Raw genomic sequence first — 226515 nt, forward strand, 5'->3', positions numbered from 1 at the left:
TTTCTCGATCGGCGGCTCCAGCGCCTCCGCGATATCTTGCGGGCTCAGCGTGACCGTCTTGGGCTTGCCCTCGCGAATCTCGCGGCCGCGAATGACGATCTCAGCCGTCTCGCCGTTGACAACGCGCGACGCCGACCCTGCCTCGATCTTGATGCGCTCGGCGTTCGCTTCGCCAATCAGCAGTTGATGACGGCGACGGACATAGCGCACGATGGCTTCGTCCATCGCGTTGCCGCCGCAGCGGATCGAGCTGGCCTGCACGACTCCACCCAGCGACAGCACTGCAACGTCCGTCGTACCGCCGCCGATATCGACGACCATCGAGCCCTTCGGCTCGTCGATCGGCAGCCCAGCGCCGATGGCCGCCGCCACAGGTTCTTCGACCAGATAGACCTTCCGCGCCCCCGCCAGCATCGCGGTTTCATAGACCGCCCGCCGCTCTACGGGCGTCGCGCCGGCAGGCACGCAAATCAGAATGCGCGGCCGAATGAACTCGACGAGGGATTTCGTGCGGCCGATGAACTGCCGCAGCATTTCTTCCGTGGCGACGAAATCGGCGATGACGCCATCGCGCAGCGGCCGAATCGTCTCGATGCTTTCCGGCGTCCGCCCAAGCATCTGTTTCGCCTTCTCGCCGACTGCCAGAACTTCGCGAACGCCGCCGCGCGAGCGAATGGCGACCACTGACGGCTCGTTCAGGATCACACCGCGTCCGGCAACGAAAACGAGCGTGTTGGCCGTGCCGAGATCGATGGCAATGCTGTCGGAGAAAGCTCTTTTGACACCTAAACCAAACATCCCGTGAATCCGGCCCACTTCATGTCGCCCAGCTTATGGGACGTACGGCGTTTATCAAGGTCACCCGCTATCGAGGCGAGTTGAGTGCCCGAATGGTTACCGGTCACGGCATGTTCATACACAGACAAACGCCGGCGGGGTAGCATGCTACGAATGTGGCACGCTGCCCCGACCAAAGTCCGACGAAATTCGGGCTTTTTACTTAGAACGCCTGCTGTGCCTGCGCCGTTTTCTGGCGTTTGACGACGAGCTTGTTAAGCGCAGCCACGTAAGCCCGCGCCGAGGCGACGAGCGTGTCGGGATCGGCCGACCGCCCCGTTACAGCCCGGCCCTCTTCTTCGAGCCGCACCGAAACTTCAGCTTGGGCGTCCGTGCCCTCCGTCACCGCGTGCACCTGATACAGTGCCAAGCGCGCGTTATTCGGCAACAGTTGCTTGATGGCGTTGAAAGTTGCATCAACAGGTCCATTGCCGACAGCCTGCACCGTCTTCGACTGGCCGTCGATATCGAGCGTCAGCGTCGCCGTCTGGGGTCCCATCGTTCCGGCAATGACCGTCAACGCCGTCACCTTCACGGCATCGTTCATGTGCGCGACGCCCTCATCGACCAGCGCTTCGATGTCCTCGTCGTAGATGTGCTTTTTTCGGTCGGCGAGCGCCTTGAAGCGATTGAAGGCGTCTTCCATGGCGTTATCGCCGAGATTGTAGCCCAGTTCCTTGAGCTTCGACTTGAACGCTGCGCGGCCCGAGTGCTTGCCCATGACGAGCGACGACTTCATGACGCCGACGGACTCGGGCGTCATGATTTCATACGTCTCGGTATTTTTCAAAACGCCATCCTGATGGATGCCGCTCTCGTGCGCGAAGGCGTTCCGGCCGACGATGGCCTTGTTGTACTGCACCGGGAAATTCGTGACTGCCGACACGAGCTTCGAGGCCCGCGACAGCATCTCCGACTTGATGCCGGTGTGATAGGAGAGCAGATCGTGGCGCGTGCGGATCGCCATGACGATCTCTTCCAGCGCCGCGTTGCCTGCACGCTCGCCGAGACCGTTGATCGTGCACTCGATCTGTCGCGCACCCGCGCGAATACCTGCCAGCGAGTTCGCCACCGCGAGGCCGAGGTCGTCGTGGCAATGGGTCGAGATCACAACCTTGTCCATGCCCGGAACGCGCGTCTTCAGCATCGTGATGAGGTCGAAATATTCCTCCGGCAGCGCGTAGCCGACAGTGTCGGGAATGTTGATCGTCGTCGCACCGGCTTTGATCGCTGCTTCGACCACACGGCACAGATAATCGTGCTCGGTCCGCGTGGCGTCCATCGCGCTCCACTCGACGTCGTCGGTGTAGCCGCGCGCCCGCGTCACCGAAGCGACGACGCGCTCATAGACCTGTTCTTGGCTGAGCTGGAGTTGGTGCTGGCGATGCAGCGGCGACGTGCCGATGAAGGTGTGAATGCGGCCACGCTTCGCTGGCTTGATCGCTTCGCCCGCCCGATCGATGTCGTTGAAGTTCGCTCGCGCCAGGCCACAGATGACCGACTGCTTGGCAAGCTTGGCGATTTCCGTCACCGCCTCGAAGTCGCCTTCCGACGCGATCGGAAAGCCCGCTTCGATGATGTCGACACCCATGGAATCGAGAAGCTCGGCGACTTGCAGCTTCTCCTCGAACGTCATCGTAGCGCCGGGGCACTGCTCACCGTCGCGCAGAGTTGTATCAAAAATGATGATCTTGTCGTCATCGCGCTGCTGTTCGGGCGCAGCGCCTTTGCTTGGGGACGTCATTGTATTCATCCTTTGCCGGGCGACCTCTGGGGCTCGCCACTGATCGCTCTCAATCTCGAAGTCCTGGCCGTCCAATCCCCTGGGCACCAACCCGGCGGACAGCCGGGCGTCATGCGGCCCAGGGGCCGGTAAGGAGAAGCGAAAGCAGGAGCTTGGGCGCAAAAGATCCGCCGCGCGTGCTCGAAAGCGGCGCAAAAGAAACGGCGATGTCGGTCGCGCAAGCCATAACGGCAATTAATCCAAGAAAACCGGCCAAAGGTCCAGTCCGGCGTCAATAGCCGATCTGCCCCCCCAAAATCAAGCTGCCCTACCGTCGCGCCGCTGAGGGACGCCAAACGGACGCCGAGACGGATTTTGCCGGCTTTGCCGTTTCATAACCTCAAGCCATCCAATTTTGAAACGTTGCCAACATTGATCAGCCTCAATTCGGCCCGAGCGCTTATATGCCGGTGTAGTCCAACAGGTTTCGTGGAGAATTTTTCGTGACCGTCGCCACAAATTCATCTGTCAACTCTAGCAGCTACCCTCCGACAGCGATCGCACTGCACTGGATCATGGCAGTATTGATCGCGGCTGTATTCACCGCCATCGAACTGAAGGGCTACTATCCGAAGGGCAGCGAGACACGAGCTCTTCTTGCTTCAATTCATATGATGCTAGGCATCACGGTGTTGCTGCTGGTCATCATCCGCATCGGCATTCGCTCGCACAACGGCACGCCGCCGATCATTCCTCGCCCGGCAGTATGGCAGACCGCCATCGCACACCTGACCCATTTGATCCTATACGCCGCAATGATCGGCATGCCTCTGCTTGGCTGGATTATGGTAAGCGCGGCCGGTCACTCCGTGCCCTTCTACGGGCTTTCACTTCCGCCAATAGTCGGTGAGGATAAAGCCCTCTCCCACAATCTGGAAGAAATCCACGAGTTCATCGGCAACGCTCTTTACTATGTAATCGGCCTCCACGCCGTTGGCGCGCTGTTCCACCACTACGTGCTGAGGGACAACACACTGATCCGCATGGTGCGGACGAGCCGCTGATGTAATCTTCTATCCCGCTGGGGAGAGGAGATTGCGATGGCAGGTATCGCCGCCCATCACTGTCATCCTCGGGCTTGTCCCGAGGATCCCTCGGGCATCGCCACCCCCATCAAAATGGTCCTCGGCATAAAGCCGAGGATGACAAGGCGCTCAGAGCTTGAGCACGCCCTCGGCCACGCGCACCGCGTAGCCGCCAATGCGAACGCCATCGAGCTTGCCACGCGCAATCGACATCGTCAGCGAAATGGCGCTTGGCCGGCCCATCTCGAAGCCCTGCTCGATCGGGCGTTTGTGCATGCCGTCGGGAAGCGCGTCGAAGCCTTGGACAACATAGGCAAAGCTTGCAGCCGCCGACCCCGTCGCCGGATCTTCCGGCACGCCGATGTCCGGCGCGAACATCCGCGCATGAAACGCCGATTGCGTACGCACGCACTGCCGCGTGTAGAGGTAGACGCCCAAAATCCCTCGATCGCCGAACGCCCGCGCCCAGTGTTGCGGCGCGACGCGAACCTTAGCCATTGCTTCGAGATTGGCGACGGGAATGTAGGCAAACGCCGGAACGCCACGGATTAGCGTCGGCTTGTGATTTTCAAACCCGATCTCCGCCGGAATGAGCCCGACCGATGCCGCGATCTGCTCCGGTTCGGAAAGCGACTCGATCGGGTTCGTCATCTTCGGCGCGTCGAACTCGCCGAACGACGCCCCACCGCCCCGCATCCGCACGCCGACGCGAATGCTGCCGACTTCCTCTTCGAGCGCGATGATCGCATCGCCATGGCCGTTGCCGAGCGGCGCACGCAACTCGGCCAACAGGATCGCCGTTCCGATCGTCGGATGACCGGCGAACGGCAGCTCACGCGTCGGCGTAAAGATGCGAATGCGCGCCGTGTGACCGGGACTCGTCGAGCTCAAAACGAAGACCGTTTCGGAGAGATTGAACTCGCGCGCAATGGTCTGCATTTCCGTGGCGCTCAAATGATCGGCGCCAAGAACCACCGCAACCGGATTGCCGCCGAACGGCCGCTCCGTGAAAACATCAAGAACGTGATAGTTAAGCGCCACGCGCCGGTCTCCCCGCTGTCGGCTGCGCAGCCAAACCCCGCGCGAGCGGCGGCACCATGCGGCAAGGTTTTGCCTGCGCCAAGCCCTTTTTTCCCATTCGAAAGCTCTTTAGCGCGCGACCAAAAGTGCTTCGAGTAACGCACGCGCATGCGGAAGAACCTTGAGATTTGCGAGATCGTCGAGGTGGCCGACCGGAATGACGCTCTCGATTTCGGGATCGTCCGTCGTCGCATTGTGGCGCGCAACCTGCGAGACAAACTCTTCCGACATCATCGGAAGATAGAACGGCACCGCAAAGCACAGGTGTACGCCTGCCCGCGCAACGATGAAGCCTTCTTCGCGCTTCAAGCTGCTTCCGGCTTCCCCGATTTCCTCATCGACCTCGCGCTCGACGCTGCGGCCTATATCAATCGTTCCATCGGGAAGAACGTCGTTCTGATCGATGAAGCCCGACGGCAGATAGGCGAATCCGTGATTGACGTTCCCCGGCCGCTGCATGATCAGCATGAAATTCCCGTCGGACGAGCGAATCAGCGCCGAACCAAAGCCGTCGATAACGCCGGATTCTGGAAATCCCTGCCCGCGCCAATAGAGATAGCTTTTGAAATCGGTCCGAATGAGCGTGGCGTGAATTTCGCTGCCGACAGAGCGAGCGTCTTTCGTCAGGTAGACGATGCCGTTGAAATAATTTGAATTGAAGGCTTTCGCCTTTTCCCAATTGGCCTCGATCTCCGCTGCATACTCTTCGGCAAATGGCCAAGGCGCGTCGATCACCTTCAGCATGCAATTCGATACGACTTTCACGCCATTTTCGTGCGGAAAGCCGCCTTCGGACATATCTTGCATTCTCACCTTCATCATAGGCAGCGCGGAGAAAAATCCCCGCCGCATCAGCCACAATTAAGTCTCGGTTTGATTAAAACCGAAAATCGCCACCACCGTGCAAATTCAAATGCTCAACATGCCGATATTCGGATCGATTTCGGCTCCGGACTCTTTTCGCAGATTTTCACGTCAGCCTTTTGTTGAGCCAAGTTTGGTCATGACGCGGCCAAGATTCGACAGCCATATACCGTTAACGACAGCGTCGCTGGGGGGCGACAGTCAAGATCTCCCAGCACCTCTGAGCCGGTTTCAAATCCTGGTGTTGCGCCAGGGTTGTAGAGCGCGATGAGGTGCCAATGGGATCATCTGCCGCCCGATGGAAACTCCATCGGGCTCACGCAGCGGTCGCGCTGCGTTAGAGCCCCTTCAAATCCGAAGATGCCGTGTATGCGGCAGTATTCGGAAACGGGCGGCAGAGGTCCCCGCTCCTCTGCCGCCCGCGTTAGTCCCGGCCTGCGCCCGCAAGGGCCAAGGCTGGAAATGACGTGGACCGCCCGCGCTGCCGCACGTAAACCCTCCCCAAGAGCGCGGCAGTGCGGGTTGGTTCCGCGTTATCGCTGACAGTCTCCCTCTATCCCTGTACTTTGGACCTAACGTCATCGGCGGCGCAGCCGGGATGCAGCCGCATGGTAGCTCTCCCGAGATCACGCCGCGGCCCGCTCGACGAATTGCTGGCGGCCGCAAGCTTTGCCGCTCAATGGAAACGGACGCTTGGGCCGAGCCCCAGGATGACACTTTCACCTGAAATCAAATGCACAACAAAAAACGCGGCAGCCGGGATGGCCACCGCGCTTTTTTGAAACCTTCCTGCGCGCCCAAGCGCATGGCGGATCAGTTTTTGCCCTTGTCCACAAACTTGTTCTTGCCGATCCAAGGCAGCATACCGCGCAGCTTCGCGCCGACTCCCTCGATTTGTGCGCGTCGTGCAAGAGGCAAAACCCGCGATGTATACTCAATATTTGTAGGTCAGGCTGGTCGTAATCGTACGGGCCTCGCCGATGAAGCAGTCGCCACGCGCGAGACACGTGCTGTAATACAGCTTGTTTTCGAGGTTCTTGCCGTTGAGCTGCCAGCGCCAATGTTCGGTTTCATAAGCGATCATGGCATCAAAGAGCGTCACATCCGGAACTTGTATCGTGTTCGTTTCATCCCACGAAGCGCCGATGTAACGAACGCCGCCGCCCATGGACCAGCCTTTAAGACCAGGCTGATCGAAATCCCAGACCGCCCAAAGCGACGCAACGTTTTTGGGGATCGATTCGATCTGGTTGCCCGCGTACTCGTAATCGCCAGCGTATTCAGCTTGCGTATACGAATAGCCAAGAACGCTCTTGAGATTTTTCGTCAGCCTACCAACCAACTCGATTTCGAAGCCTTTGACTTCGGCCTCGCCGATCTGAGCAGAATAGTTTGGATTGATTGGGTCCGCGACCAGACGGCCGGTATCGTTGATGTCGTAGATCGCGCTATTGATGGAAAAATATGAACCGACTGGCTGATACTTGAAGCCGACCTCATATTGGCGGCCCTCTTGCGGATTGAATGCAGCGCCTGTTCGGGCAAAGCCAACGACCGGTATGAATGACTCCGCATAGCTGAAATATGGCGTGAAGCCATTCGAAAACTCATACATCAGCCCGGCACGATATGTCGTCGCCTCGTCCGCTTGGCTTGAGCCGTTTGTCGTGTTGTCCACCCAGTCGTGGCGCAAACCAAGCACCGCGAGCCAGTTACCGAGACGAATTTGGTCCTGACCATAGAGCCCGGTCTGGACAACCGACTGCCGGTCGCAAGCTGGTGTCTTAGGCGCGGCCGTAAAAGCATACGACTGCCCCGCACAATTGCTTCCTACCCAATTCGCGTCTCCGTAGACCGGGTGATAAATATTGAACGGCCTCTGGGAAAAATCGGGATTCGCATCGTACGCATAGTCCCAGCCCTGGGTCGCATGGAAGTGTGTGAAGTCGATGCCAGCCAGCACTTTATGCTCCAGCGGACCGGTTCCGAACTTGGCTTCGAGGTTGGTATCCTGGTTGAAGACCTGAGTATCGGTGATCGACATCCAGCGATACCGCGATAGCTCCTCCTGCGCCGCATCGAGATAATCCCAATTAACGGCGACGGCGCTGTAGTCATTGTGGATATCGGCGTAACGCGAGGCATGCTGCAACTTCAGCCACGAGTTAAACTTGTGCTCGACGAGCACTGTGCCCGCCATAGCGTCGGTGTCGTAGTGATCGCCCGGCTCCCCAGCAAACGTGTCCCACGTGATGCGCTTACCATTCACGTTGGGGAAGATCGTGCCGATATGCGGAAAGAATTGCGCGGTCGAACCCGTGCGATCGCGCTGGAAGTCGCCAATGACCGTGATCGTAGTGTTATTATCCGGACGGTAGCTGATCGCCGGAGCCAGAGCATACCGGTCGTTAGGAACGTACTTCACCTGGGTATCAGCATCGCGCGCAACGCCGGTTAATCGATACGACCACTTGCCGTCCGTGGTCATTGGTCCGGTCAGATCGAAATTGACCTGCTTGAAGTCGAACGAGCCATATTGCACGCCGATCTCGCCTGCGGTTTCAGACTGCGGTCGCTTCGAGACGGAATTGATGATGCCGCCGACCGCCGCTTGTCCGTAAAGCACGGATGCCGGGCCTCGAAGCACTTCAATGCGTTCGAGGAAATAGGGCTCAAGCCGGTAATTGTAGGTGTAATAGCCGAAGGTGCGGCGCAAGCCATCGAGATATTCGGGAACTTCGGTGCTGCCGCGGATAATGGGACCGTCGGTGCGGCTATCGAGGCCGTAGCCATCTGCCACCACGCCGGGAACATAGCGCAAGGCGTCCTGCACGCTTTGGGCATCCTGATCCCGGATCTGTTCGGCACCCACCACTGAAATCGATTGCGGTATTTCGTTAAGCGGCGTGTCGGTCTTCATGCCGGTTTCGGTAGCCGCAGCAAGATAATCTGTGACAGGGCCGTACGGTGTATTCCGCCCGGCTCTTGAATTGATGATGCCCGCTGGCTTTGGGGCGGCAGATGGCTGTGACGTCGTCACCGCCTGTACCGGCTTGGCCTTCGCTTTGGGTTTCGAAACCTTTTTCTTCTGCACCTTTCCCTCTACGACCATGCTCGGCAGCACGTCCGGGGTCGGAGGCGAATCGGAAGGGGGACTAACAGGCGTGCCGACTGAAGGCGATCCGGCAGCGGCTAAAGGATCGGTTTCCGCCGTCTGTGCGAAGATCGGCGATGAAGAAGCGACGGAGCTGAAAACGACGGACGCGGCAACACTCACGTACTTAGATCGAGACATATACGTATCCTGTAGTCTGCAAGACTATGGCGTGAGCCGGTGCATCTCCCGCGAAAACAAGCCCCGGAGTCGCACAATTATATACCAAATCGGTATAGAACAAACCGTCATCGCCGCATCATGGGCACTCCATCGTCACGAAGTGACACATAAGCGACAGTTGTGATGCACGGCGCTCGCCTGCTCAGACCATGAGGATCTCAGAACAGCAAAAAAAACGGCGGCCTCGAAGGCCGCCGTGTGTCTGTCGAACGAAACCGCCGCCAAACGCGCCAAAGCGCGTCGCGGATCAGTTCTTGCCTTTATCGACAAGCTTGTTCTTGCCGATCCAAGGCATCATACCGCGCAGCTTCGCGCCGACTTCCTCGATCTGGTGCGCGTCGTTGATACGGCGCGTCGCCTTGAAGTTCGGCTGCCCCGCCTTGCATTCGAGCATCCAGTCGCGCACGAAACGGCCCGTCTGAATGTCGGCGAGCACGCGCTTCATCTCCGCCTTCGTCTCCGGCGTAACGATCCGCGGACCAGTCTTGTATTCACCGTACTCGGCCGTGTTCGAGATCGAGTAGTTCATGTTGGCGATGCCGCCCTCGTAGATGAGGTCGACGATCAGCTTCACTTCGTGCAAGCACTCGAAATACGCCATCTCCGGCGCATAGCCCGCTTCGACCAGCGTTTCGAAACCGGCGCGGATCATCTCGACGAGACCGCCGCACAGCACGGCCTGCTCACCGAACAAGTCCGTTTCGCATTCTTCCTTGAAGGTCGTCTCGATCACGCCCGAACGGCCGCCGCCGATCGCCGACGCATACGAGAGGAACAGGTCGAGCGCGTTCCCGCTCTTGTCCTGATGCACCGCGACGAGGCACGGCACGCCGCCGCCCTTCTGGTATTCGCCGCGCACCGTGTGGCCGGGACCCTTCGGCGCAACCATGCCGACGTCGAGGTCTTCGCGCGGCTCGATCAGGTTGAAGTGAACGTTGAGTCCGTGGGCGAACAGCATCGCTGCGCCCTTCTTCATGTTGGCTTCAAGATGCTCTTTGTAGATATCAGCCTGCAATTCGTCGGGCGTCAGCATCATGATGACGTCTGCCCACTTCGCAGCGTCCGCGACTTCCATGACCTTGAGACCGGCCTGCTCTGCCTTCTTTGCCGAAGGCGAGCCCTTGCGCAGCGCGATGACGATGTCTTTCACGCCGGAGTCTTTGAGGTTCAGCGCGTGCGCATGGCCCTGGCTGCCATAGCCGACAATAGCGACCTTCTTTGATTTGATGAGGTTGATGTCGGCATCACGATCGTAATAGACGCGCATGGGCGGCCTCTCGGGTTCCCCGGTCGAAATCGACGTTCGGGCTGGGTTGAAAGCAATGGCGGTCCGGATGGTTGTGAAACCGGGCGCCCTGAAATCTGGGCGGAACCTACAGACATCGGATCGAGGATTCAACGGCCCGCGGACACTGCCGGCAGGCCGAAACTCGGATATTTCACCGCAGCCTTTCGCCCATGCTGCATAGCGAAATTAAGCCAAAATGCGTCCTCGAACCTTCAGATCATCTCCTTCACGATAGGCCATAGCGACGCGACGAGCGCGACGGCCATGACGACGTTGAAAATGCGCATTGACCGCTCATCCTTGAGAAGCGGACGCAGCGACGTGCCGAAGAACGCCCAGCTCGACGCCGAAACGGTCGACACGATGGTAATGACGGTCGCAAGCGTCGCGATATCCGCCCAGAGGTTATCCGGCGTGATGTAATTGGCTGCAATGCTAAGGCAAACCATCCATCCTTTCGGATTGACCCATTGAAATAAGGCCGCCTCCAGAAAGGTCATAGGCCGCGCATCCTCGCTGGCGATCGGATCAGTCGCGCCGGCGGTTCCAATACGCCAAGCCAGCCAGAGAAGATAAGCAACGCTAATGATGCGAAGAACGGAATAAAGCCCGGGAACCAGAACGAGCAACCGCCCCACGCCGAGCGCAATCGCCAGCAGCAGAACGGTAAAGCCGATTACGACGCCGAGAATGTGCGCGCGCGTTCGGAAAAAACCGAAGTTCACACCGGACGCGAGCAACATCGTATTGTTCGGTCCCGGCGTCATCGCCGATACGAACGCAAACGCAACGAGTGAGAGGAAAAGTTCGTGAGACATGTCTCTTCACCAGCACGGTGAACCGGCTGCGCGTCCCAATCCAGAAAGGAAACTGCCGCCGAAGAAAAGAACTCAGCTTGCGGCGCCACGGCCGATCGCTGCGATGCCGGTACGGGAAACCTCGACGAGGCCCAGCTCCGACATCAGTTGAATGAACGTCTCGATTTTCGAGGACTTGCCGGTGACCTCGAAAACGAAATGCTCAGTCGACGTATCGACGACCTTCGCCCGGAAAATCTCGGCCAGCCGCAGCGCCTCGATGCGCTTCTCGCCTTTGCCGCCGACTTTTACGAGTGCCAGCTCGCGCTCGATCGAAGCGCCCTCTTCCGTCAGATCGCGTACGCGATGCACCGGCACGAGGCGTTCAAGCTGCGTTTTGATCTGCTGGATCACCGCCGGCGTGCCGTTGGTCACGATGGTGATGCGCGACAGATGCCGCTCATGCTCGACCTCGGTCACCGTCAGCGACTCGATATTGTAGCCTCGCCCAGCGAACAGACCGATGACGCGCGCCAGCACGCCCGGCTCGTTGTCGACGACGACGGACAGTGTCCGCGACACGATCTCCTGCGAACGGGAGGGGCTCGGATAGTGCGACTGCTTCAAAGGTTCGGACATCGTCGGTCTCTGCGTTCTCAAACAAAACTTTCAACGAGGGTGTGGCCGGCAGCATAATCGGGAATGCTCCACGGCTCGGCGAGGGCGGCGTCGCGCCAGGCAGCGAACGATAGATGCGCCAGCACCGCATCCATATACGTTCGCGTCGCTTCGCGGACGGGAATTTGATAACTATCGAAGCGCGTGACGACCGGCGCATACATGGCGTCCGCCGCCGAGAACGCTCCGTAGAGGAACGGTTGTCCGCCACCGAAGCGATTGCGCGCTTCCGACCAGATGTCTTCGACGCGATCGATCGCCGCCTGCAGCGGCTCGGTGATCTGCGGCGTTGCGAAGCGTGCGCCGAGGTGCATCGGACACGCTTGCCGCAAGGCCTGAAAACCCGAGTGCATCTCGTTGGAAACCGCACGTGCATGCGCCCGTGCGTTGCCGTTCTGCGGCCAGATCGCAAACTCCGGAAATTTCTCCGCGAGATACTCGATGATCGCGAGGCTTTCCCAGACAGTCACATCGCCGTCGACAAGCGCCGGGACTTTCCCCGAGGGCGAAAACTCCAGCATCCGCCCGCGGCTCTCCGGCGTCCGCAGCGGAATGATCTCTTCCTCGAACGGAATGTCAAAGTGGGACAGCACAAGCCACGGCCTAAGCGACCACGACGAATAGAGCTTATTGCCAATGACGAGCTTCAACATCGTTATTTGCCGTTGCCCGTCGCGTCGTCGCTGTCGGCTTCGCCGGGCTTTCTCGGCGGAAACACAGCCTTCAGAAAGATCGGCATGCCGTCCTTGTCGATCATCTTCTTGAGAGCCTCGGCTTGCTTCGTCGAAATCTTGTATTGCCGGAACGCCGCGACGAAGCGGGCGCCCATACCGCGCGCAATGTCTTCCGGCGCCGGAGTTCCCATGCGCACGCGGTCCGCTTGCGGAATGCGCGCATAGATCTGCGCCAGCACCTGGCTGTGCATGTAGTCCTGCGCCAAGCACGACTCGAGCCCCGGCGAATATTCGCTGGCAAGCATCTGCGTCCGGTAGCAGGCGTCGAGAAACTTCAGAACGCCTGCCGAGCCTTCACGCTGATGCAGCGCCCCAAGTCGCCGCGCTGCATCTTTGATGTTGGCGACGTGGTCCCAGGTTTGTTTGGCGGCCAACGTCCCCGGCATGGCGACGAGCGTCATCGCGAAAACCGCGATGACGGCACCAAAAATTCCGAAACCTGTTCCCCCGTGCTTTGTCAAACCAGCACCTTTCCTGCTTCGCCGATCGCATTCTCGACTTCGTCGTCCGTGATGTTCTCGCCGAGAAGCATTTCGTTGTGGGCCTTCCCCGATGGGATCATCGGGAAACAGTTCGCAAGCTTGGCGACCCGGCAATCGAAGATCACAGGGCCTTTCGTGTTGATCATCTCGTTTATAGCATCATCGAGATCGGCGGGATGCTCGCAACGCATGCCTGTCCACCCGTAGGCTTCGGCAAGCTTCACGAAATCCGGCAAGGCTTCGGTGTAGCTTTCCGAGAGGCGATTGCCGTGCAGAAGCTGCTGCCACTGCCGCACCATGCCCATGTACTCGTTGTTCATGATGAACACCTTGACCGGCAAACGGTACTGCACCGCCGTCGAGCACTCCTGAATGTTCATCAGGATCGACGCGTCACCCGCAACGTCAATGACGAGCGATTTCGGATGCGCAAGCTGTACGCCGATCGCGGCGGGCAATCCATAGCCCATCGTACCGAGGCCTCCCGACGTCATCCAGTGGTTCGGCTCATCGAAGTGGAGGAACTGCGCCGCCCACATCTGATGCTGCCCGACCTCCGTCGTGAAATAGGTGTCGCGATTCTTCGTCAGTTCGTTGAGCCGCTGACACGCATATTGCGGCATGATGATGTCTTTGGAGTTCTTATAAGACAGCGATTTTTTCGTCCGCCACCCGTCGATCTGCTTCCACCATGCCTTGTGCGCAGCCTTGTCGAGGATCGGCGCCTTCGCCTTCCACACGCGTAGCATGTCTTCGAGCACGTAAGCGCAGTCGCCGATGATCGGAATATCGACCATGATGTTCTTGTTGATCGACGACGGATCGATATCGACATGAATCTTCTTCGAGTTCGGCGAAAACGCATCGACGCGTCCCGTGATCCGGTCATCGAAGCGCGCGCCGATGTTGATCATCACGTCGCAATCGTGCATCGCGAGGTTGGCTTCGTAGGTGCCGTGCATACCGAGCATGCCGAGCCACTGCTTATCCGAGGCCGGATAAGCGCCAAGCCCCATCAGCGTCGACGTGATCGGATACCCGGTCAGCCGCACGAACTCGCGCAACAGCTGACTCGCCTTCGGCCCGGAGTTGATAACGCCGCCGCCGGTATAGAACACCGGGCGCTTCGCATTCGCGATCAGATCGACCGCCTCGCGCACCGCCTGCTGCTCCGGCTTCAGCTTCGGCCGGTAGGTCTTATGCTGGATGTTGGAGGGCCCAACGTAGTTGCCCGTCGCAAATTGCACATCCTTCGGGATATCGACCACCACCGGACCCGGACGGCCCGTGCGCGCGATGTGGAAGGCTTCGTGCAGAACACGAGCGAGGTCGTTGATGTTCTTCACCAACACGTTGTGCTTCGTGCACGGACGCGTAATGCCGACCGTATCGCATTCCTGGAACGCATCGTTGCCGATGAGGTGCGTCGGCACCTGGCCGGTGATGCAGACGAGCGGAATCGAATCCATCAGCGCATCGGCAAGGCCCGTCACCGCATTGGTTGCGCCAGGCCCCGACGTCACGAGGCAGACGCCGACCTTCCCCGTTGAGCGCGCATAGCCTTCAGCCGCATGCAGCGCACCACCTTCCTGGCGAACCAGGATGTGACGAACCTTCTCCTGCTGGAAAAGCTCATCATAGATCGGAAGAACGGCGCCGCCCGGATACCCGAAAACGAACTCGACGCCTTGGTCAGCCAGCGCAGTCAACACCATTTCCGCGCCGGTCATCGTGCGTGCCATCGTCAAACTCCTCTACAGGCTTGCCGCCTGCCAACGTTTCGAAATTGCGGGGAACCTAGGCGCACGATCCTATTTGGTCAACGCTAACGGTGAATAAATGCGAAAATTTCACGCAGTGAACTTTCCATATATTTCGTGTGAACAGAAATCCAAGAAATCATATGACTTTTGAGCCAAGTTTCCTGCCGTTTGATGTACTGACGAGTCTCCGCCTGCGATGCCGCCACCGCCTCCCCGACGCTTATCTCGCCCCGCCCAACTCCGATCAGCGGCCGAACGCCGATTGCCCGCATCGCCGGTAACCCGGCATCGAGTTGCATCTCGGACAAAGCATGAGCCTCATCGCCCGCCCCTTCGCGCATCATCGCGGCGAAACGCGCATCCGCACGAGCGTGAAGCTCAGCCCGGTCGACGCGAACTACCAGACGCACAGTCTCCGCTTCGTTCAAGACGGGCGCGCCCTTAAGGGTTTGCCACTCGGCCAGCGACCGCCCCGTCGATTCCAGAACTTCAAGCGCGCGTACGATCCGCTGCGTATCCGCGGATTGAAGCCGCCCCGCCATGACTTCATCCCGCGCCGCAAGCTCTACATGCATCGCCTCTGCACCGCGCCGTGCCGCCTCCGCTCGCCAATGCGCGCGCACGTCTTCATCGATCTCGGGAACAGGTGAGAGCCCTTCGAGGAGTGCCTTGAAGTAAAGCCCGGTGCCCCCGACGACGATAGGCCGCCGTCCTTGCGCCTGCGCTCTTGCAATCGCCTCTGCCGCATCGCGGACGAAACGGCCCGCCGAATACGCTTCTTGCGCCGGCACGAAGCCATAGAGCGCATGCGGCACCCGCGCTTCGTCGGCCGGCGTCGGACGTGCCGTCAGGATGCGCAGCTCGCGATAGACCTGCATGCTGTCGGCATTGACGATCGTGCCGCCAACCTGCTCCGCAATCGCCATTGCGAGCGCCGACTTGCCGCTGGCCGTCGGGCCGGCAATCAAAATCGGGCGCATGTCTGTTTCTGTGCTGCTCATGAAAAGGCCTCCTAGCGCTGTGGCACTAGGAGGCGCAAGTCAGACGGTAGAAGTCAGATTAATAATTGAGCGTGGTCCGGACGCCGAACACGGCCGCGTCTTTCTCCGGCACGGCCGGATTGTTCTCGCTCGGCACCCGACCACCGGGGTTCCAGATATACTGGAAATCAGGCGCAACCGAGAAGCCGGGCGAGATCTTCGCAGTATAGTTCAGTTCGACCACCGACTCGTAGTCGGAGATGACCGTCTGGCCATCGTCGATCTGAGCCTGCTGCAGCTTGTCCGAGACATGGCCATAGGCAAAGGCGGCGCCGAATGAATCATCCTTGCGCCCCGGCACGAAGCCAGTGAACACGATGCCGGTATCGACGTAGGTGTCGATCAGGTTCTGCTTATCCGGCGAACCACCGAGGCGAACGAATGCGCTAACCGCTTCATCATGCGCACCCTTCCAGATCTGCTGGTCGATGATGCCATAGACGCCGGAGCTGGTATCCAGCTCGTTCGGATTGAGAAATTCCGGCGCGTAATGATTGAACTGCTTCCAGCCGCCGAACTTGAACGTGCCGGGCAGGCCGATGTTGTATTTATACTGCGCTTCGACCATCAGCAGCGGCGCATCCTGCAGACGGAAGTTCACGCCATGCGGGTTGTCGGCCTGCGGATCATCCGCAAACGGATCCGCCGGGCTGCCGTTGAACACCGCAGCGAGAATGTTGAGATTATCCGTCGGCTGATACTGAACACGCACGCCGAGCGACGCCAGCGGATATCCTGGACCACCGGCAGCCATGTTGTTGGCTGTCGCGGCCGACCAGCCGAACGTGCTGTTGAGAAACACAGCAGCCGTATCGCTGATAAAGAATTCGCTATCGGCTGCCAGCGAACCGATACGCACCTTCACCTTATCATCCAGCAGCGACTGCTCGAACCACAACTCGAACAAGCGCAACCGCTCGTCGCCTTCGATGTTGCTCGGTGGGAAAATGTTGCCGATACGCTGCGTCGCCGGACCGACACCGTTCAGGTAATAGGCGCTGGCGTGAATAGCCCCGCCCTTCCAGCCGAACATCTTATCGAGATCGAAATCCGTAAACGCGGAAACCAAGCCGTCGTAGTTCGAGCCCTGCGAGTTGCCGCCCTTGGCGACATTCCAGTACTCGCCGATGTACCCCACACCGTAGAGGATGCCCTGCTTCGCCAATGAAGCCCGCATCGGATCATCCCAATCGCGAGCAATCGAATCCTCCGGCACGCCGTTGGCAGAAGCGTCGTCAGCCTTTGCGGCGACGGTGGACACGAGAGTGCCCAGCGCAAAGACCGGCAAGATGCCGGCCACGAGTTTCGATCCCATCGTCATTCCCCCAAACGCCGGACACCGCACCTCGACGTCCCGGCCATTGAACCCGTTGCCTCCCGGCCCAATGAAATGAACAGAAGATACTTGACGCGACCAGTCAACATTGGAGTTCAAAAACGCTATCCTTCCCCCATTGCCTGCTGGGGGCTGTTGCCATTTTGCAATCATTGGCGACGCCGATCAGGTTCGACATGTCGCAGAGCGGGACCATTTCGATCCGTCAGTGGGCGTTTCATCTCCCGGCGGGCAGGCGAGGCCCGAATCACTTCGAAGAAAGATCAGCGCTCCTGCGCGCCGCATCAGAAAAGGGCAGCTCCCGCCCCGTCCATCGCCGCCAGACTGCCGCAACGCGCGGACGTGCCGCGGCCCAGACCTTCCGAACCTCCGCCATCGTCCGCGCTTTGACGACGCGACCGTAGCGCCAGACCCACGATGCCCGGATCTGCGCATAAAGGGCATCCTTCCACGGCACGAACCAGTTGAAGAGCGCAGCAAACCAGCCGATCCGCATCAGCGCCGGTTTCACCAACAGAAAGACGCGCGCGATAAGCGCCGTCGACGCGATCTTGGCCCCGACAAACAGCAAGGTAGCCGACAGAAAATGCTCATTCGCGAGCAGCCAGATCGCCACGAACTTCAGCGGCAGCAACAGCGAGGTTGGCAAGGCCAGCGCAATAAGCGCCGCATAAGGCGGCAGACGTGCCAGCAACCGCTCGATCGCCGCGATCGGCGCGAACGCTGCCAGCCGCCCGAGCAGGTTCGAAAGCGGCCGCCATCCCCACTCTTCGAAAAGGATGACCAGCGCGGCAGTGATGTTGAGCGCGGTTATCAGCGGCCCGCGCACGATGCTCCAGGCTGTCCGCAGAAGCTCGCGAAGCGTCCAGATCGCAATGACCGCACCGCGCCAGAGTGCGCCGAGAACCGTTTTAACCGTCTGACGAAATCGATCCGTACTCAACCGCTTCTCGCTCTTTCAAAACCATGGTGCCGACCGAAGCGGATTGTATCATCCGCTGCTGAACCGGGGATAAGTGTTTCCGAACTGCGAGTCCCGCGCGCCGTCTCTTAGAAAACACCCAACGCACCTTCCGGCCGGCTCCGCGCCGCAGAGGCGGAAGGCGCAACACAAAAGCGCGGCAAAACGGCGCTTGAGAAGCCGGCGATCCTATTCTATACGTTTTTCGTAAACAAAAAGCCGAGGGTGAGGAAACACATGAAGCTGACCCATCAAATTCTGATGGCGGGGGCCATCACCCTGTCTGCAGTCTCCACTCCGCATGTCGCCAGCGCTGCCGAGCACATCATTGAAATGCGCAACAAGGACGACGCCGGCAATCTCATGGTCTTCGTTCCAGGCTTCGTGAAGGCCGAAGTCGGCGACACCATTAAGTTCGTCCCGACCGACAAGGGCCACAACGCTCAGAGCGTGCCGAACATCTGGCCGGCAGACGTACCGGAAGTGAAAGGCCCGTTTAGCAAGGAAGTCGTCTTCAAGGCCGAGAAAGATGGCCTCTACGTTTTCAAATGCCTGCCCCACTACGGCATGGGCATGGTCGCCCTCGTCCAGGTCGGCAAGCCCGTCAACCTCGACGCGGTGAAGTCATTCGTCGCCACCGGCAAGGCGAAACAGCGTCTCGACGCCGAAGTCGCGAAGGTGACGCCGTAACGGAATCGAGTAGAGCCCGAGGTTGTCCTGGAAGGGCCGAAGGCTAAGCTCGTGCTAACCCCGAGATGGGTCTCCCGGCCCCAGATCTCGGGGTTAGCTTTTTCATTTCAGGGTCTCGCAATGATCAAACGCAATGCGACTTTGGCAGGCTTTGCGTTATTCTGCCTCTGCTGAAACGCGAGGATGATTGTCCATGGCTTATTTGCTTGAAGAGAAGCGGCGCGACTTGGTCGCGCCGGGCAATCGCCACACCTATCTCGGGAACGGCGACGTCTTCGTTGGCCGCCCGCTCGCCATCCGTTTCGCAACCCGCGACGAAGCCGAAACGAAACGCGCGAAACTCCCCAACCCCGACAACTGGATCATCGTCGAAGACTGAACCGTCATCCTTCGGTTCGTTTCGAAGATCCATTCTCTCCCAAATAATAGTTGACCGCCTAGTCACTCAAATCTATGTACTCTTTGAAACGGAGAGCACATGGCCAAGCCCAAGAGTGAGGAAAAGCGAAACGCCATTATGTTGGCCGCAACGCGCGTGATCGCGTCTCAAGGACTTGGCGCACCAACCGCAACAATCGCGCAGGAAGCCGGCGTCGCGAACGGCACGCTTTTCACCTACTTCGAGACTAAGTCAGATTTGCTCAACGCACTCTATCTCGAACTCAAATCCGAAATGGCGACAGCCGCGCTCGACGATCTTCCGCAGAAAGGCGATCTGCGTAAAAAAATGCTGCACATCTGGAATGCCACCATGTCATGGGCCTTGGCAAACCGGGAAAAACGCCGCGCTCTGGCCCAGCTGGCCGTTTCCGACGAGATTACCCCCGCCACGCGCGCCGAAGGTCACAAGATAATGGCGTCCCTCAGCGACATCATCGAGAGCGTACGCGCCAACGGACCAATGCGGAACGCTTCGCCAAGTTTCGTCATGTCGTTAATGAACTCAATCAGCGAAGCAACGATGGATTTCATGATCCATGATCCGGCTCATTCAACAAAGCACTGCCGCGCAGGGTTCGACGCACTTTGGCGAGCGATCGCCTGATTTTTTGCCAAAAAATGACTGATTAGACAGCCATTTAAACGAGGTTTACCATGCATTCACCCCGATCGGAAAAACAACGTCGCGAGGCTTACATCATCACCGGCCCGACATCGGGCATTGGCCGCTGCACCGCCATAGAGCTTGCGAAACACGGAACGGTCGTCCTCGTCGGACGAGACGGCACCAGGCTCGCCGATGTAAAGAAAGCCATTGAGCGAAGGGGTGGGCGAGCGATGTCGATCGTCTGTGACCTTTCGGAAATGGCGAGCGTCCGCAGGGCAGCCGCCGAGATCATCGCACTCGATCTTCCGCTTGCTGGTCTTCTCAACAACGCCGGCATCATACAGATGCGCGAGTCTAAAAATGCGCACGGCTTAGACCTCACTTTCGCAACGAACCACCTCGGCCCGTTCGTACTGACGGAAGCGCTCATGCCGCATCTCCCCGACGGCGCAAACGTCCTGTTCGTCGGCTCAGCTGCGGAAGATCCTGAACGCAAACCTGCGGTTGCGGTCGGATTTCGCGGCGGCCGGTATATCTCTGCGGAGGCAAGCGCGCGCGGCGAGTGGACCCCCGGCGGCTCCAGCAGACGGGGAATGGATGCCTATGCCACATCGAAGCAATGCGTGATCGCGACGGCACTTGCATTCGCCCGCGAGTATCCCCGCCTTCATGTGAATGCGATCGAACCCGGTGTTACGCCGGCCACCGGCCTTGGGCGCGACGCCGGCGCTTTCGTCCGCATTCTGACGAAAATCCTCGTCCCCGTCGTCGTGCCACTACTCATGCCTTTCATCAAGATTTTAAACACGCCACAGAGGGCGGCACGAACGATTACGAAGATTCTCACCGATCCGTCGACCAAGACGGGCGTGTATTTCGACGAAAGAGGCCGCCCTATGCAGGGTTCCATGCAAGTGCGCGATCCAACATTCCAGAACCGCGTCGTCGCCGAGACACGCGCCTTACTCGCAAATTCATCAGCATAGAAACACTCTCATTCCTGCTCGGCGCGCTCCAGCAGCGACGCGTCGCTCGAGCCAATCCTCGGCGGCAGCTCGCCGGCTTCTTCCAGCGCATGCGCGAGATCCTCGCGCGCCTTCTCCGCTTGCCGCTGACGCGCCCAGAGGCTCGCGTAAAGCCCATTCTTCGCAATCAGCTCAGCGTGCGTCCCCTGCTCGGCGACGCGCCCATCTTCGAACACCAAAATCATGTCCGCATGCACGATGGTCGATAGCCGGTGCGCGATGACGACCGTCGTCCGATCCTTCGACACACGGTCGAGCGCGTCCTGAATTTCCTTTTCCGTATGACTGTCGAGCGCGCTCGTTGCCTCGTCCAGCAGCAGGATCGGCGGCGACTTCAAAATCGTCCGCGCAATTGCAACGCGCTGCTTCTCGCCGCCCGAGAGTTTCAGCCCGCGCTCGCCGACCATCGTGTCGTAGCCGTCGGGAAGCGCGCGCACGAAATCGTCGATCTGCGCCAGCTTCGCCGAAGCGTAAACCTCTTCGTCCGTGGCGTCGGCACGGCCATACTTGATGTTGTAGAAAATCGTATCGTTGAACAACACCGTATCCTGCGGCACCACGCCGATTGCCGCCCGCAGCGAGGCTTGCGTCACGTCGCGCAAGTCCTGCCCGTCGATCAGAATGCGCCCGCTCGTGACATCATAGAAACGCAACAGCAGCCGCCCGACCGTCGACTTGCCCGCACCCGACGGCCCAACGATAGCGACCATCTTTCCTGCTGGCACTTCGAACGATACGTCTTTCAGAATAATGCGCTCAGGATCGTAGCCGAAGCGCACATGATCGAACCGGATCGCGCCGCCCGAAACATCGAGCCGCTTCGCGCCCGGCCGATCCGCAACTTCCGGATTCTGCTCCAGCACCTCCATCATGCGCTCGATGTCGGTCAGACCCTGCTTGATTTCGCGATAGACCATGCCCATGAAGTTCAGCGGCATGAAGAGCTGCAACATCAGCAGGTTCACCATCGCGAAATGCCCGACGGTGTCCTTGCCGGCGACGACATCGTTCGCCGCCATGACGAGGCAGATGGTCAGCGCAATCGTGAAGATCACCGCTTGGCCAGAGTTCAATACCGCGAGCGACGTATAGGTCTTGATGCTCGCCTTCTCGTAAGCCGCCATCGACTTGTCGTAGCGTGCGGCTTCGCGCCCCTCGGCACCGAAGTATTTGACCGTCTCGTAGTTCAGCAGACTGTCGATCGCCTTGGTGTTGGCGTCGGTGTCGCTCTCGTTCATCACGCGGCGGATCGACAGCCGCCAATCGGTCGCTCGGATCGTGAACCACAGATACGCAGCGATCATACCGACGATGGTCACGATGTAGCGCCAGTCGAATTCATACGCACACACCGCGATGATCATGAAGAACTCGACGATCGTCGGGATCAGCGTCATCAGCGCCATGCGGCTGATATTTTCGATGCCGGTGCGTCCGCGTTCGAGTACGCGTGTCAGACCGCCCGTCTTGCGTTCGAGATGAAACCGCAGCGACAGCCGGTGCATGTGCTCGAATGTCGACAAGGCGAGCTTGCGTACCGCGTGCATTGCGACGCGCGCGAACATGCCTTCACGGACCTGCACCAACAGCGCCATCACGATACGGGCGATGCCATAAAACAGCACAGCCAGCACCGGCGCACCGACGAGCCACGGCAGCGTCTGGCTCGATGCGACATGGCCACCCGACGCAGCGACCAGAGCATCCGTCGCCCACTTCAATGTAAACGGCACGCCGACCGTCACCGCTTTTGCGATAACGACGATGACGAACGACCACACCACCGTGCGCCGCAGATCCGGGCGGTCCTGCGGCCAGACATAGGGCCACAAGGCCCTCAAAACCCGAGATGTTTCGGTGGACGGAATAAGGCGCGCCAAAAGCCCGCTTCTGGGCGCGCGCATGCTGACGGAAGTTCTTTGCATTCGGCCTGAAATAGGGTCAACCGGCCGGAAAGTCCATCACCCCCGCTTTCGCGGCAGATAAATGGTCTGGCACGGATAGATCCGGTTCGGATTGCGAATCGTGTCGCGATTGGCGCGATAGACGCGGATGTAATAGAGGCCGTTGCGGTAATGGCGGAGCGCGATCCGCCACAGCGTATCGCCGCGCGCGACGACGTAACGGCCCGGCACGAACGCCTTGCGCCCGGCATATCGGCATTGGCCCGGCGCTGCACGGCGGACGTGCGCACGACGCACCCAGCGCTTGACGACCGGGCCGTGCGCAACGTGGGCGTTCCGGGCCTCTCGGATGACATGCGCCTTAGGCGTCTTCGCCTCGACGGCGGGCGTTTGGCGGTCGGCGACAGGCGGTGAAGCCGCGGCAGTCTTCGCCTCGGCAGCCTTCGCCGCAGCCACCTTCGCAGCTTCTTCTTCGGCGATACGCTGACGGTCCGCCGCCTCCTTTGCCGCAGCCTCTTGTTTGGCCTTGTCGTCGGCGCGCTTAGCAGCAGCGGCTTTTGCAGCCTCCTCCTCAGCGAGACGCTGCTGTTCGGCCGCAACCTTCGCGGCGGCCGCCTTCGCCGCTTCTTCGTCTGCGAGCCGTTGCTTTTCCGCTTCGGCTTCCTGCCGAGCCTTGACTTCAGCCGCCTTTGCAGCGGCCTCCTGCTGGGCTTTTTCTTCCGCTGCTTTTGCGGCAGCAGCTTTGGCCGCAGCTTCTTCTTGGGCGAGGCGCTGCTTCTCGGCGGCTTCCTTTGCGGCAGCTTCCGCCTGAGCTTTTTCCTCGGCCTCTTTCGCGATGCGCGCTTTCTGCGCTTCCTCTTCCGCAACGCGCTGCCTTTCGGCGGCGGCACGGGCGGCGGCTTCCTGCTTGGCTTTCTCCTCCGCAGCCTTCGCAGACGCCGCCTCGGCTAAAGCCCGCTGATGCTCTTCTTCCTCGCGCCGACGTTGCTCGTCAGCGAGTTCTTGGGCTTTCGCTTCCTGTGCTTGTCGCTCGGCTTCGGCTTTCGCAGCGGCCTCAAGCGCCGCAGCCTCGTCAGCGGCCTTCTTCTCGGCGGCGGCTTTTTCCTCGGCTTCCTGCTGCGCCTGTGCCGCCAGACGCGCCGCTTCGAGACGCTTCTGCTCGTCGGCCTTGCGCTGCTCTTCCGCCTGTCGCTGCTGGTCTTCGATACGTTTTGCTTCGGCTTCGAGCCGCTCGCTCTCCCGGCGCCGCTCCTCGGCCAGCGCCGCCGCTTTGCGTTTCGCCGCCTCGTCCTCGGCCTTCAGTTCAGCCTCGGCTGCGTCAGCCTTGCGTTTCGCTTCGTCCGCCAGCTCCTGGCTATGCTTGATATCGGCTGCCCGCTTCGCCTGTGCCGCGAGGATGGCCTCCTCCGCATGCTGCCGCGCCGTTTCGGCGTCTTCCTCTTTTACCTGTTCCAGCTTGCGCGCGATGTCGTCGCCGCCCCCGCCTGGAGGTGCGACCGACAATCGCCGGATGATGACGCCCTGAAACTCGCGATTGGCACGTGCCAGCCAATCCTGCAGGCGATCGACCAATCCTAGCTCGCGCGTTTGCCACGGCGTTTGCTTGTCGCTCGGATCTGGCTGCGCCGGAGTGTCCGCCTGGGCCTGTGTCTCATCCGGAGCATCCTGCGCCACCACGCGCTGCGAGGCCTGCGCAGACTCCAGCGTGTCCTCGTCATTGAGAGCGACCACAGCGCGAAAATTTCGGTCGATAACCGGCAGCGATAGCCCCCGCTCTGCGTCCGGCCGGTCACTGGCAGCATCGAGCGGCAACGCCAGCAGCGCCGCGGAGACGAGAAGGCCCGCAGCAGCGCCCGTTCGAGCGTAACGAAACGCCGTTTTCACTGCCGTTTCTGAAGGTTCCCCGTCCTTCATAACATCGCCTTGTAGCCCCTATATTAAGGGACCTAAGCACACGTCTTGTAGCGGCGCCATGCTTCCCGGCTTAAAGACCGTGGATTGATTCGGAAGCGTGACCGGATGCTCACAACGGTCACATGAGACATGTGAGGGTGACACCCTCCGGCGCACCTGGGCAGGGCGGTGCGGCGACACTAAATAATGCAGACAGATCGTCTGAGATCGGAATACTTATGAACGAAATGACAAAAATGCCGGTCACGAAACCGGCCGACGGCAAGACCAACCAAAATTCAACTCTGAAATCTGAAACGCCCGCCAGGATTGAAGGCGTTTGCGTCTACTGCGGCTCGGGCAAGGGCCTCGATACCGCCTACACCATCGCAGCGCGAAAGCTCGGCAAGACGCTCGCCGATAACGGCATCCGCTTGATCTATGGCGGCGGCAGTCTCGGCCTGATGGGCGAAGTCGCGCGCGCCGCGCTCGGAGCGGGCGGCAAGGTGACGGGCATCATCCCGGAATTTCTCGGCAACCGCGAACACATGCTGAAGGACATCGACGAATTGATCGTCGTCGAGAACATGCACGTCCGTAAGCAGCTGATGTTCGACCGCGCCGACGCGTTCGTCGCGCTCCCCGGCGGCGTCGGCACGCTTGAAGAACTCGTCGAGCAATTGACCTGGTCGCAGCTCGGACGCCATTCCAAGCCCATCGTCGTTGCCAACATCAACGGCTTCTGGAACCCATTCCTGAACCTGCTCGATCACATGAAGGCCGAAACCTTCATTCGCGCCGGATTGGATGTCCATTTCTCCGTCGTCGATACGGCGGAAGAGATCTTGCCCACCATCTTCGGCAAGGCCGCCCCGACGTCCGAGAGCAAAGAGCAGGAGGTGATCCATAGGTTTTGAATACGCACTCTACGAGTGAGCACCATCCGAGAATATTTCATTGAATAGAGGTGCCAGCTCCGCCACTCCAGTGGGCGAAAGATGCGCCTCGTCGGAGTACATCGGTTTGCCATCAACGCGATACGGGCAGGTCGTGCCGTGACACAAAATCGTATGGGGATAGACGACCCGGACTTTCGGAATAGCGTCCAAGCGTGAGAGCAGCGATAAGACCTGTCGCTGCTCCTCCGTGAAATCGTGAAACGTCAGTGGAGAGGGCAGCGGTACGCCCCACGCGATGTGTTTTGCAACCGCGGGCGCGACCTCGAATGATTGGGCTGGTATCGGCCCGATGATGACGACTTCCCGGCCCTGCGTCACCAATTGATGCACGACAGCGTCGAGAGCTGATTCCAGACCGGAGCCATCGCCGCCCTCGCTATTACCATAAACGGTGGGACGTCCATGGGCATCCCGGACAACAGTCTTCGCGAAAACGGACCAGCGAGCGACCAGAACGACACGACGAATTTTCGACTCGCCAATGTGTTTCAGAATATTCGTGTTACGTGACGTACAGACTTCGCCGCCGCCGCGCTCATGGAACGTCACCCCGGCGAGCGGCGGACAGCCGGCCAGTGCCGATATAATCACGTCATGCCCCGTCTTTTGGTCGTAATCGACGAAGCCCGGAGCCAGCGCTTCGGCAAAACTATCTCCCCACAGGATCGTATCCGGAACACCGCCCGACTGCCCCGTTGAATACGTCCCGGATGCCCATCCTGCAGCGCGCGAGAGCCCGAGAGCTTTCACGGGGATCGCCCGCTTGAATTGCATGGCGTCGATCTCCGGCGCCCAGTTCTGCAACCAACTCGGACGGACAATCGAGACGGAAGCCACCGCGGCGATTGCCAGGGTTACGGTCGCTCCCGCCGCAAACACGGTTTTCTGGCTTACGGCCTTCGCACGGCGGAAAGGCCTCTCGATGAAAGCCCATGATAACGCGCCGATGCACAGGCTCGCGGCTGCGAGCAAAATGTGCGCTGTCTTCGCGTGGGCAGCACCCGCTCCGAAAATATCCGTAAAGCGATAAACGCTGAGCACAAGCAGCGGCCAGTGCCAAAGGTAGACGGAATACGAGATCAGTCCGACGGCTACCATCGGCGAGACCGATAAAACACGCGCTACGATCGTCCGGTCAGGCCCCGTTCCGGAATGAATAATCATTGCGGCCCCAAGGCAGAGGGGCAACGCGGCAAGTCCCGGAAATGGCGTTGCATCGCTATAGAATGCATAAGCGTATGCAATTAGCAGAAGACCTATTGCCGCCTCGATCTCACGGCCCCAACGTTTCGAAATGGTTGGCAAGACTCCGAACGCAACCAGCACGCCGATGCCAAGTTCCCACGCCCGGCCGATCGTCGAGAAGAACGCTTTTTCCGGCGCATGATTGACGGAATAGCAACCGTAGACAAATGACAGGATCGCGACCGCTCCCAACACATAGAGCACGCTTCCCCGCCAGAACCGGAACAAAAGCATCAGTGTTAGCGGGAAGACGACGTAGAATTGTTCCTCAACCCCTAACGACCATGTGTGCAGCAGCGGCTTCTCTATCGCTGCATCGTCAAAGTACCCGGTTCGGTGCATGAAAAAGAAATTCGACGTTGATGTTGCCGCGGCGAGGACCGTCCGTCCGAAATTCTGGAAGTCGCGTGGAAACAAAATAACCGACGCCGCTACCGTCGTGACCAACAGACACGCCGCCAGCGCCGGCAAAATCCTGCGGATACGCCGAACATAGAAATTCGCGAGAGAAAACGTACCGGCCTCAAGTTCGGCTTTGATGATGCCTGCGATCAGAAAGCCCGAGATTACGAAGAAGACGTCGACGCCACCGTAGCCGCCAGGAACACCCAGGCCGAAATGGTAGGCAAGCACGCCCAAGACGGCGACAGCGCGCAATCCGTCGATATCGGCACGATACTGCGATGCCGACCCGGCATGTGCCGGTGCGGCTGCCCGGCTGACGTTTAACACCCGTCTCACTCCCCCCATTCCCCGTTGGAAGCGAACGTTGCATAGGACGTCCGGGAATGCACGCCCCGGCCTGTGGAGGAAGCGCACTACCGCCCGCCAAAACATCCTAACCGTTGCCTTCCGGCCGCTTCCCTCTTATCAGCGCTTATGGCCAAGACGACCGCAGAACCACCTCCCCCAGCCGCCCGCATCAGCGACGCCGATATCGCCGGTTACGTTAACCGCATGCGGGCCGGCGAGCGTCGCGCCATCGCGGCCGTAATCACCGAGCTCGAACGCCTGTCGGCAGCCGCACCGGGCCTGCTGCAGGCTTTGCAGCCGCACCTCGGCCACGCCCTCGTCGTCGGCTTCACCGGACCGCCGGGCGCCGGCAAATCGACCCTGGTCAACGCCGTCATCGCCCACCTGAGACAGCAGGGCCGCAGCGTCGGCGTCATCGCCGTCGATCCGTCGAGCCCGATCTCGGGTGGCGCCATTCTCGGCGACCGCATTCGCATGACCGCCGCGCTCGACGACGACGGCGTCTTCGTGCGCTCGCTCGCCTCACGCGGCTATCTCGGCGGCCTGTCGCCGGCCGCGGTCCGTATCGTCGACGCCCTCGACGGCGCTGGCTTCGACATCGTACTTCTTGAAACCGTCGGCACCGGCCAGAACGAAATCGACGTCGCGGAGGTCGCCGACATTCGCGTCGTCATCGCAGCGCCAGGCCTGGGCGACGATATCCAGGCGATGAAGTCGGGCCTGCTCGAAATCGCCGATATCATCGTCGTCAACAAGGCCGACCGCCCAGGCGCCGAACAGACGATGCAGCAGTTGATCGGCGCGTTGTCGATCCGCGCGATGCCAAACGAGAAGGTGCCGGTGCTGAAAACGAGCGCCATCAACGGCGACGGAGTCGGCCAGCTTGTCGACGCCTTCGATACCATCGGCAAGCGCGTCGTTGCGGGTGGCGCGCTGCATCGCCGCCGCCGCCGCGCGCGTTACCTCATCGCCCGCGCCGCTGCCGACATCGTCGCGGCCCGTATCAAGTCCGGCGGCAAGGACGGCCTAGACCCGCTCGCTGATGCCGTACTCTCCGGCACCATGTCCCCCGACAAAGCCGCTCGGCGCTTGCTCGAGTCCTAGCTCACGCTGCCAGCACACCTGTTGCTCACAAGTCTACAAACACTCCGTCATCCCGGCGCAGGCCTGGATCCAGCCAACTCTCGACAATGAAAATTTGGATGCTTGTCTGGTGCCGACCTGCGTCGGCATGACGGTGTTGATAATGCTGTGCCCCGATAGGCGGCCGGCGCGCGGAACGCGTGTCGCCGATGTCCATGTTAAGGACGACGCAACACACCCGGCGCTTCCGGCCGGCTCCGCAAAGCGGAGTCGGAAGCGCCAATCATTAAAGCCACCTGCGCCGCTTGAAGTAGAGGTACGGCAGGATCGCTGAGACGACCATCATCGCCAGCGCCCACGGATACCCGAACAGCCACTTCAATTCCGGCATGTCCTCGAAGTTCATGCCGTAGATTGACGCGACGAGCGTCGGCGGCAGGAACACGACAGCCGCGACCGAGAAAATCTTGATAATCTGGTTCTGCTGCAGGTTGATCAGCCCGAGCGTCGCATCGAGCAGGAAGTTCACCTTGCTCGACAGAAACGTGGCCTGATCGGTCAACGCGACGACGTCGCGATACAGCACTTTAGTGCGTGCCTTCGCTTCCTTCGTCACCTTCTTGTCGACCTGCTGATCGACATTGGTGTGATACGTCAGCACGCGGTTGATGCTGACGAGACTTTCGCGAACCTTCGTCAGCAGGTCGCCGTCCTGGCCGATGCGCTCGATCGCGAGCTGCAGATCGTCGCTCGACGGCGCCGCCTTCATCTTGCCTTTGCGGAAGACCTGCCGCGAAACCTGATCGATATTCGTGCCGACCCGTTCCAGCGCGTCGGCCATGCGGTCGAGCAGCGCCTCGATCAGGCCCATCATGATCTGCTCACCGCTGGCAACCGGCACGTTGTTGGGACGCTGTGCACGCGTCACGAAATTAGCGAACGCCTTGGGCTCCGCATAGCGCATCGTCACCAGCGTGCTGCCCTTCAGCACGAACGTGATCGGCGACGTCATCGGCTCGTCGGTTTCGAGCTGCGACGCGGCCGTCAGCGTCATGAACTCCGCGCCGTCCTCCTGATAGAGACGCGCCGAAACCTCGATCTCCTGCATCTCCTCGCGCGTCGGCAGATCGATCGACAAAAGCTGCTCGACGAAGCGATTGTCCTGCGGTGCGGGATTGTAAAGATCGATCCAGACCGCTTGCCCTGGAATAGGAGCCACGTCATCGGCCGGAATACCTTCGTGCTGCAGGACGATGTGTGAGTTTTCGCGGCGATAGCTGCGCAGCATCGGGCTCTCTTTCGGTTGACGGCCACCGCGCAGCCGACCGAGCCACCTATGCCATCAGGTGCGCCTGGAGGATGCTGGCGAAAGCGAAGCGTCACTGCGACTGTCGCAGTCCATTGTCGATTGTCCTTGATATCGGCCCGGGCGGCACGAAACGGCCTCCCGGCAGCCGAGTCGGCGCGACCCTAACCCCGGCGCCGACGTTTTTCCAGTCGGCGCCGCCTGCGGCGGAAGGGTTTTTATATGACTATTCGATGACGCCTTAACCCTATGCTGCCGCGAGGCGGCTGTGCTTGATCGAATAGACGAAGTAGATGATCAGACCCAGCGCCAGCCAAACGATAAAGCGTAGGTGCGTTTCAAATGGCAGGAACGCGATCAGCGCTCCGCATGACAGCACGCCCATGACCGGCAGAATAATGCCGCCCGGCATCTTGAACGGACGATGCAAATCCGGATGCGTCTTTCGCAGCGCGATCACGCCGGCGCATACCAGTACGAAGGCCGCGAGTGTGCCGATATTTACAAGTTCGGCCAAGACACCGAGCGGAATGAAGCCCGACATGATGGCCATGCCCAAGCCTGTAATGACCGTCGTCCGCACGGGCGTGTGGGTCTTCTCGTTGACGACCGAAAAATACGGCGGCAGTAGACCGTCACGCGACACCCCCACAATGATGCGGGTCAGCGCGTAGTAGAGCACCAGCATCACCGTCGTCAGGCCCGCGATCACACCGGCCGCGACCAGCGCCGACGCCCAGTTGAAACCGATCTTCTGCAGCGCGAACGCCACCGGCGAAGACACATTGAGCTCAGTATAGTTGACGATGCCCGTCAGCACGCCCGACACCACGATGTAGATGATGGTGCAGAAGATCAGCGATCCAATCAGCCCGCGTGGGACGTCGCGTTGCGGGTCTCGCGCTTCTTCCACCGCTGTCGATACGGCGTCGAAGCCGACGTAAGCGAAAAACACGAGCGACGCGCCCGCGAGAATGCCGACCGGCTTGCCATCCACATGCTCAAACCAGCCGAACGGCGCAAACGGCGTCCAGTTCGCAGGGTGAATGTTGAACAGCCCAACGGCGAGAAAAACCGCAATCGTCGCGAGCTTCACTGCCACCATGGCGGCGTTGATACGCGCCGTCTCCCGCACGCCCATGATCAGCAGCAGCATCAGAATGATGACGATCCCGAATGCCGGCAGATTGACGATCCCGCCCGCGAATGGCCCCTTCGTTAATTCTTCCGGCAGCCCCAGCCCGATCGCCGTCAGCGCGTTGTTGAAATAGCCCGACCAGCCGTTGGCGACTGCCGCGACCGAGACGCCGTATTCCAGGATCAGGTCCCAGGCGATGATCCAGGCAATCAATTCGCCGAACGCCGCATAGCTGTAGCCGTATGCGCTACCGCAGCCGCCGACGCTCGAGGCCAGCTCGGCATAGGACAGCGCCGCAAACCCGCATGCAAAACCCGCGACGACGAAGGACAGAACGACCGCAGGCCCCGATTGAGTTGCCGCAGCAACGCCCGTCAGCACGAAAATACCGGTGCCGATGATCGCACCAATGCCGAGCAGCGTCAGATCGAGCGCGCTCAAGACGCGCTTCAGGCCGAACTCGGCGTCGTCGTAGCCGACAGCTTTCTTCCGGAAGAGATCGGACATGCGAAATGGTCCCCTCATGTGAACGTCCCCCGCGCCAGTCGAGGTCCGGGCTGCAATTGCGTTGCTCCCATCGTGAAAACCCCTCGCCGCCCGCCAAGCTGCCAAGCCGCCCCGCTTGTCCGGTCGAATGAGATCTCCCCGCCGGCGCCGAGCTTCGCCCAGCCATTGACTGTTGTCCACCGCCGGGCTGCCGAATAATTTTGCCCGCCCAGATGATAGGCAGCGCCGACGACCGATGTCAGAAATTCAGCCTATTCCGCGTCCAGCTGTAGCCTTGCCCCGCACGCCCAAACCTTATAGCGAGTCTAAACTTCGAACGAGCCAGGGTGCTTGAGCCCCCGAGCCAATAATGGAGCATGCCATGTCCGACGAGGCCGTCGTCGCCCAAACGAGTCCTTTCCAAGTCGAGCTGACGGAAGGGCAGGAATATTGGTATTGCCGTTGCGGCCGCTCGAAGACGCAGCCGTTCTGCGACGGCTCGCACGAGGGGACGTCTTTCGAGCCCTTGCGTTTCGTCCCGGACCGAACCGGCACATTCAATCTCTGCGGCTGCAAGGCCACCGACGACGAACCCTATTGCGACGGTACGCATAACGTCCTGTGATCTCAGCATCTTTTAGCTGACGGGCCGTCTTCTTGCAGGCGCAGACCGCTGCGGTATCACCGCAATCACGGAGGCCTGGTAGTGACGCTCGACGATCTCGGACCCCGCATCTGCATCATGGGTCCGTCCAACAGCGGCAAGTCCTCCCTCACGGCCGCGATCGCGCGAGCGCGCGGCCTTGTCCCCGTCCATCTGGATCAGCTTCGCCATCTGCCCCAAACGGATTGGCAGGAGCGGCCCGACGAGGAATTCAAAGTCCTGCATGACGCCGCCATCCTGCAGGAGCGTTGGGTCGTCGATGGCAACTATTCCCGCTTGCTGCCGCAGCGCCTCGCGCGGGCGACAGGCGTCATCCAGCTCGACGCCTCCACCCTCACGAGCCTGTTTCGCTACTTGCGCCGCTCATGGTTCGAGCGCGAACGCGCGGGAGCGCTGGAGGGCAGCCAGGACAGCGTGAAATGGGGGATGATCCGCCATATCGCGGTCACCACCCGAAAGAACCGCCAACGCAACCGCGCGACGTTCGATGCTATCGACCTGCCGAAGATCAGGCTGGCATCGCCCGAGGGCCTTGCCCACTTTTATCGAACGGAAGGGCTCGGCCACCATCGGGACCGCGCCGCGGCCAAGGTCAGCCCGCAAAAGGAGCCATAAGAAAAGAGGCCGCCTCACGCGAACACTCGCGCCAGTCAGCCTCGATCATTTCCAAATGTATTGACCAAATGAAATTGAGAGCAGGTTCTCTCGGACCTGCGATGCGACGTCCCTCACCGGCCTTGCGAGGCCAGCATGCATTCCGTCATGAAGCGCCTTTCGAGCTTCTTCAATTCGTCCGGAACGGCACGACCTGAATCCCGGAATTCGCTAATTCTCTCTTTGACAAGCGCATAGCACTGGCGCGGATCGTCTTCCGATTGCTCCATCTGATGGACCAATTCAGCAAGATCCCCGCTGCCCATCTGTTCCGACATATCCGTTTAGTCTCCCGCTTTTGATTCTTTCCGAAGCGCAGGGGGCTTTTCCAATCCGCCTGAAAACGCCTCGACTCATTACTTCCTTGGGCCTTCGAATGTAGGCGCACCCATCTGCGAAAAGAACGGCAGATTCGAACGTGCACCGACGATTTCAGCGAGTGTGACTAATCTGCCCTGAATACAGCCTGAACAAGAAACAGAATTGCCACCCTCGTAATCCGTCGATTAGCCCAGCAATTCGTGGCGGCACGCAGGCGACTTTTGGATAACTCTTCACGAATTGTTGCAAAGCGTTAGCTGCGAAGCAGCACGCGAGATCTCAGCATGAATCGCGCGGCCCTCACCCCCAGACGGGGGCATTGGGCAGCCTTGAGATTGATGCGCCGTTGCACGTCTGCTACGCCTCCCGCGTTGCATCAAGGATTTAGCTCAATGATTCCCCGCTACTCCCGCCCCGAGATGACCCGCATCTGGGAGCCCGAAACCCGTTTTCGTATCTGGTTCGAAATCGAGGCCCACGCCGCGACCGCCAGCGCCAAGCTCGGCATCATTCCCGAGGCCGCGGCAAAAAAAATCTGGGAAAAAGGTTCGGCCGCCGTCTTCGACGTGAAGCGCATCGACGAAATCGAAGCGGTCACGAAGCATGACGTGATCGCCTTCCTGACCCATCTCGCCGAGCACGTCGGCCCGGAAGCCCGGTTTGTGCACCAGGGCATGACGTCGTCGGACGTCCTCGACACTTGCCTCAACGTGCAATTGGTCCGCGCCGCCGACCTGCTGCTCGCCGATCTCGACCGGCTGCTCGCTGCGCTGAAGACCCGCGCCTTCGAACACAAGAACACGATCACGATCGGCCGCAGCCACGGCATCCACGCCGAGCCGACCACATTCGGCATCAAGCTCGCCTTCGCCTATGCGGAATTTCAGCGCGCGCGCGAACGCCTCGTCGCCGCCCGGAAGGAAGTCGCGACCTGCGCCATCTCCGGCGCCGTCGGTACCTTCGCCAACGTCGATCCGCGCATCGAGGAATACGTGGCCGAGCAGATGGGCCTCGTTCCAGAGCCCGTCTCGACGCAGATCATCCCGCGCGACCGCCACGCGATGTATTTCGCCACCCTCGGCGTCATTGCCTCCAGCATGGAGCGCCTCGCTATCGAAATCCGGCATCTGCAGCGCACCGAGGTGCTGGAAGCCGAAGAATATTTCTCGCCGGGCCAGAAGGGGTCGTCGGCCATGCCCCACAAGCGCAATCCGGTGTTGTCGGAAAATCTGACGGGTCTTGCCCGCATGGTCCGCGCCTACGCCATTCCGGCAATGGAGAACGTTGCCCTCTGGCACGAGCGCGACATCTCGCATTCGAGCGTCGAACGTATGATTGGCCCCGACGCGACGGTGACGCTCGACTTCGCGCTCGCCCGTTTGGCCGGCGTCATCGAGAAGCTCGTCGTCTATCCCGAGAACATGAAGAAGAATCTCGACAAGCTCGGCGGCCTACACAATTCGCAGCGCGTGCTGCTGGCCCTGACGCAGGCTGGCCTCAGCCGAGAAGACTCCTACGCCCTCGTTCAGCGCAACGCCATGAAGACCTGGGAGCAGGGCAAGGACTTCCTGGCTGAGTTGAAGGCGGACAAGGACGTGACGGCGAAAATCCCGCCCGCCGACCTCGATGCCATGTTCGACCTCGACTACCACACCGCCCACGTCGACACGATCTTCAAGCGCGTGTTCGGATCGGCTTGAAGTGGCAAGAAAAGCACCTCTCCCTAATAGGGGAGAGGTGATCTGAGATACGGCGAGCCGCGCATTTGCCATTGTCACCAATCCGTAATCAAACCGACATGCCTCTGACACGCCAACTGATAACGGTACCCGCAGTTTTGGGGGAACGTCAGGACCGTCGGGGATGTGGGCGCCAAATTTTGCGTTCGATTGGCATGAGCGTGGCGATGATAGTGACGAAACCGTTGCCCGGCCGCCCGTAACGGCAACGGCTATGCTCCGCGGCGCGCTGACGATCGGCGCACTCGCGATGATACTGTTCGTATTCGCACCCGATATCGATCTCGTCGTCGCTCGCTTATTCTACGTCGGCGATCGCCACTTCATCGGCAATGAGCTCGACGTGTTTCTGCTGCTCCGCATGGGGTTTCAGATCTTCTTCTATCTGGTTTGCACACTGACGGTCGTCGGCCTGGTGATGGCCGCTCGCTATGCCAGACCGTGGCTCGACCTTTCAATGCGGAACTGGCTGTTCGTCGCGCTCTGCCTGGTCACCGGACCGCTTGTCGTCACCAATCTGGGCTTCAAGGATCATTGGGGCCGCGCCCGCCCGCGCCAGATCATTGAGTTTGCCGGCTCGAAGGCCTTCACGCCGCCGTTCCCGCCCTCTGGTCAATGTGACTATAACTGCTCGTTCGTCTCGGGAGAGGCCTCCGCGATCTACATCGTCATGTTCGCTGCCGCCCTTCTGTTCAAATCGCGTTCGCGAAAATTTGTCACGTTGGGCATCGTCTTTGGCAGTCTCTCCGGCCTGACGCGAATGGCACAAGGCGGCCATTTCCTGTCCGACGTCGTCTTCGCCGGCGTTCTAATGGCGATCACAGCCGCCTGTGTTCAAATCGTTTTCGAGGCGCTCGACGCTGAACGCCTACGACCGATCGAGCAAGGCACGGCCTAGGCCAATTCGCCTTTGAAACGCTTCCGCGTGACATCTTGAGACCGAAAGTCTAAGCGAACCTCTGACGGAGGGGCGGGGAACCCGATGAGGACCATGACAGCACAATCCGGATTAGGACGACAGGAGCGAGACGCCCACGGCAATATCGTCTCCATCCTGTTCTGGGGTGCGCTGATCGTCGCCACCGTAGCGGGTCTGCTGTTTTGCCTGTACCCGCAGCTCGATCTCGCGACATCCGGATATTTTTACCTCGGCAACGGCGTCTTTTCCGGCAAGGGCGGCGGTGTCTTCGCCGGTGGCGCACCCAGGACTTTGGCCGACTACGTCCGCCTCACCCTCTATTTTTCCTTTATCGCCGTCTGCGTCGTGAACGTGATCGGCTTGATCGCCTCCTCCGTTCTGAAGTCTGACGTGTTTGGCCTCGGCTTCGTGCGATGGCTTTTCCTCGCCGCCTGCCTCGCGCTCGGACCGGGCCTCGTCGGCAATGTAATGCTGAAGGATGGCTGGGGCCGCGCTCGCCCCGTTCAAATCAAAGAGTTCGGCGGCTCGAAAAAGTATTCCCTGCCGATCGTTCGGTCGGATCAATGCCGCCGCAATTGCTCGTTCGTCGCGGGCGAAGCATCGATGATGTACGCAACATTCTTCGCTTCCGCCTTTCTTTTTCCTGCTATCGGCGGTGCCCTCGTCGCAGCCGGCGTCGGTTTCGGACTGCTTGCGGGCTTCATTCGCATCTCGCAAGGCGCACATTTTCTGTCCGACGTGATCTTCGCCGGCGTAACGATGGCGCTGACGGTAGCAGCCATTTATCTTGTCTTTCGGACGATCGCACGAAAGCGCGACGCCCGGCGCGGCGAGAAAATACAAGATCCTTTGACGGGACAGCGCCTGTGGTGATGACTGAAACGCAGACAGAACGCCCGCTCCGCGCAGCGAATTTGCCCACCCGCCTACAGCTGTCGGTCGTTGTGCCGACATACTGCGAAGCCGGCAATATCGCGTCGATGATTTCGGCGCTCGATGCCGCGCTCGCCGGCATCAACTGGGAAGTCATCTTCGTCGACGATGACAGTCCCGACGGTACGATGAGCACCATCCGCTCAATCGGCGCCCACGATGGCCGCGTCCGCGCGCTGCGTCGCGTCGGCCGCCGAGGACTGGCGGGTGCGGTGATCGAAGGCATGCTGGCGTCCGGCGCCGACATCGTCGCCGTGGTCGATGCCGACCTTCAGCATGACGAAAAGCTCCTGCCTGAGATGCTGCGCGATATCGAGACGGGCAAATCCGACATCGTCATCGGCACACGCTATGATCAGACCGGCGATGCCAGCGAAGGCTTCTCGGCGACGCGTCGCGTATCGAGCATGCTCGCGACGACGCTGACAAACATGCTGCTCAAGACCAACGTCAGCGACCCGATGAGCGGCTTCTTCATGTTGAAGCGGAGCCTTATCGATACCATCGCCCCTAAACTCTCTCCCGGCGGCTTCAAGCTGCTGCTCGATATTCTGGCGTCCGCTCCCTCAGGCGTGCGCGTCTCCGAAAAGCCCTACGTGTTCCGTCCACGCAAGGTCGGCCAGTCGAAGCTCGATGGTCTCGTCATCGCCGACTTCCTTGGTCTTCTGCTCACGAAAACGACCGGCAACCTCGTTCCCCCGCGCTTCTTCCTGTTCGCGCTGGTCGGCGCAACGGGCCTCATCATTCATCTCGCGGCGCTGCGCAGCGCCATCGTCTTGGCCCATGCCTCATTCAATGAGGCGCAGATCTTCGCCGCGTTCGTTGCGATGACCTTCAACTTCTTCTTGAACAATGCCCTGACGTTCCGTGATCGCCGCCTTTCAGGTGTCGACATAATAAGCGGCCTGCTGACGTTCTATGTCGTTTGCAGCGTCGGCACACTGGCGAACATCGGCGTCGCCGATCTCGTCTACAATCACGATCCGAACTGGTGGCGCGCAGGTATCGCCGGTGCACTGATGGCCGCAGTCTTCAATTACGCAGCAAGCTCAGCGCTGACGTGGCGGCGCTGATGGACGTCGCGGCCTCGCCAGCGCCGAGCAGAATTGATCCGGCCGCGGGACCGCGCAACGGTCTGGCCTCGAACAATGTCTTGCTGGCCGTCGTTCTCGGCTTGACGGCGCTGCGCTTCGCTATCGCAAGTTTCACGGGCCTCGTCGACGACGAGGCCTACTATCGGATCTGGTCGCTCGCCCCGTCGCTCTCTTATCTCGATCACCCGCCGATGATCGCCTGGGTCATCGGGGCCGGACGCGCCATCGCAGGCGACAGCACGTTGGGTGTCCGCCTGCTCGCACCGATCATTCTGCTTCTGGGCACCGCGGTTCTTTGGCGAACGGCCTATCTTCTCTACGGCCCCGACATCGCCCGCCGCGCCGTCTGGTTCCTGCTCGCTATGCCCCTGCTCGCCGTCGGTGGCATCATCGTCACGCCGGATTTGCCCAGCGTCCTTTTCGCCGGTCTCGTCGTCTGGGGGTTAGCCGAACTCGACCGCAGCCGTAACGCCAGGTGGTGGCTTGCCATCGGCCTGTTCGCCGGACTTGGCCTTGTCTCGAAATACACTAACCTCTTTCTCGGCGCGACGATCCTGCTCTGGCTTCTCGTCACGCCCGACAATCGGAAATGGTTTCGTGCGCCCGAACTTTGGATCGGCGGCATCATCGCGGCACTGATCGCGAGCCCGGTCGTGGTCTGGAACGCCGAGCACGGCTGGGTCTCCTTCATCAAGCAGTTCGGCCGCGTCGGCCGCGAAGGTAAAGCGGGTGTCGGCTACCTCGTCGAACTGATCGGCGGATTCGCGCTGCTGGAAAGCCCGCTGATCGCTCTCCTCGCTCTCGTCGGCTTCGTCGGCGTCATGCGCCGAGCGATATCGGAACGCGGCCGAAGCGATGTTCTGCTGGCCGCGGCCATCGTGCCGATGCTGCTATATTTTTGCATTCACGCGCTGCACGATCGTGTGCAGGGCAATTGGCCCGGACCGCTCTATCCATCATTCGCCATCTGCGCGGCGCTCGGTGTGGCGGCGCTTCCCGTCGCGTGGCGCCGCACCGCGTTTGTCTCAGCACTTGCGCTCGGTTTTGCGATGACCGCCGTGATCTACGTCCACGCGCTGCACCCGTTATTCAGTTCTCCGAAAGACCCGACGGAACAGATGCGCGGCTGGCCCGCGCTCGCTGAAGCCATCGAAAAGAAACGCGAGGAAACCGGCGCAGCGTGGCTGGCAACATCCAGCTACGCCACGACAGGCCAACTCATGTCCGCCATCAAGAGCCGCAGTCCCGTCGCGCAGCTCGACGAGCGCATCCGCTACGCCTTTCTACCTTCGCTACCCGAAACCGTCGTCAACCGGCCCGCGCTCTACGTCGAGCTTGAACGCCGCGTCGATCTTCCGCTGCTCAAGAGCAAGTTCGGTAAGATCGAGAAGATCGGCACGCTGACCCGCCACAACGGCAGCGGCGGCGCGACCTACGTTCTCTATCTCGTCTCCGACCCCATCGCGCCGCCGCTCGCCATGGACGATAAGTTCTGACCTCTCGCGTTCCATCGCGGTTGGTGTAACGCTATCGCTCCCGTCACGTCAGGAGCACAAATGACCGATCCCCGACAAAACAAGGCAACCGCGATTGCGTTCTATGAATTGATGTTCAACGCGTGCGAGCCGCGCGAAGCGATCGCGCGTTTTTCCGGCGCCGAATACATCCAGCACAATCCGCATGTGACTACGGGCAAGCAGGGCTTCATTGATTATTTCGAACGCATGGCGCACGAATGGCCCGGATAGCACGTTGAGATAAAACGCGCCGTGGCTGAAGGTGATCTCGTCGTCTTGCATTGCTTCCAGCACTGGCCAGGAAGCGCCGACTACGCGGGCATCGACATCTTCCGCTTCGACGCCGACGGTAAAATCGTCGAGCACTGGGACGTGCTCCAGGTCATGCCCGAATTGTCCGCCAATTCCAACGGCATGTTTTGAACTTCGACATCAGCGCCTACGCTTTCGTCTCCGCTCGGGGAACATAAGAAAAGCCTCTCCCCGAAGAGAGAGGCTGATCCAGTACGACGTCGGAAAAGAATTTACGCCGCTTCCTTGTTGAGTTTGCTTTCGGCAAGCTTCGTCAGCTTGTCGTCGGCTGCATATTCTTCCTTCAGCGTTTTTTCGAGAATGGTTGCGAGATCTTTGTGGCCGAGCAGCTTCGCCCACGACACGAGCGTGCCATAGCGCGTGATCTCGTAATGCTCCGCCGCCTGCCCCGCCGCGATCATCGCCGCGTCGCGCGTATCGGCATCCTTGATCTCCGACATCAGCTCCTCGCCTTCCGCCAGAATACCTTTGATCGCCGGACACTCCGTCGCCTTCGGCTTGCGGCCGAGTTTCGTGAACACCTCTTCCAGACGCGTGACATGCTCTTTCGTCTCTTCCAGATGTCCCATGAAGGCTTTGGCAAGCTGCGCCGAATCCGCTGCCTTGGCCATCTTCGGAAGCGCCTTCACCAGCTTCGTTTCGGCGAAGTAAATGTCTTCGAGCGTATGATTGAATAGGTCTTCGAGGTTTTCGACTTTCATGGGGGGCGTCTCCTCACGGTACGGATTATGTGTCCCCGGGCAACGTCGTGCCTGCCGTCCGGTTCCCAGCGCGAGTGCCTTCCGATTGCCCGATCACGCGGAAAAAATTCCGCGCATTCCCGCTGCACCGCGGGAACCCGTTTTCGGCCTCTCCGCCACTCTTCCCTCCGGCGGCGCTCTCGGTTAATCAGAGCCGCCCATGAAAACATCAGAAATCGACATTCTTATCGTACCCGGCTGGCAGGATTCCGGCCCCGATCACTGGCAAAGCCGTTGGGAGCGCAATCTCAAGACGGCGCGACGCGTCATCCAGCATGACTGGGAGAACCCGGACGTCGAAAGCTGGGGTGACAGGATCGCGAAATTCGCTGGCGGCGCCACGCAGCCGGTTGTCGTCGTTGCCCATTCCGTGGGTGTGCCGGCCGTCGTCTTTGCAGCCGACAAGCTTAGAAGGAACGGCGTCATCGGCGCCTTTCTGGTGGCGCCCGCCGACATCGATCACGCTGATTTCTGGCCCGATACCGGCGGCAAGCGCTGGCCGCCGGAAAAAGGCACGCGCGGCTTCGAGACGATGCCCGAACGGAAATTACCGTTTCCCGCGCACGTCGTCGTTGCCAACAACGATCTCTACTGCAGCTACGCCCGCGCCGAGCACCTCGCGAACAAATGGGGCGCAACCATCAGCGATGCGGGCGAAAGCGGTCACATCAACATCGCCTCCGGCCATGGCCCCTGGCCGGAAGGTCTTTTGCAGTTCGGACAATTCTTGAAAAAGCTAGGCTAGCATCCGCGCCCGGCGGCCGGCTTCCGGAACGGGAGTCGCCGGGCGCAAACTAAGACTTCAACCCTTCGCCGACTCGAGATCGGAAACAGCTTTCGCCAAAGCTTCCGACATCATCGAGCGAAGCTCTGTGTCGTCGACCGCGATGCCCTTCGCCGTAAGGTCGGCTTTGACCTTGCGGAAGACATCGTCGTCGCCTTTCTCGAGAAGGTCGGCCTTGCGCACCTCTTTGACGTACGCGTCGAGCGCATCACCGGTCAGACCGAGCTTCGCGCCCGCCCATTCAGCGACGGCGCGATTGCGGCGCGCTTCCGCCTTGAAGCGCAGCTCTTCGTCGTAAGCGAATTTGTTCTCGAAGCCCTTTTCGCGCTCGTTGAAGGTCGTCATGTCCGTTTGCTCCCTGATCTCCCGAGCGCCCCGCGGCGCCTGACCCTTGGTTGTATTAACTCTATTTCCACAAGCACTACGAGCATTTCTGCTGCCCGCAAAACGCATATCTACGGCAGCGTTACCGTGCGCCCTGAGCTAAATCAACGGCTTGGCGTTTAGTCACCATAAGCACCGCTGCGGCTCATGGTCTACATTGTGTCGCCCCCCTCGTTCGGCTAGTGTCCGCCCAAGACATCCGAGCGCGAAAAAGGTTCGCCCTTCCTTTCCCGACATGAAGAAAACACGTTGGAAAATCAAGGCGTCAGCGTCAGCGTACGAACTCGTGAGAAGATCTGTATACCGCAATGAGTGAGAGCAATCTGTTGATCCTCAGAGGTCCAGGAATGAACAAGCGTCGGCGCATCTACGAGGGCAAGGCGAAGGTCCTTTACGAAGGTCCGGAGCCCGGCACCCTTATTCAACATTTCAAGGACGACGCAACGGCCTTCAATGCGAAGAAGCACGCATTGATCGAAGGCAAAGGCGTACTCAACAATCGTATCTCCGAATACATCTTCATGAAGCTCGGTGAGATCGGCGTGCCGACGCATTTCATCAAGCGCCTCAACATGCGCGAGCAGTTGATCCGCGAAGTTGAAATCGTGCCGCTCGAAGTTGTCGTGCGCAACGTTGCAGCCGGTTCGCTGGCAACGCGCCTCGGTCTCGAAGAAGGCACGCAGCTGCCGCGCTCGATCATCGAGTTCTACTTCAAAAAGGACGAATTGAACGACCCGATGGTCTCGGAAGAGCACATCACGGCGTTCGGCTGGGCGACGCCGCAGGAAATCGACGAGATCATGCAGCTCGCGCTGCGCATCAATGATTTCCTCGTCGGCCTCTTCCTCGGCATCGGCATCCGCCTCGTCGACTTCAAGGTTGAGTTCGGCCGCTTCTACGACAACGAGCAGGTGCGGATCGTTCTTGCCGACGAGATCAGTCCCGATTGCTGCCGCCTCTGGGATGCCCAGTCGGGCGACAAGCTCGACAAGGATCGCTTCCGTCGCGATCTCGGCGGCGTTCTCGAAGCCTATCAGGAAGTTGCCCGCCGCCTCGGCGTTCTGACCGAAACGCCACGTCCGCGTGGTGCAGGCCCCGTGCTTGTCGCCTCGAACGCAACGTCGAACGGCCCGGTCGCGCCCATCAACGGCAAGCCGAACTAAACACCTGTCATCCCGGACGGCCGAAAGGCCGATCCGGGAGCCACGCTCACTCAAAATGTGCGAGAGTTCATCGTCTGGGTCCCGGCTCTTCGCTACGCTCGGCCGGGATGACAATTTGGAACAACGATGAAAGCCAAAATCAAAATCACACTGAAGAACGGCGTGCTCGATCCCCAGGGCAAAGCCATCGAAGGCGCCATCAAGGGCCTCGGCATCTCCGGCGTCGGCGACGTGCGGCAGGGCAAGTATATCGAAGTCGATCTGTCCGAGACCGACCCTGCCAAGGCGAAAGCGCTCGTCGAGCAGATGTGCAAGGACCTGCTCGCCAACACGGTCATCGAAAACTACAGCTACGAAATCGGCTGACGATGCGGGCAACGCTCGTGATCGCGCTGGCCATCGCAGCGCTCGGGTCCAGCCCGGCGCTCGCTCAGCCTGCGGCCGCACCCGATCTCGATTGCCAAATGGGCTTCAAGGCGCTGCGCAACTGGTCAGCATGGCTGCCGGGAGCCAAACAGGAAGCCGCCAATCCGAATGTCGTCACGGTCGAGAACCCGGACGTCTGGCGTGTCGAAATCACCTTCACAGAACCCGGCCAGCCCGCGCACCCCGCCATCGTCCTGCGCAAGTTCGTAAAACAGGTCACCGGCGTCTGGACGGCGCAAAGCAAGGAATGCGGCTACGGCAATCAGGTCGAGTTCATGGCCCTTGTCGATGCGATGAAAGCCGAAGACACGCGGCTGACCAACGCTTCCCGCGCCGAAGTCGAAAAGCAAAAGCGTAAGCAGTCGCCGCTCGGCGGCCCTTAAGCGCCTTAAGGGCTGTGACAGCCCCGCAAGTGGACTTGCGGCCGGAGTCGCATTACTTCACTGCTGTCAATCATTGACACCTATCAGCGATCGAAATCGCCAACCGAGGCTATCCAGGATGCTCCGCGCTTCCGTCATCGTCTTTCCCGGCTCCAACTGCGACCGCGACGTCGAAACCGCGATCACGCGGGTTACGGGCTTTGCGCCGAAGATGGTCTGGCATGGCGACGCCAGCGTGCCCTCCTCGGACGTCATCGTGCTGCCGGGCGGCTTCTCTTACGGCGACTACCTACGCTGCGGCGCGATGGCGGCCCACTCTCCAATCATGAAGGACGTCGTCGCGAAAGCGAACGCCGGAACGCCCGTCATCGGCATCTGCAACGGCTTCCAGATCCTGTGCGAGTCGGGCCTGCTTCCTGGCGCCCTCCTGCGCAACGCATCGTTGCACTTCATCTGCCGCGACGTGTTCCTGAAGGTCGAGAACGACACCTCGTTTTTCACCAAGTGCTACCGCAAGGGCGAAGTCATCAAGGTTCCGGTCGCGCACGGCGAGGGCAACTATTTCGCCGACAGCGAGACGCTGGACCGCCTCGAAGGCGAAGGCCGCGTCGCTTTCCGCTATTCCGATGGCGAAGGAACCGTCAGCGCCGAGACCTGCCCGAACGGCGCCCAGCGCAACATCGCCGGCATCACCAACGAAACCGGCCGCGTGCTCGGCATGATGCCCCACCCGGAGCGTCTTTACGAAAGCGCTCTCGGCGGCACCGATGGCCGCCGCGTGTTCGAAAGTATCCTGCTCTCGACCCTCGAAGCTGCTTGATTTTTTATTCCCCTCTCCCCTTGCGGAGAGAGGGCCAGGGTGGGGGACGGGCATGCGCCCAAGGCTCGCCATCGCGAATGCGCCCCTCACCGACGCTCCGCGTCCGCCTCTCCACAAGGGAGAGGCGTTATTCAAATGACAAACCTAATCGCAGACGCGGACGCGCGACCAGCGCCACCTGCCCTCATAGTCATCCCAGTAGCGGCGACCACGTTCCCAATGACACGGACCGCCATAACCACCGCCGTAGTAGTATGCAGGCGGCGGAGGCGGCGGCGGATCGTAGTAATAGGGCCGCGCCGTCGAGCCGATGATGGCCCCGGCTGCGAGACCACCAAAAAGCCCGGCAGCAAAGTCACCACCACCGGCGTGTGCGGGAGCCACCAGCCCCGTCATCGCGACTGCGGCAACAGCCGCGCCAAAAATGCGTTTCATGATCGAAGTTCCCCTTCGTCCCTCGAAGCGCAATTCTGATCTTCTATCAATGAACCGCGCTTGAACGGCTTGTAAGCCAGCTTCGGGGTAATTCTGTGATCCTAAACAATTTGCGAATAAGTTAAAAACGCGGGTTACCGAGGATCGACGGGGCTCAATCTGGAACTCGAGTTAAGCAATGTGCTTGGGGGCGCATTAGACGCCGGCGGACTTTCAGACCCGACCGCACTTTCGAAAGTCCCCATAACATAACTTCCGCCGTTGGCTCTCGGCACGATCGTATAAAGAATATGAATCATCGCACCTGACGACGCTATCTGGCACGCAGTCCGCAAAATTAAGACGTCTCCTTTCTTTTCACGGGTTGAAGCAAAACTTCCTGCGCAGTCCTTGCTATCACTCGAAACAAGCCCCGACGCCACCGCCTCCAAGGAAAGCAAATCAATCTTCGCAACCCCAACCACACTTTGACCGGCCCAGGAGACATCCCACGTAGAGAAACTCCCAGTCGGCTTGTCGGGAGATATTGTCACCCCTTGAATACCCGCTTGTGAGAGCGTGGTGGCAACATACGCTATGAGTTCGGCTCTCTCGGAAGGCGGTGGAGAGACGGCAGCCGAACTTGGTGCACCAAACGGATTCGCAGGAGGGTTAAGATATTTGTCCGCACAGGCGAGCGTCAGATCTAGAACCTTGCTTGAATTCGTCAAATCGAAGCCAAGACTCTCACCGGCGCCTTGAACGCGCAGCAGACGCCCCCTCTTGAACAACTGAAACAGGTAATTGCTCAGCTCCAGAGGCGCTCCTGCCATTGTCGGCATCAGCGCGGTAGCGGTCAGTACGATGGGCTGATTGCGGTCAATTTGAATACGAACCGGAAATTTCGAACCAACGGCCATTTTCCAATTCGGATTTAATAGAGCGAGTGTCCAACCACCTGTGCCAAGCGCGAAGACGAGAGTAGTGCCGCTTCTATAGGGCACAGAGGCCGAGCAATGGCTGAATTGCCCCGTATCGTCACTGGTATAGGCATTGACGTACCAGCCGTAATATTGCGTCCCGTTGCCTATGGGTTTCGACTGCACGGGAGGCGTGACGAAAACCAGAAATCCGAAAATAGCGAAAAAAAGTTCGATACCGCCTAATCGAAAAAATCGAAGCATCTCGATCTCCCGAGCAACAATCTAAAATGAGATAATGCCCTTAACGAACCCCATTGAACGTGGTTTTCTAGTCTGTTCAGATTTTTTTTGCAGCGCGCCTACCAAGCAGAGCAGCATCCGCACATGGCCTCGGCGCACTGTGCAGCTTCGGCCAATCCTGCGCAGATCAAGCCGACATCGCAAGATATGCTGAAACAGTTAGAACAGAGATCATGGTCGAAACGAGAATCACGCGCGACGTAACGGCCGCCTCGCGCGCATAAAATTCCGCGAGCATGAAAGGCCCGGTTCCCGTCGGCAGCGCAGCGAGCAAAACGACGGTTCGCGTCAGCGTCGGCGACAGATGAAAGACCATGCTCGCCAAGACCCACGCAATGATCGGATGCAGCACAAGCTTCAATCCGACGAGCATTGCGGTCGAGCGCGTTACGTCGGCTTCCTGCTCGGTCTTGGCGGCGAGGAACAAGCCGAGCGCCACCAGCGCACACGGCGACGCCGCGCCTCCGAGCATCTTCAGGAACGTTTCGACGGGCACCGGCACCGTCAATCCGCTCGCGGGAAAAAGCGCGCCGAGCGCCGGCGCCACCAGCAGCGGATTGCGCATCAACGACAGGCCGACCTTGCGCGCGAGATGCAGAGCCCGCGCCTCACTCTGCAGCCCGACCTCGATCAGCACGATCGCAATGGCGAACACCACGCAGACCGTAATGATCGACGCAATCGTCGTCGGCGCCAGCGCCTGCTGGCCGAGCACTGCAAGCGTGATGGGAAAGCCCATGTAGGCCGTATTCGCATATCCGGCATTGAGCCCATCGATCGCGGCGTCGGCCAGATGCCGCGGCGAGCGCAGACGCGCGGCAACCGTCACGGTAAAGATCAGCAGCGTGCTGATCCCGAACACTGCGATGAAGCCCGGCTGCCAGAGATCGCTCCAATGGGCGTGGCTCGTGATGTCGAACAGCAGTGCAGGCAACGCCAGATAGACGACAAACCTATTGAGCTCCGTCGTCGCGTTGGGCCCGAGCACGCCGATCCGCCGCGCGAGCCACCCGGCAAGCACCAGCGCGAAAATCGGCAACACGACGAGAAACGTGGAAAACATGAAACGCTCACCAAGAAGGATAGGTCGCCATTCCTATGGTTGCGCCGCGACCCAATCCAATGCGGTTTATTGGACCCGTTCCAAGATTTCGGCGCCTAGCGCAGGCCGATTGTGATCTTTCGGTGGCATTTAAAGGCGGCCACTTGCGCCGCGTACAAGCGCACCTAGATCATTAGAGATTGCGGGGCCGGGCCCCTCTGGCATGCACCAAAACGGTGCTGCGATGTCGGACCGCATCGGGTGTGCCCGGTGCTTCGACTTTTTCACCGGACATACCTCCAATATTCCGAACCGGAGGAAAACTATGTCCCGTCGCTTCTTGGTCCTTCTCGAGCGAGCCGCCCGCATTCGCGAGTTGATCGACCGCGAACAGCAGTCATCGGCGCCAAACGCCATTCGGCTGATGCGTATGAAGCAGGTCTATCTGACAATCTCACGTCGGCTCAGAAGCCTGACGGAGAAACGGATCATCGCGATGGCGTCCGCCCCCCGCCTGCGCCCGGACGTCGTCTTCCGCAACGTCCGCTCCGCCCCCGCCCTCTCGGGCCATTGGTGAGATAGGGGCCTGTGCTTGGCGGCCGGCGCGGAACGCGAGTCGTTGCGCACAAACAAAAAAGGGGCCCTCTGGCCCCTTTTCCGTGCAGTCAAACAGTCCGCTCGATTAGCGGCTGTTCCCGCGCCGCTGGTTTTTGCGCGTCGGCTGAGAGCCGAACGACAGCGAGTTGAACACAGCGAACACGATGGCCTTCATAGTATCACCTGTTTTGAGCTAGCCGGCGGGAGAACCCCGCCTAACTCCCGGGATTAGCCCCCGGGTCGCTTTCTTCTACAGTGTAGATAGGTGATCCGTGTGCGTTGCGCCAGGGGGGCGCCGAGCAGCTCTATCATGCGCGCCCAGCAGCGCGGCTCTGTCGCGGGGGGTGTCGCAAAAACTCAACGATTACAGTAACTAAAGTGCGAATAAAAAAAGGGAGAGAGTTGTAACTCCCTCCCTTCGCTCGAACGACTTGCAAGCGTGGACTTGGAAGCGTCGAAGCAAACCCGCTGCCGGATTTCGCAACCGCGAAGGCGCTACTCTGCGAACGAACCCTCAATTCCTTCCGACGACCCTGAACTGCGAGTTCGCGGGCCGTCGGCATTGATCGATGTTCAAGTCCGCACTACGGCTGATGGACGTAGCGCCACGTTTCACGGAATTACATAACCATCTGAGCTGATTAGAAAAATACCCTATACCCGCAAGTCCGTGTTGCGCCTTTTGCAGCGCGAAACGGTCACAGTACGAACGGGTAGGACGGAAAGTGCCAACCTGCACCATAACTGGGCAACGGACCTTCGCCGAAGGCTGATTTGCGACGCAAAACCGTCCGCCAGCCCACAAATGCCCCGAGCCGGCAAAAACGCCGCACGATTCCACGTGACGAAATCGCTCAAGCGGCCTGACGATAACGCCGGATGTCGGCTGCCCGTCCGGGCTCACCAGCAACACTTGCCTCAGAGGCAAAAGGCTGCCCCGGCGCCGCAAAGCGTGATGCGTGCGCGATTTCGAGCGACGACGGATGCTCTCCATGGCCGCCGAGTTGGTGATACCTGGCAGCGCGCCAAACATCCGCGAACGAAACACCCGCGAGCAACGATGCGCGCCTCTCGAACTTCTCCGACGACATGAGTGTAGACCTTCTGACCCATCATATGCGCAGCTGAGGGAGATCCAGTCGCTCCCTGCACTGCCGATTTGACGAGCATATAGGATGCAGAATCTGCCAAATAAAATGGCATCTCGCCGCAATACTGAAATGCGCCGTCAGCAGCGCTGAGCCGCCGCGGCATAGGGTGCAGCCGGTTCATATCGCATTCAGAAATTTTGAAGCGATCCGCACGGAGCATTTCTCGAAGCCGGCGGCCGCGACAACACCGCGATGCGCCGCTATAGAGTGCGTCCGACTACGACAGTTATTTTATCGCCGGGCACGCCCATATTCGGCTCGACCGTCAATCCAAACGAGGAGGACACTTACCCCGTGAAAACCATTGCCGGACTGCTATGCCTCGGTTTCTTCCTCATGACGCCTGCCATGGCGGAAGACATGGACATGAAGTCCATGGATCACATGAACACGGGCGGCCAAATGAAGATGGACATGGGCACGTCCGCCGACGCCGCTCCGTCGTCCAAGGCTTTCGAGGCTGCAATGCAGAAGATGCATCAGGGTATGATGGTCGGCTACACCGGCAACGCCGATGTTGACTTTGTGAAGGGCATGATCCCGCACCACCAGGGTGCCATCGACATGGCCAAGATCGAGCTTCAGTACGGCAAGGACCCCGAGCTTCGAAAGCTCGCAGAGGAGATTATCAAAGCCCAGGAAACCGAAATCGCGTTCATGAAAACCTGGCTCGCCAAGAACGCGAAGTGAACCCTATGGCAATTGTCATACCGGCCGGGGCGTAGCGAAGAGCTGGCCCCAGGGCCATACCGAGGCCAAACATTCTAAGTCTCGGGTCGTGCTCCAGGGCTCGCAACCGCCCGCCAGCGAAGAAAGAAGCCACAAACCCGCGACTTGCGGCCGGCTCCGCGAAGCGGAGTCGCAAGGCGCCAACCAAAGGGCGACAAACCGGCCTCGACCCCATATAAGCGGTCGCAAATCAAGCGCGCCCCAAGAGATTTGCCCGAGATCCTGAATGACCGAGACGACCACCATCCGCAAGATCACCCCGCAAATCGTTGCCGAGCACGGCCTGAAGCCCGACGAATACGAGCGGCTACTGGAAATCCTCGGCCGCGAGCCGTCGATCTGTGAACTCGGCATCTTCTCGGTCATGTGGAGCGAGCACTGCTCGTACAAATCCTCCCGCGTCTGGCTGAAAACGCTGCCGACGTCCGGCCCCCAGGTCATCCAGGGACCGGGCGAGAACGCGGGCGTGGTTGACCTCGGAGACGGCGACGCCGTCGTCTTCAAGATGGAGAGCCACAACCACCCCTCCTACATCGAGCCATTCCAGGGCGCGGCGACCGGCGTCGGCGGCATCATGCGCGATGTCTTCACGATGGGCGCGCGCCCCGTCGCCAACATGAACGCGTTGCGCTTCGGCGCCCCAGATCATGCCAAGACCCGCCACCTGGTTTCAGGCGTCGTCGCGGGCATCGCGCATTACGGCAACTGCACCGGCGTGCCGACCATCGGCGGCGAAACGAATTTCGACGAAGGCTACAACAACAACATCCTCGTCAACGCCATGTGCGTCGGCCTCGCGCGGACGGACAAGATTTTCTATTCCGCCGCCAAGGGCGTCGGCCTCCCCGTCGTCTATGTCGGATCGAAAACGGGCCGCGACGGCATCCACGGCGCGACGATGGCGTCGGCCGAGTTCGACGAGAAGTCGGACGAGAAACGCCCGACCGTGCAGGTCGGCGATCCTTTCACCGAAAAGCTTCTGATCGAAGCCTGCCTCGAACTGATGGCGACGGACTCGATCATCGCCATTCAGGACATGGGCGCCGCAGGCCTCACGTCATCGACCTCGGAAATGGCCGACAAGGGCGGCGTCGGCATCGAACTGAACCTCGACCTCGTGCCCCAGCGCGAAACCGGCATGACCGCTTACGAGATGATGCTCTCGGAAAGCCAGGAACGCATGCTGATGATCCTGAAGCCCGAGCGCGAGGCCGACGCGAAAGCGATCTTCGAGAAATGGGGCCTCGACTTCGCCGTCATCGGTCACACGACCGATACCCAGCGCATGATCATCAAGCACAAGGGTGAGGTCGAAGCCGATCTGCCCGTGCCGGTGCTTGCCAACTCCGCGCCGATGTACACGCGCCCGCATGTCGAGCCGAAGAAGCCCGCGAAGATTTTGCCCGAATGGGTGCCCGCACCGAACGCAATCCTCGGCACGCTGAAGGATCTGATGGCAGGCCATCACCTCGCGTCGCGCCGCTGGATCTGGGAACAATACGATCACATGGTCATGGGCGACACCGTCGGTCGCCCCGGTGGCGACGCGGGCGTCGTGCGCGTCCACGGCACGAAGAAAGCCATTGCGGTTGCCTGCGATGTGACGCCCCGCTACGTCACCGCCGATCCGGAAGAAGGCACGAAGCAGGCCGTCGTCGAAACCTGGCGCAACCTGACCGCCGTCGGCGCCGATCCGCTCGCCATCACCGACAATATGAACTTCGCCAATCCCGAACGCCCAGAGATCATGGGTCAGTTCGTTGCAAGCTGCCGCGGCATGGCGGAAGCCTGCAACGCGCTCGGCTATCCGGTCGTCTCCGGCAACGTCTCGCTTTACAATGAGACGAACGGCGTCGGCATTCCGCCCACGCCTGCCATCGGCGGCGTCGGGCTCGTGCCTGATTCAGCGAAGCTCGCCGATATTCGCCTCAAGAACGAAGGCAACGTGCTGATCGTCATCGGCCGGGAGGAAGGCCACCTCGGTCAGTCGCTCTATCAGCAATACGCGTCTGGGAAGTTCGAAGGCGCGCCCCCGCCGGTCAACCTCGAAGATGAGATTAAGGCCGGACGTTTGATCCGCACGCTGATCCGCGAAGGCCGCGCACTCGCGGTGCACGACTGCGCCGACGGCGGACTGCTCGTCGCCATCGCCGAAATGGCGCTTGCGGGCGGCAAGAACGGTCTTTCGCGCGAAGCATCAGGCCTCGGCGTCGAACTCTTCGCGTATGAAGGCAAACTTCCCGCGCATGCCGTCTGGTTCGGCGAGGATCAGGGCCGCTACGTTGTCGAGGTTACGCCGCAGAAGGCCGAGGAAGTTCTGGAACGCGCGCGCCTGCTCGAATTGCCGGCCCGCATCATCGGCCGCGTCGGCGGCAACGCCATCGCGCTGAAGGGTGAAGGCGCATTGCCGCTGTCCGAACTCCGCACCGCCAACGAAGGCTTCCTGCCGAAGCTAATGCAGGGTGAGTTGGCTAGCTGACACGGAAGGAAAGTACGGACCATGGCGACCGGCGATAACCCGCAATCCCAGCAGGAACTCAGCGAAATTAAGGGCGCCCTCGACGTACTCTTTACGCTGCGCGAAGAGTTCGCAACATGGGTCGAGGAAGCCCAGGACGGCGTGCGCAAAGAAGAACTCGACAACGTCTATCAGCACGTCCTCGCCATGGAGGAAGAATACCAGCGGCGCCTCGTTGAGCTGCAGAAAAAGGTCGAAGCATCATCCTAATCGGGCGTGCGCAACACGCGATCTCCGCGGCAAAACGATCTCTTAATCGTCATGACCGGGGAGGCGACCAGCCACGACACCGACCTGCAAACGAATTTTGAAGTTTGTCGAGACTTCGGCCTTTGCCGGGATGACGAAAAAACAAGACGAATGCCCGCCAAAGGGCGCCGCACCCATAGAGGAACCAACATGCGCTACGCCCGCTTCCCCACCATGATGGCCATCGCCGCAACGCTCGCTATCGTGAGCGCCATCCTTCCCAACAACCATGCAATCGCACAAACGCAAGGATCGAAAATGACCACCACACCGTCCGGCCTCCAATACGAAGACACCGTCGTCGGCACCGGCGCGACGCCCGAGACCGGGCAGATCTGCGTCATGCACTACACCGGCTGGCTCTATGTCGACGGCAAGAAAGGCTCGAAGTTCGACTCGTCCGTCGATCGCGGCCAGGCGTTCGAATTCCCGATCGGAACCGGCCGTGTCATCAAGGGCTGGGACGAAGGCGTTGCCGGAATGAAAGTCGGCGGCAAGCGCACGCTCATCATTCCGCCGCAGCTCGGCTACGGCGCACGCGGCGCTGGCGGTGTCATCCCTCCGAACGCCACGCTGATCTTCGACGTCGAATTGCTCGGCGTGAAATAACCTTATGCGGCGGAGGTCGCCAACACCGGGGCCTCCGCCGGATATTGATGCCGGGCCACCCGCGAAACGACGCCGGAAAGGTCCGAGCAGCGCGGCCGGTGGAAGCGTTCGATGTTGGTCAGAAAGCGCTCCTGCGTGACCATATTCGGATGCTCTGATCCACGCGCCTGCCGTTCTTCCGGGCTCATCTTGGTCTTGATCTGCATCTTGCGGGAAATGCCCTTCTCGTTGAGCACCGCATAGCCGTAATAGAAGATCGCCAGATCGCCGAGCGTCGGCATCTGATACCAATGCCGCCCGCCCTCGCGCGCATACGCGACGGGGTAATTGTGGATGCTGCGGCTGGCCCGCAGTCCGAAATTCAGCTTATCGCACGGACGCGGATCCGTTTCGTAATAGCCAAAGCGCACCTGCTCGTGCAGCGGCCTGCTGTGACCGAGCGGCGCCGGATAGCCGCCCTGCGGTTGGACGAAAACATAGTTGCCGATGAAGTGCTGCGCCGGCACCGTGATTTTATCGAGCTGCGCCACGTTGCCATAGAGGAATTCGGTTACGTTCAGCGCCATCCGCCAACCGCTGCAGGTCCGCTCGTAGTCTTCCACTTCGCGGTCAATGCAGGCGCTGTCGAAGTAAGCATTCCGCGTCGGATAAATCTCCCACTCCGGACACATCTTCTTGATGATGTCTCGGCTCGCATCTGTCGAATTGTAGTCGATCATGATGCCGTGATCGAAAATCCGCCGATGGTGGGCAAGCCACCAAGGCAGCAGATATTCCTCGTTGAAGAAGTGGCAAACAACCGTCCGCATCTCAGCCCCCAAGCGAACAAGCACCGCCCGCGCTGCGGCATCCACAGCCATCAGGCGCCATGCGTTTGATCCCGGTGGAAAGATATGCTGCGATTCGATCAATCGCTGAAGCAGACAGACTGGCTCACGTTCACTTGATCTAGGCCAACGTCGTCGTCGCAAAGCCCAGCAGGCGCCGTCTCTTGTCGGCGTAGCCGCGATACTTGTAGATCAGCCCCGGCGGGACGATGAATTCGCCGTCCTTCAGGGCCTCATCGTCGAATTGACCGTTGCTGAGGCGCGGCGCAACGCCCGAATAGGCAAAACGCCGCCCGAACTCATCCAACACGAATTCCGAAAAATCGCGCCCATCGAGCCGGCCGATCACCGGACCATCCGGTGTCGTGTTGTGAAGCACGGAATATTCCAGGATATGCGCGTGATGCCTCATCGCGTGCATGGAACAAGGCCTTCCTGCTAATAGCGAATGCCATCGAGCTGTTGCGTCGGCGCGGCGTTGGAAACGGTCTCGTCAGGTTCGCTGTTGGCAGCGATGATAATTCCGACCGCCGCACAAGCGCCGATCAGAAGCGCAAGAATAAGCGGTCCTTCGCTTTTTTCGCGCTTCTTGGCCGGGACCGTCTGTACCGCTTGCCCGATGCGCTGTTTGGATTTGAGTAAATCGCTGGACATGGTTCTAACCGTTTCTATGTGCGTTATCGGCACACAACGGAAACGTAAGCACCTACCCATAAAGTTTCGACGGGAGACCCGGCGCAAAGATATAGCCGTCCCATAAGGACTGCATGGCGCGACGGAAGCTTAAGGTTGTCGCAATCGGCATTCTGCTTTCTGCCGCTTCCGCTTAGCAACCTCAGGCGGTATGCGGCCGAGCCTGTTTAGGTATCGCCACCTCCCCGCAAAAAAATATTTCGCCCCACGGGTGGAACATTCAAGATTGCGCGCAATCGTCATGAAACACGCCCGCCCGAAGACAACCGGAGGTGCACATCAGCGTTTAAAATTTGAGATTACGCTCGCGAACGCGTGAAGATGTTTCCCAAACAACCCCGTAAACGGGAACGACGACCGTCAGCACACAGCCGAGGTCGTCGCTCCCATAGAAATTTGAATGTAGACCGAACGTTATTTATGAGCGCCGGCGTTCTGCTCCATCTCAGCGCCAGCAAGAGAGCCGTCATCGGGCTTGGCATTCGGCGTCGCCGTCTTGCCGGTTCTATCGCTGTTGACGCCTGGCTGGCGCTGCATCTGGGCTTCGGACAGGCTGCCGGAGTTCGGCTTGGCCGTCGGCGAAGAAGTCGAACCGCCATGCGTGCCGGGAAGATCTTTCATCGCTTTAGTGGTGATATTGCCGTCCTCTGCGAGCGCAACCGAACCGGAAAGGGCCAACAGCAAAGCTGCAAAAATCGTCGTTTTCATCGTACAAGCTCCTGATCTAAAAAGTTAAAAATTGTTCAGTCCAGAGCGCGACCGGAACGCAGTACTGTGTAACGCTCGACCGCCGCATCGAGCTGCGACTGTTTCTCGCTCTTGCATGAACGGTACGTCGGGCTTTTGAGGTTCGTTTCAGGCGCTGGCGGAGAAAGTTTCAGCGAAAGTCTGGGCGAAAGTTTCCGCGGCGGACATTAAGGAATGCGAGGAGCCCACGACCGTGCCGATAGCCGTTTCGATCATTGTGTTCCGGGAGGAACTTCCGGTTCGGATGATCCAGGGCACAACGGCAGCAACATCGGTTATCCAGAGCAAACCTGATCTTACGAAAAGGATCTTGTCATGCGGATCATAAAATTGATTGCCCCTGCCGCGATCTCCCTGTCGCTGGCGCCGGCGACGTTCGTCAACGCATTTGCCGGCTCCGATCCGGTCGGCGTCTGGATGGACGACACCGGCCGCGGCGCTGTCGAGATCAAGCCGTGCGGCAACGCGCTGTGCGGCAACGTCGTTTGGGTGAAATCGTCGACGGATAACGATGGCTGCGGCAAGCAGATCATCGGCGGCGTCACGCCCGCGGGCAGCGGCCACTGGGACAACGGCTGGATCTACTCGCCGGAAAAGGGCCGCAAGTACGATGTCGAGCTGACGCCGCTTTCTAACGGCAATCTCAAAGTCGTTGGCTATGCCGGCCTCAAATTCCTATCGCGGACGATGATCTGGACGCCAGCGCCGACCGACCTTCAGCTTTGTGCCGACACATCGCCGAACAATGCCGACAACAACGGCGCGACCAACGCATCCGTCCCACCTACGATCACCCCGAACGCCAATACTTCAGGCAAGAACGCGGTGCCGTCACCAGGCGCAGGCATCGACGCCAACGCCGCTGCTCCGGCGACCAACGCAACAGCCAAGGCAAAAGAACCTTCGGCAACACCCGATCAGGGAAAGACACCGCCCAAGGAAACTGCCAAGGCTGACGGGCCGCCGCCCGCCAAAGACAGCGACGGAAGCGGCAACGACCTCGGCAAAATGAAGATCGGCGGCACGGAACTGGACAAGGTCTTCACGAAGACGAAGGACGGCAAATGCAAGCTCGACCTTCCGTGGGTGAAGGTCACGCTCGACTGCGATCGCTGATCGAAGAAAGTTCGCTCGCGCCGAGGCCTCCCCCCGTTCTCGGCGTTTCAGAGACGCTCGCTGCACCTGCAGGTGGCGAGCGTCTCACCCCTTTTTGAAAGCCCCGAGAAGCCAACAAAAGAAAACGCGGCGGCAGGGTTTCTGCCACCGCGTCCGAATTCAAATCGCGTCAATCGACTTAGATGAGGTCGATCTCAGCCGGAAGGTACGACGTCACTTCGAGGCCGACTTCCTGCTCGCGAACTTCAGGCTTTGTCCAGGTCTTCATGGTGTCCTCCATTAGACTTTTAGGGAGTTTCTCACTCCACGTAACGTATGAGATAGGCCTGATCTCCGATAACGTCCAATCGCAATCACGTGAGAATTCCATAAGATTGCCTGATCGAAGGCCTTGCCGGAGCTGATCGGAAGCGCCATAGATCAGAAAACCCTCCAGATCATGATCAAAACCGGGAGTTCACCACCAATGCCGATGGCCGCGGCCGATATCGAGAAGATGATCAAAGCCCGTTTTCCCGACGCCGAAATCCACTTGAAGGATCTCGCGGGCGACAACGACCACTGGGCGGCGCACGTCGTCTCGGCGGCCTTTAAGGGCAAGAGTCGCGTCCAGCAGCATCAGATGGTCTACGACGCGCTTGGCGGCCGCATGGGTGGCGTTCTGCATGCCCTGCAGCTGACAACCGCCCTGCCGGCCGAATGACCGTCGCGCCCGCTAAAGCGCCCGATTGACTATCGGACAACTCTCGCCCACATCTCAACCTTTCACGGGTGCGCCGCTACGGCCGCCCCGGCACGATAGGAGCCCCGGAATGGCCTCTGACACCACCACCGCCAATGACGTGATTGCCAAGACGATCGCCGACAACGACGTCGTTCTGTTTATGAAGGGAACGAAGCAGTTCCCGCAGTGCGGTTTCTCCGCCACCGCCGTGAAGATCCTTGAGCACCTCGGCGTGCCGTTCAAAGATGTGAACGTGCTCGAAGACCAAGGCATCCGCGAAGGCATCAAGACGTTTTCGAACTGGCCGACGATCCCGCAGCTTTACGTCAAAGGCGAATTCGTCGGCGGCTGCGATATCATGCGCGAGATGTATTCGGCAGGCGAACTGCATGACCTCATCTGCGAAAAAGGCATCGCCCACAGCCACCACCACGGCTGAGTTTCGCAATCAGATATGAAATTCCAAGCGGGGCTGTTTCAGCTCCGCTTTTGTTTTTTACGGTCCCGACATCCTCGTCGAACGTCTCCAAAAACAAAACACACACTCCATCATGCCGGCGGAGGCCGGCACCCAGACAAGCATCGGTACAGAAACTGTTTCTGTCTGACTGGATCCCGGCCTGCGCCGGGATGACGATGCGAGACGAATGAACGCTCGCTCCCCTTACCGCGGCGGGAAGGACTGCGGCTGCGAACAAATTCAAACATCCGTCCACGACGCAAACGTCGCCGCCTGCCCACGGTTCACGCCATCGGCGTCGATCAACTGCCACACGATCCCGTCGTCGATCCAGAACCGGCGGCCCGACTTTGAAATCCGCACGCCGCGATAGCCGCGCACGAACCCGTCGCGCGCAACAGCTTCCAAAATCCGCGCTCGCTCCTCGCGATTCGGCGCTTCCGCCGACAGCCGCGACGGCAACGTGATGAACTCGTCCCACGGATATTCGAAACACGCCTGCGCCCGCTTGTTTGCATAGACGAAGCGCGGATCGGCATCCGTGTTATGCGCCACGACGACGAATGGCGCGTCATCGTAAAGCCATTGCGCGTTTGCGCCCTCCGGCACCAGCGGCGCGCCGACGAGCCGCGCATAACTGCCCGTCAGCAGTTCGAAGAACGCTGGATCGCTCCGCAAATCCGAACTCATCCGACGACCAGCGTCTTCAGCTTCTCGGTGTCGATCGCCTTGACGACGCGACCGTGCTTGCCCGTGGTCGTCTCGGCCGCGAGCATCGCATTCAACACCGCTTCCTCCACGCTTTCGACCACGGCCAAATAAACCGCATCGAGATCGTCGTTGCTGACGGCCGTGAACGTCAACGCGGCAGGTTCCGGCAATTGCCCCGGATCGTTCGCCGTCGAAAATGCCATGAAGATATCGCCCGACGAATTGCCCGACGGCGTCCCGCCGCGTCCGATGCCGATCGACGCCCGCCGCGCCAGGCGTTCGAGTTGCCCCGGCAGCAGCGGCGCATCCGTCGCGATGATGACGATGATCGAGCCCCGCTCGTTTTCATAAACGCGCTCGCCCGGCAGCAGATCGCCGACCGGCTTCCCGCACACCGTCAGCCACGGTTTGATGCCGTGGTTCGCCTGCACCAGCACGCCAATGGTGTGTTCGCCGAGCCGCGTCGTCGCGATCCGCGACGCCGTCCCCGTCCCGCCCTTGAATTCATAGGCGATCATGCCCGTGCCGCCGCCGACGCAGCCTTCTGCCACCGGCCCTGGCTGCGCGCCATCAATCGCCGCCATCACATGCGCTTCGGTGACATGAAACCCCGAGATGTCGCTCAGAAATCCGTCGTAGGTTTCGGCTGCGACCGGCAACGCCCAAAGATCCTCCCCCAGCGCCGAGAAGCGCTTGGCCATCCACTTCAGCGTCGCGTGATGCGCAAGCCCGACCGAGAATGTATTCGTGATCGTGATCGGCCCGGTAAACCAGCCCGCATCGCGGATCCAGTGCGCGCCCGTCATCTCTCCGTTGCCATTCATCGAAAACACGCCCGACCACAGCGGATGCGCCAGGTTTTCCGGCGCGCGCGGCAGGATCGCCGTCACACCCGTGTGCACGTTTCCGCCGTCATTGCGGAGCGTCGTGAAGCCGACAGTCACGCCGCCGACGTCTGTGATCGCGTTCAACGGCCCCGTTACACCCGGCATCGGCAATCCGAGCCCCCGCGCCCGCGGCTTGCCTGTGGAACCGAATTTCGCGGGATCGCGCGTCGTGCTGCTGTCCGTCATGCTCTCACCTGTTCTGCTCTCCCCTCCCTAGCCTCCAAATGCGCTTGCGACTTGACCCGCAGTGTCTCAATTTTGCCCTAACCGGATGGTGCCTCGATGGCATGGCAGAGCATGGCCCGCTTCGCCGCGAAAGGAGACCGATCGTGCAGGTCATGTGGCTGAGCGGCAGGCGCTTCTTTCTTTCGCTGACCATCTTGACAGCCAGCGTCTGCCTCGCGCTCGGCATCACGCTGCCGATCCTGAAACTGACGAGCTTCGGCATCTGGACGACCGAGCATTCGCTGCTCTCGACCGTCGACGTGTTGCTGAAGGACAACCAAACCTTCCTCGGCCTCATCGTACTCGTCTTCTCGATCCTCCTGCCCGTCACCAAGCTGCTTTACCTGCTGCTCGTCTCGACATTGCCGCCCGCCGAAATCGTCCGCCACCAGACACGGCTGCGCGCCCTCGAATGGCTCGGCAAATGGTCGATGCATGACGTACTCGTGCTGGCGCTGACGATCTTCTTCATCAAGAGCCAGGAGGTCTACGACGCATCGAGCCTCAACGGCGTCTATTTCTTCACCGCCGCCGTCGTGCTGATGATCCTCGCCTATGCCTGGATTAGAACAGACGGCATGGCCGCCGCGCCCGAACTTGTCCCCGTGCTGCCGCAGCCCGACGTCGGCCAGAAGGAAACGCGGCCCGCGTGGCGCAACTTCGCGCTGAGCTTCTTGATTATTCTCGCAACGGTGTTCTTCGCGCTCGGCCTGATCATGCCGTCGATCCGCTTCACGACCGTCTACGTCTGGACCAACGAGCACTCAATCCTGACGATCATCTACGCGCTGTTCGAGAACAACGAATATTTCCTCTGCTCCGTCGTGTTTGCGGTGTCGGTGTTCTTCCCATTCCTGAAGCTCTTCTATCTGTTGACGCTCATCACCGCGCACGACATGCCGCAGGAGTTTCGGCGCAAATCGTTCGCGACGATGGAATGGATCGGCCGCTATTCGATGACCGACGTCATGGTGCTGGCGCTGATGATCTTCTACGTGAACTCATCGGGCTACACCGAAGCCCGCGTGCTGCCGGGCGTCTATTTCTTCGCCGCGTCCGCGCTGATGACGATGCTCGCCTACGCCTGGGCCAACGCTGAAACACCGTCACGACGCCGAAGCAAACGCGGCGACGGCGGCGGCCCGGCCATCACGCCCAACCCCGGCATCTCGATTTCCCCAAGCCCTAAAACTCGACGCTGCAGAGCCGCTTGATCGTCTCACTCAATTTGTCAGCCGGGGCGAGCGATTGCTTCCAGCAACTCGGTCGCTGCAAGACGGGCACGGGAATGCATAACCTCTTCTGAAGCGCCTCCAAGCCCCAGCAACACACGAAAAGAATCGACACCAATGAGACGGTCAATAAAATCGCCGGTTAGCTTTCGGCGAAGAACATCGTCAACTCCGGCGAACTCCGGTCTCTGAGCGAGAAACTCGTCCAGAACGGCCAAATGCGATCCAATCAGACCGCGATAGGCCAACTCGCCCAAATGCGGGAAACGCACGGTCTCCGCCATAACCGCTCGAAACAATGCTGTGGTAGTCGAGTCTGCCACCCTCTGCTGAAACATAATGCCCACGAAGACGAGCAGGTCTGAAAGCGGCTTCTTGAGTGCTGCCGCGATTTCTGCCGCCTTGCTTTCATCCTCAGGGTGACATGCGCTCTCGATGACGGCGGCAAAAAGATCGTCCTTTCCTTCGGCGTGGCGATAGAGCGTCATGATCGAGACGCCCGCCGCAGCCGCAATTCCTTCCATGCTGGTCCCCTCATAGCCGTGCTGAAGGAATGCATTTCGAGCGGCATCGAGAATTGCCGTCCGCTTGCGCGCCATCAGCTTCGCTTTGGGATGATCGGCGGGCCAGTCTTTCACGAGCGCATTGACTCCATATGATAATCACCATTATCGTATGAATTCGATAAGATACCCTTCATTATCGAAACGGGCAGAATTTTCCATGTCTCAGCCAATCGCGCCAATAAAGGCCTCCTCGCATCGCGCATTGAACATTGTCGTCTGGAGCGCCCAGGCGCTCTTATTTGCGTGCTTCGTTTGGGCGGCATGGATGAAGATCACAACGCCAATCCCGCAACTCGCCGCGATGTGGAGCTGGACCGGGGATCTGCCGTCGCCATTGGTTCGCATTCTGGGAGTTGTGGATCTGGCAGGCGGCTTAGGAGTGTTGTTGCCATCGCTGACACGCATCAGGCCAAGCCTGACAGTCCTAGCCGCAGCAGGATGCATTTTGCTCCAGGTTTGCGCCATGATCTTCCACATTGCGCGAGGCGAAATCTCCGTCACACCCGTCAACGGAGTGTTTCTGAGCCTTGCGGTTCTCGTCTTCTGGGGACGCCGTAAAATCCCAATCGCATCTCGTTAAATACCGGCCTCGTCATCTTTGACTGCGTCCGCGCAGGCGCCATGAGCAACAAAAAAGGCCGCGCGAACACGGCCCTTTCAAATCAAATCATTCCGGCCGCAGGCCAAGAGCCCGACCGGGCGACGGCGCGAGCGCCGCCCCCGCGGAGCTGGCCCGCGCGATAGCGCGGAACAGCCAGCGTGAGCGAAATTACCGCGAATAGAATTCGACGACGAGGTTCGGTTCCATCTGAACCGGATACGGTACGTCGGACAGCGCCGGAACGCGCGTCAAAGACGCCGTCAACTTGCCATGGTCGGCGTTGACGTAATCGGGAACATCACGCTCAGCGCTCTTGATCGCTTCGAGCACGAGCGTCATCTGCTTCGCCTTCTCGCGAACTTCGATGACGTCGCCAACCTTCAGGCGGTAGCTCGGAACGGTGACGCGCTGGCCGTTGACCGAAACATGGCCGTGGCTCACGAACTGGCGCGCCGCGAACACGGTCGGCACGAACTTCGCGCGATAGACGAGCGCGTCGAGACGGCGCTCCAGGAGGCCGATCAGGTGCTCGGACGTCGAGCCCTTGAGGCGCGAAGCCTCATCGTAAGCGGCGCGGAACTGGCGCTCGGAGATCGAAGCGTAATAACCTTTGAGCTTCTGCTTGGCTTTGAGCTGCTGGCCGAAGTCGGACAGCTTGCCCGAACGGCGCTCGCCGTGCTGGCCCGGACGGCTCTCGCGGCGGTTGAGCGGGCTCTTCGGACGGCCCCAGATGTTCTCGCCGAGGCGGCGGTCGATCTTATGCTTGGCGCGAATGCGCTTCGTCATCTTCTAGCACTCCATGAGTTATGGCCCGGCCGAAGGAGCCGGAGCCGATTGGAGCGCCCCCTCCTCTAACCCCTCTCGGGGTTTGACAGGCATGGACCTTCGACAGTCCCGCCACGGGTGCGCAGAAATCAAACGCGGGCCCGAAGGCCCGCGAAGGTTGTGCTTGATAACGGTCATCGAGAGCCGCGTCAACCGCCCCGAACCGCCTCGAAAGCCTATTTCTTCTCGACCGTCGTCTCGCTGACGGACGTCGACCCGGTCGAAACGGGCGCACCGGCTGCAGGAGGAGCCCCGGCCGGCGGCTTCTGGCCCGCCTGAGCAAAATTCGGCGGCGGACTGCTGGCGACGTACGCCTCGATCAGCTCCTTAACCTTTTCCTTTTGCTCGGGCGTACACGTCTGCGGCGGCGATTTCTTTTCGTCGACAACGACTTGCTTGTCGCCTTCCTGCTCGACCAGCTTGATACGGCCGGTCATCAGCATCAGGGTCGTCAGATGTAACTGGCTGATGTAAACGAGTTGCTGCTGCGTCCACTTCCGTGTCGCCTCTTCCCGGCGCATCAGCGCACGGTGGTTCTGAACCTGCTCGTCGCGCAAGTCGCAAATCTGAGCATGGGCCGAAAGGCGGCCAGCCATAATCACCCGGCGCGCAACATCGAGCGGGACCTCGACCTGCGCCTTCTTGTTCTTGTCGATAACGATGACCGACCCATCCGGCTTGGAGAACTGCTGCGGGGTAAGCGACCACGCATACTCCATGAACGATCTTACGGCATGCTCACTGAGTTCCTGCGCGCCAGCCGACACTGTGGATCCCCACAGCGACAGCGCTGCCACGCCCGCCAACACAACCCCCGCCCTCGTGTTCATCCACATCTCCAGTTGAGCCTCTGCGTTTTTTATCTCGTTGCAAAAATACGTTTCGGGCGCGACCCAATGGGCAGCCGCGTTGCATATCGCGAGTATGCCTCTCGGCTTGGCATCGCTCGGCCCAAAACTTGGCCATATGAAGGCGCTTAATCCCCCCCTTTTCGGGCCTTTCCTTTGCCCTGTGCGAGCGTTGCAACTATGCCACGAAGGGTGCGGACTTCTTGCTCCGTCGCATTCATTCTGGTCAGCAGTGTGCGAAGATTTTGCGACACGACCGTCTTGCGGTGGGCTGGATTGAAAAAACCGTTCGCTTCCAGCTCCCGTTCTAAATGTTCAAATAGGCCAATGAGTTCCTCTTTCGTCGCCGGCCTGTCCCGGCCCATGTAGAGGCCCTCGGTAAGAGGCTTCTCGTACGTTGTGACACGGCCGAGACTTCGCCCAGAATCCCCCCGCATCCACTCGTATCCCGTTAGCAGCACAGCCTGGGCAAGGTTAAGGGACGCAAACCGGGAATTGACAGGAATCATGATCAGAGCATCTGCATGGGCAACTTCGCTGGTCTCCAGCCCATTACGCTCACGCCCGAACAAAATCCCGCACCGCTCCCCTCGGCCGATCCGGGTGCGCATCTCGGCGATCGCCTGCTCCGGCGTCAGGACCGGCTTGCGCAGATCCCGTTGCCGCGCCGTCGTCGCCGCGATCCAGTTGAGATCCGAAATGCTCTCGTCGAGATTGGAATAGGCGCGCGCATCGTCAATGATGTAATTGGCGCCCGAGGCCGCAATGCGTGCTTTCTCGTTCGGCCAGCCGTCGCGCGGACTGACGAGCCGGAGATCGTCGAGACCGAAATTCGCGCAGGCGCGCGCCACCATGCCGATGTTGTCGGCAAGCTGCGGCTCCATGAGAATGACCGATGGCGTCTCGCCCTCGCCCGCCACCGGCTCGCCGCGCATATTCGCCCGCCGCAAACCGTGACGCAGCTTGCGAATGACACGCCGCGCCCAGAACCAATAATTCTCACCCGACCATTGCTTGGCGAGCGTTTCGAGACATGGCGTCGAGACCGTTTCCGTCCCCTCGCCCTTCAGGCGCACGCGCCCATCCCCGACTATCACTTCTTTCTTGCTGAGAACGAATTGATCGAGCGTCTCGATGCCCTGAACTTCCGTACGCCGCTTGCAGCCCGGACACGTCACCTCGTCCGAGATGCACGTGAGGCTGGCGCAGTATTGCAAGATGGGTTCGAGCGTATCGCGCGTCAGCCCTGGAATGGCGAGCTTTTCAAGCCCTTGATCGATCGAGCCGGCGTGACAGGCGTGAACGACTTCGCAAACGCGCGTCGCCCGCGGTCCGAGCACAGGCTCGCCGCTGCCGACCATGATGCGGAGCGCATCGCCTGCCGAAGTCTCAGTCTCGACGTTCAATCGTTTCCTCCAGGTGGGTCTCGGTACCTCGACCGGCGTCCCATCGTCCATATGCCAGGACAGGGTGTCATTACGGAGCGCACGTCAAGGGCCCAGCGCGACACGCCTGCGGACAGGCAAGAACGCTCCGGCGTCCTCCGGCACAAACCACGCCGCGCAGGTGGAACGACCTTGGCGCCGCCGAGCAAGACTTGAAACGCGTCTTGATCTGACGCACCACTTCGCCGAAGGTTCTCTTCGCAAGTGCGTGATGAGCGATTAAGCTTTGCGCACCTGCGTCATAGAACAAGATCCACCGTCCTCAAATCGCTCCGCGAGACATCCAATGCAGAAAATCAAAGTTGAAGGCACCGTCGTTGAACTCGACGGCGACGAGATGACCCGCATCATCTGGAAGCTGATCAAGGACAAGCTCATTCATCCCTACCTCGACGTTAACCTGGAATACTACGACCTGAGCGTCGAAAATCGCGACAAGACCGCGGACCAAGTGACGATCGACGCCGGCAACGCCATCAAGAAGCATGGCGTCGGCATCAAGTGCGCAACGATCACGCCCGACGAAGCGCGCGTCAAAGAATTCAATTTGAAGGAAATGTGGAAAAGCCCGAACGGCACCATCCGCAACATCCTCGGCGGCGTTATCTTCCGCGAACCGATCATTTGCAAAAACGTCCCCCGCCTCGTCCCTGGCTGGACGCAGCCCATCATCGTCGGTCGCCATGCCTTCGGCGACCAGTATAAGGCGACCGATTTCAAGTTCCCCGGCAAGGGTGTGCTGACGATCAAGTTCGTCGGTGAAGACGGCAATGTCATCGAGAAGGAAGTATACAAAGCCCCCGGCGCCGGTGTCGCGATGGCGATGTATAACCTCGATGAATCGATCCGCGAATTCGCACGCGCCTCGCTGAACTACGGCCTTTCGCGCAATTATCCCGTCTATCTCTCCACCAAGAACACGATCCTGAAGGCCTATGACGGCCGCTTTAAGGATCTTTTCCAGGAAGTATACGACGCTGAGTTCAAGGAAGAATTTCAGAAGCGCAAGCTGACCTACGAGCACCGCTTGATCGACGACATGGTGGCTTCCGCACTCAAATGGTCGGGCGGTTACGTTTGGGCCTGCAAAAACTACGACGGCGACGTGCAGTCGGATACGGTTGCGCAGGGCTTCGGATCGCTTGGCCTGATGACCAGCGTTCTGATGACACCGGACGGCAAGACGGTTGAAGCCGAAGCCGCGCACGGAACGGTCACGCGCCATTACCGCGAACATCAGAAGGGTAAGGAGACGTCGACGAACTCGATCGCATCGATCTTTGCGTGGACACGCGGCCTCGGCCATCGCGCCAAGCTTGACGACAACGATGCTCTTCTGAAATTCTGTCAAACGCTCGAGAAGGTCTGCATCGCAACGGTCGAAGCAGGCTACATGACGAAAGACCTGGCGCTTCTCGTCGGACCGGAGCAGAAATGGTTGTCGACGACAGGCTTCCTCGACAAGGTCGATGAAAACCTGAAGGCAGCGATGGCAAAGTCAATATAATCGTAACGCGCGAGATACGATGATGCGTCGAAAAGGAGGAGAGCAAAGTGGCCGGCGTCCGCTCGTTTCTCTCGTCCGTGTTCACGCTGCTCGCCGGACATGGGGCTTCCGCGGCTGTTCCCGACTACGCAGAGGCCTTCACCCGCGCCTTCGACGCGACGTACCGCTTGACGGTCGACGAGGCCGATGAAGGCAAGCCTCCACGTCTTCATCCGACGTCCTTTCGCACCCTCGAACTCGGCAAACTAAAGATCGTGAGCGGCCGGATCGCCGCTTGCGATCCGTTCGTTTCGATCGACGCGCGGCTGCCGTTTTCCGAGCCGGTGCCGAACGGGTCGTTTCCGGTCCGCCTCGCGATTGCGGTCGGCGGCATTAACGATGGCCGCATCGCATTCGCTCGCATCCACTTCGCAGACACTCCGGCAGTGAAATGGAAAATGGCCGTGACCGACGGCCAAGACGCGTCCACGCTCGCTGGCGGCGAAATCTTCGGCTATCCGGTCGATGCCGGAACCGGCGCCTTCTACGATCCAAAAGCCGCCGAGACGCTGACATCCGTCCTTAAAGCGAACCCCGACGCCTGGGAGGAGTGGCAGGACAAGGGCGAGGCCAACGGTAAGGCCGCGCACCTCAAACCGAACTTCTTCCTGATGCTCCCTGCCGGCGAGACGAACGTTGCGATGTTCGCCAGCGGCTGGGGTGACGGCTTTTACGCGTCCTATTTCGGCTACGACAAAGACGGGCGCGTCGTCGCCCTCATCACCGACTTCGCCATCATCGACTGGGAAAAGGTGAAGCGCTGATGACGCCCTTGGAGAAACATCAACCGCCATGACGTCAGACGCGGCGAACATCATCGCTCTTTACGAAAGACACGCCGACACCTGGGATGAGGTCCGCTCGCGAAGCCTTTTCGAAAGAGAATGGCTCGACCGCTTCCTTGCGTCGATCCCGCCCGGCGGCTCCATTCTCGACATCGGCTGCGGATCAGGCGAACCGATCGCAGGCTTCTTCATTCGCGCAGGCTATCGCGTTCACGGCGTTGACAGCTCGCAGGCAATGATCGCGCGTTGCAAAGCCCGCTTTCCGCAAAGCGACTGGCGCATCGCCGACATGCGCACCATCGCGCTCGGCCAAACCTTCGACGGCATTCTCGCGTGGGACAGTTTTTTTCACCTGACCCAGGACGATCAACGCCGCATGTTCGCGATTTTCCGCGCGCACGCAGCACCGGGTGCGGCTCTGATGTTCACGAGCGGAACGGAGAACGGCGTGGCGATGGGCACATTCGGCGGCGAACCGCTCTATCACGCGAGCCTCGCGCCGGAGGAATACCGCGCTTTACTCGATGCACAGGGGTTCGAGGTCGTCACTTACGTTGAGAACGACCCGACTGCCGGCGGCCACACGATCTGGCTCGCCCGCAGCAAGTAAACACTCACCGCGCTCGGCGGCCGGCTCCCCGCTGGGGAGTCGCCGAGCGCAAACGTAAAACTATTTCTTCTGCCCGGCGATCTGCTGATCGACCTGCGCCTGCATCTGCGCGTTCATCACGTTGAAGTCGTTCTGAAGCTTCGCGCAGGCATCACCGTTGCCATCGCAGACGACTTTCATCGCGATCACGAGGTTGTCGCCCTTGTGTTCGACCTTGCGGCAGACGGCGGCGGGATAAGCCGGATTCTTCTTGGTCGTAAACGTGTACATCACCGTAGCGTTCTTCGGATCATCCGAATACGCGAGATACTGATCGCTCTCGTACACTTTCTGCAGGCCAGCCTTCGACGTGTAGCGCGAAATCAGCTCTTCCGCCTTGCCTGACGCGTCGCCGCAGAATTCCTGCGCGGCCGTCATCGTCGGTCCGGCCGAAGGCGCTGGCGTTGCCGGAAGCTTTACGATGGAATCGTCGGCTAAGACCGGAGAAGCAGCGATAAAAAGAGCGGCGAAAGCCAGCGAACCCATGCGAAACATTTCAAAATTCCTCGTTGGCGAAAGCGGGCCGTATATACCCAATTTTCCCGACGGTCATTAGTGAATTGCCTGCAAGGTAACGGGAAAAAGCTTCCGCACCGCAACATGGGCCGACACCGTCATCCCGGCGCAGGCTGGGACCCAGACAAATTTCAACACCTAGAAGTATGGGTGCTCGTCTGAGTGCCGAGCTGCGTCGCCATCGTGGACTTAGGAACGGCCAGAGTAGTTCGCAGTCGTCAGCTCGCGAGCCGTTCTTCGATGGCCTTCAGCGCATCGCCCGCTTTCGCGCCGTCCGGTCCGCCCGCCTGCGCCATGTCGGGACGCCCGCCGCCGCCCTTGCCGCCGAGCGCTTCCGCACCGGCCTTGACGAGATCGACCGCGCTCCACGTCTTGACGAGATCGTCCGTGACGCCGACCGCGAGGCCCGCCTTGCCGTCCTCCGTCACGCCAACGACGGCAACGATGCCCGAGCCGACCTGCTTCTTGCCGTCATCAATGAGGCCGCGCAGGTCCTTCGGATTGAGCCCCTGCACCGTACGCGCGAGCAGCTTGACGTTGCCGACGTTGCGGATCGCTTCGCCATTCGTTGCCGCGCCATCCGCACCCGCACCGCCGCCAAGCGCGATCTGGCGCTTCGCATCGGCAAGCTGCTTTTCGAGACTGCGGCGCTCTTCCACGAGATGCTTCAAGCGATCGACGAGATCTTCCGGTCGCGTCTTGAGCACGCTCGCCGCTTCCTTTACGCGTGCATCCTGCTCGTCGAGATAGGCGCGCGCACCCTCACCCGTCAGCGCTTCAAGACGGCGGACGCCCGCCGAGCTGCCGCTTTCGGCGACGACGCGAATGAGACCGATATCGCCCGTGCGCGACACATGCGTGCCGCCGCACAATTCGACCGACCACGCCTTGTTGGCGCCGGGCCGCGTCGACCCCATCGACACGACGCGCACTTCATCGCCATACTTCTCGCCGAACAGCGCCATCGCGCCCGTCGCGCGCGCATCGTCAAGCGCCATCAGCCGCGTGACGACCGGCGTGTTTTCGAGCAGCACGGCGTTCGCTATGTCCTCGACCTGCTTGATCTCGTCCGCCGACATCGGCTTCGTATGTGAGAAGTCGAAGCGCAGACGATCGGGCGAAACGAGCGAGCCCTTCTGCGCGACGTGTGTGCCGAGCACCTGCCGCAGCGCCTCATGCAGAAGATGCGTCGCGGAATGGTTGGCGCGCGTCGCCGAGCGCCGCCCATGATCGACTTCGAGCTCGACCGCTTCGCCGACCTTGAACGCTCCGCTCTCGACCTTGCCGAAATGCACGAACAGATCGCCGAGCTTCTTCTGCGTATCGGTCACGCGGAACAGCGTGCCTTTCGGACCTTTGATGACGCCCTGGTCCCCGACCTGACCGCCGCTCTCGCCGTAAAACGGCGTTTGGTTGACGATTATCGCGCCTTCCTCACCGGCTTTGAGTTCGGAGGCCTCTCTGCCACCCGCCACGACGGCCGTGACGATGCCTTCCGCACTCTCTGTGTCATAGCCGAGAAACTCGGTCGCGCCGGTCTTGTCCTTGATTTCGAACCAGAGGCCTTCCGTCGCCGCTTCGCCCGAACCCTTCCAGGCGGCCTTGGCGGCATCCTTCTGCTTCTTCATCGCCGCATCGAACGCGCCGGTATCGACGGTGATGCCGCGCGGCTTCAGCGCGTCTTCCGTGAGATCGAGCGGGAAGCCGTACGTGTCGTAGAGCTTGAACGCGACGTCGCCGGGGAATACCGCGCCCTTCGTGAGACCAGCCGAGCTTTCGCCCAACAGCTTTAGGCCGTTGTCGAGCGTGCGCTTGAACTTGGTCTCCTCAAGCTTCAGCGTCTCCGTGATGAGCGGCTGCGCGCGCACGAGTTCGGGATAGGCGTCACCCATCTCGCGCACGAGCGACGGGACGAGCAGATACATCAGCGGATCGGTGCAGCCCATCTGGTGCGCATAGCGCATGGCGCGGCGCATGATGCGGCGAAGCACGTAGCCGCGGCCTTCGTTCGACGGCAGCACGCCGTCGGCGATCAGGAAGCTCGTCGAGCGCAAATGATCAGCGATGACGCGCCGCGCGACGTGATCGAAATCCTTCGTCGCCGCGCTTTCCTTCGCGCCGACCTTCGTCGCTTCCTGGCGGATCGCCTGGATCAGATGCTGAAACAGATCGATGTCGTAGTTGTCGTGCTTGCCTTGCAGCACCGCCGCGATGCGCTCGAGCCCCATGCCGGTGTCGATCGACGGCCGAGGCAGGTCAACGCGGTTGCCAGGCGCGATCTGCTCGAATTGCATGAACACGAGGTTCCAGATTTCGATGAAGCGGTCGCCGTCCGCGTCCGCCGAACCCGGAGGCCCACCCGGAATCTTGTCGCCGTGATCGAAGAAGATTTCCGAGCACGGACCGCACGGCCCCGTATCGCCCATCTGCCAGAAGTTGTCGGACGTCGCGATGCGAATGATCTTGTCGTCGGAGAAGCCGGAGATCTTCTTCCAGATGCGATAGGCTTCGTCGTCGGTGTGATAGATCGTGACGAGCAGCTTGTCTTTCTGGAGACCGAAGTCCTTCGTCAGCAGGTTCCAGGCCAGCTCAATCGCGCGCTCTTTGAAGTAGTCGCCGAACGAGAAGTTGCCGAGCATCTCAAAGAACGTATGGTGGCGCGCCGTATAGCCGACGTTATCGAGGTCGTTGTGCTTACCGCCCGCGCGGACGCACTTCTGCGACGTCGTCGCCCGCGGAATAGCCCGCGTCTCCTGCCCCGTGAAAACGTTCTTGAACTGCACCATGCCTGCGTTCGTGAACATCAGCGTCGGGTCGTTGCGCGGAACGAGCGGCGACGACGGCACGATCTCGTGTCCGTTCTTGCCAAAGAAATCGAGAAACGAAGCGCGGATTTCGCTGACGCCAGCCATGTGGTGCTTTCGGCCTGATCTGGATAAAAAACATGTTCCGGGACACAGCCCCGAAACGGGTTAAGGCCGCCGTTGTAGCGGCGGCCCTGAGGCATGTCTAGGAAGGGGCGGTCCTTGCAGCAGGCCGTCCGCCTGCGGCGGAACGACAGACGCTGGCGGCCTCCATCTGCACCATCCGGCCGGCTTCCCGAAGGGAAGTCGGATGGCGCCACTCAAAGCCCTACCGCTTCGCCTTGGCGACTTTCTTCCCCGATTCGTCGGGGAGAACCCCGTCCTCGTCGGGTTCTTCGCCATCATCCTCGCCGGCTTCCGGATTGGCCAGCATCTTCTCGACGATGAGGCCGGCATTGGCCCGGATCGCCCGCTCGATCTCCGCCGCGACGCGGGGATTTTCCTTCAGGTACGTCTTAGCGTTTTCCCGGCCCTGGCCGATGCGGTCGCCATTATAGGACAGCCACGCACCCGACTTCTCGACCAGCCCTGCCTTGACGCCGAGATCGATCAGCTCACCGACCTTCGAGATGCCTTCGCCGTACATAATATCGAATTCGACCTGCTTGAAGGGCGGCGCCACCTTGTTCTTGACGACCTTGACGCGGGTCTGGTTGCCGACCGTCTCTTCGCGCTCCTTGATCTGGCCGATGCGGCGAATATCGAGGCGAACGGAGGCATAGAACTTCAGCGCGTTGCCGCCCGTCGTCGTCTCAGGGTTGCCGAACATGATGCCGATCTTCATGCGGATCTGGTTGATGAAGATCACCATCGTATTGGACTTCGAGATCGAGCCCGTGAGCTTCCGGAGTGCCTGGCTCATCAAGCGGGCCTGCAGGCCCGGCAGACTGTCGCCCATCTCGCCTTCGAGTTCGGCCTTCGGCGTCAGAGCGGCAACCGAGTCAACCACGAGCACATCGACGGCGCCCGAACGCACCAGCGTATCGGCGATTTCCAGTGCCTGTTCGCCGGTATCCGGCTGCGAAATCAGAAGATCCTCAACCTTGACGCCGAGCTTCTTGGCGTAGCCCGGATCAATCGCATGCTCGGCATCGACGAACGCACACGTGCCGCCCTTCTTCTGCGCTTCCGCCACAACTTGTAGCGCCAACGTCGTCTTGCCCGAGGATTCAGGTCCATAGACTTCGATGATGCGTCCCTTCGGCAATCCCCCGATGCCGAGCGCAATATCGAGCCCAAGCGATCCCGTGGAGATCGCTTCGATATCCAGCTTCTCATTGGCGCCGAGCCGCATGATCGACCCCTTGCCAAAGGTCTTGTCGATCTGCGCGAGTGCCTGCTCCAGCGCCTGCTTCTTGTCCATCTTGCCCCCTTCGAGCACAGTCAAGTCCGGCCGTTCCATGTCGTCACCCTCAATCCCTTATGGCAAGCGCCGCGCGCCATCAATTAAGGATAAACGTACACTTTTTGTTCCGCTTCTGTCAATCACGTTTTGTTCTCATTGTGGAGTCCCCGCGCCGAATTTTCTCACTCTTGCGCACATGTTTCCTTAGGGACAGCGCGTCGCGGCCTCTCGCGGCACTCTCCTGGCAACCCAAGCCGAAGGAGACAGCCCGTGTCCAAGTTGCTCGCAGTTCTGATTTCCATCGCCGTCGTCGCCGCGTCGTTCACATCAGCCGCCGAAGCCGGCCCCGGCCGCCGCCTCGGATTCTTTCTTGGCGGCATGGCGGCCGCCAGCATGCTCGCGCACGCCGCCGAAGAGCGCCGTCGTGAGGAAGCCTACGAGAGAATGCGCGCCCGCCGGGAAATCGCCGCCCGCGAACGTGCCCGCCAGCGCGCCATCGCCGCCGCGGCCGCCAAACGCGAGCGCGCCCGCCAGATCGCTCTGCAGAAACAGAAAGCGGCCCAGATCGCCGCTGCCGAGACTGCATCCCAATCCACGACGAGCGACGACAAGCCCGCGCTCAAAAAGGGCGACCGGCTGACCTCGGGCGACAGTACGCCTGCATCCACAACGGCCGACAGCTCAGCGCAGACAACGACAGTTGAAAAGACCCCGTCGAACGCTATCGAAACGTCATCGGCGACACCGAGCGCTCCGGCCGCCACGACCGTCACCTGCCGCAAATATTCGGCAGCTGCCGATAGTGTGATCGAGGCGCCCTGCCAGTAATTCTCATTCGCCCTTCACTCAAAAAACGCGGCTCGCCGTCCTTCGGCCGGGCCGCGTTTTTATGTTCAACACCCCAGCACGATTTGCAGACGTGTTCCGTCCGAAACAGCGGGAAAAATCGCGCTACTCCAAGATGCCTCCATCGCAAATTCGTGGGAGGCACCCATGCTCAAGATCTCGACCCTCATCGCCGTTCTGGTCGTCGCCAGCACCGTCGCATCGAACGCGGAAGCACACGGCATGGGCTCGTTCTACGCAAGCCCGTTCTTCCGCAACCAGGGCCGCCAGCCGGCCCAGCCCTGCGAGAAGGACAAGCGCCGCAATCTCGAAGAAGCCTTTGCGAGAGCGCGTGAAAAGCGGCTCGCCGAATTACGCGCCGAACGCGCACAGGCTGCGGCCCTTGCCTCAAAACGCGCCCGTCTCGCCGCAATCGCCCAGAAGAAAGCCGCGGCTCAAAAACAAGCTGCAAAGATTGCAGCCGCGCGAACCCAAACAATCGCCCAGCAAACGGCATCGACGGGCACCACAAACATCGCCAAGAAAAGCGATCTGCTGCCTGTCTCGACGGCCTCAAACGCAACCGCGACCGCAACGAAAACAGCAGCAGCCGCATCGCAAGTCTGCCGCCGCTATTCCGCCGCCACCGACAGCGTCATCGAAATTCCCTGCGACTAGCGCGTGCGATTGCCCCCCATCGCATCGCGACCGTGAGACGCGCCATAACCAGAACTTATGGCGCGTCTCTGGCCACTCTGGTTTAAGCCCACCCCGTGCGTCGGCTTCGGCGCTCAATTGATAACCGAGCACAAGGTGGTGACATATGAGCATTGCATCGCGCCCGTCGGGGCGTTTTGGCATTCGCGTCGGCGAAGCCCTCGTCGCAGGCGGCCCTCCGGGAACGGCAGCGGAACCCGAAGTCGCGATCGGCGAAATGGACGGCCCCTTCGGCACCGCCTTCGCGACGCTTCTCGGCGACCAGGTAAAGGGCCACAGCCGCGTGCTGTCGCTTCTGAACACCGACGTGATGGTGCGTCCGCCAACGCTGTGCGTCAGCAAGGTGACGGTCGACAACGAGCGCTACACCAACATTCTGATGGGCACAGTGCAATACGCGACCGCGATGGGCGTCCTCGACGCCGTACGCGCCGGCGACCTGCCGAAAGACAAAGTCGATGATCTCGGCATCATCGTTTCGGTGTGGCTGAACCCCGTCGTCTCGACGATCGACAAGCTCGATCACAAGATCCTATTCGACATCCATCGCAAGGCGACCGCGCTCGCCATTCACAAGGCGATGAACTTCAAGCCCGACATCGACTGGCTGCTCGAAAACCAGGACAAGATCATTCACAAATACTTCGAGAAGGGCCTCAAGGGCGAGGTGTGATCCAAGCCTCGCGCCGGGCGGCCGGCTCTCCGGAGGCGAGTCGTCCGGCGCAATCAAAACCTACTTCGCGAGTTCTTCCTTCACCTTCGCGGCGAGCTGCGGCAGCGAGAATGGCTTCGGCAGGAACGCGAAGTCGTCCGAGCCCATCGACTCGCGGAACGCTTCGTTTGGATAGCCGGAAACGAAGATCACCTTGATCGACGGATTGCGCTTGCGCAGCTCCTTGAAGAGCGACGGCCCATCCATCTCCGGCATGACAACGTCGGACACCACGATGTCGATCATGCCTTCGTTCTCGGCCATGATCTCCAGCGCCTCGACGCCATCGGTCGCTTCCAGCACCTGATAGCCCTGGCGCCTCAGTGCGCGAACGGCAAACTGACGAACTTCGACTTCGTCCTCGACGAGCAGCACGCGTCCGGTGCCGGTCAGGTCGGTTGCCTTGAGCTGCTTCTTCGCGGCGGCAATCGACTCCGGCATCGCGTTCGCGACTTCCTCGCCTTCTTCCACGAAATGCCGCGGCAGGAAAATTTTGAAGGCCGTGCCTTTGCCGATCTCGCTTTCCGGTTGGATGAAGCCGCCCGACTGCTTGACGATACCGTAGACAGACGCGAGTCCAAGACCCGTGCCCTTGCCGACGCCCTTCGTCGTGAAGAACGGTTCGAAGATCTTGGCCATAACTTCCGGGCTCATGCCGGTGCCGGTATCGGCCACTTCGACCAACACGTATTCGCCCGGCGTAAAGCCGACGACGTCGCGCATCTTCTGGCTTTCGCGTTCCGTGACGTTGCGCGTGTTGATCGTCAGCTTGCCGCCGTTCGGCATCGCGTCGCGCGCGTTGCGGACCAGATTGAGAATGACCTGGTAAAGCTGGTCGCTGTCGGCCCGCACGTACCACAGGTCGCGCTCGGAATGCGTCTTGAGCTCGATCTTCTCGCCGCACTGCGTTTTCAGCACCGGCAGCATGTCGGACGTCAATTCGCCGACGTTGAAGACCGAGACCCGCTGCGTCTGCTTGCGCGAGAAACCGAGCAGCCCCTTGACCAGACCAGCCGCGCGATTGGCCGCCGACTGAATGTTCTTGATGTCGCGATAAGCCGGATCGCTCGGGCGATGCGTCTGCAGCAGCAAATCCGAGAACCCGATGATCGCCGTCAGCACGTTGTTGAAGTCGTGCGCGATGCCGCCCGCAAGGTTGCCGACCGCTTCCATCTTCTGCGCTTGCGCCACGCGGCTTTCGAGCGTCTTCTGCTCGGTCGCGTCCATCACATAGAGCGCAGCAGCCGCACCGCCTTGCACCGCTGCCAGCGGCGACATGTAAAGGCGGCGCGTGAACTGTTTGTTGTCGCCCGCCGTGATCTCGATCGGCTGAATGTTGCCGCGTCCGGCGAGAACCTCCGCGAGACCCGCTTCGATCTTGTAGCGCTCATCCGCCTCCGCCGTGCGGCTCAAGGCTTCCGATGCCAGCACGTCCTGCGCCGGCTTGCCGTCGAGCACCATCTGCATGAAGGCGGTGTTGCAGTTGGCGATGCGGCCCTCCGCGTCGAGCGCTGCAATGCCGAACGGAGCCGACTGGAAGAATTGCGATGCTCTGACGTCCTGGTGACCACGCTCGACGAGCCCGGTCGTCTGCCGGTTGATCGCCGTGATCGTAAAGCCCTGCTCGGCGTTTCCAGCGACGGGCTCGACGAGGAGTGTCAGCGCCACAATGCGGCTGTCCTTGCGAGTCAAATCGAGATCGATGATGCGCTGATCGGCTTCAGGAATAGCCGCCATATGCTTCAACAGGCGCAGACCTTCGGCACCCGCAAGTTCGGCAAGCCCGAGCGATCGCGCTCTCAACGCGCCGGCCGGATAGCCAAGCCACTGCTCGAACGCGGCGTTGACATGCACGATCGCGCCCTCGCCCGAGACCCACATGAAACCGGCGGGCATGGCATCGAATGCGGCAAGCGATGCTTCGAGCCGGCCGATGCGTTCGGCCTCCTGGCTCTTCTCGTTCGTAACGTCGACGATCTGCCACGAGACGAGCCGCGATTGCCGCAAGCCACCTTCCAGCAAGCCTTCCGGACCAGCGAACGGCCGCACGGTGATCCGCGCCCAGGAAACGTTGCGATCCGACCCGAGCCGCAACCGCACATCTTCCGATCTCGGCTCGCCGCGCTCGGCCGCCTTCGTCAGGCGGAAGAACGCTTGCGTGCCCTCCGAGTCGCCTGCAAGCGACGCTTCGAGAGCTGAGAATGGCCCCGCCTCGTGCTGGCCCAGAACTTTATCCACAGCCGCGTTGGCGTACAAAATCGTGCCGTCATCCTCGGCGATGATCTGCGGCTCATTGTCGGAATCCAGAGACGCCTTGAGAAGATCCCCCGGCACGACGCGAGCACCAAAGCGCAGATGCCCGGCAGCAATCGCAAAGAGCATAAAGGCGCCGAACATGGCGAGCAGCGCGATAACGGTCAAAAGCAAAGGCTCGCCGGATCCGCTCGCGAGCAGCCCGAACAAAACTGCGCCGCCCGCAGCCGCGATTATGATCATGGGGAGGAGGCCGCCGAACCCTTCCGCTGAGTTCAGCGGATCGATCGGGGCGGCATCGATCCTCAACGCCTCGCGATCCTTCATGGGCCGAGAATCTAGCTGATTCTCGAAAATCGAAGCGGGGGATTGGGGCATGGATGTGGAACTCAAACGCAACTGCAACTGTGCCGCAACGGTGCGGCGAGACTCGATTGGATAAGACTTCGCTTAAGAGAGTTAACATGCAGTCAACTCGAAGCTATCGATTGGTTGACGTGCGAGAGTTATCGGCACAGCCGGCAAGTCCGGCCGCGGGGAAAACATGGAAAGCTATTTCTTCTGGACCTTCATGCTGGCCGTACTGGCAGTCCTGAGTGCCGGCGCCGTCGTATTCGTGCGGGCCTATTTGACCGGCACGTCACCGTCCGCCCTTCTTTTTAAGCCCAAGGGCGAGCGTCGCCTCGAAGTCATCGACCACGCCAGCATCGATAGCCGCCGAAAACTGATCCTCATCAGACGCGACGACGTCGAGCACCTGCTGCTGACGGGCGGCCCGGTCGATGTCGTGGTCGAAACGGGAATAAAGGCGACCGCCGCGCGCCCAGTCCCTGTAGTGCAGAACGAAGTCCCGCCGCCCGTCCGCCGCGCGCCGGTGTTCGGTCACGGCCCCGAGGTAGCGCCTGCCCTCGTCCCGCGCGAGCGTAACGTTTAAAAGCGCTGCGTTCAGCTCACGTACAAAAACAAATTGGGACGCTTGCGAGGTTGACCGAGCAAGGCCGCAATGCCTAGCGTTCGACGTCGCCGAAATCGGCCAATGTCAGCTTGCTGAGATCGAGTTGCCGCGTCGCGCTGGCAACCTCAGCCGAAGGCCGTAGCAAACGGCGGCGTTGCGCCGCCGCGACAGAAGCCGGTTTCGCCTGATTATACGTGAAGCCGGTGTGCACGAAGCCCGCGCGATTGAGCATCTCGGAGCTGCTCTCGCGGCTGCCAAATCCGACGGCAGCGACGGCAATACATGCCAATCCGAAAAAATGTGCTCCAACTCTCACGACGGGACCCTCGTCAGCGACGCCGATAGGCGAACGCACGAGAGTGTCGGAGCAAAATCTTAAGAAGCAATGAAGGGCTGTCCCGGAACGCGCCTAAGGCAACGCATCCCGGAAAGCCAAAGCGTGTCTTATTCCTCGCGATAGACGCGTTCGCGACGCTCGTGACGCTCCTGCGCTTCGACCGACAGGGTTGCGATGGGTCGGGCATCGAGCCGCTTCAGACCGATCGGCTCGCCGGTGTCTTCGCAGTATCCGTAGGAGCCGTCTTCGATCCGGCCCAGCGCCGCGTCGATCTTGGCAATCAACTTGCGCTGACGGTCACGCGTTCTCAGCTCCGTCGCGCGGTCAGTTTCGGACGTCGCACGATCGGCGAGATCGGCATGTTGCGCAGAATCTTCGTGCAGGATCGCCAGCGTCTCACGCGTCTGGCGCAGGATCTCATCCTTCCAATCCAGAAGACGCTTGCGGAAATAAGCCTTGTGCATGTCGTTCATGAAAGGCTCGTTTTCCGAAGGCTTATAATCCGGCGGAAGAACGATATCTGCAATCTTTACGCGGGCAGCCATCTTCTTAATCGTACCCTCTGACTTTTTCGACGCTGTCGACTTTGCAACAGCCAATGTTCGCGCCGGTACTTTCGCCGGAGTAGCTTTCTGCGGCAGTACCTTGCCAACGGCCGCCTTATGAACGATCTGGCCGATCTTCCCCGTCGCGGCTTTCGTCGGCGTACCCTTTGTAGCGGTCTTTGCCACCTTAATTTTTGCTGCAGCCGGCTTTGCGGCCTTGGCAGGCGTGGACACGCCGGCTGGGGAAGCCTTGTTCTTGGCCCCATTCTTGGGCGGCCCGCTGCTCTTGGCGGCGGATTTCTTTGCGGCCGCTTTCGACTTCGCGGCCCTCGTTCCGATTGCCTTGCTCATCGTCCGCCTCTCCAGAGGCTGTGCGTTCGCTCGAGCCGATCATCCTCCGCCGAAGGTCTGACCTGAGTCGGCCTCATCCGGCCGACCCTTATCTATGCGCGAAGGCCTCCGAGTCAAGCACGAGACGAAGCCTTGATAAATTTTGATATGTCCGACTTTTTCAAGTAAAAACATATTGTTACGTCACATCAGTAGACGCCCGACTGTCACCCGCTCCCCACAGTCCGATGCCGAGGAGCGCGCTTCGGTCACCTTGCCCGCGCGCCCGAACCCCGCCAAGACAGGATCATGAACTTCGAAGGCACCTCCGCATACGTCGCAACGCCCGACCTCAAGGTCGCCGTCAACGCCGCCATCCGTCTCGAACGGCCCCTCCTCATCAAGGGCGAACCGGGGACGGGCAAATCGGTGCTCGCCGCCGAAGTCGCGCAGGCGCTCGATGCGCCGCTGATCGAGTGGCACATCAAATCGACAACGAAAGCCCAGCAGGGCCTTTACGAATACGACGCTGTTTCGCGCCTGCGCGATGGTCAGCTCGGTGACGAACGCGTCAAGGACATCGCCAACTACATCAAGCGCGGCAAGCTCTGGGACGCGTTCGCTGCGCCGAAGCGGTCCGTGCTGCTGATTGATGAAATCGACAAGGCCGATATCGAGTTCCCTAACGATCTCCTGCAGGAACTCGATCGCATGGAGTTCTTCGTCTACGAGACGGGCCAAACGGTGAAGGCTGAAACCCGCCCGGTCGTGCTCATCACGTCGAACAACGAGAAAGAGCTGCCCGACGCCTTCCTGCGCCGCTGCTTCTTCCACTTCATCAAATTCCCCGACGCCGATACCATGCGCCAGATCGTGGAGGTGCATTTTCCGGGGCTGAAAAACCAACTCGTCAACGATGCGCTACGCGTTTTCTACGAACTGCGCGACGTCCCGGGCCTGAAGAAAAAGCCGTCGACGTCGGAGCTTCTCGACTGGCTGAAGTTGCTTCTGCACGAGGACATTGACCCGTCCCTGCTGCGCGAAAGCGATCCTAGAAAGCTCGTGCCGCCTCTGGCCGGAGCGCTGATAAAGAACGAGCAAGACGCGCACCTGCTCGAACGTCTGGCGTTCATGCCCCGCCGCCGCGGCGAATAACTCCCAATGATCAGAAATTTTTCGGCCATCGCAGCGGTGAACACATAGCGGACAGTGTTTCGTGCAACCCTGACGCGCTCCGGCTAACCATGAACCACGATCACGGAGCAACATGAACGGACGATAGTTGGAAAAAGCAGTGTATCTGCTGCACAAATCGCGCGGGACAAATTGCAACCGCCGCTTTCTTTCACCCCACGGCCTGTATGCTAACACTTCGCATTAGGCCGCCTAGCCTAGGAAAGTCTCGCGACGCGCGTATTTGTCGCGAATGGTAACCACCATTGAGCACCGGACTGGCAATATAGCTTCCGGCGCGGCAACTGATTAACGTCGGCGCCTTAGAATTGCAGCGCGTCTTCCGATCCGGCGGTTTGGGATAACGCGAAGATCCCTATATCTGCCCGACGGCAGCAGCAAGCCGCCAGACCATCTGCAGGACCTTGGACCATCCCATGTGTGGCATTTTCGGAATTATCGACCTCAAGAGCCGACGCTCGGTACCGCTATCGGTATTGAAGCGCGCCGCCGATGCCATGCTGCATCGTGGCCCGGACGAAGACGGTTATCTTCAGCGCCCCGGCTTCGGGTTCGCCTCGCGCCGCTTGAGCATCGTCGGCCTCGCCGACGGCCAGCAGCCTGTCTTCAACGAAGACAAATCCATCGCTGCCGTCTTCAACGGCGAAATCTTCGACCATGATGATTGGCGCCAGCAGCTTCGCAGTCTCGGCCACACGCTGACGACCCACTGCGATACCGAACTCTTCCCGCACATGTGGGAGCAGTACGGTGAGGACATGTTCGAGAAGTTCAACGGCCAGTTCGCCGTCGCGCTGTTCGACGAGCGAAAGCAGAAGTTTATTCTTGCCCGCGATCGTTTCGGTATTTGCCCACTCTATTGGACACGCACGACGCGCTTCGGCACCGATTGGCTTGTCTTCGGTTCCGAAATCAAAACAATTCTTGCCACCGGCCTCGTCGAGCCGAGGCCCGACCCGCGCGGGATCGATGCCCTTTTCAACTATCTCGCCATCCCGGGACCGGCGAGCTGCTTCGAAGGCATCAACATACTGCCGCCGGGAAAGTTCCTGACAATTTCGCGCGGCCGCGTCGGCGAAGAGTCGACGATTGATGAGCGCACCTACTGGCGGATGGACTTCCCCGACATGGGGAAAGAAACGCGTTTTGCCGATGAGGAAAAGCTCGTCAACGATTTCGAACGCGTCCTCTACGATGCGGTCAAGCGCCGTCTCCGTGCCGATGTTCCGGTCGCCTCGTATCTTTCAGGCGGCGTCGACTCGAGCACTGTCGTCGCGATGGCGAAAGACATTCTCGGCGCCGCACCTACGACGTTCACCGTCAAGATCCGCGACCCGAAGCTCGACGAAACCGAACAAGCCGCCATCATCTCGAAACATCTCTCCGCCGATCCTTACGTCGTCGCCTGCGGATCGGAAGAGATCGTCTCGAACTATCAGCGCCTGCTCGTCGCGACCGAAGCACCGGTCACCGATACGTCGTGCACCGCCCTGATGATGCTCGCAGCGAAAGTGAAAGACACCGGCTTCAAGGTCGCGCTGACGGGCGAGGGCTCCGACGAATGGCTCGCGGGTTACCCGTGGTATAAATTCCAGCGCATCATCGAGATGATGGGCAGCGTTTCGGGTGGCAAACTTCCTCCGAAGATGACGCGTTATTTTCATCGTTGGCTCGGCTGCGACGACGATGCTGTCGCCTACCTCGACAAGTGCGCCGAGAGCGCCGGCGGCATGCACGCGTTCCAGCGCTTCTACGATCTTCTCGGAGCATCGCGTTTCCGCTTCTACAGCCCCGGAATGATGTCCGGTCTCAGCAGCCACGACCCGTATTTGTCGATTGATCCGGACGCCGGCCGCTCGGCCAAATGGCACCCCGTTAATCGCAGTGTGTACTGGGCGGGTAAGATCCATCTTCCCGGCCAGCTCCTGAGCCTCAAGGGCGACCGCATCGCGATGAGCCAGTCGGTCGAAATGCGCTATCCGTTCCTCGACAATAACGTCTTCGACTTCCTTGCGGGCATCGATCCGAAATGGAAGCTCAAAGGCCTGACGGAGAAATATCTGCTCCGCCGCGTCGCCGAGAAGTGGTTGCCGAAGTCCGTCGCATGGCGGCCGAAGGGCATGTTCCGCGCCCCGCTCGATGGCTTCTTCCTCGAACAGCGCCTGCCCTACGTCGATGAGCTGCTCAGCGATGAGTCGATCAAGAAGGCCGGATACTTCGATCCGAAAGCCGTCGCGAAGTGGCGCAACGAATACAAGGATCTCTCCTGGTGGGGCTACCAGCGTCAGTCAGGTGAGCTCGGGCTCGTCGCCGTTCTCGCGACTCAGCTTTGGCATCACACCTATATCGACCCGACGCTCGCCAACCTTCCCGACTGGCGCTCGATCGCGGGCGTACCCTCGGAATGGAGCGATCTGGATTTCGCCGAGATGAGCGGAGTTGAAGAAAGCGTCGCGTGAAGCGGCGGTCGCTCCGCCTCTTCCACCGTGGGCCTCAGTCAAATTAGTTACGCGGCGTTGTTTGCCGCGTAACCCTTCATAAACAGTGCCACGCCAGACGCGACGTTCTTCTCGACTTCCTCGATCGCCGGCGGTTCTTTCAGCACGCCGTACAGCCGCGCCTTGAACAGCGAACCTGGGATCACTTCAAGAAGCTGCGCCGCAGCAAGCCGCGTGTCAGGAATGTCCAGATGACCGGCTTTGACGTGATGATCGAAGTAATCTGCCAACGCTCCGATGACGCGCACCGGACCGGCCTCATAGAATTCCGATCCAATTTCCGGCATCCGTTCCGCCACGCCGATCACGATACGGTGTGCGGCGACGACAAACGGCTGAGACATCGTCGTCAGAATTTCCACGCCAAATCGGTGCAGCACGGCGACGATCGGTAGATTGACGTCAAGCAGAGCAATCTTCTCCGCGATCTTGCGATCACGTTGCTCCGCGCAAATCGCGGTGAAGAGGTGTTCCTTGTCCTGGAAATAGACGTACAGCGTCGCCTTTGACACCTTCGCCTCGCGCGCAACGTCGCTCATGCTCGTCGCATCGAACCCGAGTTCCGAAAAGATCCGCCCCGCGCCCTCCAGAATCTGCCGACGCTTCGCCGGATCGGTTCCCGCTGCAGGACGGCCGCCGCGCCGTTCCTCTTTCCGTTCTGACCCTGTGAACTGAGAGCCTTCCATCGCCATCACCCCTGCTCAAACCGAACCGCAAGTTCAGTAAATTTATATTAACAAACGAACCAAACGGTTCGGTTTGTCCTTGCTATCCACTTTTGAACGCTGTATGTCAAGTGCAAAGTGAACCATACGGTTCAGTATAATGGCAATTGCTCCTGGAACGAGGCGGGCGTTATGGGCAGGAATAATTTGAACAGCGTTTTGACCATTCAGCGTGAGTTTCCCGAACACGCGGAGTCCACGACAACCGTTGACGAGCAGAGTCAAACACCAGTGCCTAGCGTTCAGAACCGGACCGCGCCGAAACCGGCGATCGCAGAAAAATCCGAGCAGACGCCATTCGAGCGTTCCGCCGAAGCACCTGCCGCTCGCGAGAAAGGCTCTGAGGCCCCGGCCAAAGGCGCAGCACCGACCAAAAGCTCGCGCCGCAAGCCAATCTTCATGGGGCTAGGCGCGGTTGCTCTGCTGGCCGCTGCCTACTTCGCATATCAATACATCACCGTCGGTCGTTTCATGATCTCGACCGACGACGCCTACGTCGGCGCCTACATGTCGATCATTTCGCCGAAGGTCTCCGCCATCGTTACCGAAGTCCCCGTCGTCGACAACGAGGCGGTGAAGGAAGGCCAAGTGCTCGTCCACCTCGATGAAGGTGACTATCAGCTTGCCCTCGATCAGGCGCAATCGAAGCTCGCCACACAGATGGCTGTCATTAAGACTTTCGACGCACAGATCAAAGCAGCCGAAGCCAACGCCGCGCAAGAGCGCGCCCAGCTCGACGCCGCGAAAGCCAACGTCATCAAGACCAAGGCAGACTATGAGCGCACTCAGGCCCTGACCGCCAAGGACTACGCAACGCAAGCCGCACTCGACGCCGCTATCGCATCGCGCGATTCGGCTATCGCACAGGTGAAGGCGAACGAAGCTGCGATCCAGTCGGCGGATGCCAACGTGGCTCTGCTGCACGCCCAGCGCATACAAGCAGAAAAGACGGCGAAAGAACTTCAGGTCGCAGTCGATCAGGCCAAGCGCGATCTCTCGTTCACCACCATCCGCGCCCCGTTTGACGGCGTCATCGGCAATCGCGGCGGCGTACAGGTCGGCGACTACGTCACGCCCGGCAAGCGGCTGATGGCCGTCGTGCCTCTCGACAAGGTCTTCGTTGACGCGAACTACAAAGAAACCCAGTTGCCGCCGATCGCGGCCGGCCAGACGGCGACGATCTCCGTTGATGCGCTCGATGGCGAAGACTTGAAGGGCACGGTGCAAAGCGTATCGCCCGCATCAGGATCACAGTTCTCCCTGCTCCCCCCGGAGAACGCGACGGGTAACTTCACGAAGATCGTGCAGCGCGTGCCAGTCCGCATCGCGATCCCTGCCTCCGAAGCGAGAGGCAGATTGCGCCCCGGCCTCTCGGTCGTCGTCAGCATCGATACGCGCACGACGCCCAAGACCGAAAAGACGGCGCAGAAATAGCGCCGTCCGCAAACCTATTCGGAAACAATCCGGCAATCGCTCATGACCGACGCAACAACATTTGCGGATGAACCGCAGAAGCTTGAATGGATCGGCGTCACACCGCGCCAGCTCGCCGGCTTCATCGCCATGGTCTTCGGCATGTTCATGGCGATCCTCGACATTCAGATCGTGTCGGCGTCGCTGCAGGAAATCCAGGCAGGCATCTCTGCGAGTTCCGACGAAATCCCGTGGGTTCAGACGTCGTATCTGATCGCCGAAGTCGTGATGATCCCGCTGTCGGGCTTCCTCGGCCGGGTGTTCTCGACGCGTGCGCTGTTTTTCTCAGCGGCCGTCGGCTTCACGGCCGCAAGCGCGCTATGCGCCACCGCGACGAGCATCAACGAGATGATCGTCTACCGCGCTATTCAAGGCTTCATCGGTGGCGGCATGATCCCCAGCGTCTTCGCCGTCGCGTTCTCGCTCTTTCCGCGCTCGAAGCAGAACATCGTCTCACCGATCATCGGCCTCGTCGCCACGCTCGCGCCGACCATCGGCCCGACCGTGGGCGGGTACCTGACGGACACCTATTCCTGGCACTGGCTGTTCCTGATCAACGTCGTGCCCGGCATCATGGTCGCGACGGCGGTGTTCTTCCTCGTCGATTTCGACAAGCCGAATTACGCCCTGCTCAATCACTTCGATTTCATGGGTCTGCTCGGCATGGCTATGTTCTTGGGCTCGCTCGAATACGTGCTCGAAGAAGGCCCGCGCTACGATTGGCTCGACGACCAGACCATCGCGACGTTCGCCGTGCTGACTATCGTAGGCGCCGTCATCTTCTTTCTGCGCGCCGCCTTCGCGAAAGAACCAATCGTCCAGCTCCGCGCATTCAAAGACCGGAACTTCGCATTCGGCTCGGCCTTCAGCTTCACGATGGGCATCGGCCTCTACGGTTTGACCTACGTCTATCCGGTCTACCTCGGACAGGTGCGCGGCTACGACTCCCTGATGATCGGCCAGACGATGTTCGTCACCGGCGTCGCGATGTTCTTGACCGCGCCGATCAGTGGCCGTCTCGCCGGCATTCTCGATCCGCGCGTCATGATGTTCACCGGCTTCATGGGTTTCGCGCTCGGCACCTATATCGCGTCCTACATCACCCCAGATTGGGATTTCTGGGAGCTTCTCGTTCCGCAGATCCTGCGCGGTTCGTCGCTGATGCTGTGCATGATTCCGATTACGAACCTGTCGCTCGGAACGCTCCCCCCGGAGCAGATCAAGAATGCTTCCGGCCTTTTCAATCTCACGCGCAACCTCGGCGGCGCTGTCGGCCTCGCGATGATCAACACGCTGCTGAACAAGCGGCTCGACTTGCATCTCGCACGTTTGCACGAACAGGTCGCCTGGGGGCATCAGGCCGCCGAAGAACAATTGGCGATGATGCAGCAGAGCTTTTCACAGGCCATGCATTCGGACGGCGACATGGCAGCATTGAAAAAGCTGGCGATGATCGTCCGCAATCAAGCGAACGTGCTGTCGTTCGCCGATCTCTTCCTCGCGCTGACGGTGCTGTTCGTCACGGCCGGGTTCTTCACGCTCCTGATGCGCAAGCCCACTCCCGTCCCTGCTGGTGCCGGTGGCCACTAAACGGCGACGCAAATCGTTCATAAATTTCACGTCGCAAGTTACGAGACGTTTAGCAAGATCGAACATTCGCCCCCTTGCCTTTGGGGCCAATCTACTGCATTGCAACAGGGCCTGAAGAATACTCGAGGTCTCAGAACCTCTCCGTCTCCATAGCCACCCCAAGCTTGGTAGATAGAAGACATGGCCCAGCCCAACGGTAGCGCGGCAAAGAGCACTGAAAAGACCGTGCTCGTATTACAAGGCGGCGGCGCCCTCGGCGCTTATCAGGGCGGAGCATTCGAAGCGCTATGTGCCGCCGGACTCGAGCCCGACTGGGTCGCTGGCATTTCGATCGGCGCCATCAACTCTGCGATTATCGCAGGAAATCCTCCTGAACGCCGCGTGAAGCGGCTTCGTGAATTCTGGGACCGGGTTTCGAGCCATCTTCTGCTGCCACCCCTCGCAACCGACAACGCCTCGCGCAAGATCTTCAACGAGACCGCCGCCGCGCTCGTTGCATCGACCGGTGCGCCGGGCTTCTTTGATCCGCGCTATCCGCCCGCTGTCATCATGCCGCCCGGCACGGTGCAGGCGATCAGCATCTACGACACCAGCCCGCTGAAGAAAACGCTTCTCGAACTTGTCGACTTCGACCTGCTGAACTCAGGAAAAATGCGCATCAGCGTCGGTGCGGTCGAGGTCGCAACCGGAAATCAGGTCTATTTCGACAGCGCCACCACGAAAATCATTCCCGAGCACATCATGGCGAGCGGCGCGCTGCCGCCAGGATTCCCGCCCGTCTCTATTGACGGCACGCTCTATTGGGACGGCGGCATCGTCTCGAACACGCCTCTGCAATACGTTCTCGACGGCAGCCTCCCGCGCTCCGACATGTGCATTTTCCAGGTCGATCTATTCAGCGCCCAGGGTACCGTCCCCGATACGCTCTTTGACGTTCAGACCCGCGAAAAGGAAATCCGCTATTCGAGCCGGACACGTTTGAACACTGACTATTCGAAGCTTCTGCAAGAGCTGCGACGCGCCGTACGGCGTCTCGATGGCGTTCTGCCAGACGACATCAAATCGACGTTCGACTGGAAGCTTTTGACGCGCCACAGCTGCAACGCCGCGATCACCATCGTCCATCTCATTCATCGCCGCGCCGTCTATTCCACGCAGTCGAACGACTACGAGTTCTCGCGCTACACCGTGAACGAGCATTGGCGCGCCGGCATCGACGACGTCGAGCGCACGCTCAGCAACCCCGCTTGGATCAATCGGGAAAAACCCGAAGACGGCGTGATGGTGCTCGATCTTACGAAAGAACTCAGCCCGCCACCGCCTTCGGAGACACACAGATGAAAATTGCGGACGTCAAGAAACGCGCCTTTGCGATGCCTTTGACAAGTCCTGCCTTCCCCCCCGGCCCCTATCGTTTCATCAATCGCGAATATCTCATCATCACCTACCGCACCGACCGCGAAGCCCTCGAAAAGGTCGTGCCCGAGCCCCTCACCTTCGACGAACCCATCGTTAAATACGAATTCATCCGCATGCCGGACTCGACCGGCTTCGGCGACTACACCGAATCCGGCCAGGTCATTCCGGTCAAATTCAACGGCGTCGAAGGCGGCTATACGCACGCCATGTTCCTGAACGACGGCCCCCCGATCTATGGCGGCCGCGAGCTGTGGGGCTTCCCGAAGAAATTCGCCAAGCCCACGCTCGGCCCCGACATCGACACGCTCGTCGGCACGCTCGACTACGGCAGCGTTCGCATCGCGACGGGTACGATGGGCTTCAAGCACAAAGCGCTCGATCCCGCCGCCGTCGCCAAATCGCTCGCCGTGCCGAACTATCTTCTGAAAATCATTCCGCACGTCGACGGCAGTCCTCGCATTCTCGAACTCGTCGATTACCGCCTCGAAGACGTGACCATCAAAGGCGCATGGAGCGGCCCCGGCGCGCTCGATCTGCGCCCCCACGCCCTCGCGCCGATTGCGGACCTGCCTGTGCGCGAAATCATATCCGCGACACACATCCTCGCCGACCTGACCCTCGGCCTTGGCAAGGTCGTCTACGACTACCTCGAAGAGAAATAAGGAGACGCCCCCAATGAAACTTGACGGCAAAGTCGCGCTCATCACGGGCGCCGCAAGCGGCATCGGCCATCAGATCGCCCGGCGTTACGTCGAAGCGGGCGGCCGCGTCGCCATCGCCGACTTGAACCTCGATGCTGCCACTGCCGCCGCGAAGGAACTCGGCGGCGAGAAGGAAGCCATCGCCGTCGCCATGGACGTCTCGAACGAAGATCAGGTGAACGCCGGCGCCGAGAAAACGGCGAAAGCCTTCGGCACTATCGACATTCTCGTCTCGAACGCCGGCATCCAGATCGTGCACCCGATCGAGGAATTCCCGTTCGCCGATTGGAAGAAGATCATGGCCATCCACGTCGATGGCGCGTTCCTCACGACTAAAGCCTGCGTGAAATACATGTATCCGCAGAAGTCCGGCGCGCTGATCTACATGGGCTCGGTCCACAGCCATGAGGCCTCGCCCTTGAAGTCGGCCTACGTTGCGGCCAAGCACGCCATCCTCGGCCTCGGCCGCGTCATGGCAAAAGAAGGCGCGCAGCACGGCGTCCGCTCGAACGTCATCTGCCCCGGCTTCGTGCGCACGCCGCTCGTCGACAAGCAGATCCCGCAGCAGGCGCATGAGCTTGGCATCACGGAAGAACGTGTCATCAAGGAAGTGATGCTCGGCGAAACCGTCGACAAGGAATTCACGATGGTGACTGACATCGCTGAGGTTGCCCTCTTCCTCGCCGCCTTCAAGACCAACGCCATGACCGGCGAAAGCATCATCGTCAGCCACGGCTGGCACATGAACTGACCCGACGAAAAAACGCACAATGACGTCATCCCGGCGCAGGCCGGGATCCAGACATTCCGCAACATTGCATGTGTGGATTGTTGTCTGGGTGCCGACCTCCGTCGGCATGACTGTCTTGTGCTACTCCCCTGGCGCGGCCTGGGGTAGATGACGCCGGACGTGCTGACCGTGTTTGGGGTCGGTTACCACCGAAATCACCCAGAACACCATCCCGCCGACGGCAAGCACCGCGCCGACCCAGCCGGTCGAACTCCAGCCGTACCCGTACGAGATCGCCAACCCTCCAAGCCACGGCCCGATCGCATTCGCCGTGTTGAACGCACTGTGATTGAGCGATGCCGCAAGCGTCTGAGCATCGTCGGCGACATCCATCAGCCGCGTCTGCAGCGGAACGCCGAGCGCACCGCCGCAGCCGATCATAAACACGACGAACGAAACGGCGTAGATATTCCCCGTGGCGAACGGAAAGACCGCCAGCCAGAACGCACTCCACACCAGCAGGCCACCCGCCGTCGCCATCAGCGCTCTGTCTGCGAGCCACGCGGCGACGAACGTCCCGATCGTCATACCAAGCCCGAAGACCATCAGCACGATCGGCACGACGCCGGGCTCGACGTGCGTCACGTCAACCAGCGTGGTTGCCAGATACGAGTAGACTGCGAACATGCCGCCAAAGCCAATCGCACCGATCCCGAGCGTCAGCCAGACCTGCGGCCGTTTCAGCGCGCCGAGTTCTCGCATCATGCTCGCGCCCACGATCGGCTCATCGCGCGGTACGAAGATTGAGACGAGCAGCACCGTCAGCAGCGCCAACACACCGACGATCCCGAAGCCGACGCGCCATCCGAGTGCCTGCCCCATCCAGGTCGCAACCGGCACGCCGATGATCGTCGCAATCGTCAGGCCGATCAGCACGCGTGACGCCGCCTGCGCCCGCGCATTGGGCGGCACGAGCGAAGCAGCAACCAGCATCGCCACGCCGAAATAAGCGCCGTGCGGCAGGCCGCTCAGAAAGCGGAACACGACCATCATTCCGTAGTTCGGCGAAAGCGCCGTCATGACATTGAAGACGGCAAAGCAAGCCATCAGCGCCAGCAACAGTTTCCGCCGCGGCCACTTCGCCGCCAGCACCGCGATCACCGGCGCCCCGACGACAACCCCGAGCGCATAGGAACTGATCGCATGCCCAGCCATCGGCTCGGTAATGCCGAACGTGGCGGCGAAATACGGCAATAGGCTCATCGCCGCGAATTCGGTCGTCCCGATCGCAAAGCCGCCCATCGCCAGCGCGAACAGCACGAGGCGCACCTGTCCGCGCGTCAACGTCGCCGGAGCGGCATTCAAATTGTCGAATCCGTTGGCGTTTGCCTCCACGCGGAAGCCTCCCGTCTCGCTTCGCTGCATCGCGCAACGTGCGCTGCAGCAACTGGAATAACCGCGTATCTTACGGAAATCGTTCCAAGTCGAGATGTCACGCGCCCCGATTTTGCAAGTGCGAACTGTCTCACGCACATAGCTCGCGGCTCAGCGCCGATACTTCGGGCTTTTTGCGCGTGCTGCGGCCGAACGCCCCCCTTCGAGCACGCCAGGCTGTTCCCCAGGGAACAGCCGCGATGGACGGCCGGATCGACAAACGCTCACGAACCCGCCGCCGGCCCGGGCTTCTCCTGCCAAAGAGATGGAGACGGTCATGCAAACGAAGCGACCGACGTTTCTCATCCTTCTTTTCGCAATTCTATCGACGGCCGCAATCGTTCAGCCCGCGTGGGCCGATTGCCCGCCGCCGGACATTCAGCGCTCGGCCCTAGCGCCGGCATAGAAAAAGTCTGCTCATGACACTTCTACCAATCAACAAGCCTGAACTCCGCCTCGGCCTCCCGCGCTCTTCCCCAGCCCTGCCCGTCGAGATCCTGTCGATTGCCACGGCCAATCCGTCGCGGCGCTACGCTCAGGAGGATGTACTCGCCAACGCCGCCGAGGTCTTTCCGCAGTTCGCGCGCCTGAACAGCCTCTTCGCTCATACCGGCGTCGCATACCGCTACATGTGCCAGCCGATGTCCTGGTATCGCGAGCGGCATTCGTGGGAAGAACGCACCGCTGCTTATCAACGCAGTGCACTCGACCTCATGGAGCGCGTGGCTCTCGAAGCGATTTCTCGCGCCGGTCTGAAGCTTTCCGACATCGACGCCCTTGTGACCAACACGATCACGGGCCTGGCGATCCCGAGCCTCGACGCATTGCTGATGAACCGGCTGGACTTTTCTCCCGCGGTCGAACGTTTGCCGATCTTCGGTCTTGGCTGCGGCGGTGGTGTCGCCGGACTTTCGCGCGCGGCCCGCCTCGCGCAAGCCCAACCCGGCGGCAACGTCCTTTTCATCACTGTCGATCTCTGCAGCCTGTGCATCCGCCCGAACGACGCCAGCGCGACGATGTTCGTTGCCTCAGCGCTATTCGGCGATGGCGCCGCAGCGGTCGTTTTGCGCGCATCCGCCGACGGAAGTTGCGCACCCTCGGCTCGAACAGGTATGCAGCGACCCACGCTCATTGCATCCGGCGAACATCTCTGGCGCGGCACGCGCCACATCATGGGCTGGGACGTGAAAGAGGATGGTTTTGGCGTGGTGCTGAGCCCCGAACTGCCCGCGCTGATGCGCGCGAACCTCGCGCCCGTCGCGAACGCCTTCCTTGAACGCCACGACCTGAAACTCTCCGATTTCAAAGGCTATCTGTTTCATCCCGGCGGCCGGAAGGTTCTCGAAACGGCGGAAGATGTGCTGACCCTTGACCGATCCGATCTTGCTCATTCCTGGGCCGTGCTCCGCGACTTCGGCAATATGTCGTCGGCAACCGCGCTCTTCATTCTCGCTCGCGCGATCCGCCAGAACGACAAAGGCTTGCATCTTCTCGCCGCGTTCGGACCCGGCTTCTCCGCTTATTTCGCAGCGCTTGACCTCTAGCTTTTCGTTCGGAGAATTTCGTCATGATCATCGACACTCTCGGCTGGCCGCAGATCGCTGCGCTGCTTCTGCTCGCCCAGCGCGGTCTGGAAGAACTTTATTCGCAGCGAAACACCAGCCGATTACTCTCCGCCGGTGCACGCGAAATCGGCCGATCCTATTATCCCGTCGTGGCGACGACGCATTTGGCCTGGATTGCAGCTATATTCTTCCTGATTGCGCCGAACGCGGAAATCCATATCTCGCTCGCAATTCTCTACGGCATTCTGCAAATTATCCGATATTGGGTCATCGGCTCGCTTGGCCGATATTGGACCCACCGAATCATCACGCTCGACAATGCCCCCGTGGTCGACCGCGGAGCCTACCGGTTGATCCGGCACCCGAATTACGCCGTGACGATCGCCGAGACGTTCCTTTTGCCGATCGTGTTCGACCAATTGGCCTTGGGCGTCATTATCGGCGCGATCTGGTATTCTGTGCTGATTTACAAGATCGAGCTTGAGGAACAGGGCCTGGTCGATCGACGTCGGCAGTCCCGGATGGGTGGCGGCCAAACCCCTATCGCCCGGCTTAGCGCCCCGGTCCGCAGCCATCCCCGCACCGTCCGACTTTCGTGAATCAATTCTTTACTTTTGTCCTGCCGCCGGCACTAACAACTTCTGAATCTGGTAATTTGCGTAAGAACTTTATCCGCACGCGGAATTACAATCCCGCCCTTGACCTAAAATTAATCAAAAAGCCTCAGCCTGACCGCAAGTCGGGTGATAAGGGACGGGATTGTCTTTGTTTTACAGTTGACAACTCTGTCTCCAATGCAATTCCGGAAAAATTGGAAAAACTGGAATAGGCGGACCTTGGTCCGTTGGGGAACGAAAGCATTTCTGATGTCGGTTAGCGGGGTCCGGACATTCTCTCCATTGAGAACTCTGCGTATCGAAGACAGCGAAGGCCTCGTCAACGCCGCTGCCGTAGCTGTCATCTTCGGAATCGTCGCTTATCTTTCGGCTGCCTTCACCCAGGATAGCAATGGCGTCGCCACCATCTGGCCTGCGAACGGCATCGTACTTGCCGCGCTCATTCTTGCGAAACGTCCATGGCGACGCCGCCAGATTTTATCGGCCGTCCTTGTCGCAAATATCATCGCGAACTACTTCGCTCAACGCGGACTCGCGGCCAATATCGGCTTTACACTGACGAATACCATCGAACTCTGTACGGCTTTCTACGTTCTGCGGCTGCGAGAGGCAGAACCCTTTGAGTTCCGCAGCGTCCGCTTCCTGATCTCCTTCTCGATCGCCACCGCTACAGGCGCGCTGATTTCATCAACCGCAGCCTCAATCGTCGCGACGTTGACGACGGGAACCATAAGCTGGCGCGTCTTCAGCTCCTGGCTGTTTGCCGACCTTCTTGGCCTGCTGCTGGTCACCCCGGCCCTGGTCCGCATGCACCAGAAAAACCACGCGCCTCCGTCTTCCAAAGCCGCATGGGAAACTTACGCTCTGTTTGCTGCGCTTGCCGTGGCAACGATTATCGTCATTGCGGTGAGGCCACTCAGCTTTGTGGTCCTACCCATACTGGTCCTAATCGCCTGCCGACTGGGTGCGAGTGCGACCTCAGCGGCTGCACTGATAATGTCGGCGATACTCTTCGTCGCCACGGCGTCCGGATTTCACGTCGGGATCCGTTTCGAAGGCGTGCCGTGGCTGACCGATGTTCAGCTTATGCAGCTCAGAATGTTGACGGTCTTCATGATCGTGATGCTGCTTTCAGAAGCAATTGAGTCTCATTCGCGCCTGCAAGAACGGCTTTCCGCGGAAATCGCCCTGCGCGACGAACTGAACGACCACCTGCGAGCCCAGGAGCACGCGATGTCGGCTCAAAAGGCCGAACTCGAGAAGGCACACCACCGGCTTAAGGAAGCAATTGATATCCTTCCCGAAGGCATCGTCATCCTGGACGCTGAGAACCGCTACGTCGCCTGGAATAAGCGCTACGCGGAAATTTACCAACGAGCTCGCGACACCATTGCCGTCGGCCGCAGCCTGGAGGAAGCGCTGCGGATCGGCATGGAACGGCAAATGTATCCGGAAGCCTTCGGTCGCGAGGAAGCGTGGCTCGCCGAGCGCATTAAAAATCTCGAAACGCCCGCCGCCTCGCACGAACAGCTGCTGGACAACGGCCGCTGTTATCTGATCGAAGAATGCCGCACGAGCGAAGGCGGCTTAATCAGCTTGCGCATCGACATCACGGAGATGAAGCAGCGCGAGGCCTCGATCCGCCTGTTGTTCGAAAACAACCCGCTCCCGATGTTCGTCGTCAGCCGCGATACCCGGGCGATCCTCGCTGTCAACACCGCCGCCATTGCCCACTACGGATATTCTCGCAAGGATTTCTCGCTGCTATCGCTGCGAGACATCCAAAACGGAGATCTGAACCTGCCGTTTGACCACGGCGACCAGCAAATTTTACCGACAAATGAAGCGCAGCTTTTCAAACACTATCGCCGTGACGGCCGCTCAATCGAAGTTGAGGTCTACGTCCGCCCGCTTATTCACGAAGGCGAAGACGCGCTCCTGATCGCCGCCATCGACGTCACGGAGCGACGCAAAGCCGACCGAAAGGCCGCCTACATGGCGCGCCACGACGCGCTGACGTCGCTTCCCAATCGCCACCTGCTCGCTGAACGCATGCAGCTTGCAATGGCGCGTGCAAAACGCGGCGATCGGATGGCGCTTCTGCTTCTCGATCTTGACAACTTCAAGGTCGTCAACGACACGCTGGGCCACGCGGCGGGTGACGAACTCTTGCAGGTCGTCGCCGACCGCTTGACCGGCGCATTGCGCGAAAGCGATACCGTGGCCCGCCTCGGCGGCGATGAATTTGCCGTCCTCGTTACGGATCTCGACCATCCCGCGAGCGCAACCAAGCTCGCGCAACGCCTGATCTCCATTCTAAACGAACCGGTCAGGCTGGGCCGCAAGGACGTTATCTGCGGCGGCAGCATCGGCATCGCGACGGCTCCCGATGATAGCTGCGATCCCAACGAACTTTTCCGGCTCGCCGACCTTGCGCTCTATGCCGCCAAGGAAGATCAGCGCGGAACTTTTCGCCTGTTCGAGCGAGAACTCGATGCCAAGGTGAAGGCGCGTACGTTGCTGGAGGCCGAGATCCGCGAGGCCATCACCAACGACGAATTCGAGCTGCACTATCAGCCGATCTACGGCTTAGATACGATGACACCAATCGGGGCCGAAGCGCTGCTTCGCTGGCAGCACCCGCGTCTTGGGCTCGCCTCGCCCGCCGACTTCATCCCGATTGCCGAGGAAATCGGCATGATCGCCGATCTCGGCGCGAAAGTGCTACGCCAAGCGTGCATCGAAGCCATGTCTTGGCCCGAGCATATGAGCGTGTCCATCAACATCAGCGCGGTCGAACTCGAAGCCGTAAGCTTCGTCGACACCGTCAAGGCCGCGCTGGCGGAATCCGGGCTGCCCAGCCACCGCCTGACCATCGAAGTCACGGAATCGATGATCATGAAGGATATCCAGCTCGCAACTCACGTCCTCCATCAGGTCTGCGATCTCGGCGTCGAAATCGCGATGGACGATTTCGGCACGGGCTATTCATCTCTCAGTTCGCTAACGAAAGTGCCGTTCCATAAAATTAAGATCGACCGTTCGTTCGTGCGCGACCTCGCCGTCTCGATGGAGGCCCGAGCCATCTTGGGTACGATCGTCGATCTCGCCCGAACGCTCGGCATGCTCACCACCGCCGAAGGCGTCGAAACCAACGAGCAGCTAGACATCGTCAAAGAATACGGCTGCACGTCCGTGCAGGGTTTCCTCTTCAATCGCCCCGAACCTGCCGACGTCATTCGCAAAATCCTGAACGGTCCAGACCACGCCAGCCGTACGGCCGCCTGACCTCCAAGGACGTCACTAAACGGCGATCAAATTCGCACTGCGCACAAAATAAAGACTGCACACTGATTAATTGGTGGACTTCCGGTAACGATCAGACAAAAGTTTCTTTCTCATTATTCAAACGGGTGATGCAGGCCAGCGCAGCACCGTTTGAGAATTGCTGCATTGCAGCCACCTATTGATTTCTAGCGTTTATGTTTTCATTACGGGGGGGGCCTTTGGTAGAGGTCGATTGCGCTACTACTCGCGCCCCCCTCAATTTCCTCAACAACATCTACGATTGTTCGATGGACCCGAGCCGCTGGGCCACCGCCCTCGGCAGCGCCGCGCGATTGATCCGCGGCTGCGCGGCCGCAATCGTCGCCCAAACCCCAGGCGAGAGTGCACGCGTGGAAGCGAGCTGGAAGGTCAGCACAAGTCTTGAACGGGCAATAGTCGCCACGGCACCCTTGAGCCCTGGGCTTCCCGCCGTCTGGCTGCTTGGCGTCGCCAGGGCATTTACGACGAACGCGCTCTTCGGCAGCAAGGAGGTGCGCAACTCGCTCTGGCACAAAAGAGTCCTTCGACCCGAAGGCCTCGATGACGTCGCTATCGTCACGATCTCGAAGTCCGCCAGATCGTTCTCCATGCTGATGATTGCGCGTCCGCACACCGCCGGCCCCTACGTCCCGCAGGACATCGCAAAACTGTCCGCCCTCGCGCCGTACATTCGCCGCGCAACCGCAATCGCACAGCTTCTCGATTACATGCCGCTCGCGCACCATTGTACGTCGGCGGCATTCGACCCGATGCGCGTCGGCATCATCCTCACAAACCCCTCCGGCAAAATCCTGCACGCGAACACCGCGGGAGAGAAATTACTCGACGGCTGCGCCCTGCTTTGTCTCGAAGACGAACTCGCCGCCCGCGAAAATCACGGCAACAGCCTGCTGCGCCAAGCCATAGCCGATGCCGGCCGCGGCCGCTCGACCTGTTCGCGCCGCGGGCCTCCGATCATCATCAAGGGGTGCGGAACGAAATCTTTGGCCGTGTGGGTTGCGCATATCGACGAGCGCGTAAGGCTGCCGGTCGGCGTCTCCCGTTGCGCGCGCGTTGCAGTCTTCGTCAAAGCGTTCGATACAGCGGAACGCTCACCAGCCGAAACGCTCCTGCGTCATCATCCGGTGAGCATAGCCGAGAGTTGGCTGCTCTCGTTGCTGGCGCAAGGTCTCTCGCTTGACCGCGCAGCCCAAGCGCTTGCCATCTCGATGCCGGCTGCGCGCGTCGGTCTTGCTCGCATCCTGCGGCGGACGGATATTCACGACGAAGCCGAACTCATTGCGCGCCTAACCGGCAGGCCGGCTTTGATCGCTGCATGAAGCCGACGATCGAGCTCTCACTGCTCGATTGGAGACGCGCTGCTGAGCGTGACGGCGGCAGGATCGACCTCGATCCGGCGCGTGCTGCAGTTGGCCTTCGCGATGTAGACGCTCACACCGTCGGGTCTGATACCGGCTACAGCGTCTCCGGACGCCACCGCCGCCTCGACCTGCTCGCACGCGGTGCGCGACATCCAATGCGTCTGGATTTCGCCGTTCGCCAGCGTCGCGACAAGCAAGGAATTGTTGTCGAGTGCTATCGGGATGTTTTGAGGCTTGAGCGCGTCCGGCGCGGACGTGCTGACTCCCGCGATACCGCTGGCGGACGCCAGAACAACGAACGCGGACGCGACCAACTTCGTGCTAAACATAACGCAACCTCCCACAACTGCGGGCAACCCAGCATAAGGCGGAACCTTAGGCCAACGTCGACAGCCACGAAGTCCACATAAATCGAGTATTGCACAGGCAGGCTGTGCAAAACCCGGCGTCAAGAAGCTGGCTAAAGCGCCTGATGGCAGCAGTCGGGCAAAAAGAAGCCCCGGCCTTGGACGGTCCGGGGCATTACGTCTGAGCGGCAATACCGAGACTTTAGTAGCAGTAGCGGCGGCCGTGACGCCAATAGCAGTCATCATAAGCACTTGCCGCAGCAGCACCGGCAATCGCCGCACCGACGCCGAGTGCAATCCAGCGCCCGTTATGCCAATACCCGCGTCCGCGATGCCAATGGCGGCCATAGCCACGTCCGTAGCGGCCATGCCAGCCGTGGTGATAGCCGCCATGATAATGACGGCCGCCTGCGTCAGCGCTGGTCGCGAACGTCATGAGCGGCAGAGCCGAAACCAACGCGGCGGCGAGCCCGATATATTTTCTCATTTCTTCCTCCTTCGGCGGGTGGCCCGCCGTTTTCTGAACGCAGAACGCAGACACCCCGGAATTTGTTTCACTCGGGCGCCGCTGCGCTTTCATTTCGTAAATGGTGCGGTGTGGATGAAAGCTATGAGACCGTGCGCCGCCGCGGCACGAACCGGTTTCGCCGCCTTACATTCATCGCATGTTCATCGCGGCCGTATTGCGGATTGCCGCCTCTCTCGACTTGCCGCCACACCGCTTCGAACGTCATCGCAACGCGCAGCTTGCAGCCGACATCCGCAAAGGAAAAAGCGCCCGCCGAAGCGAGCGCTCATCATCGAAAGTGCGAACCGCAAAGGACGGGTATCACTCAGGGATAACTTCGCCCGAGCCGCCGAACTCCTTCGGAAAATCCTTGAGCTTTGGAAGTCCGTCCTTCATCGGCAAAACCGTCTCAGCATAGTTCACATGAACTTCGGGTTTGAAAGCCAACGTCGGCAGTATCGCCGCGTAAACGTCGACAAGCCCAAGCGGGGGATGATTAGTCATCACGTGCCCGCCGCATTTCGTACAGTACTGCCGCTGGCTCACCGGTGTCTTCTGATACATGCCGATGAATTCGGCGCCTTCCGTCACCTGGACCGCATCCGGCTTCCACAGCGTGAATGCATTGACGGGCCCCGCCGACCACGCGCGGCACGAATTGCAATGGCAATAGCCCATCGCATCAGGCGCGCCTGTCGCCTCTACCTTTACAGCTCCGCAAAAACACTCACCTTTGTATGTTGGCATTTCCTCAACCTCATTTCCGCTTGGGCAGGACAATGCCGGACATATATCTCAGCGAGGAAAATTCAGTTCGGCTTTTTTGTAGTCCCTAGTTTGCAAGAAGCTGAAGTGCCGCTGCGCCGAAATCGGATTTTAAATCGGCGCCTCTTGCGAGCAAAACCGGGCAGCCCTCGTAAGGTCGCGGCGGCCTCAGCTCGATTGCCCATTACAAAGCCCTATCATCCGGGGACTCCGCGTGGCACCCACTGCCCCCCTTCCTTGACGTACATGCGCTTCACCGCCGCCCAAGCTACGCGGAAAGCCCGCTCCTCATCGCCGCCGTATTCGTCGAAAGCCGAATTGAAAGCGGCGCGAAAAATGTCTTGCGCATGGTCCGGTAGATGATCGCGCACCGACGGCGGCAGATCGTCATTCACGGCATAGGGCATGGGTGCCTCATAAAAATGAAACCGCACCAGAAAGCCTTGCTGGCAGGAAAAGCTTCCCCAGCAAGGCTGACGTCCATTGACGCCTTTCACGCCGTCGGCGCAAGGCGTTCGTTCCGAGTAAGGGCTATGAGAAAATCAAAAAGCCATTAGGCCAACGTATTGCACGTCGCCGGTCACTTCGTGACTAATCCTTTCGCGCAACCCGCCTTGAACTCTTCCCAGTTGATCGCGCCGTTGTGGTCAACGTCAACCTGATCGAAACTTGCGATAAAAGGTTTCGCAGTGTCTGCCGTGAGATCAACTCCGCCTGCTGCCTTCCAAGTCGCTTCGCAATCGGCGTCGCTCAATGGCGTTTGCGCCTGCGCTGAAGCTGCAACGAACAAAGTGGCGAATGACAAAATGAAAATGCTACGACGCATGAAACTCTCTCCCTAGTAAGAAACAAACGCACAGCATGTATATCGACGCACCATTCTTGAGTGGATGTCGTCGATGAATGATCGTGCATTTCGTATGGCAGGGCGCAATCAAGTTTTCGTCGAATACCGGACATTATGCCGGTTCAGCGCAATTTCCTTCGCAAATTTCGATTTTGCATTGCACACAGAGCAAGGGCTGGAACCCCGCCAGCGACGACACGTTGATCCTCCGTATCCAAATAAAAACGATGGAGGAAAACATGGCTCTGTGGTCAGACCCGCGCTTTTCCGACACTGAGAAGCGCAATCAGCAACAGCGAATAGAAGATCCGTTCGATAAAGCCGGAATCGGTCCGGGTTTCATGATGTTCGCAGGTGCCGCATTCGGCGTCGTCCTTTTGGCAACCCTCATCAGCCTGGGACATCCCGAACGCCCGACGACGCTGGCCGACCGTTCGCTGGATCAGCCGATACAATCGCAACCGGCGCATCAAGGCCCGCAGGCGCCCCGCGAATGACGGCGTTTGAGCCGGGCGACGATCGCGTCGTCCGGCTGCTTTTAATCTACAAGTTGAAAATTCGATTTGCGCCGCAGCGCCATCACTAGCGATTTAGGCGGCCTTGCTAAGCACCGACGCCCGCAGCTTTTCCGGATCGCGCTCGCCGTGATCGGCCAAGTCGAACAGCCGCTCGATGATTTCTTCGACATCAGGGCTGTCAGGCGACGCCTGAGCCTCAGCGATGATCTCCTGGAGGATGCGCTGAACCTCAGCGAGTTCATCGGAACTGTACGTGCAAAGTGCCATAACGCTAAACGCGCAGCTCGCGCGGCCTCATGAAATTTAAGCGGCGGGTCATGCAGCGCGGCCCGCAAGTTGTCCATGCACGCAATTGCATGGCTGATCTCACCGGAATGCGGCTCATGACAGGACTGTCGGTACGTTCGTCGGTTCGACCGGCCAAAAACGGACGACAAGCCGAGCGTCGCTTTTCGCAACCCGCAAAAGCTAATTGATTGGTCCACATTGCATTTGCCGGTTGGTCCAAGCCCAACCGAACTGACGACAACTGATTAAAATTGTGCGCTAACCGCTCGCAAACGCGCATGCCCAAACAGGCAGTTTGTCGACCATCGCGGAGCACGCGTGTGCTTTCGCCGCGATGGGAAACTCGCTTCCTTTTCCTTTACCAACGCTCTGAAACGAGCACGTCCGGCGGCGCGCAGCTTCCTTGACTAGCCTGGAAAACCAATCAGACTGCGTCTTTTCAAATAAAAAATATTGGGAGCGATCATGCCAGTACGAAAACCCGGTACAATCTCCGCCAGCCTCATAATTGTTATCCTCGTCGCGACAGCTATCGGCGCGCTCATAGGTTTGGTGCTGAGCGGCACAGAATTGAGTTCCCGCACAATCGCGATCATTGCCGGCTTGGTTGCAACCACGGTAGCCAGCATCATCCGCTATAAAGTGATTTTTCTTGGCGCCGGATTTGGCGCTGACGACACGCGCGTGCCGGGTCTTGTCGTCACCTATTCGGCCATAGCGTCAATTGCCGGAAGCCTGGCGGCACACGACCTTTATGGCGACGTTCTTGGCCAAATGCCCGTTTTGCTCGGCGCGCTGGCGGGACTCTTCTCGGCCATCATCATGGCCATGCTGATGATCACCTATCATACGAACACGCATTATAACCAATAGGGTGTGAGCGTCATGTCATTCTCAAACAAGGACGAAAGAAGCCTTCTCAGCCACGACGAATACGAAGTCGTTAAGTCGTCGCATCACCCGGCAATTTATGATCTCGACAAAGACGGGCTTCGGAACTTGGCGCAGCGTCTTGAAGGATTTCGCGACAAAGAAAAAACCTTCACGCGCCAAAAGCGTCGCGAGACCAAAGGCACGGCGGACAAACGCGGCAAGAGCTTTCCAGGTACCTCGGATCATCCAGCAAGACGAAAGCAGGTCTTCGCCCATGCTCTGAGGCGCGTGAAAAAAGAGCGCGCCCTTATCTATGCGCTCGAAGTCAAAGCCGACCACGTCGAAGCGGCACATCGGGCGCTGGCGCTTCACCGGGAAAACAAATTTGCTCACCATCCCTCTGGCGGACAAACGGTGGGTGCCGGTCAAAAGGACAAGGGCGGAGCGCCAAAACGTGTTCGCACGCCCGGCGCCAAGATCGGCAGCATCCTCAAAGCGAATGCCAGAGCGCAGGCCAAACGCGATCAACGGCCAAACTAGCCAAACGAATGAAGAGCGTCGGCCATTGGTCCGGTCGGCCGACGCCTCAACACGTCCTCACCATCCCACATATAGCGAGTCATACGGACGCCCATACCTGACGGCGCCATAGGGTGGATAGACGGCCGGGCCAGGATAGTAGCGAGGGCCAGGGTAATAGACGACGGGAGGCGCATACGCGACCGGCGGCGGCGGCGCGTAATAGTAGGGCCCGTAAGCAGGATAAGCCGGATAAGCTGGATAGTATGCGTAATAGCCGGGATACCAGTAGCGGCGATGGGTGACCTTCATCGCGACACTCTGATGTTTAGGTATCGGCGCTACGAAATTCGCAGCCGCAACAGAACTGACCGAAGCGAAACTTCCAAGAGCAGTAAGGACGCCAGCAAACACACTTGCTGCCAAGATCACTTTACGCATGGAACACTCCCAGACGTTATGGGTCCCCGTCCAGCGCGCACTAACAATCTGCCACTCGCGATTTTCTGTCAAAGGGTTTGCGCGCCGCGAATGGACGAGCGGCGTCTAGCGGGAAGATTGATTGTAATACCGCGGGAATGCAGGGGGCGTCGGCCTTTCGGGGGGACCGGCCGACGCCTGAGCTGGTGGCACGGGGGGAGTGCGAAACCAGCTCTCGCGTCTGAGGGAATGGACGAGACGCGCCATCCTATTAATCTTTACACTGAAGACTTCCCTAAAAATTGTCCGATTGCGTCACGCAACATTCCAGCCGCGCCTTCCACGCAAGCAATTCAACCGCCGAACTGGCTGAGGTCCGTCAGCACGAACGAGGCCGCGCGTAATGGTGTTCGGTCATTCGGATCGACCGGCAGCCGGCACTTCTCCGGCAAATTTTCCGAGCGGAAGACGCGTCCGAAACATCACGACCGCGATAACGTATGCGAGCCCCGAGCAACCGATAGCAGCGGCCAGCGCAGCGATGTCCACGAAATGCCCCGGAACAAGGGTGGCGCCAATTCGAGCGCCGAACCACGCGCCTCCTCCGGCCGCCACAGCCGCTAACAGTGCAGGCCCCAGCGCTCTGACGAAAATCTCTTCGATCGCTAACAATGCGCGGCTCCGGCCAAGCCATGTGAGTATGGCGACATTCATCCAAGCGCCTAACGCAGTTCCAAGCGCGACGCCTGCCACGCCGAGATCGAAGCCCCAAACAAACACGACCTTGAGAATGATATTGAGCACGATCGACGTCACGGTTGCCCGCGCAGGCGTAAGCGTGTCGTGTCGCGCATAAAAAGTCGAAGACACGATGCGCACGAGTGCCATTGCCGGTAGCCCGGCGCCGTACGCCGCGAGCGCGGATCCCGCAAGCTCTGCCGACCGCGTGTCGAACGCCCCATGCGCGAACACCGCCCGCATGATTGTGTCGGGAATCGCGATGAATACAAATGCGAACGGCAAGGTCAGCAGCAACGTTAGCGCTGCAGAACGATTTTGAGCATTGTCGGATCCGGCACGGTCGTTTCGCGCCAATCGCACCGACATTTCGGGCAGCAGGACGGTCCCGAGGGCGATGCCGAGAACACCGAGCGGCAACTGGTTGATACGATCCGCATAATAAAGGGCAGTCCGGCTTCCTGTCGCCAGATAGCTGGCGATGACGAAGTCGATGAGCGGCGCCACAACCACGCTGGCCGCCCCGACCGTGACGATACCGAGAGCCTTGAAGAATTCAGCTATCTCCGGCGTCCATCGCGGTATCGCGAGCCTGACGGAAAGCCCGTCCCGTCTCGCCGCCCAGAGAATGAACACGAGCTGGCAAAGCCCGCCGATCAGAACCCCCCACGCTGCAGCGTACGCGGCATTAGGAAACCAGTTCGATGCGAGCAGTGTCGCGATCATCGATAGGTTCAGAAAGTTCGACCATGCTGCAGCCGCCCAGAACTTTCCGATCGCGTTGAGCATCGCCGATAGCTGAATCGCGACGACCGTCAGAATGAGGTATGGAAAGGTGATGCGCGCGAGACTGGCCGTCAGCGCAAGCTGTTCTGTTGTATAGCCAGGCACAAGGAAGTGCACGAGCAGCGGCATGGCAACGAGCGCGCCCACCAGCAGCACCGCCTGAGCAGCGATCTGCCACGTGAAGACTTCATTTGCGAAACGCTGAGCCGCGTTCAAGTCGCCTTTTGCGTGAAGCGCTGCATAGCGCGGAAGGAAAGCAGGATTGAGCGTCCCTTCTCCAAAAATGGCGCGGAAATAATTCGGAAAAAGAAACGCGAACAGGAACGCATCCGAGAGCATGCCTTTGCCCAGGATCCACGCCATGAGCACGTCGCGCGCGAACCCGGTCATGCGCGACAGAAGCGTAAACCCGCTGACCGAAAGCAGCTTTCTCAGCATTGTAGCCCGACATGCTGCGAGGCTAGGTTGGGCACAGCCCCGGATTTGCGAAATAAGCGATTACTGTCGCTGAAGCACTCTTGGTACGGCGGCCCCTCGGATCTGCCCCTGGATCACACTCGCCTCGAAAAGACTAACCCATTGATTCTGGTGGTGAGCCCGGTTGGGATCGAACCAACGACCCTCTGATTAAAAGTCAGATGCTCTACCGCTGAGCTACGGGCCCTTTATCACACCAAACCAATGACTTAGACAGAATGCACTGCCAAGCTTGATCCCGGCCCCAAGCCACACCGCATCCGCCTGATGGGGATGGGCACGTCGCGCGCCGAAGCGTGCTTATAGAAACGACCTTCGGAACCCGCAACCCTCATTCTATCCGCCCTTCTGGCGGATGGTCGCAGCCCCGCAAGAAACGCGGGTGGCTCCCGCAGTTGCGGCGCGCTATATCACCGACGAACTGGGCGCCTGAGATGCGCGCCACCTCTAACGATTGGAAATGACTATGGCAGACACCGAGACCCTTGCCGAAATTGAGCAGCGCATCGCCATCCTCCGCGACAACCTTCGCGAACTCGTCGAGCAGGCTGCCGGATTCTCTGGAGCGGCCAACGAAGAACTGACTGCCGACCGCATCAATGAGCAGCAAGCCGAACTCGACGAACTGCTCAAAAAACGCGATGCAATGACCAAGTCCTAACGGGCATCGCATAAGCCACGCTTTCCCTGCGTCCGCCGACGCGCTGACGCAGGGCCTCGAACACGGAACCGAATGATGGCGCTCGCCGGTTGCCCGGCGTGGCTGAGCCGCGCACACTTTATCGCAGAAGCAATCTTCCGATGCCCGATCGCCTGAAGGCCATCCTCCTCGTCTGCGCCGGGGTCATCCTGTTCTCGGTTCTCGATACGACCGCGAAGTACCTCGGCACGCGGCTCGGCGTCCCGGTTTCGCAGATCGTATGGATGCGCTTCTTCAGCCAGATCTTCTGGATCACCGCTCTGCTCGGCCCCACGGGAATGCTGAGCCTCTTCAAAACAGCGAGTGTAAAGCTTCAGCTCACCCGTTCGACCTTGATGGTGCTGACGACGCTTTTGAACTTCGTGGCCGTGAAATACCTGCGCCTCGACCAGACGCTGTCGATCACGTTCCTGACGCCGCTCGTCGTCGCAGCGCTCGCCGTGCCGTTGCTCGGCGAGCATGTTGGCTGGCGCCGCATGATGGCGATTGCCGTCGGCTTCATCGGCGTCCTGATCGTCGTGCACCCCGGCTTCACAGTGATTGAGCCGGCATTCGCTTTCGCGTTCGGATCGATGTTTGCCTATTCGCTGCTCTTGATCGTCACGCGCAAGCTTTCGATGTTCGACCCGCCTCTGGTCACGCTCAACTACGGCTCGATCGTCGGCCTCGTGGCCGCAGCTCCGTTCGCCTTTCACGACTGGATCTGGTTCCCGAGCGTCGAGATATGGACGATGCTGCTCCTGCTCGGCGCCCTTGGCGGCGGCGGTCACTTCCTGCTGATCCAAGCCTACCGGTTCGCGCCGGTCTCGGCGGTGACGCCCTTCATCTACGTCGAACTCATCAGCATGATCGCGCTGAGCTACTTCGTGTTCGGAGACAAGCCCGATGAATGGAGTTTCATCGGCTCGCTCGTCATCGTTGGCTCAGGACTTTACCTGATCCATCGCGAGCGCATCGCGCATAAGGAAAATCTCATGGCGCTGGAGCCGATTGAGGAGAAGCGATGATCCGCGCCTTCGTCTCTGTCGCCCAGTCGTCGAAGCGCCCTTCGGCGATTGCCGCGCGCATCGCGGCCATCAGGTCCTGATAGAACACTGTGTTGACCCATGACAGGATCATCGCGCCAAGAAATTCGCCCGACTTGATCAGATGGTGGACATAGGCACGCGAAAAATCCTTCGCTGCCGGACACGAACTGAACTCATCGAGCGGCGCCATATCCTCCGCGAATTTCGCATTCCGGAGATTGAGCGGACCGCCCCAGGTGAAGGCATAGCCGTGCCGTCCGTTCCGCGTCGGCATCACACAATCGAACATATCAACGCCGAGCCGCACGCTTTCGATCAGATCGAGGGGCGTGCCGACGCCCATCAGGTAGCGCGGCTTCTCAGACGGCAGATGCGGCAGCGTTTCGCCGAGCGTCGCGATCATCGCCTCATGCCCCTCACCGACCGCGAGACCACCGACCGCGTAACCCGGAAAGTCCATCGCAACAAGCGCATCGGCGGAGCGATGGCGAAGCGGAATATCGGTTCCGCCCTGCACGATCGCGAATAGCGCCTGCCCCGGCCCCGCACCGCCTGACGCACGTTGCATCTCGAAGGCGCGCTTCGAACGCTCCGCCCAGCGCAGCGACAATTCCATCGCGCGCTCGACTTCTTTGCGCTCGGCGGGAAGTTCGATGCATTCGTCAAACTGCATCTGAATGTCGGAACCAAGCAGACACTGGATCTCGATCGAACGCTCCGGCGACAGCATGTGCCGCGAACCGTCGATATGCGATTGGAACGCCACGCCCTCTTCCGTGATCTTGCGGATCTTGCCGAGGCTCATCACCTGGAAACCACCCGAGTCCGTCAGGATCGGCTTTTCCCAGCGCATGAACTTGTGCAGTCCGCCGAGCTTTGCCACGCGCTCCGCGCCCGGCCGCAGCATCAGGTGATACGTGTTGCCGAGCAGAATGTCGGCGCCCGCATCGCGCACCTGCTCGGGGTACAGCGCCTTCACCGTGGCGACCGTGCCCACCGGCATGAACGCCGGTGTGCGGATCACACCCCGCGGCGTATGGATCTCGCCGAGCCGCGCCTTGCCGTCTTGCGCCAGCTTCCGGAATTCGAAAGCCGAAGTACCTTCCGGCACCTCGGAAGATGGCGTATCAACTTTAGTCGTTTGCATTCAAATCTCTTCATGCGCCGGCTCTCGTCCGGACGTTTTTATTTTTCGATTTTTTCGACGGCGGCCTTGCCCGGCTCAACGACGATAGTGCTGATATTCGGAGCCGCATCGCTGTGTGCAAGGTCCGATGTCGGCGCGCCGGTCTTGATGAAAGAATCGATATCCTTCGCCACCGTTTCCGACGCCGACCATTGAATATTGTGACCGACGTCGCTCTCCTGCGCCCCTGAAGCAGGCAGCGGCAGCTTGCCGAATTCCTTCCAGTAGAACGTCAATCCGGTCTTCGCGGCAGCATCCTTGAGCGACGCTTTGATCTCGTCCTGGTCTTTCGCAAGGTAGATGCTGTCTTGCGTCGCCCACAACACGAGCGTCGGCACCGACATGCTCTTCAGGCGCTCGGTATTGTCCTGTGCCAGTAGCCCGCGCGTTGCGCCGATCCACGTCCCCAGACGGGTCTTCGCCGTCTCTGGCGTATAGGGTTTAAGAAACGCGGGCTGCGCCGCCGGATCGAGCGTCCAGTTGGCCGCTATCCATTCCATGGCTTTGGGATCGGCATCAAGCGGCGTCAACTCATAAACGCCGGCGGGAAATGCCAATCCTTTCGCTTCCAGAGCTTTTTTCCACGTGCCTTCGACCGTCTGCTTCAGCACGAAATCGCTGAGCGCCGCATTGCCGACGCTCTTCGCTCCGGTCGCGACAAGAATGGCATGCCCCACCATCTCCGGATGGCTGAGCGCGATTTCCTGGACGACGAACGATCCCATCGAATGCCCGGCCATATCGGCCTTGGCAATTCCCTTCGCCTTCATGAAAGCAACGACATCACCTGCCAGATCCGACATGCGATAGCATTTTTCAGGATCGGGGGCGCACGCTTTGGCGTCCGGCATGCTGCTCTGGCCATGCCCGCGCAAATCGACGGCGATGATGTGAAGGCTCGGGTCGATCTTGTGCAGATCATCCATCGACAATGACCACGAACGGACACTATCGGTCAGTCCGTGAATGAGAAGAACGGGTTTGCCATCCACGGGGCCGACTTCGATGTAGGCCATGTCGATCCCCGTCGGCAGCTTCTCGACGCAGCGCGGCGTATCGACGGACGTACATGCCGCGCTTTCCGCCCGAGCGTTTTCGCCGGCGCACGGGAACATGCCCGTCGTCAGAATTGCGATCGCGCTAAGTCGGAGCAGAAGGGCACGCATATGAGATGTCATCGAGGCTCACAGGAACGAGGCGGATTGCCGGGATTGGCACTCCCAAGTTTAGCAATGCGATTTGTGCAAGAGAAGTAGCGCCGACGATGCAATATTAACCGCCCGTGTCGCGAAACAGCAGGCTCGCGTCGCCATAGGAATAGAACCGGTAGCCAGAGTGGATCGCGTGTCCGTAGGCTGCGCGCATCGTGCCGAGGCCGGAGAACGCTGAGACCAGCATGAACAACGTCGAACGCGGCAGATGGAAGTTCGTCATCAGCACGTCAATCGCCTTGAAGCGATAGCCGGGCGTAATGAAGATCGCGGTCTCGCCCGACCACGGCATGATCGTGCCATCCTCGCGCGCCGCGCTTTCGAGCAGCCGAAGCGATGTCGTGCCGACCGCCACTATCCGCCCGCCCCGCGCACGCACTTCATTCAACGCAGCCGCAGTCTCAGGCGAAACCTCGCCCCACTCCGAATGCATCTTATGGCCATCGGTATCGTCCGCCTTCACCGGCAGGAACGTGCCCGCGCCGACATGCAGCGTCACGAAATGGCGCGAGATGCCGCGCGCATCGAGTGCTGCAAAAAGCTCCGGCGTGAAATGCAGACCGGCGGTCGGCGCCGCGACCGCGCCGTCCTTGTCAGCATAGATCGTCTGATAGGTGTCGCGATCGCGCGCATCGGGCTCACGCTTCAGCGCAATGTAGGGCGGCAACGGCATCGCACCGATGGCGGCAATCGCTTCATCGAGTACCGCGCCCGACAGATCGAACGCCAGCTCGACTTCGCCCGCCTCGCCTTTCGCTGCAACCGTGGCATCTAACGCACCGAGCATGCACGTATCTTCGCCATGCCCGAAGCGAACCCGGTCGCCGGCTTCGAGACGTTTCGCCGGCCGCGCAAACGCACGCCACGTGTTGTCGCTCACACGCTTCGTCAGATTGAAATCGACCTTGGCGCGAACATCGCCGCGCACCCGCACCCCCGACAGCGCCGCCGGGATGACCTTCGTATCGTTGAAGACGAGCGCATCGCCCCGCTGCAACAGGCTCGGCAGATCGCGAATGGTTTTGTCTTCGAGGTCGGCGTCGTCGCGCGCGCAACTGCCCTTCACCGGATGCACGACGAGCAGCCGCGCACTATCCCGCGGCTCGGCCGGATACAGCGCGATGGAGGCATCTGGTAAGACGAAATCGAAAAGATCGGTACGCATGCGCGCGACTTACCCGATCATCGGCCCTGGCGGAAGGCGCGAAACACCCCACCATTAATATCGGGTCCACGAAGGTCGCGGGCGACCATTATCCCTGCAACGTCATCCCGGCGCAGGCCGGGATCCAGCCAAACAGAAACAGGTCATTGGCTGACCATTGCCTGGATGCCGACCTTCGTCGGCATGACGGTGTTGAAGGCGACAGCCTATCCTTGCGTGGCATCCTCGGGCTTGTCCCGAGGATCCATCAGGCAGCGACACCTGAGGGAACAAGTTATTTGCTCTCTCAGTCTCTCCCTTGAGGAGAGCACGCGCGCATCAATTCCGCCCGCGGCTGCAAAAGCCCGCAACGGCGACGAGCACCCAGCTCAGGATCATTCCCGAGCCGCCGATTGGCGCCAGGAACCGGAACGACGCGTTATCTGTAAACGTGTGAAACGCGATCTCGCCGGTAAACACCGAGGCCGCAAGCAGCATCAGCAGCGCCGCCGCCAACCACAGCTTTGGACATGCGCTGCGAATGGCGACCGCAAAAATCCCGACAGCCGCCGCCGCGTGAAGCGTCAGAACCGTCGCGGCCGTCGCCAGCGCAGGGCTATCGACCTTATGCGCCGCCGCGGCCGAAAGCGCGACGCCCGCAGCGCCCGCAAGCCCAGCCCATACCGGAATGAGAAAAGGCGCACCCGCTGGCGCGCCTTTGCCGTTGTCGCCGGGCGCCGCCATCAGGCAGCATCCGCCGCGACGCGGACCTTAATCATCTTGTCCGGGCTCTTGGGCGGCTCGCCCTTGTTGATCTGATCGACATTATCCATGCCCTCGATCACCTTGCCCCAGACGGTGTATTGCTTGTCGAGAAAGCGCGCGTCGTCGAAGCAGATGAAGAACTGGCTGTTGGCCGAATTCGGATTCGAGGACCGCGCCATCGAGCAGACACCGCGCACATGCGGCTCAGCATTGAACTCTGCGGGCAGGTTCTCATACGACGATCCGCCGGTGCCGCGACCCTGCGGGCAACCTGTCTGCGCCATGAACCCATCGATCACGCGATGAAACACGATCCCGTCATAGAACCCCTCACGCGCCAGCGTCTTGATGCGCTCGACGTGCTTCGGCGCCAAGTCCGGACGAAGCTCGATGACGACAGGCCCCTTGCTCGTCTCGATCAGAAGCGTGTTTTCGGGATCTTTGTATTCGGCCATTTCGGAAAGTTCCTTTCTTTTCTTCCCCTCTCCCGTCCAAGGCGAGAGGGCTAAGCTGAGGGGTGGCAGCGACACGAAATAACGAGCCGCCCCTCGTCAATCTGCCAAGTGGCAATAGGGAGAAGGCGATTCAACTACTGAACGTAGACCTTCTGCATCACGTCGGGATTGGTCACTGTGCCCGAGCCAGGCTCACCGCGCTTGATCATGTCGACGTACTGCATGCCCTCGATGACCTGCCCGAAGATCGTATACTGGCCCTTCAGGCCTGCGCAGCCAATGCTATTGAAGCAGATGAAAAACTGACTGTTTGCAGAGTTCGGATCCGACGACCGGGCCATCGCAACCGTGCCGCGCTTGAATTCCTCATCGGAAAATTCCGCCGGAAGATCGGGAAGCTTCGAGCCGCCCATGCCCGTGCCGGTCGGATCGCCGGTCTGCGCCATGAAGTCGTCGATGACGCGATGCCATTTGATGCCGTTATAGAAGCCCTGGTTGGCGAGCGTCTTGATCTGTTCGACCGTCTTGGGCGCAAGATCCGGCCGAAGCTGAATGACCACCTTGCCGTTCTTGAGCTCGATGACGAGCTTGTCGCCGTCGGCGCGTGCCGTCGAGCCTGTAAACACGCTCGCCATCAGCAGCGAAGCGAGAACGAACGATAAAAACCGAACCATGGCGTTCCTCGTGGATGAATGATTTCGCCAGGCTTTTTCCGGGCCAATCCCGGCCGCCTAGCGCCGCGGCGGGCAGTGTTGCCGCCCTTATGGCGATTTGACGGCTAAGCCGCAACCCACAAGGCGGAATTACGTATTCGACGCCTCTCCAACAAGGCGAAGGCCGGGATGCTGGTAACCCGAAATATCGGTCATGTTGACCGTTGTCTGGGTGCCGACCTCCGTCGGCATGACGGTGGGTGGGAGCAACCGCCCTTTTCATGTCATCCTCGGGACAAGCCCGAGAATGATAAATTTGCGCAATAGACCAAACGTCATCCCGGCGCAGGCCGGGATCCAGACAAGCTTCAGCAGAGCATCCCTACGCTGCCTGGGTGCCGGCGCCGGTGCCTAGCCTTAAGGGCGATCTTTCATGCCGCGCGAACGCCCGCCCATCTTCGGCGGTTCTGCAGGCGCTTTTGCAAGCAACGACTTGTCATCGAACCCCGAGATCATGTGCCGTTCGAGGTCCTGGACTATTCCGGCCGGCGAAACCGTCACGCCCTCTCGCACCAGCCGCGCAAATTGCTGATCGCGATGCGGTCCGCGCCCGATGGCGCCGCCTTTGGCGACCACGCGATGCCAAGGCACAAGATCGCGTTCGTCTTCGGAAAGCTGCCCCATGAGCGTGACGACGAGTGGTGCGGGAACTCCGAGTTCACTCGCAAGCCTGTCGGATGAGGCAACTAGGCCAAGCGGAATTTTTCGCAACAATTTCAAAAGTTCGGCTTTAACGGGGAGCACCATATGAGTGCCTTAGCGAGGTTTGGCGGCCTTCGCCTTGAGGCGCTTCAGCACGCCTTTCGAAACGAACGGCGAGGGATCGCCGCCCATCGTCGCCACAGCCCGCACGAGGTTCGCCGCGATGTGCCGCACGGCAGGAGACGCCGCAACATAGACCGTCTGGATTTCCGGCGCCATTTCGCCGTTCATCCCAGCCATCTGCATTTCATAATCGAAGTCGGTGCCGTCGCGCAGACCGCGAATGATGATCGACGCCTTGTGCGTCCGCGCCGCATCGACCGCCAGCCCCGAAAACGTCACGACCACAATCTCGGTCTTAGTCGCCTCGACGATTGGCTGCACTTCTTCTTCCAGCATCGCAACGCGTTCGCTGTCGTCAAACATCGGCGCTTTGCCCGGATTGACGCCGATGCCGATGACGAGCCTGTCGAGCAACCCCGCGGCCCGCCGGATGACGTCAGTATGCCCAAGCGTCACGGGATCAAACGAGCCGGAATAAAAACCAATGCGAGCCATATGCGCCTTCACCATTCAGGAATGTCCTGAATAGCCTCTGCCCCTCCCCTTGCCCAGAGGGCCAGACGACGTTTCACCAATAGGATGAATAAATCCGCGTGGCATTTCGCAGGACTTAAACGGCGGAGGTGGCCCCGCGATCACATTCGCGCGGAGCCACATCGCCAAAGGACCGGCACGTTCGAAAACGCGCCGGCCAAGTTGCTCGCAGCCTATGACGTTTCTGTCACGGAGGAAGCGCTAAGGCAGCGAGAAGACAGTCAGAGAACCGCCGAGGTTGGTGTAGTCCGACAGGCCCGAGTAGCCGCCGACGGCACCGAGACCATCGGTCGGGTTCGTCAAGCCGGCAGCAAGACCGATACCGGCCCAGCCACCAACGCCCGAAAGCACAGCAACGTACTGCTTGCCATCGTGCATGTAGGTCATCGCGTTACCGATAATGCCCGACGGCGTCTTGAACTTGTAAAGCAGCTTGCCGGTCTTCTGGTCGACGGCCTTGAAGTAGCCTTCGAGCGTGCCGTAGAAGGCGACGCCGCCGGCCGTCGTCAGAGCACCTGACCACACCGAGAACTGCTCCGGATCCGACCAGACGATCTTACCCTTAGCGCCATCCCACGCGATGAAGTTACCCATGCGCTCCGGCTTATCCGGACCGGGGAACATCGAAAGCGTGGCGCCGACGTAAGGCTGACCGGCCGTGTACGAAACCTTGAACGGTTCGTAGTCCATGCAGACGTGGTTCGTCGGCACGTAGAACAGGTGAGTCAGCTCCGAATAGGAAGCCGGTTGCTGATCTTTCGTTCCGAGAGCCGCAGGGCAGATGCCCTTCGTGTTAAAATCCGTACCGTTCGCGAACGTCGAGTACTTCTTCACGCGGATCGGACGGCCGTAGTTCGGGCTCGACTTGTCGAGATCGATGCCGGTCGCCCAGTTGACGATCGGATCATACTTCTCGGCAACGAGCGGCTCACCCGTGACGCGATCGATCGTATAAGCAAAGCCGTTACGGTCGAAGTGCGTCAGCGTCTTGTGCTCCTTGCCCTTGATGTTCATCGTCGCGAGCAGAGACTCGTTGATACCGTCATAGTCCCACTCGTCGAACGGCGTCATCTGGTAGGCCCACTTGGCGATACCGGTGTCGACGTCGCGCGCGAAGTAGGTCATCGACCACTTCTGATCGATCGGCTTGCCATCCGGTCCCGCACGCTGAGCCGCGTTCCAGGTCGAAGGGTTACCCGTGCCGTAGTAGATCAGGTTTAGTGCCGGATCGTAGGACATGTAGCCCCAGGTCGAACCGCCACCGATCTTCCACTCATCGCCGTTCCAGGTCTTGAGCGAGGAGTCTTTGCCGACCGGCTTGCCGAGCGACATGGTCTTCTCCGGATCGACGAGGATGTCGGAGTCGGGACCCATCGAGTAGGCGCGCCACACCTTCTTACCGGTGTTGATGTCGTAAGCGGTCAGATGGCAGCGAACGCCGAATTCGGCGCCCGAGATGCCGATGATGACCTTATCCTTGACGACAAGCGGAGCACCCGTGCCCGTTTCGCCCTTCTTCGGATCGCCGTCGACGACCTTCCACAGTTCCTTACCCGTTTTCGCGTCGAGAGCGACGAGGGCGGTGTCGGCCTGATGGAGGAAGATCTTGCCTTCGGCATACTGCACGCCGCGGTTGACCGTGTCGCAGCACATGACCGGAATAACCGACGGGTCCTGCTTCGGCACGTACTTCCAGATGATCTTCTGTTCGTGCGCGAGATCCAAGGCATAGACGATGTTCGGAAATGCCGTGTGGACGTACATGACGTCGCCGACGACGAGCGGACCGCCTTCATGGCCGCGAAGAACGCCCGTCGAGAACGTCCAAGCCACTTTCAGCTGACCGACGTTTTCGGTGTTGATCTGGTCAAGCTTGGAATAGCGATGACCACTATAATCGCCCGACTGAATGGCCCAGTTATTGGGGTCTTGCGATAGTTTAATCACGTCCTCATTGGCCCAGGCCGGCGACGAAATTGCCAGCAGAGCAACGGCGGCCGTGGAGCTAGCCCACTTCCTCATTACTTCCTCCATGTGCTAGCGTCGCTTATCGCGACGCAGCTGAGCCCACTCGGCCGTCGCCGGGAGGATGAAGGAGTTTCAGAAGAGAGGGGTTGCAAGCGTGGAAAGCTCAACCACTCGACTGTCTCCTCCATCCCCCCGACTTCTGAGTTGATGAAAGAGACACGCCTCTCCCGTGGCAGGAAAATAGAAACGATCCTACCGCGGCCTCACTCGAAGAATGAGGACATCAACGCAGTAGGAATCATCAGCCATCGGGGCGGTTTTACGGGAGATTCCATTCCCAGGCCGGGAACATTGAGCAATGCAATCACGAAGTCAATGCAAATTGTCACGTCTGCGCGAACATTCGTGATTGACAGTGAGGCCGGCTGGGCCACAGCGCAAATACGACTGGGCGCAAATCAGATGCTGCGGACCGCAAGAATTAAGCAGGCCGAATTCACCGCACACGGTAAATTCATTCTCCCCGCGCGCAAATTCACTTCGGATTGCTCTTCAGAAAATCGATGATCTGCTTGCGCGTCGCCGCGTCGCCGACGCCGCTGAACGGCTTCATGTTGTTATTGGGAACGACCGCATTCGGGTTGGTGATGAACTTATCGAGCGTCGCCTCATCCCACGTGATGCCTGACGACTTCATCGCATTCGAATAATTGAACCCCTCAGCCGTTCCCGCTTTGCGACCGATAATGCCGTGCAAAGTCGGGCCGAGGCGATTGTCGCCCTCCTTCCACGAATGGCAGGTCCGGCAATTGTTATTGAACGCTTCCGGCCCAACCTCTTCCGCCGCAAACGCCATCTCGATCAGCATCGGCGACAATGCAATTGCACAGCCAGCGAATATCGCGCGCATAACAGTCCTCTCTCCGACGCTGTGCGCCGGATGTTTTGCTTTTTGCAACTTGTTCCTGCTTCGCCAACGCAGTGAACGAAATGCCGTTCCGCGTGAAAAGCCGAGGCCGTCAGCCATCGCGAAAACGCCCGCGGGCGGCCCGTGGAGGCATGCGCCGCGCAGTCTTCAGCGCACCGATTCTGCCACCATTCCACGCCGTTCGCCGCGATCTCGCCGGCGCTTCACGGCGGCAATCGCAACACGCCCAAACATGACTCAATAACCTTTTGATATGAAAGAGATTTTCTAAATTCTGTGGAGCCGTGGCACGACGCCGCGCAGGTGGCATTCGGTTTCCGTTTCGGCTACAGTATAAGCACTGGTTTCCCGTCGGCCGCTGGTGCGTATCACCCCCGCCGATCTCATCCCGGAAAGAGCTGACTTTGACCGACAATAACGACGAAGAAAATCCGTCCGGCCGCGAGCCGAGCGACATCCGCCCGATCTCCATCTCGGACGAGATGAAACGCTCCTATCTCGACTACGCGATGAGCGTCATCATTTCCCGCGCGCTCCCTGACGTGCGCGATGGCTTAAAGCCCGTCCACCGCCGCATTCTCTTCGCGATGAACGAACTCGGGCTCGACTGGAACAAAAAATACGTCAAGTCGGCGCGCATCGTCGGCGAAGTGATGGGCAAATATCACCCGCACGGCAACCTTGCGATCTACGACGCGCTCGTGCGCCTCGCGCAGGATTTCTCCATGCGCGTGCCCCTCGTCGACGGCCAAGGCAACTTCGGCTCCATCGACGGCGATCCGCCTGCAGCCGAACGCTACACGGAATCGCGTCTCGCCAAGGTCGCGGGCTTCATGCTCGATGACCTCGACAACGACACCGTCGATTATCGCGACAACTACGACGGTACGATTCAAGAGCCAACCGTCCTGCCCTCGAAATTCCCGAACCTGCTCGTCAACGGCGCAGGCGGCATCGCGGTCGGCATGGCAACCAACATCCCGCCGCACAACCTCGGCGAAGTCATCGATGCCTGCATCGCCGACCTCGACAATCCCGAGGTCAGTCTCGAAGACCTGACCCAGATCATCCAGGGCCCGGACTTCCCGACGGCTGGCATCATCCTCGGCCGCGGCGGCATTCTCAATGCCTACCACAAGGGCCGCGGCTCGATCATCATGCGCGCCCGCGTCAAGGTCGAGAACATCCGCAAGGATCGTGAGGCGCTTGTCGTCACCGAGATCCCCTATCAGGTCAACAAGCGCACGCTGATCGAAAAGATTGCCGATCTCGTGCGCGACAAGAAGATCGAAGGCATCTCCGATCTTTGGGATGAATCAAACCGCGAAGGTATCCGCATCGTCATCGAATTGAAGCGCGATGCCGTCGCCGACGTGGTGCTCAACAACCTCTACAAATATTCCGACCTGCAGACGACGTTCGGCGCCAACATGCTGGCGATCAACGGTGGCCGCCCGGAAAGCCTGAACCTCAAGGACTTCATCTCGGCCTTCACGAGCTTCCGCCAGGAAGTTGTGACGCGCCGCATCAAGCACTTGTTGAACAAGGCCCGCGCTCGCGCTCACGTCCTCGTCGGCCTGGCCATCGCCGTCGCCAACATCGACGAAGTCATCAAGCTCATCCGCTATTCGGCATCGCCCGCAGAAGCCAAAGAGCAGTTGATGGCGCGCGACTGGCCCGCGAAAGATATGACGCCGCTGATCGAACTCATTGCCGATCCGCGCCACAAGGTTTCGGCCGAAGGCACGTATCGCCTCTCGGAAGAGCAGGCCAAGTCGATCCTCGAACTGCGCCTCGCCCGCCTCACCGCCCTCGGCAGAGACGAAATTTCCGACGAGTTGAACAAGATCGCGATCGAGATCAAAGAATACCTCGCGATCCTCGCTTCGCGCGCCCGCGTCGTCGACATCGTCAAGGGCGAGCTGCAGTCGATCAAGGACGAATTCGCGACACCGCGCAAAACCGAGATCATGGATTTCGACGGCGACGTCGAAGACGAAGACCTCATTCAGCGCGAAGACTGCGTCGTGACTGTCAGCCACAAGGGCTACATCAAGCGCGTGCCGCTCGCCGCCTATCGCGCCCAGCGCCGCGGCGGCAAAGGCCGCTCCGGCATGTCGACGCGCGACGAGGATTTCGTCACGCAGTTGTTCGTTACCTCGACGCACACGCCCGTGCTGTTCTTCTCCTCGCGCGGCATGTGCTATCGCATGAAGGTCTGGCGTCTGCCGGCTGCATCGCCGCAATCTCCGGGCAAGGCGCTCGTCAACCTGCTGCCGCTGGAAGAAGGCGAAGCCATCACCTCGATCCTGCCTCTGCCGGAGGATTCCTCCACCTGGGGCGACCTTGAGCTGATCTTCGCCACCCGCTCCGGCAACGTCCGCCGCAACGCTCTGGCCGACTTCGAGAACATCAATCGAAACGGCAAGATCGCGATGAAGCTCGACGAGGGCGACCGCATCGTGCAGGTCGCCATCTCGACACCGAACCAGGACGTGCTGCTGACCAGCGCGGAAGGCCAGTGCATCCGCTTCCTGATCTCGGACGAGATCCGCCTCTTCAAAGGGCGTGACTCGACCGGCGTTCGCGGCATCAGGCTCGACGACGGCGACGAAGTGATCTCGATGGCGATCCTCAATCATTTTGAGGCGCCCGCCGAAGAACGCGCCGCCTATCTGAAGCAGGCGAACGCACTTCGCCGATCGGAAGATGCCGAGGACGCCGAAACCGTTCCGGCAGAGAGCGACGGCGAGGAAGCCAGCGGCGACGCCATCACACTCACGCCGGAGCGCTTCGCAGAAATGCAGGCTGCCGAGCAGTTCGTGTTGACGGTGTCGAACAGGGGCTTCGGCAAGCGCTCATCGTCATACGAGTTCCGCACCTCGGGCCGCGGCGGCAAAGGCATCGTCGCGATGGTCGCGAACGAGCGCAACGGCCGCCTGCTGGCCTCGTTCCCGATCGGTGAAAACGACCAGATCATGCTGGTGACGGACGGCGGCCAGCTGATCCGCTGCCCGGTGCACGACATCCGCATCGCCGGCCGCAACACGCAGGGCGTCCGCATCTTCAAGACCGACGCGGATGAAAAGGTCGTCTCGGTCGAGCGCATCACCGAGGAAGAGGCCGAAGAATCGCAGGAAGTCGTCAGCGAGTAATCACAAATGTCATGCTCGGGCTTGTCCCGAGCATGACTGAGCGGAAGCGCAACGACACCTCCGGCACAACGTCGTCCCGGCGAAGGCCGTCGTAGACGGCCGCCTCCGCGGCCATGACGATTTTGGAAGTGGAACGCCTTCCACATCGGTCATCTCAGCCAGCAGCCAAAGACGACAATCATCGCGTTGCTGAAAGAAAGCCCGTCAGCGGATAACCGGCAACCGTCCGTTGCCATGAGCGGCGACGATGGCTTCGCTCATCGGGCAGCGTTCCATCAGCGCCCGCCAGTCGCGCACGACGATCTGGAAGCGTCCACGGCGCTCGATGATCCGCGCCGTGTTGAAAGCCGAGAACGTCCGCGAAATCGTATCGGCATTGAGCGACAGGTAGTCGGCGATGCTATAACGCGACAGCGGCAGCTCATACGCGATCATACCACCCGACGAAATACCCAGCCGCGTCCCCGCCTCGATCAGAAACGCCGCGACGCGCTCTTCTGAATTGAGAATAGACATCTCCGCAGCGTGCATCTGCGCCCGCGCATTCTGATCGTTGATGCGCGCAAAGATCGTCTGCCAAAGCTGACTGTCGCGCGCCGCCTCCTCGGCGAATGCTGAAGCCGTCAGCTTCCAGAACTCCGCCGGCCGCTGCGAGACCAGCGCCAAATTCGACAATGGCGGCTGCATCTCGGGAACGAGAACGTCCCCCGGATAGAGTAACGCGGTAATGACGCGTACATCCGATCCTGGCGCACCGCCTTCCATGCCGGCAACACCTTTCGCCGCCACGTAGACATTTCCCGATCCGAGAGAGGAAAGCGCATATCGATTGCCAAGGCGAACGAACTGCGCGCGGCTTCGAAGCCTGCCAATCCCCGCTAATCCCGGTTCCAACTGCACGCGGTCTTCACTGCGTGGCGTCAATCGTGAGGCAACGTCATATGTCATGGGAGCATGTGGCCCGACTCGCGCCGGCATATCCGGCCATTCGGTTAGTGTTATCCAACCGTCACGAGACGTAGCATTTGATGTGAATCAATAAATGCCGTGTCGCTCGTGTCACAGCGAACCCAATCACGCCGCCGCTCTGACTCCCATCAGGAGAGAGGCTTAGAGCGCTCTGTGCCTTCCTCCGCAACGCAACGATAACTCGAAAGGGAGCCATCGAGTCGAACGCGACTTTGCGATGGCAGGAAAATTTGAAGAAGGGGAATTGAGAATGCGGCGGCTTGGGATAGGGACGTTGACGGTGCTTGCGTTGATATCGGCGTCGGCATCGGCGCGGGCTGGCGACTACAGCGGCGACACTTTGGTTCGTGTCGAGGGCTCTGTTGTCGTTCCGGACTCCGGCGCGCACGTCTATAGCGGCGGCACCACATTGTCGGGCGCCGACGCCGAGATCAGCACGGAAACGATCCCGTCACTCACGATCACCCATTTCTTTACCAAGAACATCGCGGCTGAACTTTTCTGTTGCTTCGCCAAGTTCAGCGCCGAGGGCAAGGGCGCCATCAATGGCACCAACCTCGGAAACTTCTGGGCCTTCCCGCCAGTAGTCACGCTGCAATACCATATGGACCCGATCATGGGCTTCAAGCCATATGGTGGCGTTGGTTTTCAATACATCCATTACTTCAATACCAATAGTGGCGAGCTCGGCGGCAATCTACACTTGAGCGACTCCTTCGGCTTCGCCCTCCAGGGCGGCGTCGACTATGAAATCGGAAACGGCTGGTATTTAAACGCCGACGTCAAAAAGATCTGGCTGGATACCGATGCAAATTGGCGCGGAACGGGCATCACCGCCAAGGTCGACGTCGATCCCCTCATCGTCTCGGCCGGCGTTGGCTATCGCTTCAACCTTGCCGATCTCCTCAGCGGCCGCAGCAGCGAACCCGTGCCGCTGAAATAAACGCCCGACCAGAACCGGCAGCGAGACCAACAAAGGCCCGGAGTTTTCCGGGCCTTTATGCTTAAATCCTAACGTATCTTAGGGGATATTCCGCACCGGCTTAATGCGCCTTTCAGCATTTTCGGCCTATCCCTCAATCCCATCTTTGGGATTGCAGAATGTCGAACTTACCCTGGGATTTGGTCTTTCAGGCAAATGAGCCGGATCGGTCCGCACTGGATCGGCCGACACTCCGAATTTTCTGGGCCCGTGCTGCCAGACCGTCTTGGTGGCTCATCGGACTGACAACAATCATCCTCGTCGCTGGCTGTACGATCGGACCGTTCAAATACGGCGACTGGGTCGTGACACTCAATCGCCTGGCATTTGTCGTCGTCTTCCTTGGAGGGGCCATTTCGCTCAGCAACCGCGGATATCTGCGGTCTGCTCTCGCTTTTGAAAGCGTGGCGGTCACTCTTGCAGTGGCGTTCACCATCCCTGGGCTTTCGACAATGGCTGCATCGCTCGACATGCCCTATCAGGATGCTGCCCTTCTGGCCGCGGACCGAACGTTGGGCTTCGATTGGCGCGCGATCGTGGAATGGACGCGCGACCGGCCGGATCTGTCTGTCACCTTGTCCTACGTTTATAAAAGCTTGCTGTGGCAGCCGCTGATCCTTTTTCCGCTGCTAGCCCGCTATAACCCTGAACGCCTGCGGCGCGTTCTCGGCACGTCGACCGTCTCGCTGCTCATCACGATCGCGGTCTTCACGTTCGTTCCGGCGCAAACGGGATATGTGTATCTCGGTTATACGCATGCCGATTTTCCGGACATGCGAACGAATACGGCATGGGGCGTGGCGCACATTCTCAACGCCATCCGCGCCGGAGAGCGCCAACTGTCGCTAAATGGCTTGGTCACCTTCCCAAGCTATCACGCGGTCGGCGCAATGCTGCTCGCTTACGGCTGGTTGGCCATACCAGCGCTTCGCTGGATTTTTGTTCCGGTCAATATCCTGATGCTCTTTTCGTGTGTGCCCATCGGATCGCATTACGTGGTCGACGTGTTTGGCGGGATGGCGCTCGCGCTGGTGTGTTACCCGGCAGTCAGCCGATATTTCGCAACCACCGACGCCGGCACAACGTCCTGGCCATCGCGCCATCTAACTGCGACCGCCAATACGCCCCTCCCTGCCGAAAGGTCCCTGCCTCAAGTCGTCTAGTTCCGGCCATCGCTGCTAACGCTACGCTCAATCATCGAGACGCTGGCCTAGAGCGGGTGGACGCGCTCCCTGTCGATCGGGTACGCATAGCCGAACATCATCGAGGGAGACCAGAAGCGTGGACACCGGCGGATCGAAAGCCGTTATCGTCGTTGCATTTGCCTGTAACCTAGGCATTGCCGCCGCAAAATTCGTGGCGGCGGCGTGGACGCAATCTTCTGCGATGCTCTCAGAAGCCATTCACTCGCTCGTCGATACGTCCAACCAGCTTCTGCTGTTTCTAGGGATCAAGCGCGCCGCAATGCCTGCCGACGCTCAACATCCATTCGGTTACGGCAAGGAAATCTATTTCTGGAGCTTCATCGTCGCGATGGTGCTGTTCGCGCTCGGCGCCGGCGTTGCGATCTACGAAGGCATCGAAAAGATGCTCCATCCGCACCCGATACACGACGTCTACGTCGTCTACATCGTGCTGCTCGTCGCGATGGCCCTCGAAGGTTTTTCGACGTGGAAGGCCGTCGGAGAATTCAATACGCGACGCGGCCCGTCGGGCCTCGGGTTCATCGCAGCGCTCAGGGCATCGAAAGACCCTTCGCTGTTTGCGATCGTGCTTGAAGATAGCGCCGCGATGGTCGGCCTGACGATTGCGTTGATCGGCACATTCGCGGCTGACTTCGGCGGCTACGAGCAGGCTGACGGCATCGCCTCGATTTTGATCGGCTGCGTGCTGGGCTTCGTTGCCATTTTCATGTCGGGCGAAATTCGCTCGTTAATCGTCGGCGAGTCGGCGTCGCGCGCAGTCCAAGCCGGGTTGAATGAAATCATCGCCAAGGAAATCGGACGTGACAAACCGATCCGCACCATCAACGAAATCCGCACGATGCATCTGGGACCGCAAGACGTGCTGGTCACGGCCAGCGTCGACTTCGAAGACTGGGTGAGTGCCCGAACCGTCGAAGACGTGACCGGCCGTTTGCAGACCGCGATCAAGGCTCGTTACCCGGAAGTGCAGCACCTCTTCATCGAGGTGCAGTCGGAGAAAGCCTTCCAGTTCAACAAGACCAAGGCGCCAATCGCAGCGGGCGTTGCTCATTAGGCGCTTTCTGCTTTCTGGGGGCTTAGCAGTTCCGCGCCATCCGGTCGGCTCCCTGGAGAGAGTTGGCAGACGCATCGAACGAGGGTCATCCTCGGGCCGGGGCCGCGGATGACCGTGTTTGGCGCGATACCATCCCCAAACGTCATCCCGGCGAAGGCCGGGATCCAGCCATGCCTCGACACCGAACATATTGATATCTGCCTGGGTGCCGACCTCCGTCGGCATGACGGTGGTGATGGGACCGCGCGACCACAACGGAAAAGCTATCAGTCTTCTTCAGAAAACGCGGGCCGGTGTTCTCACCTCCGACGTCATCCCGGCGCCCTTGCGCGGCAAGCGGCGCGAAGGCGTCGGAAACGACAACTCAGGAACTTCCGTGCGAGACGGCCGGCTCGCGGAACGCGTGGCGCCACGACGTCCGAAGACTGCCTCACCAAGCCAATTGCTTCCGGCCGGCTCCGCCAAGCGGAGTCGGAAGCGACCATCAGAAGGGTATCTCATCGTCGAGCGCTTTGTCGAAGCTCGGCTTCGAACCGCCGCTCCTGGAACCCGACGCGCGCCGGGGTTCACCACCCGAACTCGAACCGAAACCGCCGTCTGACGCGTAATCCGGACCGCTCTCTTGCATACCAATCGACGCGCCGCGTCCGCCGCCTGCGCCATCAAGCATCGTCAGCGTGCCGTTGTAGCCCTGGATGACGACCTCGGTCGAATACTTCTCCGCGCCAGACTGATCCGTCCACTTACGCGTCTGCAGTGCGCCTTCGATGTAGAGCTTCGCGCCCTTCTTCACGTACTGCTCGATGATCTTACACAACGGCTCACTGAAGACGACGACGCGATGCCACTCGGTCTTTTCCTTGCGCTCACCCGTCTGCTTGTCGCGCCAGGTATCGCTCGTCGCGATGCTCAAATTGGCGATCGGGCGGCCATCCTGCGTGCGGCGGATCTCCGGATCCTTGCCGACATTGCCGACCAGAATAACTTTGTTGACCGACCCTGCCATTTCACTCGTCTCCTTGACTGAACGTGACTGAACGCGAGGAACGCCACCGCGTTCCCTCGCGACGACCGGCGGCATGCTCGCCAGCCGGCATGAATAGTTGCATAGACGCGCCATTCGGATAGCGCGGAATCGTTCTGACTTTAAAGGCTCTCCCCGCCACCTTCTTCACTTCATTTATCGTTCTCCACGGCCTAATCGACCGGGCGGGGACAGTAATGTTCTCTCATTGTTCTATATAGCGCCCGCCCCACTAGGCGCAAGCAAATTAACTCATCGCGCCACGGTCTCACCGGAATGTCGCGTTCGCCGCGAATGCCGTCTTGACTGCCGCGCCGCATGATCTAAGGCCGTTAGCCCAGAGGATGGCGTGCGCACGCGGGAGCACCAAAGCCGCAATGGCTCAGTACAATTGTTTGAATTGCCCAGGATACTGCTGTTCGTATCCGGTCATTGCGCTGAACAAGCGCGACGTGGAACGCCTCGCCAAGCATTTCGACCTGAAATACGAAACCGCGAAGCGGCGCTTTACGCGCGAAGCCCACGGCCACAAGTACATCATGCGCCGCCAGCGCGATAAGCACTACGGCCGCATCTGCCAGTTCTTCGACACCAAGAAGCGCTGCTGCACGATCTATAAGGCGCGCCCCGCCGCCTGCCGCGCATACCCGGGCTCCGGTCGCTGCGGCTACTACGACTTCCTGATGCACGAACGCCGTGCCCAGAACGACGACAAATTCGTCGCGATCACGAACCACAAGGATTAGGGTTTCGACATCGCTGCCGCTTCGGCATTCTCAATCTTGATGCGGGATGACGATGAGCTCTCCGACTGACGGTCCCGCCGTAGTTCCGGGCGCCTATTATGCCGATCTTGGATCGGCGATTGATTGGCTGGTATCGGCGCTCGGCTTTCGCGTCGTCGCATCCTACGATGGTCCCAACGGTAAAGTCGTGTTCGCAGAACTTGCCTGGCGGAACGGAATGATTTTCGTCTCCACGATTCCAGCCGACGGGGCATGGTCGAGGGTCGGGAAAACCTGCATCTGCCTCGTTGCGGAAAACGTCGACGCGGTCGAAAATTATCATCGCTTGGCATTAAAAGCCGAAGCGAAGCTCCTTCGCCCTCTTCGCAGGACGAGTTCGCCGGCATTTCCCGACGGAGTGATGGGGTTCGATCTTGAAGATCCCGAAGGAAATCTCTGGACAGTCAGCGAATACCAACCGGCACCCTAGCGGCCCGTCGCTTTCGGCCGGCTCCGCGAAGCGGAGTCGGAAGCGACAACAAAAAACTTCGCCAACAATAAAAAACTAACCCCGCCGAATCCTCGGATTCGCGCGGGGCTGTGTTTTTTTACCTTCGATGGTTCGCCCAGACTAAAACCGGGCCTTTGAATGCGAGGCTCTAGCGGCCGCACGGACCGCCTCCCTCGTGTGAGATATCCAAATTGTAGCAGCGAGTGCAGCTGAGCCAAGCGTGGCCACAATCTCGAGAGCGCTTGTCAAGCTGCTGACCCCGTGAACAAGTCTCGAGGTCCTGATTGATAACCCGGTGGAGTCATCTCCTCTCCTCGATCTGTTTCAACGTCACGCCTACCACGTTCCACATGCGCCTCACGGGACCCATACGCACCACGTGAAGCCCTTGCGGCTCGCGTCTCCATTCCGCAGCTCATCGACCCCTCGGCCGAGACGCAATTACCGGAACAGCTAGCGAGAGCGGCACCGTCACAAAAAGAAATGTGTGCCTCAAAACCCCGGTCGTCAAGTTGTCATCAGGGAGAAAGCGATCACAATTCTCATCGGTAATGTTTGAAATTCGCGCAATATCAGTGATTTTACTGCGAGCCGCATCGCCGTTCGAAGGATATTCGTTGCTAATGACCGTTCACGCCACAGGAAGCTGCCATTGCCGAGGTGTCCGCTATGAAATCGGCGGCGAACTCAACCCGATCCTCGCGTGTCACTGTTCGATATGCGCGAAGACGAGTGGAAATTACGCTGCGATGACGAGCTGCGCCGCCGCAGACATAAAATTGCTGAACGACGAGACGCTGCGCTGGTACCCGTCGTCGGATGCCGGCAACCGCGGCTTCTGCATGCGCTGCGGTAGCAATCTCTTTTGGCAGTCCCCCGGCAGCGAAGAAATCTATGTCACCGCCGGAACGCTCGACAGACCGACGGGCCTCAAGATCAAGGAGCACATCTTTGTCGGCTCGAAGTCCGATTACTACGACATCGCCGACGGCCTGCCGCAGAAGGACGAATGGTGAAACATCCGTCGCTTCCGGCCGGCTCCGCGAAGCGGAGTTCGAAGCGACAATCCAAAACTGCCGTGCTCGGCGGTCAGCGCGCGGAACGCGTGTCGCCGAGCACTATCAAAAAACGCTCCGCGCCTTCCGGCCGGCTCCCCGGAGGCGAGTCGGAAGGCGCTACTTTATAGGACACGCCTTATCGCAAGGCACACTCGCGCTTTTCTCGACGGAACCGCGGAAAATCGAAACGGTTTCGCGCGTGCACTGTCCACCGGATTGCACGACGCGAATGATGTTGTCGCCCGACTTTGCCTGGCACAGCACCGTCACATCCTGCGCAACATTGAACGGCACGTCCCGCCGTGCGGCTTCATCCGCCATCGCGCGCGATACGATCAAGTCCCACAAGCTTGCCGTTTTCGAAACCGGCTTCGGCAACTGATCGAATGCAATCCATTCGTAGTTGACCTGACCGTCCGCGCTCTTCACGCGGATCGAGATGTCACCGGTCTTCGCACACGATCCGACCTCAACCTGCGCATTGCCCTGCGTCGTCAGCGAACGATACGCGATCCGGCAGTCGAAATTCTTCTCCAGCAACGCTGCCTGCGCCAGGCGATGATCGACCTGACTGAACGGCACGTCGTTCTTCCAGGAGAAATACAAGTTGCGCGCGGTCGGCACGGCCGCGGCGACGGATACCGCAAGCACCAGCAGCTTGACCACCGTCAGCGTCCGGTTCACCGGATGAGCCGGATGTGAAAAGTTGAGAAGAGACGGCGCGTCGCTCACGTGATGCCCCCATCGATAACGATCCGCGGTTCATTTCCGCGACGCTTACCCTGCCGTCAAGGCTGAATGCTGACGGCATCCTGACAACCACGTGAATATCACCGCATGAACACCGTTTCCCGCGAGGGTGGATGTCCTCATTGTAATCGCGCGGCCTTATCAACCACCGTCATGCCGACGAAGGTCGGCACCCAGGCAAGTATCCATATCTTCGGTGTCGAGGCTTGACTGGATCCAGGCCTGCGCCGGGATGACGTGGAGATGATATCGCACAAACATTGTCATCCTCGGGCTTGTCCCGAGGAACCACAGATGAACAAGGGAACCCACGAAGCCGCACCCTTGGCACCAGAACCTGGTCCCTAAAACCAACTCCCTCATCTTTGAAATCTGCCGCCTAAATTCCCGCGGGGCTTGATTGTTTCGCCTTGAGCCGGGCAAACTGGAGGAACGGCCTTCAGGAGGTGCCGCACCGGGAATGGCGCACGATACTCCGCTCATCGCTACCATCGTCGTCGGCCTATCGCTGGCCTTCATTTTCGGCGCCATCGCCCAGAGATTTCGCATCTCTCCTATCGTCGGCTATCTGCTCGCCGGAGTTGCCGTCGGCCCTTTCACGCCGGGTTTTGTGGCCGACCAGGGCCTCGCTAACGAACTGGCGGAAATCGGCATCATTCTTTTGATGTTCGGCGTCGGGCTGCATTTCTCCATGTCGGAGCTGCTGGCGGTGCGCGCCATCGCCGTGCCCGGCGCTCTCGTTCAGATCGCCGTCGCGACCGCGATGGGCGTCGGCCTCGCGACGACATTCGGATGGTCGTTGGGCGCAGGCCTCGTTTTCGGTCTCGCACTCTCCGTCGCCAGCACGGTCGTGCTGCTGCGTGCACTCCAGGAACGACGTCTCGTCAAATCCGATCAGGGCCGCATCGCGGTCGGCTGGCTGATCGTCGAGGACCTCGTCATGGTCCTGACACTCGTGATCCTGCCCGCCATTGCCCCGCTGCTGAGCACCGAGAGCGCCAACGCGGCGGGAGCTCACTCGCCGAACGAATTAGCGATGACGCTCGCCGTCACGCTTTTGAAAGTCGCCGCATTCGTCGCCGTCATGCTGCTCGGCGGCCGCAGGCTCATTCCGGCGATCCTGCACCACATTGCGCACACAGGTTCGCGCGAACTGTTCCGCCTCGGCGTGCTGACGATCGCGCTCGGCGTCGCTTTTGCAGCGGCCAAGCTGTTCGGGGTCTCGCTGGCGCTCGGCGCCTTCTTCGCCGGCATGATCTTGAGTGAATCCGAATTGAGCCAGCGCGCAGCCAATGAAACGCTGCCGCTGCGCGACGCCTTCGCGGTCCTGTTCTTCGTGTCGGTCGGGATGCTGTTTTATCCCAATATCATCGTCGAAAATCCGCTGCGCGTCGTGGCCGTCATCGCGATTATCATTGTCGGCAAATCGCTTGCAGCATGGCTGATCGTCCTAGCCTTCGGCCACGGCATGCGCACTGCGCTGCTGATTGCCGCCAGCCTCGCCCAGATCGGCGAATTCTCGTTCATTCTCGCGGGACTCGGCGTGACGCTGAAGTTGCTCCCTGTCGAGGGGCGTGAACTGATCCTGGCGGGCGCGCTGCTCTCGATCATGCTCAACCCGCTGCTGTTCCTCGCCGTCGAACGCTACGGCCCGGCTCTGTCGGCCGAACCTCCGAAGCCGAAAGAACCGGCGCCCGCGGGGCAAGTCCCAGGACAAGTCGCAGGGCAAGCTCCCGGTCAGGCGCCCAGCGCCGCTGAGCCCCAGACAGCCAAACCGGCGTCGGAGCTGGCCCATGTCACGTCGAAAACCGGCCACACCGTCCTGGTCGGCTTCGGCCGGGTCGGAAGCGTGATCGGCGAGAAACTGATCGAACGCGGCATCCCGCTGTTCGTCATGGACGACCGGGACGACACCGCCCAAACGCTGAAAGCTCGCGGTCTTGACGCCGTGGGCGCCAACGCCGTCACCGATCTGGCGTCGGCCAACCTGAAGGACGCCCGGGCGCTGATCGTCGCCATTCCCGACTGCTTCGAGGCTGGCCAGATCGTCGCCCAGGGCCGCGCCGCCAATCCCGGCCTGCAGATCATCGCCCGCGCCCATTCGGACGCCGAGGAAGCCTACCTGAAGCAATACGGAGCCTCCGACGTCGTCCAGGGCTCACGGGAAACGGCTGGAGCCATGATCGTCGCTCTCGACACGCCCTCGCCTGCCCCTATCGTCGACCCGGACCCGGCCCGCACGCAGGACAATCCCCCAGACGCCGCCTAGGACGCCACCTAATAACCAGCCGGACAGCCAAGCGTCACGGTTGCGGGGCTGTTTTATGCCGCACCCCACCCCCATATAGCCCCCGCGCCGTCGGGTTCCATTGCCAGTCCCGCCACCCCTCGGCTAGACGGTTCTCATGGCCAAATCGACAAAACCCAATTCCCGCCCCACCTCCGAGCTGATGAAGACCATCCACGTCCGGGGTGCGCGCGAACACAACCTCAAAAACGTCGACATCGAAATCCCGCGCGACGCGCTCGTCGTATTCACGGGATTGTCGGGGTCGGGCAAATCGTCCCTCGCCTTCGATACGATCTACGCCGAAGGCCAGCGCCGTTATGTGGAAAGCTTATCCGCTTACGCCCGCCAGTTCCTGGAGATGATGCAGAAGCCGGACGTCGATCACATCGACGGCCTGTCGCCCGCCATTTCCATCGAACAGAAGACGACGAGCAAAAACCCGCGCTCCACCGTCGGCACCGTGACGGAGATCTACGACTATCTCCGCCTGCTGTTCGCCCGCGTCGGCGTTCCTTATTCGCCCGCGACCGGCCTGCCGATCGAAAGCCAGACCGTCGCGCAGATGGTCGACCGCGTGCTGGCGCTGCCCGACGGCACGCGCCTGCTTCTGCTTGCTCCCGTCGTGCGCGGCCGCAAAGGCGAGTACCGCAAGGAAATCGCCGAGTGGCAGAAGAAGGGCTACCAGCGCCTCAAGATCAATGGCACCGTCTACGCGATTGAAGACGCGCCGAAGCTAGACAAGAAATACAAGCACGACATCGACGTCGTCATTGACCGCATCGTCGTGAAGAAAGACATCGGCACCCGCCTCGCGGACTCATTCGAACAGGCGCTGAAACTGTCCGACGGCCTCGCCATCGCCGAATACGTCGACAAGCCGCTGCCGAAATCCGAAACCGAGGGCGCCAACAAGTCGAAGAACGACACGCACGAGCGCATTCTGTTTTCATCGCGCTTCGCGTGCCCCGTGTCGGGCTTCACGATCGACGAAATCGAGCCGCGCCTGTTCTCGTTCAACGCCCCCGCCGGCGCCTGCCCGGTGTGCGACGGCCTCGGCTCGGAACTGCGCTTCGAGCCCGACCTCGTCGTGCCCGACGGCTCGCTCTCGCTCGAAAAAGGCGCAATCTACCCCTGGGCGAAAACCGGCGTCTCATCGCCCTATTACGAGCAGACGCTCGAAAGCCTCGCCAAGCACTACAAGATCTCGATGAAGACGCCGTGGGAGAAGCTCCCGAAGCACGTCCAGCTCGCGCTCCTGTTCGGCTCGGGCGACGAGGACGTGACGTTCACCTACTGGGACGGCACGCGCAATTATTCCACCGAAAAGCCGTTCGAAGGCGTCATCGGCAACATCGCCCGCCGCTTCAAGGAAACAGACTCGGACTGGGTCCGCGAGGAACTCTCGCGCTATCAGGCCGCGCACCCGTGCGAAGGCTGCAACGGCTTCCGCCTGAAACCGCAAGCGCTCGCCGTCAAAATCGGCGGCAAGCACATCGGCGAGGTCTGCGATCTCTCGATCAAGGCCGCCAACGTCTGGTTCGGCGAAATCCCGAAAACCTTCACCAGGCAGCAGTCCGAAATCGCGACGCGTATCCTGAAGGAAATCCGCGACCGCCTGAAGTTCCTGAACGACGTCGGCCTCGAATACCTCACCCTCTCGCGCTCCTCCGGCACGCTGTCGGGCGGTGAATCGCAGCGCATCCGCTTGGCCTCGCAAATCGGCTCAGGGCTGACCGGCGTGCTCTACGTTCTCGACGAGCCGTCGATCGGCCTGCACCAGAAAGACAACGACCGCCTGCTCGAAACGCTGAAGCACCTGCGCGACATCGGCAACACCGTCATCGTCGTCGAGCACGACGAGGACGCGATCATGACCGCCGACCACGTCGTCGACATCGGCCCCGGCGCGGGCGTCCACGGCGGCAAGATCATCGCCCAAGGCACGCCGCAAGACATTATGGACTCACCCCAAAGCATCACCGGCGAATACCTCTCCGGCACCCGCTTTGTCCCCGTGCCGAAAAACCGCCGCGCGCCCGACCCCAAACGCATGCTCACCGTCACCGGCGCGCGCGAGAACAACCTGAAGAACGTCACCGCGTCCGTCCCCGTCGGCCTCTTCACCTGCATCACGGGCGTCTCCGGCGGCGGAAAATCGACGCTGCTGATCGACACGCTCTTCAAGGCCGTCGCGCGCAAGCTGAACAACGCGAAAGACCACCCCGGCGAGCACGACAAGATCACCGGCATCGAGCACTTCGACAAGATCATCGACATCGACCAGTCGCCGATCGGCCGCACGCCGCGCTCCAACCCTGCGACCTACACCGGCGCCTTCACGCCGATCCGCGAATGGTTCGCAGGCCTGCCCGAGGCCAAAACGCGCGGCTACGAACCAGGGCGCTTTTCGTTCAACGTGAAAGGCGGCCGCTGCGAGGTCTGCCAGGGCGACGGCGTCATCAAGATCGAGATGCACTTCCTGCCCGACGTCTACGTCACGTGCGAGGAATGCAAGGGCAAGCGCTACAATCGCGAGACGCTCGCCGTCACCTTCAAGGAGAAGTCGATCGCCGACGTGCTCGACATGACGGTCGAGGAAGGCGCCGAGTTCTTCAAGGCCGTGCCGTCGATCCGCGACAAGCTCGAAACGCTCGCGCGCGTCGGCTTGGGTTACATCCACATCGGCCAGCAGGCGACGACGCTCTCGGGCGGCGAGGCGCAGCGCATCAAGCTGTCGAAGGAATTGAGCCGCCGCGCGACCGGCCGCACGCTCTATATTCTTGATGAGCCGACGACGGGCCTGCACTTCCACGACGTCGCGAAGCTGCTTGAGGTGCTGCACGAGCTGGCGGACGCGGGCAACACCGTCGTCGTCATCGAGCACAATCTCGAAGTCATCAAGACCGCCGACTGGATCATCGATCTCGGCCCCGAAGGCGGCGACGGCGGCGGCACGATCGTTGCCGCCGGCACGCCCGAGGACATCGTGAAGGTCAAGGAAAGCTACACCGGTCAGTACCTGAAGCCGGTGCTGGCGAGAAGCGCGGCTTCCGGCCGGCGCGCCGGAGGCGTGTCGGAAGCCGCAAACAAAAGAGCGAGCAAGAAGGCGGCGGCGGAGTAAGTCTCTTCCCTCTCCCCGCTCGCGGGGAGAGGGTTAGGGTGAGGGGCTGACGGAGAGTAACTTTGGCCGACAATGAAGCGCCCTCGCCGCTCGCGATCAAAGCCGAGGACGCGCCCCTTCGCACCAAACCGTCGAACTATCCGGAGCCTTCTTCAGCCGCATGGGCAAGCGCGAGAAGCGCCCGCTCGGTGACATCTTCGGCCTGAAGAACTTCGGCGTGAACCTGACGCGGCTTTTGCCGGGCGGCGAGTCCGCGCTACTGCATCGACACTCGAAGCAGGACGAGTTCGTCTATATTCTCGACGGCACGCCGACGCTCGTCACCGACACGGGCGAGATCGACATGGAGCCCGGCATGTGCGCGGGCTTCCCCGCGGCGGGCATCGCCCATCACCTTGTGAACCGGACGACGCGTGACGTCGTCTATCTCGAGATCGGCGACCGCACGCCCGGCGACGAAGGCAGCTATCCAAGCGACGACCTCAAAGCCTCACTCGGCCCGGACGGGAAGTGGCAGTTTACGCGGAAGGATGGGAGTGGGTATTAAAGCCTGCACGTACAGCCGTAACATCAGCTTAAAACTCGCTTTTTGATAGCTCTCAAGCGTGTGAGATATTGCTCTCCAAATGGCGTCAAAGACCAGTACACATTTGTATCGCTAGGAGCATGCTTGCGAGCACTCTTGCGAATCAAGCCGAGAGCAACAAGTTGGACTTTGATTGTCTGGAAAGAGTCACTTGTCAAAACGATACGTTTGTATTTTTCAAATTTCTCCTCGTCGTAAAGAGGCAACTCACTACTAAGGGTGCGACGCAGATCGCCTTCCTTAGCTTCGTCCATCATCAGCGGACCACATTCATAAAAAATTTTATTCCACGAAACTTCCAACTCTAGCCAGTCCTCGTATTTGCCGTAGTCGAGCTTTGAAACATCCATTATCGCCTTAAATTTATCCTCTCCCTGTGAGTAGCTTTCCGATCCGGGCGGAGGCGAAAATCTTGCCTGAGAAAGCGCTTCTTTCAATTGCTCATTTTCTTGAAGCAGATGATTGAGCCTCTGCGGATCACTGGAGAGATTTGCTCGCACCCAGCCAACTTTGGGATTTCGTTTCGTCTCAGCGGATACAGCTTGAATTACCTTGGCCCGCAGATCATCAGCGTTGGTCCAAAACTTTACATGGCGATCAGATTGCACTTTGGCGCGCAGCTCGGTCAACTTTTTCCGCGCTCCGTCATTTTGATCTGTCTTTTTTGCGGGAAGTTCGTCAGGAGTTTCGTGCAAAAAAGCCAAAATCGGTATTCCGGACGATACGGCGTAGTCAAATTCCTGTTCGGTATAGCTAATGCCTTCCGGCGATATGCTCCCATACCTCGCAGCAATAACGATTACATAATAATCGCTGTCGTCGATCACACCTTTAATCAGGGTCCATTGGTCGTCGTCGGAGGCCGGAAACAATTCCATTCCAGCGGGAAAATGATCCAGACTAAGAAGCGCTTGAGTGACGGCTTGGCGCTCTTCTTTAAGATCAGAATAAGTTGAACTAACAAAAATCTGGTATCGCTTATCCATCACATGACCCCGATTCCGCTGACGATCTTGAGACATGAGTGTCTCGGGATTCGCAAGCTAAAAGCAGTACCGCGCGAGCTTTTTGGGCGCAGAGAACCGGCCATTTGTCTCTCGCCGCTTCTCTTAATCCGAAAAAGCTGAGCAAATCCCACCGTCGCCTTCATGCATTGTCGCGCAGGCCGCCGTGTAATTTCCGTTTTCACGAGGAATTTTGCCCGTCTAACCAGCGCATTGCGCAAAGAACATTTTTATGATTTCCGAAGAAACTTCCCGCGCTCTTTTGAATCCGCTCGGCGAATCGCATTCGCGAGCCGGCCGCCGGGCGCACCGATTTCGCCGCACCACCGAAAAAACTTATCCTCGGGTGTTGCGACCTCCCCCATAATCCCCTCACCCATCCGGCAAGGGCATCGCGCGAGGCGTCGCGCGGCGCTCGGGTGGGACAGCCCGACCCGCTCGCCTCACGCGCGCGATGCGGACAAGGCGGAAGGCAGGTCCGCACGGGGTGAGAAACCCGTGTGCGGAGCACCCCGCTTCATTAAGTGACCTGTCCAGAACCCTGTTCTCGGTCTCGTCACGAAGCGGACCGGTTCCGAGACTGCTCATTGCGAAGACCCACGCCGCGGAACCCGTCCGCTTCGTGCTTTATTGATTGCACACGGCGACTCCCGTCTGGGGAGCCGGCCGCCGTGTGCATTTGCTGTTTCACGCCGGCCGTTGGCGCACGCGTGTGTCTTCGTTCATCCGGCACGAACGAACCAACAGCCCCGCGCCTTCCGGCCGGCGCGCCGCCGGCGTGTCGGAAGGCGCAAAAGAAAAGCAGTCGCCATGCGCAAATCAAAAACTGTCGCCTCGGCGCAAACAAAAAAAGCGCATCTATGTGTCGGAACGGGAATGCCGAGACCGTCTTAAGAAAGCACCGGTCGCGCAGCATCAGTCGCGGCTTCCGGCCGGCTTCGCGGAGCGAAGTCGGAAGCCGCAAACAAAAAGGAGCCCTAGTCATGTCGAAAAGCCGGATCTGCGTCTGGTACGACAAGGAGGCCGAAGCCGCCGCCCGCTTCTACGCGAGCGTGTTTCCCGACAGCTCCCTCGACGCCGTCATCCGCGCGCCGGGCGACTATCCCTCAGGCCATGAGGGCGACGTCATCGTCGTCGAATTCACCGTCGTCGGCATTCCGTGCATGGGCCTCAACGGCGGCCCGCAGTTCAAGCACAGCGAAGCGTTCTCGTTCTCCATCTCGACCGACGATCAGGAAGAAACCGACCGCTATTGGAACGCCATCGTCGGCAACGGCGGCCGCGAGAGCGAATGCGGCTGGTGCAAGGACAAATGGGGCGTCAACTGGCAGATCACCCCGCGCGTGCTGACCGACGCGCTCGCCGCCGGCGGCGATGAGGCCAAGCGCGCGTTCGCCGCCATGATGACGATGAAGAAGATCGACGTCGCGGCAATCGAGAAAGCGAGACGGGGGTAACTCCGCGCAGGCTGCCGCTCGACAAAGGAGCGTCGGCCAGCGCATAACATGCACGCGCTTTGCGGCCGGCGCGCGGAATGCGTGTCGCAAAGCGCCAACAAAAGGAGTATCGCCCGGCGCCTACCACGCCAGCGACATTGCAACCTCGCCGGGCATCCCGCCGGGAAAACTTATGATTTCCGCACGGAGCTTGTACCCCAGGGGGCGTAGCTCCGTATCGTAGAATTCATACGCATCTTTTGCGAAACCCGTAAGCGTCGTCGGCCATTCCGGATCGGCAATGTTGATGCGGCGGCCGCCGTCACTGCAGTAGCTCGACGGGAACGTGATAACCTGCAGATGGTGCTGGCCATTTTGAGCGGCAATTCGGATGGCATTATTGACGCGATCAATCGCCAGGGCTTTTTCTGCGACTTTGCGCGACATGAACGCTTCGCGCAGCTCCTTATCCTGCTGCGCTTTCTTTTTCTTGAGGTCTCGCTCTCGATTGTATTCTTCCGTTTCCGCATCGAGCGAAATCATCTTCAGGTCTTCGGGTCGCAAGAGCCCAGGCATTGCTTTTCTCCTTGGATCCTTTCAATTCCCCCCGACTTCAATGGCGTTTCGAACATCCGGTGCTTTATGGATTCATGCTCGTAATACCGAGCGCTTCGTTGACTGAGAACGTCGAGAAATATGCGGCAACTCAGGAAAAGATCAGTCTGCACACTATGTTCGTTCAGGATATTCCGACGCCGAAGAAAATCAAGATTGGAAAGCGGAGCAGCATACGGACCGCCCGCTCGCTGCAAGAAACTTTTAACGCCAATCTATCATCGCGCACTTGACGGCAATCAAGGACTTCGCAACGGCACAGCACACCTATTGCAGCAAAATTTGAGCGGCGTACCTTATCGCGGGAGCGCATGCTCAGTCTGCATATGGGGCCTTGAATGACCGTTGACCCCACGGCGACACGAAGTCCGACCCAACGCCCGGTCTTGCGCCCCCAAATGGCAGGTGATCGCGGCGCAGCGGAGCGTTGGCTTCCGGGCCTGAATACGCTTAAGCACTATCAGCCGGGCTGGATAAAGCATGATGTGGTTGCGGGCTTGGTTCTTGCGACGATGCTTGTACCGGCGGGGATCGCATATGCAGTCGCGTCGGGTTTGCCGGGGATTTACGGCCTCTACGCGACGATTGTGCCGTTGATCGTCTATGCCCTTTTCGGTCCGAGCCGCATCCTCGTTCTTGGTCCGGATTCATCCCTTGCTGCCGTCATCCTCGCCGTAGTGTTGCCCCTCTCGGGCGGCGATCCAATGCGGGCAGTGGCGCTCGCAGGCGCAATGGCGATCGTATCCGGCGTCGTCTGCGTCGCGGCAGGCCTTGCGAAGTTAGGCTTCGTCACCGAACTTTTGTCGAAGCCCATCCGCTATGGCTACATGAACGGCATCGCCCTGACGGTATTGCTGAGCCAAGTGCCGAAGCTGCTCGGATTTTCGATCGAAAGCCAGGGCCCCCTGCGCGACATCGTTGCGATCGGTAATGGTGTTACGAGCGGCAAAACGAATTGGACCGCGTTCGCGATCGGCGCTGCAACGTTGGCTGTCATCCTGCTTCTCAAGCGCAGCAAAGTTGTCCCGGGCATCTTGATAGCAGTCATTGGGGCGACCGCCGTCGTCGGCATGCTGGGTCTGGCGCAGAGTGCCGGCGTTTCAGTCCTCGGGCCGCTACCCCAGGGCTTGCCGTCGTTTCGCATTCCCTGGATTTTTTCGACGGATTTCGCGACAGTCCTGTCGGGTGGCCTCGCCGTGGCCTTGATCTCCTTCGCCGACACGAGTGTTCTTTCGCGGGCATACGCTGCCCGAACGAGGACATATGTCGATCCTAACCAAGAACTTGTCGGATTAGGCGCGGCCAATCTCGCGGCGGGATTTTTTCAGGGCTTTCCGATCAGCAGTAGCTCATCGCGGACCCCCGTCGCGGAGGCCGCAGGCGCAAGGTCCCAGATGACGGGTATCACTGGCGCGCTGGCAGTTGCCTTACTTATCATCGCTGCACCCAACTTATTGCAGAACTTGCCCACGAGCACGCTTGCGGCCGTCGTCATAGCTTCGGCAATCGGCCTGTTTGAAATTCAAGACCTGATGCGCATCTATCGGATGCAGAAGTGGGAATTCTGGCTTTCTATCGTATGCTTCGCCGGCGTCGCCGTGTTTGGCGCAATTCAGGGCATCGCGCTCGCGGTCATCATCGCCCTCGGGCAATTCCTCTGGGATGCATGGCGGCCTCATTATGCGGTTCTCGGCCGCGCTGAAGGCATCAAAGGCTATCACGACATCAGCCGATATCCCGATGCGCGCCGCATTCCGGGGCTTGTGCTTTTCCGTTGGGACGCGCCTCTTTTTTTTGCGAATGCAGAGCTGTTCCAGGACTGCGTGATCACGGCGGTTGAAACCGCACCAACGCCAGCGCGTTGGGTTGTCGTCGCCTCCGAACCTATAACGAACGTCGACGTCACCGCAGCCGACACGGTGGCGGAACTCGACCGCACGCTACAGAAAGCAGGAATCGCACTGTGCTTCGCCGAGTTGAAAGACCCGGTAAAAGATAAGTTGAAGCGCTTCGGTCTGGTGAAACAACTCGGCGAACAAGCGTTTTTTCCGACGATCGGCGCAGCCGTCAGCGCCTATCTGAAAGAAATCCCGGTCGATTGGGTCGACTGGGAAGATAGGCTGCCATAGCGCGCGCGGCATCAGGAGAAAGCGATGTGGAATTGGCTGCTGTGCTTCGCCCCTGTCGCTGTGGCGCTTGAGTATCTCGCCCCAAATCAGCACACATATATATTTCTCGCGTCCGCCGTCGCCATTCTGCCGCTAGCAGCCTGGCTCGGACGAGCGACAGAACAACTCGCAGACCGCGCCGGCGAAGGTGTCGGCGGCCTGCTCAATGCGACTTTCGGCAACGCCGCGGAACTGATCATCGCCCTCGCAGCGTTGCGCGCCGGATTGCACGATATCGTAAAAGCTACCATCGTCGGCTCGATCGTCGGCAACATTCTTCTCGTGCTCGGCGCCGCTATGCTGGCCGGCGGTTTGCGCCATCATGAGCAGCACTTCAACGCTGCGGGAGCGCGAGCGCAAGCGACCATGCTGACACTGGCGGCTATTGCGCTCGTCATTCCCGCTGCTTACGGCGCGCTTGTCGGTGAACGCTATAGCGGAGGCGAGAGCACACTGAGCATCGCTATTTCTATTGTACTTCTCGTTCTCTACGGGCTTTTTCTCATATTTTCCGTGCGTACTCACCCCAACTTCTTTCTGGCCTTGACCGCACCAAACAATAGCGAACACAGAAAAAACTGGCCGCTCGGCCAGGCGATTGGGGTTCTTGCAGCGTGTACCGTGGCAATTGCCTGGCTCAGCGAAATCCTGGTCGGCGCGATCGAGCCAACGGCACATGCGTTCGGTTTCAGCGATCTCTTCGTCGGCGTGTTCGTGGTCGCCATTCTGGGCAATGCTGCCGAGCACGCGACTGCGGTGACGGCCGCCTTGAAGGACCGAATGGATCTCAGCCTATCGATTGCCATCGGGTCGAGCGTTCAGGTCGCGTTGTTTGTCGCTCCCGTCCTGGTTCTTTTAAGCTTTTTCGTCGGCGCCTCCCCTATGAACTTGCTGTTCGGAAAGGGCTTGGTGCTCGCGGTGTTCCTCGCAGTCGTCGTAACAGGGCAAGTTGCCGGAGACGGCCGCTCGGATTGGTTGAAGGGCGTTCAACTTTTAGCCGTCTACTTCATACTGGGGATCGCTTTCTTCCTGACTCCGCAAGTCTAGTTTGCGCTTCCGCGGAGTTCAGTCGTTCGCATCGCAATAACGAATTTACTCAGATAGACCGTATTCGGATCTTTCTAACGCAGGCAATATCGGCAACAGTGGGCGGCACATTGCATTAAGGACGGCGGGGCACGCGGTTTGCTGAGGCAATGACATGGAAGACAGTAAGAGCGCTGACGCTCCCACCTTGGAAAGCGAACGACCCCGCAATCACCTCAAGCTGAAACGCAAGGATTACGAGCGCGAACTGAAGCGTCTGCATACCGAACTCGTCAAACTACAGGAATGGGTTCGCCACGAGCAGAAAAAAATTTGCATCGTATTCGAAGGCAGGGACGGCGCCGGGAAAGGCGGCACGATCAAAGCTATTACGGCGCGTGTCAGCCCGCGCATCTTCCGCGTCATTGCGCTTCCGGCTCCGACCGAACGCGAAAAATCTCAAATGTATATTCAGCGCTATCTGCCCCATCTTCCGGCGGGCGGCGAGATCGTGATCTTCGATCGCAGCTGGTACAATCGTGCAGGCGTCGAGCGCGTCATGGGCTTTTGCTCGGAAAAGCAGGTCGAACGCTTTCTCAGAATCGTGCCTTCGGTTGAGAAGGCCATCATCGATTCCGGCGTAATTCTGATCAAATACTGGCTCGAGGTCAGTCCCGATGAGCAAACGCGTCGCCTTGAGGCGCGCATCGACGATGGCCGTAAGATCTGGAAGCTCTCGAATATGGATCTGAAGTCCTACACCCGCTGGGATGACTATACGCACGCGCGCGACGAGATGTTTTCAGCCTCCGACACCGCATGGGCGCCCTGGTATGTGGCGTACTCGGACGACAAGCGGAAGGCACGGCTCAATATCATCGAGCACCTTCTCAGTCTTATTCCCTACGAGGACATCAAGCGCGACAGGATCAAGCTGCCGAAAAGAGAAGTCAGCAAACCCAAAAAGCATAGCGCCCCCGCGTTCAAGCTCGTCCCTGAACCGCATTGACGACATGAACCAGGAGGCCGAAATGCGCCTTGCTTCGTTCGCCATCCTTGCGCTCTTCGTTGCGCCGCCTCTGGCCCTCGCTCAACAGGCTGAGGCACCGAAAATTTCCGTCGGCGTCGTTCGTGCCGATCTTAAGCCGATCTCCAATGCTCTCGATTTCGTCGGCCGAGTGGAGGCGATCGAACGGGTTGACGTCCGCGCCCGGGTCACGGGCTTTCTAGACGCGATCGAATTCAAGGAAGGCGAGATGGTCCCCGCCGGCGCTCCGCTCTTTCGAATAGAAGACGGCCTCTTCAAAGCAGCCGTCAGCGAAGCGCAAGGCGCATTGGAGCGCAGCAAATCCGCGAAAGTGCTGACCGAGGTCCAGCTCGATCGCGCAAAAGATCTGCTTGAACGCAACGTGGGTACCGCTGTCGCCCGGGATCAGGCTCTTGCCGCGGATGAGCAAGCCAAAGGCACGATACTCATCAACGAAGCCAACCTGCAGACGGCAAAGATCAACCTCGGATATACCGTTATCACTGCTCCGATAGCAGGAAAGGTCGGGCGGTCGACTATCACTAAAGGCAATGTCGTCGGTCCAGACACCGGGCCGCTGACCGTCATCGTTAGCCAGGACCCGATGTACGTGACATTTCCCGTCAGCCAGCGGGAATTTCTGCGTCTGCAAAAAAGCGGGCAATCTCTTGACCTAACGAAACTCAAGGCGACGCTGCGATTTGCGGATCAGAGCGTCTACGATCAAATCGGTACGATCAACTTCGTCGACGTCACGGTCAACCGGTCGACCGATACCGTGCTCGTGCGCGCCAGCTTCCCCAATCCGAAGGGTGCCCTGATTGATGGGCAGTTCGTCCGTGTCGGCGTTGAAACCGGAACGCCGCAAGATAAAGTCGTCGTTCCGCAAGCTGCGCTCATTGCCGATCAGGAGGGCGTTTACGTCTTCGTCGTCGACGATGGAAAGGCAGCGGTTCGAAGGATTAAAACCGGCGGAGATTTCGGAAACGGCGTCGTCGTCGAAGATGGCCTTTCCGCAGGCGAACAGGTCATCGTCGAAGGATTGCAGGGGGTCCGGCCGGGAGCTCCGGTGATCGCAACGCCCGTGCCGTCCACGACGGATCGGAGCTGATCAATGCTCTCAGCCATTTTCGTCGACCGGCCGAGGCTCGCAATCGTCATCGCCATCGTCACGACGATTGCGGGTGCGCTCACGCTCTATGCGATCCCGTTGGCGCAATACCCCGACATCGTTCCCCCGCAGGTGCAGGTTACGACGACCTATCCCGGTGCGAATTCCGCGGTCGTCGATGCGACCGTCGCGCAGCCCATCGAGGCGCAGGTCGTCGGCGTCGACAAGATGATCTACATGAAGAGCGTCAGCGGCGACGATGGCAGCTATACGCTCATCTGCTCGTTCGAACTCGGCACAAATCCTGACATTAACACGGTCAACGTCAACAACAGAGTCCAGGTCGCATTGTCGAGCCTGCCGCCGGAAGTGCAGCGACAGGGCGTATCGGTGAAAAAGAAATCGTCAGCGTTGCTGGGCGTCATCGCACTTTACTCGCCGAAGCACACGCACGATCCGCTCTTTCTCTCCAATTACGTGACGATCAACCTTCTAGATCAAATCAAAAGTACGCCGGGCGTCGGCGACGCGACGTTGTGGGGACCGCAGGACTACGCCATGCGCGCCTGGATCCGGACCGATCGGCTCACAGGGCTCAACCTCACGACGGGCGACATTATCAACGCGATCCAAGCGCAGAACATTCAAGCCGCCGTGGGGCGCATAGGCGCTCGACCAATTTCGAACGAGCAGCAGTTGCAGCTCAATCTCACAACGAAAGGCCGCCTCAACAACGTCGCCGATTTCGAAAAGATCGTTCTGCGGACGAACTCCGATGGTTCCATTCTGCGCCTTGGCGACGTGGCGCGTCTTGAGCTTGGTGCGGCCAATCTCGACCGCGAAACGCTTTTTAATGGTGGCCCCGCAGCTGTCGTCGCGATCTATCAGGCTCCCGGCGCCAACGCGATCGCGACTTTGAACGAAGTGAAAGCCAAGCTCGCAGCGGCAGAGAAGCGGTTCCCGAAGGATCTTGCCTGGAAAGTGACCTACGATCCGACTGAGTTCGTCACCGATACCATTCACGAAGTTCAAAAGACGCTCATAGAAGCTTTCATTCTCGTCGTTATCGTTGTCTATCTCTTCCTCGGCAGCGTTCGCGCGACGTTGATCCCGACACTTGCCGTTCCAGTCAGTCTCATCGGCACTTTCGTCGTGCTGCTCGCCATCGGCTATTCGGCGAATACGGTATCGCTACTCGCAATTGTTTTGGCGATCGGCATCGTGGTCGACGACGCCATCGTCGTGGTCGAAAATGTCGAGCGCGTGATGGAGGAGCGGCCGGACCTATCTCCCGCCGAGGCGACCAAACTCGCCATGCAGGAAATTACCGCGCCGATCATCGCCATTACCCTGGTTCTTCTCTCTGTGTTCGTGCCGGTCGCGTTTATCCCTGGAATTTCGGGAGAACTGTTTCGCCAGTTTGCCGTTACCATCGCAGTGTCGATGTTCCTCTCTGCCATCAACGCGCTTACGCTTTCCCCTGCTCTGTGCGGCATTTTTCTGAAACCGCACCATGGACCGCGCAGAGGATTGATTGGCATCATTATGAGAAGCATCGATTACATTCGGGACGCCTACGGCGCCGCGGTGGCGCGGATGCTTCGGTTCTCGTTGGTAGGCCTCGCTCTCGTGGCGATCTCCGGCGTCGGAATCTATGCGCTGTCAAAAGTCACGCCGACTGGTTTCCTACCGGAAGACGATCAGGGCGCGCTGTTCGTTATCGCGCAGCTTCCGGGAGGTGCATCCGTCGTGCGCACCACCAATGTCGTGAAGCAGGCCGAGGAAATTTTGAAAGGCGAGTCTGCCGTCCAGGATGTTACGTCCGTCATCGGCCTCAATTTCATCGATAACTATTCCCAGGCCAACGGCGCGTTCATGGTTGTGACGCTGAAACCTTTCGCGGAGAGGAAGGACCGCTCGCAAGGTGTCAATGCATTGATCGCGCGGCTGGGGCCAAAATTCCGCGAAATCGTGGGCGGAATTGTCGTACCGTTGGCGCCACCGCCGATCATCGGTCTCGGATCGGGTGGCGGTTTCGCATACGTTCTGAAAGATCTCCGCGGCGGCGATCCAAAAGCCCTGGCACAGGTATTACGAGGGCTTCTCGTTGCCGCCAACCAGGACCCGAAGCTCTCGCGCGTCTTCAGCACGTATTCCGCGACAAATCCATCGATCTACCTCGATATCGATCGCGATAAAGTTCAAGTTCAGGGCGTAAAACTTAGCGACGTCTTTCAAGCCCTACAGGCGTCCCTTGGCGGCTACTTCGTCAATAACATGAACCTTTTCGGCCGAACGTGGCAGGTCCAGGTGCAGGCCGACGCTGCCGATCGCACGAGCGTGGACGATATCTTTCGGATCAATGTGCGAAACGACAAAGGCGAGATGATTTCGTTGCGGAGCTTGGTGGAAGTGCGGCCTGTCATCGGTCCATCGGCGATCATTCGCTATAACAATCTCCGCGCGGTGACCATTCAAGGCAGCCCGGCGGCCGGTGTGTCCTCCGGTCAAGCTCTCAACTCGATGGAAGCCGTCGCCGCACGCACGCTGCCTGACGGATACGCGGGCGAATGGACGGATACGGCCTTTCAGGAAAAGCGCGCCGAAGGCAAGACGGCGATCATCTTGGGATTTGCCCTACTCTTCGCCTATCTGTTCCTCGTCGCACTCTATGAGAGCTGGACCATTCCGGTCCCCGTTCTGTTGTCGGTCAGCGTCGGCGTGTTCGGCGCATTCGCGGCCATCGTGCTGGGCGGCCTGACGCTCGACCTTTATGGCCAAATCGGCATGGTCGTGCTGATCGGTCTCGCGGCGAAGAACGGCATTCTCATTGTCGAATTTGCCAAAGAGCAGCGTGAGCGCGGTATCGAATTGCATGAAGCAGCGACCGAAGGCAGCCGATTGCGATTCCGACCGGTGATGATGACGTCGTTCGCTTTCATCCTCGGATTATTGCCGCTTGTCATTGCCGTTGGAGCCGCCGAACTCGCCCGCCGGAATGTCGGCACGCCAGTATTCGGCGGAATGATTTTCGCGTCGTTCATCGGGATATTCGCAATCCCGTCACTATACGTGACGTTCCAGGCGCTTCGCGAACGCTTGAGACCATCCGTCAGGCGGCGGGCGAAGGCTATATCTGGAAATCAGAGCCCCACGGTATCGAAAAGCTAAGCATCGCCACGAGGCTTGGTTGTTCCACCCGACATTTCCGAGCCTAAGCGCATGGCGGCCTGCTCCCTACAAGGGAGTCGTCATGCGCCATCAAAAGACGCCGACGAAAGACAAATCCCGCGCCCTGCCACTCAGCGACAATACGCAGCCGGTGCTGTCACGGTCCGTACGCAAAACCCTGCAAGTGATGCGCGATTGACTCCCTCTCCGTTCCGAGACAGGGTCGGAGCTAGAGGAGCCGTCATTAGCACATGCGCTATTCGCTGGTTATTTTCGATCTCGACGGCACCCTCGCCGACAGCTTTCCCTGGTTCATCGGCAGCCTGAACGACGTGGCGGATGCGTTCCGCCTGCGCCGCGTCAGCGAAGACGAGATCGAACCGTTGCGCCGTGCCGACGTCCCCGAGATTCTGAAACACCTCGGCGTACCGCGCTGGAAATTGCCGATGATCGCCCGCTACATGCGCAAGCTGAAATCGACGCAGCTCGAGACTATCTCGCTCTTTCCCGGCGCAGGCGACATGCTGCGCACGCTGAAGAGCGGAGGCGTCACGCTGACGCTCGTCTCATCCGACAACGAGGAGAACGCGAAAGTCGTTCTCGGTCCCGAGAACACTGCCCTCTTCTCAGATTACAATTGCAGCGCGGCCCTCTTCGGCAAGTCCGGAAAATTCCGTCGCGTGATGAAACGCGCGGGTGTCGCCCCGCATCAGGTTCTGGCGATCGGCGATGAAGCCCGCGACCTTAATGCCGCCCGCGCTGCCGGCATTGACTTCGCCGCCGTGACCTGGGGCTACACCGCACCCGAAAAACTACGCACGCTCCAACCTGATATGATATTCGAGCGTATCGAGGACATCGGTGCGCACCTGCTCACGAGCTAGACCAATCCAAAATGTCATCCGCGCTCGGCTCTCCGCCTCCCGGGCACGGAAGGCGCCGAGAGAACTCGCATAAAAAAAAGAGCCGGACGGACGCCCGGCTCTTCCACAAAAAAACGCAGTCGATCATAGAGACGCAAACGTCTCTTATGGGCACATCCAAACCGGTCCGATGATCACACAACCGCGCGAACGCCAGTTCCACGGACGGCGATGATAGCGATGCCAACCACGATAGCGATTGTGCCGCCAGTGACGCCGATGATGCCAATTCTTGTGGCGATAATGGCGATTGCGTTTCCAATGTCCGCGTTTATGCCGAACAAGCTCTACGCCGCTCTGCGCTTTTCCGACGCCGGCAAGGCTGGTCGATGCAGGCGCGGCTGATACTGCCGTGCCGCCGATGGTCGTTCCGATTGCCATTAAACAAATAAGTGCGAAACGTTTCATCCCGAGGTCTCTCCTTTGTTTTGATTGCGAATGACGCGGCTTGACACCGACCAAGCCGCTGCAATTGCACGGCGATACAGAGATACTCGCCGCATACGTTTTGAAACGATCTCACAGGAAATATCCGCCGCAAGAAAACAGCCTCAAAAGCCTATATTTTAAGTTCTGTGGGCGGAACTTTTTGGGGGACGTGCTTGCAGGCAGGCGCCGGTTGGCTTCATCAACGATTGCCCCCGCATTTTGCAAATGCGCGCAAGGCGTCGCAGGATTATCCACCCGCTCGCCTCGCGCGCTTTGAGATTCGATCGTCAGCGCTCAGTAACCGTAAACGCCGACGCCACCAGGGCCAACGTAAACACTCACGCCACCGGGGCCATCATCGTAATAGCCATCATCGTAATAGCGATAGCGTCCACGCCAACCGTAGTCATCGTTGCTACCGTAACGGCGAAGATGCTCGCGGTCGCTGCGATTGAGATAGCGGCCCTGGCGCTCTTTGGCGCGGGCGCCTTCGACACCACTAATGGAATCCGCGTGCGCAATCGGCGCCGCGAACGCCGCGATGGAAACCGCGCCGATGATAGCGACAAATGTCCTCTTCATCGAAGTCCTCCATGTCCTGGGCGCGCTGGCAGTTTTTTGCGCGTCCTCAACTACAAAGGCCAACGCGTCCACATGCGGGGCTGTTCCACGCCGATCGGCGACCCAAGGCCACGGCCGCCTTCTGCTTACGGATGAAGCGCTAAAAAAACGTCGTCTAGTTACCTTTTTTCGTTGGCTTTTAGGCTATTGAGGTAGGCGATGATCCACCCAATCTGGTCCGGATCGAAGCTGAACTCGGGCATATCGGGATGACCCGACATAATGCCTTCCGCCAGCGATTCCTCGAGATCCTCGACAGGATAGCGATGGACGATATCGCGAAACGGCGGCGCTTGAGCGTGCGGGCTGTTTTCCGTCAATCCCAGCGCATGACAACGCGCGCAGTTCTTTTGCAGGATCGCCAAGCCCTTAGCCGCTTCTTGCTCATCCCCGTTTGCGCTTGCGTTACTCGACACTAAGAAGACGAAGCCTAGCGCCAGCATCAATGCACGACAATCCACGCTCAAATAAATCATCTCTACCCACCCGGCCAATTTGCGCTTCGTCAATTCATGACCTAGCGCACCGATGTCACAATCGTATTGATTTCGAACAATGGATTTTGAGGGGCAAGATGACGGCGAAATCGGCGATACGTACGACGCGAACTTTTGCGACTAAAGCTTTGGCATTTGCGGTCATTGCGTTTGGCTGTACGGCTCCGCTGTCGATTTCAGCTTTGGCACAGCAGATGGATGCGCCGCCGAACTTGAAAGAAGAGCCCGGCAAAGCGGAATCTAAACATCCCGACATCGAGAACGGAAACAATCTCGCGCGCAAGCTGTGCACGTCCTGTCATTTGATTGGAGAACCGGCGAACGCTCCGGTCCCTAGCGATGTTCCGACGTTTGCCGGCATCGCCAATCAACCGGGACAAACACTGGACCATCTCGCTACGTGGCTTACGCGGCCACATCCGCCGATGCCCAATCTTAATTTGACGCGCGTCGAGATCCGAGATCTCACCGGCTACATCATGTCACTTCGAACCGAGAAATAAGAGAACATGGACGGAGGAGAAGCCGCATGCATCAGTTGCATTCCAAAACGATGCGAGGGCTCGCCACGGCTGCAATGCTCGCCGCCGTCTCAACGCCATCGGCCGTCGACAGCCAGGAGATTGGCGACGCACGACAGGGATACAATTTCGCCGCGAAACACTGCGCTGAGTGTCATGCGATAGACTTCGGAAATCCGAAATCACCCAATGCCGATGCTCCCTCCTTCACAAGTGTCGCTCAAACGTCTGGCATGAGCGGACGTGCACTCGCTGTGTGGCTGGACACATCTCATCCCACGATGCCGAATTTTGTGCTGCATGCGGACGACCGTAACGACGTTATCGCCTACATCATGAGTCTCAAAAATCGTCCGCCGCCTAAATAGAGATCGGACAGCGATCTTGATACTATGTCTGCATTCGGTGAGCCGTATCGGCGCAACGCACGTCATCACGCCCGCGCAAGACCGCGGACAAGGCTGAAACGCGAATAGATCAAGTACGCGATGATGAAGACCAACCACGACACGATCGCAAGCCAATCGTGCCATGCCTGCTTCTCGGTGGATATCGTCATCCACACGCCGAAAATGCAGAACGAAAGCATGGCAATCCACGAGGCGATAATCTGTACGCGCAGCGCCCGGCGGACGCCGGTTTCTTTGTCTGCAGGTAATAAATAGCCGCGCCCTCTTCGAGCAAAGGGAAATACCAGGGTGTCGCCAGATGCATCATTGGCAAAATGCCGATCCAAACAAAGGCGATCGAAAAATTCTGTTATTGCAATCATCCGCATTCCAAAATCATGTCGCCGAACTGAGGCAACTGAAACCATCGGCGAATTAGAGTTGTACCATCCGCCCGGTAAGTACGTGGGCGGCCAAAAATTTAACGGCAGCTCAACCAAATCCGTCACTAACAGCCGGCCGTTGAGACACTTCGTCCTGAAACGGGCTATGCTTCACCGAAAGCTGGAGTGCCCTAATGCGTATGCCGTTCGTCTTTCTCGCTGCCTCCCTTCTGTTCGCAGCAACCGCCCGCGCCGAGATTTCACTCAATACGCTGCTAGACCCGATCCGTACAAAACATGCACTCCCGTCGCTCGCGGCGGCGGTCGTTAAAGATGGAAAGCTCGTAGCAGTTGGCGCGGTAGGCGTGCGTGTGGCGGGAACGACAATTCCGGTCACGGTCGATGACCGCTATCACCTCGGATCCGACACCAAGGCCATGACCGCAACCCTCGCGGCGATGATGGTAGAAGAAGGCAAACTGAGTTGGAATTCGACCATTGGAGAGGTTCTGGGCTCCGATCTTCCCAATCTCAGGCCGAAGTTCGACGCCATCACGCTGAAAGAGTTGCTCTCGCATACGAGCGGCATACCGACCGACAATGAAGAAATTGGCAAACTTTATTTCAGCGCTGACGCCTACGAGCATACGCTCAAGGACTGGCGTCTACACATGATCGACGCCTGGGGTTCGAAGCACGACCCGAGCTTTCCGGCATCCGGCAAGTTTCAATATTCGAACCTCGGCTACATCACCGCCGGAGCGATGATCGAAAAAGCGGCGGACAAGCCTTGGGAGCGTCTGATGTATGAGCGGATTTACGAACCGCTCGGGCTGGCGACGGCGGGCCTCGGCGCTCAAGCAACATTTGGTCTCTACGACGCACCGGTTGGCCATCGCATCGAGGCTGATGGCAAGATCACACCGATGGCATGGGGCGAAAGCGCAGATCTGCCGGCTTCCCTCGGTCCAGCCGGGCTGGCACATATGAGCATCAAGGACTTCGCGACCTGGGCTGGATGGATTGCAGGCGGCGGCAAGCGCGGCCCGGCCCTGGTGACACCCGAGACGCTGAAAATCTTGGAGGCGCCGGCCGTTTCGATGGAGATAAAGAATCCAAAGCCCGGCACGCCGAAATCTGGAGCCTACGCGCTCGGCTGGGGACTTTCAAAATTCAACTGGACGGAAAAACCGATCCTCACGCACAATGGATCGAACGGTCTGAACTTCGCGTCCATCGCAGTCGACCCAGATCACGATCTTGCCATCGTGGTGACGAGCAATATAGGCGGCCAGAAAGTGGACGAGGCCACGCTGGAAGTCATGAAAGCACTTTACGAAGAATTCGAGAAATAGCGATCCGCAGCAGTTTGAGAACCGCCCATGTCTCTCTTTCTTCCCTTCTGGCAACGCCTGCTCGTCACGATCGTCGCCATGCTGGTGGCGAGTTGGGTCGCTGGTTTGATCTGGCAAGCCGTCTTCCGCTTCCCGCTGCCGAGCTATGTCGGCGGCATGGTCGGGGGGCTAGCGGCGCTCCCGCTTTGGGATCTCCTGAAACGCATCCGTCCGAGCAGCGGACCCTGACACCGTGTCAGGTCGCGCGACACTCGACAGCGTCAGAAAAATTTGTCAGCGCGCGGCGGCTGGGGCGTAGGCCGCATGTCACCGCGCGCCAATGAAGCTAGATCGGCAGAACCGAACGGATCTGGTCTTCGTACTGCTTGACCGCTTCCAGCGCCCGCTTCTTCATCGCCGGATCGACGTCTACATGCGATGTAAAGCCCTCGATTGCCTCGCGGGCGTTGCCGACGATCTGCGTCGCAGCATTCTGCGGACTCATCTCGCGGCTCACGATCTTCTGCAGAAGCTGCGTAAGAATAACGCCCGTGGCGAGCGACAATCCCGAAAGCTCGGCGATTTCGCGTTTCAGTTCGGCGATTGCCGCGTTCGTATCCGTCGTCTCCGCCATTAGCCCATTCTCCCTTCGAGCGCCGACTTTACGGCCGTTTGCTAATACCGCATCGGAAAGAGCGCAAGAGGACGTCGGTGGCAACGCCGCGCGCTGCCACATGAGTTGCCGCCGCCGCGGACGCAAGATACCTTTGCCCGGTGCGAAAAAGCCTGAAATTCGCCGAAAATATCCGTCAGGCTGATGCCAGCGGGAGTTGTGTCGGCTACGGACGGGTACAAGTTTTATGCGTGAGCTCAAGACGACCACCAGCGTCGGCCGCACACTCACTATTCCGCGCACCGCCACCATCGAAGGTGGCATCGACTATCCCGGCCCCCTCGTCATCGAGGGCACGGTCCTGGGCGAAGTCAATTGCCTCTCTCTCACGGTCGCCGCGCGCGGCGTGATCGAAGGCCGGATCAAATCGGAAACCGTCACTGTCGTGGGCGAAGTCACCGGCGAGATTTTCGCCAACGATTTGACGCTGAAATCCGCCTGCGTGGTCAACGCCAACATCGTTCATAAGAAACTGCTGCTCGAAACTGGCTCCTTTTTTGAAGGCAAATCCCGCAGACATCCTAATCCGCTGGAATTGGCTTAGACGCGAGACTAAAGTCCCATAAAAACAGAGAAGCTGCCTCAAATCGCCGATAATAAGCGAGAATTTGCTCTTGTTTTGGACGTGTCCATTTAAGCATTCCCCAGTTAGATTCGGTCGTCGATATCTGGGAGGCTTTGATGCTGTCGCGCCGTCATTTTTGTTGCAGTAGCGCCTTAGCCGCCGGTCTGCTGGCGGTCGATCGGGCTTTCGCCGCCGATCAGTGCTCCGTCATGACCTCCGAGCGCCAGTCCGCGACCAGCCCGGACGACGCTTTGGCTAAGCTCAAGGCCGGAAACGAACGCTTCGCCACACAGAACATGCGCAATTGCGATCTGATCGAACAGGTCCGCGCGACAGCGGGCGGCCAGTTTCCCTCGGCGGTCGTGATCGGGTGCATTGACGCCCGCGTGCCGCCCGAACTCGTTTTCGATCAACGTATCGGCGACATATTCAGCGCCCGCGTGGCCGGCAACGTCATCAACGACGATATTGCCGGGAGCGCTGAATTCGCAACGAAGCTGGCAGGCGCCAAGCTTATCGTGGTGCTCGGCCATAGCGAATGCGGCGCTATCAAAGGCGCCGTCGACGATGTCGAGTTCGGTCTGCTGACCGGCGTCCTGGCGCGGATCAAGCCCGCTGTGGCCGAAGCAAGCAAAGACTTTCCGGACGATCGCACGTCGAAGAACAAGGCTTTCGTCCAGGCCGTCGCAACAGCCAATGCCCACCTAGGCGCGGAGCGGCTGACCGCCCTCAGCAGCGTCCTCCGCGATCTCGTCTCAGCCCAACAGCTGAAGATCGTCTCGGCTATGCACGACGTCGCGACCGGACGCGTTACCTTCCTCGACTAGTTCCAGCCCAATCGCAACCGCCTCAGGGAGTCGGCCGCATCACGACGCCCCTGTGAGCCGGCGGGAACACAGGACTTGTCGTTTCGCGGCCGACACCGCGAGGCGGCGTCGTGGGGAATAGAATAACCGGCGCCGCTCCCACCTCGCTGTTCCCCAGGGAACAGCCCGGCCTCGATTCAACGCCGGTAGTCGCGTAAAACGCCGACAACAACAATTCGCGGAGCCCCTGCCCCATGCCAAGAGTTCTCGTCACCGGGACGTCGTCCGGCTTCGGACTAGCCATAACGGTCGAACTCGCAAAGCAGGGCTGGGACGTCGTCGCCACGATGCGCGACCTCACCAAGCGCGGAGAACTCGACCGGGCGCTAGTCGCGGCAGGCGTGCACCAAGCGGTAACGGTCGGACAGCTCGACGTAACCGATCCAACGTCGATCGAACGCGCCGTCGCCGAATTGGATCTTCCCAATCGGCAACTCGATGCCGTCGTGCACAATGCGGGCGTCGCGGCAGGCGGTGCCTTCGAAGATCTCCCCGAGACAGACGTCCGCCGGATCATGGAGGTCAATTACTTCGGCGTCTTGGCGCTGACGAAATGCCTGCTGCCGACTTTTCGCGCGCAGCGCCGAGGACGTATCGTCATCATCTCAAGCGAATCGGCATTTGCTGGCCAGCCCGCCAATTCACCTTACTGCGCCTCGAAATGGGCCGTGGAAGGATGGGCCGAATCACTCGCCTACGAGGTCGAGCACTTCGGCATCGACATTATCCTAATCGAACCCGGCCCCTACCGCACGAGCATCTGGGAGAACTCGCCGCGCATCCTCCCGAAAGATAGCGTCTACCTGCCGCTACTGAGGCATCTCGAGGTGACGGTCGAGGCCCTTGTCGCCAAGTCAGCGGGCGATCCTGCAGATGTCGGCAAGGCCGTCGCGAAAGCCCTGGCGGCGCGGCACCCTCGGTTCCGCTATGCAGTTGGCCCGACGGCCAAGTTCAACCACTTCGCGCGCGGCAAGCTGCCAAGCACCGTCGTCAGAAAGCTGATCGGCCGGTATCTGGGACTTAGCCGCGTCCGCTGGTGACGAAGCGGCGGACCAAAAGAAAACCCGCCACCGCAAGATGCAGTGACGGGCGCAAAGCTTGTTCGAAAGACGCCCGCAGCGCGAGCAAAATTACTTGCCGTGCTCGCGGTGATATTGGTCGATATCAGCCTGCGTAACTTCGCTTGAATGTCCAAGCGCATGGATGCACGAGTCGGTCAACATCTTGCGATGCTCGCGCATGCAGGACCTTGCTGCCTGCGTACCGACTTTGTGCTGACTGCAATACGCAGCGTAATCGGCGCTGCATGCATCTTTCACGGCCTGACTGACCGCGAATGCACAACCCGACGAAAAGGCAAGCGCCACCGCAGCCAAAACCGCGACCCTCTTCATATCCGTGTTCCTTCTAAGTGATATCCCGTCCCCAAACGCAAATGCAGCGGCGTTGTTCCCTGGTCAAGAGCGACAAACACAAACGCAACATGGCAAGAGAGATGTCGCACGAACCTCGTGCCAGCCTTGCATATCAGGAAGCTGATCGTGCATGAGCTCGAAGATGCCTAATCCGTGCATTTTCGAAATGCTCTTGCCGACAACTTTAGTGCGCGAAGAGCCCGCGTTCAGCCATTCCGACGAATTCGACGAACTGCATCCGCGGCGCCACTTGGTTGCGACCGTTTCGCTTCGCCGAATAAAGCGCCGCATCTGCCGCAGCGATTACCTGACCCACGCGAATATCTCGACTCAGGACCACCGACGCGACACCCATACTGACGGTCACGACCTCACCTAGGTCAAGCGCCGGATGCGGGATCGATGCATCCTCCACTGCTTTTCGAATCCGCTCCGAAATCCTGATCGCCCTCGGCAGATCGACGCCATGCAACAGGACGACGAACTCCTCGCCGCCGAAGCGGAAAACATCGTCGGAATAGTCCCGCAACTCGCTCTGCACGATCCCCGCAACGCGCTTCAGGCAGACGTCTCCGGCCTGATGACCGGCCGTATCATTGAACGATTTGAAATGATCGATATCGAGCAGAATGACCGCCAGCTCTTTGTCAACGCCATCGGCACGGTCACAGTCCTCGATCGCTTCGTCGAGAGAGAGCCGGTTGCGAAGCCCTGTCAGCGCGTCCCGGCGGCTCTTGGCATCGAGATCCTGGCGCTGCAATCGGCCTCTGAGCGACAACAGATAATTCATCCGCGTTTCGCGCTCCAGCACATATGAGGCGAAAAGGGTCAGAACGACGGCGCATCCAAACACGGTGTTGGCCGAAACCTGGAACTCGAACGTGGATGCGGGTAGCAACGACAATCCGACGGCGTGCATCGCAAAACAAGCCAGACACGCGGCCATGGCCCACCAAAACCGCACCCGCTGCACCATCGTTATGAAGAGTATGATGAGAATGAGCGACTGGTGCTGCGCGTCCCCTGGCCCACCTTCGCCGACGAGCATGAGATAGAGAATGCTGCCTGCGCCGAGCACAACGCCACCGGCCGCCACCAGGAATTCGCGGATCGCCACCGGCGGATTGAGGTAGAGCGACGCGATCATAAGCAACGCGATTGGCGTCACCACACCGAGGCGCACCCAGAGGGACGTTACAAACGTCTGCGGGGAAACCAGCCAGTCGGGGATGAGAAACAAGTCGTAAAGCAAGATCCCAAACAACCCGCCAAACGCGAGCTGTCGGCACCGCTGAACCGCAACTTCTTGTTCAAAGGCCGCTTCGAGCTGCTGAGGAAATTTCAGCAGCGGAAAGCCAGACGCAATTGCATTTTCAAGCGTCGAGCGTTCGACGCCGGCCGGAATGGATTCGCCCGTCACTCGTTCCATCACAAGCATTTACCCCGCTCCTCATGAGCGGAGGCTACGGCCCGGACGCTACTATCGGCCTCCTTAATGCGAGGTACACAGAACGCGTGAAGATAAAAGCAATTATTCTCGTCGAGAAAATAATCAGCTGTTTTCCATCTGCGCCGCGCAGACCGCGGGCAACTCGGCACGCAAAAAATATCCAAAGCAGATCAGCACTTTACCAAACAGCCAATTGGCAGCCTTAGCGTGTCGCTTAAGGTGCACGATCATACTTTGTGAGAATCCCAATTAAATTTGAAAGCATGCTTGCCTGAACATTAAGATTTGCCCGTTTCAAATCATGCCGGTCAAAGCGGCTTCCGGACGGGCTGAGATTCGCGAGGCTTTTTTGCACCATCCGCTTCAAGCCCAACACGGAACAAGCTCGACGTTTCCGGCGTTGCTCCCGCGTTCACATGCGTATCCAGACAATCGCAATCGACCACGGGAGATGATCATGAAAGTCGTCGCGCTTGGAATATGCATCGCCGCTCTTGCGCTCGGCGCTTGCCGCAGGGAAACGCCGGAATATGCGCCAATGAAGCTCGGAGGCACGAATACGGCTTCCGATGCCGTGCAGCAGCAATAAGTGTCCGTCCCCTCCTCCGAAACACGTAACGAAAAGAAGCTCTGCAGCGTCACGGCCACTCTCAGCGGGTGTCGGTGACGCTGCTTCACTTTGGCTATTGTGGCCGAGCCTGAGTCGAACTTAGCCTGTTGACAACGTCATAAGAAACTTCTTCGGGATCGCCCAGGACCGCACGATTGGCAGTTTGTCTGCCATCGCAACAACCTGTTGGAGCGATCATGAGCGAGAAGACCGACGTGACCTTCCTCTTAGCTCTCCTCATCCTGACGGTCGTCGGACTTGTCATTTCATCGGCTACGCACGCCGAAGAGCTGCTTGCCGCGACGCTGCCTGCCTGATTTCGCGTAATACCAAGGCAGCGGACAAATTCCGCAGGTCTGTCGCGAAGTCGAGTTCGGCGACCTCAATCGTAGATGTAAGTCACGATGAAGGTGCGGTCGGCCTCATTAGAGCCCGCCGGCGGAATAGGATAGCTCGTCTGCTTGGCTGCAAAGACCACATCCTGATTAAGCGATGGATCCTTGGATCCAGCGAGCATTTTTACGAAAATCACGTTGCCGCTGTCGGACAGAAAAATTCGAACGGTCACACGGCCGAGCGTATTCGAGAGCTGCGGCATGGTCTGCTGAAGCGCCCTGATCACCGCCCTCGCGAAAGCATCGTTGAGGCCCGAGCGCGTGATGCCCGGAGGGCGCTGGAATGCAGCCGCGCCACCGCCGCCGCTAAAACTCGGAGCCAGGGCCTGCGTCGATAAATCGAGCGCAGCCACCTTCTTCTGAGCCTTCGACGAAGATTTTTTCGCAGCCTTACTCGTGCTCGGCTTCTTGCTGGCCCGCTTCGTGTCTTCCTTAGGTTGCGGTTTCGGCTTCGGCTCGTTCGCGCTCTGCAGTTTCGATGGATCCTGATCGTCGAGCGAGAAGAGGTCCGGCGGCTGGCTGTCTGGGCTCGTATCGTCTTGTTTGGCGACCTGATCCGGTTTGGCCGGGTCAGTCTCCTGAGGAACGTCCGGTTGCGGCTGATCCGGCGGCTGCGGCGTATCTTGAGCCTGTGGCTCCGGCGGAGGCTGCTGGGGTTCGGGCGGCTGCGGCTCTTGCTTAGCCTGCTCCTGCTGAGGCGGCGTCGGCTGTTGTTGTTTCTCCGGCGGCTGCTGAGGCTCAGGCTTGGCCTTCTGCTCCTGCTGCGTCGGCGCGATCGGCCCAGGCGGTGGCGAAACTTCGTCGGCGACAGTCGCCCGGCTCTTGAGATCCTGCTCGGTGACCAGAGAAACGCTGATCGCGTCATCCGCACCATTTTCGGCGCCAAGGCGCTTGGCGCCTCCGCTGCTAACCGCGCTGATCAAAAACGAAGCGTGCAGAAGAAGCGCAACGGCCAGCGCGATATAAAAATTCCGCTCGCGCTTCGACGCGCCCGCACCCCAAGGTACGAAGCCCGCAATGGAAAGACCGGCCGTTTGCCCCACGTTCTCGGCAGTCATGTGCCTAATGCTGATCCCAACGGCGCAAGATTACAACGCTTGCCCCAAGCGCTGTCACCAATGATAAATGATCGGCGAAAAAACGCCGAGATGCCGTGCCCGCGATTATCCGTGCATGCGCCCCGAGGTCGCGGGAAAAACAAGAACTTGCCCAGAATTATGGCGATTCGCTGAACACGGCGATTCTGTCCTCGAATATGGAAGGCCTGTCATGGCGCGCAAAGCCGAAACAGCCCGCAGCGGCACGATCCGGGCCGGCATCGGCGGCTGGACATTCGAGCCCTGGCGCGGCGTTTTCTATCCCGAAGGCTTGGCGCACGCGAAAGAACTGGAATACGCCAGCCGCCATCTCGCCACGATCGAAGTGAACGGCACATACTATCGGACGCAGAAACCCTCGACGTTCGCAAGCTGGGCAAAGGCGACGCCGCCCGACTTCATTTTCACATTGAAGGGTCCGCGTTACGCCACGAATCGGCGCATTCTTGCGGAAGCTGGAGATTCGGTTTCTCGTTTCATCGATTCCGGCGTCGCCGAGTTGGGAGACAAGCTCGGGCCGCTCCTTTGGCAGTTTGCGCCGACAAAGAAATTCGAGGAAGGCGACTTCGGCGCCTTCCTCGAGCTTTTACCGAAAAAAGTCGGCAAGCGACCACTGAAGCACGCCGTCGAAGTGCGACATGCATCGTTTTGCACGCCATCGTTCGTTGCCTTGACCCGCGAGCATGCGGTCGGCATCGTCTTCGCCGATCACGCGATTTATCCGGCCATCGCCGACGTGACGGCCGACTTCGTTTATGCGCGGCTTCAGACGGGACAAGACACGGTGCCCACCGCCTATAAGCCGAAAGCTCTCGATCAGTGGGCGGCCCGCGCAAAAATATGGGCCGACGGTGGCACACCCGACGACCTGCCGGTCATGGCGCCAAAGGATAAGGCTCCGAAAACGCCACGCGACGTGTTTGTCTATTTCATTCACGAGGGAAAGATACGCGCTCCCGCTGCCGCGATGGCTTTTCAGAAGCGCGTGACGCCGGACGGCAAGTCCTGACAGCCTGTCTAGCACGTGAGTCGTCTTAAAAAAGGCTCACTACTTACCTTCGGGCTTGGGTGCCTCTTCATCGAGATTGAGGCAAACCGAATTGATGCAATAGCGCTTGCCGCTATCCGTCGGCCCATCGTCGAAAACGTGACCAAGGTGCGATCCGCACCGCGCACATGTGATCTCGGTGCGCACCATCCCGTGAGATGTATCGGTGTGATATTCGATAGCGCCCGGCAGCGCCTCATCGAACGAAGGCCAGCCCGAACCGGAATCAAACTTGGCATCGGAGGAAAATAGCGGATTGCCGCAAGCCGCGCAGGTGAACGTTCCATCGCTCTCGGAATGCAGGTACTCACCGGTGAAGGGCGGTTCAGTGCCCTTTTCGCGCAAGATCCGATATTGCTCCGGCGTCAAGAGTTTCCGCCACTCGGCCTCGTCGGCTGGCATCGATTTTTTATCCATGCCGCATATATCGGCCAACTGCGGCCGCCCTTCAAGACCACCGCTCAGTCGTAATAGCGATCGCGATAGCGTTCTCGTAACCAGAGCCGGCGCAGATCAATCCGGCGGGGTGGCGGCGGCCCGTACTGTGGGTAAAAGCCGCTGGGCGCACCGTAGCGTCTCAACTGCTCCATATCGTACCGGCTAGCGACGCCGGCACGGTACATGGCACGCGCATGTTCGACATCGAAGATCGATTGCGCTTTCGCCTCGGTGGCGACGAATGCCAATGGCGACAGAGCGATAAGAACAGCACGCGCAAGCGGTTTCATGTAACTTCTAAATGCTCCTGCGGTCGGCAGTTAAGCCGCCGACTCATTCTGACAATTTGGGCACCACGGCCTGAAGTATCAATAACCTGGACAGATGCGCGCGCGATACCTGCGGCTGTAGTAGCAGGTCGGATAATCCGGATAGTAGTAATCATCGTAATAATAGTCGTCATAATACGGGTGATAGCCGCCATAGTAGGGATACCCGCCGTAGAAGCCGTAACCCCAGCCCCTACCGCGCCAGTATCCACCGTGCCAGTGGCGGCCGCCGCCCGCCCAGTGACCTCCACCACCCCAATGACCTCCGCCACCCCAATGGCCACCTCCGCCCCAGTGACCTCCGCCGCCACCGCCCCAGTGACCGCCACCTCCGCCGTGCGTCAGGACAAGACCGCTTGGCTTGCCAAACGCGACCGCACCTAAACCGCCAGGCGCCGCGGTCGCGGTACCCGACATACCGACGATTGCCACCAGCAAAGCGCTGGCAAGCAAATGTACGAAGCGAAGCATGAACGCTCTCCGATCTGGAACCGCGCCTTAAATCCGCCGGTCCCGTTCATCGCTAGCCGCAGCATATGCGACGTCCGTCCAGTATATCCCGGCTTCACTGAACGCTGTTGCCGAAGCTGCGAACATAGTGATCAAGTTGCTTTGAGAGATCGGGCACCGGAAAAGCTCGCCTCGTTGATAAGTCAATGAGGTGCGAACGCCTCGCCCCTGCCACGTTGCCGATGCGAATCTGATAGAAAGGGAGAATAAATCCGGGGCTCCGTGGCGATCGCCGTGCCCCTTCGCCTAAGCAATACGGGAGCAAACCATGTCGGACCGGACGCAACTCGCTATTGGCCGCAATTCCATATCCGTACCACGGCTGACCAAACGTCTGGTCGAAGCCGTTATCGCCACCGCCTTGACGTCGCTCGTCGCGTTCGTAGTTCTCGTTCTCAATAATGTCCTGACGAACCGCGGCGGATGGATTGAAGGCTTCAACGTCTGGCAGTCCTTCATGCGCCAGCCCGCTATTCTCGGCACCATGCTGCTGACGTCGCTCGTAACGGTGCTGTTTCTGTCGTGGCAGCGCGAGCGCGAAATGAAACGCTGAGACGGGGCTCTCCGAAACGAAAAACGGCGAGATGAAAATCTCGCCGTTGTCAGGTCTGCAGCAGATCAGGCAAAGTTACTTCTTCAGGGCCGCATTGCACTGGCTGTAGTAACCGCCGCCCTTTTGAATCCACTTGAGGCCGCCGTTGCCGCCGTTCGCCTTGTTGGCCTTGTACTGATCGAGGCACGTATGCATCCGAGCACGGCCCGCGCTCTCCTTGGCATACTTCGTATCGACCGCCTTCGGGAAAATGGCGCCGGAAGCAGCTTTCGTCGTCTCGACTTTTGCGGCCGGCTTTTCTTCCGTCGTCGTCGCAGCTCCAGCGCATTCCGTTTTGCGGAATTCCGCCCAGGTTTGTCCGTTCAACGTTCCAGCGGACTTCGCAGCCTGATATTTCACGCTGCATTCCTTGGTCGAAAGAGCGAAGCTTGGGCTGGCGCCGGTGACAGCGAGAGCGGCAAACGCAGCCGCATATAAAGCAATGCGTGAGGTCATGTGATGTTTCTCTCCTAGGGACGGCGCACGGGCAAGCTCAACCCATAATACGATGATATCGCCGCCAGCCGGCAAGCTCAAAGACAGGATAGCGCCTTCGATCGCCAATTGCGAAGATAGGGTATATGAGGTTGATGGATTTGCTGAAATGCAAATCGCTTCGACTTACAAAAAAGTATATGCATTTGATGGCATTCTTCGCATCGTTGCCAGCGTAGACTTACATCCGGCACCATCAGCACGCGCTGCAATTCGGACGATAAGTTGCTGAGGCAATCAACGCAACCTAGGAGGACCCCGATGGGCTTGAGGCGGCCAAAAAGCCTTTCCATGCTGCTCTTTCTGGCTCTGGCCGGACTGCTGGCCGACGATATCGCTGCCACGGCGGCTGATCCGCCCAAGGATCTTCTGACGGCCACGCGCGCCGCTATCGCCGCCACCAATCTTACGTCTTACGACATCGGTTCCCGCTATGCCCAGGCCCGAGGCGCATCTGAAACCTGCCCCGGCGGCAAGCTGACGGATAAAGCGGCCGTTCTTCCGTCGGTTTACAAGGGCCCCGAACTCGACGTTTTCAACGCCCAGGAAAAGAAGATTTACGACGCCTGGATGCGTGCGAAGCACTGCGCCCAAGATGATCCCTCGAACCAATGCAAGCTGGTCATTGACGAAAGCTGCGCCGCTGCGGTTTCCGAAATTGGCCCATCGGGATCAGCCTTCCCTGGCCTGTTCGAAATCACCCATCCCTAGCGCCTAACCGCCGCGCCGCGTTCCCGCTGCCACGTCCGTGCCAGCAGGGCGAAGACTTCGACTACGGCCCAGACGATCAGCACGGCCGTCAGGATCAGGAATGCGATCTGCCCTAGGCTCGCGGTCAGCAACAGATCCGTGAGCAGCGGACCAAAGTCAATGCCATGCGCTGTGCAGGGTTCCATCGCAGCATCATTGATCTCGCAGCCGAGCGTCGAGGCCAAAAGCGCCGCCGCCGCAATTCCTGAAAACGGCGCAAGAGCGAGAACAATTGAAAACGCGATCATGAACGAGCGAAAGCGAAGCAGCACGCAGCCATCCTGAATATCGCCTGAATAACTCTACCGAGCGAACGTCATAATCAGCTAGACGTGCTCCTGCGGCTTTGGGCAGCGCGTTCCGAAAAGCTGGTTAACGCTAGCCCTGTTTACGAGCGTCACCAATCCTATTGATCATTCGAGCGACGCCCCTTAATGGCCGTCCAGACGAAGGAGCGTAACGGATGGCCGATCTTTCACAGTTGCGCGCTGGACTAAGCGGCACGGCAAGCATGCTTGTCACTGACGAGCGCCTCGCAACGCGTGTCGGCAGTGGAAATGTGCCTGTCTTCGCGAGCCCAATGCTGATCGCCGCGATCGAAGCGGCCGCGGTTGACTGCCTTGATGGTTTCCTGCCGCAAGGCCACGAAAGCCTCGGCGTGCACCTTGATGTGACACACACTTCGCCCACGCCGATTGGCTATACGGTAACCGCAACCGCAACGGTCAAATCTGTCGATGGCCGAAAAATCATGTTCGACGTTTCGGCAACCGATGGCATTGATCGAATAGGATCGGGAACGCACACTCGGATTATCGTTGACACCGCCCGGTTCATGGCGCGCATTGCCGCAAAATCTGCGTCACGACCGTAACAAAGGCTTCTGCTCGTTTGCGCAAGACCGACGATCGCCCGGCACTGGCGACTGATATTGGAGCTGCAAAGCCATGCGATCGACGCTTGCATTCATTGCCATGATGGCGGCATTGCTGACAACCGCGCCGCGCGCAGTGGCCGCAACCTGCACGGCAAATGACTTCGCTGCAGCCGTCGATCAGTCAGGCGCAAGTCTGCGAACTTTGACGCTCGAAGTGCAACCCAAGCTGCAGGAGCGCCTCAAACGCTATAAGCAGGCGTTGCAGTTGCCCGACACCGATGACGAGGATCTGGCTCTCAACGCCATCGACGACCCGAAGCTCGAAGAATTCGACAAGAAGAGCAGCCAGCTGCTGCTTACCGTAGACTCTCTCGGCCGCATACCCGACGGCGAAGAACCCGACTGCGCCAAGCTCGAAGAACTGAAAATGGCGGCGGCCGAACTCAATACCGTCATCAAGGCGAAATCGGATTATATGCTGAAGCGCCTCGATGAGAAGATCGCCGCAGCAAAGCGCAACGCTCCGCCACCGGCGACAGCGCAGGCCGCCCCTCCCGTTCCAGCGCCCTCTCCCGCAACGCCGCCGGCGGCATCCGCTGCAAAGAAACCGTCCCCGCCTGCCGTTGTGGCGGCCAAGAAGCCGGCCGCCAAAGCCACGCCACACCCATCTCAAGGCTGGGCCACGCGCACACACCCGGATGAGGCTACGCCGCCGCCGGCTGTTGCAATGCGAGAGCCGCCCCCCATTCCCAATCTGCCGCCACCGGAAGAGGAAGGCTATTCGATCGAAGAAATCCGCGACGTCACGCGCGGGTTCTTCGGATCGATTTCGACAAACTTGGCAGCCGTCATCGAGCATGCCTTCAAACAGTCGGGACGCCCGACGGCCTACGTCCTCGGCGTCGAAGGCGGCGGCGCGTTTCTCGCAGGTCTTCGCTTCGGCAAAGGCACTTTGTTTATGCGTTCCCAGCCTGGAACGCGGGAAGTTTATTGGCACGGGCCTTCGGTGGGCACCGATTTAGGCGCCTCTGGCTCGCGCACACTTTTCCTCATCTACCGCATGGATAATGCGAACGATATCTATCGCAATTTCACAGGCATCGACGGATCTGCATATTTTGTCGGCGGGGTCGGCGTGACCTTGCTGAAGGGCGGCCCCGTTATCATGGCACCAATTCGATCAGGAGTTGGCATGCGTCTGGGCGCCAATATAGGCTACCTTCGGTTCACCGAACAGCCGACTTGGAACCCGTTCTGATTGCCGACAACAAAAAAGGCCCGCAAATCGCGGGCCTTTTCAATCATGGAACGGTTTGACGTATCAGTTTGCGCCGTAGGCGTAGCCCGAGTACTTCTTCCCTTTCGGCCTCTTGTAGTAATACGTGCCGTCCTTCGCTTGGTAGACCTTCGTGCGAACGCCATCGATATAGACATAGCGTGTTTTCTTGCCGTTCGCCTTGGCCGACTGCGGACCGCCAAAGATGTTTCCCCAGAACGAGCTGCCGCCATTGCTCGCGTAATCATCGTCATCGTGCGAGTCGCGACGCGCGACAGCGCCATCACCCCAATTCGGGCGTCCATGCACGCTGACGCGCGTGCGCATCATTCCGTGGCGCTGAACAAGATCGTAGAAAATTTTGGCATTCGACGGCGCTAAGCGAATGCAGCCGTGCGACGCCGGACGGCCGAGCGCAGCCATATGATATGTTCCATGAACGGCAACGCCGCCATTGATAAAAACAGCGTTCGGCATGGGCGCATTGTCGTATTTCTTCGAATACCACATTCGCGACGTCCATTGCGGGTAGAAGTTACCCGTCGGCGTCGCATACTGCTGTGTCCCGGAAGAGATACGCCAGCGATAGCGCGGCTCGCCATTGACCGAAACGCTCATCGTCTGCCGAGAAAGATCAATGGATGCGGTAAGTGTCGGCGGAAGCGGCCGCGGCTTGGCGACCGGCTCCTTCTTCGCCTCGACGGTCACAGGCTCTTTCGCTCCTTCGGCCTTGCCAAAGTATGTCGTCGTGCCCGACTGCGTCTCGGTGGTCGTCGATGCCCCGTTCGCCGGTGCTTCACTCGGCTCGGCCATAGCCGCAACCGACGGAGCGGCAAACAAAATTGCCGCCAACATCATCCTACGCAACATGATAGCTCCCTACGCAATACGCTTATTGCCCGCATAGTACGGCGAAAACGCCCCAACGTTAATGGGAATTACCAATAAATCGCCCCCCGTACAGGACTGCGGCTCATCTAGCTTACGAAACGGTTTCGAGGTTCGTCGTGAGCATTTCAAAATCACGCACCTGCAAAGCTTCTCTTCAAGGATTCATGTGCAACGACGTTAAATGTCGGAAGTCGCCTCGTATTTTCAACCTCGCTTGCTCGATTTCACGCGGTCATACGCCGTCAGCGCGCGAGCGCGCGCCTCCTTATGGTCCACGATCGGCAACGGATAATTTTTCCCGATAACGACTCCCGCTCGTTTCAGCGTCGTCGCATCGGCCGCCCATGGCTTGTGAATATCGGCAGACGGTAAGCGTTGAAGCTCCGGAACCCAGCGGCGAACATAGTCGCCATCAGGATCGAATTTCTCACCCTGCAACACAGGATTAAAAATACGGAAGTAAGGCGCGGCATCTGCACCGCAACCGGCAACCCACTGCCAATTCGCAGCGTTATTTGCGAGATCGGCGTCGACGAGCGTGTCCCAGAACCATGCCTCGCCCGACGTCCACGGCAGAAGCAGATGCTTCGTCAAAAAAGACGCCGCAATCATCCGCGCCCGATTGTGCATATATCCGGTGGCCCAGAGTTCGCGCATTCCGGCATCGACGACGGGATATCCCGTTAAACCGCGCTGCCACGCCTTGAGGTTAGCCGACTTCGCCCAGGGAAACGCCGCAAACTCGTCGCGCAATGGTTCATTCGGCATTTGCGGAAATTGAAAGAGCAGCGCGTAACTGAACTCGCGCCATGCAAGCTCTTTCATAAATGTTTCGACGGCGCGATCGCTGCCGTGCGTTTGATGCAATGCGTCCACTGCTGCACGCCAGCACGCCGCCGGAGAAATTTCACCGAATGCGAGGTGCGGCGAAAGTCGCGACGTCCCCTCCACATTGAGCCGATCGCGTCCGTCATCGTAATTTGCAAGACCCTCGCTGACGAAACTTTTTAGACGCAACTGCGCGCCACGCTCGCCGGGCCGCCACGCCTCAGCCAAACCTCCCGACCAATTCGGTTTCGTCGGCGCGAGCTTCCAGTCTGAAATATCGTCCGATGCAATCGCGTCCGGCACCGAGCCAAGATGACGTGGCGCCGCCAGTGCTTTCGGCGCTGAAAACTCTTTCCTGAAGGCGCGCCAGAACGGCGTGAAAACCTGATATGCAGCGCCGGACGATGTGCGCAAATCTTCCGGTTCCCTCAGCAAACGACCGCCGAAGCGTTTGAAGACCACACCCAATCCACCGAACGACTTATGGAGCTTTTCCTCCAACCCCGTGGCCCAGGGCTCATAACTGCGAGTGACGTAAATTGCCGTTGCACCGCTCTCATCGACGAGACGTTTCAAAATACTTTCCGTATCGCCTCGACGCAAAATCAGGCGTGCGCCACGCTGCGCAATGTCGTGGCTCAACGCTTCCAGACTTTTTGCCAGCCACCATCGCGATGCACCGCCCAGCTTCCAACACCCCGCAGCCGCATCATCGAGAATGAACAGCGCAATAACCGGTCCACCCCGCTTTACCGCAGCGGTCAACGCGGGGTGATCATGGAGCCGGAGATCATTGCGAAACCAGACGATCGTCGCGCTCTCGGTCATCACCAGCATTCCGATTGAGTCGCCGTTATTGCGGCGACGCGCTGAATATTAGAACCCGAAGAGCAACTGGAAGAAAGATTTCGGCTTGGAGCGTCTCTGCTGCCGCTCCGCTCGCGCCCCGTCGGCGTACGTCTGATCGCGACTGCCGACAACCGCAGCATTCACCGGATGAAGTTGATATTCGTCGGTGACGCCATCCACGCTTGCGATCTGCAGACGATCGCCATCCCACGTCCACGACGCGACGCGCGGACCCTGCCGATGCGGCTCGATTGCCAAAACCTTGCCGCCGGCGATATAGATGATCGCGGCAAGTTCGGTGTCTTCCGGGCCGTTTTTCCCGTGAACCGTGCCGCCTGAAAAACGCAGTACGCCGTATCCCGCGTAAGGCGGCTTTTGCACTTCCCACGACAACAGCTTCGGCAGCCCTTCGCCTGTCATCTCCAGCGGCACGCGTATTTGCGGATAGTCGGCGCTGGTCGCAAAATAATCTTTGCCGTGCAGCACGACATGCCATTTATCGATATCGAGCGGTGGCACCGGCTTGTCCTCGACATCGTCCGGCGCCGCACCTAGTCGCTGCAGCGCATCCGACGCGAACTGCCAGCTCGGACGAAGCTGCAAGGCGTGGCGCAAATCCGTAATGGCCGTATCGGCCTGGCCATTGGCTTCTTCGATTTCGCCACGCGCCCACAGCGCTTCAGGCGAATTGGGATCGAGTTTGATTGCCGTCTCGACGTCCTTGGCGCCGATATCCGGCTGGCCGTTCTGCTTATAGATGTATGCCCGGAACGCGAACGCCACCGGCGAGCGCGGATCGAGTTCGATCGCGCGATTGAGGTCAGAATTCGCGTCGTCAAAGGCTTCCGCCACACCGTTGGCAAGCCCGCGCCCTTCGTATCCCGCGCTCGATTTGGGATCGAGTTCGATGGCGCGCGAAAAATCCTTGATGGCCGACGCCGGATTGCCGCTGATCAGATAAGCGTATCCGCGCACCACATAAAGCTCGCCATTATTAGGATCGAAGGCGATGGCACGAGACAGATCTTCAACCGCATCGTCACGTTGCCCAACGGCCATGCGCGCCTCTGCCCGATTGCGATAGGCCGACGCAAAACGCGCATCGGCGCTGACGGCGCGCGAAAAATCACGAATGGCAGCGTGTGGCTTGCCGACAGAGAGATAGGCAAGTCCGCGTCCCGATAGCGGCGGCGCGCTCGCGGGCATCAGTTCGATCGCCTTGGTGAAATCCGCCAGCGCTGCAGCCGACTGGCCGAGCTTCATCTTCGCATTGCCGCGGTTCGAATAGGCGGCGGCAAAGCTCGGCGCCAGAAGCAGAGCGCGATCGAAATCCTTCATCGCTTCTTTCAACTGGCCGAGCGCCAGAAGAAGATTGCCTCGGTTGTTGTATGCAACCGGATACTCGGGAAAAAGCTCAACGGCGCGATTGTAGTCCTCAAGCGCCGCCTTGGTCTCGCCAAGACGCACGTTGGCGACAGCGCGATCATTGAGAATCGTCGCGCGCCGGTCGTTGGGCAGCCCCGTGTCCTTGAGCGCTGCCGTATAAGTTGCAACAGCCTTCTCCGCGTCGCCCCGAATGAGCAACGTCGCGCCTTCCTCGACCGGCGAAGGCGCGGTGATGGCATCAGCCGCGAGCGCAGGCGCCCCCGCCAGAGGCGAAGCCATGAGCAGCCACACCGGAAATGCCCGAAAGCTTTTCATGCGCCGAGCCAAACCCTCTTTGGTTCGTCAGATTCGCGATTCATAATTGCACAGGCGATATCGTGCCATTGTGGCCCGCCGACGGGCAATCGCCAAATGAGATCGCGGCAGACCGCGCAGTTGACGTATAGGTAAAGGCTGCTTAGGTCTCAATGCCTACATTTCGGAAAACCGGCGCATGAACCTTTGGTTCAGACTGATATGGGTCCTAATGACGGCACGCCGCCGAGGACCTCTCTCGCTGCCCAGCGAAACATCCAAGTTGTGGTTTCGCGTCTGGCCGCACGATCTCGATATTTCGATCCATATGAACAACGGCCGCTATCTGACGCTGATGGATCTCGGTCGCCTTGATGTGCTCGTCCGGTCCGGCCTTTGGCGGCTGGTTTTGCGCCATCGTTGGACCCCGATCGCCAGCGCGATCACCATCCGCTTTCAACGCGAGCTGCGGCCTTTTCAAAAATTCCGCCTCGAAACGCGGCTTCTCTGCTGGGACGCGGCGCTTGTCGTCATGGAGCAGGTCTTCGTCATCCATGGCGGCCCGCGCGACGGACAGCCCGCAACGCGCGCCTTATTCAAAGGCGGCCTTTACGACCGCAAAGAAAAGAAGTTCGTCGAGATCTCCCGGCTGATGTCCCTCCTCGGCGTCTCGGAGGTCAGCCCACCCGCAACGCCGGAAGTCGAAGCATTCCTACATGCCGACGATCAGCTCAAGCAGGCCGGACGAACCGCCATGAGTTCCAGCGCCTGACGCAACCGATCCGGTCAGACGCGCTCCGTAAACAATCGCTGCAGCACCTTCGGCAGAACGTCGGGCAAGTCCTCAGCAATCAAGCCCATGCCAAACGCGTTGGCTGCCTCTCCGTGCAGCCAGACGGCAGCACAGGCGGCTTCGAAAGGTGGCATGTGCTGTGCCAAAAGCCCCGTCACGAGGCCACCGAGAACGTCACCGGATCCGGCCGTGGCGAGCCAAGGCGGCGCGTTGGAATTGACGGCGGCGCGACCGTCCGGCGCGGCGATGACGGTATCGGCGCCTTTCAGAATAATGAACGCGCCTGAGAGCTTCGCCGCTTCGCGAGCGCGATCGATCTTCGAACCAGGTAGCTCTCCGAACAAACGCTTGAATTCACCCTCATGCGGCGTCATCGCGACAGGCGCCGGCCGCTTCTTGATTGCGGCAAACAGCGTCTCACGACCATGCGGATTATCGCCGTTCCGTGCCAGAAATCCCATGCTGGCTTCGCTGCGCGGCTTTTCTCCTGTATCCGAGAATGAGGTCAGCGCGTCCGCATCGAGCACGACTGAAGCCGATGATCGAAGCACGGCCAAAACGTCATCTGCCGTCTCTGGCCCAACAGACGCGCCTGGACCGATCAACGCCGCGTTGCGACGCGTATCGCGAAGAAATTCCGACAAAGCCGTGGCGCCTGAAACCGATCGCACCATGATCGAGGTGATCTGCGTCGCGATGATTGCCGTTGCGGCAGCGTTGCCGACGAGCGTGACGAGCCCAGCGCCGACCCGCAGCGCCGCGCGCGCACCAAGACGCGCTGCTCCCGTTTGCAACGCCGGTCCCGAGACGACGACCGCATGTCCACGGTCGTACTTATGGCCGCCATCCTTCGGCCAGTTGAAATGATCGACCCAAAGCGGCAGGCCGTTCTCGTGCAGCTTCGGCTTCAACGTTTCGAGCACGCGCTCCGGAATGCCGATATCCGCGACGATAACCTCACCGCAGAGCTGCCGCCCCGGCATCAGCACATGCCCCGGCTTCTTGCGGAAGAACGTCACAGTCCGGCGCGCTTGAACAGCAACGCCGCGCACCTCACCGCTCGTCCCTTCGAGCCCGCTCGGTACGTCGACGGAAAGGACAGGCAGACCGCTGGCGTTGACGGCGCGCACGAGTTCCGCCGCCTCCCCTTCAAGAGGCCTCGACAGACCCGCGCCAAAGAGGGCGTCGATGACCAAATGCATGCTTTGCAGGGCATCCGGGGTTGCCGGGCGAACGACGAGCGGCCAACGCCGAGCCATCTCGGCCGCGTCACCTTTGAGCGCATCTCTGTCCCCGAGCAGAAAAAGCCGGACGTCCCAACCCTTGTCACGCAGGTGCCGGGCCGCAACGAACCCGTCACCGCCATTGTTTCCCGGGCCGCAAAGCACCGCCACGCGCCGGTCCGGACCCCAGACCATGTCAAGCGCCGCCTCGGCCACCGCCTGCCCTGCACGCTCCATGAGGCTGATCGTGGCGACACCGGCCTCGGCCGCCAGACGGTCGGCTTGTCCCGCCTCCGACGTCGTCAGCAATTCATTCATATCCGCTACCTGAACCCCTACTGTTGCTCCGCCTCCGGCGACTGCCTGGAAATTCAGCGCCTAAAAGCCACTCACCGTCGTTGAGAAAAATCAGCATAAAAAATGTGCAACCGGCATGCATTTAAGGCTTACTAAACAGCGGCCGACCATCTAAGAAGCCATCACGACACGCTAAGCCAATGACATATGTAATGTTTCTCGCGAACGTCGCAGGTGGCACGGCCTCTGCTAGCCTTCGGGCCGCTGGGCAAGCGTGGGGTACGACCGACATGCTGTCCAAGATCTAAGGGGCGAAAATGAAAAAGATTGAAGCGATTATAAAGCCCTTCAAGCTCGATGAAGTAAAAGAAGCGCTACAAGAAATCGGCTTGCAAGGCATCACAGTGATCGAGGCGAAGGGCTTCGGACGGCAGAAGGGTCACACCGAGCTGTATCGAGGGGCGGAATACGTGGTCGACTTCCTGCCCAAAGTGAAGATCGAAGTCGTCTTGAGCGACGACATGCTGGAAAAGGCCATCGAGTCCATTCAAAAGGCCGCGAAGACCGGCCGGATCGGTGACGGCAAGATCTTTATCTCGTCCATCGAAGACGCTATTCGCATCCGCACCGGGGAATCCGGTCGCGATGCCATTTGATCGATAAAACGAACTATAAAAAGACTGTCACGCTTGAACCGGCCTAAACCGGCTAAATGACTTGGCACGCGTGAACTTTAACGGAATGCCTAGGCATGGGAGTGTCTATGAAAAATGCAAATGACGTCCTGAAATTCATCAAGGACAAGGAAGCCAAGTTCGTGGATTTCCGATTCACGGACACCAAGGGCAAGATGCAGCACGTCACGGCCGACGTCAGCTGCGTTGACGAAGCCGTCTTCTCCGACGGCTACGCCTTCGACGGGTCTTCGATCGCCGGGTGGAAATCGATCGAAGCCTCCGACATGACACTGATGCCGGATCCGGTAACAGCCCACGTCGACCCGTTCTTCGCCCAGACGACCGTCGCGATCTTCTGCGACGTTCTCGAACCCTCGACCGGCCAACCCTACGAGCGCGACCCGCGTTCGGTCGCCAAGAAGGCCGAGGCCTACATGATGTCGCTCGGCATCGGCGACAAAGTCTATTTCGGGCCGGAAGCCGAATTCTTTATCTTCGACGATGTCCGCTTCACCACTGACATGTATTCGATGGGCTATCAGATCGACTCCAGCGAGCTGCCCTCGAACACCGGTACGATTGTTGAATCCGGCAACCTCGGCCATCGTCCGCGCGTGAAGGGCGGCTATTTCCCGGTCCCGCCGATCGACAGCGCTCAAGACATCCGTTCCGAGATGCTCTCAGTCCTTTCGGAAATGGGCGTCACCGTCGAAAAGCACCACCACGAAGTCGCTGCTGCCCAGCATGAGCTCGGCGTGAAGTTCGGCCCGATGATCACGATGGCCGATCACATGCAGATCTATAAGTACGTCGTGCACAACGTCGCCCAGGCCTACGGCAAAACGGCGACGTTCATGCCGAAGCCGGTCTTCGGCGACAACGGCTCCGGCATGCACGTTCACCAGTCGATCTGGAAGGGCGGCCAGCCGATGTTCGCCGGCGACAAGTACGCCGACCTCTCGCAGATGTGCCTCAACTACATCGGCGGTATCCTGAAGCACGCGAAGGCGATCAACGCTTTCACCAATCCGCTGACCAACTCATACAAGCGCTTGGTGCCGGGCTTCGAGGCGCCTGTGTTGCTGGCCTATTCGGCCCGCAACCGTTCGGCTTCGTGCCGCATTCCGCACGTTTCAAGCCCCAAGGCCAAGCGCATCGAAATCCGCTTCCCGGATCCGGGCGCCAATCCTTACCTTGCCTTTACGGCAATGCTGATGGCTGGCCTCGACGGCATCCAGAACAAGATCGATCCGGGTCCCGCCATGGACAAGAACCTCTACGATCTGCCGCCGGCTGAGCTGGCGAAGATCCCGACAGTATCGGCTTCGCTCCGCGAAGCGCTCGACAGCCTCGACAAGGACCGCGACTTCCTGAAAGCGGGCGGGGTCATGAACGACGACATGATCGACGCCTACATCGCGCTGCGCATGGAAGAGAATATGCGTTACGAGATGACGCCGCATCCGGTCGAGTTCGACATGTACTACTCGGTCTGAGGATCGAGCCACATTTCAATGCTTCGAGAGGCGGTCCGTCGGGCCGCCTCTTTGCATTTTGAACTCAATAGAAAACCAGAACGCCCGCGCAGATCGCGATGAGCGCATAGTAGAAGAACTTCTGCTCGCGGATCAAAAACCATGTCACGATCCGGCGCGGGATATCCGACCAGTTGAAGCGGCCGATAGCGCCGAGCGTCAATCCTAGACCCAGACCGACGGCCAAAGATCCAAATTGCAGACCTTCGGTCAGCGAACGCACGCTGTCGGGAACATGGGCCGACAGCCAAGGCGTCAACGCAAAAAAGGCCGCCGCGGCCATGACGCCGAAGGCAAGCACGGAAAAGAACGACAGGACGGATCGCACGAACATGGGCAATCTCGCTAAAAACGCATGATTGTGAAGCTTGAGCGAGACTAGCGTCAGTACGCAAACAAACAATTAACCATGATCGCGGTGCGTCGCTCATCGCGCTCGCCGCTGCTCCCATCGATCAAATACGACTACCAGCGCACCAGAGACAACCGTCAGACCAACAACCGTCGCGACGAAGCCGTGGACCGGCTTCTCCGTCATCGCGATCCCGGAAATGATCGGCCCCACAAGCGCCCCGGCCTGATACATCACGATGAAGGCCGCGTTGACGGCCGCGAGATCCGCAGGACCGATCCGCTCGCCGACGATGGCGAGACCCAGCGCATAAAAGCCCAGGATCATCCCACCAATAAGAAACATCACGATCATCGACGCGACCGCATCTCCGAGCGCCCATGGCAGCATCAAAGAGAACAATATGAAAAGGAAACCGGTGCAGATGACCAAATTGATGCGACACATCTTATCGGATAGCCACCCCAGCGGGTATTGAAGCAAAATCCCGCCTATCGTCATCACTGTCAGAAGTCCGAGCGCGGCGTCTTGCGACCAGCCAGCCGCCAACGCGACGTTGGGGATAAGTGAAAGATTGGTGATCTCGGCGAAGCCGCCCATAAAGGCAGCCATCATCGCCGCCGGGGCAAGCCGCATCGCCCAAAGGAAGCTCTGCGTTCCGTCATGATGCAGCGGAGGCGCCAAGTGCCGACCCAGCACGATGGGTACTCCCGAAAGCACGGTAATGGCCGCTGCCGCACCAAACGGCGCTAATCCCGATATTCCGAGTTGGCGCAACAACATCGGTCCAACAGCGTAGCCAGAGAAAAAGGCAATCGCGTAGACAGCGATAACGCGCCCGCGCATATCTTCACGGGCAACCGCGTTGATCCAGGTCTCGCCTGCCAACCAAGGTAATGCAAATCCGGCGCTCATCAGCAGTCGAATGACGACCCACGCATTTGGTGATGGAAACATATAGAGTGCCAAGAAGCCGATCGAGCCAATGACACAACCGCTTCCGATCGCTCGCACTGCGCCGACTTTCGTCATCAATCGCGAAAGCAGGGGCAAAGCGATAAACACGGCAAGTGCCGGCGCGGCGCCCGCCAGCCCGATCATCCATTTCGGTTGGTGCCAGTCTTCGAAGGTCAGCGCGGTGAGCGGAAAGCCGATACCGAAAGAAATCCCCACGCCTAAAGACGTCGAGATGACCGCAGCCAGACTGAGCATCCTTTCGCGCTCGTTGAACTCGCGCTCAGCCATGACCGCCATGTTCGTCCCTCGTTATTTCAACAGTGTTGGAATAGCGCTTGACGACCGCATTCGCAAGGGGCAATTTCAACACTGATGAAAACAAGGCATACCCGCGGGCAAAGAGGGCTCATCGCAGCCGATTTGGTCCAAGCTGCGCTTTTAGAAATCGAGCGAGCTGGTCTTGAGGGCTTCAGCCTTCGCTGCGCCGCGCGTGCAGTAGGCTGCGACGTCGCGACCTTGAGCTACCATTTCGGCTCCAAGGAAGGTCTCGAACGCGCCGTCGCCGACCGCCTTCAAGGCAGTGTCGAGGCACCAGAACGAGAACTCCCCTGGCAAACCCGCTTCATCGAAACGGCAAAGGCCTATCGCAAACTTGCGCGACAATATCCAAATGCGTTCCCCCTGCTTTTGAGATTTTGGACCAGTGGGCCGATCGATCTGCAATTGGCCGAGGAATGTTACCAAATCCTCCTCGATGCCGGCGTCCCTGAAGCAGAAATTCCGGCCCTAAGCTTCGCCACCTACGCCGCAATTCTCGGCATTTGCGCCGGCGAGATCGGAGGTCTTTTGCAAAAGCCTAGCGCCGAGGCGCTGCGCGAAGTCGAAGAGCAAAGTGGTTTGCCGTTAACGAAAAAACTGCTGCCCATATTTGCGCGTTTGAAAGACGACGATGTCTTCGATGCAGCTATATCCAATTTAATATTTGGCATCGAAGCGCAGGTCGCAAAACAATGGACACCGTCATCCGCAGTCCCCCAGGATTAAGGGCAGCGCTCGTCCCTATGCGTGCACACCCATGAGCACATCAGCGAGGGCACCTGCAAAAATATCGAGATCTTCGTCTCGCCCGCACGAAACGCGGATGAACGGATCGAGCCCCTTCGCGACAGGTTTGCGAACGAAGACGTCCCGCTCCAGAAGTCCGTTCAAGACGCGCGTCGCAAAGGCGCCATCGCCGCCACAGTCGATGGCGACGAAACTCGCTGCCGACGCCAGCGGTCTCAAGCCATTTTCGATAGCGATCGCGGCGATCCGCTCGCGGGCCGCAGCAATCTGCGAGACCGCTGTCCTGAGATAGTCCTGATCGAGCAGTGCAGCCCGCGCGCCAAGCTGGCCGACGCGATTGATACCATAGTGATTTCGCACTTTGTCGAACGCTTCGATGGTGCTGCGCTCACCGAGGGCATACCCGATCCGCGCACCTGCAAGCCCGTACGCCTTCGAAAACGTCCGATACCGCACGACCTGCGGATTGGAGACATCGATGGCCGGTGCTGTTCCGATCGGCGCGGTATCGCAATAAGCTTCATCAAGAACGAGCAACGTCCGTGGCGGCAACTCCTTGATAAACGCGTCGATCTGATCCGCCGTCCACCATGTTCCCATCGGACTATTCGGATTGGACACATAAATCAGCGGCGCCGCGATCTCCGCCGCCGTCTCGATCAGGCGCGGAACATCTTCGCGAAAGTCGCGCATGGGAAGGACGTGCACGTTGCCGCCATGTGCTTTGACGTGAAAGTTGAACGTCGGGTACGCACCATCCGTCGTAACGACATTGCTGCCGGGCGTCAGGAACAGCGAACATGTCAGGCCAAGCAGCCCGTCGATGCCCTCGCCGACCACGACACACTCGATCGGGACGCCGTGATACGCCGCAATGGCGGCACGTAATTCGTAGTTCTCGGGATCGGCATACATCCAGTTTCCAGCCGCCGCCTCGCGCATGACGGCAATGGCCTTTGGCGACGGCCCGAAAATGCTCTCATTAGCGCCAAGGCGCGCCTTGAACGGCCGCCCTCGCGCCCGTTCCATCGCTTCCGGCCCGACGAACGGCACGAGCTTCGGTAGAGCTTCGATTGTCGGTGTAAACGGAGGACGGGACATGGATCGCTCGAATAATTTCCGCGTTCAAATCAATCCGAGATCGGCAAGCTTTTTGCGCATCTCGGCAGGCATCGCCGCAATCTGATCCTTCTTACCTTTGCGAAGATCAGGCGGAGCATCGGCAGAATCAAGATAACGCCAACCTTGAAACGCGCGCCGTGGCGTGGGTCGCACCGGAACGAGTGTCCGGTCCAGCATCAACGTACAGCAAGCCGATCCGTCCTCCTTCGTTCCTTCTTCGAAACCGACGAGCTTCTGGCGAACCATGATGATGCCGCGGATAACCCAATAGATCGAGCCACCGTCGAGCAGCTCGGCCTGCCGCTTCGGTGTTTGGAATGTCCGGTGATAGGCGCAATCGACGCCGTCCTGGCTCTTGCGGCGTCGGTGCTCGGTCTGCCAGGCCTCAAGATCTTCGATCGCCGACACGCCGACACACAGCTTGACGAGGTTCAATGTCATGGCGAGCCTTTTGCCTTAGCCCAACGGCAAGAGCAACTGAGCCGTCCACATGGCTCAGGGCTTAGGAACACATTCACCGGCATACTGTGCAAACACAGGCTGTCCGAAGAGCCCGAAATGCCGTGAATGTATGGCCGGATATTTGCCCGTCGCCGGATCCAAATCATAGATCGTCGTGAGGTTCAGGAACCCCTCGTTGACCACTTCGATGAAATGGTTGGCGTTGATCGCGCGCACGACTTTCAGGTCTTTGGCGGGCTTACCGCCGAGAATGAGCGACGCCGTCTGATGTTCGAGGTCGATACGCGCCACTTCGAAAGCGAGATCGGCGGGCGGAGCGGCTTTGTATTTTCCGGCTTCATAAGTCCACGCATAACCTTGGTTGAAATCGCAGGCGAGATGCGTCGGAAAATCCTCCTGGGCCAGAGCCGCTTGCGTGCCAAGAACGGCGGCGATGAGAATAACCCATTTTCGAATATCCAGCATTGCAACGCCCCGCCTGGCAACGGAGGCACCCGCGCCCCCAACACCGACCAGCGAAGCAACACGACGCCCTGGCCGCCGTCAATGCCGCCCGTTCGTCCGGGTACCTGGAGTTTGCCTTGAGGCTGCCCTGGAAATGATGTGGTTTTCACATTGAACCCCTGAGAGGCACGATGCGATCCTTTGTTCTCCCCATCCTTATTGGCCTGGCCGTCGCCGTGCCGTCCGCTGCCGACGCCAAGAAAAAGAAGCCGGACACCCCGGAGGATAAGCTGAACTGCAAGCAGCTAACCGGACGCATACAGATAAAAATCATGGAAATGCGCGGCTTCAGCGATCGCAAACAAGCATCGGCGCTGGCACGCGGTATTCAATCTGGCTTTTCGGCGACGCTCGGCAACCTCTCGCACGGTGTCGACCCCAATGGCGAATATCAGGGCGAGCTCAACACCCTCCAACGGTACAATCAGCGTCTGGTGACGCTGGGCTGCAAGAGCTACGACCTCGAGGCCGAGCTTAACAAACGCGACATCGACGATGTCCCGGCCCCAACGATACCGCCGCCGAAAAAAGCCAAGGCAAAGAACTGATTCACCGAGCTGACCGCCTCGCTATTTGGCGATAATCTCCCCGAATGATCGACGAGACACCCAACTCCCTCCCCTCGACGCCAGCGACATGGTTCCCTTGGCCACCGGTGCTGTTCGCACTCGCCATTGCGGCGGCTTGGCTGCTGACGGTATTCGCCCCCGTTCCCTGGCCGGGCCTTGACGATAGGGCGGGCCATTGGGTAGGCGTCGCATTCGGCGTCTTCGGCCTCTTGTTGATCGTGTCGGGCTTCGCGACGCTTGCCTGGCACCGGACGACCTACCTGCCGCACAAAGCGTCGACCAAGCTCGTCACGTCAGGACCGTTCATCCGCTTCCGAAACCCGATTTACCTTGGCGAAGTCATGCTTCTTCTCTATGGAGCGGAAATCACCAAGTCGGTCTGGTTCGTCGCGGCAGCATTGCTTTTTGGCCTTCTTGTCACAATTCTGCAGATCATTCCCGAGGAGCGGCACCTGGAAGCGGTCTTCGGGGAAGAATATCTGGCTTACAAGGCTCGCTCACGCCGCTGGATCTGATATCAGATCGCCATGAGTTCCGCTTACGCCGAAAAAGAACGCGAATTCGTCGCCAATCTCGCCGAAGACACGGGCCGCGATCTCACGGGCTGGATGACCGCAATTGTCCAGAGCGGACACACCGAGCGCAACGACATCATCGACTGGCTGCGCCTGCAAGGCTTCCAGTTCGCGTGGGCGTCCTGGCTTGAACGCATCCATCATAACGGCGGCCGCCTCATTTACGCTGGCGATCTTCCCGCCGTGCAGACCGACGAGCCGCCCCCGCGCGCGCCGAAGCTCCGTCCGCCGATTCAACCACCGGCCAAGACGTCCGCAACCGACATTCAGTCTCTGCTGCGTGAAGCCAAAGGGCTGCGACCGCTGGCCGAGCACATTCTCCGCGAAGTCGGGCGCGCCGTACCGGCGACCGTGTTTGCAACCTCCGGGCAGCTGGTTACGATGTCCGCGCCGCAGCCCTACGCTGCGCTCCACCCTTCACCGAGAAAGTTACGGCTTTACGCCAATTTCGGAACGGCCGGCGGCAATCGCAGCAAGCCGGCGGAGGCGATAAACAAAAACGCGCCGCCGTTCACCGAGATGCTCATCCTCGATGACGCCCGCAGCATCGACGAAGACTTTTACCGCCTGATCCGCGCCGCAGCTGCCCGCTAACCCGGCGATAACCTCCTGCCGGCATAGATTGCATCAACCACATCAGCCCAGCACCATTGATTTGCCGGATTTTTCATCGCCATTGTCGCGCCGGAGGCGCTATGTCGGTTGAGCGGAGGCCCAGTTTCGTTGTGAAATCGGCCGGGTATCTTGCACTCGTTGTTCTGCTGGGATTTTCCAGCGGCGCCCACGCGCAAGCGGCCAAACGCGACGCGATCGCCGACTGGCTGAAATCCGTCGAAGGCAAGACCGCCGCCGAGGGTGCCACGAACGCTCTCGATCCAACAAAAAAACCATCGACGCCCAGCGCCGCCGAAGAAGCTGCCAAGGCCGCAGCCTCCGACCCGCGCGATGGCGATCCGCAATACGAGCAGGCCAAATCGCTGATGGCCGCCATCGACAACGTCTTGCGAGATGCAGCCGACACGCGCGCAGGCGCCGAAAAGCTGCCGAGCCGCGACGACTACATTATTCCCCCATTCTGGAAGGAAACCCGCGAGGACCGCAGCACCAAGGTCCGCGGCCTGCTCGATGCCGCGCTCGGCATCGTAACGAATGCGCCGGTCGTTGAAATGCAGAAGCGGGTCGAACTTCTCCGCCACAACATTCGCGAGCTTGAAGACGCGAACGTAAAGATCAAGGAAAAGCAGCTCCTCGCGCCGAAAGACGCTGACTTCCCCGGCATCCTGACCGATACCGTCTCGTCGCTCCAGGATCAGATCACCGAGAACAACAAGCGCATCGAGGCGAACCGCACCGAAATCAAAAGCGTGAAGGCCGAAATCGCAGCCGCGTTGAAAGCCGCAGGCGTGGAGTTGTCGCAAGAACAGGTCGATCTGCTTCTCGATAGCGTGCTCTCCGGCGATCTCGTCCGGCTCGTCGCCGTGTTCAATGCCGCCAAGTTGATTGACGGGCAGCTCGCCAAGCTCATTGGCACCACGGGCGATAACATGGAAGCTGCGCGCCGCTACTTTGCGATGCATGCGGCGCTGTTTGCGATGCTGGTACAGGCCCAGGATGCGACCATCGCCAAGATCGATACGCAATATCTGCCGAAACTCGACGCCATCATCGCCGACATCGCCGCCGCCCGTAAGCGCACGTCCGAACTGCTCAAGGCCGACAATCGGCCCGATCAGACACGCGCGCTGCAATCGAATCGCGACAGCCAGCAAGTCGCCGATGAAGCAGCAAAGGCGTATCGCCGCTATCTCCAGCAGCAACGCGAACAGATCGCCGGTGCCCGTCTTAAAGCGACTCACGATCTGAAGATTGCAGACAACACTTACGAGACTGTCGAAGCCAGCGTCCAGCTTCGCAATTTGATTCGCGAAAGCTCGACATCCTTCGAAGCGATCCAGAAACTCGAAGCACCGAGCTTTGAGCAGATCTTCAAAAGCGATGAGTTGCGTAGAGAATTCGAAGATCTCACCAGGAAACTTGATGTTCCTGCCGGCTGATCGCGTGTGTGACATCTGTGCAAGGCTTCTGTTTCCTTGCCGCATCGACTATGTTTCTGCTCGGACTATTAACGTAGTCCCATGAGCAGGTTTTCGATGGTATTTTCGGGACGTATCAGAGAGAGCGCAGCTGCGACCAAAACTTTCGGTTCGCTGCGCATTGACCGCCGCGTGCTATCGACGCCGACGCGCACGATCGCCATCGCCAATATCGCGACGGTCAGCACGGGCACGCATGTCGCGCACCGGCCGACCGCAATCTATTGGCTGTTGACGCTTCTATTTGTGCTGATGGCGTTGGGTTCCATGCGGCCGGACTTCACATGGGGGCCGCTGGCTCCTAATGGCGGCACGGTCTTGCTCGGCTTTCTGGCCGTCGTCTTTGCCGCGCTTGCGCTGCGCCCCGACGACAAGACGCATTACCTGCTGATCTCATCGACGGATGGCGTGTTGTCTCGCTTCTCCGCTCCGGACCGAACGATTCTCGAAGAGGTCCGCACGATTCTCACCGACAAGATCAATCGCGGCGACGAGTCGATGACGTTCAACGTCAACTTCGATCGTGGGCACATTGAGAATCTCGGCGGCGCGATGCAGCCCGCAGCTCTTCCCGCGCCCGATCATACCTCGCAACATGCCGGCCCATCCGCTCGCCCCGCCAATGTCGGCGCGTCCGATCGCAGTCCTCAGACCGCAGGCGGCAGGCCGCGCCAAAACCCGGCCGAAAACACCGTGCCGCCATCACGCCAGCATCCGCAGCAACGCATGCAGCCGACATTGTCGGGAGCGATGAATGGCGCCGCTTCACCCAGTGCGGCACCGACCGAAAGCTTTGTCGATTATAGCGGCGTGCTACCGGCCATCGTCGAAATGCATCGGTTCTATGCGCGCCAATCCGGCACGCAGCATTTGGAGCAACGCTTGTCGGAACTCGAACTTCTGATGCGCGCCGGGACGCCCACGATCTCGCAAAAGACCCGCTTGCGCGAACTCTCCGGCGAAATGTCCCAGATCCTCGGCGCCTATCCGCAGGCGGTCGAGCTTTTCGATCACATCAACAGTCTGGTCTAGATACGCGGATTCCTGCCTGCTTGGAGAGCGGCACAGAAGCGAACACGCGCCGATCGACAGCTCATCGCCGATACTGGACGAACTCCGTGAGCGTTCCGATGCGATCGTAGAGTTTACGTGCCGTCGCATTGTGATCCTGCGTCGCCCAATAGGTCCGCCCAGCGTCGCGACGATCCGCTTCCGCGTAGACGGCTTCAATGAGCGCCCGCCCGACGCCCAGTCCGCGCGCCTCCGGTGCGACGAATAGGTCTTCAAGATAACAATACCAGCTCGATGCCCACGTCGAACGGTGAAAGACCAGCGTCGCGATTCCGAGCATGTTTCCGCTATCGTCGACGGCAGCCAGCGCCATCATGTTGTCTTCCTGATTAAGAAGTCGGCGCCACGTCAGTGCGATGATCTCGTCCGACACGCTGGCTTTGTAGAAAACGATATAATCCCGAAAGAGTTTGAGCCACGCATCTTCGTCGCTCGCAACCACCGGCCTGACACTGACCATCGATCATTCCACCTCCCGATCTTGAAAGGGTTGCTCTATGACGCAATTCACGGAGATTGTCAGCGGTCTCCAACGCGTCGCCCCTCAGCCCGAAATCGCGCTCGCAAGGTCAGATCGTCAGCATTCGTTCATATTTGGCTTTACAAAAACGTAAGAAATACAGCCAAAAGCGGCACTTCAGTAACAGCGCGCCGAGGATCGGCGGAGGATAATCGCCGTTGCTTGATCATTCATATTCGCCCTCATAATAGTCCGCTTCGGCTCCCTGAACGAAGCGAGAGAGATGCGGTACGTTTCCGTCTATATCCTGGCTGTTGCGTCGCTGTTGGCATTTGCTACGCACGATCCGCTGTCGGCCGAAATCGAGCCCGGCGCCGCCGTCAAGGCTGACGCATGCGCAGGCGACACCACCAAGCTTGGCGTGTCGCGTATCGTCGAAATCGATACCGCGGGTGGCGGTGACATCGGCGGCGATAAATCCGGCGCTAAGCAATTTCTCAACGATGGCGAAGTCGTCCTGACATTCGACGACGGCCCGCTAAAGTCTGTCACCGGACCAATTCTCAAGGCGCTTGCCGATCAATGCACGAAGGCGACGTTCTTCATGGTCGGTCAGATGGCGCTTGCCAACCCCGATATGGTGAAGGAAGTCGCGGCGGGCGGCAACACCGTCGGCACGCACACGTGGTCTCACAAGAACATCCGCGCCATCTCGTTTGAAAAGGCGAAGCAGGAGATCGAAGCTGCGGTCTCGACCGTCTCGAAAGCCAACGGCGCCCCGGCCGCGCCGCTTTTTCGCTTTCCCTATCTCAACGCCACCAAACAGACGGAAGCCTATCTGAAATCGCGCAATATCGGCGCGGTCTGGATCGACGTCGACTCCAAAGACTATCGGACGCGCAGCCCAAAGGTCGTCGAACAGAACATTCTTTCGCAGCTCGCCAAGCAGAAGAAGGGCATCATCCTGATGCACGACATTCATCCCTGGACGGCGGCACAGCTTCCTGACCTGCTGAAAGAACTGCACGACCGCGGGTATAAGGTCGTTCACCTCGTGCCGAAGAGTCAGGTCGACACAATCGCCTCCTATGACGCCGCGGCCGAGAAGGCGCTGGCCGCCAAAGCCGCAGCAAAAGCGGCCAACCCCATGGTCGCCCGCTCGATCGTGTGGCCGATGGCAACTGCACCGGGAACGGGAAATGCAAACGCTTCGGCAGCAGCGCCGCGCCGCAAATCGCCCTCCCGCTATAAAAGGGTCGCAACCAAACCGTCGCTCATCGATGGCGTGGTGGAGGATAGCCGGCCCGTTAAAATCCCGGCATCGAAATATAGGAAAGGCGCCAAACCCAAGGATGAGGACGTCACCTCGCCCTGGAGCATCTTCAATTAGGAAGTCTGCCCACTCCTCGTGGTACGTCAGCCACTCCGCGTAAACACATACGCCGCCCGAAGAGACCCGGACGGCGCATCATGAATTTATACTAACCAGGATGCCAGCAATGCAGGCGCACCCCGGCTGGTCAGGCTGCCGGAGACTGCGCTGCTGCCATCGCCGGAGCGTGCGTTGCGATCGCATCGCGCAGGGCCTGTTCCTTTGTATGATCTAGAGACGTCTTGAGTACGACGCCGCCAGTGCCCTTGATCGCTTCGAACACCTTGTCTTCCGTCATCTTCTTGATCTCGACGAACAGCGCAGCGCTTCCAGGCTGCAGGCTTTCCGAGAGGTCCTTCATGAAATCATCGTTGATGCCGTAATCCGAAAGTGCGCCGCCGAGCGCGCCAGACGCCGCGCCCACAGCAGCACCAAGCAGCGGCATCAGGAAAATCATGCCGACCAGCGTGCCCCAGAAGCCGCCCGAAAGCGCACCGGCCGCGGTCGTGTTGATGAGCTGATTGAGCTTCACCTTGCCGTCGTCGTGCTTGACCGCAATCACGGCATCCTTGATCTCGATCAGATACTCTTTTTGAAGATCGAACAGCTTCGTGCGCATTTCCTCGGCCTTTGCCTCGGACGGATAGACGATGACAACGAGATCAGACATGGGGGCTCACTCCACCTGTAGGGTTCCTGGCAGCCCTTCATCGGGCATCGCAGCATATTTGCCAATGAAATAGATCAAATTGACGAATGCTCGAGCGCGAGAAATCACGAAGCGGTAAATGCCCGGTTAGAACCACCGCTTCGACCACAAACGGATTAGTGCGACGACCGCTTGGATGTGCGCCCCTTGCGCGGCTTATCCGCCATCAGCCGGCGAATTTTAGTGGCGTCGCCTTGCAGCGTGATCCGTAGATAGGTCGGCAATCCACCATGTCCATCCGCACCGTCTGCGATCGAGCTGACGAAATCCCCGATCGTCAACGGCCTGTCGAAATGGCGCGTAACGATGTCGTGATCCGGATAAACCGCCGCCGCTTCGTCGACGTCAGCCAGAATGATCGGATCGTGCTCGGCTGCTTCGTTGTACGAATAAACTCGATTTGCCATTGCCGTCTCTCCTGAGCGTCCGCCGCTGCGGACGACGCCTGTATGGGTTTGAAACTAGCGGCTCTGCAGGGTCGCTTTCTTTCTCAAACGATCTGAAATTGTCCGATTGCACGATATAGAGCGCATTTTGCCGGAACAATTGCGCCGAATGGAATAGGGCTTTTACTTTCTGATTTTTAAGCCATTGGACGGATTCCGGAAAGCTTGGCTTTGGCACATTCGCGTCAACCCCAGCCCGGGGCCAGTGCCAATCCCGCGCACTGCACCTCGTAAAATCAGGAAGACTACGAATGGATGAGACCAACATGAACGCGCCGCAACAATTGGGTGCCGGCCGCGTGATTGCGCGCCACAAAGCGAAATTGGCAGCCTGCGCCGCAATGATTGCCGTTCTCGGCGCCGGCGCTGTTTTCGCGGCAGAGAAACCCGCCCCGAATTCTTTGCTGACGCCGGTCGCAGACGTCAGCACATCAAATGCGCCGCAACAGGCCGTTCCGAGCTTTGCGAATCTGGTCGAGCGCGTGAAACCAGCCGTTGTTTCCGTATTCGTGAAAGCTGAAGAAGTCGATCAGGTCGCCGACTCCGGCCAGCCCGGACAAGGCCAGAACCCCTTTGAAGGCACGCCTTTCCAGGGCCTTCCGTTCCAGTTCGGACCGCAGTCTCAAGATAGCGGAAAACCACACCTGATGCAGGCACAGGGTTCAGGCTTCTTTATCTCGGCAGACGGCTACCTGATCACCAACAACCACGTTGTTGATCACGCCAAGAGCGTCGAGATCATGACCACGGACGGCAAGCGCTACAAAGCCAAGGTCGCCGGCACGGATCCCAAGACCGACCTCGCGCTTCTCAAGGTCGATAGCTCCGGAGACTTCCCCTACGTCCGCCTCGCGACGCAATCTCCGCGAATCGGCGACTGGGTCGTCGCGATGGGCAACCCGTTCGGCCTCGGCGGCACGGTCACGGCGGGTATCGTCTCGGCAAACGGACGTGACATCGGCTCCGGCCCTTACGACGATTTCATTCAGATCGACGCCCCTATCAACAAGGGCAACTCTGGCGGCCCGACGTTCAATCAGAACGGCGAAGTCGTCGGCGTGAACACGGCGATCTTTTCGCCGTCCGGCGGGTCGGTCGGCATCGCATTCGACATTCCCGCCGACACGGTGAAATACGTTGCCGAGCAACTTCGCTCGAGCGGTCACGTTACACGCGGCTGGATCGGCGTCTCCATTCAGCCTGTCACGGCCGATATAGCCGACAGTCTGGGCCTGAAGGAAGCCAAAGGCGCCCTCGTCGATGAACCGCAAGATGGCGGCCCAGCGGCTCGCGCCGGATTGAAGTCGCAAGACGTGATTGTTTCCGTCAACGATCACGAGATCAAAGATGGCCGCGATCTCGCTCGGACCATCGCTGCGGTATCGCCAGGCTCGCAGATCAAGATCGCCTACATCCGAAACGGCGAAAAGCACAGCGTCGACCTGCACGTCGGCAAGTACCCGGATGGCAAGACCGCCAAGAACGACCAAGGCTCCGAGAGCGACTTCAAACTCGGCATGACGCTGGCTCCGGCCGATCAGGTGGACGGCGCCGGTACGCATGGTGCGGTCGTGATGAATGTCGATCCGGAAGGCAAGGCCGCCGAGAAAGGCATCCAGCAGGGTGACGTCATCCTGTCCGTTGGGGGCAAGTCGGTCTCCGGGCCGGCCGATGTCAAGGAAGCCCTGCGTGCGGCTAGGAACGCCAACAAGCGCGCCGTTCTCATGCAGTTAAAGACGGCACAGGGCGATCGCTTCGTCGCCGTTCCGACCACAAGCCAGGGCTAAGAGCTCAAAATGCAATCGGCAGCGGATAGAGATATCCGCTGCCGATTGAGTATGAAGCATCAGGAGTGACGTACAATCAGTGGCGCGTGGGTTCGCTGTCCCGCCCGAGGGCCTTATCGATGCATTGAATCATAGCGCCACCGTCAAATGGCTTGCTTAAAAAGCCGATCGCGCCGGCAGCATTTACGCGCTGCCGTGTCCGCTCTTCCGGAAAGGCCGTAATAAAGATCATCGGCAGATTATGGCCCTGCGCCTGAAGATGCGACTGTAATTCCACGCCGGTCATGCCCGGCATGTTGACATCGGTGATGACGCACGAAATTTCCGGCAATCGGGCCGAGTTCAAGAATTCTTCCGCTGAAGCGAACGTAGTTGCCCCGAAGCCGAGAGACCGCACAAGGCTCTCGGTTGCCACGCGAACCGCCTCATCGTCATCGATGATGCTGATCAGGGGATTTTTGGACACTTCGGCAGTCCTTTCGAAAGATTAACGCGGATTGAACCGCATTTGCCAACTCAACCTGCCGCTTTTGCGCTCGGTTTTAAATTATACGCTGGTTTGTAACGGATCGGCCTTTCGGACTGCGCCCTCGAAACGAAAAGCGCGCCGGCTGCGTTCAGGCCGGCGCGCTTGGGCGTCAGAACATCTTCCGGGGGGTGGGGACAGCCCCGTGGGGGAAACGGGGCAGAGATGCTTCTGACAAACCCTCTAATTAAGCGGTTAATGAGAATTGGGGCCCAGGGCGACCCTGACGCGACCAACATTGCCATCGTCGCGACAAAGAATATTCCCTCTCCGCACAATAGATTCCTAAAATGCACGACCCCCCCTCGACGCTAAAAGCCTTTGCCCAACAAAGCGCGAGGAGGCTCCAGCATGCGGCGAGCGCGGTTCGCACTAAACTCCCAACCGCAATATCCATACGAAAGTATGAGCCGACTAATCTGACGATGTAGGATCCCAAACGCTCGTAGAATGGAGCGCCACAGCTCGCTTCCGTACCTTCCCATCACGCTAGGCCAGACACGGATCAGCATTGATCCAAGTCACGCCGGCCACCGAAGCGGTTAGAAAATGGGAAGGTCTCACGCGATGTCGCTCCAATTGACCTCAGACTTCCACGGCAACACAGCACAGCATCACCACGTCGACCCGGCCATTTTGGATCGCTTGGCCAAGGCATTGGTGGAAGCCGGCGTCAATCCCGAGAAGCTCGACCGTCACGCCGAAAATGAAAAGCGCCTGGCGATCGTCGCGCGCCTCTTCGAACTTCCGATCTCGCCTATCGCCAAATCAGAGCAGGAACAGCCAACTCGTAGGGCGCCGTCGGCACTCCCGAAGTGGCGCATGAAGCGTGTGGTTGAGTACGTCGACTCGCACATCTCGGAGCAGATCACGCTGGCCGACCTCGCCTCGGCGGCGGGGATGAGCCGCATGTACTTTGCCAGCCAGTTCCGCGTCGCAACCGGCATGCGGCCGCACGACTACGTGCTGCACAAGCGCATCGAACGTGCGCAGCACCTGTTGTGCACAACATCAGAATCGCTCGTCGAAATCGCTCTCAGCGTCGGCTTCCAGACGCAGGCGCATTTCACGACGATCTTCAAGAAAATCGCTGGCAACACGCCGCTTCGCTGGCGGCGCGAACAGCAGGCCTGAGCGGTGATCCCGCTCAGGTAGTCCTCATGGCGCGGTTCAGAAAACCCATCGACTGATCCGAGTTAAACCGCGAGATCTTTCCTCGCAGCTAGCCGGAGCACATTGGGCCGATTGGCCCACCCGCGCGGATTACCCATTTCTATTTCTGATTTTGAGTACCGGCACCCTGGTCGGGCACACGTGTGCTCATATTCCCTGTCGCAGGCAGTTTGCCTTCATCGCCCATCGTGTGAGAGCCGGACGTTCCGCTGCTCGCTCCGGTTCCTGCGCCCATTTCTGGAACGCGGGTCGTTGCGGAGTTGGTCGCTGGAAGTTTTCCTTCATCGCCCATTCTGTGTCGCGTAGGATCGTTTGAAGGCTGCTGATCTTCGGAGAATGCAGGAAGAGGGGCGAGAGCGAGGACGAAAGCGGAAAAAGCCGCTGCCAAAATAACTTTCATCACATTGAACTCCTTGGTTACAGCCGTTTTTGCCCCCAAAGTGTCCCAGACCCGTATGCGGACTATAGCAAGAGTTCATGTCGAATGCACAAAATGGCAGGCGATTTTTTCGATAGCAATTTGAACGCGTCGATTGAAGATGAGACTTTCCTTCACAAATTCTGCGTCTTTTCCAGCGGCGCCAAGCCTTTGGCGACGCAAAATTTGGCGAAATAATCAATTAAATTGCGGTGTTCGATCCGCGAATGCGACGAGATGCAATCGGCCTCAAGAAGCACCCCACCATCCGTAGACTGAATGAAATTCTGAGGCAGGTCGCTCCTGCTTACTTGCGAAGCGATATCGCTTTCAAGAATCTCGCTCCATCCATTCCTGTCGATGACATGATCGTTGACCAGGAGGCTGCCTTCCGCACAAGCTTCAACGAAAGCTAGCAACTCATTCACGTTAACTGCCGAACGCCTCGGCTTCGGCACGAGAATTGTGGGACGAATTAAAACCGGTTCACCACTTACGACCATGGTGGGGTGCAATGCCGATCAGCAATGTTTTCGAACGTGATCCGGTGCTTGTAGATCTTGCGCTTCAGGGCGGCGGATCCCATGGCGCATTCACTTGGGGCGTTCTCGATCGCTTACTGGAAGAGCCCTGGCTCCGGATCGATGGCGTGTCGGGCACATCGGCTGGCGCAATGAACGCCGCCATTCTCGTCTATGGTCATCATAAAGGCGGCGCGCTCGGCGCACGTGAAGCACTTGCACAGTTTTGGCGGCGCGTGGCCGAGGCAGCGCGCTTCAGCCCATTTCAACGAGGACCGCTTGACGTTCTCCTCGGCCGCTGGACGCTCGATTCCTCGCCCATGTACATCGCCATGGATCTGATGTCGCGGCTTGTATCACCTTATGACGTTAATCCGCACGGCGCCAATCCGCTTCGCGACATCCTTGCCGAGGTCATCGATTTTGATGTGCTGGCAGAGGCGCCGATTCATCTTTTCGTCACCGCAACCAACGTGCGCACCGGCCGCGGCAAGGTTTTCAAGAACGCCGCTGTGACACCCGACGTTCTACTCGCCTCTGCCTGTCTGCCAACGTTGTTTCAAGCGATTGAAATAGATGGTGAAGCCTATTGGGACGGCGGCTACTCAGGCAACCCGACGCTCTCGACGTTGGTGCAAGAGTGCGAATCCGAGGACACGATCCTTGTCCCGATCAACCCTATCGAACGTCCTGGAGTGCCCCGCTCGGCCAGCGACATTCTTAACCGTTTGAACGAAATTTCATTCAATTCGGCGGCGCTCAAGGAGTTGAAGATGATGGCGCTCCTCCGCAAGGTTGCCGATCCTGGTGACGGGGAGGGCCAGCGATGGGCGCGCATGCGGCTGCACGTTGTCCGCAATGACATCATGGCTGAGCTGGGTGCCTCTTCCAAACTCAACGCCGAATGGGCTTTCTTCGAATATCTTCGCGAGGAAGGACGCAAAGCGGCGCAAACCTTCCTTGAAGCCCATGTGCACGATCTCGGTCGTCGCTCGACGCTCAACCTCGACATCCTGCTCGAAGGAATTTGAAACATGGGGTTGCTTGGCATTCTGATCGCGCTAGGGCTGCTGATCTACCTCGCCTATCGCGGCTGGAGCATCCTGCTGCTTGCACCCGCTGCCGCAATCATTGCTGCCGGCCTTTCCGGAGAACCGCTGTTGGCGCACTGGACGCAGACCTTTATGCGCAGCGCAGCCCAGTTCGTGATGCAGTTTTTTCCCATTTTCCTTCTCGGCGCCTTGTTTGGAAAATTGATGGAGGATAGCGGCTCGGTATCCGCCATTGCGGACTTTATGACGGAACGATTGGGAGCCAAACGGGCCGTTCTCGCCGTCGTTCTGGCTGGCGCGCTCGTCACCTACGGCGGCGTCAGCCTGTTCGTTGCTTTCTTCGTGCTCGCGCCGATGGCGCACGCTCTTTTTCGCGCCGCCGCTATTCCGAAGCGGCTGATGCCCGCCGCCATCGCGCTCGGAACGTCTACGTTCACCATGTCGATGCTGCCGGGAACGCCTGCCATCCAGAACGCCATTCCTATGCCGTTCTTCGGCACAACGCCGTTCGCTGCGCCGGGACTTGGAATCCTCGCCTCCGCCATCACGCTCGGCTTCGGCCTGTGGTGGCTGGCTTTGGTCGAAGCCCGCGCGCGCAAGAACGGCGAAGGTTATGATGGTACCGCGGCGGCTGCTATGGTCGCGGCAAAAGACGAAAAGATCCGCGAACGCGCCACGACCTCGGGCACCTTCGATCCCGCCGAGGTCGAGCACGGCGCGCAAAGCGCCAAGGCGCCGCCGATTACCATCGCGGTCTTACCGTTGGCCATCGTCGTCGGCGTCAATCTTCTGATGTCGACGCTTGTGCTGCCGCGCCTCGACACCTCCTATCTCGCCGAATCCGGGTGGGGGTCGACCTCGTTATCCGCAGTAGGTGGCATTTGGGCCGTCGTTACCGCACTCACCGTCGCCATCGCGGTTCTCATAGCCCTGAATCTGAAACGTTTGCCGAAGCTGCGCGAAACCATGGACGCCGGCGCGAATGCCTCAGCGCTGCCCGTACTCAGCGTCGCCAGTTTGGTCGGCTTTGGCGCCGTTGTTGCGGCTCTGCCTGCTTTCGCGGTGGTGCGCGACTGGGTGCTCGGGATCGAAGGCGGCCCCCTCGTCTCGCTTGCTGTAGCGACCAACGTCCTGGCCTCGCTGACCGGATCAGCATCGGGCGGCCTCACCATCGCGCTCGACGCCTTAGGGACGACATATCTCAAGATCGCTCATGAGCAAGGCATCAACCCGGACCTTCTGCATCGTGTCGCCGTCATCGGCGCCGGCACACTCGACAGCCTGCCCCACAACGGCGCAGTCGTCACGTTGCTCGCCGTTTGCGGATCGACGCATAAGGAAAGCTATCTGGATATCGTGATGGTAGCGATTGTCGGCGCGCTCATTGCGTTGGTGGCCGTGATTGTTCTCGGCACGGCGTTCGGATCTTTCTAGACCGCGGCCTCACGCTCGGGCTCTTTGATCCCGAACCAAGCAACGTAGAGCGCCGGCAAAACGATCAATGTGAGCATTGTCGCCACAAACAAACCGCCCATGATCGCAAAAGCCATTGGGCCCCAAAAAACGGTCGGCGCAATCGGTATGAAACCGAGAACCGTGGAAATCGCTGTCAACATGATGGGGCGGAAGCGGGAGACCGTCCCCAGCACGACCGCGTCCCAGGTGTCGCGCCCGCCCGCACGTTCCGTTTCGATTTGCTCGATCAGGATGACGGCATTGCGAGCGATCATGCCCATCAACGCCAAGATCCCGAGGATCGCGACAAAGCCGAGCGGCCGCCCCGACATGAGAAGCGCGGCGACGATGCCGATCAGCCCCATCGGAACAATGCACAAAACCAGAATCAGGCGACTGAAACTATGTAGCTGCGCCATTAGGAACAACAGCATCAGGAACAGCATCAACGGCACCTTGGCAAAGACCGAGGCTTGCGAGTTCGCACTTTCCTCTACAGTGCCGCCCACATCGACCCGATATCCCCTCGGAAGGGCCTCACTAAGCTTTTTGACGGCCGGAGCCAAAGCCGCAACGGCCGCTTCCGGTGTCGCGCTTGACGCCACATCCGCCTGAACTGTGAGCGTCGGCAGACGCTGTCGCCTCCAGATCAAGGGATATTCTTGCTCGAAATCAAAAGTAGCGACCTGTCCAAGCGGCACGGTTCTCCCGTTGGCGACCGGCAACTGCAATGCGCGCAATGTTGATAGCGACACCCGTTGCTCATCAATGGCTCGAGTGACGACGTTGACGAGATATATGTCGTCTCGCAGCTGGGTGATCGGCGTGCCGGTCGTGACCGTATTCAAGACTTCAGCCAAAGTCTGCGAGCTGAGACCCAGAAGCCGGGCTTGATCCTGATCGATCTGGATGCGCACCTTTCTCGCAGGCTCCATCCAATCGAAATTGATGTGCCGCACATTCGGGTCGTCTCCCATGATCTCGCCGAGTTGCAAAGCAGCCGTGCGAACCTTTTCGACATCGGGACCGGTCACGCGATATTGAACCGGCCAGCCGACGGGCGGCCCCAGTTCCAGCGGCGAGACGCGAGCCATCACACTCGGCAATTGTTCCGCGAGTTTCTTTTCGAGCATGGCCTGGAGACGCTCCCTCGCCGGCACATCTTTGGCGATGACGACAGCCTGAGAAAAGAAGTCGTTGGCCAATTGCACGTCGAGCGGCAGATAGAAGCGGACGGCTCCGCGCCCGATATAGAGGCTCCAACTCGCGACGTCCGGATCGCCTTTGAGGATCGCCTCCAGTTTCGTCGCAGCCTGCTCGCTGGCGAATATCGACGCGTTTTGCGGGAGTGCCAGATCGACGACAAGTTCCGGCCGGTCCGATGCCGGAAAGAACTGTCGAGGTACCAGCGGAAGCGCCAACAGCGAGAGGACGAAGCATCCCAGCGTCGCCCCGATCGTCAGCCAGCGTCTACGCATCGCGCCGACGAGGACGTCGTGGAAAATACGAAGAACCCAGCTTTCCTTTTTCGGCGCGTCCGGATCAGGCTTTTTCAAAAGCCAGACGCCGAGCAATGGCGCAAACAGGACCGCAACAAACCATGACACGATCAGCGCGATCGTCACGACTGCGAAGATCGAAAAGGTATATTCTCCCGCGGCGCTCTGCGCGAAACCGATCGGCACGAATCCCGCAGCCGTAACAAACGACCCCGTCAGCATGGGAAAGGCCAGCGACTTGTAGGCAAACGTTGCTGACTGTTCTTTGCTGTCTCCGGCGGCCAAGCGGGAGGTCATGACGTCGACGGTCGTCATCGCATCGTCGACGAGAAGGCCCAAAGCGATGATCAAAGCACCAAGCGAAATTCGTTGCAGATCAATGCTCAGCCATTCCATGATCGGAAAGACGATTGCCATGGTCAAGGGTATCGACAGCGCGACGACCGCGCCGGGTCGAAAGCCGAGGCTGATGATGCTGACCGCCATGATAATGGCGATGGCCTGCCAAAGCGATTCCGTGAATTCGTTGATGGCCGTTTTCACCACCATCGGCTGATCGGAAACAAGCGTCGCATCGATCCCGATCGGCAGATCGGCCATGCTCTCTGCGACCGCCTTTTTCACGTTTGTTCCGAGGTTCAGAATATCGCCGCCATCGCGCATGGCGATCGCAAGCCCGATCGCAGGCTTGCCGTTGACGCGAAACATCGGCTGCGGCGGATCGGAATAGGCGCGCCGCACTTCCGCAATGTCGCGCAACCGGATCAGCCGCCCGTTGGCGTAGAAATTGACGTTCAGAATGTCCTTTTCCGACCGGAAAGACCCTGACACCCGTAAAATGAGCTTCTCGTTTCCGGTTTGAAGAACGCCCGCCGGACTGACCGAATTTTGCGCCTGCAGAGCCGCGATCAGAGCCGCCCTGTCGATCCCGAGCCCTGCGAGTTGCTGCGTTGAAAACTCGACATAGATCTGCTCGTCCTGCGCACCGAGGACGTCGATTTTCGAGACATCCGGAACCTGCAGCAAGCGCGAGCGGATATCTTCGACGTAATCGCGCAACTCGCGGTGACTGAACCCATCGGCCGTGAAGCCGTAGATCAGTCCGAAAGTGTCGCCGAAATCATCATTGAATCCAGGCCCCACGACCCCCGCCGGCAACGTATGGCGAATATCACCAATGTTCTTTCTCACCTGATACCAGATGTCAGGAACGTCCGCGGGCCTCGTCGAGCCTTTCAGCGTAACGAAAATCGTCGTTACGCCGGGCTTTGTGTAGCTACGAAGAAAATCGAGGTCACGCGTCTCTTGAAGCTTGCGTTCGAGACGTTCGGTAATCTGTTGTAGCGTGTCCTCCATCGTGGCGCCGGGCCATGACGCCTGTACGATCATCGTCCTGAAAGTAAAAGGCGGGTCCTCGGCCCGCCCCAACCGGAGATACGACGAAAGGCCCGCGAACGTCACCGCAATCATGATGAATACGGTGAAGGAGCGATGCTTCAGTGCCCATTCGGACAGGTTGAGTCCACTCACGAAGATGCTCCGAGCAGCCTGACCTTTTGGTCGGGGTGCAACGCCTGAACACCCGCCGTCACCACGATGTCACCCGCACTCAGTCCATTCGATACGACCACTGTTGCAGGATCGAAGCGCTGAACCTCGATATTCCGCAGCGATACAGTAAATTTCGCAGGATCGACGATCCAGACCGCAGGCTGGCCATTGCTGCGGGTCAGCGCACTCGCCGGTATCGTCATACCGGGAGAAGCCTTCTGGCGCATGCTCCCCGTGACGGTTGCACCGAGGCGCATCGTGGCCGGAGGATCAACGAGACTGACTCTGACCCGAAACGTGCGCGTCACCGGATCGGCCTGCGGATCGACTTGCCGCACCCATCCTTTCACTTTCACAGACGGGTTGTCCGTCAACCCCACCGTAATCTCGGGATCGGGCGGCGCAGAGTGAATGACTTGCGCCGGAACATCGAAAACAGCGTCCCGACCCTCGATGCGCGCAACTTGAAAGACCGCTTGGCCGGGCTGTACGACCTCACCCGCTTCGGCAGACCGCGAGGTGATGGTCCCCGTGACATTCGCCTTGAGTTGAGTGAAGCTGACGCGATCCTGCGCGATTTCCAACTGCGCCTGGGCGTCGTCCTCTCGCGACTGTGCGGTGCGTAAATTCTGCTGCGCCTGATCGAATAGCATCCGCGTGGTATGCCCGCGGGTTAAAAGCTGAGTCTGACGATCATAATTGTTCCGCGCCTCAACGAGTTGGCCCTCGGCCGCGGAAAGAGCGGCCCTCGCCGATCTAAGTGCGTTGAGTTCGTCCTGAGGATCGAGCTTTGCCAGGACCTGATCAGGCACGACATGGTCGCCCACGCCGGCCAACCTCTCGATAATCCTGCCGCCGATCCGAAAGGAAAGAGCAGCCTCGTTTTCCGCCTGAACCTGGCCGGTCAACGTAACAAGTTCACCCAGTTCACTCTTTTCAACGGTGACTGTTCGAACGGGGCGTGGCTGCTGATCTTCAACCTTAGCCTGTTCCCCACACCCGGTAACCAGAACAGCACACGCTGACAGACAGATCATCATGCCGAGCAGGCTGCGTCGTGCTGCATTCATGGCAATGACCCCGGGGATCTAAATCTTCGTCCCTCAGCGAAATCGATATAGTCGAAAAGCAAATGCGCGAATTAAATCGCCACGAAGAATTTCAGCATACATACTACTCAACGAAGTCAAAATTGAACAAATCGACGAAAAAGGGAGATGGCTAATGCAAAGGAAATGGCTTTTTGCAATTTCATTGTGCATTGCGATGACCGGGCTCATCGGCATTGCGACGCCACGGGCAAACGCTGGCGCGCTCGTTTCCAGCGTTCAGATTATCAAGCCCTCAAAATCGAGCATCGTTGAGAATGCGCGTTATCGGTGCTGGTGGCGCAACGGACGCAGACACTGCCGTTGGGTCGGCGGATGGCGCGGTCCCCGCCACTGCTGGTGGCGGAATGGTCGTCGCATTTGCCGTTGGTAGGCACTGCGACGCCTCGCGTCTTTTCTCCACAAGAATGACGAATGCGCCGGGGCCGTTGCTCCGGCGTAGAGGACAGCAATAGCGCTTCGTCCTCATCTCGATGGTGGACGATCGAGAAATACGACGCAGAGATTCAAATCGCCAAGGAGCGAAACTCGCCCTGACCAGCGCTCAAGCTCAAGGCCGCTCAGAAGCGGAAATAGTTGAACTTCATTGGCGCAGCTTCAGAGCGATCAACCTCGAACCGGAAATCGCCGCACCGGGGTGACGTGCCCGCTTCACGCAAACAAAAATGGTGTAGGTTCGAGGACTTCCTCGAACCGGAACCCGCGCGATGGGTTGGCGGGCGGCATCGCGCAAATAAAAATGGTGCGGTTGAGAGGACTCGAACCTCCACGCCGTTTCCAGCGCTACCACCTCAAGGTAGTGCGTCTACCAATTCCGCCACAACCGCAGTCCAGACCTGAAATCTGGGAAATCGCGAAAGGCATTGGCGCTGCCCAAATCCGCGAAGACGCCGACGTATCAGAGCCCCTGCCGGAACGCAAGCGGCAGATTGGCCTGAAAAGCACTGAAGGCGCAAATGTCGAGACTCATTATTATATATGCGGCATGGCGAACAGAATGCCGCAAGGTTGCTGGACCTACTTGAAAGCCTAGCGCGGCACGCACGACTTGACGGTCACAGGCGGTCAACAGTGAAGACGCTCACATCGAAACTTCCGAATGCCGGCACGCCTGCCCCAGTCGAGTGGGCCATCACCGAAGGCTACGTCGATTACGATTCTGCTCTGGAGGTCATGCGCCGACGCACGAGCGAAATCCGCGATGGAACAGCTAGGGAGCTTGTTTGGCTTCTTGAGCATCCCCCGCTCTACACCGCCGGCACCAGCGCTAAAGATGAAGACCTGCTGAACTCGAATGCTTTGCCGGTGTTCCGCACCGCCCGAGGCGGCCAGTTCACGTATCACGGACCGGGCCAGCGCGTGGCTTACGTCATGCTCGACCTCGAAACGCGCGGTCGCGACATCCGCGATTTCATCACCCGCCTGGAATTGTGGCTGATCAACGCCCTCGCGGAATTCAATGTCACCGGCGAAATTCGGCGCGATCGAGTCGGGATCTGGGTTCGCCGATCGTCGAAAGGGGAACAGGTCGAGGACAAGATCGCCGCCATTGGTCTTCGCGTCAGCCGTTGGGTGTCGAGCCATGGCGTCGCCCTTAACGTCGACCCCGACCTCTCGCAGTTCGGCGGCATCGTCCCGTGCGGCATCCGCGATCACGGCGTGACGAGCCTCGCTGACTTGGGCCTTCCGGTCTCCATGTACGATGTGGACGTCGCGCTTCGAACCAGTTTTCAGAAAATCTTCGGACCGACGAAGGTCATCGATCTGCCTGTCATCTCACCCCAGCCCGGGACCGGCACAAACGTCGGCTGAACGTCCGGTAAACTAAAAAGGCGCCTGCATCCGAGGGGGATACAAGCGCCCGATTACCGTTGCCGCAACCTTATCTCTACGTCATTTTCCTTGCCGCTCGTCCGAGGCGCTGCCAACCGGCGGCGCGCCCCCATTTGCGGGTGAATCGTAGTAGAGAAGACCCCCTTCGACAGAAACGCTTTCCGAACCATCGAGTTCGTACTCGTCATTCGCATTGTCGTTGAGGCGGATGATACAGCTCTTCTGACAGACCCCGCCGACCACCTTACCTACTGGGAGAACTTCGTCCTTGATCGACGTGTCCTCGGTGATGGTGAGCTTGACCTCTCTGTCACCTCGGTTGGCAATCGTGGCTGCTGGAGCAGCCGAGGTCATAAGAAGAACTGCGATCGCGCCTGCCGCTATAACCAAAAGGTCGAAACGGCCGCTCCTGCGATCGCGGCAGAAAGTCATTACTTCTTCTTCTTCGCTGCCTTTTTGGCAGGGGCCTTCTTGGCGGCTTTCTTTGCAGCTTTAGCCATTTTCGATCGTCCTTCCGTTTGAACGTTGACAGACACAAGAATCTGTCGACCAGACTTCAAGTCAGGTCGTTTTCGACATTGATGAAATTCAAAGCGATGCACAAACGAAATTTGACGTTTGGTGATATCGGAAATTTCGATAGATGAGTTTCACACCTCATCGATGAGGATCTCAACGGATGGATGTCAATCTCGCGCGTACTTTCCTCGTTGTTGCCGAGACGGGAAGCTTCGTCGACACGGCTCGCAAGCTCAACATCACCCAATCGACAGTCTCCGCACGCATCAAAGGCCTCGAAGATTTGCTCGGCCGACCGCTCTTCACGCGTTCGAAATCAGGAGCAGAACTGACGGGAGCGGGCGAACTCTTCCAGAAACACGCCCTCGCCATGGTGCGCGTCTGGCAACAAGCGCAGCTCCAGGTTTCGCTCGCCGATCAGCATCCCGAACACATTTCTGTTGGTGCGCCGCTCAGTCTTTGGAGCGGTTTTCTGCTGAAATGGGCCGCCGGTCTGCGCGTTCAGATCCCGGGAATCGCCGTCTCGGCAACAGCTGGAGCTTCCCCAGTGTTGGGCCAGCGGCTGATCGAAGGCACGCTCGATCTTGCAATCATGTATCGCCCCTCCCCGCCTCCGGGCCTGACGATCGAACATTTGTTCGACGAAGAGTTCGTGCTCGTTTCCTCAGCCAAGCCCTCAGCCAGGCGTGGCGTGAACGATTATCTGCTCATCGATTGGGGGACAGATTTTGTTCAGGATCACGCCGCCGCGTTTCCCGAGCACGCCAATCCGGCGCTCAGTCTCGACCTCGGCCCGATGGGCCTCGACTATCTTCTGGCAAACGAATGCTCCGGCTATTTCCCCGCGCGTATGGTGCGGGGACTGATCAGCCGTGGGCGGGTGAGAGAGCCGAAGCGGGCGCGGAAATTCGTCTATCCGGTCTATATGGTCTATCCGGAGACGCGCAACGAAGAGGCTTACGAGCCAATTCTGAGAGGTCTGAGGCGGGCGGCGGCGAAGCTCGGCTGAGGCCGGTTCACAAACGTAACGGCTTATTTCAGCGCCGCCCGCGTCTTTGATCTTAAGCGAACTCAATGATCACTGCGTCGACGGCGAGGCTATCGCCGGGCTTGGCCGCGATCTTCTTGACCTTGCCGTCACGCTCGGCTCGCAAGATGTTTTCCATCTTCATGGCTTCGACGACCGCCAAGTTATCTCCGGCTTTGACGTCCTGCCCCTCGGTCACGTTCACTGCCTTGACCAGCCCCGGCATCGGGCAAAGCAGGAACTTCGACATGTCGGCCGGAACCTTCACAGGCATCAGCGCCGCAAGCTCAGCCTCCCGCTGCGTGTAAACATACGTCGGGGCCTGGATACCGCGGTACGACAGCGTCATGCCATTCGGAATTGGACGGACCTGGACCGCAACGTCGGCTCCATCGACCGTTCCGATCCAAACCGGCTCGCCCGGCCACCATTCCGATGTGATCTCCATCGTCTTTGAGGGGTGTCCGTCCTTGTCGAGGATCGACACGTAATAGGGTCCGGGAATGACGCCCAGCGCCTCCAACTCCACCGTCGCCGAACCGATTTTAACGATTCGCCGCTTGGCAAAGCTCACGGCCTGCCCCGACATCTGATGGGTGATGTCCCGACGGCGCGCATTGCTCAGATGGTCGATGGCGCCGGCCACCGCGGCCAACGTGATGAGATCCTTCCCCTCGGGTTCGCGTGGGACGAAACCTTCGGGGAACTCTTCCTTGATGAAGTCGGTCGAAAGGTTACCTTCCCGCCAGCGCGGATGCTGCATCACGGCCGAAACGAACGGCACGTTGTGCTGAATGCCGTCGATATAGAATGCGTCGAGCGCCGTCGACTGCGCGTCGATGGCTTCGAGCCGAGTCGGCGCATGAGTGACGAGCTTGGCGATCATCGGATCGTAATACATCGAGATCTCGCCGCCTTCGAAGACGCCGGTATCGTTGCGCACCGTCACGCCGTCCTTCGTGCCTTCCTCTGGCGGGCGATACTTAACGAGGCGGCCGATCGACGGCAGGAAGTTCCGGTACGGATCTTCGGCATAGACGCGGCTTTCGACCGACCATCCCGTCAGCTTGATGTCCGACTGCTTGAACGGCAGCTTCTCGCCCGCCGCTACGCGGATCATCTGTTCGACAAGGTCGATGCCGGTCACGAGTTCCGTCACCGGATGCTCGACCTGCAGACGCGTGTTCATTTCCAGGAAGTAGAACGAGCGGTCCTGTCCGGCAACGAATTCCACCGTGCCCGCGCTGTCGTAACCAACCGCCTTGGCCAACGCGACCGACTGCTCACCCATCGCCTTGCGGGTCTTCTCATCGAGCAGCGGCGACGGCGCTTCTTCCAGAACCTTCTGGTTGCGCCGCTGAATAGAGCATTCGCGCTCGCCGAGATAGACGACGTTGCCATGCTTGTCGCCCAGCACCTGGATTTCGATGTGACGCGGATTTTCGATGAACTTTTCGACGAAGCAGCGGTCGTCGCCAAACGACGACTTGGCTTCCGACCGGGCAAGCTCGAAGCCCTCAACCGCTTCCCGGGCGTTATAGGCAATGCGCATGCCCTTGCCGCCGCCGCCGGCCGACGCCTTGATCATGACCGGATAGCCGATCTCGTCGGCGATCTTGACGGCATGCTTGGCGTCGCTGATTTCACCCATGTAGCCCGGAACGGTCGAAACCTTCGCCGCAGCTGCCGCCTTCTTGCTCTCGATCTTGTCGCCCATGGCGGCAATCGCCTTGGGATTGGGACCAATGAAGACGATGCCGTTCTTCTGGAGCGCCAGCGGGAACGCCTCGCGCTCGGACAGGAAGCCATACCCCGGATGGACCGCCTCGGCGCCCGTCGCCTTGCAGGCCTCGATGATCTTATCCATAACCAGATAGGACTCAGCCGCCGGCGCTGCGCCGATGTAGACAGCCTCATCCGCCATCTCGACGTGGAGCGCATCCCGGTCGGCGTCGGAATAGACGGCAACGGTCTTGATGCCCATCTTGCGAGCCGTCTTGATCACGCGGCACGCGATTTCACCGCGGTTGGCAATCAGAATTTTCTTGAACATCAGCGCTTCCCGGTCCTTCCCGTGAATATTTTGGCTGCCTCAGCTTGTCGCAAGACAACACGCCGTTCTAGAGCGTGTGCAACGCCGCGTAAACACGCCGTTGGCCCCCCGAATGCCAGGACCTGTGCGATCCGCTGCCGCATAGCAAAACCGCCGGCGAGAGGGCTCACCGGCGGTCCCGAGTAACTATAGCGGATCGGGCTGTTAGGCGGCCTCCCCCAACCGGCAGACGGCTTCGGTAAAGGTCGGGTGGATCCGCGGACTTTCGTGATTAAGGTAGGAGACGAGCGCCCGCTCGCTCGGCGTCAGGCGACCGTCGCGGCCGAGGCGACCCACGAGCCACGACGGATCGGCTTCTGCGATCTTCTCGTTGGTAATGATCTCGATGCGCTGATGCTCCAGCCGCGCAAGCGCCCGCTCTTCCACGCTCTGGTCGTGATAGGAATCCTGCATCGACGACAGATTCGCATGCACCATCGACAGCAGCGAGAACAGAATCGACGTCTGCTCGTCGTCATCTTCGTCGAGCTTCGCCTCCTGCCGCAGCGCCTCCTCACGTGATGGGACCGCGTAACCGGACGCCGACATCATCACATTGGCGATGGCTTTGACGAAAAGGTCCGTCCAGACCGCATTCGGCGGCGAACCCGCGACCGCTTCGTCGATATCGAACAGAATGTCGGCCTCGGCGCGCGTCACAGCCACATGCCCATCGCCGCCAAAGGCATAAAGAATGCGGCGAAGGAGATCGACTTCGCTCTCGCTGATCTTGCCCGCAGCCAGCGACTTGCCTCGACGCAGCGGACCGCCACCGGTCAGCACCGCGTGCTTGACCTGTTCGAGTGCAAACTTGGAAAGGCTTGCAGGCGCCCAGCGGGCCTTTTCGAGCACGTTCAGAACAAGATCGAGTTCCGTCTTGGACCGGATCTTGCCTTCACGCGAAACCCTGCTTATCAGCCAATTCGCGTTGGCGGCCGTCAGATAGCCGCGCGGCAGTTCCTGAATGATGAGGTAATCGGCAATGGCCTCGACAAAAAAATCCGGCCAATCGGCATGCTGCACCGAGCATCCCTGCTGCAGCGAAAACAACAGATTTGCTTCATCCGACGAGACGACGCCGTCCTCATAGAAGACGCGCTTCAAAAGGAGAATGTCGTCAAACTCGATCGTTTGCCGCTCCAGAATGTCGTCAATCGGCAGCGACCTTAACCCACCCATCGAAAGCCCCCACGCCACGACCTATGCTCATGAAGCGTAAGCAACGATGTTTAATCGCGTCTTAAGCGGCGTCGGAAAATGGAAGGGAAACGCCTGCGATTTCTGCGGCGTGGGCTCCGCGCGCCGCATCAGGCTGTCATAAAACTATCGGGACCGCAGTTCGCACTGCGGTCCCGTTAATTCCCACCGTACTCCCGCATGCACAGTGAGAAAGACAATAACGCTTTTAATAGTTGTCTACGCATCAGCATGAACGGTTGCTGAAGAAAAGGGTTTTTCTCTCCTGAACGGCAGCAAGTCCGAAACTTTCCGAATCCTGATGCAAGAGAGCCCGTTCGGAGGGGGGATCCGAACGGGCGGTCGCGAGCCGGGCGGGCGGTGTGGGTCGCACGCGAGGCCAGTTGCAGGGCACCCCGGGCTGACCAATGGAGAAAGAAGCCCGACGGTGCACTCATGGCTGGGGGTCAAAACGAAAGCTCTTCCATTTGCCCGCAGTCGATAAGAGGAACGACCACACTGCAGGCATTCCGTCGCTCCCACCGCGCAAATCCGCATTAAAAAACCGAAGGATTTCGAATTCTAGGCCGCGAGCTGCGCCACAAGCCGCATGCGCGACGCTGGCAATGTCTGTCCCTTCGGCAGCAACAGATGCTTTTCTATGAAATGCCCAGTCAGCGCAAAACCGAGATGGACGTCTTGCGCCGTTACCGGGCTTGATCGCTGCTTCGTCAAAAATTGCGGCAGCGCCAGCAGCTTGTCGCGATAAGGCTCACCTGCCGACGCCGAAACGGCGCGACCCGATTTCGGCGACACGTAAATCAGCTGATCGTTCGCGCCCGTCGCCGCACACTGGCTAAGATCCAAACCGAAACCGAGTTCATCGAGCAGCGCCAGCTCCCACCTGACGAGCAGAGCCGGCCATACCGTCGGATCGTCCAGGAAGCCGAGAACGAACAGCGTGATCTCATAGAGATTGGGATGCGGATCGCGCTCGGGCAGCAGCGCTGTCAGCGTCGTGATAGATGATAGCGCCATCAGCGCTTGGCTGTCGTCCATCGTCTCCGCCGCAAAGGCGCGCCGCATCTCGACGCTCATCGAGCCGAGCTGATCGGCAAGCCGCGCCTTCCAAATGGCATCAACGTGATTGCCGGGTTGAAGAATGGGACGCAGCCGCCGCGAACGGCCGCCATGGACCAGCCCCATATGCCGTCCGTGGGCACGCGTCCAAAGATCGACGACCGCCGCCGTTTCGCCATGCGGCCTTACCGATAGAACGATGCCTTCATCCGTCCACTGCATCGGGCTTCATAGCAGGCTGCTCAGGATTTGGGAAAAGGCAGGCCCATTTCCCGGTAGCGCTCCGGATCGCTTTCCCAGTTCTCGCGCACCTTGACGAACAGGAACAAATGAATGCGATGCCCAGCCATTTCCTCGATTCCGTGCCGCGCTGCGCTCGAAATCTTCTTGATCGTCTCGCCGCCCTTGCCGAGCACAATCTTTTTCTGCCCATCGCGCTCGACGTAGATCGTCTGCTCGACGCGCGCCGAACCGTCCTTCAGCGTCTTCCAATCCGTCGTTTCAACGGTCGTCGTGTAGGGCAGTTCCTGATGCAGGAAGCGGTAGATACTCTCGCGCGTCATCTCGGCGGCCTGCGTCCGCATCGGCACGTCGGTGACATCGTCTTCCGAGTAATGCCAAGGCCCTTCCGGCACGAGGCCTGCGAGATACGTCAGCAGATCCTTAACGCCCTTCCCTTCGAGCGCAGAAATCATAAAGATCCGATCCGGCGACAAACGCTCGTCGAGCGTTTTTGCAAGCTCCAGCAGCTTCGGCTTGTCCTCGACCCGGTCGATCTTGTTCAACACGACGATCTTTGGCATCCGCACGGACTTGAGCCGCTCGACGATGCCTTCAACGTCCTCTCCGAGACTCGCCGCGGCGTCGAGCACCAGAAGCACCGCATCGGCGTCTTCGAGACCGCCCCACGCTGCGTCAACCATGGCACGGTCGAGCCGCCGCTTCGGGTTGAAAATGCCCGCCGTATCTATGAAGACGATCTGGCTGTCGCCTTCCATCGCGATGCCACGGATCGGGGCGCGCGTGGTTTGCACCTTGTGTGAGACGATGGCGACCTTCGCCCCCACCAATGCATTGACGAGGGTCGACTTGCCCGCGTTCGTCGGACCGATGATGGCAACAAAGCCGCACCGCCGACCGGCCTCTGTCGATACGTTGTTCTCAGACATCTCCGACACGCGCTCCCACGCCTTCGCGCGTCAGAAGCGCGCTGGCAGCCGCCTGCTCCGCAATTCGCTTAGACGCGCCCTCACCCTGCGCCGGAGCGCGCCCTGCAATCAAGACCTCAGCTGTGAAACGCGGCGCGTGATCCGGACCGTTGCGCGCCACCACGGTGTAACGCGGCAGCGCAAGCCCCTGCCCCTGCGCCCATTCCTGCAGAGCAGACTTGGCATCGACCGTCACTTCCGGCACCGGCTCGGATTGATCCTGCCAGAGCTTGGTGACGACGGCACGCGCCTTGTCAAAACCACCGTCAATAAAGACTGCGCCGAGCAGCGCCTCGGCCGCATCGGCCAAAATCGTTGTCTTGTTGCGACCACCGCTATCGGCCTCGCTCTCGGACAGAATGAGATGAACGCCGAGATCGATGCTGCGTGCGACCTTGGCGCAAGCCTCGCCGCGAACGAGCCGGTTGTAGCGACGAGCAAGCTCGCCTTCGTTCGCTTCCGGATATTGCTTATTCAGGGCTTCCGCGATGGCAAGACCGAGTACCCGGTCACCGATGAATTCCAGGCGCTCGTTATCGGAGCGGGCAACCTTGCCGCCACGCACGCTGGCATGTGTAAGTGCGCGCTCAAGAAGGCCGGGGTCCTTGAATTTATACCCCAGCTTCGTTTCCAGTTCTTTGAACTTGCGTGGTCTCAACATGGCGCAAATGCCGCTTCGCGGTCACCGCACGAGAGTGAAGAACCTGTTCCAGCGAATGTCAAACGGCCAGTTCCAGGGTGCCCACCAATGCATGGCGTCCGGCCCGTCGACCTTCGCGGAGAAGAAAATGATCTCGGCTCGCCCAATGAAGTTCTCATAGGGAACGAAGCCGACGGCGCTCCGGACGCGACTGTCCGTAGAGTTGTCGCGATTATCGCCCATCATGAAATAATGACCCGGCGGAACTTTATAGACCCCGGTATTGTCGTACGGGCCATCCGGATCGCTATCGAGGACCTTGTACTTCACCCCGTTGGGAAGCGTTTCCTGAAAGACCGAGATTGTCCGTTCCCGGCCATCTTCCCAAGTCGTGAAAGATCCGGCAGGCTCCTTGGGCACACCCTGCCCATTGATGAAAACCTGCCCGTTCCGCATCTGGATTTCGTCGCCCGGCAGACCGATCACGCGTTTGATGTAGTCGGTCGAGTTATCACGCGGCAGCTTGAACACCGCGACGTCGCCGCGCTTCGGCTCAGCGCCCCAAATGCGACCTGAAAAGAGGTTCGGGCTGAAGGGGAACGAGAAGCGGCTGTATCCGTACGAAAGCTTCGAGACGAACAGATAGTCGCCGATCAGAAGCGTCTCTTTCATCGAGCCGGACGGAATGTTGAAGGGCTGATAAAAGAAAATCCGCACGAACATCGCAATAGCGAGTGCTTCGACGACGATGATGAGGGTTTCCGACCAGCTCGATCTCGACGTCTTCGTACCAACGCTCATTCAAAGGGCTCCCTTTGCGCCGCCGAGCGGCATTGGCCGGGGCTCGCTTCGTTTTAGCGGACCGCTATAGCGAGTTTGGTCTAACGCCGCAATGACGGGCGCTAATCTGACTAAAAGGTAAGGAAAACAGCGACTCGATGTCGTTTGGCATCAGCAAAATCGCCGTTGGACAACCAATCTGCCGCAACCCAAAAGCTCAGCCTGGAAGATCGATACCTTCCGGCACAGCCGAAATGATGACGATCGCCTCCGCCATCGGATACTCGTCGGTGAGCGTAACGTCGATCCGGGCCTTGAAACCGGCCGGAATGAGATGGGCCAGACGGCGCGCCGCTCCGCCCGTCAGCGCCAGCGTCGGCCGTCCCGACGGAGCATTCACGACCCCGATATCTTTCAGGTAGACCCCGGCGCGAAACCCCGTGCCGAGCGCCTTGCTGGCCGCTTCCTTGGCCGCAAAGCGTTTGGCGAACGTACGCGCGGCATGTGCCCGCGAAAAAGCTTTGCGACGCTCTTCCGCCGTGAAGACCCGCTCAATGAAACGGTCGCCGAAACGCGCGAGCGTCTTCTCGACCCGACGAATGTCACAAAGATCGTTGCCGATGCCGATAATCATTTCGCGCGCCGTGCTTGGGGCGCTGTTGTCATCGCCTCTCGTGCCTCGTCCATCAGCACGCGCATTCGCCGGACTGCCATCGACAGGCCGCCAAAGATGGCTTCCCCGATCAGGAAGTGACCGATATTGAGCTCGACGATCTCAGGCAGCGCCGCAATCGGCTTGACGGTGTTGTAGGTCAGTCCGTGTCCGGCATGCACTTCAAGACCGGCTGCAGAAGCCGCAGCGGCGGCTTTCCGGTGACGCTCCAATTCGCGCGCCATACCGGTCGCATCGTGATCCAGTGCCAAATGGCAATACCGACCGGTGTGCAACTCCACGATATCGGCTCCGACACTCACTGCGGACTCGATCGTCTTCAAGTCGGGCTCAATAAACAGGGAGACCCGGATACCTGCATCCTTGAGCTTGGCGATAAACGGCTTCAGCGTCTTCGCCGCTCCGACGACATCCAATCCACCCTCGGTCGTGCGCTCTTCGCGCCGCTCAGGCACGAGACAGCACGCGTTCGGCACGTGCCGCAACGCAATCTGCTGCATTTCTTTCGTCGCGGCCATTTCGAGATTGAGCGGTCGCGTCAGCTCGTTCTTGAGCCGCGTGATATCGGAATCGGAAATATGGCGGCGGTCTTCCCGCAAATGCGCAGTGATACCGTCGGCACCACCTTCAATCGCGAGATGCGCCGCCCGCAAGGGGTCGGGATGGATGCCTCCGCGTGCATTCCTGAGCGTCGCGACGTGATCGATATTGACGCCGAGGCGCAGGGCGCGGACCGGCATCATGGCTGTATTGGTGTCAGAGGCTTTGCGTGTCGTTGCCACGGGCTGTGCCACCGATTGTTGGGAATTGGCCTAGGACCGGAAGAAGAGCTGCGATCCACCTAACTGACGCTGCGATGACGCTGAAAAACGCGGACCGCGCGACGCGTAGGGTAATAGCTGAAGATAGCTGCAATCAAGCCGACGAGAAGTCCCCCGACTACCATCGGCTCCGCGATCGGCAAGAGATTATCGATGGCGGCGTCAAACGTCTGCAGCGAAGGCGTCATCAAGGTGGCGCCGAGCACGTTGGCCGTTTCACCCAGATGGTTGGCGGCATAGGTCGGATCTTGTCCCAGAAGCAGAGCGCCTGAGACATACGAGGCGGTCCAGATTGCCGGCCAGCTTAGCGGGTTGCCGACGAACGTCCCAAGGAGTGCCGCCGGCATGCTGACGCGCAGCACCAACGCCAGAGCGCAGGCAAGAATCGTTTGGACGCCAAGGAACGGCGTGCATGCTGTGAATACGCCGATGGCAAATCCCAGCGCCACTTCATGTGGCGTTGCGCGCAGTCGAAGAACCTGCCGCCAGAAATAACGCAGACGCGACCAGAGCCGCGTGGAATTCCACCACGACGTTGCGCGGTCCACCAATGCCAGTTGCTTTGCGTTCAAACGATTATGTTCCTAGGCGCCATTATGCGACCCATTCCGTGCGCACATTAGCTCACTCGAAAAGCCGTTCCACCTTTGCGACGGATGACTTCGCTCTGAGCCCGGCAATGATGTGGTTTAAATGCACCAAATCAAAAACCTCAAGCTCGATGTGCATCACCGTAAAGTCTGCCGCGCGGCGAGCCATTTTGATATTGTCGATATTGCCGCCCGTCTCGCCGATCACCTTGGCAATCTCGGCAAGCGACCCGGGAGCATTAACCGCTGTAACGCTGATTCGCGCGGGAAAACGTTGCGGCCGATCAGGATCGACGTCCCATGTGACATCAATCCAGTGCTCTTCCTCGTATTCCTTAAGACGAGGCGAATGGATCTGAAAAACGCGAATCCCCTCGCCTGGCGCCATCACGCCGACAATCCGGTCACCGGGCACAGCGCCGCCCGGCTCGAATGCGACCGGCAGCTCCTGGCTCGGCCCTCCGATCGAAATAGCCGTCATGCTGTCGATTTCTGTCGTTCGGAACTTGAGGCTGTTTACCTTGTCGATATTGAACCAGCCATCCTGCTCACGGGCGCGTCCAAACCGCCGCGTTGGTTTATAGCCATCGCCGAGGGTCTGGCCTTGCGGGAGCACGGCCGAAAGAACATCGGGCAATTGCACATCGTTGCGCCCGACGGCAGCAAGCAGTTCGTCTGCAGTCTTGAAGCCGATTTTCGGAGCGGCCGCCCTGACTTTCTCATCCGAATAATCGACCTCGACACCGGCCAGCGTCGATTGCACGAGCTGCCGCCCGAGTTCGACGAAACGCTTGCGCTCCGCTTCACGCGCCGCTCGCCTTATCGCAGCCCGCGCCCGCCCGGTGACGGCAAACGCTTCCCACGCCGCAGGGCGAACATGCCCCTTCTGAGTCTCGATCACGACTTCGTCGCCGTTGCGCAGGTGCGTATCAATCGGAACATGCCGCCCGTTGATATAGGCGGCGACCGCTTCATTACCGATATCCGTGTGAACGGCATAAGCGAAGTCGAGCGGCGTCGCCCCACGCGGCAGAGCAATGAGACGCCCCTTCGGCGTGAAGCAAAAGACCTGATCGTGAAACAACTCGAGCTTGGTATGCTCAAGAAACTCTTCCGGATTTGCCGCTTCGAGAAGCGACGTAATCATCGTCCGCAGCCGTCCATACGGGCTGTCGTCGACTTCTTCGCCCTCACCGACGGCATGCCCATTCATGTGGCCGCTCTGCTGAGCCTTGTAGAGCGCATGAGCCGCAATGCCGTATTCGGCGATATGCTGCATCTCGCGCGTCCGGATCTGCAGTTCCACGCGCTGGTGCCGCGGTCCGTAAACCGTGGTGTGAATGGACTGATAGTTGTTTCGCTTCGGAGCTGAAATGTAGTCCTTGAAACGTCCAGGCACCGTGCTCCAAGTCGTATGCACTATGCCAAGCACGCGGTAGCAGTCCTCGATCGTGTCGACCATCACGCGGAATGCGTATATGTCGGAAAGCTGTTCGAGGCTGATCTGCTTGTGCTCCATCTTGCTCCAGATGGAATACGGCTTCTTCTCGCGTCCGAACGTGTCCGCCTTGATCCCGGCATCCGCGCATTTTCGTGCGATGGCCTGCCGAATTTCTTCGACAAGACCCTCGTTTCGCTCGCGCATATCTGCGAGCCGCTCCGTCAGCGCTTCGTACGCTTCCGGATGCAGCCAGCGAAAAGCATGATCTTCCAGTTCTTCGCGAAGCGCCTGCATGCCCATCATGCCGGCCAGAGGCGCATAAATATCGAGCGTTTCTTCCGAGTTCCGCTTGCGGCTCTCGGGCTTCATGTGCTCCAGCGTCCGCATGTTGTGTAAGCGGTCGGCGAGCTTGACGAGCAGCACCCGGATGTCGCTGGAAATGGCGATCAGAAGTTTGCGGAAATTTTCCGCCTGCTCGGCTTTCTTGGAAACGAGGTCGAGCCGCTTGATCTTCGTCAGCCCGTCGACGAGACCGCCGATTTCCGGCCCGAACATCTGGTCGATCTCGGAGCGTGTCGCATCCGTATCCTCGATCACGTCATGCAGCAGCGCAGTCGCGATCGTAGCGTCGTCGAGCTTGAGATCGGTGAGAATGGCCGCGACTTCCAGCGGATGCGAGAAATATGGCGCACCCGACGCACGCTTCTGGTTGCCGTGCGCCTTCATCGCATAGACGTAGGCGCGATTGAGCAGAGCCTCGTCCGCACTAGGATCGTATTTGAGGACCCGCTCGACGAGTTCGTACTGCCGCATCATGACCCGCCGCACTCCTTCTGGGCGCAAGCGTAACCGAAGACGCAGGACGGATTAAAGTTGAATGACGCGAGCCTGTTGTCGCGAGCAGGCTTTCCTGGCCGGCTCAGCGGCCGCGGTCGCGCGGATCGCGATCCCGCTCGCGCGGCCCCGAACCCGAGCCGATGTTGGCCGACGGCTCGAGCGGCGTCATGCTTTCCAGGCCGCGGAGAAGCTGCTCTTCCGTCATGACGTCGACTTGTGTGTCGGACGAAAGGTCATCGCGACCGAGCATCGGCGCGCGGCGCTCCGGCGGGAGCAACGGTGCTGCGACCGCTTCCGGCTCGTCGACTTCGGTATTCTTCTGGATTGAAGAGATCAGCGTCTCGCGCATGTCGTCGGGAGAAAGCGTGCGCTCTGCAATCTCACGCAGGGCAATGACCGGGTTCTTGTCATCATCGGGTGCAATCGTAATCGCGCTTCCGTTCGTGATCGCGCGAGCCCGGTGAGCGGCGAGAAGCACCAGCTCAAATCGGTTAGGAATTTTGTCGACGCAATCTTCGACGGTGACGCGAGCCATGGGGCAAACCTTCCCTTGGTGAAATTCAGCCGCACTCTTTCGGGCGTTAATGGGCGCAAACAGCCGTTCGAGACAGCCTTCCGGCGCCACGCTGATGCCTCTGTGCCACGTCGAAAAGAATTAATCAAGCGCTGACGAAGAAAAAACCGCTGCCGAACGTTCTATAGGCACGTCAAAGGAAATACGTGCTCTTCAATAGACTATTTGTCACAATTGTTGACTGCGGCGCACTTCTGTTAGTCCTAGCGACGATAGTATTCTACGCCGTAGAAACTTGTGGACTTCGAGCCTTCGGTCAAGTCCCGATGCTCCACAGTCAAGTCCCTGTAGCCTATAGCGAAGTAGAAAATCCCAACGTTATTTTTTAACATTGTTTAGTTGGGAATTTTACTCAGGATTCGCCAATGCATTTTTACCCCACCGAACGTATCGCTCTTTTCATTGATGGCGCAAATCTTTACGCCACTGCAAAGTCACTGGGGTTCGACATCGACTACAAGCGTTTGCTGGGATTTTTCCGGCAAAAAGGACACCTTGTCCGTGCACTCTATTATACGGCCCTGGCCGAGGAGCAGGAATACTCTTCGATCCGGCCGCTCATCGACTGGCTTGACTATAACGGCTTCTCGATGGTGACGAAGCCGACCAAAGAATTCACCGACGCGACCGGCCGCCGTAAAGTCAAAGGCAACATGGACATCGAGCTGGCCGTCGACGCTATGCGTCTGGCCGATAACCTCGATCACATCGTCATTTTCTCAGGCGACGGTGATTTCCGCAGTCTCGTTGCTGCTCTTCAGCAGAAGGGTAAGCGCGTCAGCGTCGTGTCTACGCTGCAGACCCAGCCGCCGATGGTCGCCGACGAATTGCGCCGTCAGGCCGATCAATTTATTGACCTCGCCGACCTCGAAGAACAGGTCGGCCGCTCACAGACCGGTGGCGGCTCCAACGGCGGCCGTACGCCTCGCGAAGGCGGACGTAGCCCGTCTGCACGCGGACAGGCTTCGTCTCCGCGCGACACCAATTACCTGGGCGACGACGACTTCGCTGAAGAGGAAGTCTAAGCGACAGACGATAATTGAGCGAAGGTAAGATGGGCGCGGCCTTAGTCGAAGCGGCATTGGGCCCCGAAGCTCCGCCTAAATGCACGCGCTGCCCGCGCCTCGTTGCCTACAGAGCTGAAAACGAGCGCCAGGAGCCGAACTGGTTCAACGGCGCGGTCGCTTCATTCGGAACGCCAAACTGCAGCCTCCTGATCGTCGGCCTGGCGCCAGGTCGCAACGGCGCCAATCGCACAGGACGGCCGTTTACCGGCGATTACGCCGGCGATCTGCTTTATGGCACGCTGATCCGCTATGGCTTCGCGACCGGCGAGTATCACGCTCGCGTCGATGACGGTCTTCGCCTGCGCAACTGCATGATCACCAACGCCGTACGCTGCGTACCGCCCCAGAACAAGCCTGAGCCGTCAGAAATTGCAAACTGCCGTCCCTACTTTGCAGCGCGGCTTGAAAGTCTGCCGAAACTGAAAGTCATCCTCGCCCTAGGCCGGATCGCGCACGATCAGACACTCACCACGCTTGCAAAAAGAAAGGCGCTTTTTCCGTTCGCACACGGCGCCCGCCACGAACTCGCGCCGGGCCTCGCCCTTTACGACAGCTTCCACTGCTCACGCTACAATACCAACACCGGCCGGCTAACAACGGAGATGTTTCACGCTGTCTTCGATGCGATCAGGCACGAACTGCCGTAAGAGACTCCAGTAGCGTCCGCGCGTGCCCGGCGGGGTTGGTGACCGGATAGATCACTCGATAAATGATGCCGTCACGGACGATCATCGTCAGCCGCGAAAGATAAACGACGCCGCCGGTTTCAAAGCGTGGCAGATCGAGCGCACCGGCAAACGCCAGCTTCTCATCGCTCAGCAGCAGATACGGAATACCGGCGCGCGCAGCGAAAGCGTGCTGCGCCTCCGAAGATTGCCCGCTCACGCCGAACACCTCGTAACCGGCCAGCTCGAATTCTGCATAAGCGTCACGAAACCCTTCGGCTTCAGGTGTCGAACCGTGCGCACCGGGAATCGTATCCCAGTCCCGCGGATTGGGAACGCCCGGCGTCCCCGTCATCGGATAGACGAATACAATCGCTTTCTCTTGAAAGCGCGCGAGATTGACCATCGCACCACGCGTGGCAGGCAGTGCCACATCCGGAAGGCGCGTTCCCGCGATCAGATGTTTCGCCGCGCCATCATCGACCGGCGTGGGCCAGGGTGAATGTGTTTCCATAACGCGTTTCCCCTTCGCTAGCGCGAGCGAAGCGGCCCGCATTCCAGCCGCTCACACGATCAGCCCTTTTCGCGCATGAGGCGCGCTTTTTGCCGGTTCCAATCGCGTTTCGCAGCGTCCTGCCGCTTGTCCGCGTGGTTCTTGCCCTGCGCTAAGCCCAGCTTGATCTTGGCGCGGCCTTTCTCGTTGAAATAAAGCTCCAAGGGCACCAGCGTCATGCCCTTGCGCTCGATCGCAATGCCGATCTTATGAATTTCGGTGGCATGCATCAGCAGTCGGCGCTTGCGCCGTGGCTCATGCGGGAACAGCGCTGCGCCCGGATATTCAGCGATATAGCTGTTGATCAGCCAGATCCCGCCGTCCTCGACCGAGGCATAGCTTTCCGCGATATTCGATTGGCCACGTCGCAGCGACTTCACCTCGGAGCCGAGAAGCTCGATACCCGCTTCCCAGCTGTCGGTGATGAAGTACTCATGCCGCGCCTTGCGATTTTCGGCGACAAGCGTGGTGCCGTCGTCGCGTTTGGATGCCATGACTTAGCGCTTTCCGACAGTCGTCACTCGGCCGCTTTCGCGCTCACGAGGTCGAGGTCGCTCAGCACCTGATCGATCGCCCGCTTCGACGCGTCGGTGAGCGGCACCATCGGCAAACGCATGTCCGCCGTGCCGAAACCGAGCCGCGAAACTGCATATTTGACCGGCGCCGGATTGGTCTCGATGAACATCACTTCGTGCAGCGGCGTAAGCCGGTCCTGGATGGCAAGAGCCTTCTTGAAGTCGCCCGCCATGCACGCGTTCTGGAGATCCGCGCACAGCCGCGGCGCCACGTTCGACGCGACCGAGATGCAGCCCGCGCCGCCATGAGCCATGAAGCCCAGCGCCGTCGCGTCTTCGCCCGAGAGCTGACAGAAATCCGGCCCAAGCACTGACCGCACCTGCGAGGGACGCGCAAGATTGGCAGTCGCATCCTTGACGCCGACGACATTCTTCAACTCGTAGCAGCGCGCCATCGTCGCGACCGACATGTCGACGACCGAACGGCCCGGAATGTTGTAGATAACGATCGGAATATTGATGGCGTCGTTGATCGCCTTGAAGTGCTGATAAAGCCCTTCCTGGTTCGGCTTGTTGTAATACGGTGTCACGATCAGCACCGCATCCGCGCCGGTTTTCTCAGCGTATTGCGACAGCTCGACCGCTTCATCGGTCGAATTCGAACCCGTGCCTGCGATCACAGGAACGCGCTTCTTGGCGGTCCCGACCGCAAGCTCGATGACGCGCTTGTGTTCGTCATAGTCGAGGGTCGGGCTCTCGCCCGTCGTTCCGACGGGGACCAGACCATGCGTGCCTTCGGAAATCTGCCACTCGATGAACCGCGTAAAGGCGGCTTCATCCACCTTGCCATTGCGGAACGGCGTAACGAGCGCCGTAATTGAACCTCTGAACATGCGTTCGCCTTAGATTGAAAAAACCGAGACCGGCACCCTGCGGTGCAGCACCCCTGTCTCGATCAGGAATTCAACGTCATTAGGGACTCGAGCCATACGGCCAGGGGCCACGGTCTTGCCGTACGTATGTGCCATGCGTCCGGCCTGAACCGCTTGCCTCAGCATGCATAATTCCGCTTAATACGGTGTATCGTTGCTAGCGACGCAAGCGCTGTAACATTAGGCGCTCGTAAAGCTTGCCGCAAGGTCGGGGCGAGTAGGGCGTTTTACCCAATGGGAAGCAATGCGACTAAGCCTCAATTCCAGAACGCGAATTCGCTCCCTCGCCCGCGTTCTCTGCGGTCTGTCGCCGTCCCTTTTCTTGGTTGGCGTCACGTTAACGGGCGCGCCTTCCCCCGCCGAATCTGCGGTGAAGGCTGTTCCCGCGCCGCAACTGCTGCCGTCCGAGAAGGCGCAAGAGCGCAAACTCGATTCGGCGCTGAGCCCTTTGCTGTCGCTCTCGCCTGATCCTGGCGACCTGTCCGCCCTACGCGATGCGGCCTCGGCCATCCGGTCGAAGAACCTCGACGACCTTGCGACGGCGAAAAGCAAGATCAGCGATCCCATCGGCCGAACGCTTGTCGTCTGGATGCGCCTGCGCGCCGGTCTTGGCGACCCGCAGGAATTTCGCGATTTCCTCCGCGAGCATCCCAATTGGCCGGATCGCTCTACGATCCGGGAGGGCTTCGAAGAAGCCGTGTTCATGAATGGCGGCAGCGCCGACGCCATCAAGGCCTATTTCGCCAACAACCCACCCGAAACCGGCGCAGGCTATGCCGCTCTCGCCTCGGCCGAGTTGGCCGAGGGCAACACGACGGCGGCGCGCAAGTACGCCTCCAAAGCCTGGCGCGAGATGTCCATTCCGCCGACGCTCGAAAATGGCTTTCTCGATCGCTTCGGCAACCTGCTGACGCCAGCCGATCACAAATGGCGCTTCGACCGCCTCATCACCGATGACGTGCGCTACGCCGGAAACCGCAAGGACCGCGCCGCGCTGGCGAAGCGTCTCATCCCGCTTCTACCAGCACGCGAACGCAAGAGAGCCGTCGCGCGTCTCGCCGTCTTCAACAAGGCCTCTAACGCCCAGGCCCTGATGAGCGCGCTCGCACCGGGCGGCCGCGACGACGTCGGCCTCGCTTTTCATCGTGAGCAGCTGCTGCGCAAAGCCGGAAAGATCGAGCAGGCCGCCGACATCATTCTGTCCATCCCGCCCGATCCGAAGAAGATCGCGGCGCTGGACGAGTGGTGGGCAGAGCGACGCGAACTGGCCTACGGAGCACTCAAGCTCGATAAGCCGAAGCTTGCCTACGAACTCGTCAAGGACGCCGGTCCCCTCTCCGTCAATCCGCGCAAAGACCAGACGTTCATGGCCGGATGGATCGCATTCCGATATCTCAAAAAGACCACCGCCGCCGAACGCCACTTCCGCGATATGATCGCCGCTTCGGACGGGCCGTTGAGCAGCGCCAAGGCGCATTATTGGCTGGGACGCGTCCTGGCTGCGCGTGGGGACAAGGCGGCCGCGGCCCAGCAGTACCGTGAGGCAGCCAAGTATTCCGATACGTTCCATGGTCTCCTGGCAATGCAGACGCTGGACCCCGGCCGCACCCATCTCGAAATCACCCCGCCCGCTTATCCGACAGCCGCGCAAATCCGCAAGCTGAACGCCTCCGATCAGGCGCATGCGCTGGTCCTCGCGCAAAAGGCGGGCCTCTCTCGCGAAATTACCCGCACGCTCCTGGCAGGCTTGAGAAACGCTGCGCCGTCCGAGGCGGAAGTCGGTATGGTCGCCTTTCTCGCTGAAGAACTGGGCGACCCGCAAATGTCCCTGCGCATCGCCAAGATCGCCATTGCGCGTGGACAGAACTTGCTGATCTATGCCTATCCGCTGAAGCCGTTCCCCGGCTACACACCGCTGCGCGCCCCGCCCGAGCTTCCGCTCCTTCTCGGCCTGGCACGGCAAGAGACGGAATTCAACGCTCAGATCGTCTCGGGCGCCGGCGCCAAAGGTCTGCTGCAAGTCATGACTGGAACCGCGCGCCACGTATGCCGCGACTACAAGATCAAATGCCAGATTGATCGTTTACTCTCCGATCCTCGCTATAACGCGATGATCGGTTCGGCCTACGTCGCCGACCGGATGGATGACTTCAACGGCTCCTATGTGCTTGGACTTGCCGGCTACAACGCCGGCCCGGGCCGGGCACGCCAGTGGATGAACGAGTTCGGCGACCCGAGAGACGCAAACGTCGATCCGATCGACTGGATCGAACGCATCCCGATTCCTGAAACCCGCAATTACGTCACTAAGGTTCTATCGAACATCCAGATCTATCGCGCGCGCATGGGCATGAAAAACCCGCTGCGTCTTCGGCAAGATCTCTGGCGCGGCCGTAGCGATGTACGGATGCCGAAAGACGACGATTCAGGTAGCGGCATCGCCGACAACAACAGCGACGGCTGAGCAAACCCAAAACGAGGCGCGATATCCCAATGGTGGCGGTGCAGGAATTCGAAGACATTCACTTCACCAGCCGCGATGGGCTGCGCCTCTACGGCCGCCATTATCGGCCCAAGGTCGCGTCCGACGCGCGGCCGGTCGTTTGCCTCGCCGGATTGACGCGCAATAGCCGCGACTTCCACGACATCGCGGTGGCATTGAGCCAGGGCGCGAAGGCGCGCGACGTGTTCACGCTCGATACGCGCGGCCGCGGCCTGTCCGAATACGATTCTGACTGGAAGAACTACGCCGTGCCGATCGAAATGCAGGACGCGATCGACTTCATGATGATGCTCGGGCTGCGCAACGCCGGCATCATCGGAACGTCTCGCGGCGGCCTCATCTCAATGGTTCTGGCGGCTGCGCAACCCTCGCTGATGGGCGCGGTGGTTCTAAACGACATCGGTCCGGTGATTGAACAAGACGGGCTCGCACGCATTGCAGGCTATGTCGGTCGCATTCCCCAGCCGAAGAACTGGGCTGACGCGACGCGCATCATCGGCGATCTCTTCCGTCGCGATTTTCCGCAAATGACCGATGACGATTTTGCCGCCATCGCCCGCCAGATGTTTAACGATAAGGACGGCAAGCCGGTCGGCGCTTACGACCCGAAGCTGGCGAAATGCCTGTCCGTCCTTGATGGACCGATCCCGAAACTCTGGCCTCAGTTCGAAGCGATGAAGCGCATGCCGGTGCTCGTTCTGCGCGGCGAAAACTCCGATCTACTATCGGAAAAGACCGTCGAGGAGATGCGCCAGCGCCATCCGAAACTGTCGTCATTCGCGGTGCCCGCCCAAGGGCACGCACCGCTGCTACGTGATGTGCCAACGATCTCCGCCGTCGCCTCGTTCTTTGCCGAAACCGATGAGCAGAACGACGGCACGCGCTACGGAATCCTGTCCCGCAGCGATTTCGGTCACGTCTCGCGGCTGGTATCGACCTCCCCCCTGTCGACCCGGCGCGAAAACTCCGTATAGCCGCCGCTCGCCAGAATGCGCGCCTGCTCAACCCAGCTCTCGCGCTCGATCCGGCCCTTGAATTCCAGCATGCGGCTGACACGGTCGATGTCGCCGCTGGTCCAGTTCGCGATCTGATCGTAGCGGCGAACGCCCATGGCATTGAGGCGCTTCTCGATCAGGACACCTATACCGCGAATGCGCTTTAAATCGTCGGAAGGTCCTTCGGCCGTGGCCTCCGGCAATGGCGCATTGTCTTTCGTGATTTCGACGGTCGCCGTGCCCGTTCCCTTTTCCCGGATCGCGTCCGTGATCCGCGCCGGCATCGAAATCTTCGGATCGACTTTCGACAACGGCGAAATCGGCTCGATCGGTTTGAGCCCGCGCGTCACGCTTGCCGACGAAGCAGCAATCGCCGCTGCAGCCGCCGCCGCCATTTCGGCAACCGAACGCCCTTGGCTCGCGGCCGCGACGCCGGAAAGCCCCTCGCGCTGCGAGGTTGTCCCTGTGACGGACTGCAACGGCGCCGGCGCTGCTGAATCGTCCCGTGACGTCGTCTGTCCCCCAGTCGGACTTGGCTCCGTTTTCGCTTCGCTTGCGGTCTCTGCTTTGGCCTTAAGCATCGCCTTGCGGTTTCGCGAGTAATAAGTCTCGCCACCTTTCGCCAGGATCTGTGCCTGCTCGACCCACTGTTCTCTATCGATCCGGCCGGGTATTTCGAGTTCCTGGCCGATCCGCCGGACATCGGATGCGCTCCAGCCCGCGATGTGCTCGAAATATACGACGCCTCGCGTCTTGAGCTTCTGCTCGATATCGCTGTCGATGGCACGAATACGTTGAAAATCGTCGCCGTCTTCGATCAGTGCTGCAGGCCCGACGGACGCAGGCACTACAGGTGCCGGCACTGGCTCAGGCGTCGGTACTGGTTCACGTGCAAGTTCGGGTTCGGGCTCCGGTTCGAGCGCAGGTTCGATCTCCGGCTCAAGCTCCGATGGCGTTTCGTCATCTGATTGCGGTTGAGCATCGGCCTCCGGCTCGGCCTCAGACGCTGGCTCCGGCGCCTGTTCCTCTTCAGCCGCAAACGTCTCTTCCTCTGCCACAACAGACGGCGGCTCGGCTGCGGCAGCCACGATCTCTTCCGAGGGTTCCACCGCTTCATCGCGATCCGCGTCCGGAGCTCCAGCCTGCGCCGGTTCCGTCATCACCGGTTCCGCACTCGCCTCCTCGATGGGAGGCCGCGTTTCCTCAACGGGCGGTTCTTTCACCGGTTCGCGCCGCGACAACCCCATGCCCGGCATCGCGACCGACGCTGCAGCCGCGGCTTTGGCGGCTGCAACGGCCCCGGCGGCCGCCGCAGTGGTCGCATCACGCAACCGCGCAGCCAACCCGCCCGTACGCGGCTCCCGCTCAGGCACGGGTTGAGGCGCTGGTTCTGGCTCCGGAATCGGCTCCGGCTCAGTTTCTTGTGCTTCCTGGGGAACGTCTTCGATGTCCGGCACGTCGGGCGGAAGTTCTTCGACGGGCGGAGGAGGCGGCAACTCCGGAGGCGCAGGCTGATAGATATCCGTCACCGGCGGCAGCACTGCAGGGCAAATTTCAATAATCGCGATACGCGGAACGCCTTCGTTGAAATGCGGACCGGTCAACGCGCGCTCAAAGCGCGACGGATCGAGCACGGCCGACGCCGGACGCGGTTCCGGGCGCCGGAGAACTTCGATTTTCGGCTGAACCGGATCAATTGTCCGCGGCGTGACCGGCGGCATCGGTTGCGCCGCACGCGGACGCACCGGTTGCGGCGGGATGACGATCGGAGGTCCGACCGGCACGTCGGCCTGCACCGGCGCCAGCACGCGCTCAGGTGCTTCATCCCGCGAACCGAACAGAGCGCTTTTCACCGTGCACGCGACGAACGCGCCGAGAAAATACGACGCGAGCAACAGCAGGAATGTTTGCAGCAGTAGATACGTCATTTCCTACCTAATCAGATGCCCGAGGGCGGCCGGATAATCTCGGCTGCGCGTCATCTCTTTTTTTCACGGCACGAGACCCAACCAACAACAAGCCCCAGCGCGAACGCCGCTGCGATCCACCAGATCAACTTCATGAACAGATAGTCCATTTGCGGTCTTCCTCCGTTCCCCTCAGTTGACCTTGACCGTAAATTCGATGCGGCGGTTCTTGGCCCGCCCTTCCGCTGTCGCATTATCAGCGATGGGCTTCGTCGCGCCGTATCCGACTGTCGTCATGCGCCGCGGATCGACGCCGTTCTGGGCCAGGAAGTCGGCGACGGCTTGCGCCCGCCGGTTGGAAAGCCGCTGGTTGCGCTCATCCGTGCCTTCCGAATCCGTATGGCCTTCGATTTGAATTTTGAAACTCGGACATTCGTTGGCGATCTGAGCCAGATCTCTCAGCGTCTGCGCACTGTCCGCCGTCAAATCCGCCTTGGCGCGCGCAAAGTTGATCGTCCCATTGGCCGACGCTTGCCGCATCAGCGTCTGACAGCTGTCAGCCGCCTTCTCTTCCTGGGACATGACCGTGATCTCGTCCCGGCTCTTGAAGCCCGGCGGCAGATCCGTCGAGAGAACGCTGCGGATATCGTTCGCGACCCGATCGCTCTCCGCCGCGCCCTTGATTACGAATTCCTTACCCGCAATCGAGACTTCGCCGTTCTTGAGACGCGCCATCTCCTCAAGTCCGAGATGTGCCGCCGACGACCAGGGCTCGGACGACGCACCGACGATTTTCATGTTGTCGGTCACGCTGGAACCGGCAAAAATCTGCTGCGCGATCTCAACGATACGCAGGCGCGACGCGTCGTCAGGCGCCTCACCCTCGATTGTCACCATGCCGTTTGGCTCACGCGCGGCTTTCCACGTGAGATCGGTCTTCATCTTGCCGGTGAACGCGATGTTCGTCGTCGTTTCGCAGGTCTGCCCGGCGGCCGCCTTCACATCCCCCGGCACCGACTGCGACGCGGCGTAATCATCCGTATCGCCCGACACCTCAAGTTTGTGGTCGGTCAGAACTGACTTGCCCTTTTTGAGCCGCGGCAGCGACGACAAACCTGCAACGACGCATTGCTGCCAGCCATCCGGGGCTCCCGGCGCAACCTGCGATTTGTCGTTGACCTGTTTGCCGGGGAACCGCGCCTTGATCGCATCGAGCAGTGCGCCACGAGCCGCCTCGCTCGGAACCATGCCGACCAGAGACAGCGACGCCCCATCATTTACGATGCCCATGACATAGCCGCTCGGTGGCAGCTTGATCTCCGGCTTCGGGAAACGGATGTGTTCGACGATCCGGAAATTCTGCGGCACATCGAGCTTCAGCGTTCTCTTGACGGCGGTCGCCGTCTGCTCGTCCGGTGCTTCGCCAGAGAAAGCCAGATCGCGATCCGTAAACGCGACATCGCCGGTGCGAAGCTGCGCAAGCTGTTCGAGCGCCACACTCGTCGCCTTGTTCCAGCCCTGCGGCGCCCCGTCGCCGATATCCGAATTGTCGGTAATCGTCATCGCCCGGAACAATGATTTGGCGCGCGCCTTCAACCGCTCGCGGTCGTCGTCGCTCGGCGCAAAGCCCGAAATCTCGATGCCCGCGCCGCTCTTCTTAATGCCCCAGACGAACGGCCGGACGAGCGGCGGCGTAATCGCCTCGCGAGCCAGAGCAAGCCCTGCCGGCCGCTTCTCGGACAGCGCCTCACGAACGTCGCGATAGGCATCCGCAGTCTTGGCTTCGCCTGCGATCGACAGATCCAGCATGGAGAGCGACGCTTGTCCGCGCTTCAACTCGGCCAGATTTTTCATGCTGAAGATTGCAGCAGAGAGCCACGCATTGCGATTGATGCTTCCCCGCGCCAGCCGAGTCTCATCCTGAATCTTGGCGCCAGGAAAAGCTTTACGAGCAGCGTCCAGCAGCGCGCGGCGCGCGTCTTCCGATGGCACGTCACCCGCAATCCGCACGCGCCCATCGTCGGACGACGTCACCGACCAATGATAGTTGGCGACACTCTCAAGCAGCGCAGCCCTGTCGGCAACGACGCGCACGCCCCAAACGTTCTCGACACTCGCGAGAGCCCGCCCCGGATCCCGCTCATCCGGCGCACGTCCCGTCAGCACCGCATCGCGGCCGACGACATGCAGCTTGGCCCAATCGAGTCCCGAACGGCGCAGCGCTTCGCCTGCACGGCGCGACAGATCGAACTCGATGCTGCCCTGTTCGAAGTGCACGGCAACCCAAGTCAAAAGCGCGATCGGGACGAGTCCCAAAAGCCAATATGATGGATTGCAGCGCATGCGCACGCGACTCCGAATGCTTACCGACGTCTCGCTGTCGCGGAACGACAAAAAACCAACCATGAGGGAAGCGATGCGCTAACCCCGCCCAGCGTGGCAATCTTTGATCCGAGCGGATCCCCCCGATCCGAAGTATAGACAAGAGGAAAGACCATTCCAAGCAGGCGAGAGCCACAGCACCGCGCCATAACCGGCTGAAAAAGAAAGATTTTATTCCGTCTTCGCCGAACCGGCTACACCCTGTTGCTCCAGTGCCGCTCAGGCCCGTTGCTCGCACCCCTTCACGGCAACCACATGGCAAAAAAGGTAAAAATCGCTTCTTGTCACCATCGGGCATCGCCTTGGCGGCATCTGTCACGATGACAGCACAACCACCGATATGCCGGTGGCTCGAAGTGCCTCCAGCTCTTGCCTGTCGCCTCGTCTACCCGCATTCGCGTTGAGCCTGACGCGCACAACTTGGCGGCCGCTCTTTGCTGAAGCGACAACGGCCGATGTGTCGCCCTCTTGGGTGCTCGCGATCGGATAACGGCGCGCCTCACGCCGGGCGAAGTCCAACACAGCAGCCGGGACATCCACGTCGTAGAAAATATCGTCCGCAGCCCGCAATGCCCTCACGGCTCCAAGCGTCAGCATGTCCGCGTCATTTCCAACCCCGATAACCGTCACCGCCTCCGGCGTGCGCGCTTCCGGTTCGCCAGCGATCAACTGCGCAACGTCGTCGGCTCCCGGCCCCCGGTCGAGATGGCGAAGAGCGAAATCGGTAAACCGCCGCCAGAAGCGTCGCTTTTGTTCTAGCGTCTCTCCTAAGCGATCGCTCTCCCTGCGAAGATCGCGCGCTGCGGCTGCCCAGAGCCGGAAACTTTCAGGCAGCAAGCTTTCGACCAGCGAGCGAATGGCCTGTCCGAAAACCGGCGCCGCTCCGTCCGTCGAAATCCCCACGACGAGTGGCGAACGATTGACGATCGCGCCGAACTGAAAATCGCAAAGCGCCGGTCGATCGACCACGTTGACCGGTACGCCGGCAGCGCGAGCTGCAGCCGCAAACGTCGCCGCTTCCGCTTCGTCGGCAAAGGAGCCGACGGCCAGCGCTGCGTTCGCCAAATCCTCCGGCGACCATCCTCGCTGAACAAGAAGAATTTGCCCGCGCGGCGGCGCTTCGGCCAACGCGAAAAATTCCTCGGCAAACGCTTCGGCAAAAACTTCTACCAGCGCGCCCGTCGCCGCCAACAGCTCCGCCTTCCAGAGCGCCGGTTCGCCGCCGCCGATGAGCACGACGCGTTTGCCGTCGAGCTTAAAGAAGACAGGCAGCGTTGCGAGGGGCCCGATACGGGCGCCCTGACGTGTTGAAACCGTCTCTTGGTTGGCGTTCGACATCGATAGAGGCTCGTTTCCGTGCCGCAGCTTCAATGCGGCGACTCTACGAGCTTCGTAACGATCCGAGCCGGAGCGAACAAGCGCCTTCCTGCCAAGATTTGATACGTCAATTGGATTGAAAAGCCCTCAGCGGGAGCAAAAAACTCCCGCTGAATTCGTTAACGTGGCAGGCGGCTTACTGCGAAGCCTGCTTGCTGATGCTCCTGACTTCGTCGGCGGTGATGCGCGACTTCTCGGCTCCGAACCGCGCGGTGATGTAGTTCGACACCGCTGCGATTTCTTCGTCCGTATAGGCGGCGCCGAAGGCGGGCATCTTCACAACCCCGTCCGGCGTGTGCCGCGTCACGCCCCAGACGATCGCCTGAGCGACGTTCCTTGCCGTCGGATCGTTGACCGTCCGGCCGCCGATGAAGTCGGCGTAGGAAAGTACGGCGCTCTTGCCGGTCCAGTTGTGGCACGCAGCGCATGCCCCAGCGAAGACCATGGCACCCCGTTGGTTCTCGCTCATTTCATGGTCGCTTGGGAATGCGGACGCCAGCATCGTCTTCGGAACAGGCAATGAGGTATCGGCGATCGCCGGGATCGTCTTCAGATAGACGACGAGCGCATTGATATCTTCAGGCGCCATATGCCGAAGGCTCATATCGATGGCTTCGCCCATCGGCCCCGAAGCGGTGCCCAAGCCTTCGACGTGGCCATGCGCCAGGAAGTTCGCCGTCGTCTTGATATCCCAGCTGCCGATGCCGGTCGTCTTGTCCTGTGTGATGTTGTAGGCACGCCAGCCCGCAGTCACAGCTCCGGCAAACTTCTTCTTGTTGTCGACCGCTTGCAGCAGATTGCGCGGTGTATGGCATTCGCCGCAGTGCCCGAGCGCCTCCGCAAGATAAGCTCCGCGGTTCCATTCCGCGCTCTGGCCCGGATTCGGGCGATACCGCTGGTCGCTGTTGTAGAACAACGACCAGAACATCATGCCCCAGCGCTGATTGAACGGAAACATCAGCGTGTTTTCCGGCGTCGGTTGATTCACCGGCTTAAGGCTGAACAGATAAGCCTTGATCGCCAGCGCGTCGTCGTCCGTCAGCAGCGTGTAGGACGGATACGGAAACGCCGGATAGAAACGCGAGCCATCCGGCGCAATGCCCTTGTGCAGCGCATTGATGAAGTTGGCGTCCGTCCAGTTACCGATGCCGGTTTCCTTGTCGGGCGTGATATTCGGCGAGTAAAGCGTGCCGAACGGCAGCTTGAACGCTAAGCCGCCCGCGTAAGGCACGCCGCCCTTGGACGTATGGCAAGCTTCGCAGTCGGCAGCACGCGTCAGGTATTCGCCGCGCGTGATGATGTCGGCCTTCGCGAGGCTAGGCGGCACGCCCGTCGGATTTGTGTCCTTGTAGTCGGCCAGCGCCACTGTGCTGCCACCCGCAAACGCTGTCGGACCCGGCACATAGATGATTATGCCGGCGACGATGCACGCGACGGCCGCGAGCGCCAGTAGAACCCAGTAAATGCGTTTCATACAGGCTTTCTCCCGGCCAGCGCCTTGCGATCGATCGGAAGCCGCGTCAGCCGCACGCCCGTTGCTGAAAACAGCGCGTTGACGAGGGAGGCTTGCACGGATGCCGTTCCCGGTTCACCGATCCCACCCGGATGTTCGGTGCTCGGAATGAGATGCACCTCGATCTTCGGCGCTTCGTTGATGCGCAACATGCGATAGTCGTTGAAGTTGCCTTGCTGCACCCGACCGTTCGCAATCGTGATCTCGCCGAAAAGCGCTGCGGTCAGACCGAAAATCATGCCGCCTTGCAGCTGGGCGACGATCGTATCCGGGTTGACGGGAATGCCCGTATCGACAGCCGTGACGAGCCGATGAACGCGGACCTCTCCGCTCTCATCGACCTCCGCTTCGCAGATGGTGGCAAGGTAGGTGCCCCACGCATTCTGCACCGCAACACCTCGGCCCATCCGCGGCGACAAGGGCGCCCCCCAGTTACCCTTTTCGGCAGCGAGCTGAAGCGCAGCTTTAGCGCGCGGATTGTGATCGAGATGCTTTAGCCGAAATGCGACCGGATCGACCTTCTCCTTGAAGGCAATATCGTCGACGAAACTTTCGATCGTGAAGATATTGTTGTTCGGTCCGACACCGCGCCAGAAGCCGGTCGGTACGGCAGGTGGCTCGGCGCGGATATATTCCACCTTGAAATTCGGGAAGTCGTATGGCTGATCGATCGCCGCATCTACCGCGTCGATATCGACGCCGTTCTTGAACGCCGGCGGAAGCCAACGCGCGATAACGGCAGATCCTGTAATGCGATGTGACCAGCCGACGATCTTGCCGTCCTTGACGGTAGCCGAAACCGCATTGTGGTAGACGGGCCGATAGACATCGTGCTGCGTATCTTCTTCACGGCTCCATGTCACCTTGACCGGACCGTCAACGTGGACCGCGACGCGCGCCGCCCTGACGGCCATGTCTTGGTCGAGTCTCCGCCCAAAACCGCCGCCAACATAGAAGTTATGCGCTGTTACTTTCTCGACCGGGAGCCCGACGGCCTTGGCGACGTCTTCCTGCACACGGCCGATGACCTGCGTTCCGATCCAGACTTCGCACGCGTCTTTCGTGTAGTGGACCGTGCAGTTCAGCGGCTCCATCGTCGCATGCGCGAGGAAGGGCAGCTCGTAAACGCCATCGTAGCGCGTTCCGTCCGACAGCGCGGACTTCACATCACCTACGTCCTTCGCGACTGCGCCCTGCCCTGTGCTGGCGGCCCTCAGGGCCTCCCAGATTTGTTCCGAATTGACGTTCGCGTTCGGTCCTTCGTTCCACTTGATATCGAGCGCATCGAGCGCCTGTATCGCGGCCCACGTCGTATCCGCGACCGCCGCGACAAAATCATCCTCGGCAACGAATTGCCGAAAGCCCTTGATCTCTTTCGCCTTCGTATCGTCGACGTGTCC

221 protein-coding genes, 2 tRNA genes, 1 pseudogene and 1 riboswitch (2 of these 225 cut by a window edge) are annotated in these 226515 nt (G+C 59.8%); of the genes and pseudogenes, 105 read left to right on the forward strand and 119 right to left on the reverse strand.

What is annotated here, in order from left to right:
• On the reverse strand, positions 1 to 798 hold the 5' portion of the coding sequence (locus RLW55_RS18150; RefSeq protein ID WP_013947109.1) for a rod shape-determining protein. Its footprint begins 243 nt before the window's first position; only the first 798 of its 1041 coding nucleotides appear in the window; its start codon is at positions 796 to 798; its stop codon lies off the left edge, out of view.
• Positions 799 to 1000: 202 nt separating this feature from the next.
• Entirely contained in the window at positions 1001 to 2581 is a 1581-nt protein-coding gene (locus RLW55_RS18155; RefSeq protein ID WP_013947108.1) for a 2-isopropylmalate synthase, read from the reverse strand.
• 482 nt (positions 2582 to 3063) lie between these two features.
• Between RLW55_RS18155 and RLW55_RS18160 the strand changes: the two genes are divergently transcribed.
• Positions 3064 to 3624, forward strand: coding sequence for a cytochrome b (locus RLW55_RS18160; protein WP_409562928.1), 561 nt, complete (start codon positions 3064 to 3066; stop codon positions 3622 to 3624).
• A 150-nt stretch (positions 3625 to 3774) separates the two neighbouring features.
• Here the strand turns inward: RLW55_RS18160 and RLW55_RS18165 are convergent, their stop codons facing one another.
• The 12 genes from RLW55_RS18165 to RLW55_RS18220 all read right to left on the reverse strand — a co-directional run bounded on the left by RLW55_RS18165 (position 3775) and on the right by RLW55_RS18220 (position 17987).
• Entirely contained in the window at positions 3775 to 4686 is a 912-nt protein-coding gene (locus RLW55_RS18165) for a PhzF family phenazine biosynthesis protein (RefSeq protein ID WP_409562927.1), read from the reverse strand.
• A gap of 108 nt (positions 4687 to 4794) precedes the next feature.
• Complete coding sequence (locus RLW55_RS18170) at positions 4795 to 5532, reverse strand: NUDIX hydrolase (protein ID WP_423414982.1); 738 nt, start codon at positions 5530 to 5532, stop codon at positions 4795 to 4797.
• A gap of 991 nt (positions 5533 to 6523) precedes the next feature.
• A complete protein-coding gene (locus RLW55_RS18175) occupies positions 6524 to 8683 on the reverse strand; it encodes a TonB-dependent siderophore receptor (protein ID WP_423414983.1) in 2160 nt (719 codons plus the stop codon).
• A gap of 490 nt (positions 8684 to 9173) precedes the next feature.
• Entirely contained in the window at positions 9174 to 10193 is a 1020-nt protein-coding gene (ilvC, locus tag RLW55_RS18180; protein WP_409562924.1) for a ketol-acid reductoisomerase, read from the reverse strand.
• Positions 10194 to 10426: 233 nt separating this feature from the next.
• A complete protein-coding gene (locus RLW55_RS18185) occupies positions 10427 to 11032 on the reverse strand; it encodes a LysE family translocator (protein WP_423414984.1) in 606 nt (201 codons plus the stop codon).
• Positions 11033 to 11104: 72 nt separating this feature from the next.
• A complete protein-coding gene (gene ilvN, locus RLW55_RS18190; protein ID WP_024275653.1) occupies positions 11105 to 11650 on the reverse strand; it encodes an acetolactate synthase small subunit in 546 nt (181 codons plus the stop codon).
• A gap of 17 nt (positions 11651 to 11667) precedes the next feature.
• Positions 11668 to 12342 carry a glutathione S-transferase family protein gene (locus RLW55_RS18195; protein WP_423414985.1) on the reverse strand — a complete coding sequence of 225 codons (675 nt, stop codon included), beginning with the start codon at positions 12340 to 12342 and terminating at the stop codon, positions 11668 to 11670.
• A gap of 2 nt (positions 12343 to 12344) precedes the next feature.
• Positions 12345 to 12884, reverse strand: coding sequence for a hypothetical protein (locus RLW55_RS18200; protein ID WP_409562921.1), 540 nt, complete (start codon positions 12882 to 12884; stop codon positions 12345 to 12347).
• Positions 12881 to 14647, reverse strand: a complete 1767-nt coding sequence (locus tag RLW55_RS18205) for an acetolactate synthase 3 large subunit (RefSeq protein WP_409562920.1) — start codon at positions 14645 to 14647, stop codon at positions 12881 to 12883. Before RLW55_RS18205 ends, RLW55_RS18200 begins: the two co-directional genes overlap by 4 nt.
• Before the next feature lie 83 nt (positions 14648 to 14730).
• Positions 14731 to 15669 (reverse strand): tRNA (adenosine(37)-N6)-dimethylallyltransferase MiaA, encoded by a 939-nt coding sequence (gene miaA / locus RLW55_RS18210; protein WP_423414986.1) that lies wholly within the window; start codon positions 15667 to 15669, stop codon positions 14731 to 14733.
• A 58-nt stretch (positions 15670 to 15727) separates the two neighbouring features.
• On the reverse strand, positions 15728 to 17023 hold the full coding sequence (locus RLW55_RS18215; RefSeq protein WP_423414987.1) for a carbohydrate porin: 1296 nt from the start codon (positions 17021 to 17023) through the stop codon (positions 15728 to 15730).
• 268 nt (positions 17024 to 17291) lie between these two features.
• On the reverse strand, positions 17292 to 17987 hold the full coding sequence (locus tag RLW55_RS18220; RefSeq protein WP_423414988.1) for a hypothetical protein: 696 nt from the start codon (positions 17985 to 17987) through the stop codon (positions 17292 to 17294).
• A gap of 255 nt (positions 17988 to 18242) precedes the next feature.
• Between RLW55_RS18220 and RLW55_RS18225 the strand changes: the two genes are divergently transcribed.
• The 4 genes from RLW55_RS18225 (at position 18243) to RLW55_RS18240 (ending at position 20729) form a co-directional block, all read left to right on the forward strand.
• Positions 18243 to 18695 (forward strand): pseudoazurin, encoded by a 453-nt coding sequence (locus tag RLW55_RS18225; RefSeq protein WP_423414989.1) that lies wholly within the window; start codon positions 18243 to 18245, stop codon positions 18693 to 18695.
• A gap of 193 nt (positions 18696 to 18888) precedes the next feature.
• Complete coding sequence (locus RLW55_RS18230) at positions 18889 to 19074, forward strand: hypothetical protein (protein ID WP_423414990.1); 186 nt, start codon at positions 18889 to 18891, stop codon at positions 19072 to 19074.
• 99 nt (positions 19075 to 19173) lie between these two features.
• On the forward strand, positions 19174 to 19740 hold the full coding sequence (locus tag RLW55_RS18235) for a TetR/AcrR family transcriptional regulator (protein WP_423414991.1): 567 nt from the start codon (positions 19174 to 19176) through the stop codon (positions 19738 to 19740).
• 50 nt (positions 19741 to 19790) lie between these two features.
• Positions 19791 to 20729, forward strand: coding sequence for an SDR family NAD(P)-dependent oxidoreductase (locus RLW55_RS18240; RefSeq protein ID WP_423414992.1), 939 nt, complete (start codon positions 19791 to 19793; stop codon positions 20727 to 20729).
• Between the two features lie 8 nt (positions 20730 to 20737).
• Here RLW55_RS18240 and RLW55_RS18245 read toward each other — a convergent pair whose 3' ends face one another.
• Complete coding sequence (locus RLW55_RS18245; protein ID WP_423414993.1) at positions 20738 to 22693, reverse strand: ABCB family ABC transporter ATP-binding protein/permease; 1956 nt, start codon at positions 22691 to 22693, stop codon at positions 20738 to 20740.
• A gap of 36 nt (positions 22694 to 22729) precedes the next feature.
• Entirely contained in the window at positions 22730 to 24556 is a 1827-nt protein-coding gene (locus RLW55_RS18250; RefSeq protein ID WP_423414994.1) for a LysM peptidoglycan-binding domain-containing protein, read from the reverse strand.
• 248 nt (positions 24557 to 24804) lie between these two features.
• On the opposite strand from RLW55_RS18250, the gene RLW55_RS18255 reads away from it, so the two are divergent.
• Positions 24805 to 25482, forward strand: coding sequence for a TIGR00730 family Rossman fold protein (locus tag RLW55_RS18255; RefSeq protein ID WP_423414995.1), 678 nt, complete (start codon positions 24805 to 24807; stop codon positions 25480 to 25482).
• 9 nt (positions 25483 to 25491) lie between these two features.
• Here the strand turns inward: RLW55_RS18255 and RLW55_RS18260 are convergent, their stop codons facing one another.
• Positions 25492 to 27510, reverse strand: coding sequence for an acyltransferase family protein (locus RLW55_RS18260; RefSeq protein ID WP_423414996.1), 2019 nt, complete (start codon positions 27508 to 27510; stop codon positions 25492 to 25494).
• 138 nt (positions 27511 to 27648) lie between these two features.
• Here RLW55_RS18260 and meaB point away from each other — a divergent pair, with 138 nt between their 5' ends.
• Entirely contained in the window at positions 27649 to 28626 is a 978-nt protein-coding gene (gene meaB, locus RLW55_RS18265) for a methylmalonyl Co-A mutase-associated GTPase MeaB (RefSeq protein ID WP_423414997.1), read from the forward strand.
• A 265-nt stretch (positions 28627 to 28891) separates the two neighbouring features.
• Here the strand turns inward: meaB and corA are convergent, their stop codons facing one another.
• Complete coding sequence (gene corA, locus RLW55_RS18270) at positions 28892 to 29893, reverse strand: magnesium/cobalt transporter CorA (RefSeq protein WP_409562908.1); 1002 nt, start codon at positions 29891 to 29893, stop codon at positions 28892 to 28894.
• A gap of 265 nt (positions 29894 to 30158) precedes the next feature.
• Positions 30159 to 31556: an APC family permease gene (locus tag RLW55_RS18275; RefSeq protein WP_423414998.1), complete on the reverse strand. Its 1398-nt coding sequence runs from the start codon at positions 31554 to 31556 to the stop codon at positions 30159 to 30161.
• A 361-nt stretch (positions 31557 to 31917) separates the two neighbouring features.
• Between RLW55_RS18275 and RLW55_RS18280 the strand changes: the two genes are divergently transcribed.
• Both RLW55_RS18280 and RLW55_RS18285 read left to right on the forward strand, forming a co-directional pair.
• Positions 31918 to 32160 carry a CDGSH iron-sulfur domain-containing protein gene (locus RLW55_RS18280; protein ID WP_013947083.1) on the forward strand — a complete coding sequence of 81 codons (243 nt, stop codon included), beginning with the start codon at positions 31918 to 31920 and terminating at the stop codon, positions 32158 to 32160.
• 81 nt (positions 32161 to 32241) lie between these two features.
• Positions 32242 to 32814 carry an AAA family ATPase gene (locus RLW55_RS18285; protein WP_423414999.1) on the forward strand — a complete coding sequence of 191 codons (573 nt, stop codon included), beginning with the start codon at positions 32242 to 32244 and terminating at the stop codon, positions 32812 to 32814.
• A gap of 113 nt (positions 32815 to 32927) precedes the next feature.
• Here the strand turns inward: RLW55_RS18285 and RLW55_RS18290 are convergent, their stop codons facing one another.
• The gene (locus RLW55_RS18290; protein ID WP_013947081.1) at positions 32928 to 33131 is read right to left on the reverse strand and encodes a hypothetical protein; all 204 of its coding nucleotides are present in this window, start codon (positions 33129 to 33131) and stop codon (positions 32928 to 32930) included.
• Between the two features lie 435 nt (positions 33132 to 33566).
• On the opposite strand from RLW55_RS18290, the gene purB reads away from it, so the two are divergent.
• From purB to RLW55_RS18325, 7 genes are all read left to right on the forward strand, one after another.
• Positions 33567 to 34874: an adenylosuccinate lyase gene (gene purB / locus RLW55_RS18295; protein WP_414462242.1), complete on the forward strand. Its 1308-nt coding sequence runs from the start codon at positions 33567 to 33569 to the stop codon at positions 34872 to 34874.
• Positions 34875 to 35037: 163 nt separating this feature from the next.
• Positions 35038 to 35811, forward strand: a complete 774-nt coding sequence (locus RLW55_RS18300) for a phosphatase PAP2 family protein (protein ID WP_423415000.1) — start codon at positions 35038 to 35040, stop codon at positions 35809 to 35811.
• A gap of 84 nt (positions 35812 to 35895) precedes the next feature.
• Positions 35896 to 36705 carry a phosphatase PAP2 family protein gene (locus RLW55_RS18305; protein WP_423415001.1) on the forward strand — a complete coding sequence of 270 codons (810 nt, stop codon included), beginning with the start codon at positions 35896 to 35898 and terminating at the stop codon, positions 36703 to 36705.
• On the forward strand, positions 36705 to 37838 hold the full coding sequence (locus tag RLW55_RS18310; protein ID WP_423415002.1) for a glycosyltransferase family 2 protein: 1134 nt from the start codon (positions 36705 to 36707) through the stop codon (positions 37836 to 37838). Before RLW55_RS18305 ends, RLW55_RS18310 begins: the two co-directional genes overlap by 1 nt.
• Entirely contained in the window at positions 37838 to 39355 is a 1518-nt protein-coding gene (locus RLW55_RS18315; RefSeq protein WP_423415003.1) for an ArnT family glycosyltransferase, read from the forward strand. Before RLW55_RS18310 ends, RLW55_RS18315 begins: the two co-directional genes overlap by 1 nt.
• A 60-nt stretch (positions 39356 to 39415) precedes the next feature.
• Complete coding sequence (locus RLW55_RS18320; RefSeq protein ID WP_423415004.1) at positions 39416 to 39607, forward strand: nuclear transport factor 2 family protein; 192 nt, start codon at positions 39416 to 39418, stop codon at positions 39605 to 39607.
• A 9-nt stretch (positions 39608 to 39616) separates the two neighbouring features.
• Complete coding sequence (locus tag RLW55_RS18325) at positions 39617 to 39799, forward strand: nuclear transport factor 2 family protein (protein ID WP_423416433.1); 183 nt, start codon at positions 39617 to 39619, stop codon at positions 39797 to 39799.
• A 101-nt stretch (positions 39800 to 39900) separates the two neighbouring features.
• Here the strand turns inward: RLW55_RS18325 and RLW55_RS18330 are convergent, their stop codons facing one another.
• Positions 39901 to 40389 carry a ferritin-like domain-containing protein gene (locus RLW55_RS18330; protein ID WP_409562899.1) on the reverse strand — a complete coding sequence of 163 codons (489 nt, stop codon included), beginning with the start codon at positions 40387 to 40389 and terminating at the stop codon, positions 39901 to 39903.
• A 199-nt stretch (positions 40390 to 40588) separates the two neighbouring features.
• Between RLW55_RS18330 and RLW55_RS18335 the strand changes: the two genes are divergently transcribed.
• Entirely contained in the window at positions 40589 to 41173 is a 585-nt protein-coding gene (locus RLW55_RS18335; RefSeq protein WP_423415005.1) for an RBBP9/YdeN family alpha/beta hydrolase, read from the forward strand.
• A 57-nt stretch (positions 41174 to 41230) separates the two neighbouring features.
• On the opposite strand, the gene RLW55_RS18340 is transcribed toward RLW55_RS18335, so the two are convergent.
• A complete protein-coding gene (locus RLW55_RS18340) occupies positions 41231 to 41557 on the reverse strand; it encodes a DUF1476 domain-containing protein (protein WP_013947072.1) in 327 nt (108 codons plus the stop codon).
• Between the two features lie 386 nt (positions 41558 to 41943).
• Between RLW55_RS18340 and purC the strand changes: the two genes are divergently transcribed.
• From purC to purQ, 4 genes are all read left to right on the forward strand, one after another.
• On the forward strand, positions 41944 to 42759 hold the full coding sequence (gene purC, locus RLW55_RS18345) for a phosphoribosylaminoimidazolesuccinocarboxamide synthase (protein ID WP_013947070.1): 816 nt from the start codon (positions 41944 to 41946) through the stop codon (positions 42757 to 42759).
• Between the two features lie 126 nt (positions 42760 to 42885).
• Positions 42886 to 43125, forward strand: a complete 240-nt coding sequence (purS, locus tag RLW55_RS18350; protein WP_024275646.1) for a phosphoribosylformylglycinamidine synthase subunit PurS — start codon at positions 42886 to 42888, stop codon at positions 43123 to 43125.
• 2 nt (positions 43126 to 43127) lie between these two features.
• Positions 43128 to 43568 (forward strand): hypothetical protein, encoded by a 441-nt coding sequence (locus RLW55_RS18355; RefSeq protein ID WP_423415006.1) that lies wholly within the window; start codon positions 43128 to 43130, stop codon positions 43566 to 43568.
• A gap of 118 nt (positions 43569 to 43686) precedes the next feature.
• A complete protein-coding gene (purQ, locus tag RLW55_RS18360; protein WP_423415007.1) occupies positions 43687 to 44388 on the forward strand; it encodes a phosphoribosylformylglycinamidine synthase subunit PurQ in 702 nt (233 codons plus the stop codon).
• 144 nt (positions 44389 to 44532) lie between these two features.
• Here the strand turns inward: purQ and RLW55_RS18365 are convergent, their stop codons facing one another.
• The 3 genes from RLW55_RS18365 to RLW55_RS18375 all read right to left on the reverse strand — a co-directional run bounded on the left by RLW55_RS18365 (position 44533) and on the right by RLW55_RS18375 (position 47088).
• The gene (locus RLW55_RS18365; RefSeq protein WP_013947066.1) at positions 44533 to 44823 is read right to left on the reverse strand and encodes a hypothetical protein; all 291 of its coding nucleotides are present in this window, start codon (positions 44821 to 44823) and stop codon (positions 44533 to 44535) included.
• A 134-nt stretch (positions 44824 to 44957) separates the two neighbouring features.
• Positions 44958 to 45986, reverse strand: a complete 1029-nt coding sequence (locus tag RLW55_RS18370) for a hypothetical protein (protein WP_423415008.1) — start codon at positions 45984 to 45986, stop codon at positions 44958 to 44960.
• Positions 45987 to 46152: 166 nt separating this feature from the next.
• Positions 46153 to 47088: an AEC family transporter gene (locus RLW55_RS18375; protein WP_414462235.1), complete on the reverse strand. Its 936-nt coding sequence runs from the start codon at positions 47086 to 47088 to the stop codon at positions 46153 to 46155.
• Positions 47089 to 47392: 304 nt separating this feature from the next.
• On the opposite strand from RLW55_RS18375, the gene RLW55_RS18380 reads away from it, so the two are divergent.
• Positions 47393 to 47644: a hypothetical protein gene (locus tag RLW55_RS18380; RefSeq protein ID WP_423415009.1), complete on the forward strand. Its 252-nt coding sequence runs from the start codon at positions 47393 to 47395 to the stop codon at positions 47642 to 47644.
• Positions 47645 to 48518: 874 nt separating this feature from the next.
• Here RLW55_RS18380 and RLW55_RS18385 read toward each other — a convergent pair.
• Positions 48519 to 48755: a hypothetical protein gene (locus tag RLW55_RS18385; protein WP_423415010.1), complete on the reverse strand. Its 237-nt coding sequence runs from the start codon at positions 48753 to 48755 to the stop codon at positions 48519 to 48521.
• Between the two features lie 396 nt (positions 48756 to 49151).
• Here RLW55_RS18385 and copM point away from each other — a divergent pair, with 396 nt between their 5' ends.
• From copM to RLW55_RS18405, 4 genes are all read left to right on the forward strand, one after another.
• The gene (gene copM, locus RLW55_RS18390) at positions 49152 to 49505 is read left to right on the forward strand and encodes a CopM family metallochaperone (protein WP_423416434.1); all 354 of its coding nucleotides are present in this window, start codon (positions 49152 to 49154) and stop codon (positions 49503 to 49505) included.
• Positions 49506 to 49770: 265 nt separating this feature from the next.
• Positions 49771 to 52023 carry a phosphoribosylformylglycinamidine synthase subunit PurL gene (purL, locus tag RLW55_RS18395; RefSeq protein ID WP_423415011.1) on the forward strand — a complete coding sequence of 751 codons (2253 nt, stop codon included), beginning with the start codon at positions 49771 to 49773 and terminating at the stop codon, positions 52021 to 52023.
• A 21-nt stretch (positions 52024 to 52044) separates the two neighbouring features.
• Positions 52045 to 52272, forward strand: coding sequence for a hypothetical protein (locus RLW55_RS18400; RefSeq protein WP_414462232.1), 228 nt, complete (start codon positions 52045 to 52047; stop codon positions 52270 to 52272).
• Positions 52273 to 52461: 189 nt separating this feature from the next.
• On the forward strand, positions 52462 to 52920 hold the full coding sequence (locus RLW55_RS18405; protein WP_423415012.1) for an FKBP-type peptidyl-prolyl cis-trans isomerase: 459 nt from the start codon (positions 52462 to 52464) through the stop codon (positions 52918 to 52920).
• Between the two features lie 2 nt (positions 52921 to 52922).
• Here the strand turns inward: RLW55_RS18405 and RLW55_RS18410 are convergent, their stop codons facing one another.
• From RLW55_RS18410 to RLW55_RS18425, 4 genes are all read right to left on the reverse strand, one after another.
• Positions 52923 to 53729, reverse strand: coding sequence for a glycosyltransferase family 2 protein (locus RLW55_RS18410; protein ID WP_423415013.1), 807 nt, complete (start codon positions 53727 to 53729; stop codon positions 52923 to 52925).
• Between the two features lie 139 nt (positions 53730 to 53868).
• On the reverse strand, positions 53869 to 54168 hold the full coding sequence (locus RLW55_RS18415; protein WP_423415014.1) for a hypothetical protein: 300 nt from the start codon (positions 54166 to 54168) through the stop codon (positions 53869 to 53871).
• Between the two features lie 17 nt (positions 54169 to 54185).
• On the reverse strand, positions 54186 to 54401 hold the full coding sequence (locus RLW55_RS18420; RefSeq protein WP_423415015.1) for a hypothetical protein: 216 nt from the start codon (positions 54399 to 54401) through the stop codon (positions 54186 to 54188).
• 453 nt (positions 54402 to 54854) lie between these two features.
• Positions 54855 to 55148, reverse strand: a complete 294-nt coding sequence (locus RLW55_RS18425) for a hypothetical protein (protein WP_409562887.1) — start codon at positions 55146 to 55148, stop codon at positions 54855 to 54857.
• A 354-nt stretch (positions 55149 to 55502) separates the two neighbouring features.
• Between RLW55_RS18425 and RLW55_RS18430 the strand changes: the two genes are divergently transcribed.
• Positions 55503 to 56303 carry a DUF2147 domain-containing protein gene (locus RLW55_RS18430; RefSeq protein WP_423415016.1) on the forward strand — a complete coding sequence of 267 codons (801 nt, stop codon included), beginning with the start codon at positions 55503 to 55505 and terminating at the stop codon, positions 56301 to 56303.
• A 178-nt stretch (positions 56304 to 56481) separates the two neighbouring features.
• On the opposite strand, the gene pqqA is transcribed toward RLW55_RS18430, so the two are convergent.
• Positions 56482 to 56571: a pyrroloquinoline quinone precursor peptide PqqA gene (pqqA, locus tag RLW55_RS18435; protein WP_013947273.1), complete on the reverse strand. Its 90-nt coding sequence runs from the start codon at positions 56569 to 56571 to the stop codon at positions 56482 to 56484.
• A gap of 198 nt (positions 56572 to 56769) precedes the next feature.
• Here pqqA and RLW55_RS18440 point away from each other — a divergent pair, with 198 nt between their 5' ends.
• On the forward strand, positions 56770 to 57006 hold the full coding sequence (locus RLW55_RS18440; RefSeq protein ID WP_013947050.1) for a BolA family protein: 237 nt from the start codon (positions 56770 to 56772) through the stop codon (positions 57004 to 57006).
• 109 nt (positions 57007 to 57115) lie between these two features.
• Positions 57116 to 57466 (forward strand): Grx4 family monothiol glutaredoxin, encoded by a 351-nt coding sequence (gene grxD / locus RLW55_RS18445; RefSeq protein ID WP_013947049.1) that lies wholly within the window; start codon positions 57116 to 57118, stop codon positions 57464 to 57466.
• Between the two features lie 261 nt (positions 57467 to 57727).
• On the opposite strand, the gene RLW55_RS18450 is transcribed toward grxD, so the two are convergent.
• Both RLW55_RS18450 and RLW55_RS18455 read right to left on the reverse strand, forming a co-directional pair.
• Positions 57728 to 58177, reverse strand: coding sequence for an MEKHLA domain-containing protein (locus RLW55_RS18450; RefSeq protein WP_423415017.1), 450 nt, complete (start codon positions 58175 to 58177; stop codon positions 57728 to 57730).
• A complete protein-coding gene (locus RLW55_RS18455; RefSeq protein WP_423415018.1) occupies positions 58174 to 59271 on the reverse strand; it encodes a P1 family peptidase in 1098 nt (365 codons plus the stop codon). The genes RLW55_RS18450 and RLW55_RS18455 overlap by 4 nt, the downstream gene beginning before the upstream one ends.
• Positions 59272 to 59372: 101 nt before the next feature.
• Here RLW55_RS18455 and RLW55_RS18460 point away from each other — a divergent pair, with 101 nt between their 5' ends.
• A complete protein-coding gene (locus RLW55_RS18460) occupies positions 59373 to 60524 on the forward strand; it encodes a paraquat-inducible protein A (protein ID WP_423415019.1) in 1152 nt (383 codons plus the stop codon).
• 17 nt (positions 60525 to 60541) lie between these two features.
• Here RLW55_RS18460 and RLW55_RS18465 read toward each other — a convergent pair whose 3' ends face one another.
• Entirely contained in the window at positions 60542 to 61141 is a 600-nt protein-coding gene (locus RLW55_RS18465; RefSeq protein WP_423416435.1) for a TetR/AcrR family transcriptional regulator, read from the reverse strand.
• Positions 61142 to 61265: 124 nt separating this feature from the next.
• Here RLW55_RS18465 and RLW55_RS18470 point away from each other — a divergent pair, with 124 nt between their 5' ends.
• Positions 61266 to 61688, forward strand: coding sequence for a DoxX family protein (locus tag RLW55_RS18470; RefSeq protein ID WP_423415020.1), 423 nt, complete (start codon positions 61266 to 61268; stop codon positions 61686 to 61688).
• 189 nt (positions 61689 to 61877) lie between these two features.
• On the opposite strand, the gene rpsD is transcribed toward RLW55_RS18470, so the two are convergent.
• The 3 genes from rpsD to RLW55_RS18485 all read right to left on the reverse strand — a co-directional run bounded on the left by rpsD (position 61878) and on the right by RLW55_RS18485 (position 64788).
• A complete protein-coding gene (rpsD, locus tag RLW55_RS18475; protein ID WP_409562882.1) occupies positions 61878 to 62495 on the reverse strand; it encodes a 30S ribosomal protein S4 in 618 nt (205 codons plus the stop codon).
• A gap of 215 nt (positions 62496 to 62710) precedes the next feature.
• Positions 62711 to 63364: a hypothetical protein gene (locus RLW55_RS18480; RefSeq protein WP_409562881.1), complete on the reverse strand. Its 654-nt coding sequence runs from the start codon at positions 63362 to 63364 to the stop codon at positions 62711 to 62713.
• Positions 63365 to 63510: 146 nt separating this feature from the next.
• Complete coding sequence (locus tag RLW55_RS18485) at positions 63511 to 64788, reverse strand: RNA methyltransferase (protein WP_409562880.1); 1278 nt, start codon at positions 64786 to 64788, stop codon at positions 63511 to 63513.
• A gap of 325 nt (positions 64789 to 65113) precedes the next feature.
• On the opposite strand from RLW55_RS18485, the gene RLW55_RS18490 reads away from it, so the two are divergent.
• Genes RLW55_RS18490 through RLW55_RS18500 form a run of 3 tightly spaced genes read left to right on the forward strand, consistent with a single transcriptional unit; the run spans position 65114 to position 67768 of the window.
• Positions 65114 to 66334, forward strand: coding sequence for an NADP-dependent isocitrate dehydrogenase (locus RLW55_RS18490; protein ID WP_423415021.1), 1221 nt, complete (start codon positions 65114 to 65116; stop codon positions 66332 to 66334).
• 47 nt (positions 66335 to 66381) lie between these two features.
• Positions 66382 to 67137: a DUF4241 domain-containing protein gene (locus RLW55_RS18495; RefSeq protein ID WP_423415022.1), complete on the forward strand. Its 756-nt coding sequence runs from the start codon at positions 66382 to 66384 to the stop codon at positions 67135 to 67137.
• Between the two features lie 28 nt (positions 67138 to 67165).
• Positions 67166 to 67768, forward strand: a complete 603-nt coding sequence (locus tag RLW55_RS18500; protein ID WP_423415023.1) for a class I SAM-dependent DNA methyltransferase — start codon at positions 67166 to 67168, stop codon at positions 67766 to 67768.
• Positions 67769 to 67828: 60 nt separating this feature from the next.
• Here RLW55_RS18500 and RLW55_RS18505 read toward each other — a convergent pair whose 3' ends face one another.
• From RLW55_RS18505 to recA, 3 genes are all read right to left on the reverse strand, one after another.
• On the reverse strand, positions 67829 to 68302 hold the full coding sequence (locus RLW55_RS18505) for a hypothetical protein (protein ID WP_409562877.1): 474 nt from the start codon (positions 68300 to 68302) through the stop codon (positions 67829 to 67831).
• Between the two features lie 239 nt (positions 68303 to 68541).
• On the reverse strand, positions 68542 to 71235 hold the full coding sequence (gene alaS, locus RLW55_RS18510; protein ID WP_423415024.1) for an alanine--tRNA ligase: 2694 nt from the start codon (positions 71233 to 71235) through the stop codon (positions 68542 to 68544).
• Positions 71236 to 71455: 220 nt separating this feature from the next.
• The gene (gene recA / locus RLW55_RS18515; RefSeq protein ID WP_024275633.1) at positions 71456 to 72589 is read right to left on the reverse strand and encodes a recombinase RecA; all 1134 of its coding nucleotides are present in this window, start codon (positions 72587 to 72589) and stop codon (positions 71456 to 71458) included.
• Between the two features lie 213 nt (positions 72590 to 72802).
• On the opposite strand from recA, the gene RLW55_RS18520 reads away from it, so the two are divergent.
• The 3 genes from RLW55_RS18520 (at position 72803) to RLW55_RS18530 (ending at position 74747) form a co-directional block, all read left to right on the forward strand.
• Positions 72803 to 73360 (forward strand): hypothetical protein, encoded by a 558-nt coding sequence (locus RLW55_RS18520; protein ID WP_423415025.1) that lies wholly within the window; start codon positions 72803 to 72805, stop codon positions 73358 to 73360.
• Positions 73361 to 73525: 165 nt separating this feature from the next.
• A complete protein-coding gene (locus RLW55_RS18525) occupies positions 73526 to 74035 on the forward strand; it encodes a hypothetical protein (RefSeq protein ID WP_423415026.1) in 510 nt (169 codons plus the stop codon).
• Positions 74036 to 74180: 145 nt separating this feature from the next.
• A complete protein-coding gene (locus tag RLW55_RS18530; RefSeq protein WP_013947033.1) occupies positions 74181 to 74747 on the forward strand; it encodes a formaldehyde-activating enzyme in 567 nt (188 codons plus the stop codon).
• 60 nt (positions 74748 to 74807) lie between these two features.
• On the opposite strand, the gene RLW55_RS18535 is transcribed toward RLW55_RS18530, so the two are convergent.
• Positions 74808 to 77366 carry a response regulator gene (locus RLW55_RS18535; RefSeq protein WP_423415027.1) on the reverse strand — a complete coding sequence of 853 codons (2559 nt, stop codon included), beginning with the start codon at positions 77364 to 77366 and terminating at the stop codon, positions 74808 to 74810.
• A gap of 217 nt (positions 77367 to 77583) precedes the next feature.
• Here RLW55_RS18535 and RLW55_RS18540 point away from each other — a divergent pair, with 217 nt between their 5' ends.
• A complete protein-coding gene (locus RLW55_RS18540) occupies positions 77584 to 77973 on the forward strand; it encodes a hypothetical protein (protein WP_409562872.1) in 390 nt (129 codons plus the stop codon).
• Positions 77974 to 78046: 73 nt separating this feature from the next.
• Here RLW55_RS18540 and RLW55_RS18545 read toward each other — a convergent pair whose 3' ends face one another.
• Together RLW55_RS18545 and dksA are read right to left on the reverse strand one after the other, a co-directional pair.
• Positions 78047 to 78283, reverse strand: coding sequence for a hypothetical protein (locus RLW55_RS18545; protein WP_423415028.1), 237 nt, complete (start codon positions 78281 to 78283; stop codon positions 78047 to 78049).
• A 155-nt stretch (positions 78284 to 78438) separates the two neighbouring features.
• Complete coding sequence (dksA, locus tag RLW55_RS18550; protein WP_050976864.1) at positions 78439 to 78876, reverse strand: RNA polymerase-binding protein DksA; 438 nt, start codon at positions 78874 to 78876, stop codon at positions 78439 to 78441.
• Between the two features lie 639 nt (positions 78877 to 79515).
• Here dksA and RLW55_RS18555 point away from each other — a divergent pair.
• Together RLW55_RS18555 and asnB are read left to right on the forward strand one after the other, a co-directional pair.
• On the forward strand, positions 79516 to 80361 hold the full coding sequence (locus RLW55_RS18555; protein ID WP_409562870.1) for an AAA family ATPase: 846 nt from the start codon (positions 79516 to 79518) through the stop codon (positions 80359 to 80361).
• Between the two features lie 455 nt (positions 80362 to 80816).
• Positions 80817 to 82859 (forward strand): asparagine synthase (glutamine-hydrolyzing), encoded by a 2043-nt coding sequence (asnB, locus tag RLW55_RS18560; RefSeq protein WP_423415029.1) that lies wholly within the window; start codon positions 80817 to 80819, stop codon positions 82857 to 82859.
• Positions 82860 to 82906: 47 nt separating this feature from the next.
• Here asnB and RLW55_RS18565 read toward each other — a convergent pair whose 3' ends face one another.
• Positions 82907 to 83590 carry a TetR/AcrR family transcriptional regulator gene (locus RLW55_RS18565; RefSeq protein ID WP_409562868.1) on the reverse strand — a complete coding sequence of 228 codons (684 nt, stop codon included), beginning with the start codon at positions 83588 to 83590 and terminating at the stop codon, positions 82907 to 82909.
• 165 nt (positions 83591 to 83755) lie between these two features.
• Between RLW55_RS18565 and RLW55_RS18570 the strand changes: the two genes are divergently transcribed.
• The 5 genes from RLW55_RS18570 (at position 83756) to RLW55_RS18590 (ending at position 89557) form a co-directional block, all read left to right on the forward strand.
• Positions 83756 to 85057 (forward strand): efflux RND transporter periplasmic adaptor subunit, encoded by a 1302-nt coding sequence (locus tag RLW55_RS18570; protein WP_423415030.1) that lies wholly within the window; start codon positions 83756 to 83758, stop codon positions 85055 to 85057.
• A 42-nt stretch (positions 85058 to 85099) separates the two neighbouring features.
• Entirely contained in the window at positions 85100 to 86686 is a 1587-nt protein-coding gene (locus tag RLW55_RS18575) for a DHA2 family efflux MFS transporter permease subunit (protein WP_423415031.1), read from the forward strand.
• 180 nt (positions 86687 to 86866) lie between these two features.
• Positions 86867 to 88027: a DUF3734 domain-containing protein gene (locus RLW55_RS18580; RefSeq protein WP_409562865.1), complete on the forward strand. Its 1161-nt coding sequence runs from the start codon at positions 86867 to 86869 to the stop codon at positions 88025 to 88027.
• Complete coding sequence (locus RLW55_RS18585) at positions 88024 to 88767, forward strand: acetoacetate decarboxylase (RefSeq protein ID WP_409562864.1); 744 nt, start codon at positions 88024 to 88026, stop codon at positions 88765 to 88767. The genes RLW55_RS18580 and RLW55_RS18585 overlap by 4 nt, the downstream gene beginning before the upstream one ends.
• Before the next feature lie 13 nt (positions 88768 to 88780).
• Complete coding sequence (locus RLW55_RS18590) at positions 88781 to 89557, forward strand: 3-hydroxybutyrate dehydrogenase (protein ID WP_409562863.1); 777 nt, start codon at positions 88781 to 88783, stop codon at positions 89555 to 89557.
• Positions 89558 to 89677: 120 nt separating this feature from the next.
• On the opposite strand, the gene RLW55_RS18595 is transcribed toward RLW55_RS18590, so the two are convergent.
• Positions 89678 to 90931 (reverse strand): MFS transporter, encoded by a 1254-nt coding sequence (locus tag RLW55_RS18595; RefSeq protein ID WP_409562862.1) that lies wholly within the window; start codon positions 90929 to 90931, stop codon positions 89678 to 89680.
• 316 nt (positions 90932 to 91247) lie between these two features.
• On the opposite strand from RLW55_RS18595, the gene RLW55_RS18600 reads away from it, so the two are divergent.
• From RLW55_RS18600 to RLW55_RS18620, 5 genes are all read left to right on the forward strand, one after another.
• Entirely contained in the window at positions 91248 to 91376 is a 129-nt protein-coding gene (locus RLW55_RS18600; protein WP_414462212.1) for a hypothetical protein, read from the forward strand.
• Positions 91377 to 91389: 13 nt separating this feature from the next.
• Complete coding sequence (locus RLW55_RS18605; RefSeq protein ID WP_423415032.1) at positions 91390 to 92514, forward strand: type III polyketide synthase; 1125 nt, start codon at positions 91390 to 91392, stop codon at positions 92512 to 92514.
• Positions 92515 to 92537: 23 nt separating this feature from the next.
• Positions 92538 to 93134: an isoprenylcysteine carboxyl methyltransferase family protein gene (locus tag RLW55_RS18610; protein ID WP_423415033.1), complete on the forward strand. Its 597-nt coding sequence runs from the start codon at positions 92538 to 92540 to the stop codon at positions 93132 to 93134.
• 267 nt (positions 93135 to 93401) lie between these two features.
• Positions 93402 to 96440, forward strand: coding sequence for a bifunctional diguanylate cyclase/phosphodiesterase (locus RLW55_RS18615; protein WP_423415034.1), 3039 nt, complete (start codon positions 93402 to 93404; stop codon positions 96438 to 96440).
• A 218-nt stretch (positions 96441 to 96658) separates the two neighbouring features.
• On the forward strand, positions 96659 to 97798 hold the full coding sequence (locus tag RLW55_RS18620) for a hypothetical protein (protein ID WP_423415035.1): 1140 nt from the start codon (positions 96659 to 96661) through the stop codon (positions 97796 to 97798).
• 17 nt (positions 97799 to 97815) lie between these two features.
• Here RLW55_RS18620 and RLW55_RS18625 read toward each other — a convergent pair whose 3' ends face one another.
• The 5 genes from RLW55_RS18625 to RLW55_RS18645 all read right to left on the reverse strand — a co-directional run bounded on the left by RLW55_RS18625 (position 97816) and on the right by RLW55_RS18645 (position 100286).
• Positions 97816 to 98169 (reverse strand): hypothetical protein, encoded by a 354-nt coding sequence (locus tag RLW55_RS18625; RefSeq protein WP_423415036.1) that lies wholly within the window; start codon positions 98167 to 98169, stop codon positions 97816 to 97818.
• A gap of 220 nt (positions 98170 to 98389) precedes the next feature.
• On the reverse strand, positions 98390 to 98674 hold the full coding sequence (locus tag RLW55_RS18630) for a hypothetical protein (protein ID WP_409562855.1): 285 nt from the start codon (positions 98672 to 98674) through the stop codon (positions 98390 to 98392).
• 342 nt (positions 98675 to 99016) lie between these two features.
• The gene (locus RLW55_RS18635; RefSeq protein ID WP_423415037.1) at positions 99017 to 99442 is read right to left on the reverse strand and encodes a GFA family protein; all 426 of its coding nucleotides are present in this window, start codon (positions 99440 to 99442) and stop codon (positions 99017 to 99019) included.
• Between the two features lie 215 nt (positions 99443 to 99657).
• Positions 99658 to 99867: a ChaB family protein gene (locus tag RLW55_RS18640; RefSeq protein ID WP_409562853.1), complete on the reverse strand. Its 210-nt coding sequence runs from the start codon at positions 99865 to 99867 to the stop codon at positions 99658 to 99660.
• Positions 99868 to 100040: 173 nt separating this feature from the next.
• Positions 100041 to 100286 carry an EF-hand domain-containing protein gene (locus tag RLW55_RS18645; RefSeq protein WP_409562852.1) on the reverse strand — a complete coding sequence of 82 codons (246 nt, stop codon included), beginning with the start codon at positions 100284 to 100286 and terminating at the stop codon, positions 100041 to 100043.
• A gap of 260 nt (positions 100287 to 100546) precedes the next feature.
• Between RLW55_RS18645 and RLW55_RS18650 the strand changes: the two genes are divergently transcribed.
• Positions 100547 to 100804 (forward strand): hypothetical protein, encoded by a 258-nt coding sequence (locus RLW55_RS18650; RefSeq protein WP_409562851.1) that lies wholly within the window; start codon positions 100547 to 100549, stop codon positions 100802 to 100804.
• A 93-nt stretch (positions 100805 to 100897) separates the two neighbouring features.
• Here RLW55_RS18650 and RLW55_RS18655 read toward each other — a convergent pair whose 3' ends face one another.
• Positions 100898 to 101092: a hypothetical protein gene (locus RLW55_RS18655; protein WP_414462206.1), complete on the reverse strand. Its 195-nt coding sequence runs from the start codon at positions 101090 to 101092 to the stop codon at positions 100898 to 100900.
• Between the two features lie 486 nt (positions 101093 to 101578).
• Here RLW55_RS18655 and RLW55_RS18660 point away from each other — a divergent pair, with 486 nt between their 5' ends.
• A complete protein-coding gene (locus RLW55_RS18660) occupies positions 101579 to 101986 on the forward strand; it encodes a hypothetical protein (RefSeq protein ID WP_013947007.1) in 408 nt (135 codons plus the stop codon).
• Between the two features lie 12 nt (positions 101987 to 101998).
• The gene (locus RLW55_RS18665) at positions 101999 to 102526 is read left to right on the forward strand and encodes a hypothetical protein (protein ID WP_423415038.1); all 528 of its coding nucleotides are present in this window, start codon (positions 101999 to 102001) and stop codon (positions 102524 to 102526) included.
• Positions 102527 to 102583: 57 nt separating this feature from the next.
• Here the strand turns inward: RLW55_RS18665 and RLW55_RS18670 are convergent, their stop codons facing one another.
• The 3 genes from RLW55_RS18670 to RLW55_RS18680 form a co-directional block, all read right to left on the reverse strand.
• The gene (locus tag RLW55_RS18670) at positions 102584 to 102946 is read right to left on the reverse strand and encodes a hypothetical protein (RefSeq protein ID WP_423415039.1); all 363 of its coding nucleotides are present in this window, start codon (positions 102944 to 102946) and stop codon (positions 102584 to 102586) included.
• Positions 102947 to 103339: 393 nt separating this feature from the next.
• Positions 103340 to 104887, reverse strand: coding sequence for a murein biosynthesis integral membrane protein MurJ (gene murJ, locus RLW55_RS18675; protein WP_423415040.1), 1548 nt, complete (start codon positions 104885 to 104887; stop codon positions 103340 to 103342).
• 151 nt (positions 104888 to 105038) lie between these two features.
• Positions 105039 to 105113: transfer RNA gene (locus tag RLW55_RS18680), tRNA-Lys, on the reverse strand.
• Positions 105114 to 105392: 279 nt separating this feature from the next.
• Here RLW55_RS18680 and RLW55_RS18685 point away from each other — a divergent pair.
• Positions 105393 to 105587, forward strand: coding sequence for a hypothetical protein (locus RLW55_RS18685; protein WP_024275621.1), 195 nt, complete (start codon positions 105393 to 105395; stop codon positions 105585 to 105587).
• Positions 105588 to 105727: 140 nt separating this feature from the next.
• Positions 105728 to 106633, forward strand: coding sequence for a DMT family transporter (locus tag RLW55_RS18690; RefSeq protein ID WP_423415041.1), 906 nt, complete (start codon positions 105728 to 105730; stop codon positions 106631 to 106633).
• Here the strand turns inward: RLW55_RS18690 and tgt are convergent.
• The 10 genes from tgt to RLW55_RS18740 all read right to left on the reverse strand — a co-directional run bounded on the left by tgt (position 106599) and on the right by RLW55_RS18740 (position 116305).
• Positions 106599 to 107801, reverse strand: coding sequence for a tRNA guanosine(34) transglycosylase Tgt (gene tgt / locus RLW55_RS18695; RefSeq protein ID WP_423415042.1), 1203 nt, complete (start codon positions 107799 to 107801; stop codon positions 106599 to 106601). The genes RLW55_RS18690 and tgt overlap by 35 nt on opposite strands.
• A 38-nt stretch (positions 107802 to 107839) precedes the next feature.
• Positions 107840 to 109006 (reverse strand): alpha/beta fold hydrolase, encoded by a 1167-nt coding sequence (locus tag RLW55_RS18700; protein WP_423415043.1) that lies wholly within the window; start codon positions 109004 to 109006, stop codon positions 107840 to 107842.
• Between the two features lie 106 nt (positions 109007 to 109112).
• A complete protein-coding gene (queA, locus tag RLW55_RS18705; RefSeq protein ID WP_423415044.1) occupies positions 109113 to 110216 on the reverse strand; it encodes a tRNA preQ1(34) S-adenosylmethionine ribosyltransferase-isomerase QueA in 1104 nt (367 codons plus the stop codon).
• A gap of 318 nt (positions 110217 to 110534) precedes the next feature.
• A complete protein-coding gene (locus RLW55_RS18710) occupies positions 110535 to 110939 on the reverse strand; it encodes a DUF423 domain-containing protein (protein ID WP_423415045.1) in 405 nt (134 codons plus the stop codon).
• The gene (locus tag RLW55_RS18715) at positions 110939 to 111415 is read right to left on the reverse strand and encodes a peptidylprolyl isomerase (protein WP_013946995.1); all 477 of its coding nucleotides are present in this window, start codon (positions 111413 to 111415) and stop codon (positions 110939 to 110941) included. Before RLW55_RS18715 ends, RLW55_RS18710 begins: the two co-directional genes overlap by 1 nt.
• A 134-nt stretch (positions 111416 to 111549) precedes the next feature.
• On the reverse strand, positions 111550 to 112089 hold the full coding sequence (locus RLW55_RS18720; protein ID WP_409562841.1) for a peptidylprolyl isomerase: 540 nt from the start codon (positions 112087 to 112089) through the stop codon (positions 111550 to 111552).
• Positions 112090 to 112485: 396 nt separating this feature from the next.
• On the reverse strand, positions 112486 to 112875 hold the full coding sequence (locus RLW55_RS18725) for an MGMT family protein (RefSeq protein ID WP_423415046.1): 390 nt from the start codon (positions 112873 to 112875) through the stop codon (positions 112486 to 112488).
• A gap of 9 nt (positions 112876 to 112884) precedes the next feature.
• Positions 112885 to 113388 carry a pantetheine-phosphate adenylyltransferase gene (coaD, locus tag RLW55_RS18730; RefSeq protein WP_409563242.1) on the reverse strand — a complete coding sequence of 168 codons (504 nt, stop codon included), beginning with the start codon at positions 113386 to 113388 and terminating at the stop codon, positions 112885 to 112887.
• A 240-nt stretch (positions 113389 to 113628) separates the two neighbouring features.
• Positions 113629 to 115449, reverse strand: a complete 1821-nt coding sequence (locus RLW55_RS18735) for a methanol/ethanol family PQQ-dependent dehydrogenase (RefSeq protein WP_414462196.1) — start codon at positions 115447 to 115449, stop codon at positions 113629 to 113631.
• A gap of 231 nt (positions 115450 to 115680) precedes the next feature.
• A riboswitch (Fluoride riboswitch) is annotated at positions 115681 to 115743 on the reverse strand.
• A 187-nt stretch (positions 115744 to 115930) separates the two neighbouring features.
• Complete coding sequence (locus tag RLW55_RS18740; protein WP_414462195.1) at positions 115931 to 116305, reverse strand: c-type cytochrome; 375 nt, start codon at positions 116303 to 116305, stop codon at positions 115931 to 115933.
• A 422-nt stretch (positions 116306 to 116727) separates the two neighbouring features.
• On the opposite strand from RLW55_RS18740, the gene gyrA reads away from it, so the two are divergent.
• On the forward strand, positions 116728 to 119478 hold the full coding sequence (gyrA, locus tag RLW55_RS18745; protein ID WP_423415047.1) for a DNA gyrase subunit A: 2751 nt from the start codon (positions 116728 to 116730) through the stop codon (positions 119476 to 119478).
• 204 nt (positions 119479 to 119682) lie between these two features.
• Here gyrA and RLW55_RS18750 read toward each other — a convergent pair whose 3' ends face one another.
• The gene (locus RLW55_RS18750; RefSeq protein WP_423415048.1) at positions 119683 to 120267 is read right to left on the reverse strand and encodes a Crp/Fnr family transcriptional regulator; all 585 of its coding nucleotides are present in this window, start codon (positions 120265 to 120267) and stop codon (positions 119683 to 119685) included.
• Positions 120268 to 120697: 430 nt separating this feature from the next.
• On the opposite strand from RLW55_RS18750, the gene RLW55_RS18755 reads away from it, so the two are divergent.
• The 3 genes from RLW55_RS18755 to RLW55_RS18765 all read left to right on the forward strand — a co-directional run bounded on the left by RLW55_RS18755 (position 120698) and on the right by RLW55_RS18765 (position 123688).
• Positions 120698 to 121390, forward strand: coding sequence for an OmpW/AlkL family protein (locus RLW55_RS18755; protein WP_414462192.1), 693 nt, complete (start codon positions 120698 to 120700; stop codon positions 121388 to 121390).
• A gap of 158 nt (positions 121391 to 121548) precedes the next feature.
• Positions 121549 to 122592: a phosphatase PAP2 family protein gene (locus RLW55_RS18760; protein WP_423415049.1), complete on the forward strand. Its 1044-nt coding sequence runs from the start codon at positions 121549 to 121551 to the stop codon at positions 122590 to 122592.
• A 118-nt stretch (positions 122593 to 122710) separates the two neighbouring features.
• A complete protein-coding gene (locus tag RLW55_RS18765) occupies positions 122711 to 123688 on the forward strand; it encodes a cation diffusion facilitator family transporter (protein ID WP_409562833.1) in 978 nt (325 codons plus the stop codon).
• Positions 123689 to 124172: 484 nt separating this feature from the next.
• Here the strand turns inward: RLW55_RS18765 and RLW55_RS18770 are convergent, their stop codons facing one another.
• On the reverse strand, positions 124173 to 124694 hold the full coding sequence (locus tag RLW55_RS18770; RefSeq protein ID WP_409562832.1) for a single-stranded DNA-binding protein: 522 nt from the start codon (positions 124692 to 124694) through the stop codon (positions 124173 to 124175).
• Positions 124695 to 125089: 395 nt separating this feature from the next.
• On the opposite strand from RLW55_RS18770, the gene RLW55_RS18775 reads away from it, so the two are divergent.
• The 3 genes from RLW55_RS18775 to RLW55_RS18785 all read left to right on the forward strand — a co-directional run bounded on the left by RLW55_RS18775 (position 125090) and on the right by RLW55_RS18785 (position 126964).
• On the forward strand, positions 125090 to 125458 hold the full coding sequence (locus RLW55_RS18775; protein WP_013946982.1) for a YkgJ family cysteine cluster protein: 369 nt from the start codon (positions 125090 to 125092) through the stop codon (positions 125456 to 125458).
• 52 nt (positions 125459 to 125510) lie between these two features.
• Complete coding sequence (locus tag RLW55_RS18780; protein ID WP_409562831.1) at positions 125511 to 125927, forward strand: VOC family protein; 417 nt, start codon at positions 125511 to 125513, stop codon at positions 125925 to 125927.
• Between the two features lie 644 nt (positions 125928 to 126571).
• Positions 126572 to 126964 carry a GFA family protein gene (locus RLW55_RS18785; protein WP_409562830.1) on the forward strand — a complete coding sequence of 131 codons (393 nt, stop codon included), beginning with the start codon at positions 126572 to 126574 and terminating at the stop codon, positions 126962 to 126964.
• A 159-nt stretch (positions 126965 to 127123) separates the two neighbouring features.
• Here RLW55_RS18785 and RLW55_RS18790 read toward each other — a convergent pair whose 3' ends face one another.
• A complete protein-coding gene (locus tag RLW55_RS18790; protein WP_409562829.1) occupies positions 127124 to 127738 on the reverse strand; it encodes a hypothetical protein in 615 nt (204 codons plus the stop codon).
• 478 nt (positions 127739 to 128216) lie between these two features.
• On the opposite strand from RLW55_RS18790, the gene RLW55_RS18795 reads away from it, so the two are divergent.
• The 3 genes and pseudogenes from RLW55_RS18795 to RLW55_RS18805 all read left to right on the forward strand — a co-directional run bounded on the left by RLW55_RS18795 (position 128217) and on the right by RLW55_RS18805 (position 133714).
• Complete coding sequence (locus RLW55_RS18795) at positions 128217 to 130025, forward strand: cation:proton antiporter (protein WP_423415050.1); 1809 nt, start codon at positions 128217 to 128219, stop codon at positions 130023 to 130025.
• 136 nt (positions 130026 to 130161) lie between these two features.
• Positions 130162 to 133167, forward strand: coding sequence for an excinuclease ABC subunit UvrA (gene uvrA / locus RLW55_RS18800; RefSeq protein ID WP_423415051.1), 3006 nt, complete (start codon positions 130162 to 130164; stop codon positions 133165 to 133167).
• 62 nt (positions 133168 to 133229) lie between these two features.
• A pseudogene (locus RLW55_RS18805) lies at positions 133230 to 133714 on the forward strand (cupin domain-containing protein).
• 23 nt (positions 133715 to 133737) lie between these two features.
• Here RLW55_RS18805 and RLW55_RS18810 read toward each other — a convergent pair.
• A complete protein-coding gene (locus RLW55_RS18810; protein WP_423415052.1) occupies positions 133738 to 134739 on the reverse strand; it encodes a DUF4062 domain-containing protein in 1002 nt (333 codons plus the stop codon).
• 1001 nt (positions 134740 to 135740) lie between these two features.
• Between RLW55_RS18810 and RLW55_RS18815 the strand changes: the two genes are divergently transcribed.
• Positions 135741 to 136214 carry a VOC family protein gene (locus RLW55_RS18815; RefSeq protein ID WP_423415053.1) on the forward strand — a complete coding sequence of 158 codons (474 nt, stop codon included), beginning with the start codon at positions 135741 to 135743 and terminating at the stop codon, positions 136212 to 136214.
• Between the two features lie 120 nt (positions 136215 to 136334).
• On the opposite strand, the gene RLW55_RS18820 is transcribed toward RLW55_RS18815, so the two are convergent.
• Positions 136335 to 136769, reverse strand: a complete 435-nt coding sequence (locus RLW55_RS18820) for a hypothetical protein (protein ID WP_013946972.1) — start codon at positions 136767 to 136769, stop codon at positions 136335 to 136337.
• 377 nt (positions 136770 to 137146) lie between these two features.
• Here RLW55_RS18820 and RLW55_RS18825 point away from each other — a divergent pair, with 377 nt between their 5' ends.
• The 6 genes from RLW55_RS18825 to RLW55_RS18850 all read left to right on the forward strand — a co-directional run bounded on the left by RLW55_RS18825 (position 137147) and on the right by RLW55_RS18850 (position 146195).
• On the forward strand, positions 137147 to 138937 hold the full coding sequence (locus RLW55_RS18825) for a SulP family inorganic anion transporter (RefSeq protein WP_423415054.1): 1791 nt from the start codon (positions 137147 to 137149) through the stop codon (positions 138935 to 138937).
• Between the two features lie 24 nt (positions 138938 to 138961).
• Positions 138962 to 140023 carry a calcium/proton exchanger gene (gene cax, locus RLW55_RS18830; RefSeq protein WP_423415055.1) on the forward strand — a complete coding sequence of 354 codons (1062 nt, stop codon included), beginning with the start codon at positions 138962 to 138964 and terminating at the stop codon, positions 140021 to 140023.
• A 154-nt stretch (positions 140024 to 140177) separates the two neighbouring features.
• Positions 140178 to 141011: a polyphosphate kinase 2 gene (ppk2, locus tag RLW55_RS18835; protein WP_414462178.1), complete on the forward strand. Its 834-nt coding sequence runs from the start codon at positions 140178 to 140180 to the stop codon at positions 141009 to 141011.
• Between the two features lie 22 nt (positions 141012 to 141033).
• Complete coding sequence (locus tag RLW55_RS18840) at positions 141034 to 142140, forward strand: efflux RND transporter periplasmic adaptor subunit (RefSeq protein ID WP_423415056.1); 1107 nt, start codon at positions 141034 to 141036, stop codon at positions 142138 to 142140.
• 3 nt (positions 142141 to 142143) lie between these two features.
• Positions 142144 to 145311 carry an efflux RND transporter permease subunit gene (locus tag RLW55_RS18845; RefSeq protein WP_423415057.1) on the forward strand — a complete coding sequence of 1056 codons (3168 nt, stop codon included), beginning with the start codon at positions 142144 to 142146 and terminating at the stop codon, positions 145309 to 145311.
• A 251-nt stretch (positions 145312 to 145562) separates the two neighbouring features.
• Positions 145563 to 146195 carry an HAD hydrolase-like protein gene (locus RLW55_RS18850; RefSeq protein WP_414462175.1) on the forward strand — a complete coding sequence of 211 codons (633 nt, stop codon included), beginning with the start codon at positions 145563 to 145565 and terminating at the stop codon, positions 146193 to 146195.
• A 762-nt stretch (positions 146196 to 146957) separates the two neighbouring features.
• Here RLW55_RS18850 and RLW55_RS18855 read toward each other — a convergent pair.
• Positions 146958 to 147245 carry a hypothetical protein gene (locus RLW55_RS18855; protein WP_409562817.1) on the reverse strand — a complete coding sequence of 96 codons (288 nt, stop codon included), beginning with the start codon at positions 147243 to 147245 and terminating at the stop codon, positions 146958 to 146960.
• Between the two features lie 158 nt (positions 147246 to 147403).
• Positions 147404 to 147760 carry a c-type cytochrome gene (locus RLW55_RS18860; protein WP_409563241.1) on the reverse strand — a complete coding sequence of 119 codons (357 nt, stop codon included), beginning with the start codon at positions 147758 to 147760 and terminating at the stop codon, positions 147404 to 147406.
• A 98-nt stretch (positions 147761 to 147858) separates the two neighbouring features.
• Here RLW55_RS18860 and RLW55_RS18865 point away from each other — a divergent pair, with 98 nt between their 5' ends.
• Both RLW55_RS18865 and RLW55_RS18870 read left to right on the forward strand, forming a co-directional pair.
• Entirely contained in the window at positions 147859 to 148284 is a 426-nt protein-coding gene (locus RLW55_RS18865) for a c-type cytochrome (RefSeq protein ID WP_423415058.1), read from the forward strand.
• A gap of 74 nt (positions 148285 to 148358) precedes the next feature.
• Positions 148359 to 148670: a c-type cytochrome gene (locus RLW55_RS18870; RefSeq protein ID WP_423416436.1), complete on the forward strand. Its 312-nt coding sequence runs from the start codon at positions 148359 to 148361 to the stop codon at positions 148668 to 148670.
• 65 nt (positions 148671 to 148735) lie between these two features.
• Here the strand turns inward: RLW55_RS18870 and RLW55_RS18875 are convergent, their stop codons facing one another.
• Positions 148736 to 149080 (reverse strand): hypothetical protein, encoded by a 345-nt coding sequence (locus RLW55_RS18875; protein WP_423415059.1) that lies wholly within the window; start codon positions 149078 to 149080, stop codon positions 148736 to 148738.
• Positions 149081 to 149268: 188 nt separating this feature from the next.
• On the opposite strand from RLW55_RS18875, the gene RLW55_RS18880 reads away from it, so the two are divergent.
• Both RLW55_RS18880 and RLW55_RS18885 read left to right on the forward strand, forming a co-directional pair.
• Complete coding sequence (locus RLW55_RS18880; protein WP_423415060.1) at positions 149269 to 150429, forward strand: serine hydrolase domain-containing protein; 1161 nt, start codon at positions 149269 to 149271, stop codon at positions 150427 to 150429.
• Positions 150430 to 150456: 27 nt separating this feature from the next.
• Positions 150457 to 150657, forward strand: a complete 201-nt coding sequence (locus RLW55_RS18885; protein ID WP_414462172.1) for a hypothetical protein — start codon at positions 150457 to 150459, stop codon at positions 150655 to 150657.
• Between the two features lie 97 nt (positions 150658 to 150754).
• Here RLW55_RS18885 and RLW55_RS18890 read toward each other — a convergent pair whose 3' ends face one another.
• A complete protein-coding gene (locus RLW55_RS18890) occupies positions 150755 to 151042 on the reverse strand; it encodes a hypothetical protein (RefSeq protein WP_409562811.1) in 288 nt (95 codons plus the stop codon).
• A 226-nt stretch (positions 151043 to 151268) separates the two neighbouring features.
• Between RLW55_RS18890 and RLW55_RS18895 the strand changes: the two genes are divergently transcribed.
• From RLW55_RS18895 to RLW55_RS18905, 3 genes are all read left to right on the forward strand, one after another.
• The gene (locus RLW55_RS18895) at positions 151269 to 151625 is read left to right on the forward strand and encodes a bactofilin family protein (RefSeq protein ID WP_013946954.1); all 357 of its coding nucleotides are present in this window, start codon (positions 151269 to 151271) and stop codon (positions 151623 to 151625) included.
• Between the two features lie 137 nt (positions 151626 to 151762).
• Positions 151763 to 152473, forward strand: coding sequence for a carbonic anhydrase family protein (locus tag RLW55_RS18900; protein ID WP_013946953.1), 711 nt, complete (start codon positions 151763 to 151765; stop codon positions 152471 to 152473).
• 233 nt (positions 152474 to 152706) lie between these two features.
• Complete coding sequence (locus RLW55_RS18905) at positions 152707 to 153552, forward strand: SDR family NAD(P)-dependent oxidoreductase (RefSeq protein WP_423415061.1); 846 nt, start codon at positions 152707 to 152709, stop codon at positions 153550 to 153552.
• A 90-nt stretch (positions 153553 to 153642) separates the two neighbouring features.
• On the opposite strand, the gene RLW55_RS18910 is transcribed toward RLW55_RS18905, so the two are convergent.
• Positions 153643 to 153906 (reverse strand): hypothetical protein, encoded by a 264-nt coding sequence (locus RLW55_RS18910; RefSeq protein WP_409562808.1) that lies wholly within the window; start codon positions 153904 to 153906, stop codon positions 153643 to 153645.
• A gap of 205 nt (positions 153907 to 154111) precedes the next feature.
• On the reverse strand, positions 154112 to 155365 hold the full coding sequence (locus RLW55_RS18915) for a GGDEF domain-containing protein (RefSeq protein WP_409562807.1): 1254 nt from the start codon (positions 155363 to 155365) through the stop codon (positions 154112 to 154114).
• A 469-nt stretch (positions 155366 to 155834) separates the two neighbouring features.
• On the opposite strand from RLW55_RS18915, the gene RLW55_RS18920 reads away from it, so the two are divergent.
• Entirely contained in the window at positions 155835 to 155966 is a 132-nt protein-coding gene (locus tag RLW55_RS18920) for a hypothetical protein (RefSeq protein ID WP_409562806.1), read from the forward strand.
• Between the two features lie 403 nt (positions 155967 to 156369).
• Here the strand turns inward: RLW55_RS18920 and RLW55_RS18925 are convergent, their stop codons facing one another.
• Positions 156370 to 157440, reverse strand: coding sequence for an energy transducer TonB family protein (locus RLW55_RS18925; protein ID WP_409562805.1), 1071 nt, complete (start codon positions 157438 to 157440; stop codon positions 156370 to 156372).
• 211 nt (positions 157441 to 157651) lie between these two features.
• Between RLW55_RS18925 and RLW55_RS18930 the strand changes: the two genes are divergently transcribed.
• Positions 157652 to 158488 carry a DUF72 domain-containing protein gene (locus tag RLW55_RS18930; protein ID WP_423415062.1) on the forward strand — a complete coding sequence of 279 codons (837 nt, stop codon included), beginning with the start codon at positions 157652 to 157654 and terminating at the stop codon, positions 158486 to 158488.
• A gap of 39 nt (positions 158489 to 158527) precedes the next feature.
• Here the strand turns inward: RLW55_RS18930 and msrB are convergent, their stop codons facing one another.
• From msrB to RLW55_RS18945, 3 genes are all read right to left on the reverse strand, one after another.
• Positions 158528 to 158944 carry a peptide-methionine (R)-S-oxide reductase MsrB gene (gene msrB / locus RLW55_RS18935; protein WP_423415063.1) on the reverse strand — a complete coding sequence of 139 codons (417 nt, stop codon included), beginning with the start codon at positions 158942 to 158944 and terminating at the stop codon, positions 158528 to 158530.
• Positions 158945 to 158988: 44 nt separating this feature from the next.
• Positions 158989 to 159255 carry a hypothetical protein gene (locus tag RLW55_RS18940; protein ID WP_409562803.1) on the reverse strand — a complete coding sequence of 89 codons (267 nt, stop codon included), beginning with the start codon at positions 159253 to 159255 and terminating at the stop codon, positions 158989 to 158991.
• Positions 159256 to 159333: 78 nt separating this feature from the next.
• Complete coding sequence (locus tag RLW55_RS18945) at positions 159334 to 159765, reverse strand: hypothetical protein (RefSeq protein ID WP_423415064.1); 432 nt, start codon at positions 159763 to 159765, stop codon at positions 159334 to 159336.
• Between the two features lie 307 nt (positions 159766 to 160072).
• Here RLW55_RS18945 and RLW55_RS18950 point away from each other — a divergent pair, with 307 nt between their 5' ends.
• The gene (locus tag RLW55_RS18950; protein WP_013946941.1) at positions 160073 to 160357 is read left to right on the forward strand and encodes a hypothetical protein; all 285 of its coding nucleotides are present in this window, start codon (positions 160073 to 160075) and stop codon (positions 160355 to 160357) included.
• 75 nt (positions 160358 to 160432) lie between these two features.
• Here RLW55_RS18950 and RLW55_RS18955 read toward each other — a convergent pair whose 3' ends face one another.
• Positions 160433 to 160852: a hypothetical protein gene (locus tag RLW55_RS18955; RefSeq protein ID WP_409562801.1), complete on the reverse strand. Its 420-nt coding sequence runs from the start codon at positions 160850 to 160852 to the stop codon at positions 160433 to 160435.
• A gap of 330 nt (positions 160853 to 161182) precedes the next feature.
• Between RLW55_RS18955 and RLW55_RS18960 the strand changes: the two genes are divergently transcribed.
• The gene (locus RLW55_RS18960; protein WP_423415065.1) at positions 161183 to 161602 is read left to right on the forward strand and encodes a hypothetical protein; all 420 of its coding nucleotides are present in this window, start codon (positions 161183 to 161185) and stop codon (positions 161600 to 161602) included.
• Here the strand turns inward: RLW55_RS18960 and RLW55_RS18965 are convergent.
• Positions 161599 to 161913 carry a hypothetical protein gene (locus RLW55_RS18965; protein WP_409562799.1) on the reverse strand — a complete coding sequence of 105 codons (315 nt, stop codon included), beginning with the start codon at positions 161911 to 161913 and terminating at the stop codon, positions 161599 to 161601. The genes RLW55_RS18960 and RLW55_RS18965 overlap by 4 nt on opposite strands.
• Positions 161914 to 162104: 191 nt before the next feature.
• Here RLW55_RS18965 and RLW55_RS18970 point away from each other — a divergent pair, with 191 nt between their 5' ends.
• Both RLW55_RS18970 and RLW55_RS18975 read left to right on the forward strand, forming a co-directional pair.
• Entirely contained in the window at positions 162105 to 162515 is a 411-nt protein-coding gene (locus RLW55_RS18970) for a thioesterase family protein (protein ID WP_423415066.1), read from the forward strand.
• A 73-nt stretch (positions 162516 to 162588) separates the two neighbouring features.
• The gene (locus tag RLW55_RS18975) at positions 162589 to 163776 is read left to right on the forward strand and encodes a DUF1134 domain-containing protein (RefSeq protein WP_423415067.1); all 1188 of its coding nucleotides are present in this window, start codon (positions 162589 to 162591) and stop codon (positions 163774 to 163776) included.
• Positions 163777 to 163839: 63 nt separating this feature from the next.
• Here RLW55_RS18975 and RLW55_RS18980 read toward each other — a convergent pair whose 3' ends face one another.
• The 3 genes from RLW55_RS18980 to RLW55_RS18990 all read right to left on the reverse strand — a co-directional run bounded on the left by RLW55_RS18980 (position 163840) and on the right by RLW55_RS18990 (position 168063).
• Positions 163840 to 164664, reverse strand: a complete 825-nt coding sequence (locus RLW55_RS18980) for a L,D-transpeptidase (RefSeq protein ID WP_423415068.1) — start codon at positions 164662 to 164664, stop codon at positions 163840 to 163842.
• Positions 164665 to 164889: 225 nt separating this feature from the next.
• On the reverse strand, positions 164890 to 166341 hold the full coding sequence (locus tag RLW55_RS18985; RefSeq protein WP_423415069.1) for a cryptochrome/photolyase family protein: 1452 nt from the start codon (positions 166339 to 166341) through the stop codon (positions 164890 to 164892).
• A 48-nt stretch (positions 166342 to 166389) separates the two neighbouring features.
• Entirely contained in the window at positions 166390 to 168063 is a 1674-nt protein-coding gene (locus RLW55_RS18990; RefSeq protein ID WP_423415070.1) for a tetratricopeptide repeat protein, read from the reverse strand.
• A gap of 178 nt (positions 168064 to 168241) precedes the next feature.
• Here RLW55_RS18990 and RLW55_RS18995 point away from each other — a divergent pair, with 178 nt between their 5' ends.
• Entirely contained in the window at positions 168242 to 168814 is a 573-nt protein-coding gene (locus RLW55_RS18995; protein ID WP_013946932.1) for a thioesterase family protein, read from the forward strand.
• Between the two features lie 14 nt (positions 168815 to 168828).
• Here the strand turns inward: RLW55_RS18995 and RLW55_RS19000 are convergent, their stop codons facing one another.
• Positions 168829 to 170376, reverse strand: coding sequence for an NAD(P)H-hydrate dehydratase (locus tag RLW55_RS19000; protein WP_423415071.1), 1548 nt, complete (start codon positions 170374 to 170376; stop codon positions 168829 to 168831).
• A gap of 296 nt (positions 170377 to 170672) precedes the next feature.
• Here RLW55_RS19000 and RLW55_RS19005 point away from each other — a divergent pair, with 296 nt between their 5' ends.
• Both RLW55_RS19005 and glnA read left to right on the forward strand, forming a co-directional pair.
• The gene (locus tag RLW55_RS19005; RefSeq protein ID WP_013946929.1) at positions 170673 to 171011 is read left to right on the forward strand and encodes a P-II family nitrogen regulator; all 339 of its coding nucleotides are present in this window, start codon (positions 170673 to 170675) and stop codon (positions 171009 to 171011) included.
• A gap of 107 nt (positions 171012 to 171118) precedes the next feature.
• Entirely contained in the window at positions 171119 to 172528 is a 1410-nt protein-coding gene (gene glnA, locus RLW55_RS19010; protein ID WP_409562791.1) for a type I glutamate--ammonia ligase, read from the forward strand.
• Between the two features lie 64 nt (positions 172529 to 172592).
• Here the strand turns inward: glnA and RLW55_RS19015 are convergent, their stop codons facing one another.
• On the reverse strand, positions 172593 to 172901 hold the full coding sequence (locus RLW55_RS19015; RefSeq protein ID WP_013946927.1) for a hypothetical protein: 309 nt from the start codon (positions 172899 to 172901) through the stop codon (positions 172593 to 172595).
• A 93-nt stretch (positions 172902 to 172994) separates the two neighbouring features.
• On the reverse strand, positions 172995 to 174173 hold the full coding sequence (locus RLW55_RS19020; protein ID WP_423415072.1) for an MFS transporter: 1179 nt from the start codon (positions 174171 to 174173) through the stop codon (positions 172995 to 172997).
• Positions 174174 to 174248: 75 nt separating this feature from the next.
• On the opposite strand from RLW55_RS19020, the gene RLW55_RS19025 reads away from it, so the two are divergent.
• Entirely contained in the window at positions 174249 to 174920 is a 672-nt protein-coding gene (locus tag RLW55_RS19025; protein WP_409562789.1) for a TetR/AcrR family transcriptional regulator, read from the forward strand.
• A gap of 15 nt (positions 174921 to 174935) precedes the next feature.
• Here the strand turns inward: RLW55_RS19025 and RLW55_RS19030 are convergent, their stop codons facing one another.
• Genes RLW55_RS19030 through RLW55_RS19040 form a run of 3 tightly spaced genes read right to left on the reverse strand, consistent with a single transcriptional unit; the run spans position 174936 to position 176990 of the window.
• On the reverse strand, positions 174936 to 176042 hold the full coding sequence (locus tag RLW55_RS19030; protein ID WP_423415073.1) for a pyridoxal phosphate-dependent aminotransferase: 1107 nt from the start codon (positions 176040 to 176042) through the stop codon (positions 174936 to 174938).
• Between the two features lie 24 nt (positions 176043 to 176066).
• Positions 176067 to 176504 (reverse strand): DUF1489 family protein, encoded by a 438-nt coding sequence (locus RLW55_RS19035; protein WP_423415074.1) that lies wholly within the window; start codon positions 176502 to 176504, stop codon positions 176067 to 176069.
• Between the two features lie 54 nt (positions 176505 to 176558).
• Positions 176559 to 176990, reverse strand: coding sequence for a hypothetical protein (locus RLW55_RS19040; RefSeq protein ID WP_423415075.1), 432 nt, complete (start codon positions 176988 to 176990; stop codon positions 176559 to 176561).
• A gap of 215 nt (positions 176991 to 177205) precedes the next feature.
• Between RLW55_RS19040 and RLW55_RS19045 the strand changes: the two genes are divergently transcribed.
• The 5 genes from RLW55_RS19045 to RLW55_RS19065 all read left to right on the forward strand — a co-directional run bounded on the left by RLW55_RS19045 (position 177206) and on the right by RLW55_RS19065 (position 181298).
• Positions 177206 to 177577 carry a hypothetical protein gene (locus RLW55_RS19045; protein ID WP_423415076.1) on the forward strand — a complete coding sequence of 124 codons (372 nt, stop codon included), beginning with the start codon at positions 177206 to 177208 and terminating at the stop codon, positions 177575 to 177577.
• Positions 177578 to 177621: 44 nt separating this feature from the next.
• Positions 177622 to 178113 carry a methyltransferase family protein gene (locus RLW55_RS19050; protein WP_423415077.1) on the forward strand — a complete coding sequence of 164 codons (492 nt, stop codon included), beginning with the start codon at positions 177622 to 177624 and terminating at the stop codon, positions 178111 to 178113.
• A 12-nt stretch (positions 178114 to 178125) separates the two neighbouring features.
• Positions 178126 to 178767, forward strand: a complete 642-nt coding sequence (locus RLW55_RS19055) for a hypothetical protein (RefSeq protein WP_423415078.1) — start codon at positions 178126 to 178128, stop codon at positions 178765 to 178767.
• Between the two features lie 131 nt (positions 178768 to 178898).
• Positions 178899 to 180227, forward strand: coding sequence for a hypothetical protein (locus RLW55_RS19060; protein WP_423415079.1), 1329 nt, complete (start codon positions 178899 to 178901; stop codon positions 180225 to 180227).
• An 81-nt stretch (positions 180228 to 180308) separates the two neighbouring features.
• Positions 180309 to 181298, forward strand: coding sequence for a DUF6232 family protein (locus RLW55_RS19065; RefSeq protein ID WP_423415080.1), 990 nt, complete (start codon positions 180309 to 180311; stop codon positions 181296 to 181298).
• A gap of 61 nt (positions 181299 to 181359) precedes the next feature.
• Here RLW55_RS19065 and RLW55_RS19070 read toward each other — a convergent pair whose 3' ends face one another.
• Positions 181360 to 181797, reverse strand: coding sequence for a GNAT family N-acetyltransferase (locus RLW55_RS19070; protein WP_423415081.1), 438 nt, complete (start codon positions 181795 to 181797; stop codon positions 181360 to 181362).
• Between the two features lie 283 nt (positions 181798 to 182080).
• Here RLW55_RS19070 and RLW55_RS19075 point away from each other — a divergent pair, with 283 nt between their 5' ends.
• Complete coding sequence (locus tag RLW55_RS19075; protein ID WP_423415082.1) at positions 182081 to 183187, forward strand: polysaccharide deacetylase family protein; 1107 nt, start codon at positions 182081 to 182083, stop codon at positions 183185 to 183187.
• A gap of 130 nt (positions 183188 to 183317) precedes the next feature.
• Here the strand turns inward: RLW55_RS19075 and RLW55_RS19080 are convergent, their stop codons facing one another.
• Entirely contained in the window at positions 183318 to 183839 is a 522-nt protein-coding gene (locus RLW55_RS19080; RefSeq protein ID WP_414462150.1) for a DUF1269 domain-containing protein, read from the reverse strand.
• Positions 183840 to 183994: 155 nt separating this feature from the next.
• Complete coding sequence (locus tag RLW55_RS19085) at positions 183995 to 184285, reverse strand: hypothetical protein (protein WP_423415083.1); 291 nt, start codon at positions 184283 to 184285, stop codon at positions 183995 to 183997.
• A gap of 290 nt (positions 184286 to 184575) precedes the next feature.
• On the opposite strand from RLW55_RS19085, the gene RLW55_RS19090 reads away from it, so the two are divergent.
• The gene (locus RLW55_RS19090) at positions 184576 to 186111 is read left to right on the forward strand and encodes a Do family serine endopeptidase (protein ID WP_423415084.1); all 1536 of its coding nucleotides are present in this window, start codon (positions 184576 to 184578) and stop codon (positions 186109 to 186111) included.
• Positions 186112 to 186187: 76 nt separating this feature from the next.
• Here the strand turns inward: RLW55_RS19090 and RLW55_RS19095 are convergent, their stop codons facing one another.
• Positions 186188 to 186577, reverse strand: coding sequence for a response regulator transcription factor (locus RLW55_RS19095; protein WP_423415085.1), 390 nt, complete (start codon positions 186575 to 186577; stop codon positions 186188 to 186190).
• Positions 186578 to 187204: 627 nt separating this feature from the next.
• On the opposite strand from RLW55_RS19095, the gene RLW55_RS19100 reads away from it, so the two are divergent.
• Positions 187205 to 187771 (forward strand): helix-turn-helix domain-containing protein, encoded by a 567-nt coding sequence (locus RLW55_RS19100; protein ID WP_423415086.1) that lies wholly within the window; start codon positions 187205 to 187207, stop codon positions 187769 to 187771.
• 139 nt (positions 187772 to 187910) lie between these two features.
• On the opposite strand, the gene RLW55_RS19105 is transcribed toward RLW55_RS19100, so the two are convergent.
• Both RLW55_RS19105 and RLW55_RS19110 read right to left on the reverse strand, forming a co-directional pair.
• Positions 187911 to 188210, reverse strand: coding sequence for a hypothetical protein (locus RLW55_RS19105; protein ID WP_409563240.1), 300 nt, complete (start codon positions 188208 to 188210; stop codon positions 187911 to 187913).
• Between the two features lie 152 nt (positions 188211 to 188362).
• Complete coding sequence (locus RLW55_RS19110; protein ID WP_414462148.1) at positions 188363 to 188743, reverse strand: hypothetical protein; 381 nt, start codon at positions 188741 to 188743, stop codon at positions 188363 to 188365.
• Between RLW55_RS19110 and RLW55_RS19115 the strand changes: the two genes are divergently transcribed.
• Together RLW55_RS19115 and RLW55_RS19120 are read left to right on the forward strand one after the other, a co-directional pair.
• Positions 188743 to 189780 (forward strand): patatin-like phospholipase family protein, encoded by a 1038-nt coding sequence (locus tag RLW55_RS19115; protein WP_423415087.1) that lies wholly within the window; start codon positions 188743 to 188745, stop codon positions 189778 to 189780. The two genes, RLW55_RS19110 and RLW55_RS19115, sit on opposite strands and share 1 nt — an antisense overlap.
• 3 nt (positions 189781 to 189783) lie before the next feature.
• Entirely contained in the window at positions 189784 to 191235 is a 1452-nt protein-coding gene (locus RLW55_RS19120) for a GntP family permease (RefSeq protein WP_423415088.1), read from the forward strand.
• On the opposite strand, the gene RLW55_RS19125 is transcribed toward RLW55_RS19120, so the two are convergent.
• The 3 genes from RLW55_RS19125 to RLW55_RS19135 form a co-directional block, all read right to left on the reverse strand.
• Positions 191232 to 194285 (reverse strand): efflux RND transporter permease subunit, encoded by a 3054-nt coding sequence (locus RLW55_RS19125; protein ID WP_423415089.1) that lies wholly within the window; start codon positions 194283 to 194285, stop codon positions 191232 to 191234. The two genes, RLW55_RS19120 and RLW55_RS19125, sit on opposite strands and share 4 nt — an antisense overlap.
• On the reverse strand, positions 194282 to 195376 hold the full coding sequence (locus tag RLW55_RS19130) for an efflux RND transporter periplasmic adaptor subunit (protein WP_423415090.1): 1095 nt from the start codon (positions 195374 to 195376) through the stop codon (positions 194282 to 194284). Before RLW55_RS19130 ends, RLW55_RS19125 begins: the two co-directional genes overlap by 4 nt.
• Before the next feature lie 779 nt (positions 195377 to 196155).
• Positions 196156 to 196242, reverse strand: a tRNA-Leu gene (locus tag RLW55_RS19135).
• Positions 196243 to 196486: 244 nt separating this feature from the next.
• On the opposite strand from RLW55_RS19135, the gene lipB reads away from it, so the two are divergent.
• Entirely contained in the window at positions 196487 to 197227 is a 741-nt protein-coding gene (gene lipB, locus RLW55_RS19140) for a lipoyl(octanoyl) transferase LipB (protein WP_423415091.1), read from the forward strand.
• Between the two features lie 81 nt (positions 197228 to 197308).
• Here lipB and RLW55_RS19145 read toward each other — a convergent pair whose 3' ends face one another.
• A complete protein-coding gene (locus RLW55_RS19145; protein WP_409562767.1) occupies positions 197309 to 197680 on the reverse strand; it encodes a hypothetical protein in 372 nt (123 codons plus the stop codon).
• Between the two features lie 247 nt (positions 197681 to 197927).
• Between RLW55_RS19145 and RLW55_RS19150 the strand changes: the two genes are divergently transcribed.
• Positions 197928 to 198776 (forward strand): LysR family transcriptional regulator, encoded by an 849-nt coding sequence (locus tag RLW55_RS19150; protein WP_409562766.1) that lies wholly within the window; start codon positions 197928 to 197930, stop codon positions 198774 to 198776.
• Positions 198777 to 198828: 52 nt separating this feature from the next.
• Here RLW55_RS19150 and RLW55_RS19155 read toward each other — a convergent pair whose 3' ends face one another.
• The 11 genes from RLW55_RS19155 to rpoZ all read right to left on the reverse strand — a co-directional run bounded on the left by RLW55_RS19155 (position 198829) and on the right by rpoZ (position 210667).
• The gene (locus RLW55_RS19155) at positions 198829 to 200847 is read right to left on the reverse strand and encodes an acetyl-CoA carboxylase biotin carboxylase subunit (RefSeq protein WP_423415092.1); all 2019 of its coding nucleotides are present in this window, start codon (positions 200845 to 200847) and stop codon (positions 198829 to 198831) included.
• Between the two features lie 204 nt (positions 200848 to 201051).
• Complete coding sequence (locus tag RLW55_RS19160; RefSeq protein ID WP_423415093.1) at positions 201052 to 202065, reverse strand: hypothetical protein; 1014 nt, start codon at positions 202063 to 202065, stop codon at positions 201052 to 201054.
• 579 nt (positions 202066 to 202644) lie between these two features.
• Positions 202645 to 203364 (reverse strand): DNA repair protein RecO, encoded by a 720-nt coding sequence (recO, locus tag RLW55_RS19165; RefSeq protein WP_423415094.1) that lies wholly within the window; start codon positions 203362 to 203364, stop codon positions 202645 to 202647.
• Between the two features lie 20 nt (positions 203365 to 203384).
• Positions 203385 to 204311, reverse strand: coding sequence for a GTPase Era (gene era, locus RLW55_RS19170; protein ID WP_414462139.1), 927 nt, complete (start codon positions 204309 to 204311; stop codon positions 203385 to 203387).
• Positions 204304 to 205011, reverse strand: coding sequence for a ribonuclease III (gene rnc, locus RLW55_RS19175; RefSeq protein WP_409562761.1), 708 nt, complete (start codon positions 205009 to 205011; stop codon positions 204304 to 204306). The genes era and rnc overlap by 8 nt, the downstream gene beginning before the upstream one ends.
• 21 nt (positions 205012 to 205032) lie before the next feature.
• Positions 205033 to 205791 carry a signal peptidase I gene (lepB, locus tag RLW55_RS19180; protein ID WP_409562760.1) on the reverse strand — a complete coding sequence of 253 codons (759 nt, stop codon included), beginning with the start codon at positions 205789 to 205791 and terminating at the stop codon, positions 205033 to 205035.
• 196 nt (positions 205792 to 205987) lie between these two features.
• Entirely contained in the window at positions 205988 to 206404 is a 417-nt protein-coding gene (acpS, locus tag RLW55_RS19185; protein ID WP_409562759.1) for a holo-ACP synthase, read from the reverse strand.
• Complete coding sequence (locus RLW55_RS19190) at positions 206401 to 207183, reverse strand: pyridoxine 5'-phosphate synthase (protein ID WP_423416437.1); 783 nt, start codon at positions 207181 to 207183, stop codon at positions 206401 to 206403. Before RLW55_RS19190 ends, acpS begins: the two co-directional genes overlap by 4 nt.
• Positions 207184 to 207284: 101 nt before the next feature.
• The gene (locus tag RLW55_RS19195; protein ID WP_414462136.1) at positions 207285 to 207836 is read right to left on the reverse strand and encodes a DUF2062 domain-containing protein; all 552 of its coding nucleotides are present in this window, start codon (positions 207834 to 207836) and stop codon (positions 207285 to 207287) included.
• A gap of 52 nt (positions 207837 to 207888) precedes the next feature.
• The gene (locus RLW55_RS19200; RefSeq protein WP_409562757.1) at positions 207889 to 210111 is read right to left on the reverse strand and encodes a RelA/SpoT family protein; all 2223 of its coding nucleotides are present in this window, start codon (positions 210109 to 210111) and stop codon (positions 207889 to 207891) included.
• 103 nt (positions 210112 to 210214) lie between these two features.
• Positions 210215 to 210667: a DNA-directed RNA polymerase subunit omega gene (rpoZ, locus tag RLW55_RS19205; RefSeq protein ID WP_013946810.1), complete on the reverse strand. Its 453-nt coding sequence runs from the start codon at positions 210665 to 210667 to the stop codon at positions 210215 to 210217.
• Between the two features lie 404 nt (positions 210668 to 211071).
• On the opposite strand from rpoZ, the gene RLW55_RS19210 reads away from it, so the two are divergent.
• Together RLW55_RS19210 and RLW55_RS19215 are read left to right on the forward strand one after the other, a co-directional pair.
• Complete coding sequence (locus RLW55_RS19210) at positions 211072 to 211731, forward strand: NYN domain-containing protein (protein ID WP_409562756.1); 660 nt, start codon at positions 211072 to 211074, stop codon at positions 211729 to 211731.
• A gap of 29 nt (positions 211732 to 211760) precedes the next feature.
• On the forward strand, positions 211761 to 212420 hold the full coding sequence (locus RLW55_RS19215) for a uracil-DNA glycosylase (RefSeq protein WP_423415095.1): 660 nt from the start codon (positions 211761 to 211763) through the stop codon (positions 212418 to 212420).
• Here RLW55_RS19215 and RLW55_RS19220 read toward each other — a convergent pair.
• The 3 genes from RLW55_RS19220 to dapA are packed head-to-tail and all read right to left on the reverse strand — an operon-like array spanning position 212401 to position 214399.
• Positions 212401 to 212952, reverse strand: coding sequence for a peroxiredoxin (locus RLW55_RS19220; protein ID WP_423415096.1), 552 nt, complete (start codon positions 212950 to 212952; stop codon positions 212401 to 212403). The genes RLW55_RS19215 and RLW55_RS19220 overlap by 20 nt on opposite strands.
• A 59-nt stretch (positions 212953 to 213011) precedes the next feature.
• Positions 213012 to 213485: an SsrA-binding protein SmpB gene (smpB, locus tag RLW55_RS19225; protein ID WP_409562753.1), complete on the reverse strand. Its 474-nt coding sequence runs from the start codon at positions 213483 to 213485 to the stop codon at positions 213012 to 213014.
• Positions 213486 to 213508: 23 nt separating this feature from the next.
• Positions 213509 to 214399, reverse strand: a complete 891-nt coding sequence (gene dapA / locus RLW55_RS19230; RefSeq protein ID WP_409562752.1) for a 4-hydroxy-tetrahydrodipicolinate synthase — start codon at positions 214397 to 214399, stop codon at positions 213509 to 213511.
• A gap of 409 nt (positions 214400 to 214808) precedes the next feature.
• Here dapA and RLW55_RS19235 point away from each other — a divergent pair, with 409 nt between their 5' ends.
• Positions 214809 to 216902, forward strand: coding sequence for a lytic transglycosylase domain-containing protein (locus tag RLW55_RS19235; protein WP_423415097.1), 2094 nt, complete (start codon positions 214809 to 214811; stop codon positions 216900 to 216902).
• 29 nt (positions 216903 to 216931) lie between these two features.
• Positions 216932 to 217915 carry an alpha/beta fold hydrolase gene (locus RLW55_RS19240; protein WP_423415098.1) on the forward strand — a complete coding sequence of 328 codons (984 nt, stop codon included), beginning with the start codon at positions 216932 to 216934 and terminating at the stop codon, positions 217913 to 217915.
• Here RLW55_RS19240 and RLW55_RS19245 read toward each other — a convergent pair.
• The 5 genes from RLW55_RS19245 to RLW55_RS19265 all read right to left on the reverse strand — a co-directional run.
• Positions 217855 to 219864, reverse strand: coding sequence for a hypothetical protein (locus tag RLW55_RS19245; RefSeq protein WP_423415099.1), 2010 nt, complete (start codon positions 219862 to 219864; stop codon positions 217855 to 217857). The genes RLW55_RS19240 and RLW55_RS19245 overlap by 61 nt on opposite strands.
• Before the next feature lie 171 nt (positions 219865 to 220035).
• A complete protein-coding gene (locus tag RLW55_RS19250; RefSeq protein WP_423415100.1) occupies positions 220036 to 222186 on the reverse strand; it encodes an OmpA family protein in 2151 nt (716 codons plus the stop codon).
• 354 nt (positions 222187 to 222540) lie between these two features.
• Complete coding sequence (locus RLW55_RS19255) at positions 222541 to 223563, reverse strand: NAD(P)-dependent oxidoreductase (RefSeq protein WP_423415101.1); 1023 nt, start codon at positions 223561 to 223563, stop codon at positions 222541 to 222543.
• Positions 223564 to 223738: 175 nt separating this feature from the next.
• Positions 223739 to 225076: a cytochrome c gene (locus RLW55_RS19260; protein ID WP_423415102.1), complete on the reverse strand. Its 1338-nt coding sequence runs from the start codon at positions 225074 to 225076 to the stop codon at positions 223739 to 223741.
• On the reverse strand, positions 225073 to 226515 hold the 3' portion of the coding sequence (locus tag RLW55_RS19265) for a molybdopterin cofactor-binding domain-containing protein (protein ID WP_423415103.1). It continues 708 nt past the right edge of the window; the window shows 1443 of its 2151 coding nt (coding positions 709-2151); its start codon lies off the right edge, out of view — the gene reads right to left on this strand; the stop codon is at positions 225073 to 225075. Before RLW55_RS19265 ends, RLW55_RS19260 begins: the two co-directional genes overlap by 4 nt.

The organism is Hyphomicrobium sp. B1 (assembly GCF_049532635.1).
Taxonomy (GTDB): domain Bacteria; phylum Pseudomonadota; class Alphaproteobacteria; order Rhizobiales; family Hyphomicrobiaceae; genus Hyphomicrobium_B.

Bases quoted from the DNA above. Each gene is read 5' to 3' on its own strand.
- uvrA (WP_423415051.1), top strand. From the start codon at position 130,162: ATGGCCAAATCGACAAAACCCAATTCCCGCCCCACCTCCGAGCTGATG.
- RLW55_RS18340 (WP_013947072.1), bottom strand. From the start codon at position 41,557: ATGACGACCTTCAACGAGCGCGAAAAGGGCTTCGAGAACAAATTCGCT.
- RLW55_RS18455 (WP_423415018.1), bottom strand. From the start codon at position 59,271: ATGACGGACAGCAGCACGACGCGCGATCCCGCGAAATTCGGTTCCACA.
- copM (WP_423416434.1), top strand. From the start codon at position 49,152: ATGACGCCTGCCATGGCGGAAGACATGGACATGAAGTCCATGGATCAC.
- RLW55_RS18170 (WP_423414982.1), bottom strand. From the start codon at position 5,532: ATGCAAGATATGTCCGAAGGCGGCTTTCCGCACGAAAATGGCGTGAAA.
- RLW55_RS18755 (WP_414462192.1), top strand. From the start codon at position 120,698: ATGCGGCGGCTTGGGATAGGGACGTTGACGGTGCTTGCGTTGATATCG.
- ppk2 (WP_414462178.1), top strand. From the start codon at position 140,178: ATGGAAGACAGTAAGAGCGCTGACGCTCCCACCTTGGAAAGCGAACGA.
- RLW55_RS19160 (WP_423415093.1), bottom strand. From the start codon at position 202,065: ATGGGTGGGTTAAGGTCGCTGCCGATTGACGACATTCTGGAGCGGCAA.
- RLW55_RS18245 (WP_423414993.1), bottom strand. From the start codon at position 22,693: ATGCAAAGAACTTCCGTCAGCATGCGCGCGCCCAGAAGCGGGCTTTTG.
- RLW55_RS18725 (WP_423415046.1), bottom strand. From the start codon at position 112,875: ATGGTGCTCCCCGTTAAAGCCGAACTTTTGAAATTGTTGCGAAAAATT.
- RLW55_RS18610 (WP_423415033.1), top strand. From the start codon at position 92,538: ATGATCATCGACACTCTCGGCTGGCCGCAGATCGCTGCGCTGCTTCTG.
- RLW55_RS19020 (WP_423415072.1), bottom strand. From the start codon at position 174,173: ATGGCGGTCATGGCTGAGCGCGAGTTCAACGAGCGCGAAAGGATGCTC.
- RLW55_RS19215 (WP_423415095.1), top strand. From the start codon at position 211,761: ATGGGCGCGGCCTTAGTCGAAGCGGCATTGGGCCCCGAAGCTCCGCCT.
- RLW55_RS18990 (WP_423415070.1), bottom strand. From the start codon at position 168,063: ATGAAAAGCTTTCGGGCATTTCCGGTGTGGCTGCTCATGGCTTCGCCT.
- RLW55_RS18535 (WP_423415027.1), bottom strand. From the start codon at position 77,366: ATGAAGGATCGCGAGGCGTTGAGGATCGATGCCGCCCCGATCGATCCG.
- purL (WP_423415011.1), top strand. From the start codon at position 49,771: ATGACCGAGACGACCACCATCCGCAAGATCACCCCGCAAATCGTTGCC.
- RLW55_RS18870 (WP_423416436.1), top strand. From the start codon at position 148,359: ATGCTCGCCGCCGTCTCAACGCCATCGGCCGTCGACAGCCAGGAGATT.
- RLW55_RS18525 (WP_423415026.1), top strand. From the start codon at position 73,526: ATGCTCAAGATCTCGACCCTCATCGCCGTTCTGGTCGTCGCCAGCACC.
- RLW55_RS18540 (WP_409562872.1), top strand. From the start codon at position 77,584: ATGGAAAGCTATTTCTTCTGGACCTTCATGCTGGCCGTACTGGCAGTC.
- RLW55_RS19120 (WP_423415088.1), top strand. From the start codon at position 189,784: ATGGGGTTGCTTGGCATTCTGATCGCGCTAGGGCTGCTGATCTACCTC.
- RLW55_RS18840 (WP_423415056.1), top strand. From the start codon at position 141,034: ATGCGCCTTGCTTCGTTCGCCATCCTTGCGCTCTTCGTTGCGCCGCCT.
- RLW55_RS18405 (WP_423415012.1), top strand. From the start codon at position 52,462: ATGCGCTACGCCCGCTTCCCCACCATGATGGCCATCGCCGCAACGCTC.
- RLW55_RS19005 (WP_013946929.1), top strand. From the start codon at position 170,673: ATGAAAAAGATTGAAGCGATTATAAAGCCCTTCAAGCTCGATGAAGTA.
- RLW55_RS18400 (WP_414462232.1), top strand. From the start codon at position 52,045: ATGGCGACCGGCGATAACCCGCAATCCCAGCAGGAACTCAGCGAAATT.
- RLW55_RS18490 (WP_423415021.1), top strand. From the start codon at position 65,114: ATGCAGAAAATCAAAGTTGAAGGCACCGTCGTTGAACTCGACGGCGAC.
- RLW55_RS18410 (WP_423415013.1), bottom strand. From the start codon at position 53,729: ATGCGGACGGTTGTTTGCCACTTCTTCAACGAGGAATATCTGCTGCCT.
- RLW55_RS19085 (WP_423415083.1), bottom strand. From the start codon at position 184,285: ATGGCAAATCGAGTTTATTCGTACAACGAAGCAGCCGAGCACGATCCG.
- RLW55_RS18370 (WP_423415008.1), bottom strand. From the start codon at position 45,986: ATGCTTCGATTTTTTCGATTAGGCGGTATCGAACTTTTTTTCGCTATT.
- RLW55_RS18955 (WP_409562801.1), bottom strand. From the start codon at position 160,852: ATGACCTCACGCATTGCTTTATATGCGGCTGCGTTTGCCGCTCTCGCT.
- RLW55_RS18305 (WP_423415001.1), top strand. From the start codon at position 35,896: ATGAGGACCATGACAGCACAATCCGGATTAGGACGACAGGAGCGAGAC.
- RLW55_RS18205 (WP_409562920.1), bottom strand. From the start codon at position 14,647: ATGGCACGCACGATGACCGGCGCGGAAATGGTGTTGACTGCGCTGGCT.
- RLW55_RS18650 (WP_409562851.1), top strand. From the start codon at position 100,547: ATGGCTCTGTGGTCAGACCCGCGCTTTTCCGACACTGAGAAGCGCAAT.
- RLW55_RS18930 (WP_423415062.1), top strand. From the start codon at position 157,652: ATGGCGCGCAAAGCCGAAACAGCCCGCAGCGGCACGATCCGGGCCGGC.
- RLW55_RS18425 (WP_409562887.1), bottom strand. From the start codon at position 55,148: ATGAAAACGACGATTTTTGCAGCTTTGCTGTTGGCCCTTTCCGGTTCG.
- purC (WP_013947070.1), top strand. From the start codon at position 41,944: ATGAACAAGCGTCGGCGCATCTACGAGGGCAAGGCGAAGGTCCTTTAC.
- RLW55_RS19240 (WP_423415098.1), top strand. From the start codon at position 216,932: ATGGTGGCGGTGCAGGAATTCGAAGACATTCACTTCACCAGCCGCGAT.
- RLW55_RS18530 (WP_013947033.1), top strand. From the start codon at position 74,181: ATGAGCATTGCATCGCGCCCGTCGGGGCGTTTTGGCATTCGCGTCGGC.
- RLW55_RS18215 (WP_423414987.1), bottom strand. From the start codon at position 17,023: ATGGGATCGAAACTCGTGGCCGGCATCTTGCCGGTCTTTGCGCTGGGC.
- asnB (WP_423415029.1), top strand. From the start codon at position 80,817: ATGTGTGGCATTTTCGGAATTATCGACCTCAAGAGCCGACGCTCGGTA.
- RLW55_RS18275 (WP_423414998.1), bottom strand. From the start codon at position 31,556: ATGTCCGATCTCTTCCGGAAGAAAGCTGTCGGCTACGACGACGCCGAG.
- RLW55_RS19075 (WP_423415082.1), top strand. From the start codon at position 182,081: ATGCGGTACGTTTCCGTCTATATCCTGGCTGTTGCGTCGCTGTTGGCA.
- era (WP_414462139.1), bottom strand. From the start codon at position 204,311: ATGTCTGAGAACAACGTATCGACAGAGGCCGGTCGGCGGTGCGGCTTT.
- RLW55_RS18775 (WP_013946982.1), top strand. From the start codon at position 125,090: ATGGCTCAGTACAATTGTTTGAATTGCCCAGGATACTGCTGTTCGTAT.
- cax (WP_423415055.1), top strand. From the start codon at position 138,962: ATGTGGAATTGGCTGCTGTGCTTCGCCCCTGTCGCTGTGGCGCTTGAG.
- RLW55_RS18300 (WP_423415000.1), top strand. From the start codon at position 35,038: ATGTGGGCGCCAAATTTTGCGTTCGATTGGCATGAGCGTGGCGATGAT.
- RLW55_RS18855 (WP_409562817.1), bottom strand. From the start codon at position 147,245: ATGAAGAGGACATTTGTCGCTATCATCGGCGCGGTTTCCATCGCGGCG.
- msrB (WP_423415063.1), bottom strand. From the start codon at position 158,944: ATGGATAAAAAATCGATGCCAGCCGACGAGGCCGAGTGGCGGAAACTC.
- RLW55_RS19145 (WP_409562767.1), bottom strand. From the start codon at position 197,680: ATGACTTTCTGCCGCGATCGCAGGAGCGGCCGTTTCGACCTTTTGGTT.
- RLW55_RS18255 (WP_423414995.1), top strand. From the start codon at position 24,805: ATGAACGAAATGACAAAAATGCCGGTCACGAAACCGGCCGACGGCAAG.
- RLW55_RS19050 (WP_423415077.1), top strand. From the start codon at position 177,622: ATGATCGACGAGACACCCAACTCCCTCCCCTCGACGCCAGCGACATGG.
- tgt (WP_423415042.1), bottom strand. From the start codon at position 107,801: ATGCAAACGACTAAAGTTGATACGCCATCTTCCGAGGTGCCGGAAGGT.
- RLW55_RS19190 (WP_423416437.1), bottom strand. From the start codon at position 207,183: ATGCCGGTCCGCGCCCTGCGCCTCGGCGTCAATATCGATCACGTCGCG.
- RLW55_RS19025 (WP_409562789.1), top strand. From the start codon at position 174,249: ATGAAAACAAGGCATACCCGCGGGCAAAGAGGGCTCATCGCAGCCGAT.
- RLW55_RS18605 (WP_423415032.1), top strand. From the start codon at position 91,390: ATGACACTTCTACCAATCAACAAGCCTGAACTCCGCCTCGGCCTCCCG.
- corA (WP_409562908.1), bottom strand. From the start codon at position 29,893: ATGCTGCGCAGCTATCGCCGCGAAAACTCACACATCGTCCTGCAGCAC.
- RLW55_RS18900 (WP_013946953.1), top strand. From the start codon at position 151,763: ATGCTGTCGCGCCGTCATTTTTGTTGCAGTAGCGCCTTAGCCGCCGGT.
- RLW55_RS18460 (WP_423415019.1), top strand. From the start codon at position 59,373: ATGGCAGAGCATGGCCCGCTTCGCCGCGAAAGGAGACCGATCGTGCAG.
- RLW55_RS18315 (WP_423415003.1), top strand. From the start codon at position 37,838: ATGGACGTCGCGGCCTCGCCAGCGCCGAGCAGAATTGATCCGGCCGCG.
- RLW55_RS18660 (WP_013947007.1), top strand. From the start codon at position 101,579: ATGCCAGTACGAAAACCCGGTACAATCTCCGCCAGCCTCATAATTGTT.
- RLW55_RS18155 (WP_013947108.1), bottom strand. From the start codon at position 2,581: ATGACGTCCCCAAGCAAAGGCGCTGCGCCCGAACAGCAGCGCGATGAC.
- grxD (WP_013947049.1), top strand. From the start codon at position 57,116: ATGGCCTCTGACACCACCACCGCCAATGACGTGATTGCCAAGACGATC.
- RLW55_RS18980 (WP_423415068.1), bottom strand. From the start codon at position 164,664: ATGTTGCGTAGGATGATGTTGGCGGCAATTTTGTTTGCCGCTCCGTCG.
- RLW55_RS18915 (WP_409562807.1), bottom strand. From the start codon at position 155,365: ATGCTTGTGATGGAACGAGTGACGGGCGAATCCATTCCGGCCGGCGTC.
- RLW55_RS18415 (WP_423415014.1), bottom strand. From the start codon at position 54,168: ATGCACGCGATGAGGCATCACGCGCATATCCTGGAATATTCCGTGCTT.
- purB (WP_414462242.1), top strand. From the start codon at position 33,567: ATGATTCCCCGCTACTCCCGCCCCGAGATGACCCGCATCTGGGAGCCC.
- RLW55_RS18380 (WP_423415009.1), top strand. From the start codon at position 47,393: ATGTCCCGTCGCTTCTTGGTCCTTCTCGAGCGAGCCGCCCGCATTCGC.
- RLW55_RS18590 (WP_409562863.1), top strand. From the start codon at position 88,781: ATGAAACTTGACGGCAAAGTCGCGCTCATCACGGGCGCCGCAAGCGGC.
- RLW55_RS19260 (WP_423415102.1), bottom strand. From the start codon at position 225,076: ATGAAACGCATTTACTGGGTTCTACTGGCGCTCGCGGCCGTCGCGTGC.
- RLW55_RS18860 (WP_409563241.1), bottom strand. From the start codon at position 147,760: ATGATTTATTTGAGCGTGGATTGTCGTGCATTGATGCTGGCGCTAGGC.
- RLW55_RS18995 (WP_013946932.1), top strand. From the start codon at position 168,242: ATGAACCTTTGGTTCAGACTGATATGGGTCCTAATGACGGCACGCCGC.
- RLW55_RS18710 (WP_423415045.1), bottom strand. From the start codon at position 110,939: ATGGCGGCGCCCGGCGACAACGGCAAAGGCGCGCCAGCGGGTGCGCCT.
- alaS (WP_423415024.1), bottom strand. From the start codon at position 71,235: ATGGCTGGCGTCAGCGAAATCCGCGCTTCGTTTCTCGATTTCTTTGGC.
- RLW55_RS18905 (WP_423415061.1), top strand. From the start codon at position 152,707: ATGCCAAGAGTTCTCGTCACCGGGACGTCGTCCGGCTTCGGACTAGCC.
- queA (WP_423415044.1), bottom strand. From the start codon at position 110,216: ATGCGTACCGATCTTTTCGATTTCGTCTTACCAGATGCCTCCATCGCG.
- RLW55_RS19250 (WP_423415100.1), bottom strand. From the start codon at position 222,186: ATGCGCTGCAATCCATCATATTGGCTTTTGGGACTCGTCCCGATCGCG.
- rpsD (WP_409562882.1), bottom strand. From the start codon at position 62,495: ATGACGAAGCGCATTCGCGCCAAGCATAAGATCGACCGCCGCCTCGGC.
- RLW55_RS18845 (WP_423415057.1), top strand. From the start codon at position 142,144: ATGCTCTCAGCCATTTTCGTCGACCGGCCGAGGCTCGCAATCGTCATC.
- rnc (WP_409562761.1), bottom strand. From the start codon at position 205,011: ATGTTGAGACCACGCAAGTTCAAAGAACTGGAAACGAAGCTGGGGTAT.
- RLW55_RS18645 (WP_409562852.1), bottom strand. From the start codon at position 100,286: ATGCGTCGTAGCATTTTCATTTTGTCATTCGCCACTTTGTTCGTTGCA.
- RLW55_RS19055 (WP_423415078.1), top strand. From the start codon at position 178,126: ATGAGTTCCGCTTACGCCGAAAAAGAACGCGAATTCGTCGCCAATCTC.
- RLW55_RS18865 (WP_423415058.1), top strand. From the start codon at position 147,859: ATGACGGCGAAATCGGCGATACGTACGACGCGAACTTTTGCGACTAAA.
- RLW55_RS18625 (WP_423415036.1), bottom strand. From the start codon at position 98,169: ATGTTTAGCACGAAGTTGGTCGCGTCCGCGTTCGTTGTTCTGGCGTCC.
- RLW55_RS19070 (WP_423415081.1), bottom strand. From the start codon at position 181,797: ATGGTCAGTGTCAGGCCGGTGGTTGCGAGCGACGAAGATGCGTGGCTC.
- RLW55_RS19155 (WP_423415092.1), bottom strand. From the start codon at position 200,847: ATGTTCAAGAAAATTCTGATTGCCAACCGCGGTGAAATCGCGTGCCGC.
- murJ (WP_423415040.1), bottom strand. From the start codon at position 104,887: ATGCTGAGAAAGCTGCTTTCGGTCAGCGGGTTTACGCTTCTGTCGCGC.
- RLW55_RS18640 (WP_409562853.1), bottom strand. From the start codon at position 99,867: ATGCCCTATGCCGTGAATGACGATCTGCCGCCGTCGGTGCGCGATCAT.
- RLW55_RS18735 (WP_414462196.1), bottom strand. From the start codon at position 115,449: ATGAGGAAGTGGGCTAGCTCCACGGCCGCCGTTGCTCTGCTGGCAATT.
- RLW55_RS18430 (WP_423415016.1), top strand. From the start codon at position 55,503: ATGCGGATCATAAAATTGATTGCCCCTGCCGCGATCTCCCTGTCGCTG.
- RLW55_RS19035 (WP_423415074.1), bottom strand. From the start codon at position 176,504: ATGACATTGAACCTCGTCAAGCTGTGTGTCGGCGTGTCGGCGATCGAA.
- RLW55_RS18780 (WP_409562831.1), top strand. From the start codon at position 125,511: ATGAGCTCTCCGACTGACGGTCCCGCCGTAGTTCCGGGCGCCTATTAT.
- RLW55_RS19105 (WP_409563240.1), bottom strand. From the start codon at position 188,210: ATGAAAGTTATTTTGGCAGCGGCTTTTTCCGCTTTCGTCCTCGCTCTC.
- dksA (WP_050976864.1), bottom strand. From the start codon at position 78,876: ATGGCTGCCCGCGTAAAGATTGCAGATATCGTTCTTCCGCCGGATTAT.
- RLW55_RS18740 (WP_414462195.1), bottom strand. From the start codon at position 116,305: ATGCGCGCGATATTCGCTGGCTGTGCAATTGCATTGTCGCCGATGCTG.
- RLW55_RS18880 (WP_423415060.1), top strand. From the start codon at position 149,269: ATGCGTATGCCGTTCGTCTTTCTCGCTGCCTCCCTTCTGTTCGCAGCA.
- RLW55_RS18810 (WP_423415052.1), bottom strand. From the start codon at position 134,739: ATGGATAAGCGATACCAGATTTTTGTTAGTTCAACTTATTCTGATCTT.
- coaD (WP_409563242.1), bottom strand. From the start codon at position 113,388: ATGGCTCGCATTGGTTTTTATTCCGGCTCGTTTGATCCCGTGACGCTT.
- RLW55_RS19255 (WP_423415101.1), bottom strand. From the start codon at position 223,563: ATGTCGAACGCCAACCAAGAGACGGTTTCAACACGTCAGGGCGCCCGT.
- RLW55_RS18785 (WP_409562830.1), top strand. From the start codon at position 126,572: ATGACCGTTCACGCCACAGGAAGCTGCCATTGCCGAGGTGTCCGCTAT.
- RLW55_RS18355 (WP_423415006.1), top strand. From the start codon at position 43,128: ATGCGGGCAACGCTCGTGATCGCGCTGGCCATCGCAGCGCTCGGGTCC.
- RLW55_RS18375 (WP_414462235.1), bottom strand. From the start codon at position 47,088: ATGTTTTCCACGTTTCTCGTCGTGTTGCCGATTTTCGCGCTGGTGCTT.
- RLW55_RS19065 (WP_423415080.1), top strand. From the start codon at position 180,309: ATGAGCAGGTTTTCGATGGTATTTTCGGGACGTATCAGAGAGAGCGCA.
- RLW55_RS18665 (WP_423415038.1), top strand. From the start codon at position 101,999: ATGTCATTCTCAAACAAGGACGAAAGAAGCCTTCTCAGCCACGACGAA.
- RLW55_RS19220 (WP_423415096.1), bottom strand. From the start codon at position 212,952: ATGGAAACACATTCACCCTGGCCCACGCCGGTCGATGATGGCGCGGCG.
- RLW55_RS18715 (WP_013946995.1), bottom strand. From the start codon at position 111,415: ATGGCCGAATACAAAGATCCCGAAAACACGCTTCTGATCGAGACGAGC.
- RLW55_RS18230 (WP_423414990.1), top strand. From the start codon at position 18,889: ATGGCTTATTTGCTTGAAGAGAAGCGGCGCGACTTGGTCGCGCCGGGC.
- RLW55_RS18195 (WP_423414985.1), bottom strand. From the start codon at position 12,342: ATGTTGAAGCTCGTCATTGGCAATAAGCTCTATTCGTCGTGGTCGCTT.
- RLW55_RS19080 (WP_414462150.1), bottom strand. From the start codon at position 183,839: ATGTCTGATCTCGTTGTCATCGTCTATCCGTCCGAGGCAAAGGCCGAG.
- RLW55_RS19030 (WP_423415073.1), bottom strand. From the start codon at position 176,042: ATGTCCCGTCCTCCGTTTACACCGACAATCGAAGCTCTACCGAAGCTC.
- RLW55_RS18885 (WP_414462172.1), top strand. From the start codon at position 150,457: ATGTCTCTCTTTCTTCCCTTCTGGCAACGCCTGCTCGTCACGATCGTC.
- RLW55_RS18500 (WP_423415023.1), top strand. From the start codon at position 67,166: ATGACGTCAGACGCGGCGAACATCATCGCTCTTTACGAAAGACACGCC.
- RLW55_RS18185 (WP_423414984.1), bottom strand. From the start codon at position 11,032: ATGTCTCACGAACTTTTCCTCTCACTCGTTGCGTTTGCGTTCGTATCG.
- RLW55_RS19245 (WP_423415099.1), bottom strand. From the start codon at position 219,864: ATGACGTATCTACTGCTGCAAACATTCCTGCTGTTGCTCGCGTCGTAT.
- RLW55_RS18890 (WP_409562811.1), bottom strand. From the start codon at position 151,042: ATGGCGGAGACGACGGATACGAACGCGGCAATCGCCGAACTGAAACGC.
- RLW55_RS18940 (WP_409562803.1), bottom strand. From the start codon at position 159,255: ATGAAACCGCTTGCGCGTGCTGTTCTTATCGCTCTGTCGCCATTGGCA.
- RLW55_RS18555 (WP_409562870.1), top strand. From the start codon at position 79,516: ATGAACTTCGAAGGCACCTCCGCATACGTCGCAACGCCCGACCTCAAG.
- recO (WP_423415094.1), bottom strand. From the start codon at position 203,364: ATGCAGTGGACGGATGAAGGCATCGTTCTATCGGTAAGGCCGCATGGC.
- RLW55_RS18985 (WP_423415069.1), bottom strand. From the start codon at position 166,341: ATGACCGAGAGCGCGACGATCGTCTGGTTTCGCAATGATCTCCGGCTC.
- RLW55_RS18970 (WP_423415066.1), top strand. From the start codon at position 162,105: ATGGCCGATCTTTCACAGTTGCGCGCTGGACTAAGCGGCACGGCAAGC.
- RLW55_RS19000 (WP_423415071.1), bottom strand. From the start codon at position 170,376: ATGAATGAATTGCTGACGACGTCGGAGGCGGGACAAGCCGACCGTCTG.
- RLW55_RS19040 (WP_423415075.1), bottom strand. From the start codon at position 176,990: ATGCTGGATATTCGAAAATGGGTTATTCTCATCGCCGCCGTTCTTGGC.
- RLW55_RS18235 (WP_423414991.1), top strand. From the start codon at position 19,174: ATGGCCAAGCCCAAGAGTGAGGAAAAGCGAAACGCCATTATGTTGGCC.
- RLW55_RS18580 (WP_409562865.1), top strand. From the start codon at position 86,867: ATGGCCCAGCCCAACGGTAGCGCGGCAAAGAGCACTGAAAAGACCGTG.
- recA (WP_024275633.1), bottom strand. From the start codon at position 72,589: ATGGAACGGCCGGACTTGACTGTGCTCGAAGGGGGCAAGATGGACAAG.
- RLW55_RS19115 (WP_423415087.1), top strand. From the start codon at position 188,743: ATGCCGATCAGCAATGTTTTCGAACGTGATCCGGTGCTTGTAGATCTT.
- RLW55_RS18825 (WP_423415054.1), top strand. From the start codon at position 137,147: ATGACCGTTGACCCCACGGCGACACGAAGTCCGACCCAACGCCCGGTC.
- RLW55_RS18600 (WP_414462212.1), top strand. From the start codon at position 91,248: ATGCAAACGAAGCGACCGACGTTTCTCATCCTTCTTTTCGCAATTCTA.
- glnA (WP_409562791.1), top strand. From the start codon at position 171,119: ATGAAAAATGCAAATGACGTCCTGAAATTCATCAAGGACAAGGAAGCC.
- RLW55_RS18685 (WP_024275621.1), top strand. From the start codon at position 105,393: ATGGCAGACACCGAGACCCTTGCCGAAATTGAGCAGCGCATCGCCATC.
- RLW55_RS18450 (WP_423415017.1), bottom strand. From the start codon at position 58,177: ATGAGTTCGGATTTGCGGAGCGATCCAGCGTTCTTCGAACTGCTGACG.
- RLW55_RS18850 (WP_414462175.1), top strand. From the start codon at position 145,563: ATGCGCTATTCGCTGGTTATTTTCGATCTCGACGGCACCCTCGCCGAC.
- meaB (WP_423414997.1), top strand. From the start codon at position 27,649: ATGGCCAAGACGACCGCAGAACCACCTCCCCCAGCCGCCCGCATCAGC.
- RLW55_RS19150 (WP_409562766.1), top strand. From the start codon at position 197,928: ATGGATGTCAATCTCGCGCGTACTTTCCTCGTTGTTGCCGAGACGGGA.
- RLW55_RS18925 (WP_409562805.1), bottom strand. From the start codon at position 157,440: ATGACTGCCGAGAACGTGGGGCAAACGGCCGGTCTTTCCATTGCGGGC.
- RLW55_RS18505 (WP_409562877.1), bottom strand. From the start codon at position 68,302: ATGTTTCGCATGGGTTCGCTGGCTTTCGCCGCTCTTTTTATCGCTGCT.
- RLW55_RS18630 (WP_409562855.1), bottom strand. From the start codon at position 98,674: ATGAGAAAATATATCGGGCTCGCCGCCGCGTTGGTTTCGGCTCTGCCG.
- RLW55_RS18895 (WP_013946954.1), top strand. From the start codon at position 151,269: ATGCGTGAGCTCAAGACGACCACCAGCGTCGGCCGCACACTCACTATT.
- lepB (WP_409562760.1), bottom strand. From the start codon at position 205,791: ATGAGCGTTGGTACGAAGACGTCGAGATCGAGCTGGTCGGAAACCCTC.
- RLW55_RS18470 (WP_423415020.1), top strand. From the start codon at position 61,266: ATGTCTCAGCCAATCGCGCCAATAAAGGCCTCCTCGCATCGCGCATTG.
- RLW55_RS18670 (WP_423415039.1), bottom strand. From the start codon at position 102,946: ATGCGTAAAGTGATCTTGGCAGCAAGTGTGTTTGCTGGCGTCCTTACT.
- RLW55_RS18655 (WP_414462206.1), bottom strand. From the start codon at position 101,092: ATGGCACTTTGCACGTACAGTTCCGATGAACTCGCTGAGGTTCAGCGC.
- RLW55_RS18820 (WP_013946972.1), bottom strand. From the start codon at position 136,769: ATGCCTGGGCTCTTGCGACCCGAAGACCTGAAGATGATTTCGCTCGAT.
- RLW55_RS18975 (WP_423415067.1), top strand. From the start codon at position 162,589: ATGCGATCGACGCTTGCATTCATTGCCATGATGGCGGCATTGCTGACA.
- RLW55_RS18950 (WP_013946941.1), top strand. From the start codon at position 160,073: ATGTCGGACCGGACGCAACTCGCTATTGGCCGCAATTCCATATCCGTA.
- RLW55_RS18480 (WP_409562881.1), bottom strand. From the start codon at position 63,364: ATGAACACGAGGGCGGGGGTTGTGTTGGCGGGCGTGGCAGCGCTGTCG.
- RLW55_RS18920 (WP_409562806.1), top strand. From the start codon at position 155,835: ATGAAAGTCGTCGCGCTTGGAATATGCATCGCCGCTCTTGCGCTCGGC.
- dapA (WP_409562752.1), bottom strand. From the start codon at position 214,399: ATGTTCAGAGGTTCAATTACGGCGCTCGTTACGCCGTTCCGCAATGGC.
- purQ (WP_423415007.1), top strand. From the start codon at position 43,687: ATGCTCCGCGCTTCCGTCATCGTCTTTCCCGGCTCCAACTGCGACCGC.
- RLW55_RS18225 (WP_423414989.1), top strand. From the start codon at position 18,243: ATGAAGCTGACCCATCAAATTCTGATGGCGGGGGCCATCACCCTGTCT.
- ilvN (WP_024275653.1), bottom strand. From the start codon at position 11,650: ATGTCCGAACCTTTGAAGCAGTCGCACTATCCGAGCCCCTCCCGTTCG.
- RLW55_RS18615 (WP_423415034.1), top strand. From the start codon at position 93,402: ATGTCGGTTAGCGGGGTCCGGACATTCTCTCCATTGAGAACTCTGCGT.
- RLW55_RS18565 (WP_409562868.1), bottom strand. From the start codon at position 83,590: ATGGCGATGGAAGGCTCTCAGTTCACAGGGTCAGAACGGAAAGAGGAA.
- pqqA (WP_013947273.1), bottom strand. From the start codon at position 56,571: ATGAAGACCTGGACAAAGCCTGAAGTTCGCGAGCAGGAAGTCGGCCTC.
- RLW55_RS18760 (WP_423415049.1), top strand. From the start codon at position 121,549: ATGTCGAACTTACCCTGGGATTTGGTCTTTCAGGCAAATGAGCCGGAT.
- RLW55_RS18420 (WP_423415015.1), bottom strand. From the start codon at position 54,401: ATGTCCAGCGATTTACTCAAATCCAAACAGCGCATCGGGCAAGCGGTA.
- RLW55_RS18585 (WP_409562864.1), top strand. From the start codon at position 88,024: ATGAAAATTGCGGACGTCAAGAAACGCGCCTTTGCGATGCCTTTGACA.
- RLW55_RS18635 (WP_423415037.1), bottom strand. From the start codon at position 99,442: ATGCCAACATACAAAGGTGAGTGTTTTTGCGGAGCTGTAAAGGTAGAG.
- RLW55_RS18700 (WP_423415043.1), bottom strand. From the start codon at position 109,006: ATGCGTGCCCTTCTGCTCCGACTTAGCGCGATCGCAATTCTGACGACG.
- RLW55_RS18465 (WP_423416435.1), bottom strand. From the start codon at position 61,141: ATGGCGCGCAAGCGGACGGCAATTCTCGATGCCGCTCGAAATGCATTC.
- RLW55_RS18770 (WP_409562832.1), bottom strand. From the start codon at position 124,694: ATGGCAGGGTCGGTCAACAAAGTTATTCTGGTCGGCAATGTCGGCAAG.
- RLW55_RS18335 (WP_423415005.1), top strand. From the start codon at position 40,589: ATGAAAACATCAGAAATCGACATTCTTATCGTACCCGGCTGGCAGGAT.
- RLW55_RS18720 (WP_409562841.1), bottom strand. From the start codon at position 112,089: ATGGTTCGGTTTTTATCGTTCGTTCTCGCTTCGCTGCTGATGGCGAGC.
- RLW55_RS19100 (WP_423415086.1), top strand. From the start codon at position 187,205: ATGTCGCTCCAATTGACCTCAGACTTCCACGGCAACACAGCACAGCAT.
- RLW55_RS19200 (WP_409562757.1), bottom strand. From the start codon at position 210,111: ATGATGCGGCAGTACGAACTCGTCGAGCGGGTCCTCAAATACGATCCT.
- RLW55_RS18570 (WP_423415030.1), top strand. From the start codon at position 83,756: ATGGGCAGGAATAATTTGAACAGCGTTTTGACCATTCAGCGTGAGTTT.
- RLW55_RS18365 (WP_013947066.1), bottom strand. From the start codon at position 44,823: ATGAAACGCATTTTTGGCGCGGCTGTTGCCGCAGTCGCGATGACGGGG.
- RLW55_RS18690 (WP_423415041.1), top strand. From the start codon at position 105,728: ATGCCCGATCGCCTGAAGGCCATCCTCCTCGTCTGCGCCGGGGTCATC.
- RLW55_RS19130 (WP_423415090.1), bottom strand. From the start codon at position 195,376: ATGAATGCAGCACGACGCAGCCTGCTCGGCATGATGATCTGTCTGTCA.
- RLW55_RS18320 (WP_423415004.1), top strand. From the start codon at position 39,416: ATGACCGATCCCCGACAAAACAAGGCAACCGCGATTGCGTTCTATGAA.
- purS (WP_024275646.1), top strand. From the start codon at position 42,886: ATGAAAGCCAAAATCAAAATCACACTGAAGAACGGCGTGCTCGATCCC.
- RLW55_RS18795 (WP_423415050.1), top strand. From the start codon at position 128,217: ATGGCGCACGATACTCCGCTCATCGCTACCATCGTCGTCGGCCTATCG.
- RLW55_RS18240 (WP_423414992.1), top strand. From the start codon at position 19,791: ATGCATTCACCCCGATCGGAAAAACAACGTCGCGAGGCTTACATCATC.
- RLW55_RS18440 (WP_013947050.1), top strand. From the start codon at position 56,770: ATGCCGATGGCCGCGGCCGATATCGAGAAGATGATCAAAGCCCGTTTT.
- RLW55_RS18575 (WP_423415031.1), top strand. From the start codon at position 85,100: ATGACCGACGCAACAACATTTGCGGATGAACCGCAGAAGCTTGAATGG.
- RLW55_RS18280 (WP_013947083.1), top strand. From the start codon at position 31,918: ATGTCCGACGAGGCCGTCGTCGCCCAAACGAGTCCTTTCCAAGTCGAG.
- RLW55_RS18310 (WP_423415002.1), top strand. From the start codon at position 36,705: ATGACTGAAACGCAGACAGAACGCCCGCTCCGCGCAGCGAATTTGCCC.
- miaA (WP_423414986.1), bottom strand. From the start codon at position 15,669: ATGAGCAGCACAGAAACAGACATGCGCCCGATTTTGATTGCCGGCCCG.
- acpS (WP_409562759.1), bottom strand. From the start codon at position 206,404: ATGATTATCGGCATCGGCAACGATCTTTGTGACATTCGTCGGGTCGAG.
- RLW55_RS18330 (WP_409562899.1), bottom strand. From the start codon at position 40,389: ATGAAAGTCGAAAACCTCGAAGACCTATTCAATCATACGCTCGAAGAC.
- RLW55_RS18385 (WP_423415010.1), bottom strand. From the start codon at position 48,755: ATGTCGTCGGAGAAGTTCGAGAGGCGCGCATCGTTGCTCGCGGGTGTT.
- RLW55_RS18945 (WP_423415064.1), bottom strand. From the start codon at position 159,765: ATGCTTCGCTTCGTACATTTGCTTGCCAGCGCTTTGCTGGTGGCAATC.
- rpoZ (WP_013946810.1), bottom strand. From the start codon at position 210,667: ATGGCTCGCGTCACCGTCGAAGATTGCGTCGACAAAATTCCTAACCGA.
- RLW55_RS18815 (WP_423415053.1), top strand. From the start codon at position 135,741: ATGTCGAAAAGCCGGATCTGCGTCTGGTACGACAAGGAGGCCGAAGCC.
- RLW55_RS18875 (WP_423415059.1), bottom strand. From the start codon at position 149,080: ATGCGGATGATTGCAATAACAGAATTTTTCGATCGCCTTTGTTTGGAT.
- RLW55_RS18910 (WP_409562808.1), bottom strand. From the start codon at position 153,906: ATGAAGAGGGTCGCGGTTTTGGCTGCGGTGGCGCTTGCCTTTTCGTCG.
- RLW55_RS19210 (WP_409562756.1), top strand. From the start codon at position 211,072: ATGCATTTTTACCCCACCGAACGTATCGCTCTTTTCATTGATGGCGCA.
- RLW55_RS19090 (WP_423415084.1), top strand. From the start codon at position 184,576: ATGGATGAGACCAACATGAACGCGCCGCAACAATTGGGTGCCGGCCGC.
- RLW55_RS18960 (WP_423415065.1), top strand. From the start codon at position 161,183: ATGCTGCTCTTTCTGGCTCTGGCCGGACTGCTGGCCGACGATATCGCT.
- RLW55_RS19015 (WP_013946927.1), bottom strand. From the start codon at position 172,901: ATGTTCGTGCGATCCGTCCTGTCGTTCTTTTCCGTGCTTGCCTTCGGC.
- ilvC (WP_409562924.1), bottom strand. From the start codon at position 10,193: ATGCGCGTCTATTACGATCGTGATGCCGACATCAACCTCATCAAATCA.
- smpB (WP_409562753.1), bottom strand. From the start codon at position 213,485: ATGGCATCCAAACGCGACGACGGCACCACGCTTGTCGCCGAAAATCGC.
- RLW55_RS18290 (WP_013947081.1), bottom strand. From the start codon at position 33,131: ATGTCGGAACAGATGGGCAGCGGGGATCTTGCTGAATTGGTCCATCAG.